This window comes from Deinococcus ficus, assembly GCF_003444775.1.
In the GTDB taxonomy this organism is placed as follows: Bacteria; Deinococcota; Deinococci; order Deinococcales; family Deinococcaceae; genus Deinococcus; species Deinococcus ficus.
Map to the genome: position 1 here is coordinate 1 of NZ_CP021083.1, position 230,686 is coordinate 230,686.

Here is a 230,686-nt window from a genome sequence, read left to right on the forward strand (position 1 = left end):
ATAAAAATATCCAGATTAGGAGAATACCATGTCACACGCGACCTTTGCCCCTACCGCCCAGCCCTACACCACCCAGACCACCGTCGGCCAGCTCGTCGCCGACCGGCCCGACCGCTCCCGGCTGTTCATGAAACTCGGCATCGACTACTGCTGCGGCGGGAAACTCACCCTGCAGGACGCCGCCGAGAAAAAAGGTCTGGACGCCGCCAGCATCCTCGCCACCCTCACCGCCCTGGAAACCCTGGAACCCGCCGGCAGTGCCCCCAACCCCGCGCTGATGAGCCTCACCGCCCTGGCCGACCACATCGTGGGCACCCACCACGCCTACCTGAAAGAAGAACTGCCCCGCCTGGCCTTCCTGACCCGCAAGGTGGCGGCCGTCCACGGCGACGACCACCCCTGGCTGCGCGAGGTGCACGCCGTGTACACCGGCCTGGCCGAGGAACTCAGCAGCCACCTGCAGAAAGAGGAGGTCATCCTGTTCCCCGCCATCCGCAACCTGGAGCAGACCGGGGACTCCGGCGCGCCCTTCGGCGCCGACCTCTCGCACCCGGTGCTGATGATGGAACACGAGCACGCCGAGGCCGGGGAGGCCCTCACCAAACTCCGCGCCCTGACCAGCGACTTCACGCCGCCCGCCAGCGCCTGCAACTCCTTCCGCGCCATGCTCGACGGCCTGGAACAGCTGGAACGCGACACGCACGAGCACATCAGCAAGGAGAACAACATCCTGTTCCCGCGCGCCATGGCGCAGTTCCAGGGCACCCACCATGCCTGAACCCGCCCCAGCCCGGCGCCCCGCCCGGCCCGGCTCGGACCTCGGGGCCACCCTCGGCATCTTCGCCGCGACCTTCCTGCTGTCGCTCGGCGGCGGGTACCTGCTGTTCAACCGGCCCGCAGCGGCCAGCGCCCAGGCGACCGCCGCTCCCGCCCAGACGACTCAGGAAACGCACCCGGACACGGCGCACAACGAGGCCCCTGCAGAGGAGACCGGCACGACCACCACTGCGGCCGCTCCGGCCGCCAGCGCGGAGATCTTCACGAAGCGCGGCTGCGTGGCCTGCCACTCCGTCAGCGCCCTGGACGTCCAGGGCGGCGTGACCGGCCCGGACCTGTCCAGGGCGTACCTGAACGTGGCCGACAAGCACGGCGTGCCCGTCGAGGACTTCCTGAAGAAACCCACGTCCGCCGTGATGTCCAGCGTGCTGGGCGCCAACCCGCTCACCGACGAGGAACGCGCCCAGGTGCTCAGCGCCCTGCAGGCCGCGTCCGGGAAGTAAGGAAGGACCTGAGCCATGAACAAGCTTCTGACTGCTCTTCTCGGCCTGTCCAGCGGCCTGCTGGTCTCCGTGCTGTTCTTCTCCGACGTCGGCCGGCAGAACGCCCGCGCCAGCACGCCGGACGGTGAGCTCGCCAGCGCCGCGCAGAAGGTGTACGTTCCGCACGGCAAGAAAGACGAGTACTACCTGTTCTCCTCCGGCGGTCACTCCGGGCAGCTGTTCGTGTACGGTGTGCCCTCCATGCGGCAGATCCGCATCGTGCCGGTGTTCTCGCAGGACGCCGCCACCGGCTACGGCTTCGACGACGCTTCCAAGAAGATGATGGGCGGGTACACCTGGGGCGACTTCCACCACCCGGCCATCAGTGAAACCGCCGGCGACTACGACGGGCAGTTCCTGTTCGCCAACGACGTCGCCAACAACCGCATCGCCGCCGTGGACCTGTCTCTGTTCCACACCACCGACATCCTGAAGATGCCGAACATGGGCGGCCCGCACGCCGCCGTGTTCGTCACGCCCAACACCGAGTACATCGTGGCCCCCACCCGCTTCGCCCGGCCCCTCGGGGACGAGTACGCGCCGCTGGACAAGTACAAAGAGAAGTACAAGGGCGTCGTCACGATGATTCAGTTCGACCGCGCGAAGAAGAAACTCAACCTCGCGTACCAGATCGTGCTGCCGCCCTGGTCGTACGACCTGTCCGACGCCGGGAAGAAGATGTCCGACGGCTGGGTGGTCATGACCACCTACAACACCGAGTTCGCCACCACCAACCTGGAAATCAACGCCTCCCAGAAAGACCGCGACTACATCGTGATGGTCAACTGGAAGAAACTGGAACAGGAGGTCGCCGCCGGCAAGGCGAACACCGTGAACGGTGTGAAGATGATCGACCCGCGCGACGTAGAGGGCGCCATCTACGCCATCCCGGTCGCCAAGTCCCCGCACGGCGTGGACGTGACCCCCGACGGCACGCGCTTCGTCGCCTCCGGGAAGCTCGCCCCGCTGATGACGGTGTTCTCCTTCCAGAAGGCCTTCGACGCCATCGCGAAGAAGGACTTCGTCGCCAACGAGTTCGGCATTCCCGTCCTGAAATACGAGAGCGTCATGGAACGCGAGGTGGACCCGCCCGGCGCGCTCGGGCCACTGCACACCCAGTTCGACGACCGCGGCAACGCCTTCAACACCATGTTCATCTCCTCCGAGGTCGTGAAGTGGAAACTCGACACCGGCGAGGTGATCGACCGGCAGCCGGTGTTCTACTCGCCCGGGCACGCCACCGCCGCCGAGGGTGACACCGCCGCCCCGGACGGCACGTACCTGATCACCGGGAACAAGATCGCCAAGGACTCCTTCCTGGGCGTGGGCCCGTCCCACCCGGAATCGCTGGACCTGTTCGACATCAGCGGCGACAAGATGCAGCACCTCATGAGCGTGCCGATTCCCCCGGAACCGCACTACTCGCAGATGGTCAAGGCCGACAAGATCAAACCCAAACTGATCTACGACAAGGACGAGACCCGCCCCGACTCCGTGTGGAAAGCCGACGACGCCCGCATCGAACGCAAGGGGAGCGAGGTGCACGTGTACGGCGTGGCCATGCGCTCCAAGTTCATCTTCGACGCCAAGGCCGAACGCAAGGACTCCTTCACCGTCAATCAGGGCGACCGGGTGTTCCTGCACATCACCAACATCGACCTCGACCAGGACATCACGCACGGCCTGGAAGTCATGGACTACAACCTGAACTTCGAAATCCAGCCCGGGCAGACCAGCACCCTGAGCTTCACCGCCGACAAGTCCGGGGTCTTCCCGATCTACTGCACGAACTTCTGCTCCGCGCTGCACCAGGAGATGAGCGGACACCTGCTCGTCCAGCCGAAGTAAGGCCTGGCCCTCAGGGAGCGGCCGGGCCCCTCAGGCCCGCCGGCTCCCTGACCCCTTGAAGAAGGTACGCATGAAACGTGATCTGAACCTCTGGGCCACCCTGAGCCTGCTCACCGCGGCCGCCCTGATGCTCCTGAGCCTGTTCCTGCCGTGGTGGGCGATGAAGTTCTACGCCCCGCAGTACCCCGAGGGCCTGAACATCGTCGTGTACCCCAGCCGGCTCGCCGGGGACATCGAGATCGTGAACGGCCTGAACCACTACATCGGCATGGCCCCCTTCTCCGAGGCGTCCTTCCCGGAGCTGAAGGTGCTGCCGGTGGTCGTGGTGGCCCTGGCCCTGCTGATGGCCGCCGCGGGCGCGCTGCGCCGCCGCGTGCTCGCCTGGACCACCCTGGGCCTGTTCGCCGTGGTCGGTGTGGGAGGCCTGTGGGACATGGCGCGCTGGCTCCGGAAGTTCGGCACGGAACTCGACCCGCAGGCGCCCATCAAACTCGATCCGTTCGTGCCGCCCATCCTCGGGAAGAACACCATCGCCAACTTCACCACCTTCAGTACCTTCCAGGTCGGGGCCCTGGCCCTGCTGCTGGCGGGCGCCCTGCTGGTCCTGGCCCTGACGCTCCGTGACCGCCCCGCCCGGGTGGCCGCCCGGACCGCACCCGCCCCGGAAGTGAGCGCCGCATGATCCGCGCCCTGACCCTCGGCGCGCTCCTGGTCCTGTCCCTGGCCTCCGCGCAGGTCAGCGAACTGCAGCGCCTGGTGGACCGCGCCGCGCCCGGCAGCACCATCCGGCTGGAGCCCCGCGTGTACCCCGGCAACACCGTGATCGGCAAGGCCGTGACGGTCGTCGGGCAGGCAGGCACCGTGCTGCAGGGTGACCACACCTCGAACGTGGTGCGCATCACCGCCCCGGACGTGCGCCTGGAGGGCCTGACCATCCAGGGCAGCGGCCAGAGCCGCAGTTCCTCCGAGGAGCAGGCCGGCGTGCGCGTCATGGCGCCCGGCGCCACCCTGAAAGGCCTCACCCTGCGCGACAACTACCACGGCATTCACCTCAACGGCGAGGCCGGCGGCGCCACCGTCGAGAACTGCACCGTCACCGGCGTGAAGGTCAGCACCCGGGGCGCGCAGGGCAACGGCATCACCATCATCCGCAGCGGGAATCACCGGCTTCTGAACAACACCATCACCGGCACCCGCGACGGCATGTTCTTCGAGTACTCCAGCGGCGACGAGATCCGCGGCAACCGCATCCGCCACACCCGCTACGGCCTGCACTACATGTACTCCAACGACAACGTCTTCACCGGCAACCACTTCTCCGGGAACCTGGGCGGCGCGGCCATCATGCACAGCGAACGCCTGACCCTGGAACGCAACGAGTTCTCGTTCAACCAGGGCACGCGGTCGTTCGGGCTGATCCTGCAGGGCAGCCGCAACATCCACGTGCGGAACAACGCCTTCCACCTCAACCAGCGGGGCCTGTACATCGAGCAGACCGTCGGCAGCCGCATCGAGGGCAACACCTTCTTCCGCAACGGCGTCGGCATCGAACTGTGGAGCAACTCGGCCTCGCAGGTGTTCAAGGAAAACCGCTTCGACCGCAACACCGCCGCCGCGGTCCTCGTGGGCGGCGAGTCGAACAACCAGTGGTACGAGAACGGCGTCGGCAACCACTGGAACGTCCCCGCGCTGGACCTCGACCGCAACGGCGTGGCCGACGCGCCCATGCGCTACCACTCCGCGCTGGGCTGGCTGATCGAGCAGAACGAACTGGCGTACCTGTTCATCTCCAGCCCCGCCCTGGCCCTGTACGAGAAGACCAACCAGCTGTTCTCGCACGACCTCGCGGTGATCGCCGACGAGTACCCCCTGGTGGGCCGCGCGGCCCGCCCGCCCCTGTGGCTGCTTCCCCTCGGCCTGCTGGCCGTGGCCGGCGGCCTGCACGCACGAAGGAAGACCCCCTGATGCCTTACCTCTGGAAGGAAGTCCTGGAGCAGACCCGCGGCAAGGGCCTGTGGCTGGGCTTGCTGCTCGTCGCCCTGACCTCACTGTTCCTGCTGGCCCAGGCCCGCAGCTACCCCGCCGACCTGGGCTTCGAGGCGATGCTGCTCAGCCTGTTCGACATGAACGTGTACCTGCTGCCCCTGCTCGCCATGTTCCTCGCGTCGTTCTCGGTGTACCAGGAAAAGGAACTCAAGACGCTGCTGATGCTCGTCACCAAACGCGAGTCCGGCCTCTCGTTCCTGACCCGCAAGTCCCTGGCATTGCAGACCGTGCTGATCGGCGCGTTCGTGGTCGCGTACCTGCTGCTCGCCTTCCCGATGAAGTTCCTGCTGAACTTCCACGCCGCGAGCTTCGGGGCGTTCCTGCTGGCCCTGCTGATCTTCCTTGCGGTGTTCGTGCAGGTGGGCGTGTTCCTGGGCGTGGCCAGCCGCAACAAGATGCAGCTGATCGGCGCGAACATCCTCACCTGGTTCGGCGTGGTGTTCCTGCTGGACCTCGCGTACCTGTACTTCCTGCCGGCCGTCACCGCCGACAACGCCCGGGCGTTCGCGTGGGCGTACTTCCTGAACCCCATCCACGCCGTGCGGATGATGCTCGAACACCAGCTGGGCCTGTTCTCCCTGACCGGCATGTCCCGCATGATGGAAAAACTGGTGTTCCTCGACCCCCTCGCCTTTGCGCTGATCAACGCGCTGCTGTGGCCGGCCCTGTTCTTCGGCCTGGCCCTCCTGATCCGCAACGCCGGAGCCCACCATGACTGACCTGAGTCTCCCCGCCGGCATGATCGACGTTCGCGGCCTCACCCAGGCGTACGGTGACAAGCGCGTCCTGGACGACGTGAACCTCAGCGTCGCCGAGCATGAGCGCTGCGCGCTGGTGGGCCGCAACGGTGCCGGCAAATCCACCCTGATCCACAGCCTCCTGGGCCTGCTGCCCGTCCGGCAGGGCCGCGTCACCCTGCGCGGCATCCCCGCGCAGCAGCACGCCTGGAAGAAACACGTCGCGTACCTCCCGGAGAAATTCCAGCTGTACCCGAACATGACCGGCACCGAGAACCTGCACTTCTTCAGCCAGGTCACCGGGCACGCCCTGAACGAGGACCGCGCCGACGAGGTCCTGCACGCCGTGCACCTTCAGGACGACCGCGACCGCCTGACCGGCACGTACTCCAAGGGCATGCTGCAGCGCCTGGGCCTGGCCCTGATGCTGTACTACGACACCGAGATCATCGTGCTGGACGAGCCCACCAGCGGCCTGGACCCCATCGGCCGCGAGGAGATCCTCGGGATCATCCGGCGGCTGCGCGGCAAGACGATCCTGATGGCCTCCCACCACTTCGACGAGATCCGGCAGGTGTGCACTCACGTTGCCCTGCTCGAAGGCGGCCGGATCACCAAGTTCACCCTGGCGGACTTCACCGACCACTACTTTAAAGGAGCGGCCCACCTGTGACCCGCCCAGCCCTGATCCCCCTGTGCCTGCTGGCCGCCCTGCTGGCCGGGTGCGGCGCTCCCGCCCGCACCGACGTGACCCTGACCCGGCCGCCCGTCTTCCTGAAAGGCGAGGCGGCGCCCCTGACCCTGCAACTGCATAGTGGCGGTGCCCCAGCCAGCGGGTACGCGGTGACCGCGCAGTTCAGCATGGCCCGCATGGACCACGGCCAGCAGGAGGTCACGCTGAAGGAGGTGGCGCCCGGCACGTACACCGGCGAGGTCGCCCTGCCCATGGGCGGCGAATGGGACGTCACCGTGAACGTCACCCGGGACCGAGACACCCTGGAACAGACCCTTACCCTGCGCGTCAACGACGGAGGCTGAAGGCCATGCCCCGCCCCCTGACTCTGCTGCTCGCGGCCACGCTGCTCACCGCCTGCCAACCGACCCCCGCCACCCCACAGGGGGGCGTGCCGGCCTCCGCCCCCCGGGCAGCGCCCGCTTCGGCGGCCCCGGACCTGATCCGCATCAATGGGCGGGGCTTCACGCAGGCCGACCTCGACTTCGCGGGCCTGATGCTCAAACTGACCGTGCTGGCCCAGGACGCCGACCCGGCCGAGCAGGCCGCTGCCCTGAAACGGCTGGACAACGTGAACATCCGCCTCGATCACGTGATCGAGCGGTACGCCATGAGCCTGCTCGGGCAGGCGAAACACTACGCCGTCAGCGAGGCGCAGCTGAGCGCAGCCCGGCAGGCGTGGCAGGCGAAGATCGATGTCCGACCGGCGATGGGGCAGCTGATTGCCGATTACGGCCCGGACCGCTTCACCGGGCGCCTGCGCGAGTACCTCCGCCAGCAACTCGTCCGTGAACGCATCATCGCCGACCTGCTCGCCACCGAGCGGCGGAAATCCCCGCAGGCCGGCGCGCGGGAACTCGATTACAACGTCGCGAAGGCCTACGACGCGCTGTACCAGGACCACGCCGGCGACCTGGACATCCAGATCAACCTGCGCGGCCTGCCCCCCCGGCCCACGGGCGCCGCCGCGCCCGCCCGCCCCGCCCCCGCCCTGCACGTCCGGGACGGCGCCGGGCTTCCCCTGCCGCGCCCGGCCCCCACGGCCGCGCGGCCCCTGCTGGTGAACTTCTGGGCGACGTGGTGCGCGCCCTGCCGGGAGGAACTGCCCCTGCTACTGCAGGCGAAGGCGTCCGGGCGGTACGACGTGCTCACCGTGAACCTGGACGAGTCCCCGGGGGCGGTGCAGGCCTACCTGGACGGGCAGCAGCTGGGCGGCCTGCCCGTCGCCCACGCGAAGGCCGCCCAGCTGCCCGGCTGGACGATTCCCGGCCTGCCCACCACGTACCTGATCGGGGAGGGCTGGACGCTGCGGGGCCAGAAGTTCGGGCCGCTCACCCGCGCCGACCCCTGGATGCAGGGCCTCTGACCGGGCGACTAAAGCAGAGCACAGGCGCTCCCCTCCGGGCGCCTGTGCCGATGACCTGGCCTTAGTCCTGCGCCGGGCGGGGCACCCAGCCCCAGTCGTGCAGGTACGCCTGGAAGGCGCCGATCAGCTCGGCCGCGTCTGCCTGATCCCCGGCCGGCAGGGCCGCGTGCCACGCCGCGAGGCGCCCGGCGGTCACGTCGGCCAAGGGGAACGGGTCACCCAGGTGTTCGGCCAGGCGGTCCAGCAGGGCCTCGAAGCGGGCTTTGCGCCACGGCGTCTGGCGGGTCACCTCGTTCAGGAAGTCCTCGGCGGCGTGCTCCAGCAGCGCGGTGCGGCCCACGATCCACGGCGCGCGGTACGGATGCAGGGTCATCTCAGGCCCTCCAGCCGGGGAAGCCCTCGATGGCGACCAGGGTGGGCCGGGGAATCTTCGTGCCGGGCGCCGCGGCGAAGGTGCTGGTCAGCTGGTCCAGGCTGGGGCTGTCCTCGCCGGGGTGCTGGATCGCCAGGAACAGCGTCCGGCCGTCCGGGCTGAATACCGGGCCGGTCATCTCGGCCTCCACCGGACCCACCGCGAAGCGGTAGGCCTTGCCGGCGTTGGGCCCTTCGGTGGGGAAGAAGAACATGGCGTTGTTGCCGTGGTACGCCTTGATGGGGTTGGTGCCCAGGTCGGAGTTGTCCGTGACCATCCACAGGTTCCCGTACGCGTCGAACACCAGGTTGTCCGGGCTGGCGAAACCGCTCTGCGGGCCGCCGTAGGCGAACACGCCCCACAGGAATTTCAGGGCGCCCGGGTCGCTGCCGGCTTCGGTCCACTTGATGATCTGCCCGAAGAAGTTGCCGTGCTTGCTGTTGTTCGTCAGCGCGGCGTACACGTCCCCGTTTCGGGGGTGCACCTCGATGTCCTCCGGGCGGTCCACGGGCGTGCCGCCCACGGCCAGCGCGGCGGCGCGGGCGTCGGCGAGCACCTCGGCCTGGCTGGTGAACAGGGGCTTGTCCCCGTTCCTGGCGTCCTGGAGTTTCTTGTTGCGGTCGTAGTCGAGCAGCACCCAGGTGCCGTTGCCGAAGTTCGCGACGTACAGGTCCCCGTCGGCCAGCAGGTCGCGGGCCGCAGCGCGGTTTTTCGGGTCGTACTTGCCGCGGCTGACGAACTTGTAGATGCAGGCGTCCTGCATGTCGTCGCCCATGTACGCCACGACCCGGCCGTCCTTGGCGAGCACCACAGCGGCGTTCTCGTGCCGGAAACGGCCCATTCCGGTGCGTTTCTTCGGAGTCCACGCCGGGTCGAAGGGATCGATCTCCGTCACCCAGCCCTGATGCATGGCCTCGTATCCGCTGCCCTCCCAGGCCTTCTGGTAGCCGTCCACGTTCTCCTCGCAGGTGAGCAGCGTGCCCCACGGCGTTTGCCCGCCGGAGCAGTTCCCGACCGTGCCCTTGACCGTGGTGGCGCCCTTCACCACAGCGCTGCCGCGCACCGGGCCGGTCAGCTCGACGTCCGTGAACGCGTCGATGCGGCGGTTGCGGGGGTCCGGCACGACCTTCCACGTGCCGGCCTCGCGGCGCACGCGGACCACGCTGACGCCCACGTCCTGCATCTCCGCGCGGATCTGCTGCGCGGTGCGCTCCTTGGTGTTGCCGCCCACGAACAGCGGGTTGACGTACTCGTGGTTGATGGTCAGCAGCGCCTCGGTGCTGCTGCGGCCGCCCTCGAGCAGGTCGATGGGGAAGAAGCCCACGAAGTCGTGGTTGAACCCGATGGTGCGGCCGTCGTCCGTGAACTTCTCGCCCCAGGGCGCCAGGACCTGGAAGCGGTACCCGGCCGGCAGGGTGATGGTGTCGGCGGTGGTCGGCTCGATCATCCGGAAGGGCGGGAAGCTGCGCGGCGCCGCGGCCTGCCCCGTAGGGGAGACGGCCCCGCCGTTGTTCGCCTGTGCCTGCGCGTCACTCAGGGTGACGGGAAGCGTCACGGCGGCGGCCGCCACGGCCGCGGAGCCCACGGCGGAACGTCGGGTGAGTTTGGTGTCCAGCAGGCGGTGCCAGAAGCTCGTCTCCACAGGGTGCTGAGTCATGAAGCCCAACCTAAGGAGCGGCTGTCAGGTTTTGTTCAGGCTCTCACATTCCAGCAAGCGCCCACGCCATGCCCCTTCAGGCCCGGGCCTTCTCCGGAACCCCAGGCAATAGCAGCGCGTCCACGCTGGCCGCCGGGCCGGGCCGCGCCAGGTAGAAACCCTGCACCAGGTGCACGCCCAGCGTCTTCATCAGGTCCAGCTGCTCCGGCGTTTCCACGCCCTCGGCGATCACCTCGAAATTCAGCGCGTGAATGAAGGTCGTCAGGGCCTCCGCGACGCGGCGCTCGCGCGGGCTGTCCTGGGCGCCCTGCGTGATGCGCCGGTCCAGTTTGATCACCTGTGCCGGGAAATCCAGCAGGTACAGCAGCGTGCCCTGCCCCATGCCGAAATCGTCCAGGGCCAGGCGCACGCCGACCTCCCGCAGGTGCAGCAGCTGCTCTGTGACCTGCCGCACGTCGATCAGCACGGCCCGCTCGGTGATTTCCAGTTCCAGCTGCTCCCCGCGCAGCCCGTGGCGTTCCAGGGCCGCCTGCACCGCCACGCTGAAGCCCGGGTCGGCCAGCTGCGCCAGGCAGATGTTCACCGCCATGCGCCCCCGCCATCCGCGCGCCTGCCACCGCGCGAGCTGCGTCAGCGCCTGGTCCAGCGCCCACAACCCCACCGGGCCGATCAGCGGCGAGGCCTCCAGCACCGGGATGAAGCGGTCCGGCGGCACGCGGCCCAGCTCCGGGTCGGTCCAGCGCATCAGCGCCTCCACCGCCACCACCCGGTGATCGGTCAGGTCGAACAGCGGCTGGTAGTGCAGGCCCAGGTCCCCGCGGGCCAGGGCGCCCTCCAGGCGGGTCAGGAGCGCCTGGTCCGGGTCCGGTTCGTCCGCCTGGAACAGGCGGTACCCCCGCGCGCTGCTGCGTTTCGCCTGGAACATCGCCAGGTCCGCGCAGCGGCGCAGCTCGCCGGCCTCGCGGGCGTGGTCGGGGTACAGGGACACGCCGATGGACGCCGTGACCCGCACGGCCTGCCCGTCCACGGTCATGGGGGGCCGCAGGGCCTGCAGGAGGTCCTGCGCCACGCGCACCGGGTCCCGGCCGCCCGCGAGGTCCGCCAGGACCATGAACTCGTCGCCGCCCTGGCGGGCGAGCCGGTCCTCGGTGCCCAGCGCCGACTGCAGCCGGGCCGCCACCTGCCGCAGCAGGTCGTCGCCGGCGTGCTGCCCGCAGCGGTCGTTGATCGCCTTGAAACTGTCCAGGTCGATGAACAGCAGCGCGAACCGCCCCTGCCGCAGCGCCGCTTCTCCGATCGCCTGAGTCAGCTGCGCCTCGAACAGCCGCCGGTTGGGCAGGCCCGTCAGCGAGTCGTGGTTCACCTGATGCGACAGCTGCTGGCGGCTGAGCTCCAGTTCCCCCGTGAACGCCTGCAGGGACCGGGTGAGCTGCGCGTTGTCCTGAATGGTCACGGCCTGCCGGGCCACCACCAGCAGGAGAATCAGCACCGCGCCCAGGTGCACGCCGTACGCGCCGAACTCGTGTTCCGCCGAGACCCACAGTTGCAGGATGCCGGCCGCCACGGCCGCCAGGTACGGCAGCGCCGCCGCGAGCCGCGTCGCCCGGGCCGCCAGCCGCTCCTGCAGGCCCCCCGGCCCACGGCGGGTGGGTGCGGCGGGGTCCGGGGCGTGCCCGCTCACCTGGTACTGCCAGGCGCCCAGGGCCAGCAGGCTGTACGCCACGGTGAAGACCAGGTCCACCGGATGGCCCTCGTGGTACGTACCCAGGCTGTTCAGCACCAGGAACCCCAGGTCCGCGCCGATCATGGCGGCCAGCCCCAGCATGAACCACACCAGGTGCCGTTCGGGCCGCCGGCCGTGCAGCACCGCCAGCACCACCAGCGTCAGCAGCACCAGGTCCGCGGCCGGGTACGCCAGGCCGGTCAGCCGCACGAGCAGGGGCCCGCCCGACCCGACGATCTGCGCGACCGCCGCCCACCACAGGTACACGCTCACTGCGCCCACCACGATCAGGGTGTCCAGCCCCAGGCGCCGCAGCCGCCAGGGCCCCAGGCCGTCCAGGGTGGCGCGCGCCAGCGCCCAGCCCAGGAACGGGTACGCGAGCAGGTACGCCACGTCCGCCACCGACGGGAAGGGCGGCAGCGCCGTGAACATCTCCAGGTACGCCCACAGCGTGTCCCCCAGGGCGTGCAGGCCCAGGCCCACAGTCAGGGGCAGCAGCACGTCCCGCAGCGGACGCGCGGCTCGGCGCAGCGCCACGGCCGACAGCGCGAACCCCGCGTAGATGGCGGGCAGGTACAGCACGTTCGAGTACGTGGTGACGTCCTGCGGCCCGCCCCACGGCCAGGCGATCCAGGCGGCGTACAGCAGCGCGCCCAGCGCCATCAGGGTGGCCAGCACCCGGGGCAGCCAGGGGCCGGTCGCGCCAGGTCCAGTTCGGGCCGGGCGCAGCGTGGAGGGGGATTCAGGGCTGATGGTCAAGACGGCTCCCTTGCAAGGCGGCCCTGCCGGCACCGGCAAAGCGCGATTCACGGAGTCTAGTCCCCGCGGCCTCACAGGGGCGTGACACGCCTGCCCCGCCCCCCGCCGTCCTCAGCCCTTAACCGTCGCAGGCGTGCACGGCCTGGTCCCGGCCCGCTTCCTTGGCGGCGTACAGCCGCCGGTCGGCCAGCCGCACGAGGTCCTCCCGGCTGCGCGCCTCGCTCACGGCGGCCACGCCGATGCTGACGGTCATCGGCGGAATGCCCGCGAGCCGGGCCGTGCGGAACCTTTCCAGGATCCGGCCCGCGACCGTCACGCCCGTTTCCAGCCCCTGACCGGGCAGCAGGATCATGAATTCCTCCCCGCCCCAGCGGCCCACCAGGTCCCCGTCCCGCAGGCAGTCCTGCATCAGGCGCGCGGCGGCCTTCAGGGCCCGGTCGCCCACCTGGTGACCGAACCCGTCGTTCACCGCCTTGAAGTGATCCAGGTCGAGCACGAGCAGCACGCCGCGGCGCCCCGGTTCCTGCATCAGCGAGGCGAGCTGCTCGTCCATGAAGCGGCGGCTCAGGGCGCCGGTCAGTTCGTCGTGCCGCACCTGCCGTTCCAGGCGGGCGTTCCACACCCTCGTCTGCTGGATCGGGTGCCCGTGCAGGGCCAGGTACGCGCCCAGCGCCATGATCAGGAGCACCAGCACCAGCAGCGCGACCTCCGTCTCGCCCGACAGGACGTACATCAGGCCGTACAGCCCCATGACCAGGGCGTTCAGCCAGCGGGCCTGGCGGTACGGCACGAACGTGAACGCCGCCAGAGCCATCATCACGACCGTCAGGGTCATCCACTGATCCAGGCCCTGGCGCAGGTGCGCGGCCAGCAGCAGGGCGCGCAGCGTCCACGCCCCGATCAGACCCACGAACATCACCGGCACCCGGGCGCGCAGGGCCGCGTGGTGGTTCGCTCCCCAGATCAGCAGGCTGGCCAGCAGCCCCGCCAGGTTCGCGTGCAGCAGTCCGGTGTCCGGTCCGCGGGCGACTTCCAGCGTGGTGAAGGTGTGAAACGCCACGGAGATGAGGGCCAGCAGGTCCAGGAGGCGGTGGTCGGGCACGGCTCCCGGGGGTGAGGGTCGGTCCTTGGCACCTGAGGTCATGCGAACTCTCATCCTCACGCACCGGCCCCGCTTAACGCTGCGAGCCACATGAGGGGACGCGCAAGGCGGCCAGGGAAGACGGGGTGCCTCCCGCCCCAACAGTCACTCAAGACACCTGTTCCAGGCCCGGCACGGCGCCCCAGCGGTCGCTGCGCAGATGCTCCTCCTCGTGCAGGTAGGCAGCCGCCTCACCGGCAGGCAGGGGGCGGGCCATCAGGTACCCCTGCACACTGTCGCAGGCCATCTCGCTGAGCAGCGCGTGCTGTTCGGGCGTCTCCACCCCCTCGGCCGTCACGCGCATGTTCAGGCTGTGCGCGAGGCTGACCATCGCGTCGATCAGGACCCGCGCGGAGCCGGAGCCCGCCGCCCCCTGGGCGTCCTGCACGAAGGACCGGTCGATCTTCAGGATGTCCACCTGCAGCTGGCGCAACAGACTCAGGCTGCTCTGCCCGGTGCCGAAGTCGTCCAGGGCCACCCGGACGCCCAGCGCCCGCAGCCCGGCGAGCTGCCCGGCGGCGTTCCCGCGGTGCCCCAGGACGGCACTCTCGGTCAGTTCCAACACCAGCTGTCCGGGGGGCAGGCCGGCGTCCTGCAGCGCGTCCTGCACCGTCCCAAGAAATCCGGCGTCCTCGAGTTGCAGGGCGCTGACGTTCACGCTCATGGTCAGGCCGCGGTCGGTGGCCTGCCACTCGCCCGCCTGCCGGCACGCCTCGCGGAGCACCCAGGCGCCCAGCGGCACGATCAGGCCGCTGTCCTCGGCCACGCCGATGAATCTCCCGGGCGGCAGCAGACCCTGCCGGGGGTGACGCCACCGCACCAGGGCCTCGTACCCCACCAGCCGGCGCGTGCGGGCATCGAACTGCGCCTGGTAATGCAGGACGAGCTGGTCCTCCCGGATCGCCGCGCGCAGGTCCTCCTCCATCGCGGCGCGCTCCAGGGTGTCCTGCCCCATGGCGGGCTGGAAGGTGCGCACGCCGTTCTTGCCGCCCTGCTTGGCGCGGTACATGGCGATGTCGGCATGCTTCTGCAAGGTGGTGACGTCCAGCCCGTCGGCCGGGGCGACAGCCACGCCGATTGAGCCGGTGACGTGCAGCGTGTGCCCGCTCACCTGCACGGGGCGCGCCAGGTCCTGCAGCACCTTGTGCGCCACGCGCTCGGCGTCCGCGGGGCTGCGCAGGCCGTGCAGGAGGACCGTGAACTCGTCCCCGCCCATGCGCGCCACCAGGTCCCCGGAGCGCACCACCAGGGTCAGGCGCCGCGCGATCTCCTTGAGCAGCTCGTCGCCGACGTCGTGGCCGAGCGTGTCGTTCACCTGCTTGAAGCGGTCCAGGTCGATGAACAGCATCCCGAACGGCGCCTCGTGCACGTTCTGCAGCGCCCGCTCGGCCGCCGCCTGGAAGTGCGCGCGGTTGGCCAGGCCGGTCAGTGTGTCGTGCGTGGCGCGGTACGCCAGGGTTTCCTGCGCCGCCTGCAACGCCGTGTTCGCCTGGGTCAGTTCCGTGCTGCGGCGCCGCTCCGCCAGGGCCTCCTGCCGCAGGAACTCCATCTGCATCTGCACGCCCAGCACCTGCGCCTTGCGTTCCACCGCCTCGGCCCGCAGCGCCTGATCCAGGTCCTGGCAGACCTGCAGCGCCCGGTACGCCTCGGGCCACTGTTCCCGGGCGGCGTACACTTGGCTGAGGTGGCCGAGCGCGGTGCGGCGCAGCGGGGTGATGTTGTGCTGCTCGGCGTCGTGCAGCGCCAGCTGGAACTGCTCGTGCGCCTCGTCCAGGCGCCCGGTCGCCATCAGCGCCTGCCCGTAGAACACCCGCACGTACACCACGTGCTCCCGGTCGTTGACCTCCAGCGCCAGGGGCAGCAGCGCCTCGGCCTGCCGGACCGCCTCGGTCAGCTGGCCGGTGTCCGTCAGGCAGGGCAGCATCCACACCCGCAGCACCACCTCGTGCTGCCGGAAGCCGAGGGCCTGCACGTCGGGCAGGTGCGCGGTCGCCAGGTCCAGGGCCTCGGCCAGCCGCCCCGTGTGGTAGTACGCCCGCACCGTGTTGATCATGGATGAGGACAGCGCCAGGGGCAGGTCGGCCTTCCGGGCCAGCGCGGTCACTTCCTGGAAGGCCTCCATCGCCACCTGGTAGTCGCCCAGGTCGGCGTGGATCAGGCCCACGTTCCCTAGTGTCCGGGCGCGGCCGGCGTCGTCCCCGTGCGCCTGGGAGATGTTCAGGCTGGTCTGGTAGTGTTCCATGCCGCGGCCGTAATGCCCCAGCGCCACGGCGCACAGCCCCAGGTTGTTCGCGATGCGGGCCGCGATGAGGTCGCCGGGCACCCGGTCGGCGGCGCGCTGCGCCTCGGTGAGCAGCTCCGTGGCCGTCTGAAACTGCGACCGGAAGTAGAAGGTGGCCGCCAGCAGCGTCAGGGCCAGCGCTTCCCGCGCGTCGTCCTTCAGCGCGGCCGCCAGGGCGTGCGCCTGACGCAGCAGCACCTCGGCCTGCGCGGCGTCCGACACCACCATCGGCTCGGCCGCCTGCAGCAGCTCACTCAGGTGCGCGGCGTCCCCCACACCGGCGGGGTGCAACTGGAGGAACGGGGCGGTGGACATGCGCGCAGCGTACCCAGCGGCGTCTTACCGCACTCTTCCCGGGCGCGGGCCGGGAAACGTGAAGACCCCGGCGCGCGCCCGGGGCTCAGGGCAGGGGAGAGGGCCGCGTCATGCGGCTGCGGATGACCTGAAGCATGGCGCCCAGCTGCTCCACCAGGGCCGCCTGGGTCAGGGGTTTGACGAAGTACCCGTCGGCGGCAAGGTCGGCCGCCTGGGCGCGGTCCACCTCGGCGGCCGAGGTGGTGAGGACCAGGATGGGCAGGTGAAGCCACTCCCGGCGGGCCCGCAGGGCATGAATGAGCTCGAAACCGTTGCGGCCGGGCATGTTCAGGTCAGTGATCACGGCGTCCTGCGTCACCTCGCCGCGCTCCAGCGACGCGAGGAACTGGTCGGCGTCCAGGAAATGCTGGCTGCGCACAGGCACCGCAAGGTCCCCCACCGCCTCCTGGATCAAGAAGTGCTCCGCCTCGTTGTCATCCACGAAGGTCAGGGAGAAGCCGGACATCCCCTGACCCTATCCCACCCCGGCCTTGTTGACCTGACCGGTTCCTGAACGCTGCGGGCCCGCGCTGGCCGTTACAGGATTTCCAGCAGCTGATGGTGATCCACGTTCAGGCGCACGGCATCGTCCACGCGGTCGATCAGCGTCAGGGGAATGAAGTGCCGGCGGCCGTCGTCGAGGGGGGCAGTGACGAGGTACTCGCGCTCGGTGAACTCGGCGGTGCCGTGAACGACGTTGTCGGTGCAGATGATCGGTAAGCCGGGGGTGATGTTGTCCATAACGCTCCTTTCAGGCCGGCCCGAGGGGGATTTCCCGAACGAGGAGAAAGCGTGCCGCCCATGCCCGAGGCCCAGGCATGCTAGCCCCGCAGACTGCGCGCCCGGGCGAGAACCGTGCAGACCTCCCCTTAACGGATCACGTCTGGCACGGGCCGCATTCCTCAGGCGGATGGCGACGCGGCCCAGGGAAAGGCGGGGGCTGCTCTGCCCCCGCCACTCAGTCCCATGCTCAGTTCCAGGCGCAGTGCACGTGGTTGCTGTGCCCCTTGGGGTCGTTGTAGGCGTTGAAGGTCTGCCCGGCGTCGGATCCGGCGGCGATGCAGGCATTGCGGGCCGCCGTGTGGGCGCTGTTCGGTGTGGACAGGCTGGTGCCGTTCCAGATGCCGATGTCCAGCGCCAGGCCGGCGTAGTGGTCGGAGTACTGCGAGTGGCTGCCGCCCGCGAACGACGTGATGTAGATGGTGTTCCCGGCGTTCGCCATCTTCAGCAGGCCCTCGAGCATGCTGCGTTTCAGGGTGGTGGTCAGGCCGCAGTTCGGCGCATCCTTGCAGCCGCGCTTGACCGGCACGCCGTTGATGGTGTCCAGGATGTTCTGGCGGGGGCTGCCGCCAGTGGTGCTGCTGCTGGTGCTCAACTGGATGCGGGGGTGGTTCAGGATCTGACTGGCGAGGTCACGGGTGGAGGTGGTGCCGCTGGTGCTGCCAGCGGTGCTGGCCCCGGTCACCAGGCCGTGCCAGGTGTTCAGGCCGACGATGCCGTCCGCGCCCAGGCCGCGGGAGGTCTGGAAGTCCCGCACGGCGGCGTCCGTGGCCGGCCCGAACGCGCCGTCCACCGTGACGCTCGTGTACCCGTAGCCGTTTTTCAGCTGGTCCTGCAGGGCGCGCACGGCGTTGTTGCTGTCGCCCTGCCGCACGGTCTTGATCAGCGCTTCCCAGGTGTTGCCGCCCACGATGCCGTCCACGGTGAGCCCCCGCGCCCCCTGGAAGGCGCGCACAGCGCTGTCGGTGCCGCTGCCGAAGATGCCGTCGATGCTGAGCGTCTGCCCGGCCTCCCGCAGGAGGTACTGGAGGGTGTAGACGTCGCGGCCGGTGTCGCCCTGCCGCAGCGCCTGCCAGCTCAGCACGGAGGCGTAAGCGGGCGCGGCCTGACTGACGAGGGCGATGGTCGTGTTGAGAAGAAGTCCAGTTCGAAATTGCATCTCGCACTCCTTTGGTGACCGGGCTTGGTCACCGGGGTGCCGTGAGTGTGCGGACCCGGCCGCGGCGCGCACAAGCCGGGATTCTCTCAGCCGGTCCTAAGGGGATGGATACGCGGGCCGGGGCAGTCGGTGCAGCAAAGGCCCCCGGGGAGCGTGAAGGCGCAGGAGTTCCGGGCCATGAGGGGGCGTGACACCAACGTAAAGGGCCGGTTCGGCGCGGTGGACGGGGCGCCGCCGGGAACAGTCTGACTAGCCTTCCCGTCAGCAGTGACATTCAGAGTGCTTGACAATTTATAGTGTGCTCTCGTCTCATGCTCGCCGAGCACGAAGAATCACGGAGGTTTCACATGCGCAAATCACTCCTGGCCCTGGCCTGCACCACTGCCCTCTCCCTCGCGTCCGCCCAGTCGGGCACGCTCACCATCGCCACGTCCGCCGACGCCCCCACCCTCGACCCCAACCTGACCTTCAGCGGGTTCGCGTTCGGGATCACCAACCACATCTACGACAGCCTCCTCACCCGCGAGGAAGACGGCAGCATCAAGCCCCGCCTGGCGACCAGCTGGAAGCGCGTCTCGCCCACCACCTGGCGCTTCGAGCTGCGCCGCAACGTCAAATTCCATGACGGCACGCCGTTCAACGCGCAGGCCGTGAAGTACAGCGTGGAACGCCTGATCGACCCGGACAGCAAGGCCGCCGGGGCGTACGTGCTGAGCATGATCAAGAGCATCAAGGTGATCGACAACGACACCATCGAATTCACCACCGCCGACCCGTTCGCGCCGCTGCTCGCGCATCTCACGCACCCGGTCACGGCCATCGTGTCCCCCACCGCCGCCAAGGCCCGCGGCAAGGACTTCGGCCGCAACCCCATCGGCACCGGACCCTTCAAGTTCACCCGCTGGAACGCCGGCAACCAGATCGAACTGGAAGACAACGCGGGCTACTGGGGCGGCAAGGTCAACATCCAGAAACTGGTGTTCCGGATCATCCCGGACGTCAGCACGCAGGTCGTGGAACTCAAGACCGGCCGGGTGGACCTGATCACCACCGTGCCGCCCGAGAACTACAAGGAACTCGACGCCAACCAGAACCTCACGGTGTTCAAGAAGCTCGGCTGGGGCAGCACGTACCTGGGCTTCAACATGCAGAGCGGCATCACGAAAAACCTCAAGGTCCGCCAGGCGATCGCGCAGGCCATCGACCGCGACAGCATCGTGAACGTGCTCCGCCAGGGCCTGGCCGTGAAGGCCACCGCGCCCATCCCGCCCACCGTGTACGGCGCCGCGAAGAACCTGCCCGCCATTCCCTACAACCTGAACAATGCCAAGGCGCTGCTCAAGCAGGCCGGCATCAAGCCCGGCACGAAGATCACCCTGGCCACCTACGAGGGCGCCGAAACCCGCCAGCTGGCCGAGGCGATCCAGTTCTCCCTGCAGCAGCTCGGCCTGAACGCCAGCGTGCAGATCACCGACTACGGCACCTACAACGCCAACATGAAAAAACCCGACCACGCCGAACTGTTCATCAGCGGCTGGGGCACCGTCACGCTGGACGCCGACTACGCGCTGTACGCCCTGCTCAGCAGCAAGGAAATCCCCGCGAACAACTGGTCGTTCTACCGCAACGTCAAGGTGGACAAGCTGCTGCTCGACGCCCGCCGCAGCGCCGACCAGGCCAAGCGACTCGCCCTGTACCAGGACGCCCAGCAGCAGATCCAGAAGGACCTGCCCATGCACACCCTGTACTACGGCCTGACCGCCTACGCCAAGACCAACCGCCTGCAGGGCGAGGACTGGCGCTACTCCTGGATCAACCTGGACCTCAGCAAGGCCAGCTTGAAATGACCGCCCACCCGACGCGCCGGGGACCGGCCGGCGCGCCCTGCCCGGCCCCCGCCGGCCCTGACCCCGTGACCCCATGACCCGTTTCATCACCGGCCGCCTGATCGGCACGCTGCCCGTGCTGTTCGGCGTGACCCTGCTGGTGTTCCTGCTGCTGAAGTTCGTGCCCGGCGACCCGGTCGTCGCGCTGCTCGGCGAGGACGCGCAGGGCCTGAGCGCCGCGCAGCTGGATCAGCTGCGGCAGGCCTACGGCTTCAATGACCCGTGGGCGGTGCAGTACGGCCGTTTCCTGACCGAGTTCGGCAGCGGCCAGCTGCTGTCCCTCAAGACGCAGACCCCGGTCCTGACCGAGATCCTGCACCGCTTCCCGTACACGCTGCTCCTGACCACCGTCGCCCTGACCCTGTCGGTGGTGATCGCCCTGCCGCTGGGCATCGCCGCCGCCCTGCGGCGCGACACCGTGTGGGACCACGTGATCACCACCATCTCCCTGCTGGGCATCTCCATTCCCAGCTTCTGGTTCGCGATCATGGCGATGCTGCTGTTCTCCCTGCAGCTCGGATGGCTGCCGGCGTCCGGGAGCGGCACGCCCGCCCACCTGGTCCTGCCGGCCGCGACCCTGGCGTTCGGGACGCTCGCCATTCAGATCCGCATGATGCGCGCCACCCTGCTCGAAACCCTCCCGCAGGATTACGTGCGCACCGCCCGCGCCAAGGGCCTCGCGCCCCGCGGGGTCCTGCGCCACGCGCTGCGCAACGCCATGATGCCCGTCGTGACGGTCATCGGGCTGGAATTCGGCAGCATGCTCGGCGGGGCCGCCATCACGGAATCGATCTTCGCGTGGCCCGGCCTGGGCCGCCTGACGCTGGACGCCGTGAACTCCCGCGACATTCCCCTCGTGCAGGGCGTCGTGGTGTTCGCCGCCGTGGTGTTCACGCTGGTGAACCTCGCCGTGGACCTGCTGTACGGCTTCCTGAACCCGAAGGTGCAGTATGGCTGAGCCTGCATTGCAGCCTGGCCCCAGCCGCCGGGCGGCTCCGGCCCGGCGGACCTTCTGGACACGGTTCCTCAGCCGCCCCGCGGCCCGCGTGGGCGGCGGGCTGCTGCTGCTGCTGATCCTGGCTGCCCTGCTCGCCCCGGTGATCGCCCCGGACGCGCCGAACGCGCAGAGCTGGACGAACCGCCTGCTGCCCCCCGGTCCGGGCGCATGGTTCGGCACGGACGCCTTCGGGCGCAGCGTGCTGACCCGCATCCTGTATGGCGGTCGGGTGTCCCTGCTGGCCGGGTTCCTGCCCGTGCTGATCGGCGTGTCGTTCGGCGTGACCCTCGGCGTGATCGCCGGGTACGTCGGGCAGCGCACCGACCGGGTCCTGATGCGCCTGATGGACGTGCTGCTGGCCTTCCCGGGCCTGTTGCTGGCCCTGGCGATCATCGGCACGCTCGGGCCCGGCTTCCAGAATGCCGTGATCGCCATCGGCGTGGGCATGGTGCCGGGCTTCGCCCGCCTGGCGCGCGCCGAGGTCCTGAACATCAAGACCGCCGACTTCGTGGAGGCCGCCGGCGCGCTCGGGGCCAGCGCGCCGCGGATCATCTTCCGGCACCTGCTGCCCAGCATGACCTCCCCGCTGGTCGTGCAGGCCACCATCAGCATCGGCAGCGCCATCCTCTCCACCGCCGGGCTCAGTTTCCTGGGGCTGGGCGTGCAGCCGCCCACCAGCGATTGGGGCGAGATGCTCGCCAGCGCCCGCAGTTCCCTGCCGCGCGCATGGTGGCTCGCGGTGTTCCCGGGCCTGATGATCGCCCTGACCGTGCTGAGCTTCAACCTGCTGGGCGACGCTCTGCGTGACGCCCTGGACCCCCGCACCCGCCTGCGCCCCGGCGGGAAAGGACACGCCTGACATGACCCCCACCGAGAAGACCATGACCATCCACCACGCCGGCGCGCAGCGGTACGTGACCCGTAACGCCGGCGGGCAGCAGCTGATCATCGACATGACGCCCGAGCACCCGCTCGGCGTCGGGCCGATGGACGCCGTGTTCGGCGCCCTGGCCGCCTGCACGATGTCCGACATCGTGAACATCCTCGAAAAACGCCGCACGCCCGCCACGCGCTACCGCGTGGAACTCACCGGGAAACGCGACGGGGACGCCTCCCCGCCGCGCTACTACCACTACCTGATGCGGCACTACGTGAGCGGCCCCGGCATCACGCAGCAGGACGTGGAGAAGGCCGCCCACCTCAGCCACGAGAAGTACTGCACGGTGGGCGCCAGTCTGAATGCCGAGGTGGACTTCGAGGTGATCATCGAACCCGAGTGACCCGCCTAGTTTCCGGCCGCCCACGTCCCCAGGTTACGGGGGCGTGGGCGGCCGGCCTTTGACCGGAGGTTACGGCTGAGCCACCCGCTCGTGAATGGCCCGGCCGAGGCGGCCCAGCGCCCACACGGCCACCAGGCCCCACAGGGTGACCAGGGCGCCCATGCTGCTCAGCGCCACCTGGGAGACCCCCTCGTTCACCATGACGATGTCCAGCAGACCGTGGAACACCGCCAGCACCAGCAGGCTGCCGCGGGCCAGGTGCGACAGCCAGGCCATCAGGACCGACCCGGTGAGCAGACTCAGGAACCACCCGCCCAGCAGGGCCGGGCCCATCGCGGCATAGGTGCCGTTGCGGACCAGCAGCGGCAGGTGCCACAGCGCCCACGGGAGGGCCAGCAGCACCGCCGCCCACAGCGGCCCGAAACGGGCTTCCAGGCGCGGCAGGGCAAACCCGCGCCAGCCGACCTCCTCGCCGTACCCGTAGAACACGAGCTCCGCGAGGATCAGGCCGGCCAGCGGCAGCCCCGGGTACTCGGCGACCCGCGTGAGGGCCGGCCAGCCGGGCCAGGCGCCCCCGGCGACCAGGTGGACCGCCAGCCCGGCCGTGAGCAGCGCCAGCGGGCCCCCCACGGCGAAGGCCCAGGGCCGCCAGCCCACTCTCCACAGGGTGAGCTGGGCCCGCAGGTCGCCCCGAGCACTCGGGCCGAGCCGCGCGGCCACCTGGAGGGCCGCCAGGGCGGGCCCCACGCTGCCGAGCAGGTGCAGGGCCGGCGGGGCCGCGCCCATCCATCCGTAGTGCGCGGCGAGCAGGGGAGACCACAGCAGCCAGGACAGGGCGAAGGCCAGCAGGAAAAACGCGGGCAGGGGGCGGGCGCGCATGCTCACTTCCTTTGACCGGGCGGGGCAGCCGAGGGGTGGGGTCGCCCGTTCCCTCCCACGCTACTCCCTCATATGAACTTGGGTGTATATGGAGTCCGGTGGGTAAGGACGGCATACACTGAGGTCCGATGTCCCTCCCGCACGCCATCCTGGGGTTCCTGAACGTCATGCCGATGACCGGGTACGACCTCAAGACCCAGGCCTTCGACCGCAGCGTCGCGCACTTCTGGCCCGCCGTGCAGCCGCAGATCTACCGGGACCTCGCCCGCCTGGAGGCCGCCGGCCACGTCCGCAGCGAGACCGAGGTTCAGCGCGGCAAACCCAACCGCCGCGTGTACCACATCACGCCCGCCGGCCGCACGGAACTGGACCGCTGGCTGCGCACCTCCCCGGCCGTCCCGGGCCACCGCGAGCCCTTCCTGATCCAGCTGTTCTTCGGCGCCGGCCTCGCGAATAGTGAACTCACCGCCCTGCTGCAGGCGCAACGGGCCGGGCATCAGGCGCGGCTGGACGCGCTGCAGGCCGTGACCATCCCCCCGCCCGCCCCGGCCGATGTGCGCCGGCAGACCCTGACCCGCCTGACCCTGGACCTCGGCCTGCACCTGGAACGGGCGTACCTGAACTGGCTGGACGACGCGCTCCGCACGGTCGCCGCGCTGGACCCCGCCCCGGCCCCGGCGCCCATGACGGACACTGACGCATGACGATTCCGGCTGCCGCCCCCGACCTGTTCCGGATCAGCACCTGGAACGTGAACTCCCTGAACGTCCGCCTGCCGCACGTCCTGGACTGGCTGGGCCGGGTGCAGCCCGACGTCCTGGCCCTGCAGGAGACGAAACTGGAAGACCACCGCTTCCCGCACGAGGCGCTGGCCGACCTCGGCTACACCGCCGTGATTTCCGGTCAGAAGGCGTACAACGGCGTGGCCCTGCTCTCCCGCACTCCCCTCACGGACGTGCAGGTGGGCGTGCCCGGGCTGGACGACCCGCAGCGGCGCGTGCTGGCTGCCACCGCCGGGAACGTGCGGGTGGTGTGCCTGTACGTCCCGAACGGCGAGGCGCCCGGCACGCCGAAGTACACTTACAAACTCGAGTGGCTGGCGGCCGTGCGCGAGTGGCTGAGCGGCGAACTGGCCCGGCACCCGCTCCTGAGCGTGGTGGGGGACTTCAACGTGGCCCCCGAGGACCGGGACGTGCACCAGCCCCGGCAGTGGGAGGGCAAGGTGCTCGTCAGCGAACCCGAGCGCGCCGCCTTCCGCGCGCTGCTGGACCTTGGCCTGCACGACGCCTTCCGGCTGCACGACCAGCCCGACCGGACGTACAGCTGGTGGCCGTACGGGCGCATCGGATTTCCCCTCAACCGCGGCCTGCGCATCGACCATGTGCTCGTCAGCGAGTCGCTCGCCCGCGCGGCCCGGGAGTGCTGGATCGACCCGGGCCCGCGGGGCCTGGAGCGGCCGTCGGACCACGCCCCGGTCACCGCCGGCTTCGCGCTGGACCGGGCCTGAGCGGGCCCGGCCGGGCGCAGGGCTGAGCCGCAGCGGGCAGTCAGCCTCCCTGCCCAGCCGGCCTGAAGGTCCTCACGGTGCGGGCGGCTGCGCGACGGGACACAGCGTGATGCCGCAGGCGTACGGCGCCGCGCCGCCCTTGCCGGCATAGCGGTGAAAGACCGCCATCAGCTCGGCCTGCAGGGCCTTGGCGTCCGCGAAATCCAGGCGCAGCGCCGGGTACACGAACGACAGCAGGGCCGGCCCGTCCGGGGTCATGGCCCAGTCCTCGTCGGCCGACACGGCCAGTTTCGAGTGCAGGTGCCCGTCCGCGCCCGGCGCGACCCGCAGGCCCCAGCCGCGGCCCGTGCCCTCCAGCGTGCGCGCCACGTTCCGCTGCACGAACGCGGTGACCTCCCGTTCGGCTTCCGCCAGGTACGCCTCCAGCGTCTCGTAGGGCGTCACCGCGAACGGCACGAAAAACGCCCGGGCCGCCACCTGATACCGCCGGATGGGCCGGCCGGGTCGGGCCAGGGTATCCACGTGCCGCAGCAGGCCGGCCTGCTCCAGGCGCTGCACGCGGTACAGCACCCGGTCCAGGGGCAGATCCAGTCGCGCGGCCGCGTCCGACGCGCTGCAGGGCGCCTGGAAGACCTCCAGCAGGCGGGCGGTGCGGGGGTCCAGCGGGGCCTGCGCGGCCTGGGAGGTGTGCACGTCAAGGGAGGTGAGCACGGGGAGGCTACCGGAGGCGGGGCCTGTCATCTCCGGTAGCCTCCCCGGACACTGAACCCATGACGCTGTTCACCCTCGAAGGGGGCGCCGCCGGGCAGCCCACCGTGCTTTTCCTCCACGGCGCGGCCGTGTCCAGCTGGATGTGGGCCCCCACCCTGGCCGCCCTGCCCGGCCGGCACACCCTGGCGCCCGACCTGCCGGGCCTGGCGCGCAGCGCGCACCTGGGGCCGTTCACCCTGGCCGGCGCGGCCGACGCGCTGGCCGCCTTCATTCAGGCGCGGGCCACCGGCGGGCAGGTGGACGTGGTGGGGCACTCGCTGGGCGGCGCCGTGGCCGCGGAACTGCTCGCCCGGCACCCGCAGCGGGTGCGCCGCGCCGCGCTGCTGGGCGTCACCACCGGGCCGGTCCCCAGGGCCCCCGGCTTCGTGGCGGGCACCTGGGCCGTGTGGCACGCCACCCGCTCCCGCCGCCTGCTGGCCTGGCAGGCCCGGGCGCTGGGGGTGCCGGCCGCCCACCGCGCGCAGTTCGTCGAGGAGAGCCTCGCCCAGACGTGGCCGGCCCTGGCGGCCGTCCTGCGGGAGGCGCTGGCCTTCCGCGCCCCGGCGGCGCTGCCGCCCGTTCCGCTGCTGGCCCTGGTGGGCGCGCGCGAGGGGGCCCTGAACGTCCGGTCCGCGCGTGCGCTGGCCGGCGCGACCCCGGGCGGGCAGGCGTTCGCCGTGCCCGGCAGGGGCCACGCTTGGTTCGCGACGCGCCCCGAACTGCTGCACGCCACCCTGCGGGCCTGGCTGGCCGGGCAGCCCCTTCCTGACGACCTGCGGCCCCTCCCGCCGGCCTTCAGACCAGCGGGGTAAGGGCGGTCAGCGTTTCAGCGGCCGGGTGGCGGCCTGACTCATCTCATTGCGGTCGCTGGGGTACAGCCGGGCGCTTTCCAGGCCGCGGATGCGTTCCTCGGTGATGTTCGTCTCGTTGCGCAGCGTCCAGTCGCGGCCCCGGGCGTCCTTCACCACGATGCCCGGGCCGTCCGGCGCGGCCCGCCAGCGGCCTTTCGTGACCTTGCCGCTCAGGTCCTTCCACTCGTACGTTCCGTCCGCCCGGACGCGCAGGGTGTCACTGGCACTCGCGTACGCGACCTCGTTCCAGGCGGACGTCCCGTCGGACCGGAGGTTCACGGCCATCATCTCGCCGACCTTCCAGTCACCCACGAAGAACTCCGTCCAGTACGGCTGGCGTTCCAGGTGCGCGACCCGGCCCCAGGCGTAGAAGTCGTTCCAGGTGCGCTGCCCGGGGGTGTTCACCACGTACTGCTTCTCGAAGTTGCCGCGCTGGCCCGGCTGCACGCCGACCTCGATGACCTCGACCTTGCGCCAGCCGGTGGGCGTGTACACCTGCACCAGGTCCCCGGCCCGGAAGGTGCCGAACGCCGGCCACACCCGCCGGTTGCCGCTGGCCGCCGGGGGGGCGGCCGTGGCGGCGGGCGCCGGTTTGCTGACGGCCAGGGTGCACCAGCCGAGCAGCGTGGTGCCGTCCACGTCCGCCCAGATGCCGACCAAGCTGCCCTGGGCCTTCTTCGCCTGGAAGGACACATAGTGCCCATCGTCGTCCACGGTCCGCAGGACGGTGAAGATGTACCCCAGGCCGGTCAGACGCTGCCGGAACTGTGCCTCCAGTCCTGCCTGGGAGTTCCAGACGACGTACTCGCTTTTCTGGCACCCGGCGCCCGCGTCGGCCGCGACCTGCCGGAGCGCGGCGGCGAAGTCGGCCAGTTCGGGGGTGCCGGTGACGATCTGGGCGCCGTCCACGAAACTGGCGTTCACCAGGGTGGAGGCCGGTCCGGCCTGAACCGACCCGGTCAGCAGGGCCAGGGCGCACAGGGAGAGGGTGAACGGTCGGGTGAGGGTCATCGGGTCCTCCGGGGGGCAGGGGCGCAGTGACATTAGGGGCGCTATAGCTGCGCAGTTTAGTGTCGGTGCCCCGCGGGTCCGGTAGACCCCCCCCGGCGCATGAGGGTGCCGGAGCGGCGCCTCAGGGGCCGGGCTGCCCGAGGAACTGCCGGACCTCGCCCAGTCCGTCCGTGCGCCGCAGCACCGCGCCGCTGGGCCGGTGGATGAGCGCCGGCACGCTCTGAACGCCGTGCGCCTGCACGAGCTGCGCGAAGGGGTCCGGGGCGCTCTGGCGGTGAATGACCTCGATCCGGTCGGTGAACGCGCCCCGGAGCGGGCCGGCCAGCATCCGCTTGAGCCGCTCGCAGTTCGGGCAGTCGTCCTGGGTGAGCAGCGCGAAGGGACGCTCAGTCATGCGCCGCCCTCCCCGGGCCCGGCACGGCCTGCGGCCAGAGGGCCTCGATGTCACTGTCCTGTAGGGGTTCCACGCTGATCTTGCTGTAACTGCTGCCCTTGGCGCTGAAAAAATCGTGAGTGGTGCCGCCCGTGCGGATGCCGTTGTGCACGACCGGGTGAATCTCCTCGTCCGGGAAGGAGCGCGGCAGGGCGAGGTTGTCGGCCAGCACGTTGAAGTTGTAGCGGATGAACTTGCGCACCTCGCCCGCCAGGCCCACCCGGGCGTACAGCAGGTCCGTGTACGCCAGTTCGTTGGTGTACAGGGTGTGCAGCGTCTGCTCGTACCAGGCGCGGGCGTACGCCTGCTCGGCCGGGTTCAGCGCCTCGTAGCGTTCCTGCGCCAGCAGCGCCACGTACACGCCGTGCAGCGCCTCGTCCAGGATGATCAGGTTGAAGATCTCCCCGGCCGAGACCATCCGGCCCTGCCCGGCCAGGTACAGCGGGTAGAAGAACCCGCTGTAGAACAGCGCCGTTTCCAGCATGCAGGACACCACCATCTTCTTCCACAGGCCCAGCGTGGACACGTCCGGGTCGTGGAACACCGCCTGGATGGTGGCGATCTTGAACTGCAGGTGCGGCTGCGTGCGCACCCACTCGAACACCTCGCGTTCCTCGCTGGCGCTCAGGAAGGTCTTGTTCATCAGGCTGTAGCTGCGCGCGTGGACGTCTTCCATCATGGCCTGGAACTGCAGGGTGGCCTTGCGGATGTGGCCGTCCACCAGGCCGCGCAGGGCCGGCATGCCGACCTCGCCCTGCAGGGTGTCCAGCGCGTTCAGGCCGGCCGAGGCGTGCGTGTACGTCCAGCGTTCGTCGTCGCTCAGGGACTTCCACGTCAGCGCGTCGTTCGATAGCGGAATCTCGTCCGGGAACCACAGTTGCGAGGTGTACTTCTCGTAGAAGGTGGCCGAGAAGTGGTCTTCCGGTTCGGACCAGTTCGTGGCGGAAAAAGGCAGGGGGGACATGTCAGCAGACCTCCGGGAGGGGCGGAAAAGGGCGAGGGGCGGCGTGCGCCGGGGTCACACCACGCAGCTCAGGCAGTCCTGCACGTTCGTTTTCCTCAGGCGCGTGTAGTACAGCGTCTTGATGCCCAGCCGGTACGCGTACAGGTAGTACTGCTGCAGGGTGCGGGTGGTGGCGCTGGCCGGCACGAACAGCGTGCAGGAGATGCCCTGATCCACGTGCCGCTGCGCGGCCGCGACGGTGTCCAGCACGCGGCGCTGGTCCATGTCGTACGCCTCCTCGTAAAACCACTCGGTGTCCTCCGAGAGGTGCGGCATGGGGTACACGGTGCGGGCCTTGTTGCTGGTGCGCGTCTCCACCTTCTCCGTGACCGGCATGATGCTGGCGCTGGCGTGCGACACGTAACTGATGCTGCCGGTCGGCGCGACCGCCATCACGAACGAGTGCGCCAGCCCGTGCGTCTGAATGTCGTGCACCAGCGCCGTCCAGTCCGCGCGGGAGGGCAGGCGGTGTTCCGCGAAGAGAGCAGCGACCTCCGGGAAGCTGGGCGCGAAGTCCCGCTCCAGGTACTGCGCGAAGTGCGCGCCGGACTGGTAGCGGCTGCCCTCGAAGCCCCGGAACACGAACCCGGTGTCCCGCGCGATCTCCATGCTGGCCTTTCGCGCGTGGTAGTGCACGGCCGCGAAGAACACGTCCACGAACTCCAGCGCCTCCGGGCTGCCGTACACCAGCCCCTGGCCGGCCAGGAAGGAATGCAGGCCCATGGCGCCCAGCCCCACCGAGCGCATCTCCTCGTTGGCGCGCCGCACCGCGGGCACCTCCGTGATGCAGGTGGAGCGCGCCACGTTGTCCAGCATCCGCACGGCCGCCGTCACCACCCGGCCGATGTCGCCGCTGTGCATGGTCTGCTCGATCACCAGACTGGCGAGGTTGCACGACACGTCCAGCCCGATCCGGTCGCGGCCTTCCTGCCCGTACGGGTGGAAGTAACTGGGCGTGGTGGGCTGCAGGATCTCTGAGCAGAGGTTGCTCATCTTGATCGTGCCCACGTTCGGGATGGGGTTGGCGCGGTTGGCGTTGCCCTCGAACAGCAGGTAGGGGTACCCGCTCTCGCCCTGCGTCACCGCGATGTCCTCCAGCACCCGCCGGGCCGACACGCGCTTCTTGCGGATGCCCGGGTGGTCGGCCAGCACCTGGTACTCGCGGGTCCAGTCGATGTCCGTGAATTCCCGCCCGGTCACCTGAAACACCGAGTGCGGGTAGAACTGGAAGATGTCCTCCCCGGCGCGGACCTTGTCCATGAAGACGTCGGGAATGGTCGCGCCGACACTCAGGGTCTTCAGGCGGGCGTCCTCGTCTGTGGCGATCTTCTTGGCGTTCAGCAGGTCCGCGAAGTCGGCGTGCATCACGCTCAGGTACACCGCGCCCGCCCCGGGCCGCTGCCCGGCCTGATCGGCGTAGCGCAGCATGTTGTCCAGCATCTTCGCCACGCCCATCACGCCCTTGGTGACGTTCTGAATGCCGCGCAGGCTCTCGCCGCGCGCCCGCAGGTTGCTGACCTCCACCCCGATCCCGCCGCCGCCCTTGCTGAGTTCCGCCACGAACGACAGGGTCTTCGTGATGGAGTCCAGGTTGTCCGTGCAGTCCTGCAGCAGGAAGCAGCTCACCAGCCGCCCCGTGTTCGCCTTCCCGGAGTTCATCAGGGTGGGCGTGGCCGGCGTGAACGTCTGCTGCACCAGGTGATGCACGAGTTCCAGTGCCTCGGCGGCACTCTCGGCGCGGCTCAGGGCCGTGACGCTCAGGCGGTCCTCGTACCGTTCCAGCCAGCGGGCGCGGTCCGGGGTCATGGTGGCGTACTCGCTGTAGAACTTGTACGCGCCCATGAAGGCCTTGAAGCGGAACTTCTGAGCGTACGCCCGCTCGAAGACCGCCTGCACCTCCGCGGGCGTGTACCGCGCAAACACCGCCGGGTCCCACACGCCGTGCTCGGTGAGGTAGCGGATCTTCTCCGGCAGGTCATGGAAGAAGACGGTGTTCGGGTTGACCTTCTCCTGAAAGAAGACCTGCAGCGCGTCGGTGTCGAAGCGGGTGTCCACCACGCTTCCGGCGAGGACTTTGTTGTTCAGTTCGATCCAGGGTTCCATGGGTGCCTCCGGGCAACGGGGAGAGAGGACGACGGGGATGAGGGCGCCTCGATGGGCCGGGCGCGCAGCCACGCCACCACCTGCGCGCGGTCCGCGGCCGTGCCGCCCTTGTTGATGCGGGCCACCACGGGCACGCCGTACTCCGCGGCGATCACGTCGGCCGCCCGGGCGAAGTTCACGCCCCAGTGATACGAGCCGCTGGCCACCACGCCGCGCAGCAGCGGCCCGTGCCGGTCCAGGAACGCGCGGGTGCTGCCGGGCACGTCCCCCGTGCCGAAGGTGTAGGTCAGCAGCAGGAAAGGCCCCTCAGGCGCGTCCAGGCGGGCACTGAGCGGCGCCTTCGCCCCCGCCTCCCCGGCGACCTGCTGCGCGAACCGCCGGACATTCCCGGTCAGGGAGTCGTACACGAGGGCCAGCACGCTCAGCCTTTCAGGGCCGGTTCTGCCGGCCCCCCCTGCAACTCCACCTGGAAGTCCCGCATGTCGGCCGCCAGCACCTGGACCACCTGCCGCACCTCGCCCTCCGTCAGCACGCCCTTGTCGTGCAGCAGGGCCAGCAGCGCCAGCATCATCTCGTTCGCGCCGCGGCCCCGCGCGATTCCGGTCAGCAGCGTGCCCAGCGGCAGGTCCGCCGCCACCGGCCGCTCAGCGGTCATGGCCCGCCCCCAAGGGCCGGCACCGGCACCGGCTGACCGTCGTCACCCAGCGCGACCAGCACGAACGACCCCGCGCAGCCCAGCTGGCGTTTCTCGCTGTACATCTCCTCGACGAACAGGTCCACCTGCACCGTCATGGACGTCCGGCCAGTTTTCACCACCCGGGCCACCAGTTCCACCAGCGTGCCCTGAGGAATGGGCCGGCGGAACTCCATCTCGCTCAGGTGCCGGGTCACCACCTTGCGCCGGCAGTACCGCGTCGCGGCGATAAAGGCGGCGCTGTCCATGTACGACAGGGCGTCCCCGCCGAACAGCGTGCCGTGATGGTTCGTCGCGCCGGGAAACACCACGTGCGTCACGCGGGTCTCCCCGGCGTACGGGCGGGGCGGGTTCAGGCGGTGCGGATCCCCCGGCGGGTAATCCAGGAAATCCAGGACCCCGGCCTCCGGCGCGGGATCAGGAATCGAGCGGTCAGTCATACAGGCACCTCAGGAAACGCGGTCAGGCCTCCAGGGCGCGCAGGCACCCGGGTTCACGGCAGGGCAATAGCAGCAACACCGCCCCGGTCAACGGGCGCGGCGTAAGGGTCGGTCAGTTCCGCATGGCATCCACCTGACGCCCCTGACGCGGGGGCGAAGCACATAAGGGGCGTACTCCGCGAGGCGAGCGTTCGGACTGTGACCGTAGCGCGACTGTGCCGGACTGAACTTGCCATGCAAGCGTGACCGGACTTCCCTCGGTTCCTGCGGAGGCCTTCAACCTGAAAGCGCTGCAAGGCTACCACAGGCGCGCCGGCCCGCCCGGCCCCGCAACCCCCCCCGGCCGCTCAAGACCACTCCCCCCCTGCGCCGCCCGGGCGGGGGTGCCGGCCCCGCCGGCCCGGACGGTATGGTCAGGCCGTGAAACGCGCCCTCCTGAGCCTGTGCGTGCTGCTGTCCGTGGCGGGCGCGCAGCCACTCCGCGACCCGGCCCTGCCCTACGGCTCCTGGGGCGAAGCCGCCCGGGAAACCGAGGCCGCCATCGGCGCCCGCCCCCTCACCCGGCCCCAAGACGGCCAGTACCGGGTGGGCGACGCCGTGATCATCGACGACGGCGGCAAACGCTACCGCGCGCACGTCACCGCCATCGACGGCGGCCGCTACCGCATCCACTACGACGGGTTCGGTCCGGACTGGACGCGGCTCTTCGACGCCGCCGCCCTGCTCGGCTACCAGCCCGGGTACCAGCCGGCCGCCCGCCCGGCCGCCACCCGCGCCTTCCAGGTCGGCGACGAACTGGAGGCGCAGCAGAACGGGCGCTGGTCCCCGGCCCGCATCGTCGCCGTGAAGGGCGGCCAGTACCGCGTGCATTACGACGGCCAGCCCAGTTCCAGGGACGAGTGGGTGCCCGCCGCGCGTCTCCGCTCCCTCCCGGGCGGGCCGGTGCAGACGCCGCGGCTCGCGGCCGGCAAGTACGCCTGCACCACCCAGACCATGAACAGCGGCGGAACCATCGAATTCCAGCCGAAAGGGGCCGTGGTGCTGGCCGCCAACGGCACCTACCAATACCTGGGCTTCAAGACCCCCAGTCCCGGCACCTACCGCGCCGACGCCGCGTCCCGCGCCCTGAGCTTCAGGGGCGGGCACCTCGACGGCGGGGAGGCGACGCCCATCGTGCAGCGGCCCGGCCGCTTCTACCTGACCGCCCCAAGCATCGGCGAACGCTGGACCTGCACCGTCACGAAGTAAGGCGCCTGTCAGACCGGTCACGGCCGGCCCGGGACAGGAGGGCCCACCACTCTGGCGCCTGCTTGATGCGCCCCGGAGCCGCCCCGTACGGCACGCCCGGCCTGACCGGAGCGGCCCTGGGCCTGGAACCGGCCGTCTTCACGCACGCGAACGCGAATTCCGGCGGCGGTTTTGTAAGACGCGGCCCGGTATCGTCCGCCTGTGTCCCCCATCCCTGATCGTCACGTTCTGCCCCGGCCGGAGGGGGCCTCGGAGCATCTCCAGGCGCTGCTGACCAGCGCCGAACCCCTGATGGTCTCGGACGCCGAACGCGCCAGTGAGCTCCTGCACGAGGCGCAGCGTCTCGCCGCTCACCTCGGGGACCTGCGGGGCGTGGCCCGCGCCCTGACCCTGCTGGGCGGCGCGCAGATGGTCCGCTCGCAGTACGCCGAGGCCGCGCAGACCTACGCGCAGGCCCGCCACGCCGCCCGGGACGCCGGCGACGGCGGCAGCGAGGCCCGCGCCGTGAACGGCCTGGGCATGATCGCCCGCGCCATGGGTCGCTACGGCGAGGCGATGGAACACTACCTGGACAGCCTGCGGATCGCGCAGGCGCAGGGCGACGAACTCGGGCAGGCCCGGACGCTGTGCAACGTGGGCGTCGTCCACTCGGAACTCGGGGAGCACGAACTGGGCCTCCAGGCGTTCCAGAAGATGCAGGCCCTCGCCCGGCGCACCGGGCACCTGATCCTGCACTCGACCAGCATGATCAACATCGCGTTCGTGTACCACGAGCTCGGCCGCCACGACGAGGCGCTGGACGTCGCCCGGGTGCACCTGCCGGTCATCCGCGCCCAGGGCCTGCGCCAGCACGAGGTGATCCTGCAGGCCACCGTCATGGGCTGCCTGGTCGCCCAGGGCCACGCCCGGGACGCCGCGCAGCTGGCCGAGGCCACTCTGCCCCTGGCCCGGGAGGTCGGCGACCACGAGCACCTGGCGCACATCCACGTCGCGTACGGGCAGGCGCTGCTGGACCTGGGCGAGTACGGGGCGGCCGCGGAGCAGCTGGAGGCGGCCCTGCAGGGCACCCGCGAGCACGGCCTGCGGGCCCAGGAACGCACCGCCCTGCAGGCCCTGAGCGTCCTGCACGCCCGGCAGCGTCACTGGGAGCAGGCGTACGAGCTGGCCGTGGCCTCTCACACGCTGGACCGCGCCCTGCACGCCCACGACCTGGACCGCCGGACCAAGGTGCTGAGCGCGCAGATGCAGGTGGAGATGCTGCAGCGCGAGGCGGAGGTGGAGCGCCTGCGCAGCGCCGAACTGGCGCAGATGAACCTGGAACTCACCGCCGCGCAGCGGCGCCTGTCCTACCGCGCCACGCACGACGCGCTGACCGGGCTCGCCAACCGCGCGCACTTCCAGGCGGAACTGGAACGGGCGCTGGACACCGCCGCGGTCGAACCCTTCGGCGTGCTGTTCCTGGACCTGGACCGCTTCAAGCACGTGAACGACACCCTGGGCCACGACGTCGGCGACGCGCTGCTGCGCGAGGTGGCACGGCGGCTGCGGCGCGTGGTGCGCCGCGGGGACCTGGTGGCGCGCATGGGCGGGGACGAGTTCACGGTGATTCTCCGGGAGCTGCGCAGCGCGCCCGACGCCGAGCGGATCGCGCGCAAGATCCTCAACCGCCTCGCGCAGACCTTCGAGGTGGGCGGACACACCCTGCACGTCACCGCGTCCATCGGCGTGGCGGTCGCCCCGCAGGACGGGCACGACGTGACCACGCTGCAGAAGCACGCTGACATCGCCATGTACCGCGCCAAGCAGGGCGGCAAGAACGGCGTGCGCACCTTCCAGCCCACCATGGGCAGCGAGACGGCCGAGCGCGTGGACGTGGAACGGGACCTGCGCGAGGCCCTGAGCCGGCAGGAACTCACCCTGCACTACCAGCCCCTGTACGCCGCGCCCGCCGGGACGGTCACGGGTTTCGAGGCGCTGGTCCGCTGGAACCACCCGACCCAGGGCCTGCTGCCGCCCGGGAAGTTCATCGGCGTGGCCGAGGACAGCGGCCTGATCGTGCCGCTGGGCGCCTGGGTGCTCGGCGAGGCGTGCCGGCAGGCCGCGGCGTGGCAGGCGCACGGGCCGGTCAGCATCAGCGTGAATGTCAGCCCCCTGCAGTTCGACCAGCCGGACTTTCTCGGCACGGTGAAAGAGGCGCTGCAGAGCAGCGGTCTGGACCCGCACCAGCTGATTCTGGAACTCACGGAAAGCGTCGTGATCCGCCACCCGGAATCGGCGGTCGCGCAGCTGCAAGAACTGCGGGCGCTGGGCATCCGGATCGCCCTGGACGATTTCGGCACCGGGCAGAGCAGTCTGAGCCTGCTCAGGCGGCTGCCCATCGACATTCTGAAGATCGACCGGTCGTTCGTGCAGGACGACGGGGGCACCCTGGAATCCGCGCAGGTGATGGTGGGCGTGATGGTCACGCTCGCCCACAGCTTCCGCATGGCCGTGGTGGCCGAGGGCGTCGAGACCGAGGGGCAGCTGGCGCTGGTCCGCGCGCTGGGCTGCGACGGCATGCAGGGCTACCTGCTGGCCCGGCCCCTGTCCGCCGAGGCCGCGCGGGCGCTGCTGGTCACCACCCTCCCCATCTCCGCCTGACCCGGCCGCGGCCCAGGTCAGTGCTCCAGGGTGGCGCCGCCGTCCACGGTGAGGTGCTGCATGGTCACGTGCCGCGCCGCGTCCGACAGCAGGCACAGCACGGCGTGCGCGACGTCCCCGGGATCGGCGATCCGGCCCAGCGGAATGCCCGGCCGGTACGCGCCCAGGTCCCCGGCGATCACCTGCGCCTCCGTGCGCCCGCCGGTCCACAGCTGGCGCTGCATGGCGGTGTCCGTGGAGCCGGGCTCAGTGCCGGGTGCCGCTCACCCCCGTCAGCGCGAGGAAGGCCGGGGTACCGCCCACCTTCACGCGCCGGACCACGCCCAGGTCCGCCAGCCGCACCACAAGCACCTCCCCGGTCGAGGGACTCGTCACGTACGCACGGTCCCCACCCACCGCCAGCGCCGGACGCACCGCCGCCTTGTCGGCCGCGTCGAAGGCCGCCACGACCGGCAGGCTGGCCGTCACCCTGGCCGTGCCGGCATCCACGCGGTGCAGCTGCCCATTCGCGGTCAGGACCACCAGCGTCTTCCCGTCGTCACTGAACACGAACTTCAGCGGCGCGGCCGGCAACGGCAGGGCCGTGAGGGTGCGGGCCGCGGCCGTCCACGACACCAGCCCGTTGCCGAAATTCCCGTACACGCGGGCACTGGCGTCGTGCGCGGCGACCGTGCCCACCCGCGTACCCTCGGGCGCGCCCGAGGGCGGCGTCAGCTTCACGCTGCTGAGCGTCTTGCCGGCCACGGTCACGGCCAGCACGCCGTCCTGGCAGCCGAAGTACGCGGTGTTCGCCCGCACCGCCTCCCCGTGCACGCCTGGGCAGCCGGGGAACGACCGGAGCAGCTGGCCCCCACGCACGTCGAAGGCGTCCACTTGGTTCAGGGCCAGCATGCCCACCAGCAGCGTGTCACCCAGCAGCGCAGGCGCGCCGTGGTCCGGCTGCGCGGCCTTCAGTACCGTCATGTCATTGGTGAGGCCGAGCGTGGCCTCCCCGAAGAGGCTGGTCGTGCCGTTCCCGTCGTTGAAGATCACGATGCGGTCCCCGTGCGTGAAGAAGTGCGTGGGTTTCGGTCCGGTGTTCAGCGTGGCGAGCACGTGCGGCGCCCCCAGCACCAGGTCGTCGTGGTCGCCGTGCGAGACGCGGCCCAGGCCGCTGTGCAGCACGGTCACGCGGTGATCGTCGCGGTGCAGGGCGTAGGCGAGCGTGCCGCCCGGCCCGGCGTACAGGCCGCTGAGCTTCCCGGGCGTGCCGAACGCACCCAAAGAATTGCCGGTCTCGGCGTCCAGCACGGTCAGGGTGTGCGTGCGGCCGTCCCCGACCACCAGCCGGGTGACCTGCGTGGCCTCGGCGGCCGACGGCGCGGGTGGGGGAGTCACGGGGGCCTGGGCGAGCGCGGCGACCGGCAGCAGCGCGGCCGTGAGGGCAGTCAGGGTCAGGGTGCGGATAGGAAAACGTACAGGCATCGGAAACCTCGGGTCAGGAAAGAAGTCGGGAAGGGAAGTGCGGCGCGCTCAGCGCAGGGCGCGCAGGAGCGTGTCGCGGTTGAGCCGCATCATCTGCGGGTACGTGGGTGCGGCCGGGCCGCCCTCCGGGTCCAGGGTGTACAGCGGCACGCCGGCCTCCCGGGCGACCGTGCCGGCCGGCCCGGGCGGCAGCTGCGGTTCGGAGAACACCGCCCGCGCGCCCGACGCGCGGATCACCTGCACGGCCCGCACCATGCTCTGCACGCTGGGTTCCACGCCGTGCAGGGGCGCGATGGTCGCGGCGACCTCCAGGCCGTAGGCCCGCGCGAAGTACCCGAAGGCGTTGTGAAAGGTGACCAGTTTCTCCCCGCGCACCGGGGCCAGCGTGCGGCGCAGTTCGCCGTGCAGGGCGTTCAGGGCCTGCGCCTCGCGGCGGGCGTTGCGGGCATACCGGTCGGCGTTCGCGGGGTCCACGGCCGCGAGGTCCGCGCCCATGCGCAGCGCGGCCTGCGCCATCAGGCTGGCGTCCAGCCACCAGTGCGGGTCGGTGGCGGCCCCCACGCGCAGCTTCGCGAAGGTCATGGTCTCGCCGAGTTTCAGCACGCGGGCGCGGCTGCCGCTGGCGCGCACGTACCGGTCCAGCCAGCTGTCCGCACCCAGGCCTGCCATGACGGCCAGGTCCGCCTCGCGCAGGCGGTGGATGTCCCGCACCGTCGGGTCGAAGGTGTGCGGGCTGCTGCCGGCCGGGGCCATGCGCTCCACCTGCACGCCGGGACCGGCCACACGGGTCAGCACGTCGTACAGCGGCTGGAAGGACGCCACCACGGTCAGGGCGCCGGCCGGGCTGCCCAGCCCCAGACCCAGCGCGGCGGCCAGCGCGGCCGCGCGCAGCGCCCTCACCGGCGCACGCCCCGGCCGCCGGCCGGCGCGGCCCGGCGCGGCAGGATCAGAGCCCGGGGGGCGTCCATGGCCTGCGCGAACGCGGCGCGTTCCTCCTGCGCGTCCAGGTCCCGGCCGATCATGACCACCCGGCTGCGGCCGTTTTGCTTTTCTTCGGTGCGGTCCACGGTGATCACGTCCCGCACGGCGTGCAGCAGCAGCCGCGTGCCCTGCCCGGCGAGACTCACGTGCCCCTTGACGCGCAGCACCTGCCCCGGCCGGCCGGCGATCCGGCCGATCAGGTCGTGCCAGCCGCGGGCACTCAGGGGCCGGTCGGCTTCCAGAGTGACGGTCTTCAGGCCCGGGGTGTGGCGCGTCTGCACGGGCGGCGGCGTCCAGTCGGCGTCGAAACCGGCAGTGTCCAGCAGCGCGGGCGCGTCCACGTGGCCGTGTTCGGCGTGCAGCACGCGCGCCAGGGGGTTCAGGGCGCCGACCGTGTCGGCAGCGGCCTCCAGGGCGGCGGGGGGCACCAGGTCGGTCTTGTTCAGCACGACGGTCGTGGCGTACGCGAGTTGCAGGGCCGCTTCGGGGTGATCGGCGAGGGTGCGGGTCAGGAAGCGGGCGTCCGCCACGGCCACCAGGCTGCGCAGCCGGAACACGCCCCGGACCATGGGGTCCAGCAGCGTGTGCAGCACGGGCACCGGGTCGGCCACGCCGCTCAGTTCGATCAGGACGTGGTTGGGTGGGGCGCCGTCCTGGTGGGCGCGGTGGGCGAGGTGCACCAGGGCGCGCAGCAGGTCCTCGCGGCCGGTGCAGCACAGGCAGCCGGCGGTGAGTTCCTGCACGTCGTCGGTGAGGGCCTGGATCAGCTGGCCGTCCACGCCGGCCGTGCCGAACTCGTTCACGATCACGCCCAGCCGCCGGAAGGACGTGCGGATCAGGTGGTTGACCAGGGTGGTCTTGCCCGCGCCGAGGAAGCCGCCGATGACGGTCACGCCGATGCGTTCGGGGAGCGGGCTGGTCATCCGAACTGCGCCGGAGCGGAGGGCTGGGGGACGGGGCCGGGTGGGGTGGGGATCATCATAGATGATAATGATAATTCATTATCAATGATAGGCAAGCCGAGATGTCCGATGGAGGAGAGCTGTCCTCAGCGGGAGTCCCGATCCGCTGCTCAGCGGCCGGTCAGCTCATCCCCCGCCGGTCCGGTCCAGCCGCGCGGTGTGCCGCAGGAAGGCCGGCAGCTGCGCCGCGTACAGCCACCTCCAGAAGCGCTGGGGCGGCAGGCTGCTGCGTTCCTCCAGGTCCACCTGGCCCCGCGGGTGAATCAGCAGCCGCCCGGCCAGGGAGGCGTGCGGCGGCCCGGTGAGCAGCTCCAGCGCCGTGAGGTGCTTGATGTTCTTGGCGCCGTACAGTTGCGGCGCGACCAGCCGCAGCGGTGCGCCGTGCCGCACGCCCAGGGGCTGGCCGTTCAGGGTGTCGGCCAGCAGCACGCCCCCACGCAGCAGTTCCTCCAGCGGCACGCTGACGCGGTAGCCGTCCAGCGCGCGAAACTGCACGTGCGTCACGCCGGGCCGGGCAACGGGGGCCAGCAGCGCCTCCCAGACGTCCCGGAAGGCCCAGCCGGCCCACTGCACGCCGGGCACCGTCCAGGTGGTCACGCAGTGAAAGTCGCGGGTGAGCTCCTGCCGGGGCAGCGCCTGAAGATCCGCGGGCAACACGATCAGAGGAAAGGTGACGTGTCCGTGGACACTCAGGCGCACCGCTTCGGGCGGCTGCGGCACCTGCTGCACGTACTTCGGCAGGCCGTAGCGCGGCATGGGGCCGGGAAGGACACGCTGCCCGGGAGGAAGTGTCATGTTCGTTACCATACCATACGGTATGGTATGCTCCGGCAGTGAGTCGCCGAACGAAACAGGACTGGCTGCGCGGCGGCTTCGAGGTCCTCACGCACCAGGGCAGCGACGCCCTCACCGTCGAGAACCTCGTCACGCACATGCGCGTCACCAAGGGGTCCTTCTACCATCACTTCGGCAGCCTCGCGCAGTTCAGGACCGAACTGATCGCCTTCCTCGAACGCAGCGGCTTCAGCGACGTCATCGACACCATTCCCACCCACCTGCCCGCCGCCCAGCAGCTCGCCCTGATCACCGCCGACCTCAGCCGCCGGGACCCGGTGTACGACAAAGCCGTGCGCCTCTGGGGTGAACGGGACCCCGAAGCGGCCGCCCTGGTCGCCCGGGTGGACGCCGCCCGGCTGACCTACCTCACCGCCCTGTTCACCGACCTGACCGGCCATCCTGACCAGGGCCAGCTGTTCGCGCGCCTGGCCTACGCCTTCTACCTGGGCACCGCCCAGATTCAGCCGCGGATCATGGGCCAGGAGTACTCGGACATGATCGCCCTGCTCACCCGCCTTCTGCCCCAGGAGCGCCCATGACCCACGCCCGCCCGGTCCCCACCCTGCCGCCCGCCCTCACCGACCGGCGGCGCGCGTGACCCTGCCCGCCTCCCTGACCGCGGCCCTGGGCCACGCCGACCACATGGACGCCCTGAGCACCGAAGCGGACCGGCCCCTGCTGCCCTTAATCGAGGAACTGCTGACCTTCCAGCCGCCCTGGCTGACCGCGCTGTACCACCTGCGCCGGGTCCTGCTGGGCCTCGCCGGGCACCGCACCGGCGTGCCTCCGCGCGGCGCCCGCCCGCGCGTCCCCACCCGGCCCGGCGAGCAGGCCGCCTTCTTCACCGTGGAGGACGCCGGGCCCACCCACTGGCTGGCCGGCGCCACCGAAGCCCACCTCACCGCCCGGCTGGCCGTGCTCCAGACCCCCGGCACCGCCCGCCGCTACCGCTACCGGGTGGTCACGGTCGTGCAGTACCACAACCGGCTCGGCCGGGTGTACTTCGCCCTGATCCAGCCCTTTCACGAGCTCGTGGTGCGGGCCATGCTGCGCCGCGCCGCCCGGAACGCCTCATGACCCGCGTCCTCGTCACGGGCGCCGGCGGCCAGCTCGGCCGCGCCCTCCTGCCCCTCCTCACGCCGCACACGGCCGTCACCGCGCTGGGCCGCCGCGCCGGCCCGTCCGGCCCCCACCTGACCTGGACCCCGCACGACCTGCTGCAGGGCCCCCCGGACCTCGCCGGTGTGGACACCGTCATCCACCTCGCCACGAACGCCCTGAAACCCGGGCAGGACGAGCGCATGACCCGCCACGTCATCCAGGCCGCGCAGGCGGCCGGCTCCCGCCACGTGCTGTACATGAGCATCGTGGGACTGGAACGCATGCAGGCTGCGCCGTACTACGCCGAGAAGCTGCGCTGCGAGGCGCTGCTGGAAGGCAGCGGCCTGCCCCTGACCATCCTGCGCGCCACGCAGTTCACGGAGTTTCTGGACGGGCTGCTGGGCATGCTCCGCCTCGGGCCGCTGCAACTTGTGCCGACCGGCGTGACGCTGCAACCCCTGCCCGCCCGGGCCGCCGCCGAGCGGCTCGCCGACCTCGCCCGGCAGGGCCCGCAAGGCCGCGTCCCGGACCTGTGCGGTCCGCAGTCGGTGCGCCTGGACGACGTGGCGCGCGCCCGCGGCGGGCTGACCCTGCCGCTCCCCCTGCCGCTGCCGCTCTTCCGGGCGTGGCAGCACGGGCGGGCCTGCGGGCCGGTCCCCTGACGCCGCGGGGCGCCGTCCCTCAGCGGAGCCTCAGCTGGCCCTCAGCGGGCATTCCCAGAGGGTGCGGATAGTGGTGCGGCTGCCCGGCCCCCGGGCGTTCGACATCAAGCTCCGCACAAGGCTCAGGGGGCAGGTGATCACCTGCCCCCTGCGACAATTTTCAGGAATGACCGCCCAGACCCCTGCCCTCGAACCCAGTGTTTCCCCGTCCGCTGCGCCGGCCGCCTCGGCCACGCACCCGGGCGTCGTGAACACGTTCCGGGGGCTGGCGATCCTGGAGGTCGTCTCCCACCACGGCAGCGGCCTGGCGCTGCGGTACATGCAGCCCGAATGGCCGCTGTACACCATGCTCGCGGTGGTGAACCGCACCCTGCACTTCGCGGTCCCGGCCTTCCTGTTCCTCACGGCGGTGCTCCTCACCCGCAGCCTGCTGCGCGCGCCCGACTTCAAACGGTACCTGTGGCGGCGCCTCACGCGCGGCGCATGGCCGTACCTGCTGTGGAGCACGCTGTTCATGGGCTGGTACGTCCTGCTGGGCCTGCGCCCCCCGGACACCCTCACCGACCCCGACCGCTGGGCGCTGTACCTCACGCAGGGCAAGGCCAGCTACCACCTGTACTTCCTGCTGGTGGCGCTGGAAGCCTACCTGATCCTGCCACTGTTCCTGGGGCTCGCGCGGCTGCGGCCACCGCTGTGGGTGGCGGTCGGCCTGGGGTTCGCCGCGCAGGTCGGCGTTTACTTCCTGAACCGCCACTGGTGGCACCTGGCCTTCCCGGCCAGCCACATTACCTGGTACCTGTTTCCCCTGATCGTCGGCGTGGCCGTCGCCGCGCGGCACGACGAGTTCCCAGACTGGTTCCGCCGCCACCGACTGCTGCTGACCGGCCTGCTGCTGGCCGCCGCGGCCGCGTACGTGCCGCAGGGCGTGGCCTCGCTCTCCGGGCAGCCGGTGGTGCCCATGACATACAGCGTCAGCGCGTGGCTGTTCACCACCTTCAGCGCGGTCATGCTGTACGGCCTGTGCCGCACCTGGGGGGGGCTAACCGGGCGCGTGGGGGCGGTGGTAGCGTGGTTCGGTATGGTCAGCCTGCAAATTTACCTGCTGCACCCGCCGCTGCTGCAACTGGCAGAGCAGTGGTGGCCGCCGCACGGCAGCGGCACGCAGCGCGTCGTCACGGTGACGGCGTTCGGACTCGGCGCCCTGCTGCTCACCGCCCTGACCGGGCACGGCCTGCTCAGACTCCCCGCGCTGTCCCGCGCGCTGTTCGGCAGGTGACGGTGATCCCACCCGCCCGGCCGCTGACCTTCCTCGCCGCTCTCGCCACCACGCTCACCCTGGCCCTGCCGGCCGCCGCGCAGAAACGGCCCGCCGACCCCGTCACCTGGACCACCGTGGGCTCCAGCGCCGCCCCATCACTGCTGGCCGTGCCCGCCCACTGCCAGCAGTTCTCCTGCGCCCTGATCGTCGTGTCCCACCCGCGCGCCCAGACGCCCGAACGCCTGCGGGACAGCCCGGAATTCACGCGCCTGCGCGACACCTTGCTGGCCGGGAACTTCGCCATGCTGCTCAGCAGCGACGGCGGCCCCACCACCTGGGGCAGCCCCCAGGGCCTCAAGCACGCCGGCAAGGCCCACCAGCAGGCCCGGCAGGCGTTCATGTGGAACGGCCGGACCTACGCGCTCGGGATCAGTATGGGCGGCCTGATGGCCCTGCGCAGCACCCTGCCGGGCGGACCGTACGCGGTCAGCGGCGTGGCCCTCATCGACCCCTGGGTGAACCTCGTGGCCGCCTGGCACAGCGCCCCCTCCCGGCAGCAGGAGATCCGTGAGGCGTACGGCCCGGCCGCGGACCTGAAGCTCATCGAGGAGCAGGACCCCCTGCACCTCGCGCTGCAACTCCCACCCCTGCCGCTGGTTCTCACCTCCAGCATGGACGACAAGGTCGTCAGCCCCCTGCAGAACAGTGAATTGCTCGCCGGGCACGGTGACGTGACCTTCAGCCAGCACGTGCGCCTCACCGGCCCGCACCTGGGCGGGAACCGCTTCACGCTGCAGATGGGCGAGACGCTGCGCACGTTCTTTGAGCGTCTGGAGCAGCAGGCCGAGGTGCTCGTCCGCCGACGCTGAAACAGGAAAGCGGCCACCCGGCCGCTCCTTCTCTCAGCGGTGAAGGGTGGCCGGGGAAGGGGTCTGGAGCGGGCCGCCGGACTCGAACCGGCGAGTGGCCTGCGATCAGCCCGCACATGCGTGCTGCCAGGGGGCGCGTGACCTGAAACCTGACGGCCACACCACCGTGGCCGCCCGGTTCAGGTCTCGTCGGTTGCCGGGCTCAGTCGTTCTTGTGGCTCTGGCGTCCGGCTTCGGCATGCTGCTCACTGGAGCCGCCGCGCTGGCCGCCCCCACTGTTGCCCCCGCCGCCACCACCCTGGCCGCCGCTATTTCCGCCGCCACCCTGGCCCCCGCCGCTGTTCCCACCGCCCTGGCCGCCACCACCCTGGTTGCCGCCCTGACCGCCGCCGTTGCCGCCACCGCCGTTCCCGCCGCCGTGGGAGGCCTCGCCCCCCTTGCGGCCGATCTCGGCCATGTGCTCACGGTCCTGGCTGACGGCCTCGCCGCCCTTGCGGCCGGCCTCGCGGGCTTCCTCGGATGTGAACTCGTGGGCGTTGCCGCTCTCGTGCGCGGCGCGTCCACCCTCGCTGGCGATCTCGCGCTGACGCTCGGGATCCATCCCGGCGAACCCGCGTCCGCCGTTTCCGCCACCGCCACCATTGTTGCCACCGTTGCCGTTGTTGCCGCCGCCGTTATTTCCACCGTTGTTGCCAGCCATTTCGTTGCCTCCTTGGGAGCAGTGTCCCGGTGTGAGTACCCGCGGCTTTCACGGGCCACGCCCAATCTCCCCCCTGAGTCCGCCCCGGCGATGACAGGCGGCGTAAGAGGGGCGGGACGCAATCTGCGCTCCCCTCCCGAATTGGGTGAAGTTCTCTTTACGCGCTCTCCGGCCCCTCCGGCCCTCGCCCCTGAACGGCCTCCCCGGTTCAGCTGTCCTGGGTTCAAGCGGCCTCGGCCTCTTCAGGTTCCGCTGGGGGAATTCACATCTGTACGTTGAATCGTCCTAACGCCTTCGCGCTCAACTCTGGCCTGATGGGAACAGAGGGACCGGAGAATCCGTTCATGTTGCTGTTTCCGCCCGACCCGTTCCAAGGCGCTCCCGCCCCGCCCCGTCCCCTGGCCCTGTGGGCCGGGGTGGAACCCACGGTCAGCCGGGTGGGGGACGACCTGATGGACCAGCTCGCCCTGAGCGGGTTCGACACGCGGCTGGAGGACGTGGACCGCCTCGCGTCGCTGGGCGTGCAGGCGGTTCGCTTCCCGCTGCTGTGGGAGCGCACGGCGCCGGACGGCCTGGACCGGGCCGACTGGCGCTGGGCCGACGCCCGGCTCGCCCGCCTGACTGAGCGGGGCGTGGCCCCGATCCTGGGTCTGGTGCATCACGGCAGCGGGCCGGTGCACACCAACCTGCTGGACCCGGGCTTCGAGCAGGGCCTGACCGAGTACGCCCGGGCGGTCGCGCAGCGGTACACGGACGTGACCGCCTTCACGCCCGTGAACGAGCCGCTGACCACCGCCCGGTTTTCCGGCCTGTACGGTCACTGGTACCCGCACGGCCGGGACGAGCAGAGTTTCTGGTTGGCGCTGAAGCACGAGCTGCGCGCCACGGTACTGAGCATGCAGGCGATCCGGGAGGTGACCCCCAACGCGCAGCTCGTGCAGACCGAGGACCTGGGCCGCGTGTTCAGCACGCCGCTGCTGGCCGATCAGGCCGAGTTCGAGAACGAGCGGCGCTGGCTGACCTTCGACCTGCTGCTCGGGCGGGTCACGCCCGACCATCCCATGTGGGGCTACCTGCTGTGGTGCGGCGCGACGCCCGGGGAACTGGAATGGTTCCAGGAGCACCGCTGCCCGCCGGACGTGCTGGGCCTGAACGTGTACGTCACCAGCGAACGCTTCCTGGACGAGCGGGTGGAGCGCTACCCCAACCACGCGCACGGCAGCAACGGGCGCGTCACGTACGCGGACGTGGAGGCGGTGCGGGTGCGCGGCGCGCGCCTGGGCGTGTGCCTGGAACGCCTGCGTGAAGCGCACGCCCGGTACGGCCTGCCGCTCGCGATCACGGAAACACACCTGGACTGCACCCGCGAGGAACAGCTGCGCTGGCTGCTGGACTGCTGGCAGGATGCCCGGCAGGCCCGGGAGGAAGGCGTGGACGTGCGGGCCCTGACCGCCTGGGCGGCCTTCGGCGCGTACGAGTGGAACAGCCTGCTGACCCGCCGGGACGGTTACTACGAGAGCGGCCTGTGGGACGTGCGCGCCCCCGTGCCCCGCCCGACGGCCCTGGTGACCCTGGCGCGGGAACTGGCGGCCGGGCAGGCGCCGTCCCACCCGGTGCTGGCCGGCCCGGGCTGGTGGCGCCGCCCTGGACGGCTGCTGTACCCGCCGGAAGGCGAGGTGACCGGGGAGGACGTGCAGGGTCCGCCCATCCTGATCACCGGCGCGACCGGCACGCTGGGACAGGCCTTCGCGCGGGCCTGCGTGGAGCGGGGCCTGCCGCACGTGCTGTGCTCCCGCGCGCAACTGGACATCGCCGACCCGGCCTCCGTGCGCTCCGCATTGGATCACTGGCGGCCCTGGGCAGTCATCAACGCTGCCGGGTACGTGCGGGTGGACGACGCCGAGGGGGACCCGCGCAACGAACGGGAGAACGCGCACGGGCCGGCCGTCCTGGCCCGCGCCTGCGCCGGGCGGGGCGTCTCGCTGCTGACCTTCTCCAGCGACCTGGTGTTCGACGGCCGCAAGGACGGCCCTTACGTGGAAGGGGACCGGCCGCACCCTCTGAACGCCTATGGCCGCAGCAAATGCCAGGCGGAGGCGGCGGTCCTCGCGTCCCATCCGGGCGCGCTGGTCGTGCGCACCAGCGCCTTCTTCGGACCCTGGGACGAGCACAACTTCGCGCACGTGGTGCGCCGGGAGCTGAGCGCCGGGCGGCGCATGCCGGTCGCCAGTGACCAGACCGTGTCCCCCACCTACGTGCCGCACCTGACCCGCGCCGCGCTGGACCTGCTGATCGACGGCGCGGCGGGCGTGTGGCATCTGGCAAACCGGGGCGCCGTGACCTGGGCCGCATGGGCGCGGCAGGTGGCCGACCTGCTGGACCTGGACGCCGGCCTGCTGGACGCCGTGCCCGCCGCGCGCCTGGGCCAGCGGGCTGCGCGGCCCCGTCAGAGCGTGCTGGACAGTGAACGCGCCTGGCTGATGCCGGACTTCGAGTGCGCCCTGCGGCAGTGGCAGGCCGAGGCCCCGCCCCTTCCCGCCCCGGACCGCTGGGATGGGCAGCGCGAGCGGACCCGGGCCGGTTCCCTCAGGGTGTAAGCCGACGGACCCAGGGTTGGGACGGCTCAGCCCGGGCGCGGCGCCTTGGGCCAGGCGAACCAGAAGGTGGCGCCCTGGTCCACCTTCCCTTCCGCCCAGGCGCGGCCGCCGCAGCGTTCGCACAGCTGCCGCACGACCGCCAGCCCCAGGCCGGTGCCCTCGTACGTTTCCGGGGCGTGCAGGCGGCCGAACAGTTCGAAGATGCGGTCTTTCTGGCGCATGTTGAAGCCCACGCCGTTGTCCTGAAGGCCCACCCAGTACTCCGTGCCGGTCTCCTGCAGCAGGAAGCGCAGTTCGGCGGTGGCGCGTGGCCGGGTGAACTTCAGGGCGTTCGTGACGTATTCGTGCAAGATCAGGCGCAGGACCTGGACGTCCCCCTGCACCGTGGGCAGGGCGGTGGGCGTGACCTGAACGTGGCGGCCGGCGGTCTGCGCCGCCGTGTCGCGCAGCACGTCGCGCAGCACCCGGTTGAGGTCCACGGCGCGCACCCGCGTCCGCATGGCGCGGGCCTGCATGTACCCCTTGACGGCATCCAGGACGGTCTGCGTCTGGTGCAGGGCCGCGCTGGCGTCCCCCAGCATCCCCTGACGCTTGTCAGGGTCGGTCTCGGTGCCGGCCTGCGTCAGCAGGGTCTGGGCGCGGTCCACGGCGCCGCTCAGGATCCGTTCGGAGGTCAGGGTCAGCATCCGGAATTCCTCGCCGAGCTGGCGGTGCCGGGCGGCGAGCTGCTGCAGGTGAAGGTCCTGCTGCTGCGTGGTTTCCAGCAGCACCTGATGCGCGGCTTTGAAGGCGCTGACGTCCGTGACGCTGATCTGGCACAGCGGCTCCCCCTCGCCGTCACGGAGGTGCGGGGCCGCGGTGAGCAGAACGTGCAGGGGCGTACCCTGAGGCGCGGCGAGCTGCACTTCGGCCGTCTGGCGGCCCTGTCCGCCGAAGACCCGGCCCAGCAGGGCCGCCAGCGCCGCCTGGCTGGACGGGGCGACCGACGCGGACAGCGGGCGGCCTTTGAGGACGTGCGCACCTGAGCCCAGCAGGGCCGCGCCGGCCAGGTTGGCCTGCACGATCCGGCCCTGCGGCGTCACGAGAAACGCGGCCTGGGGCGCTTCGAGGAACAGGGCGAGGGTCTGCTCGGCCGAGGCCTGAAGGGCCTGGATGCGGGCTTCGAGCACCGTGATCTGGTCATCGGCCACGGCCGGGGCAGACCCGGAGGGGAGGGCGTCCCGCGTCATGACTGGCCTTCCACAGTGAATAGCTGGTTCGGGGTAAGAGGCTGGGTCTGACGGTGGGCCCGGAGGGTGAGGAGGGGAATGCCGGTGTGCCCGGCCCGGTCGGGGGCCCATGTCAGTCTCTGCATCGTGCGCCTGTTCATGTTCAGTCTCCCGGAACGGGGGGCCGCCCTGTGGCTGCCGGTGCCCTGCTCGTCCTGTTCTGCTTCCGTCTGCTTGGAGCGACCTCTGCACTTTCGTGCGGGAAGCTGTTCGGTTCATGAGGGAGACGTGGCCGGATCTACACCTGAGTGTTTGGTCGTTCTTGATTTTAATGAAGACATCTTCATTTTCTGGGGTTGCCGCCGCTGAGGATGCGTGAGGCAGGCGTCTCAGGCGACGTTGCCCTTATCGGAGCATGCTTATCTATCAGAATGTAGTTGCAATGAAGGATTCTTGTGTCTTCCCTCAGACGGTCACCGGATTTCCCGAATGCGCGGTGCGGTTCCCTCCATCTGCCCGGGAGGGCCCGGCTCCACAGTAGGGGCGTCACCTCACCCTGGCCACGCTCGCCCTGGAGTCCTGCCCCGCCGACCCGCACGGCGATTCCCTCCGGGAGGCCCCATGATGCGCCCGCTGCTGTCCCGAAGACCGCTCTCCCTGAGCGTGCACGCCCACATCGACTTCGTGTCCGTGGTCGTCATGCTGCTCGCACCTCGCCTCCTGCGGTTGCAGCCGGCCAGCGTGGCCGTTTCGGCGGGCCTGGCTGGCGCAGGCCTGCTGATCGGATCGGCCACCGACTACCCCTACCCGGTCCACCGGTCCCGTGACCTGACGCCCGCGCGGCACCGCCAGCTGGAACGCCTGAGTTTTCCCGTGCTGCTGGTCCTGCTGATCGGCACGGGCCGCCTGGCCCGGCGTGCGGACCGCACGTACTTCCTCATGGTGCTGCTCGCGTATGGTCTCACGCACGGCCTCACCGACTGGCCGCATGCCGCTCCAAACCACCACCCGGGGCTGAAGGGAGCCGGTTAGGGCCTGATCACCACGCCTCTCCTGGTCCTCTGACGCCCGGCCGGACGGGCCCCGGCCGCGCAGATGAAGGCGCGTTCACGCGGCTCTCGCAGAGTGATCGCTTTGGCGAAACCCGGCGAGAGCCAAACGGAAAAAACCGGCCCAGCCGGCGCCCTACCTTTCCTCCAGACCACCTCAGGCGTGGTCCAGGAGACCCCACATGACCCAATCCATGCCTTCCCTGGGCGCGCTTTCCAGCGCGCCCGGCACCTCATCTCCTCAGCGGGTGCTGGAAAAACAGATCTACCGCGGCCCCAACATCTAAGGCTATGACCCCATGATCCGCTTCCAGCTCGATCTCGGCGCGCTGGAGGACTACCCCACCAGCCGGCTGCCCGGCTTCACGGACCGCCTGCTGGACCTCCTGCCGTCCCTGCAGGAGCACGGCTGCTGCTACCGCGAGCCCGGCGGATTCGTGCGCCGCCTCCAGGACGGCACGTGGCTGGGCCACGTCACCGAGCACGTCGCGCTGGAACTTCAGAACCTCGCCGGGGGGCGCGTCACGTACGGCAAGACCCGCTCGGTCAAGGGCCGGCCTGGGGTGTACAACGTGCTGTACACCTACCGGGAGGAGCGCCTGGGCCTGATCGCCGGCGTGGTGGCCCTGCGGCTGGTCAACCACCTGCTGCCGCCGGAATTGCAGGGCGTGACCGGGCTGGAGCTTCTGCTGCCCCCAGGCGTGAGCCGCCTTGACCTGGACACTCCTTTCGACTTCCCGGGCGAACTGGAGGAGCTGCGCCGCCTCACGCGCAGTTTCACGCTGGGTCCCACCACCGACTCCATCGTCCGGGAGGCCGAGCGGCGCGGCATTCCGCACCTGCGCCTCGACGACCACAGCCTCGTGCAGCTCGGCTACGGCCGTTACCAGCAGCGCGTCCGCGCGAGCATCACGGGCCGCACGTCGCACATCGCCACCACCACCGCCAGCGACAAGGACCTCACCAAGCAGCTGCTGGACCGCGCCGGGCTGCCCGTGCCGAAGGGCGTGGTGGTGCGCAGCGCCGAGGACGCCGTGGCCGCCGCGCGGCGCCTGCGGGGCCCGGTGGTCACCAAACCCCTGGACGGCAACCACGGCCGGGGCGTCACCCTGAACCTCACCGCCGACGAGGACGTCCGGCGCGGCTTCGAGGAGGCCCGCCGGCACAGCCGCGAGGTGGTCGTCGAGCAGTACTACCCCGGCAACGACCACCGCATCCTGGTGATCGGCGGGGAGGTCGTCGCAGCTGCCGAGCGCGTGCCCGCCCACGTGGTCGGCGACGGCGCGCGCACCGTGACGGAACTTGTCGAGGAGGTCAACCGCGACCCCAGGCGCGGCAACGGGCACGAGAACGTCATGACCCGCATCGTGATCAACGACCACGTGCTCACCTGCCTGGCGCGGGCCGGGCACACGCCGGCCAGCGTGCCCGCCCCGGACGAGGTCGTGTTCCTGTGCGACACCGCCAACCTGTCCACCGGCGGGACCGCCATCGACCGGACGGCCGTGATTCACCCGGACAACGCCACCATCGCCCGCCGCGCCGCTCAGGTGATCGGCCTGGACGTGGCCGGCATCGACCTGATCACGGCGGACATCACCCGCTCCGTGCACGAGACCGGAGGTGGGATCGTGGAGGTGAACGCCGCGCCCGGCTTCCGCATGCACCTGCAGCCCTCCGAGGGCGAACCCCGCAACGTGGCCGGACCCGTGCTGGACATGCTGTTCCCGAAGGACACACCCTGCCGCATGCCGATCATCGCGATCACCGGCACGAACGGCAAGAGCACCACGTCGCGCATGGTCGCGCACATCCTGCGTCACGCGGGGAAACGCGTGGGGCTCACGACGTCCAATGGCGTCTACATCAATGGTGAGCGCATCCTGGACGGCGACACCACCGGCCCGAAGAGCGCCCGCGTGGTGCTCAGCGACCCGACCGTGGAGGTCGCCGTGCTGGAAACCGCCCGCGGCGGCATCCTGCGCGAGGGCCTGGGCTTCGACCGCTGCGACGTGGGCGCGGTGCTGAACATCCAGCCCGACCACCTGGGCCTCAATGGCATCGAGACAGTGGAGGACCTCGCCTGGGTCAAGTCCCTGGTGGTGGAGGTCGTAACGGACAACGGCACCAGCGTCCTGAACGCTGACGATCCCCTCACGCTGCGCATGCGCCGCAAGGCCGGCGGGCAGGTCACGCTGTTCTCCATGCGCGGCGCGTCCGACTGCTCGGCCGACGTGCAGGCCCACATCGACGCCGGCGGCACCGCCGTCGTGCGCGAACCCACCCTGCTGGGCGACGAACTGGTGCTGTACCGCGACCGCCAGCGCCGCGCCATCCTGCGCACCCGCGACATCCCGGCGACCCTGGGAGGGTACGCGCAGGTGAACGTACAGAACGCCCTGGCCGCGGTCGCCATGACGGTCGCGCAGGGCGTGGACCTGCCGGTGATCCGCTCGGCCCTGAGCACCTTCACCACGTCCTTCGAGCAGAGCCCGGGCCGCCTGAACCTGTACGACGGGCATCCCTTCCGGGTGCTGCTGGACTACGCGCACAACCCCTCCGGCATGGAGCACCTGCGCGATCTGTTGCCCCACCTGCGGCCCCCCCGCGGCCGGGTGATCGGGGTGATGGGCGTGGCCGGCGACCGCCGCGACGAGGACATCCGCCGCATGGGCACCCTGGCCGCCGAGGCCTTCGACATCCTGATCGTCCGGGAGGACGAGTACCGCCGCGGCCGTCCCGCGGGCGAGGGCGCGCGTCTGGTGACTCAGGGCGCCCTGGAGGCCGGGCATGACCCCGAACAGATGACCACCATCCTGTCCGAACCCGAGGCCGTGGAGCACGCGCTGCAACTGGCCCGGCCCGGCGACCTGGTGGTGCTGCTCGCCACCGAGGTCGAGCACTCCTGGGCGCAGGTGCGCGACTTCGACAGCTCCGGACTGGCCCCCCTGCCGGACCTCCCCGCCAGCTCCGCCACCGGGGCCGGCGCATGAGCGGCGCGCAGGGAACAGGCCACTGGGCACTGATCGTGCACGGCGGCGCCCACGAAATCCCACCGGAAAAGCAGCAGGCCAGCCGGGACGGGGTGCGCGCCGCCCTGCAGGCCGGCCGTGCGGTGCTGGAAGCCGGCGGCTCGGCCCTGGAGGCTACCGAGGCCGCCATCCGGGTGCTGGAGGCCGATCCGACCTTCAACGCCGGGTACGGCGCCGACCTGAACAGCGACGGCCAGGTGGAACTCGACGCGTCCATGATGGACGGCGTCACGCTGGACGTCGGGGCGGTCACGGCCGTGCGCGGCGTGCGGCACCCGATCAGCGTGGCGCGGGAACTGCTGCGGGAACGGGAGGTGCTGCTCGCCGCCCAGGGCGCCCGCCGCTTCGCGGCGGAACGCGGCGCGGAACTGTGCGCCCCGGACGACCTGATCAGCCCCGAGCAGGCCCAGGCGCGCAACGACACCGTCGGCTGCGTCGCCCTGGACCGCCAGGGGCATCTGGCGGCCGGCGTGTCCACCGGTGGGCTCAGCGGCCAGCGGCCCGGCCGGGTGGGGGACTCCCCGCAGATCGGCTGCGGCTTCTACGCCGACAACCGCGTGGGCGCCGTGGTCCTGAGCGGCGAGGGCGAGAGTCTGGCGCGCATGGTCAGCGCTGCACGCATCCTGACCCGGGTGGACGAATCCGGCCCGGACGCCGCGGTGCGCGAGGTGCTCGAAGCCATGCAGACCCGGGTGGGCGGCGACGGCGGTGGGCTGGTCGCCCTGCCGGATGGTCAGCTCGGGTGGTGGCACAACACCCCGCACATGTCCGTGGCATACCAGCACGCCGGGATGCCCGCCCCGCAGGTGTACCTGAAGAAAGCTGAGGAGGGCGAGCATGTCCAGGCCGAACGCTGAACCTGCCGGCGCCCGGCCGGGCCGGGGCACGCTGATCATCATCGGCGGGCACGAGGCCAAGGAAGGCCGCCGGGAGATCCTGCGCGAGGTCGCGCGGCACGTGCAGGAGAAGAAACTGGTGATCGCCACCGTCGCCTCCCACAAACCCGAGGGGTACTTCGAGGAGTACGAGAAGGCCTTCCACGGCCTGGGCGTGGGCGAACTCGCCGAACTGTACGTCAACGAGCGCCAGGAGGCCCTGCACGACGAGAAACTCCAGGCCCTCACGGACGCCGCGGGCGTGCTGTTCAGCGGCGGGGACCAGGTGCGCATCACCAGCCAGATCGGGGACACGCCGCTGGACGCCCGCGTCCGCGAGATCTACGAGGCGGGCGGCGTGGTGGCCGGCACGTCCGCCGGGGCGTCGGTGATGTGCGAGACCATGCTGGTCGGCGGCGCCAGCCGCTCCTCGTACCGCATCGGGGACCTCCGGATGGCGCCGGGCCTGGGGCTGGTGTGCGGGATCATCATCGACCAGCACTTCGCCGAGCGCGGCCGCATGGGCCGCCTGCTGGGCGCGGTGGCGCAGAACCCCCGCATCCTCGGCATCGGCATCGACGAGGACACCGCCATCGTGATGGAGAACAGCCACTTCCGCGTGATCGGCAGCGGCGCCGTGTACGTCGCCGACGGCTCCGGCATTACCCACTCGAACATCGCCGAGGCCCACACCGACGAGCCGCTGTCCCTCAGCGACGTGAGATTGCACGTGCTGTCCGCCGGGGACGCCTTCGACCTGAAACGCCGCCAGCCGCAGCCGGGCGAGGCGCACCGGGCGCCCACCCGGGAGCGCGGCTGACCATGCCCGCCCCCTCAAGGTCTTCCCAGCCTTCCTTTCATGCGGCCTGCACCGGTCCCGCCGATGCTGAGGCCAGGCGGCGCCCCGTCCCATCACGCCGCTCACCCGAAGGAGGTCCACACGTGAAGCTCCACCTCGGAACGAAACAGGCGGGCCCCGCGGCCTGCACCGAAGGGGTCCGGCCGTGACCGGCGCGGTGCGCCCCGCCTGGCAGCGTCACGCGCAGCCCATCACCGGCGCCAGCAGCGACTACGACGCCCTGCTGGGGGGCATCGGGAACGCCCGGTTCGTGCTGATCGGCGAGGCGTCCCACGGCACGCACGAGTTCTACCGGGAACGCGCCCGCCTCACCCGGCACCTCATCGAGCATCACGGCTTTCAGGCGGTGGCGGTCGAGGCCGACTGGCCGGACGCCTACCGCGTGAACCGCTTCGTGCGCGGCCTGGGCGACGACCAGACCGCGCAGGAGGCCCTGGGGGACTTCCAGCGCTTCCCGAAATGGATGTGGCGCAACGCCGATACCCAGGCCTTCGTGGCGTGGCTGCGGGACCACAACGAGCGCCACCCGCAGGACGGCGCCGGGTTCTACGGCCTGGACCTGTACAGCCTGCACCGCAGCATGAACGCCGTCGTGGACTACCTCGAGGGTGTGGACCCGGACGCCGCCCGCCGCGCCCGCGAACGCTACGCCTGTTTCGAGATGTTCGGCCCGGACCCGCAGCTGTACGGGTACGCCACCGAGCGCGGCGTCACCGAACCCTGCGAGGAGCAGGCCTGGCAGCAGCTGACCGAACTGCAGCGCCGCGAGGCGGAACTCACCCGCGGGGACCTGCTCGCCGGCGACGAGCACTTCCACGCCGAGCAGAACGCCCGGCTGGCCCTGAACGCCGAGACGTACTACCGCTCCATGTTCCGCGGCCGGGACGAGTCCTGGAACCTGCGCGACACGCACATGGCCGACACCCTCGCCGCCCTGGACGAGCACTTGAGCGCACGGGGCGAACCGGCCCGGATCGTGATCTGGGCGCACAACTCCCACCTGGGTGACGCCCGGGCCAGCGCCATGGGCTGGGAGCGGGGCGAACTGAACCTGGGGCAGCTGACCCGGGAACGCTGGCCGGACCAGACCTTCATCATCGGGCAGACCACCGCCGGCGGCACCGTGTTCGCCAGCGACGACTGGGACGCCCCCGGCCGCATCAAGCAGGTCCGGCCGCCCCTGCCGGGTAGCCTGGAAGAGGAGTTGCACGCGGCCGGCCAGGACGCCTTCTGGCTGGACATGCACGACCCCGAGGTGCAGGCCGCGCTGGGGGAAGGGCACCTGCAGCGCTTCATCGGCGTGATCTACCGCCCGGACACGGAACGCTGGAGCCACTACGTGCACACTCGCCCGGCCGCCATGTACGACGCCGTGCTGCACTTCGACATGACCACCGCCCTGAGTCCGCTGGACGCCACGCCCGGCGACGACGGGGGAGAACTCCCGGAAACCTACCCCACCGGCGAGTGACCCCAAAGACCCCTAAAAGGAGACGCGACCATGCCGAAAAACTGGAGTGAAAAAGACGAGCGGCAGTACGAGCACATCAAGCAGAGCGAACTGGAGCGCGGCGAGAGCGAGGAACGCGCCGAGGAGATCGCCGCGCGCACCGTGAACAAGCAGCGCCGCGAGGAAGGCCGCACGGCCGAATCCGCCGACACCACGCACACCGGCTCCACGAAAGACGGCTGACCGCCCCCGGCCGCCCGCCCTCCCGGACCAGGGAGGGCGGGCGGCCCCTGCGGTATGGTCGGCTCACTCCACAAACGCAATCACAGGCACGGAACCACAGGAGGACATCCGATGAAGGAATTCTGGAAGAACAACGCCCTGTCCACGGTGCTGCTGCTGCTGTTCGTCGCGTTCTGGGTGGCGCAGGCGCTCACCGGCTGGGCCGTGCACAACCAGGAGCTTCAGGAATGGGGCCAGCGCACCCTGGGCCTCGGGGCGTACCTGGGCAGCGGGCACTTCTGGTCCTCCACCGCGGAGAACTGGGAGAGCGAATTCCTGCAGATGTCGGTGTACGTGGTGTTCACCGTGTACCTGCGCCAGCGCGGCAGCGCCGAATCCAACCCCTACCCGGACGAGACGACCCAGGCCGAACGCGACCAGGAACGCCGAGACGACAAGGTCAGGGGCCTGTGGAAACGCAACTCCCTGACGTTCACCCTGCTGGCCCTGTTCCTGGTGTCGTTCGGCACGCACCTCCTGGGCTCCTGGCGGGCGACCCGCCTGGAGGAACTCGCCCGCGGGCAGGAGGCCCCCACCCTGGGGCAGTTCCTGGGGGAGGCGGAATTCTGGTTCGAGTCCTTCCAGAACTGGCAGAGTGAGTTCCTGGCGGTGGCGGCCATCGTGGTCCTCACCATCTTCCTGCGTCAGATCGGGTCGTCGCAGTCCAAGGCGGTCACCGCCCCGAACAGCCAGACCGGCGACGCCTGAGTGCCCCGGACCCTCAGCCGCCTGGCCGGAACAGGGCTTCGAGCGCGGTCGTGGCGTCGTCCTGCGGGAAGGTCAGCACGACCTTCCCGCCGCAGCTGCGCGACTCCGCCCAGGCCCACCCGCCGTGCCGGGCCAGGACCCGCCGCACCTGCACCAGCCCCCCGCCCGCCAGCAGCGGCACGCTCTGATCTGTCCGGACCGCCAGGTCGAACAGCGTCGCGGCCTCCTCGCCGCTCAGGCCGGGGCCGTCGTCCTCGACGATCACGCGCACCTCACCGTCCAGCTCGTCGCTGCTGACCATGACGTCCTGCGCTCCGCGGGTGGCGCTGAGCGTGAAGGTCATCAGCACGTCCAGCGCCTGACGCAGCAGCGCCCGGTCCCCCCGCACGATCGGCAGCGGCCCCAGCAGCCAGCGCACGTTCCGGCCGCCCGGATTGTCCTGTCGGGCGTCCCGCAGCTCCTCGAACAGCTCCGCCACCGCCAGGGGCTCCAGCGTCAGGGCATGCTGCTCCAGCCGCGCGAGCTGCCGCAGGTCACGGGCCACGCCGCGCAGGCGCGTCACCTCGTCGCGCAGCTCGGCCGGGTCGTAGGGCGGCAGGCCGTCCAGGCCCGTCGGCTGGCCCGGGTCCAGCACCTGGGCCAGCTGCGCCGCCGGGCGTTCCAGGCTGTGGGCGGTGCGGGTGATGAACGCGCCCAGTTCCGCGTTCAGGTCCGCCAGCCGCTCCCGTTGCCGTTCCAGCTGTTCCACGCCGGCCGCGCGTTCCAGGGCCAGGGTCAGGCCGCGCCCGACCGCGCTGAACAGCGCCCGGTCCCGGTCCGCCCAGGCCTGAGCTTCCCGGCCGCCCATGCCCAGCAGGCCGCGCACCTCGCTGCCCACGATGACCGGCAGGTTCGCGGAGCGGGTGTACCCGCCGGTGTGCGCCACCTGCTGCTGCTCGGCGTTCCAGCCGTCGGTGAACACGGCCTGCCGGCCTCCCAGCACCTGCGCGATGAAGGGCGTGTGCGCGGGCAGGCCGGCGCGCAGCAGGGCCAGCAGGTCCGGCTGCCGCTCCAGGTCCTCACTCCACACGCGCGCCGCCCACGTCCCGCCGGCGGGGCCGTCCGGTTCGTAGTACACGACGGTGCTGCCCGGGTAGCGGGCCAGCAGCACCTCCGCCGCCTGCCGGGCCAGCACGGCCGCGTCCGTCTGCGTGCCCACCGCCTCGGTGAACGCCGTGAAGGCCGCCAGGGCCGCGCGTTCCTCGTCCAGCCGGCGGTTCAGTTCCGCCTGCTCCTGCGAGTGCAGGCGCACCAGCGCCGCCGCCAGCTGCCGGGCGTAACTGCCCAGGAAATCCCGGTACGCGCCGTCCAGCCGCACCTGCTCGTTCAGCCCGACGACCAGCACCCCGGCCGGCCGGTCGCGGTCCACGCCGTCCAGTGGCAGGGCCACGGCCGGGCGGGGCGGCACGCCCATCACCGGCCACGACCGGGGCGGCCAGTCCAGCACCAGCGGCTGCCGGGCGTCCAGCACCGCCTGCAGTTCCCCGGGCACGCCGCCCGCCTCGTGCAGGTACAGCGCCGTGAACGGCGCGTCCGGGCGGGCCGGCGCGGTCTGCACCAGGCGCCTCAGTTCCGCCACGGACTGCACCTGCGCCAGCGTCTCGGCGTGCTCACGCAGGAGATTCAGCCGCCGCGCCCCGAGCACCTGCGGGGTGGTTTCCGTGATGGTGACCAGCACCCCGCCGATCTCGCCGTCCTGCCGGACCGGGCTGTAACACAGCGTGAAGTACGCCTCCTCCGGGAAGCCGTGGCGGGTCAGGGGGTAGAGCTGGTCCTCGAAGTAGAAGGTCTCGCCCTGCCACACCTGCCGGTAGATGGGCTCGTTGATGTGCCATACCTCCGGCCAGCACTCGCGGGTGGGCTGGCCGAGCGCGCCCGGTTCCTTCGGCCCCAGGATCACGCCGTACCCGTCGTTGTAGATCTGCACCAGGTCCGGGCCCCACAGCAGGATCATCGGAAAGGCGCTGGACAGCACCAGATCGACCACGCTGTGCAGCCCGGGCGGCCACGCGCCCTGCGGCCCCAGGGGCGTGCGCGCCCAATCGAAGGCCGGCACGCGGGCCGACATGGGGGGCGCGGGGGCAGGCGGGGTGGTCACGACGGCCCCAGCATAGGCGCTGGGGCCGTTCACGAATGCAGGCAACCTGACCGAACGGTCGGCGGGGCTCACTGCCGCCGGAGCAGCAGCCACAGCGCCAGGACCGCCCCCACTGCCCCCAGCACCCGGGAGCGCATCGGGTCCGGCCGGCCGCGGCGCAGGGCCTCCACCGGCACGGGATGCTGCAGGTAGTAGCCCCGCGGCGGCGTGCCCCGCGTGCCGAACTCCCGGACCAGTTCATCCAGGGCCGGCGCCGCGTGCGGCAGCGGGAGACCGTGCCCGGTCAGCAGCAGGTCCGGGCGCAGGCCCGCGAGCGCCGCGGCCGACCCCTGCGCCGCGGCCCAGTTGGACGTGTAGTACCGGGGCGGGCCGCGCAGTTCCTGCGGCTGCATGGTCACGGCCCGCAGCATGTCCTCCTGCCGGGTGGTGACCACCGCGTCCCCGGCGATCACGGTGCGGTCGGCGTCCCGCCACAGCGACACATGCCCGTTGCTGTGGCCGGGCGTGTGCCGCCAGGTCCAGCCGGCCGCGTGCGGCACCTCGCCCGCGTCCGCGTCGCCGGGCAGGACCGACAGGGACTCCGTGAACCGGAACGGCCCGGGCGACAGCAGCGGCGAGAGCAGGCTCATGCTGCCCCCCACCGTCGGGTCCGGGAAGGGGTACGGCGCCTCCCCGGTCAGGTGCGGCACCTCCAGCGCATGGGCGTACACGCGCACGCCCGGCCAGGCCTCCAGCAGCGCCCGCAGCCCGCCGGTGTGGTCCAGGTGCCCGTGCGTCAGGACGACCGCTTCCGGCGGCCGGCCATACGTGCGCCGGGCGTGGCGCAGGATCACCGCCGCGTCCGGCGGCATGCCGGCGTCCACCAGCACCCAGGGGCCGCCCGGGGCGCCCAGGAAGAACACGTTCACCACCGGCAGGCGCAGCTGCGCCACGTCCGGCCGCACGAACTCCAGCTCACCGATCTTCAGGGCAGGGGAGGGCAGGGTCATCTCAGTCCCCCGCGATGGATAGCGTGCTGGCGTCCGGCATCAGGCACTGGTGGTAACTCGTGGCCGGCTGCCGCGACAGCTGCGCGCCCTGCCCGAGAATGCTGTCACTCAGCGTGCCCGACAGGCCGCTCACGCACGCGCCGGCCTCCAGGATGCTGTGCCGGACGATCGCGCCGATCACCTGCGCGCCCCGGCCCACGCTCACGCCCGGCCCGAGGCGGGCGTCCTCGATCACGGCGTCCGGGCCGATGTACGCCGGACCCACGATCACCGACCGGCACACCCGCGCGCCCGCCTCGATCACCACGTTCCCCTGCACCAGGCTGTGTTCCACCGTGCCGCGCTGCACCGATCCCTGCCGGGCGAGCATCCAGGCGTTCGCCTCCAGCAGGTCGGCGGGCCTTCCGGTGTCCTTCCACCACCCGGGCTGGCGGTACCCGCGGACCACGGCGCCGTCCCGGATCAGCCAGGAGATCGCGTCCGTGAGTTCCAGTTCCCCGCGGGCGCTGACCGGCACCTGCCGCAGCGCCTCGAAGATCCGCGGCGTGAAGCAGTACAGCCCGGCCACGGCCAGGTTCGTCTCCGGCTGCTCGGGTTTCTCCACGATGGACCGCACCCGCCCTGAGGCGCCCTCGCCGTCCAGTTCGGCCACGCCGAAGGCCCGCGGGTCCTCCACCTCAATGAGCGCCAGGGCCGCGTGCGCGCCGCCGTCACGGAACGCCTGCAGCAGACCGGCGGGACTGTGCTCGAACAGGTTGTCGGCCAGCATCACGCACAGGTCGTCGCCGTCAGCCCACTCTTCCGCGCCGGCCACGGCGTGCCCGAGCCCCCCCATGTACGCCTGACGCAGGAACGTCACGTCCGGCCAGTCGGCCAGCGCCGCGCGCAGCGGCGCCTCGGTCGCGTCGGACGTCACGATGGCGATGTCCTCAATGCCCACGCTCCGCAGGTGCTGCAGGGCGTAGGCGATGATGGGCTGCCCGGCCACCGGCAGCACCGGCTTCGGACGGGAGAACGTCAGGGGACGCAGGCGGGAACCGAAACCGGCGGCGGGAATCAGGGCTTTCATGGGTCTCCTTTGCGCGGGGGTCGCGGGGCGGGTCACAGGTACTCGGCCAGTTCGTCGCGGTTGACGGTCAGGTAGACGGCGTCGTCCACCCGGTCCACCAGCTCCAGGGGAATGAAGTGCCGCCGGCCGTCCTCCAGGGGCGTGGTCACGAGGTACTCGTCCTCCACGCCCTCCACCGAGCTGAGGATGAGGTCGTCGGCGCAGATGATGGGCAGTCCGGGCGTGATGTCGTCCATGAAGGGTCCTTTGCAGTGGATGGGCCTGACAGTCTGGCGGGCGTTCTTGCCCGCAGGGCGGCAAGCAGGGAAGGGTGAACAGAATCAGTGTGGGTGCCGGAACCGGGCCCATCGTGAGGCCGGGGTAGGCCGGGCCGCGTGGATTCTGTGTGCTGTTCCCCGAATTGGCTCAGGACGCCTTGAGGCCCCACTCATAAGCGCGGCCCCAGCGGAGCCGTGCCCGGCTCTGCCCGGCACAAGGCCGGACCACGGGCCATGGATGCCATTTACCCCTCCCGGGGGTGGCGCCCGGTTCCTCTCTGCCCAGCGTCCCAACGTGAAGACGTCTTCACGAGATTCAACGGCCAGCCGCCGTTCGGCTCAGCCGGCGCTAAAAATGCCGATGGGCTCGAGATTTTATATTGGGTGGCGACGATGTCCGTCCCCTTCCCCGTGGTCATGACCACCTGACGTGCACGGCCCGGGGGCTGCACCACCAGTTGCAGGTGTCTCGCACTGACCCGTCTCGGGCGGTCCATGCCCGCATTCCCACCAAGGAGTTCACCATGTCCGTTCCACCGACGTCCACCATGACCTCGTACCCGGACGCCCCGGCTCTGCTGGTCCTCTCGCACCTCCGCTGGGATTTCGTGTTCCAGCGCCCGCAGCACCTGATGACCCGCGCCGCGCGTGAACGGCCCGTGTACTACATCGAAGAGCCCCACTTCGGAGACTGGGAGGACCACCTGGACGTGCGCCGCGAGGCGTGCGGCGTGACCGTCTGCGCCCCCCACATTCAGCAGGGACACAGCCCCGCGCAGTCCCAGGCCCGCACCGCGCGGCTCCTGGCGGAGTTCGTGCAGGCGGAGCAGCTCGCCGAGTACGATCTGTGGGTGTACACGCCCATGGAACTTCCGGTCACGGCGGGCCTGCGGCCCCGCGTGACCGTGTACGACTGCATGGATGAACTCGCCAACTTCCGGGGCGCGCCCCCGGAACTGCGCACGCGGGAAGCCCGGCTGTTCCGGCAGGCGGACGTCGTGTTCACCGGCGGGCACCGCCTGTACGAGGCCAAGTGCCGCCAGCACCGCAACGTGCATCCCTTCCCGTCCAGCGTGGACACCGCGCACTTCGCGCAGGCCCGCACCACCCGCCAGGACCCCGAGGATCAGGCTGGCCTGCCCCGCCCGCGCCTGGGCTTCTACGGCGTGATCGACGAACGCTTCGACATCGACCTGATCGGCGAGGTCGCCCGCCGGCAGCCGGACTGGCAGTTCGTGCTGATCGGCCCGGTCGTGAAGATCAACCCGGCCGACCTGCCGCGCGCCGCGAACATCCACTACCTGGGACAGAAGTCGTACGCCGAGCTCCCCCATTACCTGGGCGGCTGGGACGTGGCCCTGCTTCCCTTCGCGCTGAACGAGGCCACCGAGTTCATCAGCCCCACCAAGACCCCGGAGTACCTGGCGGGGGGCGTGCCCGTGGTGTCCACCGGTATCCGCGACGTGATCCGCCCGTACGGCGAACTGGACCTCGTGCGCATCGCCGACGGTGCCGACGCCTTCGAAGCCGCGTGCGCCGCTGCCCTGCGCGAGGCCGGCACGCCCGCCGCGCAGGCCCGGCAGGCCCGCGCTGACGAGCACCTCAGCCAGCTGTCCTGGGACGCCACCTGGCAGGCCATGCAGGCACAGATGAACGCTGCCCGCCCGGTCGTGCTCGCCGAGAGTGCCGATGACTGAGCACCCCGCCGAAGCCCAGGGCTTCGACTACCTGATCGTGGGGGCCGGATTCGCCGGGAGTGTCCTGGCGGAACGGCTCGCCAGCGCCGGCCACCGGGTCCTGATCGTCGAGAAACGCCCGCACATCGGCGGGAACGCCTACGACACGTACGACGACGCCGGCATCCTGATCCACCCGTACGGCCCGCACATCTTCCACACCAACTCAAAGGACGTCTTCGAGTACCTCTCGCAGTTCACCCAGTGGCGCCCCTACCAGCACCGCGTGCTGGCCAGCGTGGACGGCCAGCTGGTGCCCATGCCGATCAACCTGGACACCGTCAACAAGTTGTACGGCCTGAACCTCACGTCCTTCGAACTCGAAGCCTTCTTCGAGTCGGTGGCCGAACCGGTCGAACAGGTCCGCACCAGCGAGGACGTCGTGGTCAGCAAGGTGGGCCGGGACCTGTACAACAAGTTCTTCCGCGGCTACACCCGCAAGCAGTGGGGCCTGGACCCCAGCGAACTGGACGCCAGCGTCACCGCCCGCGTGCCCACCCGCACCAACCGCGACGACCGCTACTTCGCCGACACCTACCAGGCGATGCCGCTGCACGGCTACACCCGGCTGTTCCAGAACATGCTGGCGCACCCGAACATCAAGGTCATGCTGAACACCGACTACCGCGAGATCCGCGCCCTGATTCCGCACCGGCACCTGATCTACACCGGTCCGGTGGACGCCTTCTTCGACTACCGGTACGGGAAGCTGCCCTACCGCAGCCTGGAATTCCAGCATGAAACGCATGACGTGGAGCAGCTGTTCCCAGTCGGGACGGTGAACCACCCGAACGACTACGGCTACACCCGCGTGAGCGAGTTCAAGCACATCACCGGGCAGCAGCACCGCCGCACCAGCGTCGTGTACGAGTACCCGCGCGCCGAGGGCGACCCGTACTACCCGGTGCCCCGACCCGAGAACGCCGAACTGTACAAGAAGTACGAGGCGCTCGCCGACGCCGAACCTGACGTGACCTTCGTGGGCCGGCTCGCCACGTACCGGTACTACAACATGGACCAGGTGGTGGCGCAGGCCCTGACCACCTTCCGGAAGCTGCAGGGCATGTAACCCGACGCAACGGGCCGGGCGAGAAACGGGATCACTCCTGTTTCTCGCCCGCCTTCGTTGTGGCAGGTGAGTTCACGCTGCCTGTTCCGGTCCGCGCCGTTCATGAAGTCCGCTTTACCGGAAGCAGGCGCCACGGTGCAATCCGCCTAAGTCCGTTCCCGCCTCCTAACACCCTTCCCCTGAAAAAACACCGGATGCTGCGCAGAGCGGGTCAGCGCCGCCTGTCCACGCCCATTCACACGGAGGGATCAAGGATGCAAAACCAGACGTTGCAGGACCTGTACATCGACCAGTTGCGTGACCTGTACTCCGCCGAAACCCAGCTCACTGCGGCCCTGCCGGAAATGGCCATGGCCGCCAGCAACCCGCAGCTCAAGCAGGGGTTCGAGATGCACCTGGAGCAGACCCGCGGCCAGCTGGCCCGTCTGGAGAAGATTTTCGAGGTGCTGGGCGAGTCCCCGGCCGGGAAGACCTGCATGGCGATGCAGGGCCTGGTGAAGGAAGGCCGCGAGGCGGCTGGTGAGAACGAACCCGGGCCGGTGCGGGACGCGGCGCTGATCGCCGCGGCGCAGCGGGTCGAGCATTACGAGATCGCCGGGTACGGGACCGTCGTGCGCTTCGCGCAGGTGCTGGGCATGAACGACCACGCCGAGACGCTGCGCGTCACCGAGAACGAGGAGAAGCAGACCGACCAGCAGCTGACCGTGGTGGCCGAGCAGGTCAACCAGGCCGCGCGCGGGTAAGGAGACGAGGCCCATGAAAGTGAAGATGTCCGACCTGATGATCGCCCTGGGGTACGCCAGCATCGCCTACAGCGCCTACCGGTACTTCACGGCCACCGAAGCGGACGCCAAAAGGGACGCGCTGTTCGTGGGCCACTGGGCCCCCACCCTGTTCATCCTGGGGGTGGGCGCAGAGAACCGCGAGTACCGCCACCAGAACACCCTGGCCCTGGACGCCGACGCCTGACCCGTCCTGCACCTCCAACGAAAGACCACCTGCCCGGGTGGTCTTCGTTGTTTTTCTCCGGGCTGGTGTCAGAGGGTGTCGTCCCGCCGGTCTTCCGGCGTGCGGTTCTCCCCCGCGTCCGGGTCCTCGCGCGTTCGGTAGTACCGGCGCAGCCACTGGCTGAGGCCGCTGAGGTCCGGGAACAGCGTACGTTCCGTGATGTTCAGCTGGTCGAGCTTGTCGCGGATCTCCCATTTCAGCGCCGCCGGCACGCGGATGCGCTGCGCGGCGTCCGGATGACCGGTCAGCCAGGCATCCATGTCGGCGCCGGGCGTGGACAGCAGCGAGAACAGCGCCGACTGCTGCACGATCCGCTGGTCCACGGAAGGCGGCTCCAGAAACAGCAGGAAGGGACCACCCGCCTGCTCCTCCAGGTGTTCGAGCCAGCCCATCTGCGCGTCGAAGTCCAGTCGGCCGCCATCCCTGCCCTCCCGCTGGCCCAGCAGACCCAGCATCTCCACCGTGAACACGTCGGCCCCCTCCCCCTGCAGCACCTCGGCGACCGGTGTGGGCAAGGTCGCGTTGGTGGCCGTGACGTTCACGCGCCAGATCAGGCCGTCCTCGCCGTAGCGGGCCTCATCGGCCGTGACGAAGTGCAGGGCGACCAGCGGCGAGTACGTCCAGTCCAGCAGGCGGGTGGGCAGGCCGTGATGCTGCCCGAGGGCCAGCCAGGACCACACCGAGTCCAGCGCCGGCGCGCTTGCCTGAGCGTACTTCCGGAACGCCCGCACGAGGTGCCGCTCGACGTCCCGGGTGTTGCCCGCCACCCGCTGCAACGACGTGCTCAGCGGCGCGGTGCTGCCCTGACCGCGGAACACGAACGGTGACCGGTAGCGGCGCAGCGTGGGATTCCACGATTCGTCCTGCAGCAGCTCCAGCAGTTCCAGGTACGTATGGACGGTGCGCGTCTGTGCCGTGTCCGGACGCGGCATCAGCAAGCCCGCCTTGCTGGATGTTGGGTCAGCCTCTGCTTCAGGGGATGGGGCGTGTCAGGCATGGAAACCGTCCTTGCCGGAGTCTGGCAAGGCGTGGGCGGCCGCTCGTTTGACCTTCCATAAAGTCGCTTCAGCGAAACCGGCGGCTCTGTCCGGTTTTCGTGAAGGGACACTGGGAATGGCGGACCACAGCGGCCAGGCTTTAAAGGTGCTTACAGGTCCAGGCGCAGGCTGATGACAGGTATCGCAGGTTCGGCGCGGCGTTCCTCACCATCGTCGAACTGTACGTGCTGTACTCATGCCGGCTGTATTTCCCGTGGCACTGCGCCAGCCGCGTCGCGGGCATGTTCGCCGGCGTGTACTTCCCCGGCGTGCTCGCGTAACTGATGACGAACGCCGTACTGCCCATTACTGCCGCCGGGGAGTGGCGGCGCCTGTCCGACATGATCGCTGTGGGCGCCTACCTGCTCGGCTTGATTCCCCTGGCCGGCATCGCCCTGATTGACTCGCAGCTGGTCCTCCGCACATCCACAGAGGACGTCCGCCTGAACTCCCATGTGCTGATGTTCGCCGTGCTCCTCGTGGTGGCGCACGTCGCCATGATCCTCAGGATGCTCACGCCCATCATGCGGCACTGACCCGCGCCCCCTTCACGCGAGGCTGTTCCGCACAGCTTTTTTTCACGGCGCCGGGCGGGGGAGGCCCGTATTCTGGAAGCCCGGACCAACTTCGCGTCCGGGCGTCTCTGGTACGCTGTCAGGAGCCGCCGCGCTCCCCATCCTCCCGCCTGACATGACGCGGAATCCCCGTGAAAGGGGGCGTCTGCTGGCCCGCACCGACCCCTTCGCCGCTGCCCGGAAGGACGCCCCTCAAGAGTGAACCCAGCCCAGCCCCCCCGGCGGACGCCGCCCCGGATTCGGCCGCCCGGCCCGGCCGGATGGGCACGCTGCAGAGCCTGCTGCGCGAACTCGGGCAGGCGGGGGCTGGCACGCAGGGCTCCGATCTGGTCGCCGACTGGCTGCTCCGCACCTACGGCCTGGAGGGCGTCACGGCCCTGCACATTCATCAGGGGCAGTTGCAGCCGCTGCCGTACTTTGATCCCCTTCCCGCCAAGGTGACATTCACCCGCGAGGACCTGCGGGTCGTGCGGGCCGGCCAGGTGGACGTCCGGCCAGGCGGCATTCTCGTGGCGCTCAGCGGCCGCTACCGGGCGCGCTACTGCCTTTGGCTGCATCCGGTGCCCGCGCGGTTCACGGCCGCGGACATGGAACTGCTGCAGCTGTTCGCGCATGGCGTCGGCCTGGAAATCGAGTGGCGGATCGTGCAGCAGCACCTGGGACTCCTGCGGCGCCTGCAGCACGATCTGCTCCGCGGCAGCCTGGACCAGGCGTACGACGTGCTGTTGAGGTACGCCGTGGCGATCATTCCCGGCGCGGAGACCGGGTCGATGGCGGTGCGGGACGGCAAGCTCTTTCACGTGGTGGCGTACGGCTCGTACGACGAGCAGGAACTGCGGGACGTCGCGTTCGACGTCGCCGACAACCGCGACGTCTGGTACGGGTTGGGCGAGGCCGCCTGGCTGGCCGGCGTTCCCCGGGTCCGCCGCGGACCGGACCTGATCGCGCGCGGCGGCGGGTTCGTTCGCGGGGGCGAGTACCACACCGAGGCGCTGGCGAGCGTGCAGTCCCTCCAGGCGAACATCGCCGTGCCGATCCTGTACGCCGGGGAGGTCATGGCCTTCCTGAACATCGATTCCCTGACCGACCCGGACGCCTTTGGGGACGACTCGGTGGCGCTGGCAACCTCCTTCGCGGAGCAGACCGCGCTGATCCTGCACGAGTTCCGGCTCCGGCACGACGTGGACGCCGCCGCCCGGACCGACGAACTCACCGCCCTGCCCAACCGGCGGGCGCTGACCCGCGCCCTGCCGGCCATGATCCACCGCGCCCGGGAGGGCGGCGCGCCGCTGTCGGTCATGCTGCTGGACGTGCACAACTTCAAGGCGATCAACGACCTGTACGGGCACGCCACCGGCGACCTGGCCCTGCGGCGCGTCGCGGACGCCCTGCGCGCCTTCCTGCTCCGGCTGCCCGCCGCGGACGCCACCCCGGCGGGCGGTCCGCCCAGCACGGCCTTCCGGGTGCTGTCGCCGCAGCCCTTCGTGCCTGGGGAGCCGGCCGCGTTTCGCAACGGCGGAGACGAGTTCATCGTGACCCTGCCCGGCGCCACACCGGCCGACGCGGCACGGCACGCCGCTGAGCTGCGGGACGTGATGCTGGGCGTGAATGTCGAGGGCCGACCGATCGTGCTGGACATCGGGGTGGCCGCCCTGCAGCCGGACGACGAGACCGGGGACACGCTGTTCAGGACAGCTGACGAGGCCATGTACCGGGACAAGCAGGCGCGGTACATGGCCTCGTCGGGCTCCCCGGGCTGACGTCTCACAGCAGCAGGGTCAGGGCAGTCATGGCGACGTGCGTCAGGGCGTGCGCCACCATGGCGCTTTCCAGGGACCGGCGGGTGAAGAGCAGGCCGTAGACGACGCCACCCACGGCATTGAGCAGCACGGTGCGGGCCACGATGGCGGGCGTGAGCGGCACCAGGGCCGCCACCGCGCCCAGGTGGCCGATCCCGAACAGCACGGCGACCATCACCACGGCCGTCAGGATGACCGCGCGGGTCGGCCGGACGGAGTGCCGCTGAAACACCCGCCAAAACCCCACGGTGAGGACCGAGACGAGCGCCCAGCGCATCTGAAGTTCCTCGCCTATGCCGCCGTACAGCATTCCGCCCATGGTGACGGCCAGCGTGCGCTCCTGCCCGGCCGCCGCGCGGGCCCAGGCGTCGCCCAGCAGCGGGCCGGTCAGGCGGTCCAGCGCGACGATCACCGCGCCGGTCAACAGGCCCGGCAGCAGGGCAGCGCGGGTGTCCGCGCGCAGGGCCGCCCAGTCGCGGTCCACCAGTCGGCTGCGGAATCCGGCGCGCGGCGCGGCCCAGGCGCCCGCGGCCACACTCAGGGCGACCAGCATGGTCAGCTGCGCGGCGGTGACGGCCAGCAGGGTGGCCATCGGCGGGGCGCCCGGCGTCCGTTCGGTGAGCGGGCCGAGCATGGCCGGCAGGGTCGGGAGCAGGCCCAGCACGGCCGCCAGCCCCAGGGGAAGCAGGGTCAGCAGGGCGCGCGGCAGGTGGCGGGAGACAGGGGCGGGCAGTGGAGTCTGGGTCATGACGGAACCTTCAGGCTGGGGAAGGGGCGGGGGACGTTCAGGCGGGGAGGGCCGGCGGGCGCCACATGCGGCGGTCCAGCGGGTACCACATCAGGTGCGTCACGGCGTGACCCAGGACGGCGGCCAGCAGCCCGTACTGCAGGAACAGCCAGCCGTAGAGCAGGGCCAGGGCGGTGTTCAGGACGACCGAGGCGGTGAAGAACGCGGGGGTGGGCCGGCAGCCGGCACTCAGGTACGCCGGCCAGTGCAGGGCCGCGAACAGCAGGCCGGTCAGCAGGTTCGCGGTCCAGAAGGTGGCCGCGCCGGCACCCAGAGGGAAGGTCAGGAGCCACACGGCCAGCGGCAGCAGGCCCCAGCGCATCAGCACCTCCTCGACCACGCCGCCGTACAGCACGCGGGACGCCAGGCCCGCCTCCTGCCGCAGGCCCTCGGAGGCCGCGAGCGTCTGCGGGTCCAGGCGGGGCCGGAACACGCCGTAGTACGCGGCGAGCATGGCGGCGCTGCCGAGCACCGCGGCCGAGAGGGCCGTCAAGGCGCCAGCCGGGGTCTGAAAGGCATCGGTGCTGAGCTGCGCCAGGCCCACCCGGGGCCCGAACGCCGCTCCGAGGGCGGCGGCGCCGGCAGCCAGCAGGGTGGTCTGGGCCATGCTGGCGGCGATCAGCACCCGGCGGGGCGGCAGCGGCCGGGCGGGCGGCGTGGGCTGCTGCCGGGCGCGGCGCAGCACGGTGTCGATGATGGCGGGCGTGGCGATCAGGATGCCGGGCAGGCAGGCGGCAGTCAGGGTGGCGACCGTGGTCCAGTTCATACGTTCTCCGGGTCGGGCAGGGTCAGGGCGACACTCTCGGTGGCGCGGCGGGGGGCCTCAGGGTCCTGCAGGGCGGCGTAGCGGGCGTGAAGGTCCTGCACTTCCTGCCAGAACGCGTCGTACTGCGCGTCGCTCAGGTGCAGGTACGCGCCCGTGCGGCGCTGCTCGCTGGCCCGCTGCATGGGTTCGGGCGGCAGGGCGCTCAGGTCGGCCTGCTCGGTGAACGGCATGGCCGGGTTGACGTTGACGACCATCGCGGTGGCGCGGTAGTGCTTGCCGGTGTCGTCGTGGCGGGTCACCTCGATCAGGCCGGCGGTCTGCAGTTTCTTCAGGTGGTAGTGCAGGGCGCTGGGGCGCAGGCCGAGGTACTGGGCGAGTTGGGTGAGGGTCGCCTCGCGGGTGACGAGCAGCCGCACGGTGAGGAGGCGCACCGGGTCGGCCAGTGCGGCCAGTTCGGCTTTGGTGGTCAGGACATGCTCGGGCTTCATGACTTCTCCTCTTCAACTATCTTGAAACAGTTCAAGTAAATTGAAAATAGGCCAGATGGCTGAGGAACCTGTCTCGCCCATTGCCCTGACGCTCCGGTTGCGGGATGCCTGCCCCGGCCCTCCGGAGCTATCCTGAACGTACCGGCCTCACGGCCGTTCCGGCCCTGCCCCCGCCGCCCCGTGAGGCCCACCGAGGTGAAGGCCCATGCCGCGCCCATAACGAAACCGCCGGAATCCCAGTCCAGTCCGCTCGACCCCCCGGCCACCGCCGGGCCCAGTGAGGTGAGTGACGTGACACCGCGCATCCTGATTCCCACCCAGGACCTCGCCCCGGACGACCCCGCCCTCCGGTGTGCCCGCCTGAACTTCCCCGAGGCGGAAGTGCACCTGCTGCACGTCGTGGACCTGCTGCCCCCGCTGGATCTGCTCGCCGACGTCGGTGACACGGCCCTCACGCAGGCCCGCGACCTCCTGGACGTCCTGGGCCCTGGGGAGGTGGTCGTTGCCGATCAGCCCGCGGGCGTCATCCTCGACCGCGCCCGCAGCGGAGCGTTCGACCTGATCGTGATGGGCACCGAACGCAGGGGCCGGCTGGAACGCTTCTTCCTGGGATCGGTCGCCGAGGCGGTCGTCCGCGAGTCGCCCATCCCGGTGCTGACCGTGCGCGCCCCAGCGGACCGCCTCACCCGGATCCGCCGCGTCACGCTGCTGCACGACTTCTCCCCCTCGGCCGAGCGGGCGCTGGGCACCGTGCGGACCCTCTGGCCCGGCGCGGCCGTGACGCTCCTGCACGCCCTGGACCCCGAAAGCCTGCACACGCCCTTCCCGGTCACCATCCCGGAAGGGGGCAGCGCTGCCGATCAGTTCATTCACCGCAACCAGGCCTGGCGCCAGGGAGCGCAGCGCCAGCTGGACGCGCTGGGCGGCGGGGAGGTCGTGCAGGGCGAACCGGCCGAGCTGGCCCTCGACCGGGCGCGCACCGGCCAGACCGACCTGCTCGCTCTGGGCACCGTCTCCAGAACCGGAGTGGGCCGCCTGCTGTTCGGTTCGGTCGCGCAGCGCGTGGTGCGGGAATCTCCGGTGCCCGTCCTCACCGCCCGCGCCGCCCCGGAACGCCGCTGAGCCCCGCACCTGCCCGCGGCAGGGGAGAGGCCGGACCTCACCAGCCGGTCAGGTCGTTCTTCAGGTCGTCGGCCGCCAGCTGCGCGTACCCGCGCCGGGTGGTGTCCACGCTCTCATGCCCCAGGTGCGCCGCCACCCGACCGAAATCCCGGATCTGCTGAATCAGGCGCGTCCCCGCGTACTTCCGCCCGGCGTGAAAGCCCCGGAACGGCACGCCCGCCGCCCGGAACGCCTTGTCCAGATGGTACCGCGCCGTCTGCTTGCTGCCGTACCGGAACACGTGCGTGCCCGGCGTGGCCCGCCGGCCATCCGAGTGCTCCGGCCCGCCCGGCCCGTACAGCGCGCGGTAGTGCCGGGCCGCGCGGGCCAGACTGGTGCTCATCGCCACGATCCGGCCTTTGCGGCCCTTGCCGCTGCGCACGTGAATGCGCCGCGCCGTCTCGTCCAGGTCCTCCCATTCCAGGCTCAGGGCCTCGCTGATCCGCAACCCCGCGTGCGCCGTGAGGAACAGCAGGAACTTCTCGTGCACGCCCGCTTTCTCCAGCACGTCGTGCAGGTCGTCCTCGGAGTACGGGGGGCGCTTCACGATGCCGGGCGTGCGGTCCTTGGGGACCTTCACGTCCCGGAACGGGTCGGCTTCCGTCGCGCCGGCCCAGCGCAGCGCCCGGTACAGGCACCCGGCCGCCGCGACCTTGAGCTGCACGCCCGCGGGTTTGCGCCCGGCGGCCAGCATGGCGGCCACGTACCCCGGGGCGTCGTGCCGCCCGGGCCGCAGCAGGTTCACGGCCTGCGTGTCGGCGTACTCCAGGAACTGCCGCACGCCCAGTGCGTACGCCTCCACCGTGCGCGGGCTGGTGAGCACGCCACTCTGGCCCTGCTGCGTCAGGTACGCCCGGGTCAGGCTGACCAGCGCGTTTACGTCCTTTTCCCCGGCGGCCTGCACGGCGCGGCGGCGCAGTTCGTCGTCGTGGAGGTTGGTCCACTCCCGCAACTGGGTGAGCGCGTCGGCCTGATAGACGGCGAGGGTCACGCGGGAACTCCGGGGTGGATCTGAACGGTGGAGGCAGGCATGATTGCCATTTATACCCTAAATCCACTTAGGGGAGATGGTGAACTTTGACGAGTCGGAGTGAGCAGCTGACATTCAGGAAACGCCCGCGTCAATTCCTTCACCTGAGAACCCGGGTACTCTACCCCTCAAAACGTTTTGCAGGCCCCTTCCTGGGCCTCCTGTGAGCGCGTTATTTTTCCTGCGTGCAGGACGATGTTTTCTGAAGGGAAACTCAGGACTGCCCCAAGGCTGACCTTAAGAGCCTGTCATGCGCCGGGCCCCACGGCGCGGCAGAGTAAGCACGTCACGCCAGACGCGGGACCAACCTGATTCTCCTTCTCTCCTGAAGCTGACCGCGACCGGGTGAAGAGTTCAAAAGAAGGGCGACGTCCACCTTCCAAAAAACGGACGTGCGAGCGGGCCACAGGCACCACACCGGTTCGAGGCCGGTCCCCCGCACCCACAGGGCGTCCCCAGGACGCCTTTTTTCATGCCGTCCCCCGACCCTCCGGACCGAACGGTGCAAGAAAGCAGCCTCTACAATGGACGGTATGGCCGGCGCCCCCCTTCCCGAGAACGAGGCGGTGCGCCTCCTCGACCTGGCGCGGTACCACATCCTGGACACCCAGGCGGAGGAAGCTTTCGACCGGATCACGCGCCTCGCGGCCCAGGTGCTGCGGGTGCCGGTGGCCGTGCTGAACTTCGTGGACGAGAACCGCCAGTGGGGCAAGGCGATGGTCGGCCTGGAGGATAGCGAGGCGCCCCGCGAGCATTCCTTCTGCGCGTGGACGATCCTGCAGGACGGGCCGTTCGTCGTGCACAACGCCCCCGCGGACCCGCGCTTCCGCGACAACCCGATGGTGACGGGCGCGCCGCACATTCACCTGTACGCCGGGGCGCCCCTGATCACCCCGGCCGGGCAGCGGATCGGGACGCTCTGCGTCACCGACGACCAGCCTCATACCCTGGACGAGCAGGACCTGCAGGCTCTGCAGGACCTCGCGGCGCTCGCCATGACCGAACTCGAACTCCGGGCGCACGTTCACGTGCTCACCGGTCACCTCAGCGGCCGGGAGGCGTACGAGGCGGAACTGCGCCAGACGCTGGAGCACGCCCGCACGCTGGAGGGCGTGCAGGAGCTGGGCGACCTGCCGCTGTTCCCCAGGGAACTCGCGCATCAGACTGCCGCCCTGCTCACCGGCGCCCTGAGTTCCGACTGGGCGGCCCTGCTGGTCCTGCGAGGCGCAGAGGCGCACGGGGAATGGCTGCCCGTGCGCCTGCCTCCGGACCTCGCCGGGCTGGCCGGGCACTTTCAGGCGCTGGGTCAGGCCGTGACGGGTGGCCTGGCGCACCTGACCGCGCCGGCGTACCTGGACCCGTACGCCGCGCATCCCGGCGCGCGGCCGGACGCGACCACGGCGGGCGTGCAGGCGGTCGCCTGGGTGCCGATGGGCGCCTGGGACGGGCAGACCTTCGTGCTGATGACTGCCCGGGTCAGTGCCGAGCGGCGGTCCGGCTGGCGGGCGAGTGACCGCGCCCTGCTGGACGCCGCAGCGCGCAGCGTCCGGGTGGCCGTGCAGCGGCAGACCACCCTGCGGTCATTGGAGCAGGAGGCGCGGCGTGACGCCCTGACCCGGCTGCTCAACCGCCGGGCGTTCGACGAAGACCTGCACGCCCACGCGTCCGGCGGGCCCTTCACCCTGGCCCTGATCGACCTGGACGGCTTCAAGGCCATCAACGACACCGAGGGGCACGGGGCGGGGGACGTGGTGCTGCGGCTGTTCGGCAGCGCCCTCGAGTCGCAACTGGAGAAGGGCCAGGCCGCGTACCGGCTGGGCGGGGACGAGTTCGTGCTGTTGCTGCCCGGGACGTGCAGCGACGACGCCGTGCACGAACTCGTGGACGTGGCCGTGCTCGCCGCCCAGCAGGGCACGGTCGGCCGGATCGGGGCGAGCGTGGGCGTCGCGCGGCAGGCCCCGGGGGAGGACGTGCAGGCCACCCTCGCCCGCGCCGATGCGCGCATGTACGCCGCGAAACGGCAGCGGCAGGCCCGGCGGCGCGAGCGCCTCACCTGACCCCCGGGCTCAGCGGCGCGGACCGGGCACCGGGGCGGGCCACAGGGCGTCGGCGGGTGCCGGGCGCGCGAAGTGGTACCCCTGCCCGAAGCGGCAGCCGACGTCCAGCATGGCCTGCACGTGCCCGGCGGTCTCGATGCCTTCGGCGATCACGTCGAAGCCGAACTGCTCGGCCATGGACATGATGGCCCGCACGATCGGCAGGGTCCGGCCGTCGGCGGCACCCGCCACGAAGGACCGGTCGATCTTCAGGACGTTCAGCGGCAGGTTCGGCAGGTAACTGAGGCTGGAAAAGCCCGTTCCGAAATCGTCCAGGGCGATCGACACGCCCAGATCCCGCAGCGCCTGCATGCGCCGCACAGCGCTGTCCACGTCGCGCATCACGATCCGTTCGGTGAGTTCCAGTTCCAGGCATTGGGGCGGGAAGCGGGTGTCGCGCAGCACCTCCGCGACCATGTCCACGAAGTCCTCCCGGGCGAACTGCAGCGCCGAGACGTTCACGGCGATGCGCGCCAGGCCCGGCGCGCGGCCCAGCAGGTGGAGGCCCTGCCGGCACGCCTCGGCCAGCACCCAGCGGCCGATCGGGATGATCAGGCCGCTGTCCTCCGCCAGGGGAATGAACTCCGCCGGGGAGACCAGGCCGAGTTGCGGGTGCTGCCAGCGGATCAGGGCCTCGGCGCCGACGGGCTGGCCGGTGTCGAGGTTCATCTGCGGCTGGAAGTGCAGCGCGAGCTCGCCGAGTTCCTCGGCGCGGCGCAGGTGCGACAGCAACTCCAGGCGCTGCGTGGCCCGCTGCGGCAGCTCGGACTCGAACAGTTCGGTGCCGGTGCGCAGCGTCTTGGCGCGGTACATGGCGACGTCCGCGTGCCTTTGCAGGGTCTGCGCGTCGCCGTCGCTGCCGGTGGACACGGCGATGCCGATGGACATCATGATGAACACGTCCCGTCCGGCGACCGTGAAGCCCCCACGCAGCGCGTCGCTCATCCCCGCGGCCCGCTCGACCGCCTCGGGCGCGGCGGTGTCCGGCAGGATGGCGACGAACTCGTCCCCGGCGAACCGCGCGAGGGTCTCCCCGGGTTTCAGGCAGGCCCGCAGGCGCCGGGCCACCTCGCCGAGCACGGCGTCGCCGGTGTTGTGCCCGCCGGCGTCGTTGATGGCCTTGAAGTCGTCGATGTCGAGAAACAGCACCGCCACGGGCCGGCCTTCGGGCGCGGCGCGGTCCAGCTCACGCTGAAGCCGGTCATCGAACAGGGCGCGGTTGGGCAGGCCGGTCAGGTCGTCGTGCAGCGCCCGGTGTTCGAGTTCGCGGATCAGCGCGTCGTGTTCGATCACGATGGACGTGAGGTGCTGCGCCTGCTTGAGCAGCTCCCCGGTGGTGTCGCTGATGGGCGCGTCCGCCGGCAGGCACAGCGCCAGCGCCCCCACCAGACGCTGGCTGCGGTCGAACACCGGCAGGGACGCGCACACCGGGAAGGCCTGCATGTCGCCTGCCTGCAGGTACGGACCCCAGTACGGATGCTGCGAGAGGTCCTGGGTGTACTCGGCGCCGGGCACGGCCGGCAGGGCCGCCAGCCGCTCGCGGACGTCCAGGCCGTCGAAGCCGCTCAGGAACGCCTCGGGAATGCGGGGGGCCGCGCCGACCCGGAGGGTGTGACCGTCGAGGAGCAGCACCGCGCAGCGGCCGGCGGGGTGGAGGTGTTCGACCATCTGCGCGATCTCCTGCAGCAGTTCCTGGCGCGGGCGGCCCTGCGTCATCAGGTCGAGCAGCCGGGTGCGGTCGCGTTCGAACTGCTCGGCGGACGCGTCGTGAATGCGGACCAGGAACAGCGGCTCGCTGGCCGGCAGGCGCCCGATGTGCAGTTCCAGCGGCCGGGACCGGGAGTGTTCGGTCCCGCCGTACGGCAGGACCAGACTGTCCTCCTGGCCCTGCAGGACGCGCAGGATCGCGGCGTGGGCGTGCAGACCGCCGTTCGTGCCGGCATACAGGCACAGGGCGAGCAGGTTGCCGCCCGGGCCGGAACTGATGCCGGAGGCCGGGTAGTCGTTCTCCTGGGAGATCCAGGAACCGTTCACGGTGAGGAAGGTGCCCTCGCCGTCCATCAGGGCCGCGGGGAACGGCAGGCCCATCAGGACCGTCGTCATGTGCTCCAGCGTGCTGCGGGACGAGTTCATGCCGCCTGGGGTTCCTCCTGCCACCGCCGGCCGGGCTGGCCGGTCCGGTACAGAGCGAGACGACGAGGGGTGGCGGTGGGGCGCGGATTGCACACGAGGCCCGCACGGTAGTGCCCACCCTATGACACAGTTCTGGCAGAGTGGCCCGGCGTGGGTGTCCATCAGGCCAAGGGGATGATATCGCGGGGGCCGGCGGGGGCGACCGGCCCCGCCGGTTCACGTTCTCTGGAGGCTGCGGCGGGGTCCTGGGCGGCCTTCGGGAACTGCGTTGACACGCCCGCCCCGCACGGTTATGCTATTTACGTAATCAAAGGATTGGTCACAATCTTCCCCACCCTCATCCTGGAGATCCCCATGACGACCCCGCTCTACCGCCACGGCGACGTCCTCCTGCAGGCCACCACCGCCCCCACCACGCCGCTGCACCGCCAGCCCCACACCACCCTCGCCCACGGCGAACTCACCGGACACCAGCACCGCATCGCCGAGGCGAGCGCCGCCGAACTGTTCGCCCCCACGCCCACCGCCCGGCCCGGCGACCCGCAGTTCCTGCACGTCACCGCCCCCCACGCCACCCTGGTCCACGAGGAACACGCTCCCATCCGCCTGCCGGCCGGCTGGTACCGCGTGTGGCAGCAGCGCGAGTACACGCCGGGCAGCGTGCGCGTGGTGCAGGACTGATGTTCCGGGTTCAGAGCGGCCGGCACCTGGTGCGCTCCACGCGCCAGGACGGCCCTCAACCCTCCCCTCAGCGGCCCGCCCGCCCGGAACCGGCTTCCACCGCCGGCGCCCCCGCACCCGCCCTGACCGCCCCCGCGGCCCTCACGCCGGTCAGTCCGCAGGAGGCCCGCGCCCTGCTGCGGCAGGCGTCCCCACCGGCCGCCCTGGCCGTCAGCGGCCCCCTGAACCTCAGCGGCAGCGCCTGGCTGCGCATCCTGCCCGACTGGCTGAGATGCGAGGCGCTGATCGTGGACGACTGCCCGCACCTCACCGCCCTGCCCGCCGACCTGCACGCCGGTCGCGTCTCCGCGCGCCGCTGCCCGGAACTGCGCGAGGTGACCGGCCGGCTCAGCGTCCGCGAGGGCCTGAACCTCAGCGGCAGCGGCGTGCGCACCATTCACGCCGACCTGCACGCCACCCGCCTGACCCTGGCCCGCTGCCGCGACCTGATCAACCTGGCCGGCACGATCAGCGTCTCTCACCTGGACGTGCGCGGTTGCGCCGGCCTGCGGGACCTGCCGCCCAGCCTGCACGTCACGCAGACCCTGGACGTCGCCGACAGCGGCCTGACCGCCCTGCCCCCACACATCCGCGCCGGCCTGCGCTGGAACGACGTGCCGGTCGAGCCCAAGGTGGCCTTCACGCCGGAACTGCTGACCGGGCACGACGTGCTGCGCGTGCGCAACGTGCAGCGCCGCCGCGTGCTGCTCGACCGCATCGGCGTGGAGAAGTTCCTCGCGGACGTCGGCGGCCTGATCCTCGACCGGGACGAGGACGCCGGCGGGCAGCGGCAGCTCGTGCGCGTCCCCTTCGACGACGACGAGGACCTGGTCGCCGTGGTGGTCCGCTGCCCGTCCACCGGCGGCACCTACGCCCTGCGCGTCCCCCCCCACCTGCGCACCTGCCGGGACGCGGTCGCCTGGACCGCGGGCCTCTCCGCCAGCGAGTACCATCCCGTGCAGGAAGCCTGAGCCCCTCATCCTCCCGATTCACTCCAGGAGCGTTCCCATGACCCCCCCCACCCTGACCACCGACGCCCGTTTCACCCAGTCCACCCTGATGGAGCACCTCGCCGGCCCCGCGGACGTGCTGCTGCGCTTCCGGGCGCCCAGCCGGGCCGCGCAGCGCCGCCCCGTGAACCTCTCGCTGGTCATCGACGTGTCCGGCAGCATGGGCGGCGCGCCCCTGCGGCACGCCGTGCACGCCGCCCAGAGCGTCGTGGACGCCCTGGACGAGCACGACTTCCTGAGCGTGGTGCTGTACGACGACAGCGTCCACACCCTGATCCCCCCCGCCCGCGTGACCGACAAGGCTGGCCTGAAAACCCGCCTGAGCGGCATCCGCGCCGGCGGCCTGACGAACCTCTCCGGCGGGTGGCTCAAGGGCATCGAGCACGTCAAGGCCAACGCGTCCGCCGACGTGGTCAGCCGCGTGCTGCTGCTCACGGACGGGCAGGCGAACGTCGGCATCACCGACGAGCGCGTCCTGACGAAGACCGCCGCGCATCAGGCCGAGCAGGGCGTGACCACCACCACCCTGGGCTTCGGCAACGGCTTCAACGAGGACCTCCTGATCGGCATGGCCCGCGCCGCCGGCGGGAACTTCTACTTCATCCAGTCGGTGGACGACGCCGCAGACGTGTTCGGCTTCGAACTGCAGACCCTCAAGGCCGTCGCCGCGCAGAACCTCAGCGTGACCCTGCAGCCCGCCCCGGGCGTGAGCGTCACCGAGGTGCTCGGCCTTCACCGCCCCAACCCGGCCTCCCCCCTGACGCTGGACCTCGGGGACGTGTACGAGGACGAGGACAAACTGCTGGGCCTGAAACTCAGCCTGCCGGACCTGCCGGGAGGCGCCCACCCGCTCCTCACCGTGACGTACGCCGCCAACCTGCTCAGCGACGGAGCGATCACCCAGGACCGCGGGGAACTCGCGGTCACCGCGCCCTTCGGGCCCCTGACCGCGGACGTGCAGACCGACACGGAGGTGACCCTGGACCTCGCCCGGCTGCGCATCGCCCGCGCCAAGGAAGACGCCGTGGCCCTGGCCGACAGCGGCCGGGGCGCCGAGGGTGAGCAGCTGCTGCGCGGCGTGGTCACGGCGCTGCAGCAGGCCGGGCTGCACGAGCACTTCGACATCGCCGAGGAGATCGAGCAGCTTCAGCACTACGCCACCCGCATCGCCAGCGGCGCCTTCGACAACGCCAGCCGCAAGGAACTCGTGGACCAGTCCTTCCAGGGTCTGGCCCGCAGCCGCAGCGACATGAGCGGCCGCGGCGTGACCGTGGACACCGCCGTGCTGAACCTGGGCGTCGTGCAGGACACCGGCAGCGGCGTGGAACTCGAGTGCGTGCGCCAGGGCGGCAAGCTGCGCGTCCGCGCCGTGTCGGACGGCTTCGACCCGGGACGCAACATCCAGTTCCCCCGCGCACTGCGCGCCGACGGCGTGCACTACGTCGTGGACGGGCTGGAAAGCAGCGCGGACGGCAGCTTCTACCGCGTGACCGGCGACATCCGCCGCATCGTCCGCCCCGGCGAGGCCGACCCCCTGCAGAACCTCAGCGTGGGCGGCGGGTACGGCGCGCGCCGCAGCGCCGCCCGGGCCGGCGTGACCAAGGCCGCCAAGACCGTCGCCGACCTGGAAACCACCGATTCCAGCGACGGCGGCATCCTGGTGCAGTGCGTCAAGGAAGGCAGTAAGCTGCGTGCCCGCGTGGTGCAGGACGGTTACGAACCCGACTGGAACATGCGCTTCCCCCGCTCCATCCGCGAGGAGGGCACCCTGTACGTCGTGGACACCGTCGCCACCGCCCCGGACGGCAAGAGCTACATCGCCAGCGGCGAGATCCGCAAGCTGGTGCAGCCCAGCTGAGGGCCACCTGACCTGAATGTGGGACGGGCCAGTTGGCCTGTCCCACACGCTTTGTGCGGGGGCATTTGCCCGCGGCCAGCCCGCCGACCGAACCTGCACGCCCTGTAACCCTTCTTACGTTCTATAACAAGGGTCATGACTCCCACCGATCTCCTGAGCACCCTCCTGACCGAACTCGGCTGGAACCTCGCCGTGTGGCTGCCCACCGTGCTGGCCAGCATCGCCTTCATCCGCCTGATCATGGGCGTGCGGGTGCGCGAAATCATCACGGAAATCGAGGAGCACCAGACCGCCGCCATCGGCGCCGTGTTCTTCTCCGTGTCGCTGGGCTTCAGCCTGCTGCTCAGCCGCACCATCGCCAGCCCCGCCGTCGCCATGGACACCTCCTGGGCGACAGCCTTCACCTGGCTGGCCCTGGCCCTGCTGGTCACGCTGATCCTGTTCTTCATGGGCGTGCTGGTCGTCTTCGGCTCCCTGGCCCGCCGCCGCGGCGAGGGCCTGCTCGCCTACATCCGCCGCGAGATGCGCGAGGAGCACAACCTCGCCCTGTCGTTCATCATGGGCGCCCTGTTCATCGTGCCGGCGGTCGTCACCTACCATGTCACGCTCTGAGCACCGCCCCGCGCGGAACGGCGATCCTGCCGGACCCGTACTGAACAGTATGACGAAGGCCGCCCCCAAGACCTTTCACCTGCCCATGCTGGCGTCCCTGCCGGTGCTGCTCGCGGGCTGCGGCGACTCGGACGACCTGAGCCGCTACAACCGCATGCAGTACGCCAGCTATCAGGAATGCCTGATCGCCAACCAGCAGCTCATCCAGCAGGGCCTGCAGAACCCCTGCACCGAAGAGGACGACGACACCGACCTTTTCAAGAAGAAAAAGAAGTACTACGGGCCGCTGTTCTACGCCGGGTCCGGCAGCACCCGCTACGTCGGCTACTCGGGCCGGTACGGCGGCGTGCTCTCCGACAGCGGCCTGACGTACGACAGCAAGAAGGGGTCGTACGGCAGCTTCAAGGCCCCCGTCAGCCGCGGCGGCCTGACCTCCACCGCCCGCGGCGCGCTCAGCTCGGGCGGCTGAGGGCGTGCAGCGCCTCACCCTGCCGCCCCGCCCGAACTGGGAGGCCCGACTGCAGGAGGTCGGGTTCACCTGGTACGCCCCCACGCCGGAACACCCGGTGCCGTACTGGGGCGAGGACGCCTGCTACGCCCTGAGCGCCGCGCAGGCCGCCCGGCTGCAACGCGACGCCCAGACCCTCACGCACATGGTGCTGGACGCTACCGGGCACGCCATCGAACGCGGCCGCCTCGCGGAACTCGGCATTCCCGCCTTCCTGCACGCCGCCGTACGGGACTCCTGGGACCGCGACGACCCCAGCGTGTACATGCGCCTGGACCTCGCGTACGACGGCGTGAACCCCCCGAAACTGCTGGAGGTGAACGCCCAGACACCCACCAGCCTGATCGAGGCGGCTGTCAGTCAGTGGCAGTGGCTGGAAGACCGCCTCGCCGCCGGGCAGTTCCCGGCCGGCACCACGCAGTGGAACACCATCCACGAGGGCCTGCTCGAACAGTGGCAGCATATCAGGGCCGCGCGGGGCGTGGGGCAGCTGCACTTCAGCGCCGGACGCAACGACGAGGACATCGCCACCGTCACGTACCTGCGCGAACTCGCGCAGCAGGCCGGGGCCAGCACCGACTTCGTGATCGCCGACCAGATCGGCACGTCCGAACAGGAAACGCACCTGCTCGACCACTGGACGCTGACCATCCGGCACCTGATGTGGCTGTGGCCCTTCGAATTCGCCTGGGAATCCCGCGACGCCGCCTACCTCGCCCGCACGCACACCCGCTTCATCGAACCGCTCTGGAAGACCGCGTCCGGCAGCAAGGGCCTGCTCGCCCTGCTGCACGAACTCCACCCCGGCCACGACCTGCTGCTGCCCGCCACGCTGACCCCCGGCGCGCTCGGCGCGGACGTCGTGCGCAAACCCCTGTACTCCCGCGAGGGCCAGAACGTCACGCTGCCCGGCCAGCCCAGCACGCCCGGCGACTACGCCGACCTCGGGGTTGTCGAGCAGGCGTACACGCCGCTGCCCGAATACCCCGCCGGGGACGGCCCGCGCTACCCGGTGCTGGGCGTGTGGGTGGCCGGGGACGAGGTGTGCGGCCTCGGCATCCGCGAGGGCCGCGGCCGGGTCACCGACAACCGCGCCACGTTCGTCCCGCACGTGATCACCGCCGACCCGGGCTGACCCCATGACCACGACCCCCCATGCCAGCTTCATGCACCGCCTGCACGACTTCCTCGACCCGAGCGACGGCGCCGGTCCCGCCGAGCGGTTCTTCAACGCCCTGCTCGTCGCCCTGATCCTGCTCACGGTCGCCATCACCATCCTCAGCACCGTGCCCAGCATCCACGCGCAGTACGGCCCCCTCATCCGGCTGTTCGACCTGTTCTGCTTCGTGATCTTCGGCCTGGAGTACGCCGCCCGGCTGTACGTCACGCCGCTGCGCCCCGGCCTGCCGCGCGGCGGGCGCGGGTACTGGCAGTACGCCACGTCCCCGCTGCCGCTCATCGACCTGCTCGTGCTCATCTCCCTGCTCGTCCCGGGCGCCACTGCCCTGGCCAGCCTGCGCGGCCTGCGCATGCTCAAGCTCCTGTCGCTGCTCAAGCTCGGCCGGTACTCGGACTCCCTGCAACTCATCGGCCGCGTGATCCTGCAACGCGCCGGAGAACTGCTCACCACCGTCCTGATCGTGATCGTCCTGGTGTTCATCGCCGCAAGCGTCCTGTACGAGGTCGAGGCCGGCGCCGGCACGAAAGGCTTCGAGAGCATCCCCCAGGCGCTCTGGTGGGCGGTCGTGACCCTCACCACCACCGGGTACGGCGACGTGTACCCCGCCACGCCCGTCGGGAAGGTCGCCGCCGGGTTCATCATGCTGTTCGGCGTGGGGATGGTCGCCCTCCCCGCCGGCATGATCGCCAGCGGCTTCGCCGAGGAACTCGCCCGCCTGCGCATGGTCGAGCAGACCGCCCAGGAAACCCGCGCCGCCCGCTACTGCCCCCACTGCGGCGAGAAACTCCCCTGAACCGCTGAACACTCACGTGAGCGCATACCGGCCGACCCTGAATGATGGGACACGGCCGGTACGCTTTCGCAGCGCGGCACCGCAGGCGGGCTCCGAAAGAACTACGCGTGCCGGCCTGGGCAGCAGCGGAGCAGGTCCAGCGCGTCGTCAGACCGTCCAGCGGCGCTTGAGCGCTTGAGGGATCACGCCGTTCCGGTGGCCCTGATCATCCCATGTGCCCATCATGGTTAGGCCCGCCGGCTGGCTACACGCCTTGTTTCGCTCTGCTCATGGAGGTGCGGCAGGAGATCAGCTGACGTGGCGCGGGCCAGGGGGCGTGAAGCCCTGAGGCTTGACCCCACGGGCTGGCCCTGCGTTTACTGACCGGTGACCGAGGCCCTGTGCAGGCGCACGTCTCGAAAGGAGTCAGCCATGACCCAACCCCCCGTGAAGCTGCTCGTCGTCTTCTCCTCCACCTACGGCACCAACCTCGGCATGGCCCGCGAGGCCGCCCAGGCCGCCGAAGCCGCCGGTGCCCAGGTCCGCCTGCGCCGCGCTGCCGAAACTGCGCCGCAGAGCGTCGTGGACAGCCAGGAACCCTGGAAGGCGAACCTGCAGGCCATGCAGGACATCCCGGCTGCGACCCCGGACGACATGGAGTGGGCAGACGGCTTCGTCTTCAGCTCGCCCACCCGATTCGGCGGGGCGGCCAGCCAGATGCGCGCCTTCATCGACACCCTCGGGGGGCTGTGGGCCAACGGGAAGCTCGCCGGCAAGACCTTCAGCGCCATGACCAGCGCCCAGAACCCCAACGGCGGCCAGGAAACCACGTTGCAGACCCTGTACGTCACCGCCATGCACTGGGGCGCGGTGCTGGTGCCACCCGGCTACACCCACCAGCACATCTTCGCCAGCGGCGGGAACCCCTACGGTGCCAGCGTGACGGCAAACGGCCAGCCTCTGAGCGACGAGGACCGCCACACCATCCGCCATCAGGTGAACCGGCAGGTCGAACTCACCCGCAAACTCCTGAGCTGAGCGAGAGGCAGAAGTCTGGCGCTCGCTGATCGTTCGCCGATCAGTGCCCTCGGCACCGTTTCTGTCCTTCAACGTGTCAGTTGCCGTGTCCGACGGCCAACGGTGCGGGCAGCAGCGCCTCGGCCTGCGCCGCCGGCAGAGGCCGGCTGAACAGGTACCCCTGACCCAGGTCGCAGTGCAGGGCCCAGAGGGTGTCGCGCTGCCAGGCCTCCTCGACCCCTTCGGCCACCACGCGGACGCCCTGGTCGTGCGCCAGCGTCACGATGGCCCGCACGAAGCCGTCCCCGCCGTCCCCCAGGATGGACACGAACGACCGGTCGATCTTCAGGACGTCCACCGGCAGCTGCCGCAGGTAACTCAGGCTGGAGTACCCGGTGCCGAAGTCGTCCAGCGCGATCCGCACGCCCAGGGCCCGCAGGTCCCGCATCTTCTGCGCGGAGACGGCCGCGTCCTGAATCAGGGTGCTTTCGGTGAGTTCCAGGACCAGCGCCTCCCCGGGAACGCCGTGCCGCTCCAGGGCGGCGGTGACCTGATCCACGAAGGCGCTCAGCCCGAACTGCGACGCCGAGACGTTCACAGACACCGTCAGGTCCGGGTGCTGCCCGCCGCGCCGCCACTCGGCGACCTGCTGCACGGCCCTGGACAGCACCCACGCGCCGAGCTCCGGCATCATGGCGCGCTCCTCGGCGAGCTTCACCACGGTCAGCGGCGGGACCGGCCCGAGGAGCGGGGAGTGCCAGCGAAGCAGCGCCTCGAACCCCACCAGATGGCCCCCCGCCAGGGACACGATGGGCTGGTAGTGCAGGTCGAGCGCGCCGTCCCGCAGCGCCTCGCGCAGGTGCGATTCCAGCTGCACCTGTTCACGCTGCGCGGCATGATCCTGCGCGTCGTAGAAGCGGTAGACGTTCTTGCCGGCGGCCTTGGCGCGGTACATGGCGAGGTCCGCCTGGTGCAGGGCGGTGGCGGCGTCGGCGCTGTCGGCGGGGCACACGGCGATGCCCACGCTGGCCGTCACGTGGAAGGTCGCTCGGCCGAACCGGACGGGCTGCGCGACGGCCGTGAGCAGCCGCTGAGCCACCTGCGTGAGCTGCCGGGTGTCGCGGACGGTCATGGTCAGCACGAACTCGTCCCCGCCGAACCGGGCGACGTCGTCCGAGGCGCGCGTGCTGGCCCGCAGCCGCTCGGCGATGTGCCGCAGCACCTCGTCCCCGGCCGCGTGCCCGTAGGCGTCATTCACGTACTTCATGCGGTCCAGGTCCATGAACATGACGCCCACCAGCAGCCCCTGGCGCTCGGCCGCCCCGATGCGCCGGTCGAGTTCCGCGTGCAGGGAACTGCGGTTGAGCAGGCCCGTCAGGGCGTCATGCCCGGCCTGAAAGGCCAGGGAGCGGGCCAGCCGGCCGTTGTCGAGCACCGCCAGCAGCTGCCGAAGGAACAGCAGCACGAACGCCGCGGTGACGAGCGGTCCGGGCAGCGGGTCGCGGCCCTGGGCGAGCAGGAACACGGCGTACGACAGGGTCAGGGCCATGGTCGGCAGGAGAATGTTCAGCCGGTGCCGGCGCTGCAGCGGCAGGGACCACGCGGTGGGCGCCGTGCCGCCCGGCGCGGCGAGCCGCACGTAGGCGGCCGTGCCGAAGGCCGTGAAGGCCAGCGTCCACAGCAGGTCCAGCGGGGTGCCGAGGTGGTACAGTCCCTGCGCCGCCTGGTGCGCGTACAGGCTGTGCGCGGCGAACAGACCGGCCAGCCCGCCGCCTATGAGCCCGAGTTGCGCGCGGTCCAGGCCGCGCGGCCGCCATACCGCCATGGACAGCACCAGGGCGAGCAGCCCCAGGTCCGAAACGGGATACGCGACAGCGACCGCCAAGGCGAAGGGCGTCGCGGCGTACGCGTCGAGAATGCGCTGCACTGAGAAATGCCAGATCAGGGAGCCGATGGCCGTGATGATGATTGCCACGTCGAGGAGGAAACTCAGGGCCAGCGTCCGTGACGGCGCGGGCTGCCAGACGTGCAGCACGCCCAGCAGGAAGCAGGGGGCCAGCAGCAGGTACCCGACGTCCGCCGCGGAGGGGAAGGTGGACGCTCCGGTCAGGTCCAGCCAGGTGTACAGGCCCTGCCCGGCGGCCCAGAACAGCAGCCCGGCGGTGAAGAAGGCCCAGGCGCGCCGGGCCTGCCCGCTCAGGCGGGTGGAGAGTGTCCAGGCGAGCGCGGCGGCCAGCAGACTGGGCGGAAAGAAGCTGAGGTTGCCCAGCACCGCCTGCCAGGCCCGGGGGGGCGCGCCGGCAAGCACCCAGGTGACGTGCACGGTCAGTGAGACGAGCAGCAGGATGAAGAGCGTGGTGGGGCGTTGGGTGCGGTTCACGGGTTCCTCCACCGGGTGTGGTTGCGGCTCATGATGCGGTGGGTTCCCTCTCCGAAGTCTGACCGTCCGGGTGAGCTGGTTGAATGAGCGTGAACGCATTAGGAATATATCGAAGTGAGGTGGGCCTTCCAGGCTTGTCCACAGCCTCTAAGCTGAGCGTGAGAGCCGCCCTTGACTAGCGCCCGGAGGGCTTTGCAAAAGTCCTGTAGGGCGCAGAATGGAATATATCGAACAAACAGGATGTCGGAGAATCGCCTCCCCTGCTGTCTCTCGTGGTTGAATTTCCCTCCTACGCCGACGTCCTCGGCGGAGCCCCGCACTGGATGCGTGTGTCTTTCCTCATGCTTGTGCCCGTGCTAGGGCATGAAGAAAAAGTCCCGTCGCGCGGAGCAGAACGATGAGATGTGGGAAGGCAGAGGAGCCCAGTCGAGCGGAAGCATTCGCTTGTATATATTCTTACAGTCTACTAGCGGAAAGGGGTTTGCTTGGATCGAAAGCGTTGTTTGGGTGGTGATCTGCCGTATCGGCTCTTGTGAATCAGGCACGCCAATCCAACCTTCAATAAGACGAAATTGATTCGCCGAATTCTGCTATTTACAGAACAATAATTCTCGCCTAGAGTAATGGTGAAAACCGCACACTCCCCGACGAGGTTCCCATGTTCATCGAAACGAAAATCGTAGGCCGCCGCACCCCGTTCGAGCGCCGCCCCATCGACTGCCCACCAGGCCCCCACACCCTCGGGGAGCTCATCGGGCACCTCGTCGCCCACGAGGTCGCCGCCTACCATGAACGCCAGGACAGCCACAGCGCGCTGCGCGTCATGACCGAGCAGCAGCTTCAGGACGGTGCCGCGCAGGGCCGCATCCAGCTCGCCCCCCAGGAAAAAAGCGGCACGGTCACCGTCGAGGACGCCACGCACACCGCGCTGCGCGCCTTCCAGGATGGGCTGTACTACGTCTTCGTGGACGACCAGCAGATCGAGCAGCTCGACCACGTTGTCACGCTGCGCGCCGACAGCACCCTGCTCCTGCTGCGCCTCACGGCCCTGGCGGGCGGCTGAGCATGGACGCCACCGAATACTTCCGGGCGTTCGAGCAGCCCTGGCAGCCTGCCCTCGACGCCCGCCTCGCCGCCACGACCAGCCCCGCCGCCGACTGGGTCCGGGCGCGCCTGACCGAACCGTCCAACTGGCGGGAGCGGCAGGCGCAGGAACAGGCGTTCGCGGCCGCCCTCGCCCAGGCCAGTGACGTGGAACTCAAGGACCTGACCGGGCTGCTGTTCCCGCAGTTCCCGGACCTGGCCGCCCGCGCCTACCGGTCCTACCTGACGCAGCGGCCCTACACCAGCGGGCTGCTGCGCCGCGCGTTCCGGTCCGCCGGGGAGGCCCCAGATACCGCGGCCGCCGCGGGCTGGCTGTGGAATCTGTGGCAGGCACTCCGGGCCTACCCGCAGGACGTCACCTGGGTGGCCGAGTCCGCCGGGCTGCTCTCCCCCTGGGAGAGTCAGGTGACCGGCGCGCTGCTGGCGCAGGCCGTCAGCGACGGGCACACCGGGGTGTTCGAGGTGCTGCGCGACACGGCCGCCACCGTGCACCCGGTCGGCCGGATGGGCCGGCACGTCCCCGCCGCCCTGCTCGGCAGCAGCCGACCGGAGGCCTGGGCGCTGGCGCGGCAGCTGCTGCTCGCCGCGCAGCGGCAGGAGGGCCTGCGGCAGGTGATCATGGAAACGGTGGACGAGGCGCACCCGGACGCCTTCCCGCTGTTCCTGCGCACCGTGCTGGACGAGGACCTGCTGCGCTTCGCCGCGGTGCTCCGCGCGGCCGGCGTGTGGTTCGGGCTGGGGTATGACGTCACCGACACGAAAACCGTCCGCCGGCTGCTGGGCACGGCCCTGGAGTACCTGGACGACCCGGCGCAGGCCCAGGCGGCCGTGGCGGGCGCGCCCGGCGTGCCGGCGTACCTGGCGCTGTTCACGCTGGGCATGACCGACGCCGGGCAGGCCGGCCGTCTGGCCCGGCCGCTGCTGACCGACGCGGACCCGGAGCGCCGTATGGCCGCCGCGCAGTTCCTGAACGCCGCGGGGCTGCTCAAGCGGGAGGACCACGCCACGCTGCTGCGCGACCCGGACCTGCGGCTCGGGGCGCTCAGCGCGCAGCACGCGCCTTCCCCGTACCACGCCCACCACGCGCAGCATGCCAGCGACGCCCTGATGGGCTTCGAGGACCTCGCCGGGTACGCCCGGCGCCTGCCGGAGCAGGCACGGCACGCGCCGCTGCTGTTCCCCTGGCTGGGGCAGGTGCCGGCGCGCGGCAGCGTGACCGACCGCCTGACCGGCCTGCTGGACACGTCGGAGGTCCTGCGGGTCGCGCCGCACGTGAGCGAGATGACCTCCACCGGGAAAAGCACCCTGCTCACGGTCCTGAAACGCGCCCTGAGCACTCCCGAGGTGGACGGAGCGCTGGCCGCCGGCGCACGGGACCTGGTGATCACCCTGCTGCAGGACCGCAGCAGCAGCGTGTCGCAGGAGGCCGTCTCGGTCATCCGGGCCGCGCGGCTGGAGCCCAGCGAGGCCGACACGCAGATCCTGCTGACGCTGCTGCGCCGTAAATCCGCGGACCTGCGGCGCGGCCTGATCCGCCTGCTCGCGCAGGACCCCGACCGGGCGCAGCGCAGTGCCCTGGCGCTGCTCGCCTCCGGCAGCACCGAGCAGCGCCAGGCAGGCCTGAGCCTGCTCGACGCGGTCGGCCTGGCCCCCCCAGCGGACTTCCAGGCGAAGAACGTCACCGAGCAGACCCTGCTGGACAAACTCGTCTCCCCGCAGAGCACGCTGAGTCTGAAGGATGGCCTGGGTCTGTTCGACCCGGCCGACCTCGCACGGCCCGGCCCGCTGACCCGCCGGGACCGCGATTACCCGCGGGACGTGCAGCGCGGCGCGGCGCTGCTGCAGGCCCTGAACGACCTGATCGAGCAGCGCCGCGAGACGCCCCTGACAGCGCACGGGTATGACGGCCCGCAGACCGTGCTGCTGATGAACGTCTCCCCCTACCTGCTGCGGGCCCACGCAGACACGCCGATGCCGCTGGCCGACCTGTGGGACGGCTGGTGGACGGCGAGGCCGGCCGCGCAGGACGGCGACCTCACCCGCCTGCAGTGGGCGCTGCACCACCACGTGAACCGCGCCGACACGACCGACACGGAACTGAATGAGGAACTCGGGGAGCAGCCGGCCCTGGAGGGGCTCCTCAGCGCGGCGGAGGCGGAACTCGCCGCGCCCGCCGACGCGGACGAACCGGCCCGGCTGAGCGAAGCGACGCGGGACGCCCTGCGCGCGCAGCTCACCCGCAGCACCGTGGAGCGCACGCTGGGGCCACGGGTGACCCTCAGTCTGCCGTGGCACGCCCTGCTCGCGCCGGTCGTGGCGTACCTCGCCGCGCGTCACCGCACCGCAGCCGACCGCGCCCTGCAACTGGATGCCTGGGAGACGGCCCTGACCTTCCTGCCGCTGAATGTCCCGATGCTCGTGTCGCAGCGGTACAGCTGGCGGCAGGAGGACCCCCGCGACCTGCTGGACGGCCTGCGCTGCGAGCACTGGTCGGACCTCACTCCGGTGCAGTTCCGTCAGTACTGGAACACGCTGCTGCACGAGAACACGGCCTTCCCGGCCCTGCCGGCCTGGCAGCCGCCCACCGGCGCCCTGCTGCGCGCCGTGCAGGAGGGCCTGGCCGGCCGCGCCGACCTCCTCAACCAGCTGATCGGCCCCCGGCCCGGGGACGCGTACCCCTCGCACGCCTTCCGCGACCTGGAGCAGGCCACCGCCCGCACGCCCGCCGCGGACCGGCCCACCTCCCCGGACTGGGAGGCGGCAGCGCACGCCGTGCGGGACCGGGTGCTGGAGACCGAACTGCAGCGCGGGGACCTGGAAACCCCCGCGACCGCGCCCGCGCTGGCCCTGTCCAGCGTGCACGGCGCGGACGTGGCGCTGCGCCTGCTGGCCGGCCTGGGCCGCAACCCCCTCAAGCGCGGGTACCAGGGCAGCAGCCAGAGCCGGGACGCGACCTTCAGCCACCTGCTGCGCGTCTCCTACCCCGCCCCCACCGACACCGCCGCCAGCGTCGGGGCACTGGCGCGCACGCTCGGGCTCAGCGAGGGGCGGCTGCTGGACCTGGCGGTGTTCGCGCCGCAGTGGGCGAACCTGATCGCCGGCACGCTCGGCTGGAAGGGCCTGACGGACGGCGTGTACTGGCTGCACGCCCACACCAAGGACTCGCACTGGAGCGTGCCGCAGGAAGTCCGGGACGCCTGGGAGGGCGAGATCAGCGGACGCACGCCCCTGAAAGCCGCCGACCTCACCGAGGGGGCCGTGGACGTCGCGTGGTTCCACCGCACGTACCGCGCCCTGGGCCGGGCGCGCTTCCAGACGCTGCTCGAAGCGTCGCGCTATGCGTCGTCCGGCGCGGGACACAAACGCGCCGAACTGTTCGCCGCCGCGATTCTCGGCGAGGTCACGGAGGCCGAACTGCTCGGCCGCATCCGCGAAAAGCGCAACCAGGACGCCGTGCGGTCCCTGGGCCTGCTGCCGCTGGGCCGCGGACGCAAGGCCCAGCAGACCCTGGAAGCCCGTTATCGCGTGCTTGCGCAGTTCCGGCGTGAGGCGCGGCAGTTCGGCGCGCAGCGGCAGGCCAGTGACCGGCTCGCGGCGGACATCGGCATGCAGAACCTCGCCCGCACCGCCGGGTACGCCGACCCGCAGCGCCTGATGTGGGCCATGGAGGCCCGCACCGCGCCGGACTGGCAGGCGGCCGTGACCGTGGACGGCGTGACCGTCCAGGCGCACGTGAACGCCGCGGGCGAGGCGGCCCTGACCGTCACCCGCGGCGAGAAGGCCCTCAAGGCCCTTCCACCCGCCCTGCGCAAGCACCCGGAAGTCACCGCGCTGAGAGAAGCGGTCAAGGAACTGGACGCCACCCGCCGCCGCATGCGCCTCGCGCTGGAAGAAGCCATGGTGCGCGGCGACCTCTTCCAGCCGCAGGAACTCCGGGACCTCTCGCGCCACCCGGTCATCGCGCCCATGCTGCGGGACCTCGTGTGGGTCATGAACGAGCAGCAGCTCGGCTACTGGGAAGAGGATACGCTGCGCACCCTGGACGGCCCGGTGCCCATCACGGACCAGGCGCTGCGCGTCGCCCACCCGCACGACCTGTTCACGGGCGGCCAGTGGCGCGCCCACCAGGCCGACCTGCTGGACCGTCAGGTCACGCAGCCGTTCAAGCAGGTGTTCCGCGAGTACTACCCCATCACGCCCGCCGAGCAGGGCGCCCAGCGCAGCGCGCGTTACGCCGGGCATCACGTGCAGCCCGGCAAGGCCGCCGCCCTGCTCAAGGCCCGCGGCTGGGTCAGCGTGCCCGGCGAAGGCACCCGCAAGACCGATCACCGCGAGGGCATCACCGCCTGGCTGGACGACAGCCTCGGATACGGCACGCCCAACGAGGTCGAGGGCATGCCCCTGCACGCCGCCGGCTTCATCCGCCGGGACGAATGGACGCCCATGCCGCTGGCCGAGGTGCCCCCGAGGCTGTTCAGCGAGACCATGCGGGACCTGGACCTGGTGGTCAGCGTCGCGCACGTGGGCGGCGTGGACCCCGAAGCGTCCCAGAGCACCGTGGAGATGCGCGAGAGCCTTCTGCGGGAGACGCTGCGCCTCCTCAAACTCGGGAACGTGCGCCTGGAGCACCAGCACGCCCTGATCGACGGAGCGTACAGCCGGTACACCGTTCACCTCGGCAGCGGGACCGTGCACCGGCAGCCCGGCGGGTTCCTGTGCATCGTTCCCGTGCACAACGCCCAGCAGGGCCGGGTGTTCCTGCCGTTCGCCGACCCGGACCCCCGCACGGCCGAGGTGGTCAGCAAGGTCCTGCTGCTCGCCGAGGACCGCAAGATCCAGGACCCCACGATTCTCGAACAGCTCCGTTGAAAGGACGGTAAGACAGAGGAACAGGTTTGGCACATGACCACCTGTTCCTCTGTCCTGCGCGCATAACTAGACCGTTTCCAGCGGCTGCCCACCGTGTAGCTCCACCGGGGCTTGTTTGGATATATTCGGAATGTTGGGGAACCCAGCTGCGGCGGACGCAGCCAGGGTCTCCATTTTCAGACCCTTCAGCCTGGGCATCCGGCGGGGCGAAACAGACTCATTCCCCGCCGTTCTCCCCTGCTCTCAGACGAGTTCCATGCCCTCCACCGGGCCGCGCGTCAGGGTTCGGAGCGCGCGGGTGCTGAGCCACACGCTCTTCACCCGGCTGCCCTGACGCACGGTCTTCTTCTGCAGGTTGGCCTTCTGGGTGCGGCGGGTCACGCCGGTGACCTTGCGGCCCACGCCGCCCTCGGCCCGGGCCCGGCCGCGGCGCCGCACGCGCCGCACCACCCGCGTGCCCCGGCCCGTCAGGGCGCACACGCGGCTCACGCCCCCACCCCGGCGGGCTGGCGGGCGCCGTCCAGCAGGGCCTGCAGGGCGACCGGGTCGAGCTGCTGCCCGATAAACACGATCTCCGTGAAGGCCTGCTCCGGGTCGTGCCAGGTGCCGGCCTGTTCCAGCACCAGCTGCCGCCCCGTGTGGTTCCAGAGGGTGGCGAGGCCGTCGCCGAGGTTCACCCAACCCTTGCTGCGGATGACGCTGCGCGGCAGCCCGGCGGTGAGCGCCTCCTGGAAGCGCGCGGCGTCCAGGGGCCGGTCGCTGCGGTAGATGAAGGTACCCAGGCCGAACTCCACGCTCTCGGGAACGTGTTCGCGCTCCAGTTCCTCCTGCCAGGCGTCGAGCTGCATGCTGGCGTCCATGTCGAACAGGCCGACGTCCAGCAGCTGATCGGCGGGCAGCTGGCCCTTTACGGCTTCCAGCACGCGGGCACGCGGGTTGGTGATGCGCAGCAGGTCGCGCAGGCGGGTCAGGTCGGCGGGCTGTGCGAGGTCCGCCTTGTTCAGGACCACGATGTCCGCGAATTCCAGCTGTTCGGCGAGCAGTTCCCCGAAGCCGCGGCCCTGCCCGCCGTCCTCGGGGGCGTCGTCCGGCAGGGTGTCCGGGGAGTTCCACAGGTCGAAGAACTGGGCGCTGTCCACCACGGTGATCATGGCGTCCACGTGCACGCGGCCGATCAGGTTGGGGATGGGCGGCTGGCCGGGTTCAGGATCGAGGTCGAGGTCCTCGGGGGTCAGGCAGAAGCTCTGCGCGATGGGGAGGGGTTCGCCGATGCCGGTGGATTCGATCAGGATGGCGTCCAGTTCCCTGGTTTCGAGCAGGTCGTGCACGGCGTGGAGCAGGTCGCCGCGCAGGGTGCAGCAGATGCAGCCGTTGCTGAGTTCGATGGTGTCCTCGGTGGTGCTGACGACGAGGCCGGCGTCGATGTTCACGGCGCCGAACTCGTTGACGATCACGGCCACGCGTCGGCCGGCTTGCTGGCCGAGCAGGTGGTTGAGGAGGGTGGTTTTGCCGGCGCCGAGGAAGCCGCACAGGACGGTGATGGGAATGGAGGAGTTCGCCTTCATTTGATAATGATAAGGCATTATCAAGAAATGGCAAGGGGAACGGGTAGTCCGACCCTCGCCGCCTACCGGCTGCCCTGCTTGTCGCGGTACATCGCGTCGTCCGCCTCCCGCAGCATCACCTCACCGGTCACGTCCCCGTCCCGCAGGGCCGCCACACCCACGTTCAGCTCGATCGGCTGCCCCGCCACGTCCGTTCCCCGCATCGCCGCGCGCAGCCGCTCGCGCACCACCCGCGCGCCCGCCAGATCCGTCTCCGGCAGCAGCACCGCGAACTCGTCCCCGCCCCAGCGGAACACCTCCAGCGCCCCGCCCTGCCCGGCCGGCGCGTCCCGGCCCGCCGGGCGGAACACCACGTCACTCACCCGCAGCTCGCGCAGCAGCACCTCCCCCACCTGCATCAGCGCCTGATCCCCGACCAGATGCCCGTGGGTGTCGTTCACGGCCTTGAAGGCCCGGATGTCCGCCACCAGCAGCGACAGCGGCAGGGCGTGCCTCCGCGCCCGCGCCAGTTCCCGCGTCAGCGACTCCGTGAACGCCCGGCGGTTCTGCAATCCCGTCAGCACGTCCGTGCGGGCCGCGGCGTGCACCTGGGCCCGCATGCGCGCCTCGTGCAGCAGCAGCGCCGCCTGCCGCGCGAACGACTGCGCCAGGTCGATGGACTCCCGGTCGAACGCCTCGGGATCCGTCATGGAGTCCACGTTCAGGAAGGCGTACACCTCGCCCTGATACAGGATCGGCACCCCGATGTTCGCCTGGATCCCCGCCACGCTGGGCAGCGGCGCGTTGACCCGCTCACCGTGCAGATCGTACCCGGTGCCGTGCGCCGCGAGCAGGCCGCGGGACTGCACGCGGGGCACACCGCGGTGCCACGCCTCCTCCCCCAGCCCGTACCACTGGTCCCGGGTGTGCCCCACCGGGAACGTCACCTCACTCAACTCCGTCTCGTCGAACGTCACGCTCGCCGCGTACCGGAACACGCCCCCCTCCCGGATCAGCAAAGACCCGCACTCCGCCCCCGGAATCGTCGCCAGCGCCCGTTCCAGCAGCGGCTGGTAGGCGTCCTCCAGTTCACCGCCGAGCAGTTCGGCGTGCAGGACCTGCAGGCTGCGGGTGTACCGCACCGCCTGGAGCCGCTCGACTTCCAGCCCCAGCTGATGCCCCAGCTGACGCAGCAACGCCCGGTCGGCGTCCGGCCACGCGCGGTCCGAGGTGCCGGCGTCCAGCCAGAAGGCCGCGCGCGGCCGGTACTTGCCGCCCAGCGGCAGCAGCACGCCGTCCGGCCGGAAACTCACCTCCCCGGCGCGGATCACGGCGACGTCCTCCGGCGTGAAGGCCGGCACGACCGGCTTCCCGGCGTCCCAGTGCGGCACGCGCCGCAGCGCCCCGCCCGCCACGCCCAGACCGGCCAGACCGCGCACCTCGAAGATCCGGCACAGCTCCTCCGCGAACGTGGACAGCGACGGGTTCTCCTCGTCCCGGCGGGCGAACTGCTCGGCCAGGCCGTTCACGCGGGCCTGCCGGTCCAGGGTGACCAGCCGGGCGTGCAGATTGTTCACCAGCTGCAGGAACACCGCCTGGTCAGCGGGCAGTTCGGCCGCCCCAGTCGGCCGCAGGATGGGCCCGCTGCCGTCCGGGGAGAGGGTGAAGGGCAGGGCCGGGTCGTCGGCCAGCATGGCCCGCAACCGGTCACGGAAGGCCCCGAGGGAGACGCATTCGCTCAGGGAGGCACTCAGGTGGAAGAGGGGGGTCATGCGGCACTTCACCTCACAGGAATGGAACGTGGCCCCAGCCTACCGCCCCCGTCTGACAGAGGCCTGAACGCCCCGCTCGAGTGCGCCGGTGAAGCCCCCTGCCAGGTCGCCGCTTCAACCGCCGTGAAGGGAGCGCCGGGCGTCCTCGAGGTGCCGGCGCTCCTGGCGCGCGGCGTCCAGTTCCCCGCGCGCCTCGTGCCACTGCACGAGCTTCTCGCGGCTGTCGAGGTCCAGCGGATCGGCGGTGATCAGCAGCCGCAGCGCGTCGCGCCGGCGCGGGTCGGCGCCCGCCTGCGCCTCGGCGTGCGAGCGCAGCGCGTCATGCAGCACGCGCTCCACCTGCGCGCGTTCCTCCGCGAGCTCGTGCGGCAGTTCCGGCAGCACGAGCAGCGGCGCCGTGAGCGGGTGAAGCAGGCGTTCGAGCCGCGCGCGGTCCTGCCGGCCCAGCGCGTCCCGCAGGTCGGCCAGGTCGCTCTCCACCGGGAACAGCAGCGTCAGCACGCCGCGCTCCGAGCTGATCAGCGGCGTGCCGAACAGCGCCCGCAGGTGGTACAGCGCGGTCTGCAGGCTCGCCAGGGGGTTCTTCGCGTCGGGCCAGAAGCGTTCGGCCAGCGCCTCCCGCGGCTGGGGGCCGCCCGCCAGCGCCAGGGTCAGCAGCAGCGCGGCGCTCTTGCGGGTGGGAAAGTCTGCCAGGCCGTAGGTCCGCCCGGCGTGCTGCACCTGCAGCGGCCCGACCGTCTGCACGCGCAGCGGGAACAGTTCCCGCGTCGGCGCGCCGGGCGTGCCCGCGAGCAGGGCCGTGGCCGCCCGGGCGTGCAGGAGCGTGCGCAGGCCGTGCGCGCGGATCAGCGTGAGCGCCTCCTGCAGGTCCGCCTCGCCGCCGCGCGCGAGCAGGGCCGTGGCGAGTTCCAGCCGGGCCTCCTCCTGCCGGGCCGCCTCAATTACGGCGTCCAGCTCCTGCGCACCCTGCAGGGCCGCTTCCAGGTCGGCGCGCAGGCCCAGCGACCCGGCCTCGGCCAGCGCCCCGGCAGCCTGCTCGACGTTTCCCAGTTCACGGTGCGCGCGGGCCCGCAGCAGCGCCGTCTCAGCCTGCAAGGAGGGGTCCTCGGACCGGGGGCCGCTCAGCAGGTCCAGGGCCCCCTCGGTGCGCCCGGCGTTCAGGGCCAGCAGCGCCCGCAGGCGCCGCACCCAGCCGTCCAGGGCGTCCTGATCCGTCACGGTGCCGAGCAGTGTCTCGGCGGCCGCCTCGTCGCCTAGCATGGCGTGCACCTCCGCCAGGTTCAGGCGGGCCAGGGCCGCCTCCCGCGGCCGGTCGGCGAGCAGCGCGGCCGCCTGCGCGTACGGCCCGGTCGCCTCGCGCAGCAGGCCCCGCCCGAACTGCAGGCCGCCCAGCGCCCCCAGGCTGCGCGCCTCGCGTTCGGCGTCGCCCAGCGCCCGGAACACGGTCGTGGCGCGCCGCAGGCTCTGCTCGGCCTCGGCGTGCCGGCCCGTCTGGATCAGCAGCTGCGCGCGGTTGTGGTGCGCCTCGCCGGCTGTCAGGCTGCTCCCCTGCGTGGCCGATTCGAAATCCGCCAGGGCGCCCGGCGCGTCCCCGCGCATGGCACGCACGACCCCGCGGGCGTTGGCGACCACGCCTCGCAGTGGGTCGCCGGGGGAGGCGTCCAGGCCGGTCAGGGCCGCGTTGTACAGCTCCAGGGCGCCGTCCGGGTCGCGGGCGCTGCGGGCCAGCAGGCCCGCCAGATACTGCGCGGGCGGCGTGGCCCGCAGGGCCGGCGGAACACGTTGCAGGGCGGCGCGCAGCGAGGCCTCGCCCTGCGCCACGCGGGCGGTGCGGGCCAGCAGCCGCAGAGCGTCTTCCCAGGCGCCGGCCTGCTCCAGAGCCTCCAGTGCGGCCGCGTCGTGCCCGGCGAGTTCCAGCGCGTGGGCGGCGGCCTGGGCAGCGGCCCGCTCCGGGAGGGGATTCAGGACCCGGCGGAGCAGCCCGGGCAGCTGCCAGACCGGTTCCGGACCCGGGTGGTCCAGGCCGTCCGGGAGCAACCACCCGCCGTCCAGAAGAGCCTGCACGCTGGCCGGGTCCACGCTCAGCGCCGAAACGACCGAGGGGGTCAGCAGGGGGCTGGCCGCGAGGCGACAGGCAGCGGCTTCCAGCAATTCCGGCGGCCACGCGGGGGCCAGCACGGCGCGCGTGGCCGGGGCGTGCCGCAGGGCGGCCAGGACGGCGTGCGGTTCGGCGGCCGGGTCCGGGGAACTCGCCTGGAGGGCGGCGAGGTCGTCCGGCCAGCCGCCCAGGGCGCGCAGCAGGTCGCTCCGGGTTGCCGGGGGCAGGTGCGGCAGTGCGGCCGCCCAGTCGTCCGGGCTGAAACGCACGTCTGCGGGCGAGAGCACCAGCGCCTCGGCGGCGTGCCCGGCCGGCAGGGCGCGCAGGTCGGTCAGGGTGGCCGGGCACCACAGCCAGCCACGCGCATCCTCCGGAGGCGGGGCTGGGAGGTCCGGCCAGCCGCGCGCCGCGGCCCAGGCCCTCAGGGCGCCGCGGGTCACGCCGGGCAGCACCGGGGCGACCACGCCGCGCTGCTGCACGTTCAGGCGGTCCACCAGCCGGGGCGGAAGGGGGCCCATCCCGGCAGTATAGGCCGGCCAGCGCGGGCCACCCGAACCGGGAGAAGTCCGCCGCCGGCCTTCATGGGGTGTTAGGACTCGGGGCCTCTCCCCTTTTCGGGGGGAGCCGATGGTGTGTTTTTTGAGTTTTTTTTGAGGCCCGGCTGGTTGAATACCTGTACTCACATCACCGCGTCTTCCCGCTTCACCCGACGATCCCGCCGCCCCGCCCGGAGGCGCCTGTTCCCGTATTTCCCACTGTCAGGAGACCCGATGAAACACCTCAGCGCCCTTACCCTCAGCCTCAGTGTCCTGCTCGCGTCCTGCGGCCAGACTGTCCCCCAGGTGCGCGACGCCGGCGCGGCCCTCGGCGCCCAGGGCCGCAAGACGACCCCGACCACCACCGCCCCCAGCGCCTGCCAGGCGCTGTACGCCAGCGGCACCAGCAGCGTGCAGGTGGACGGCAGCCTGCGCTACGGCCAGATCGGCACGCTGATCCTGTCCTTCGCGGACGACGCCAGCAAGGGCCGCGCCGTGGACTGGATGGACAGCAACCTGCCCGTGGACCTCGGCAAGGGCCTGGGGGCGCTGAGCGTGCTGCCCATGGTGGCCGTGACCCTGCCCGTCACGCCTGAACTCGTGCAGAGCCTCCAGGCCAACCTCAGCGGCCTGCAGTCCATCTACCAGGACGCCCCGCTGCGCTTCTCGCTGGCCGAGAGCGTCAAGTACATCGGCGCGGACACCGCCCGCGAGATCTACAGCGTCACCGGCAAGGGCGTCGGGGTGGGCATCATCGACTCCGGCGTGGACGCGCTGCACGCCGACCTCGACCACACCGCCCGGAATGTGAAGGTGGTCGGGCCGGTCACCGACACGCCCGTCGGCGGGTACCTGTACGCCGAACTGCCGGACACCGACACCACCAGCGGGCACGGCACGCACGTCGCCAGCACCATCGGCGGCAGCGGCGAGGCCTCGGCGGGCAGCGCCCGGATGCGGCAGGGCGTGGCGCCCGGCGCGACCCTGGTCGGCGTCGGCACCGGAGAGGGCATCAGCATCCTGTACGCGCTGCAGGGCTTCGACTACCTGATGAAACCCGAGGTGCGCGACGCGTTCAACATCCGCGTGATCAGCAACTCCTGGGGCACCACCGGCGAGTTCGCGCCGTACAACCCCATCAGCCTGGCCGCCAAACGCGCCTACGACGCCGGGATTATCGTGACCTTCGCCGCCGGCAACGAGGGCCCGGACGCGAACACCCTCAACCCGTACTCCGCCAGCCCCTGTGTGATCAGCGTCGCGGCCGGCGACAAGCAGGGCAACCTCGCGGACTTCAGCAGCCGCGGCCGGGCCGGCGACGCGAACGTCCGCCCGGACGTGACCGCCCCCGGCGTGGACATCAGCGCCGCCCGCGCCACCACCGGCGTGGCCGCCACCACCGTGCCCGACACGGACAACCCGCTGTACGCCACCATCAGCGGCACCAGCATGGCCACCCCGCACATCAGCGGCGTCGTCGCGCTGATGCTCGAGGCGAACCCGGCCCTCACGATGGACGGCGTTCTGGACATCTTCAACAAGACCAGCCGCGCCATGTACTACACCACCGCGGCCGGGGCCACCGCGCAGCACGAGCCGTGGGAAGTCGGGGCCGGGTACGTGGACGCCGGCGCGGCCATCCGCGAGGCCGCCAGCCTGAACCGCAACCGCACCACGGTCACCACCACCGCCCTGCCCGGCTGGACGGGCACGGTCGCCCCCAGCGTCTGCGCCCCGCTGGTCAGCTGCGTGACCACCGCGCAGCACACCCATACGCTCAGCGTGCCGGCCGGCAGCAGCGCCCTGCGCGTCGTCACGGACTGGGGCAACCCCGCCTACGACCTGGACCTGGAGGTGTACAACCCGGCCGGGCAGCTCGTCGGGTCCAGCGCCCAGGGCACCAGCCAGAGCGAGGCCGTGACCATTCCCAGCCCGGTCGCCGGGAACTGGAAGGTGGTGCTCAAGGGCTACCTGAACGCCAGCGCCACGTACGCCGGCAGCGCCGAGGTGGACCAGATCGTCACCGTGAAGTAAATCCGCAAATGAAAGGCCGGCCCGGGCGCGTGCGGGCCGGCCTTCTTCCTTACCTCAGATGCCGCTGAGTCGCGCGCCCAGCGGCCGCCCGGCGTGCTTGTCGCGGTACATGTCGGCGTCCGCGGCGTGCAGCAGCGCCTGCCCGGTCAGGTCACCGGCGCCGAGCACGGCCACGCCGATGTTCAGCTCGAGCGGCCGGCCGGCCACGCGGATCTCGCGCATGGCGCGCCGCAGCCGCTCGCGCACCGCCTGCGCGCCGGCCCGGTCGGTGGCCGGGAGCAGAATGGCGAACTCGTCCCCGCCCCAGCGGAACACCTGCGACGCTGTCGGGTCAGCCGCCCCGTCACCCGGGGAAGCGACAGGGCCGGGCCGGAACACCGCGTCCGTGGCGCGCAGGGTGCGGTCCAGCACCGCCCCCACCTGCACGAGGGCGTCGTCGCCGGTGGCGTGCCCGTGGGTGTCGTTCACGGCCTTGAAAGCCCGGATGTCGGCCACCAGCAGCGACAGCGGCAGGGCGTGCCGCCGCGCCCGCGCCAGTTCCCGCGTCAGCGACTCCGTGAACGCCCGGCGATTCTGCAACCCCGTCAGCACGTCCGTGCGGGCGGCCACCTGCACCTGGGCGCGCAGGTGCGCCTCGTGCAGCAGGAGTGCGGCCTGCACGCCGAAGGACCGGGCCAGGTTCACGGAGTCTTCCGCGAAGGCGTCCGGGTCGGTGAGCGAGTCGATGTTCAGGAAGGCGTACACCTCGCCCTGGTACAGGATCGGCACCCCGATGTTCGCCTGGATGCCCGCCACGCTCGGGAGGAGGTCTTCGACCAGCGCGCCGCGGTACTGGTACCCGACGCCCTGCGCGGCCAACCGCCGGCTCGACTGGACGCGGGGCACGCCGCGGTGCCACGCCTCCTCCCCCAGCCCGTACCACTGGTCCCGCGTGTGATCCACCGGAAACGTCACCTCACTCAGTTCGGTCTCGTCGAACGTCACGCTCGCCGCGTACCGGAACACGCCTCCCTCCCGGATCAGCAAAGACCCGCACTCCGCCCCCGGAATCGTCGCCAGCGCCCGTTCCAGCAGCGGCTGGTAGGCCTGTTCGGGTTGCCCGCCCATCAGGTCCCGGTGCAGGGCCTGCAGGGTCTGGAGGTGCCGCAGCGCCTCGCCGCGTTCGTACTCCAGGCCGATCAGGTGCCCGAGCTGCCGCAGCAGGTCACGGTCGCTGCCGGACCAGGCGCGGCCCGGCGCGTCCAGCCAGAAGGCCGCGCGGGCCCGGAAGCGCCCCCCGATGGGCAGCAGGACGCCGCCGGCGCGAACGTCGGGCTCCCCGGCGCGCCCGGCCGCCACGTCGGCCGGGCCGAAGGCGGGGAGGCGCGGCGTGCCCGCATCCCAGGACGGCGCGCGCGTCAGGGCGCCGGACCGCAGGCGCAGGCCGCCCAGGCCGTCCAGCCCGAAAATCCGGCAGCATTCCCGCGAGTACGCGCCCAGGGAGGTGTCCGTCTCGTCCCGGCGGGTGAACTCGCGCGCCAGGCCATACACCTGCGCGTGCCGGTGCAGGTCGGCCAGCGTGCCGGAGAGGTTCGCCACGGTGCGGGCGAAGGCGTAGAAGGCCCCGGCGTCCTCACCATCGGATGCGCCGTGCCAGTGCAGGCCGAGCTCCGCGTCCAGGGTAACCGGCAATTCCGGGTGCGCCGCCAGGGCGCCCTGAAGCGCGGAGTGCAGGGCTTCCGGGGTGCGCCGGTCGCTCACGGCGGCCAGGATGCGCGCCAGCGTGGGGGCGGTCATGGCCGGTCACCGGGGTGCGGAGCGGCGTTCACAGTACCGGCAGGCTACGGGCGCGCGCCTGACGGGGCTGTCACTCCGGCAAGTCTAAGTGCAGGAAATCCTGAATTCTGCGCCGGACGGGCGGGAAGGCAGGGTACAGTGGGCGCACCTTCCGCCCCCCGCCGCCCAGGATCCAGGAGCTCATGACCTCGAAACGACGTTCCCCTGCGGCGCCGGCCGCGACGCCCGAACAGCTGCTCCAGCAGGCGCAGGCGCGCCTGACCGGCGCGCCGGATGCCGCGCTGCTCCTGGCGCGGGACGCGGCCGCCCTGGCCGACGCGGCCGGCGATCTGCACGCCCTGGCGCGCGCGCAGCTCCTGATCGGCCTGGGCCTGCACGCCGAGAGCCAGCTCCCCAAGGCGCAGGCGAGCCTGACGCGCGCCCAGGCGCTCGCCGCTCACCTGGACGACCCGGCGCTGGAGGCCTGGGCGGCCAGCGCGCTGGGCGTGGTGCTGGGCGAGGCCGGGGACGTGACCGGCGCGGCGGAGCGCCTGGAGGCGGCGGGGGCACTGGCGCGCGGCACCGGACAGGCGGACGTGCGCGCGCGCGTGCTGACCGCCCAGGGCCAGTTCCACCTCCTGCTTCAGGAGGCCCCGGCGGCCCTGGCGGCCTTCGACGAGGCGCTGGAGCTGCTGGCGGCCCCGGAAGGGCGGGGCGAGCGGACCGACGACGTCCCGGGGGACCGCCTGAGTGCAGCGCTGCACCGCGCCGGAACGCTGCTGGTCCTGAACCGGCAGGGGGAAGCCCTGCGCGAATTCGTGCGGCTGCTGGAGCAGGCGCGCCGGCTGACGCTGCCGCGGCTGGTGGCGGCCACCCAGGCGGGGCTGGCTCAGCTGCACATGGAACTGGGGCACCTGAACGAGGCCGAGCGGTTCAGTGACGCGGTGCTGCGCGCGGCGAGGCCCCCGCTGGACGCGCGGGTCGGCGCGCTGCTCACCCAGGCGCGCACGCTCTCCGCGAGGGGCATGGCCGACCGGGCCGTGCCGCTGCTGATCAGGGCGCAGACGCAGGCGGCGGAACTGCCCGCGCCGGACCGGGCGGCGGAGGCCCTGGAGGCCTTGAGTGCGGCGTACGAACAGCTGCAGCGGTGGCCGGAGGCGCTGGCGGCCGCGCGGGCCCATCAGGCGGCCGCCGCCGCGGCACAGTCGCGGGTGCTGGAGCAGCGCGCCCAGGTGGAGGTGTGGCGCGCCGGCTGGGAACACGAGGCGCAGCGCACGCAGCTGGAACGGGACCGGCTTGAGGCGCTGGACGCGGCGCAGGCCGAACTCCGGCAGGTGCGTGACCAGCTGGAGTTCGGGCTGACCCACGACCCCCTGACGGGCGTGCTCAACCGCGTGACGCTCGAACTGGAAGTCAACCGGCGGCTGCTCGACGACCCGGCCACGGCCTTCGAGATGCTGATCGTGCGCATCGAGCAGCTGCGCCCGGTCGTGGACGTCCTCGGTCTGGACGTCGGCGACGCGGCGCTGGTGAGCCTGGCGCGCCGGCTGGAGGCGCGCGTGCACGCGGAGGACGCGGATGGTCTGGTGGGCCGCTACGCGGAGCATGACTTCGCGGTGTTCCGCCGGGCGCCGTCCGTTGAGCGGGCCGTGCGGGCCGCAGCGGGCGCGCTGCTGGAGGACCTCGGGCGGCCGGTGCAGGCCGAGGGGCAGGCCCTGAACCTGCGGGCCAGCCTGGGCATCGCGCAGTACCCGCGGCACGGCGTGACCTTCGCGGAACTGGGCCAGCGGGCCGCGCTGGCCCTGCAGGACGCCGGGGAACGCTCCGCGCACCTCGGAGTGTACAGCGCCCGGATGGGCCGCCTGGCCCGCGAGCGGCTCACGATTCACCACTCGCTGCACGAGGCGCTGGACCGCGACGAGCTGCACCTGCATTACCAGCCGATCTTCGAACTGGAGGGCCTGACCCCGGTGGCGGTGGAGGCGCTGGCCCGCTGGACGCACCCGAAACTGGGTGAGGTGAGCCCGGCGCGGTTCGTGCCGGTCGCGGAGGCCAGCGACCTGATCTTCGACCTGGGTGCCTGGGTGATGCGGCGCGTGCACAAGGACCTGAGGCGCTTCCAGGGGGCGGCGCCGGGCCTGCAGGCGTCTGTGAACGTTTCGCCCCGGCAGTTCGGGTTTCAGGGGTACCCGGCGCAGGTGGCGGCGTGGCTGGCCGGCAGCGGCCTGCGGCCGGAGGACGTGATCCTGGAGGTGACCGAGGGCGCCATGGCCGAGGACGTGGCCCTCGAGCGGTACGCGGCGCTGCGGGAGACCGGCGTGCGGCTGGCGATCGACGACGTCGGGCAGGCATACTCCAGCCTCACGCGGCTGTATCAGGTGCAGGCGGACGTGCTGAAACTCGACCAGCGGCTGATCGAGCGGCTGGTGGCCGGCCCGGGGCAGCGGGACTCGCGCCGGCTGGTCGCGGCGCTCATCGAGTTCGGGCTGGGGTCCGGCATGCGGATCGTGGCGGAGGGCGTGGAGTCGGAGGCGCAGCTGGCCGCGCTGCGGGAGATGGGGTGCACGCACGCGCAGGGGTACCTGCTGTCACGGCCGCTGCCGAACGCGTCGGTCACGAAACTCCTCAAGGGCCGCGCTGGGGCCGGCGGGGCCCTTCCCTCGGCCATGAGGCTGTAGCCGCTGCTGACGTGTGGTTTCGCACATGTCACAGTGGTGGTGTAAGACCGGCGTTCCCAGGCGGGCGCCGATCTTCATGTTTCTCCGGGCTGCCGCGATGCAGGGGGCGTGAGAAGGGCGGCGCCTTGTCCTGCACGGCGCCAAGCCCGGCCGGGCTGCTGTCACCAGGGGGCCACCGGGAAGGGGAAGGGCGCCTCCCTTCGCCCTGGCTGTGGCTCCAGAAACCTGGCCAGGGTGCTTTTTCTCCGGCCGGCGCGGCCGTCAGCGAGCCGGCGCCTGGCGGAAAGGGGGTAAGAGCGGTGACAGGCGCGGCTTTCTAGGCTCGGGGCACGATGACGCAGGAGTCCACGCTCAATGACCGCAAGGTGGTGCTCAACGAGCAGCTCTTTGCCCTGGAGGCCCGGATGCTGGAGGATCCGGACGCCACCCGGCCGCAACTCCTGCACCTTCTCGCGCAGGCGCAGGACAGCCGCGACAGCTACGCCGAGGCGTACGCGCTGTGCCTGCTGGGCGGCTGCGCGTTCTTCCAGGGCAACTACCCGGACACGACGCTGTACGCGAAGTTCGCGCTGAACGTCAGTGACCGCCATGAGCACCTGAACCTCAAGGCCCGGGCGCTGAATGCCCTGGGGCTGGCGCTGACCCGCACCGGGCAGTACGACGAGGGCATGCAGTACTTCCTGGACAGCCTGACGCTGGCCGACAGCCTGAACGACGACGCCTCCAAGGCGCGGGCGATCACCAACCTGGCGAGCGCGCACCTGGACCTCGGCGATTACGACCGGGCCATGGAACTCGCCGCGGAGGGCGCCGAGGTGGCCCGCCGGGCCGGCATCATGCCGCCCTGGGCGGTGGCCGAGGGCGTGAGCATCAGCGCGCTGTGGCACGCCGGGCGCCTGGGTGAGGCCCGGGAGCGCATTCCGGCGCTGCTGCGCGTCGCCGGCGAGCACGGCCTGACGCGCGTGCAGTGCGACGGGCTGCTGTACCAGGCGCTGCTGCACGTGCAGGACCTGGAGTACCTCCGGGCCATCGCGGTGGCCGAGGACATGGTGCGGGTGGCCGAGGGCGCGCAGGACGAGGAGACGCTGGGCAGCGCGCTGTGGCTGCTGGGCGACTGCTACCTGACCGTCGGGCGGCACGACGACGCGCTCCGGGCGCTGACGCGCAGCGCCGCGATCAACGAGGTGCGCGGGCACGCGATGACCACCAGCCGCCTCGCGCGGAGTTTCGCCACGCTGTACGAGCAGACCGGGCAGACTGCCCTGGCGCTGAAGGCCCTGAAGGACCACATGCACAGCGAGCACCGGCTGCACGACGGGGCGATGCTGCGCCGCAGCCAGCTGATCGACATGAAGGTCAAGCTGGAACTCGCCCGGCAGCGCGTGACGCTGGGCACCTCGGGCACGGAGGCGAGCGCCGCGCACTCGCTGCAGGAACTCACCTACCGCAGCACGCACGACGCCCTGAGCCACGCCCTGAACCGCTCGGCGTTCTGGCAGCAGGCGGGGCAGGTGCTGGAGAACCTGCCGCTGCGGCAGTCGGCGGGCGTGCTGCTGCTGGACCTGTGCGGCCTGGCGGAGGTGAACGTCACGCACGGGTACGCGGCGGGCGACCTGCTGATCACCGAGACGGTGCGGCGCATCAAGCGCGTGATCGGCCGGGACGACCTGGTGGGCCGGACCGACGGGGACGAGTTCATCGTGCTGTTGCGGGACCTGAGCGGCGCGGAGGAACTCAAGGACGTGGCCGAGGAGCTGCACGCCGTGCTGAGCCGCCCGGTGACCTTCGAGGACTGGAGCCTGGCGCCCCGGGTGTCGATGGGTGCAGGCATCGCGCCGCTGGACGGCCGGGACCTGACGACCATCCACCGCAACGTGGAACTGGCGCTGCAGGAGTGCAAGGCGCGCGGCTCGAACACCCCTTACCTGTACCACCCGACCATGAACATCCGAGAGAAGGCGCGGCGCGCCATCAAGCACGACCTGCCGGGCGCGCTGCGTTCGGGGCAGCTGCACCTGGCGTACCAGGCGCAGTACCGCCTGCCGGGCCGGACGCTGACGGGCTTCGAGGCGCTGCTGCGCTGGACGCATCCCACCGACGGGAAGATCTCCCCGGCAGAGTTCATTCCGCTGGCCGAGGAGAGCGGCATCATCATCGACATCGGCCGCTGGGCGATGCGCCTGGCCTGCCAGCAGGCGAAGACCTGGGCGTTCGACACGCACGGTCTGCGCATGGCCGTGAACGTCTCGCCGCTGCAGTTCATGCAGTCGGATTTCGTGAGCGAGGTGCGGGAGATCCTGGAGGAGACGGGCCTGCCGGGCCGCTGCCTGACCCTGGAACTCACCGAGGGCGTGTTTCACAGCGACGTGACGCGCGCCGTGATGAACATCCGCCGGCTGATGGAGCTGGGCGTGCAGGTCGCCATGGACGATTTCGGCACCGGGTACAGCAGCCTGAGTCTGCTCAAGACGCTGCCCATCGAGCAGCTGAAGATCGACCGGGCGTTCCTGGCCGACCTGACGCGCGAGCACCCGAACTTCGCGGTGTCGCGGCAGTTCATGCAGGTGATGGTGCAGTTCGCGCAGACCCTGGGCCTCACGGTGGTGGCCGAGGGCGTGGAGACGCTGGAGCACCTGGAGATCCTGAACGAGCTCGGGTGCCACGAGGCGCAGGGGTACCTGCTGTCCGAACCGGTCGCGGTGGAGGTCGCCAGCGTGATCCTGTGGGAGGCGCTCACGCCACCCGCGCCGTCGAGGGCCAGCTGAGATGCCGAGCCATGAACGTCTCAGCTGCTCTGAGGCCTGAGCGGTGGGAGGGGAGAAGATGCTGGACGTCCTGAGCCTGCTGCTGCAGAACTTCTCGGTGCTGGTGGCCGTGGCGCTGCTCAGCCTGCGGTTCGTGACCGAGTGGCCCGTGCGGCCACGCCGGCCGCAGGTGATCGCCATGCTGCTGATCTGGTCGGTGCTGCCGGTGCTGCTGTACCACGCCGGGCCGGAACTCAGCCCGGGGTTGAAGTTCGACCTGCGGAACGTGCCGCCCGTGATGGCGACGCTGTGGGGCGGTCCGGTGGCGGGCGTGGTCGTGGGGCTGCCGTTCGTGGCGTACCGGCTGATGAACGCCACGGCCGGGTCGCTGCCCGGCATCATGTCGCTCAGTCTGGTCATCCTGTCCGCGACGCTGCTGCGGCGCCGGGTGGGCATCGCCCATCAGCCGGGGCCGCTGACCGCGCGGCAGATGCTGTGGATCACCCTGATCCTGATGCCGAACGGCCTGCCGGTGCTGCTGCTCCCGGACGGCGGAGCCGTTTTGCAGCAGATCTACCTGCCGCTGCTCGCGCTGAACGTCGCGGCGGTGTACGTGGTGGGCGCCATCGTGAACGAGAGACTGCGGGCGGTCGCGGCGCTGAACCACGCCGAGCACGCCCTGCGCGAGGACGCCCTGACCCTCACCGGCAGCCGCCGCCGCTTCGACCGGGACCTGGCCGACCTCAGCCCGTACGACGTCGTGATGATGCTGGACATCGACCACTTCAAGGAAGTGAACGACGCGCACGGGCACGTGGCGGGCGACCGGGTGCTGTCAGAGGTCGCCGAGGTGATCCGGCAGACGCTGCGCAGCACCGACACCGCCTACCGCTACGGCGGGGAGGAGTTCGCGCTGATCCTGCGCGGCGCGGCCCCGGGCACCGAGGTGATGGTCGCCGAGCGGCTGCGGCAGGTGGTCGGGTCGCGGCCCATCGCCGCGATCGGCGGCCGGTGCGTGACGGTGTCCATCGGGGTGGCGCGGGTGGGCACGCTGGGCCCGGCCCGGGCGCTGCTGGCCGCCGACGACCACCTGTACCGGGCCAAGCGGGACGGGCGCAACGCCGTGCGGATTCACGAGCTCACGCCAGCCGGCGCGGCCCTGCAACTGAACTGACGGCCTGGCCCTGCGTCTTCACGGCGCGTTGAGCGGGAACTCAGCGGACCGCCGGGTTCGCTGAAGGCGCGTTGGGGCAGATCGGACGGGCGCCGCAGAGCACGCTGACAGACTGCGGGCATGGAGGCTTCCCATGTCTGATCACCGCCCGAACGCCGAGCCGGAAACCGCCCCGACCGAGCAGATGCCCCAGCAGGTGCCGGCCGAGACCCAGCCGGACCAGCCCGGCATCGAGGAGGCCATGAGCCTCGCGCCCGTGGTGATCCGCGACGATTACCGCGGCAGCGGCAAACTCGAGGGTCGGGTGGCGGTCGTCACCGGGGGCGACAGCGGCATCGGCCGCGCCGTGGCCGTGCACTTTGCCCGCGAGGGGGCCGACGTCGCCATCCTGTACCTGAACGAGGAGACCGACGCGCAGGACACCCTGAAGATGGTGGAAGCCGAGGGCCGCCGCGGGGTGCTGATCGCCGGGGACATCGGCGACCCGGCCTTCTGCCAGCAGGCCGTGAAGCAGACCGTCGAGGCGTTCGGCCGGCTGGACGTGCTGGTGAACAACGCCGCCGAGCAGCACCCGCAGGAGAAGCTCACCGACATCACGCCGGAGCAGCTCGAGCGGACCTTCCGCACGAACATCTTCGGGATGTTCTACCTGACGCAGGCCGCCATGCCGCACCTGAAGAAGGGAGCGAGCATCATCAACACGACCAGCATCACCGCGTACAAGGGCAGCCCGCAGCTGCTGGACTACAGCAGCACCAAGGGCGCGATCGTGTCGTTCACGCGCAGCCTCAGCCAGAACCTCGCCGAGCAGGGCATCCGCGTGAACGCCGTGGCGCCCGGGCCGATCTGGACACCGCTGATTCCCGCCACCTTCGACGCGAAGCGCGTGGGGGAGCACGGGCAGAACGCCCCGCTGGGCCGCCCGGGGCAGCCGGCCGAGGTGGCGCCCAGCTTCGTGTTCCTGGCGTCGGACGACAGCAGTTACATCAGCGGGCAGGTGCTGCACCCGAACGGCGGCGACGTGGTGAACGGCTGAGGCGGGCCGCTCCCCGCTTCAGGACGCGGATCGTCAATCAGTCCTGGCGCCCCTGGAGGGCGGCCAGGACTTCTTCGTCGGTCGTCTGCGGGAACGCGCGGTAGTATTGACCCACCGCGCGGAAGCCGGGAGGGGTGTGCAGGCAGATGACCTCGTCGGCGAGAGGTTGCAGGGCCTCGCCGGTGTCCGGGGGAGCGACGGGCACGGCGACGGCCACCCGCGCCGCTCCCAGTGCCCGGACGGCCCTGAGGGCCGCGTGCATGGTGGCGCCGGTCGCGAGGCCGTCGTCCACGAGCAGCGCGGTGCGCCCTGTCAGGATGAGCGGCGGGCGGCCGGCGCGGTACCGCGCCTCACGCCGCGCGAGTTCCCGCAGTTCGTGGCGGCGAACGTCCTCGACCGCCCCGGGCGGGAGAGGCAGGCGGGCCAGCAGGTCGCGGTTCAGCCATTCCACGCCGCCGGTCGCGACGGCGCCCATGGCGACCTCCGGCTGGAAGGGCAGGCCGAGTTTGCGCACCATGAACACGTCCAGCGGCGCCGCGAGGGCGCGGGCGACCTCGGCGGCCACCGGGACGCCGCCGCGCGGCAGGCCCAGCACGACGGCGTCCGGCCAGGGGTGCAGGCGGCGGAGGTGGTCGCCGAGCTGCCGGCCGGCGTCGTGCCGATCCCGGAAGGGCAGCCGCGTGGTGGAGTCAGGGGGTGAGTCGCTTTCCATAGGAGATCGCAGGCTCATGGTGGGGGGGAGGGGCGTGCGTGGTGGGGCGGATTGGATGAATGGGCGTTGGGCTTGTGGCCGGTTCGCGATTCTGTCCGTTCGTGGGGGACGCCTTCATCTGGCCTTTGCTTTAGGAACGATTCTCAATAGGATCGGGGGGCCTTCGCGGCGCGCGGCCCCGCCTCCATCCCGGCCGCCGGTCCGCCGGGCAGGAGCCCCCATGCCTGAACACGAACCCCCCACCGCCCCCGGCGTTCCCCACCACGACCCCATGGCCGGCAACGACGGCCCCACCATCCACAGCGAGAACGCTGGCGCCGACAACGGCAGCGCGCCGCTCGCCGGGCGCGCCGGCACCTGCCCGGTCATGCACGGCGCGAACACCGCCCAGGAAGCGACCGCCACCGACTGGTGGCCGAAGGCCCTGAACCTCGACATCCTCAGCCAGCACGACCGCAAGACCGACCCCATGGACCCGGACTTCGACTACGCCGAGGCGTTCCTCAGCCTGGACCTGAACGAGGTGAAACAGGACCTGCGGGCCCTGATGACCGAAAGTCAGGCGTGGTGGCCGGCCGACTGGGGACATTACGGCGGCCTGATGATCCGCATGGCCTGGCACGCCGCCGGCACGTACCGCACCGCTGACGGTCGTGGCGGCGCCAACACCGGCAACCAGCGTTTCGCGCCGCTGAACAGCTGGCCCGACAACGCCAACCTCGACAAGGCCCGGCGCCTGCTGTGGCCGGTGAAACGCAAGTACGGCAACCGGCTGTCCTGGGCGGACCTGATGATCCTGGCCGGGAACGTCGCGTACGAGTCCATGGGCCTGAAGACCTTCGGGTTCGCGGGCGGGCGCGCCGACATCTGGCACCCGGAAAAAGACATCTACTGGGGCGCGGAACGCGAGTGGCTGGCCAGCACCGCGCACCGCTACGAGCAGGACAGCGACCGGCAGTCCCTGGAGCACCCGCTCGCGGCGGTGCAGATGGGTCTGATCTACGTGAACCCCGAGGGCGTGGACGGCAAACCCGACCCGCTGCGGACGGCGCAGGACGTCCGGGAGACCTTCGCGCGCATGGCGATGAACGACGAGGAAACCGTCGCCCTGATCGCCGGCGGGCACACCGTCGGCAAGGCCCACGGCAACGGGGACGCCAGCGTGCTGGACGCCGAGCCTGAGGCGGCTGACCTGACCGCGCAGGGCTTCGGCTGGCTCAACCCGCAGGGCCAGGGGCACGGCCGGGACACCGTGACCAGCGGCCTGGAAGGCGCCTGGACCACCCATCCGACCGCCTGGGACGACGGGTTCTTCCGGCTGCTGTTCGGGTACGAGTGGGAACTGCGAAAGAGCCCGGCCGGGGCGTGGCAGTGGGAACCGGTGAACATCCGCGAGGAGGACCGCCCGGTGGACGCGCATGACCCCAGCGTGCGGCGCAACCCGATCATGACCGACGCGGACATGGCCCTGAAGGTCGACCCCGTCTACCGGGAGATCGCCGAGCGGTTCCACCGTGACCCGGCGGCCTTCGACGAGGCGTTCGCCCGCGCGTGGTTCAAGCTCACGCACCGCGACCTGGGCCCCAAAAGCCGCTACCTGGGCGCGGAGGTCCCGGCCGAGGACCTGATCTGGCAGGACCCGGTGCCCACCGGGAGGGCTACGCTGACGGACGCCGAGATCGCCGATCTCAAGGCCCTGCTGCTGGGCCTGGGCCTGCCGCGCCACGAACTGATCGCCACCGCCTGGGACAGCGCCCGCACCTACCGGACCTCCGACCACCGCGGCGGCGCGAACGGCGCGCGCATCCGCCTCGCGCCGCAGAAGGACTGGGAGGGCAACGAACCCGAGCGTCTGGAGCGGGTGCTGCGCACCCTGGAGAGCCTGCAGTCCCGCCTGCCGAAGCCAGTCAGCCTCGCGGACCTGATCGTGCTGGCCGGCACGGCCGCCGTGGAGGCCGCCGCCCGGGACGCCGGCGTGCCGGTCACCGTTCCGTTCGCGCCGGGCCGGGGCGACGCGACGCCGGAGTGGACGGACGCCGAGTCCTTCGCGCCGCTCGAGCCGGTGCACGACGCGTTCCGCAACTGGCTGAAAAAGGACTACGTGGTCTCGCCGGAAGAACTGATGCTCGACCGCGCGCAGCTGATGGGCCTGACCGCCCCGGAAATGACGGTGCTGCTGGGGGGCATGCGGGTTCTGGGCGCCAACCACGGCGGCACCCGCCACGGCGTGTTCACCGACCGCGAAGGCGTGCTCAGCACTGACTTCTTCGTGCACCTGACCGACATGAACAACGTCTGGGAACCGGCCGGCCCGAACCTGTACCGGCTGCGCGACCGCCGCACCGGGGTCGTGAAGTGGACCGCCACCCGGGTGGACCTGGTCTTCGGGTCGAACTCGGTGCTGCGTTCGTATGCCGAGGTGTACGCCCAGGACGACAGCCGGGAGAAGTTTGTGCGTGACTTCGTGAAGGCCTGGGTGAAGGTGATGAACGCGGACCGCTTTGACCTGCGCCGCCCGCGTCCGGAGGTTCACGCTTCAGCGGATGCGGCCCTCGTCTGAACGTGAGTGCAAAGTGAGGATTCGACCCAGCTCTGGCGGTCGACTTCATGAAGGTCCATGAGGAGAGAAAGGTGAATTCCTTCCTGGCGCGGCATCAGGCAGTCCTGTCACCATGAGCTCACGGAACGCATGGGGCGTTCTCTAGAGGAGATCTTCATGAACAAGAATCGCTTTGCTGCCGTCCTCTCCGTCATGTTGCTCAGCCTGAGTCTCCCCGCCGCCGCCCAGACCCAGGACCCCATCGACGTGCTCTCCACCGCGCGCGCTGCGGGCGTGCAACCGATCGATGTGATGAGAGACCCCATCGACGTCCTGCGCGACCCGATTGACGTCTTGCGTGACCCGATTGACGTGCTGTCCGTCCAGCCCTGATCGGCCCAGCGTCCGCTGAAACGGCCCGCCCACCATCCTGGTGAGGCGGGCCACCTCGTTTCGCCGGCACCACAGCGCGCACAAAGACCCCGGCGCCCCTTAAGATTCAGCAGACGGGTCAAGCCGCCGCCGTCCCCATTCCTGTCGTTCCCCTGCAACGCGTGAAGGAGAAGCATGCCCGAACCCGGTCCACGCACGGCGTCCCCGGCCGAGGCCGCGCTGCGCGGGCTGCTGTTCGTTCTGGCCTTCATCGCGCTGCAGCGGTTCTCCCTGCAGTTCGGCGGGGCGGGCCGCGTGTCGCTGTGGTACCTGCCGGCCGGGCTGATCCTGGCCTTCCTGGCCCGCTTCGGGCCGGGCAACGCCCCCTGGGTGTTCGCCGCCACCGCGCTGGCCGGCGCCCTGCAGTCTCCCCTGCCGGTCAACCATGCCGCGGCGGCGGTGGGCACGCTCGCGTACACGCTCGGCGCGGTGGTGCTGCGCCGCGCCCCGGGGTGGTTCACCGGGATTCCCCGAGTCCGCGACGGGGTGACCCTGACGCTGGCCGCCCTCCTGGCCTCGGGCCTGGCGGCGTACGCGACCATGTTGTACCTGCACGCCACCGGCACCGCCCCCGGAGCGCAGTGGCTGGTGGTCGCCCTGCACTGGTGGGTAGGCGACCTGGTCGGGATTCTCACGCTCACCCCGTCACTGCTGCTCAGCCGTCACTGGTTCGCCCGGCTTCCCGGGGAGGCGGCCGGGCGGGGCGCCCGGGGGCGGCTGGAGCGGGCGAAGGTGCTGGCCGTGCCGTTGACGGCGGCGCTGGTGTTCGTGGTGGCGCTGCCGCTGGGCCTGCACGTGGAGTTCCTGTGTTTCCTGCCGCTGCTGTGGGTGGCGATGCGCGACGGCCTGGTGGCCGCGGTGCGCGGCACCTTCCTGATGAACGTCTCCGTGGCGCTGCTGACCTGGCAGTCGCCGCTGGGCACGAACGACCTGCTGGAAATTCAGCTGCTGATCGCCACGCTGTCGGCCACCGCCATCCTGCTCGGGGCGGGGGTCACCGAGCGCCAGAAGGACCGGGATCGGCTGGCCGAGCTGGCCCTCACCGACGCGCTGACCGGCCTGCCCAACCGGCACGGCTTCCTGCAGGACGTGCAGGGGCGCCTCGCCGGGCCACCCGCCCGGAGCGGAACCGGCGGGCTGACCCTGGCTGCCCTGGACATCAGCCGCCTGAAATGGATCAACGACGCGTTCGGGCAGGCGACCGGCGACCAGTACCTTCAGGCGTTCGGGCAGCGCCTCACCCGGCTACCGTCTGGCTGGAGCGTGGCGCGTCTGGGCGGTGGGACCTTCGCGCTGGCCGCCGACGCGGGCCGGGCCGATCCGGCCGTGCTGCACGACGCGCTGAACGCTCCCGTGCAGCTTGATGGGCGGGAACTGACCGTCGCTTACCGGCTGGGCTCCGTCAGCGCCGAGGGGGGCGTAAGTGCGAGCCGCCTGCTGCTGCGCGCCGAGGAGGCGCTGGATGAGGCCCGGCGCAGCGGCCGGGACGTGATCGTGGCGCGCGGTCCGCACCGCGGCGCGTACGCGGCGCTGGAGTACGAGCAGGACCTGCGCCGCGCCCTGGAGTCCGGCCAGGAACTGCACCTGCACTACCAGCCGCAGACGGACCTGGCGAGCGGGGAGGTGGTGGCCTTCGAGGCGCTGATCCGCTGGCAGCACCCGGTGCGTGGCCTGCTCTCGCCAGCGGAATTCCTGCCGGTGGCGGAACGCACCGGGCTGATCGTGCCCATTGGGGCGTGGGTGCTGGAGGAGGCCTGCCGGCAGCGGCAGGCGTGGGCGGCGGCGTTCGGCCGGCCGGACCTGCGCATGGCCGTGAACATCTCCCCCAGCCACCTGCACACCGGGACGCTCCTCCCGGACGTCACCCGCGCCCTGGAGGCGTGCGGGATGCCCGGCGACTGCCTGGAACTGGAGCTCACCGAGGGCACGCTGCTGCTCGACCCGGAGCGCGCCGCGCGGGTGCTGAGCGAGGTGCAGGCGCGGGGGGTGCGCGTGGCGCTGGACGATTTCGGCACGGGGTACTCCAGCATCCGGCACCTCAAGGACTTCCGGGTGTCCACCCTGAAGATCGACCGGGCCTTCATCCGGCACCTCGTCACCGACGAGGGCGACCGCCGCATCGTGACCGGACTGGTCGTGCTCGGGCACCTGCTGGGCATGACGGTGCTGGCCGAGGGCGCCGAGGACCTGGCGACGGTGCATCTGCTGCGCGGCCTGGGCTGCGACGGCGTGCAGGGCTACGCGCTGGGCCGCCCGCGGCCCGCCGCCGAGGCCGGAAAGGCCCTTGGCAACGCGCCGCTGGTTCCCTCCCCTCCCCCCCGGCCGGCGGGGGGCCCCTGATGGGGGCGTGGACGGCCCGGTAAGAACCGCGTGAATGCCCGCCCCGTATCCTGCCGGGGATGCACACGCCCCCCTGCCGGTGGCTGGTCTGCCCGGACCTGCCGCCCTCCCCTGTTCTCCAGGCCCGGCATGACCCGGCGTGACCTGCCGGCCCCCGCCGGGCCGGCCGCGCCGGCGCCGGGCCAGGGGAACACGCCCACGGCCCGGTCGCTGGCCGCGCGGAACGCGGCGTACGAGGCCATGGACCTCGGGGACTTCCCCCGGGCCATGACCCACGCCGTCAGCGCCCTGGACCTCGCGCGGGGCACCGGGGACGCCCCGCTGCAGGCCAAGGCCCACGTGACCATCGCCCTGGTCCTGGCGGGCGTGCACGACGACGAGGGCGCGCAGGAGCACCTGGATCAGGCGATCGCGCTGGCGACGCAGGCCGGGGACGCGCGGGGCGTGGCGCTCGCCACGGTCAACGCGGCGCACATCGACCTGGAGCGGGGCCGCTACCGCGAGGCGGCCGAACTCCTGCACGGCCTGCTGAATACCCCGTCTGCGGCCGGGCTGGGTATCGACGACCCGGTGGCCGGCACGGAACTGCGGCAGGTCTTCCACATGAATTACGTCAAGGCGGCGTCCACGGCCCTGAGGGGCGGCGGGGGCTCACACGCCGACGCGCCCCTGCGGCGCGCGCTGGAAGTTTCGGCCGCCCACCTGACCGCGCTGCACGCGGGTGAGCTTCCGCTGGCCAGCCCGCGGCACCTGCCGGACGTGCTGGACGCCCTGACCGGGTACGCGGCGTTCCGAGGCGACTGGGCGCGAGTGCGGGCGCTGGCCGACGAGCGCATCGAGGTCGCGCTGCACACCGGCACGGAGCACGCCATCGGCCGGGCCTTCATGGACCGCGCCGCCCTGGCCGCAAGGCAAGAGGCGTGGACGGCCGCCATCGACGACGCCGTGCGCGCCGCGCGGCACTTCGAGGCAGCCGGGCAGAAGCTGGACGTGTTGAACGCCCGGCAGCTCGTCGCGGACAGTCTCGCGAAGCAGAGCCGCTTCCAGGAGGCGTTCAGTGTGCAGCGCGAGATCACCGAGCGTTCCGCGGACCTGCACCGGGCGTACGCGCGGCAGGGCGCGCAGCTGCGCCTGATCGAGCAGCAGGCTCAGGCGGCCGAGCTGCGGGCAGAGGCGTTCGCGGAGGCCGCGCTGCGCGACCCGCTGACCGGCATCCCGAACCGGATCGCGGCGCTGCGGTTCCTGGAGGCGCTGCACGCCAGCGGCCGGGGCGGCGTGGTCGCGATGTTCGACGTGGACCACTTCAAACGGGTGAACGACACGTACGGTCACGCGGCCGGGGACGAGGTCCTGCAGCGCGCCGCGGCGACCGTGCAGGAGGCGGTGCGCGGCTCCGATCACTTCGCGCGGATGGGCGGGGAGGAGTTCCTGCTGGCCTTCCCGGAACTGAGCGCCGCGCAGGCCCGGCAGGTATGCGAGCGCATCCAGTGGGACCTGGGCGCGCTGAGCTGGCCGGAGATCGCGCCGGACCTGCAGCTCACCATCAGCGTGGGACTGGCCGACCTGGGCGCCGAGACCGACCCGCGCCTGACGCTGCGCCGCGCCGACGCGGCCCTGTACGACGCCAAACGCAGCGGCCGCAACCGGATCGTGCTGGCCTCCGGCTGACCCCCGGGCGCGCCTGTATGAAGCGTGGAAGAGCGCCCGGCCCATACTGCCCGGGTGGCCCCCCAATTCATGAAGAGCCGGCGGGGCCGCGCCGGTCAGGCACCCGTTTCCCTTCCCGCGTTTCCTCCTGCGCCCCGCGCATGGCCCTGGTGACCTGAGGCTTCCCCTGTGTTCACGTCCCTGCTGCTGAACTTCTGCCTGCTCATCACCAGCACCTTCGCGATCAGCCTGACGTACCGGGCCGGCGAGGCCCGCCAGCGGGCGGTCATGATGGTGGTCCGGCTCGCGCTGACCGCAGGCGCCACGCTGCTGCTGGCGATGGCAAGCGCGGAGGTGCCGGGCGGGCTGCGCATCGACCTGCGGTACGTGCCGGTGGTGATGGTGGTGCTGCGCTACGGGCCCCTGTGGGGCGCGCTGGTCGCCGCGCCCATGCTGCTGTGGCGCCTGGTGTTCGACACGGACAGCGGCGTGGACGGCGTGGTGTGGCTGCACTTCGCGAGCGTCCTGGCCCTGAGCACCCTGGTGCGCCCGGCCGCCCGGCCGCTGCTGCAGGGCCTGCAACCGCGGCTGCTGTGGCTGACGCCCGTCCCGTTCCTGGGGGTGGGCGTGGGCGTGCTGCTCGTGCCGGAAAGCCGGGAGCTGTTCTGGGTGTCGTACCCGGTGCGGCTGCTGCTGGGCGCCCTGGGCTTGATCTCGGCCGTGTCTATCCTGCAGTCCCGGCTGCAGCTGCTGCGGCTTACGCAGGTCCTGGCCGACCAGGCGAACACGGACGCCCTGACCAGCCTGCCCAACCGCCGGGCGTTCGACCGGGACCTGGGCGCCCTGCGCTGCGGCGAGCATCTCGCGCTGCTGGACCTGGACCACTTCAAGGCCGTGAACGACCGGTACGGGCACGACGGCGGCGACCGCGCCCTCGCGCAGGTCGCCGGGCTGCTGCGCTCGTTCGCGCCGGGCCGCGTGCGCGCCTACCGGGTGGGCGGCGAGGAGTTCGCGGCGCTGATCGGCGGGATGGACAGCGTTCAGGCGGCCGGGGTGGTGGAGCGCCTGCGCTCGGCCCTCCCCGGCCAGCAGGGCGGGTGGCTGGCCGAGCGCGGGGAACGCATGACCGTCTCCATCGGCCTGGCGACAAGGCAGGCCGACGAGGACGGCGCGGCCCTGTTCCGGCGGGCGGACGAGGCACTGTACCTCGCGAAGATGAACGGCCGGGACCGTGTGGTCGTGTGGGCGCCGGGACAGGGCGCGCCGGAGGGGGCGCTCCCGTCACCCGGCGCCGCGCCCCCCACGGAGACGCTCCAGCCGCGGCACTCGGCGTGGCGGGCGCTGCGCACCACCGTGACCCTGCTCGCGCAGCGCCGCGTGCTGCGCGACGAGGACTGGGCGGAGATGCTGCGCCTGGCGGTCGAGGCGGTGGACGGCGCGTGCTGCGGCACGCTGGACGTCCGCCTGCGCGGCGACCGGTTCCGGTTGGTGGCAGAAGTCGGGTACGCGCCGGACCTGGTGGGCCTGCCGCTCACGGAGGCCTCCCAGCAGCGCTGGTACGGCCGGCCGCTGGACGAGTGGCGGGCCGGCACGCCACGCCTGGTGGAGGGAGAGGCGCTGGACGCGGCCTACGCGACGTCGGACGCTCACCTCGACTCCCCGGAGGTCCGCCAGCTGAACCTCAGCGGCCGGCGCCGGGAGGTCACCGGGAACCTGTGCCTGCCGGTGGTGCTGGGCGGCGAAGTGGTCGCGCACCTGAACCTGGACCGGCTGCAGGGCGCGCCTCCCTTCGGGCCGGAGAGCGTGGAGGTCGCGCAGCTGTTCGCGCAGCAGATCGCCGCGCTGCTGCACCTGCAGGGCCGCTGGGACGAACTGGAGCACCTCGTGTCGCTGCACGAGCGGGTCAGCGTGGTCTCCCCGCAGGAACTCGCGCCGGAACTCACGGCCGCGGCCGCCGAGCTGCTGCGGGCGCAGTGGGCGGTGCTGCTGCGCTACGACGCCGCGCAGGACGCGCTGGTGTCCGACGGGCGGGGCGTGCACGAGCCCGCCCTCGGGCCGGTGCGCCTGCCGCGCGGCGTGGGGCTGGCGTGGGCGGCGCTGCAGGCAGGGGAAGTGATCCGCCTCACCGACCTGAGCGCCGAGCCGAGGCTGTACTTCCGCGAGCAGCTGCGGGCCGGGGCGATGATGGTCGTGCCGCTGCGGGCCGCCGGCGGGGAGCCGCTGGGCGCCCTGATCCTGACCCGGCAGGCCGAGCGGGCCTTCTCGGAGGCGGACGCCCACCTGGCCCTGCTGCTGGGCAGTCTCGCGGCGCGGCTGCTGGAACGCGACCATCACCTCGTCGGCCTGCAGGCGACGCTGGACGCCGCGCTGGAAACGCTGGGCGTGGCGGTGGAACTCCGGGACTTCGAGACGCAGGACCACACGCGCCGGGTCACGGCGCTGGCCGTGACCTTCGCCGCGGCGCTGGGGCTGCCGCCCGAAGCGGTGCGGGGCCTGCGGCAGGGCGCGGCGCTGCACGACATCGGCAAACTGGCCGTGCCGGACGCGGTGCTGCTCAAGCCGGGCGCGCTTGACTCCGCGGAGCGGGCCCTGATCGAGACGCACGCCGAGCGCGGCGCGGCCCTGTCCGCGCGGATTCCGTTCCTGCACCCGGACGCCCGGGGCGTGATCCGCTCACACCACGAGCGCTGGGACGGCGGCGGGTACCCGGACCGCCTGAGCGGCGAGCGCATTCCCCTGGCGGCGCGGCTGTTCGCGCTGTGCGACGTGTACGACGCGCTGGTCAGCGACCGGCCTTACCGCGCGGCCCTCAGTCCGGAGGAAGCCCTGCAGATCCTCGCCCGGGGCCGCGGGACGCAGTTCGACCCGGAGCTCACCGACCGCTTCCTCGCCCTGCACGCCCGGGGGGCCTTTGCGCACGTGGCGCCGGAGCGCGTGAACGAGGACCGCCCCACGCCGGCCTGAAGCGCCGGCTGGAGGTCAGGCCAGGGCCGCCAGGGCGGCCGTCAGGACCTGCACCTGGCCGGCGGGCAGCCGGCCGACGAGGTCCTCGCTGATCTGGGCGGCCGAGGGTCGCGCGTCCGCGAGGCGTTCCCGGCCGGCGTCCGTCAGCACGACGTAGCTCACCCGGGCGTCGCGCGGGTCAGGCAGGCGGTCCACCAGGCGGGTCTTCTCCAGAGGAAGGAGCAGCCGGGTGACGGCGGAGGCGGTCAGGCCGAGGTGCGCGGCGAGGTCGCCGCGGCGGAGTTTACCCTGCGGCGCCTGGTCGGTGACGTGCAGGATCGTGAAGTCGTTGAGGCTCAGGCCGTGCAGGGCACTCAGGCGGTGGTCAATCTGGCGGATCACCACGGCCGTCGTGCGGTTCAGGTTCAGGCACAGGGCCAGGGCGCCTCCCGACTCAGGCATGGGCGGCTCCGTGCGCCTCGGCGCGTTCCGCCGGGCTGGGCGGCTCGTACTGCGTTTCCATGAAGTCGAACAGGGCGGGGGGCACGACGAGGGAGAAGGTCTCGCCGCGGTCCTCGTTGCGGCGCAGCACGCGGGCGCGGCGTTCGCCCACGGGCGCGTCCACGAAGTGGAAGGTGGGGTGGGCGCCGCAGGCCTCGGCGCGCTGCCGGGCGGCGCGGCGGTCCTCGGCGCGCATGAAGCCCAGGTCCAGGATGACGGGCGTGCCCTGCTGAAGAAGGTCCCGGGTGAGGGACCAGATCTGTTCGTGGCAGCGGCCGACGCGCTGGAGCACCCAGGCGAGGTCCGGAGTTTCAGGAAGGTCGGGGCCGTACAGGGTGACCATCCACTCGTCGATGGAGAAGCGGACGCCGCCGGTGCGGGCGGCGAGCGCGCGGGCGTGGGTGGTTTTTCCGGCGCCCTGGGGGCCGTAGATGAGGTGGACGGAACAGGATGTGGACATTGGGCCTCCTTCGGCTCTTTCAGAATTACTTGAAATATAGTTGATTATTCAATTACTTGTCAACCATCTTACCCGGAGAGAGGACGGGACGCCAGAAGGCGTTATCCCGCCGACAACCAGAGGGGTTCAGTCTCTAGACGCCCCCTTTGCGATACCGGCCTATTATACCCAATAGGGGTATGCCACCTACCCGCTACTCAAAACTCGTCCCGACAGACACTCGAGCAGTACGAGGTTGTCGGGCATCGCGGAATTCACCTACCCAGACGATGATGTGGGCGAGTTCCGCGGAACGCCACACCAATCAATACCGGGATGAACGGAGTTCGTTTGACAATATACCCCCCGGGGGTTTAATCTCAGGATCGAAACGACGACCACGCCTTCCCCAGGAGGAACCATGTTCTTCGAACGCTTCTACGACACCGACCTCGCCCAGGCGTCCTACATGATCGGCTGCCAGAAGACCGGCGAATGCCTCGTCATCGACCCCACCCGCCACCTCCAGCCCTACCTCGACCGCGCCGCCAAAGAAAACCTCCGCATCACCCACGTCACCGAAACCCACATCCACGCCGACTTCCTCAGCGGCAGCCGCGAACTCGCCGCCCAGACCGGCGCGACCCTCTACCTCAGTGACGAGGGGAACGCCGACTGGAAGTACGGGTTCGACGCCACCAAACTCCACCACGGCGACACCGTCAAGGTCGGGAACGTCCAGGTCGAGGTGCGCCATACCCCCGGTCACACGCCGGAGAGCATTTCCTTCCTGGTCACGGATACCGCCCGGGGTGACACGCCCAGCCTGTACTTCACTGGTGACTTCGTGTTCGTCGGCGACATCGGCCGCCCCGACCTGCTCGATGAGGCCGCCGGCGGTGTGGACACCCGCTTTGACGGCGCGCGGCAGATGTTCGCCAGCCTGCGCGACCAGTTCCTGACCGTGCCGGACCACGTGCAGGTCTGGCCGGGGCACGGGTCCGGGAGTGCGTGCGGCAAGGCCCTGGGCGCCGTGCCCAGCACCACCGTCGGTTACGAACGCGCCCTGGCCTGGTGGTCGAAGTACGTGCAGAGCGGTGACGAGCACGGGTTCACGAACGAACTGCTCAGCGGCCAGCCCGACGCGCCCCTGTACTACGGCCGCATGAAACAGCAGAACAAGGCCGGCCCAGCGCTGCTCGGCGACGTCCCGGCCCTCCAGGCGTACAGCACGGCCGAAGTGCAGCGGAAGATCAAAGGCGGCGCGATGCTGATCGACACCCGCAAGAAGGAACTTCACCAGGCGGCGGCGCCTGTCGGCAGCGTGAACATCCCCGCGGGGAACACCTTCGAGACGTGGAGCGGCTGGCTGCTGCGCCCCGAGGACGCCGAATACATCCTGCTCACAGACAGCGCCGAACAGGCCGAGACCCTGCGTCGCCGGCTGTGGATGGTGGGCCTGGACCGCGTGACCGGCTTCATCACCAGCGCCGAGGGTCTCCCGAGCGTGCCCGCACGGCCGTTCCCGGCTTCGGAGCTGCCCCAGCACGAAGGCGCCCTGATCCTGGACGTGCGGAACAAGACCGAGCACGCCGAAGGGGCGATTCCCGGTGCCGTGCAGCTTCACGCGGGGCGCCTGCCGTGGAGGCTGGACGACCTGCCCCGGGACCGGGAGATCGTCGTGCACTGCCAGGGCGGGGCCCGGAGTGCGGCCGCGGCCAGCTTCCTGCGCACCAAAGGCTTCCACGTCACGGAGCTCGCCGGCGGCTACGAAGCCTGGGCGAAGGCCCAGAGCGGCATTCTCACCACCTGATTGACCTTTCGCCCGGGGGCGCGCGCCGGTGCCCCCGTCCTCCACCCTGAGGTGTCCTCATGTTCAAGTTTCTGAAAAGCCTGCTCGGCCGTGGTCCGGCCGTCACGAACGTCACGCCCCTTGACGCGGAGGCGCTCGTGAGGCAGGGCGCCATGCTGCTGGACGTCCGCAGCGCCGCAGAGCGTCAGGCGACGAAAATCCGCGGGAGCACCCACGTGCCCCTGAACGACCTGGGGAACCAGGCGGGCACCCTGCCGCGCGACCGGGTCATCGTCTGCCAGTGCGCGAGTGGCCGCCGCAGTGCCCTCGCCGCGAAACACCTCGCGGCCGCTGGTTTCGACGTCCGCAACCTGCAAGGCGGCATTCAGGCCTGGCAGGCGGCCGGTCTGCCCACCCAGTAACCCACCCAAAGGAAGGAAACAATATGAGCTACCAGGACATCTACACCGCTGAACTTGCCGAAACACTCCGGGGCGGCGCCACCCTCTACGACGTGCGCGAACCTGAAGAGTACGCGCAGGGCCACATCCCCGGCGCCGTGAACCTGCCCCTCTCCGAACTCCAGGGCCGTGAAGACGAGATCCGGACCCCGGCCGTCATCGTGTGCCTGAGTGGCGGACGAAGCGCGAGTGCCGCCGGGTACCTCACCGACCAGGGCAAGGCGGATATCATGAACCTTGTCGGAGGGACCCTGGGCTGGATCCGAGAAGGCCGCGACGTCGAGACCGGACCGGGCGCATGATCCTCGCGTGGATCGGCGCGGCCCTGATCGGGCTGAGCCTGGGCCTGCTGGGGTCCGGCGGCAGCATCCTGACGGTGCCGGTGCTGGTCTACCTGGTGGGTGAGCCGGACAAGCTCGCCATCGCCGAGAGTCTCGCCATCGTGGGCGGCATCAGCCTCTTCGGCGCCGTGCCCTATGCGCTGAAGAAACAGATCGACTGGCGCAGTGTGGTCATCTTCGGGATTCCCGGGGTGCTCGGCACGTACCTGGGGGCGGCCCTGAGCCAGTACGTGGCCGGTGTGGTGCAGCTGCTGCTGTTCGCGGTGGTGATGCTGCTCGCTGCGTTCATGATGTTCCGCCCGGCCAGGGTGAAGCCCGATGATCAGGGCCACGCTCACCGTTCCCCCCTGAAGATCGGCCTGGAGGGCCTCACGGTGGGCGTCCTGACCGGCCTGGTGGGCGTGGGTGGCGGGTTCCTGATCATTCCGGCGCTGGTCATCCTGGGCGGCCTGCCCATGAGCCTCGCGGTGGGCACCAGCCTGCTGATCATCGCCGCGAAGAGCTTCTCCGGGTTTTATAAGTACCTGCACCTGATGAGCGAGCAGGGCCTCACGATCAACTGGACCCTGATCCTGCTGTTCACCGCCATCGGCATCGCCGGGAGTGTCCTCGGGTCGAAACTCAACAGCCGCGTGTCCAACGAGGGGCTGCGCAAAGGCTTCGCGGTGTTCCTGGTTGCCATGGGCGTGTACGTGCTCGGCACGAACGTCCCCAGGGTCCTGGTCCCCACGGCCGCCGTGCAGGCCGCCCACTGAGCCGGGGCGCTCAGGGCACCGGCCGCCAGCAGGCGCGCATGTCCCGCACGTCCCGGTCGAACAGGCCGGGGCCCCGGCCGGAGAACAGCTGCTCCCAGTCGGCGGGCTCCAGGCCCTTGCGCAGGCGCGTGGCGTAGGCCTGAACGAGTGCCTGCCGGTAATGCCCGGGGTCGTAGTCCCGGCCGGTGGGCTCGGTCAGGACCGTCAGTCCCTGCCCCTCACGCACATACAGCTGCGCGCGGTCCCCGGTGCGGAAGTCCAGGCCGGCCTGCCAGGCGGCTTCCAGGGCGGCTTCCTTGCGGGTCTGCCGCTGCTCGGCGTACGCGGCGCGGGTCTTGCCGAGGCGGACGCGGGTGGCGACGTCGGCGTTCGTGAACTGCCGGGCGGACAGGGCGGCGCAGGTGTCCTCGAAGGCGGCCTGCACGCCGGGAACGTCATCCCGCAACAGGGCCTTGAGGGCGCGGTCCAGGAAGGCGGCGCCGTAGCCCTCGGCGCGCACGGACGTGAAGGCCGCGCCGCACAGGTCGAGGGGGCCGTCATAGCGCAGCAGGGCGTAGTTCTTGATCTCGTGGCTGAGCATCGCCTCGGCCCGGCCGTCGAAATCCAGGGTGAGGCCCTCCGGCAGCGTGGCCGAGACGGCCTCCACCAGGGCGCGTTCGGCGGCCTCGGTTGTGGCCTCGCCGGTGCTGAAGTACACGCCGTCGGTGTCGGCCTCGATCAGCTGCACACCTCGGGCCTGCAGTTCGGCCGTGACCTGCCGCAGAATCGCGCGGCCGCGGGCGGTGACGTCGTCGGCCGCCTCGCGGTCCCCGAGCCGGGCCAGGCGGCCGGCGCCGAGGTAGCCGTACGCGGCGTTCACGACGAGTTTCATGGCTTCCTGCATGGCGTGGTGCTCCTGCCGCAGCGGGCCGGGCAGGGCGGCGTCGCGGGCGAGGCGCTTGTGATCCAGGCGCTGCGCGGTCAGGCCGCTGACCAGGGCGTGGAAGGCGCCCAGACGGTCCTGGCGGGGGCCGATGCCGCCGGCGCGGATGATGCTGGGGTACATGCTGGCCACGTCGGCCTTCACCACGTGCCGCAGCACGCCCTCGGCGTGCAGTTGCACCAGCCCGCCGCGGTGCGGGGCTTCCGAGCTGCGGTCCGGCGCGGGGAAGGGCTGCGCAGCCTCGTGGTACGCGCGGATCAGCATGGGTTCCAGCACGCCTTTGGCCGGCCCGGCGCGGGGCAGGCGGTGGTACGGGCGGGGCGTGAGGCGGGCCAGGGCGAAACTGGGGGCCAGCACGATACGGGCCAGGGCGTCCACTTCCTGCACGTCCTGCCGGGCGTAGCGGCGCACGGCGGAGGGGTCGGTGGCGTACGTGGCGGCGATCTCGGCGCCTTCGAGGTACACGCGGCCTTCGGGGGCGATGCCGTAGTGCTGCGCGGCGGCTTTCAGGCCGCTGGACGGGAGGTTGCGGCGGCGCACGGCGTCCAGGGTGTCCAGGATTTCCCGGCCGGGGCAGCACCACAGCGGGGTGCGGGTGCCGTCGTCCACTGTCCAGGGCAGGCCGTCGCCGGCGCGGCCCAGGCGCAGCGGCACGCCGTGCACCTGGGCGCGGGCGCGGAGGAACGGCAGGTCGAAGCCGTGAATGAAGTGGTTTTCCAGGATGTCCGGGTCACGCTCGGCGATCAGCGTGAGCAGGGCAGCGATCATCTCCGCCTCCTGCGCGGGCCGGCGCGCTTCCAGGACGGTGTCCAGGCCGCGGTTGTCGCGCACGGCGATCAGGAAGATGCGGCCTTCCTGCGGGTCCAGGGCGGTGGTTTCCAGGTCGAACTGCAACCGGACCGGGTCGTCGAAGGTCAGGCCGGTGTGGTACGTCTGGCGGGTGGCGATCAGGTACTGCTCGGCGTACCCGAGGCGGATGTACCCGCTGAGGTCGCCCACGCCCCGCGTGCCGGGGGGGGCGCCGCGCAGCAGTTCGGTTTCCAGCTGCCGGGGGGTGGGGCCGCTGAGGAGGTAGCGGTAGGCGCGTTCGGGAACCCCGCCGTCCGGGGCGAGGTCGTGGGCGTGGTAGGCGTCGTCCGGGCCGGCGGGCTCGGGGCTGACGCGCAGGCGCGCGCCGAGGTGCGCGAGGTCGCGGAGGTGCCGGGCGTAGATCCAGCCGCGCTGCCGGGTGTGCTCGGCCTGGGCCGGGCCGCCGGCGCCGGGGGGGCGGTGCCAGACGCTGACGCGGCCGTCCGGGGTGGCGTGGACGGACACGATGCCGGGCGGAGGGGGTGGGGTCGGGGTCACGGTGTGGGGCCTGGACCGTAATTGTACCATCAATTACGATGGGGGCGGAGCGGCAGGCGCGGCCTGCCCCGCGTTCCCCGCCCTGGAGGCAGCATGAGCGAGACCCCGCACCCCGACATCCCGCCCGCCGCCCCACACGCCGCCGACCGCCACGACGTGCTGCGGGTGCTCGGCGCCCGCGTGAACAACCTCCGCAACGTGAACGTGGACCTGCCCAAGCGGCGCCTCACGGTGTTCACGGGCGTGTCCGGGTCCGGCAAGAGCTCGCTGGTGTTCGGCACCATCGCCGCCGAGTCGCAGCGGCTGATCAACGAGACGTACAGCGCCTTCGTGCAGGGGTTCATGCCCAGCCTCGCCCGGCCGGACGTGGACGTGCTCGACGGCCTGACCACCGCGATCATCGTGGACCAGGAACGCATGGGCGCCAACCCGCGCTCCACGGTCGGCACCGCCACCGACGCCAACGCGCTGCTGCGCATCCTGTTCAGCCGGCTGGGCGTGCCGCACATCGGGCCGCCGAACGCCTTTTCCTTCAACGTGCCCTCGGTGTCGGGGGCCGGGTCGGTCACGGTGGAGCGCGGGGAGGGCAGGGCGCAGGCGAAGCAGGTCACGTACACCCGCCTGGGCGGCATGTGCCCCCGCTGCGAGGGCCTGGGGAGCGTCACGGCCTTCGACCTGGGCGCCCTGTACGACGAGTCGAAGTCCCTGAGTGGCGGGGCGCTGAGCGTGCCGGGGTACAGCATGGACGGCTGGTACGGCCGCATCTTCCGCGGCAGCGGCTTTTTTGACCCAGACAAGCCGCTGCGGGACTACACCGAGCAGGAACGCCACGACCTGCTGTACCGAGAACCCACGAAGATCAAGGTGGACGGCATCAACGTGACCTACGAGGGCCTGATCCCGAAGCTGCAAAAAAGCATGCTCGCCAAGGACGTGGAGGCCATGCAGCCGCACGTGCGGGCCTTCGTGGAGCGCGCCGTGACCTTCACCACCTGCCCGGACTGCGAGGGCACCCGCCTGACCCCCGAGGCGCGCAGTTCGAGGATCGGTGGGGTGAGCATCGCCGACGCCTGCCGCATGGAGATCACCGACCTGGCCGGGTGGGTGGGCACCCTGGATGAGCCGGGCGTGGCGCCGCTGCTGGCGAACCTGCGGCGCACCCTGGACTCCTTCGTGGAGATCGGGCTGGGCTACCTGAGCCTGGAGCGGCCCACCGGGACGCTGTCGGGCGGGGAGTCGCAGCGCACGAAGATGATCCGGCACCTGGGGTCGGCGCTGACGGACGTCACCTACGTGTTCGACGAGCCGTCCATCGGCCTGCACCCGCACGACATCGGGCAGATGAACGGGCTGCTGCGCCGGCTGCGCGACAAGGGCAACACGGTACTGGTCGTGGAGCACAAACCGGAGATGATCGCCATTGCCGACCACGTGGTGGACCTGGGACCGCGCGCGGGCAGCGAGGGCGGGGAGATCGTGTACCAGGGCAGCCTGGAGGGCCTGCGGGCGAGCGGCACCCTGACCGGCCGGCACCTGGACGACCGCGCGTCGCTCAAGCCGCGCGTGCGGGCGGCGAGGGGTGCGCTGGAGGTGCGCGGCGCGCGCACGAACAACCTGAAGAACGTGGACGTGGACATCCCGCTGGGCGTGCTGGTGGTGGTGACGGGCGTGGCCGGGTCCGGGAAGAGTTCCCTGATCCACGGGTCGGTGTCCGGCCGGGACGGCGTGGTCACCATCGACCAGGGGGCGCTGCGCGGGTCGCGGCGCAGCAACCCGGCGACCACGACGGGGCTGCTCGACCATGTCCGCAAGGCCTTCGCGAAGGCGAACGGCGTGAAACCGGCGCTGTTCAGCGCGAACTCGGAAGGGGCGTGCCCCACCTGCAACGGGGCGGGCGTGGTGGTCACCGACCTGGGCATGCTGGCGGGCGTGAGCGCGCCGTGCGAGGACTGTGACGGCAAGGGCTTCCAGCCGGAGGTGCTGGCGTACCGGCTGGGCGGGCGGGACATCAGCGAGGTGATGGGGATGAGCGTGGCGCAGGCGCGCGAGTTCTTCGCTGGCGGGGAGGCGCGCACGCCGGCGGCCGTGACGATCCTGGGCCGGCTGATGGACGTGGGGCTGGGGTACCTGCGGCTGGGGCAGCCGCTGACCACGCTGTCCGGCGGGGAGCGGCAGCGGCTGAAACTGGCCGCGCACCTGGGGGAGAAGGGCGGCATCTACGTGCTGGACGAGCCGACCACCGGGCTGCACCTGGCGGACGTGGGGCAGCTGCTGGGGCTGCTGGACCTGCTGGTGGACGCCGGGAAGTCCGTGATCGTGATCGAGCACCATCAGGCGGTGATGGCGCACGCGGACTGGATCATCGACCTCGGGCCGGGGGCCGGGCGGGGCGGGGGGCAGGTGGTGTTCCAGGGGCCGCCGGCGGATCTGGTGCGCACGCGGGCGACGCTGACCGGGGAGCATCTGGCGGCGTACGTGGGAGGCTGAGGCCGGGAGAGGCGGGGAAAACGTCCTGGCGCGGGTGGGCACCCGACCCCTATAAAGTGGATATGAAGATCCAGAATGTCCGGCCGCCCTTCCCCGCCGCGGCGCCCCGCGACTACCACGAAAACCCCTTCATCGTGATCTGGGAACTTACCCGCGCCTGCGAACTCAAGTGCCTGCACTGCCGCGCCGAGGCCCAGCACTGGCGCCACCCACAGGAACTCTCCACCCAGGAGGGCTTCGGCCTGATCGACCAGATCCACGCCATGCAGAACCCGCTGCTGGTCTTCACCGGCGGCGATCCCCTGATGCGCCCGGACGTCTTCGAGCTCGCCCGCTACGCCGTGGGCAAGGGCGTGCGGGTCTCCATGACGCCCAGCGCCACGCCGAACGTCACGCGGAAAGCCATGCGCGAGGCGCGGGACGCCGGGCTCTCCCGCTGGGCCTTCAGTCTGGACGGCCCCACCGCCGAGATCCACGACCACTTCCGCGGCGTGAGCGGGTCCTTCGACCTGACCATGAACGCCATCTCGTACCTGAACGACCTGGGCATGCCCCTGCAGATCAACACGGTCGTCTCCCGCTACAACCAGCACGCCCTGGAGGAGATGGCCGCGCTGGTCGAGCGGCTCGGGTGCGTGCTGTGGAGCGTGTTCTTCCTGGTGCCCACCGGACGCGGCAAGGCCGGGGACATGATCTCCGCGCACGAGCACGAGCGGGTGCTGCGGTGGCTGGCCCGCCTGAGCCGCCGCGTACCGTACGACATCAAGACCACCGAGGCCCAGCACTACCGCCGGGTGGTGCTGCAGGAAAAATGGCGTGAGGACAGCACCAAGGGCCTGGTGGACTACGCCGACGCGCTGGTCAAGGGCGACACCAGCGCCTTCGACGGCCTGGGCCGCGCGCCCAAAGGCGTGAACGACGGCAACGGCTTCGTGTTCGTGTCCCACACCGGCGAGGTCTACCCCAGCGGCCTGCTGCCGGTGTCCGGCGGGAACGTCCGGCAGACGCCGCTGGCCGACATCTACCGCCACTCCCCGCTGTTCCGGTCCCTGCGTGACCCGGACCACTTCAAGGGCAAGTGCGGCGTGTGCGAGTTCCGGCACCTGTGCGGCGGCAGCCGCTCCCGGGCGTACGCCTGCACCGGCGACTACCTGGAAAGCGAGCCGTACTGCGCGTACGTCCCGCCAGCCTGGCGGGAGGCTCAGGCCAGCGTGAGCGGCAGCGTGGCGTAACCCCCGCCGGGCGCCTGCTCCCGCGTGGCCGGGGCGGCCAGGGAAAGCGTGCGGGTGGCGTGCAGGAGTTCCTGCGTGAACACCCGCAGTTCCAGCGTGGACAGCGCCCGGCCGGGGCAGGCGTGCGGGCCGGCGCCGTACACCACGTTCGCTGCGGCGTGCGCGTGCGGATCGAACGCGTCCGGGTCGGGGAAGACACGGGGGTCGCGGTTCGCGGCCGTCCAGTTCACGTGCACAACCGTCCCGGCCGGGACCGGCACGCCGCCCAGGGCCGTGTCCACCGTGGCGCGGCGGCGGTTGGCGACGAAGGGGTCGTCCAGGCGCAGCAGCTCGTCCAGGATGGCGTCGAGTTCGGCGTCGGGCACGCCCTGCCTCACGCGGTCCTGGACCTCCGGTCGGGTCGCCAGGCCGTGCAGGACCACGCCCACACACAGCGCCAGGGAGCCCAGGTCCCCGGCGGTCCAGTTGCGCAGGATGGACACGAGTTCCTCGTCGGTCAGGGGCCGGCCGAGGCCGGGATCCGCCATCAGGCGGGAGGTGACGTCCGCGCCGGGCTGGGCGCGGCGGGGGGCGAGTTCCGCGCGGATGATCGCGTCGAAGGCCTCGGCCACGCGGGCGGTCCAGGCGTGGTCGCCGGAGCGGGAGGCGCGGCGGTTCTCGTCAATCCAGGCGAGCAGCTCCTCCTCCCGGCCGGGCTGCCAGCCCAGCCAGCGCAGCTGCACCCGCACGGCGTAGCGGGCGCCGAGGTCGCTGACGGCCTCCACCGTGGCGGGCCGGGGCAGGGCGGCGAGCAGCTCACGCATCACGGCGCGGGCGACGGTCTCGATCTCCCGCAGGGCGGCGGGGGCATTCAGGTAGGGGTCGGTCAGGGCGCGCAGGGTGGCGTGCTCGGCGCCATCCAGGCCGTTGGGAAGCTGCAGGTGGCGGGACACGGCGCTGGAGTACAGCTCCGGCCGGGTGACGACCTCCAGGACCTCCGGGTGGCCGTAGGCGGTGACGTGCCCGGCGTGGGTGTGCACGGGGCAGCGGGTGCGGCGCGCGTCGTAGTCCTGGCGGGGGTCGGCGGTGGGGTCGGCGCTCATGGGGGGATGGTACGCCCGGCCGGCCGGGACGGACGCCCGTCTAGATCGCGTCACTCCGGGCGTTTCAATTGTTTATAAAAAAGGTCAATTATCCGAGGTGCCGCATGCCCCCCACGCCCGACCCGACCCCCGCCGCCCTGCCCCCGACCCTGCCGGCCCCCGCGCCGGGCCGCACCCTGCTCGTCCTCGGCCACGGCTCGCACCTGAACGCCGACTCGGCCCGCGCCGTGCACGCCCACGCCCGCACCCTCCAGGGCGCCGGCTTCGACGAGGTACTCACCGGGTTCTGGAAGGAGGAACCCTCCCTGCGGCAGGTGCTGCGCACCGCCCGCTACCGCGAGGTCACGGTGCTGCCCGCCTTCATCAGCGAGGGCTACTTCACCGAGGAGGTGATCCCGCGCGAACTGGGCCTGAGCCACCAGGGCCGCGTGCCGGACGGCGGCGTGACCGAGACCGTCGCCGGCCGCACCGTGCACTACCTCCGGCCGTACGGCATTCACGCGGCCATGACGGGCGTGCTGCTGGACCGCGCCCGCGAAGTCTGCCCCACCTGGACGCCGGAGCGCACCGCGCTGGTGGTCCTGGGTCACGGCACCCGCCGCAACCCCCGCAGCAAGGAGGCGATCGAGGCCGCCGCCCGGCGCGCCGGGGCGACCGGCCTGTTCGCCCACGCGGCCGCGCTGTACCTGGACGAGCCCCCCCACGCCACCGACTGGCGCGAGCACACGGGCGGGCTGGACGTCATCATGGTGCCCTTCTTCGCCTCCGAGGGCTGGCACACGCTGGACACCATGCCCGCCGAACTGGGCCTGCCGGGCCCGGTGTCGCACCTGGACGGCCGCGTGGTGTCCTACGCCCGGCCGGTGGGCACGCACCCGGCCGTGGGAAGCGTGCTGACCCGGCTGGTGCAGGAGGCCCCCGCCCGGCCTGCCCCGGTGGACGCCGACCACGCCGCCGCCTGGGCGGCCCTGACCACCGCCGCGGAGGGCGGCCTGGACGTCGGTGAGCTGCGCGTGACGCCGCAGCCGGACGGGGCCTTTGCGCTGCATCACGCCGCCGACGCCGGGGAGTCCGGCCTCACCCGGGTGCCGCTGGACGACCTGGCCGCCTGGACCGGACGGGACAATCAGGGCGAGCACCGGCCGATCCGCACCCGGCGCGGCCTGCCGCGCGGCTGGCTGGCCCGCGTGCCCCGCGAACATCTGCGCGCCGCCCTGCACGCCGTGTACCCCGCCGTGACCGAGGAGGCACACGCCTGGGACGCCGGGGAGCTGCCCGTCACGCCCTGGGCGGAGACCGCCGCGCGGCAGAGCGGCCGCTACCGCCCGGTGCGCCGCGCCACGCCCGAAACCGTGCAGGCCGCGCGGGAGCGCCTCTGTGCCGGGTGCCTGCGCACGCCCCTGTGGGCCGGCGAGCCGCTGGCCGCCACCTTCCTGTCGGGCGGGACGGGCCTGCCCTGCGCGGAAGCCTGCACGCTCCTCGTGTCCGACGTCGCTCACCTGCTGGAGGCCCCCCACCCATGACCCCTGCCCTGCCCCCCGTTCCCTTCGTGTCCCTGATCGGCGCCGGTCCCGGCGACCCGGGCCTGCTCACGCTGCGCGCCGCCGAGCGGCTGAGAGAGGCAGACGTCGTGCTGTTCGACGCCCTGGCCAACCCGGACCTGCTGGCGCTGTGCCCGCAGGCCGAGCGGCTGGACGTCGGCAAACGCGGCTTCCTGCCGTCCATGGGGCAGGAGGACATCAACGCCCTGCTGGTCTCCCGCGCGCTGGACCGCGGCGGGCAGCGGGTGGTCCGCCTGAAAGGCGGCGATCCCTTCGTGTTCGGCCGCGGCGGCGAGGAGGCCCTGGCCTGCGCGGCGGCGGGCGTGCCGTGCGAGGTGGTGCCGGGCATCAGCAGCGCCGTGGCGGCCGCGGCGTACGCCGGGATTCCGGTCACGCACCGGGGCGTGGCGCGGTCCTTCGCGGTCCTGACCGGCACGGACCGGCAGGGGCCGGCGGCGTACGCCGCGCTGGGCGGCGCGGACACCCTGGTGTTCCTGATGGCCGTCAAGCACCTGGAGCAGATCGCCGCGGACCTGATCGCCTCCGGGCGAGACGCGGCGACGCCGGCCGCGACGATCCAGTGGGCGAGCACGCCCGAGCAGCGGGTGGTGAGCGGCACCCTGGCCGATATCGCCGGGAAGGTGCGCGCGGCGGGGCTGGGTGCGCCGGCGGTGACGGTGGTGGGCGAGGTGGTCCGGCTGCGCGAACAGCTGGACTGGTTCCTGCCGGAGGCCCTGGGCGGGGGAGGTGCCCTGCCTGCCCGCAGCGCGGGGCCGCTGTCGGGCGTGCAGGTGGCGGTGACGCGCACGCGAGCCGGCACGGACAGCGCCCTGGCGGGGCTGCTGTCGGCTCAGGGCGCGCAGGTGAGCGAGATTCCGCTGGTGCGCTTCACGCCCACGGGGGACCGCCGCGCCCTGGTGGGTGCGCTGACCGGGTTCACCGGGTGGGTGCTGCTGAGCAGTGAGCAGGCCGCGAACGCGCTGATGGACGCGCTGCTGGCCGAGGGCCGGGACGCGCGGGTGCTGTCGGGCGCGCGGATCGCGGCGGCCGGGGCGGGGACCGCGCGGGCGCTGGCGGCGCGGGGGCTGCGGGCGGACTTTGTGCCCTCGCCGTCCGGGACCGGGCCGCTGGGTGCGGGGTTGCCGGCGCAGCCGGGCGAGCTGGCGCTGCACGTGGGCTCACAGGAGCCGGATGCGGAGTTGGAAGCCGCCCTCGCCGCGCGCGGGATCGGGTATCACGCCCTGGAGGCGTTCCGGGTGGAGCCGGCGGAGCTGAGCGCCGGGCAGCGGGCGCAGCTGGAGGCGGCGCAGGTGGTGACGCTGGCCTCCAGCGCCGGGGCGCGGAGTCTGGCGCAGGTGGCCGGCACGGGCTTCACGGCGGCGGTGATCGGGCCGCAGACGGAGCGAGCGGCGCGCGCGGCGGGCTTCACGCGGCTCTTTACGGCGCACGAGGCGACGCTGGAGGGCCTGACGGACGCGGTGCGTCGGGCGTGGCGGCAGGGCGCCTGAGGGGAGATGCCGAGACAACCCACAATTATTGAGTTGTTTTATCCACCATAGAAGATTACCTTTTCAGTCAACAAACGCCGCCACGGGCCCCCGCCCCCTCTCCCCTTCCCGGAGTACCCATGTCTGACATCGAGGCCCTGAAAAAAGAGCTCCCGCCCTTCGAGATCTTCGACCTGATCCCCCAGTACGCACAAAGCGGCGTCATCGACCCCGAGAAGATCGACCTGCTCAAGTGGGCCGGCGTGTACCCCCAGCGCCCCCAGGAAGACGGCTACCTGATGATGCGCGTCAAGGTCCCCACCGCCGAACTGCACGCGGACGCCCTGCGCGTCGTGGCCGGCATTGCCGAGGACTTCGGGCGCGGCCTGCTGGACGTCACCGACCGCCAGGCCTTCCAGTTCCACTGGCTGCGCATCGGCGACATCCCCGAGATCCTGGACCGGCTGGACACCGTCGGCCTGCACACCCGCGGCGCCTGCGGCGACACCGTGCGCGCCGTGATCGCCTCCCCGCTCGCCGGTCTCGACGCCCGCGAGGTGATCGACGTGCGCCCCATCGCCCGCGCCATGGAAGGCACCCTGAGCGGTAACCGCGACTTCGAGGACCTGCCCCGCAAGTTCAAGATCAGCCTCACCGGCACGCCCGAACTCGAGGGCATTCACCTCATCAACGACATCGGCTTCCTCGCGCACCGCGTCGGGAACGAGGTGGGCTTCGACGTGTGGGTGGGCGGCGGCCTGGGCGCCGTCGCGCACCTCGCCCGGCGCCTGGGCGTGTTCATCGCCCCGGACGAGGTCGTGGAGGTCGGGCGCGCCATCACCGCCGCGTACCGTGACCACGGCTACCGCGTGAACCGCAAGAAAAGCCGCCTGAAGTACCTGATCAAGGACCTCGGCCCGGACGCGTTCCGCGCCCTCGTGGAAACGCAGTACCTGGGCCGGCCCCTGCGGGACGGGCCGCCCGCCCCGGTCGCGCGGTTCGGCGGCAGCGACGTGCTGGGCGTCAACCCGCAGAAAGACGGCCTGAACTACGTGGTCCTGACCACCACGGTGGGCCGCATCGACCCGGAGAAGGCCCGGCGGCTGGCCGACCTCGCCGAGCGCTACGGGCAGGGCGTGGTCCGCACCACCGCCTTCCAGAACATGATGATCCCCCACGTGAAGTCGGAGGACGTGGACGCCCTGGTGGCCGAGTTGCAGGCCCTGGACCTCGCGCCGAAGGCCACGTTGCGCGGCACCACCATCGCCTGCACCGGCACGCAGTTCTGCCGCCTCGCCCAGACCGAGACCAAAGCCCGGGTGGCGGGCATGATCGACACGCTCGAACCCCTGCACACCGACCTGGACGTGCCGTTCGTGATCAACCTGACCGGGTGCAGCAACGCCTGCACGCGCTACCAGGTGGCCGACCTGGGCTTCATGGGCGCGCTCAGAGGTGAGGAGGAGGTGTACAACGTGCACCTGGCGGGCAGCATCGGGCAGGCGCAGCGCACCGGCACGAAACTGAAGGGCATCGTGCCCGCCGAGCGCCTCACCGAGTACACCGACCGGGTCCTGACGGATTTCAAGGCGAACAAGGCCGCCGGGGAAAGCTTCGTGGAGTACGCCGACCGCCTGGGCCACGAGCACTTCACGCCCGACGCGGTGCTGGGCGCCCGGCCGGACCGCACTGAAGCGGAACTGGTGACCGCATGAGCGCCGTGCTGACGGAACCGGCGCGGGCGGCGGGCCGGGTGGTGTGGTTCACCGGCCTGTCCGGCGCCGGCAAGAGCACCCTGGCGTCCGCGCTGCACGCCGAACTGCTCGCGCGCGGCGCGGCGGTGGAACTGCTGGACGGCGACGCCGTGCGCGAGAACCTCAGCAAGGGCCTGGGCTTCAGCCGCGAGGACCGCGACACGAACGTCCGCCGGATCGCCTTCGTGGCGGGCCTGCTGGCCCGGCACGGGGTGACCGTGCTGGTCAGCGCGATCTCGCCGTACGCCGACACCCGCCGGGCCGTGCTGCGGGACCTGCCGGGCGCCCTGGAGGTGTTCGTGGACGCCCCGCTGGACGTGGTGGCCGGCCGGGACGTGAAGGGCCTGTACGCCCGCGCGCTGGCCGGCGAGATCCCGCACTTCACCGGCGTGAGCGACCCGTACGAGGCGCCCGGGCAGCCCGGCCTGCACCTGCGCACCGACCGGATCAGCGTACAGGAAGGCGTGCGGCAGCTGCTGACCGCCCTGGGAGAAGGGTGAGCGCCGCGGCCGTCCCCGCGTTCACGCCGGAGACGGACCCCCTGGACGTGATCCGCTGGGCCGTGGCCGAGTTCCCGGGCCTGCGGATGCCCAGCGCCTTCAACCTGAACGGCGTGATCCTGCTGGACCTGGCCGTCCGCGCCGGGTACCGGGGCAAGGTGGTGTTCGTGGACACCGGCTTCCACTTCCCGGAAACGCTCGCCACCCGGGACCGCCTCGCGGCGCGCTACCCGGAACTGAGCTTCGTGACCGTGAACGCCGGCGCGCACCCGGACGACGGCCTGACCGCCCCGGACCTGTACGCCGCCGACCCGGACGCCTGCTGCGCCGCCCGCAAGGTGCAGCCCCTCCAGGCCTACCTGAAGGCGCACAACCCGCCCGCGCTGCTGAACGCCCGCAGCCGCGACCAGGCCAGCACCCGCGCGGACATTCCCTTCGTGGAGCCCGGCGCGCGCGTGAAGGTCAACCCCCTGGCGCACTGGACCCGCGAGCGGCTCGAAGCGTACGCCCGGGAGCACGACCTGCCGGTGAGTCCCCTGTACTTCAGCGGGTTCCTGTCGGTCGGCTGCTGGCCCTGCACCCGCGCGGTGCGGCCCGGCGAGGACGCCCGCGCGGGCCGCTGGGCGGGGCGCGGCAAGACCGAGTGCGGCCTGTGGGCCGGCGAGGCGCGGCTGTGAGGGGCCGGCGATGTCCGGCGCGCCCCTGACACCACCTGCCTATCCGCCGTTCTCACACCACCTGACCGGGGTACCCACATGCCGACCATGACCGACTTCAACCCTTCCGTTTCCGTCCTGCCCGCCCCGCTGGGCGGCACCCTGGTCCGCCGCGTGTGGCAGCCGGGCCGCGACTTCGACCCGGCCGAACTGCTTGATCGGCCCACCCTGGCGCTGTCCGAGCGGGCCCTGGCCGACCTGGAGATGCTCGCCACCGGTGCGTACTCGCCGCTGGCCGGCTTCGTCGGCGAGGCCGATTACCTGAGCATCATCGAGCGGCTGCGCCTCGCGGACGGCACGCCGTGGAGCCTGCCCATCACGCTGCCGGTGAGCGCGGAGGACGCCGCGCGCCTCTCCGGGCGGGTGGTGCTCACCCACGCCGGGTTGCCGGTGGGCACGCTGGACGTCACCGAGCGCTACCCCGCCCGCAAGGCCCTGGAGGCCCGGGAGGTGTACCGCACCGAGGACGCCGCCCACCCGGGCGTGGCCGCCCTGTACGCGCAGGGGGACGTGAACCTGGCAGGCCCGGTAACGCTGTTCGAGGTGCCGCGCGGCGCCTTCCCGGCGCAGCACCGCACGCCCGCCGAGGTGCGTGAGGTGATCGAGGCCCGCGGGTGGCGCAGCACCGTGGCCTTCCAGACGCGCAACCCGATTCACCGGGCGCACGAGTACCTGCACAAGGTCGCGCTGGAACTCGTGGACGGCCTGCTGCTGCACCCGCTGGTCGGGCAGACCAAAGGCGACGACGTGCCCGCCGACGTGCGCATGGAAGCGTACGAGACGCTGCTCGGGCACTACTACCCGGCCGAGCGCACGCTGCTGAGCGTGTACCCGGCCGCCATGCGCTACGCCGGTCCACGCGAGGCGATCGTGCACGCCCTTTCCCGCCGGAACTACGGCGCCACGCACTTCATCGTGGGCCGCGACCACGCCGGGGTGGGCAGCTACTACGGCACGTACGACGCGCAGGAGATCTTCAGCGCGTTCACGGCGGAGGAACTCGGCATCCGCATCCTGAAGTTCGAGCACACCTTCTACTGCCGCTCCTGCCACCAGATGGTCAGCCCGCGCACCTGCCCCCACGACAGCGGCCATCACCTCGTGCTGAGCGGCACGCGCGTGCGGGAGAAACTGCGCGCCGGGGAGGCCCTGCCGCCCGAGTTCACGCGTCCGCAGGTGGCTGAGGTGCTCCGCCGCGGATACCAGGGCGCCTGAACAGGGGATCAGCCGCGCGCCCCGCCTGGACGCGGGAGCTGCGCGGCTAACCCTCGAGACCTGGCTTACTTCCTGACGAAGACGGCGGTGGTCAGGGCGGGCACGCTGAGCTGCGTGCCTTTCACCGCGGCCTGCCGGACCACGGGGTCGCTGCTGCCGGCCAGGACGGGGTGCAGGCTCAGGCCGCTGAAGCCCGCGTCGGCCAGGGTGTAGGGTTTCGTGCCCCCATTGAAGACGACGACCACGTTGCGGTAGGGGTTGCCGGCGTTCACTGCGCCGGTCAGGCGCATGACGATCACGCCCGGCGTCTGCTGGGGGCCGGTGTTCAGGAAGCTCAGGGCCTGCTGCACCTGCTGGGCGCTGTCCAGGCGGAAGAGGGTGGTGCTGTAGCGGATCTTCAGGAACTCACGGTAGTGGTCGTGGGCGCGCAGGATGTCGGTCTTGCCGACCTTCAGCGCGGCGTTGCTGAGCAGGGGGCGGTAGGTGGTCCAGTTGGCCTCGTTCTTCTCGGCGGGCGGCAGGCCCTTGCCGAAGCCGTTGCCCGCGTACGTGAAGTCCAGGGTGTTGAACCAGTCGCCGCTGTTGTACGAGTCGCCGTCGAAGGACTTGCTGCGCAGGATGTCGTCCCCGGCGTAGCTGAAGGGCAGGCCCTGCCCCAGCAGGACGTAGGCGTGCGCGAGGTTCTGGTAGCGCACGCGGGTAGCGCTGCTGACGCTGCCCGGCGTCTTGAGCAGCACGGCGTCCCAGAGGGTCTGGTTGTCGTGCGCGCTGGCGTAGTTGATGGTCTCGCGCGGGCTGGCGGCGTACCCGGCAGGGGCGTCGCCGTACTTGATCTGCGCGCCGGTCACGGTCTGCCCCTGGGCGTTCACCAGGCGGTAGTCGCGCAGGTTCCCGGTCAGGCCGATGCGGACGAGGTCCGCGAGCTGTGCCCATTTCGCGGCACTGTCGTTGCCGGGCTGGCCGTTGGGGCTGGTGGCGAGGCCGGTCGCCACGCCCTGTTCCGTCAGGCCGCCGAAGGGGTTCCCGCCGCGCAGGGCGTCGCGGATACGGTCGTTGAAGGTGCCGATGCCCTGGCCGTAGAGGTTCACCTGCGTGGCGTTCAGGCCGCGGGCCCCGCCCTGCACCTCCCCGAAGTCCCAGCCTTCGCCGTACAGGTAGATCAGCCGGCCGTCCACGCCGTCCTTCGCGGGGGTCAGGGCGTCCAGGGCTTTGCGGGCAGCCTGCATGTCGGCGACCATGTGGTGCCCCATCAGGTCGAAGCGGAAGCCGTCCACCTTGTACTGCCGGGCCATCAGGACCAGGGTGTCCACCATCAGCCGGCGCATCATGGTGTGCTCGGTGGCGGTGTTTGAGCAGCAGGTGCTGTTCTCCACGGCGCCCTGCGCGTTCAGGCGGTGGTAGTACCCGGGGACGATGCGGTCCAGCACGCTGCGCTCGTTCTGCCCGCTGGCGTTCGTGTGGTTGAACACCACGTCCTGCACGACGCGCAGTCCGGCTCCGTTCAGGGCCATCACCATCTGGCGGTACTCCTTCGTGCGGGCACCCGGGTCCACGGCGTAACTGCCTTCCGGGACCATGAAGTGGTACGGGTCGTAGCCCCAGTTGTAGGCGTCGGCGTCCTTCACGGCCGTCACGGCCTTCTGCTGCTCGTCACTGTTCGGTGCGAAGCGCGTGAGGTCGCCGGGGGTCTTCCACTGCCCCTTATCCTCATTGATGGTGGCGATGTCGAAGGTGGGCAGCAGGTGCACAGCCTTCAGACCGGCGGTCGCCAGGGACCTGAGGTGCTTCATGCCGGCGCTGCCGGCCTGCGTGAACGCCAGGTATGTGCCGCGCTGCGCGGCCGGCACGGTCGCGTCGGCGGCGCTGAAGTCCCTCAGGTGCAGCTCGTAGAAGCTCAGGTCACTGGCGCTGCGCAAGGCGGGTTTTTTCAGGGCGTCCCACCCGGCGGGCTTCTGCGAGGCGTCATTGAGGTCCATAAATACGCTGCGGTCGCTGCCGCGCGTGAGCGCCACCGAGTAGGGGTCGGTCACGAGGTTCGTCTCGACCTTCCCGGTGCCCGGGGCGTACACGGTCACCTCGAAGCGGTACGTGCGGCCCTTCCAGGCGTTCTGGCCTGTGACGGTCCAGACGCCTTTCGCGTCGCGGGTCATCGGCAGCGTGGTCTCCCCCGCCCCGGTCGCGTTCCCCAGGCGCAGCTTCACGCTCTGCGCGGTGGGCGCCCAGACGCGCACGGTGGGCGCGTTGCCCTGCCAGGTCACGCCCAGGGGGCCGTCGTAGGCGTACAGGTCGTCCAGCGCCAGCGCGGTCTGCACGCCGGTGGCGTCCAGCACGGTGCCGTCCGGGAGCACACTACTCACCGCGAGCTGCCCACGCAGGGCGTCCGGCAGGGCGGCGCGGTCCTCGGCGCGCACGCGCAGCAGGGCGTAGTTCGCCAGGTAGGGGACCTTCGCCTTCAGGGCGGCGCTCAGGCCGCCGTCCACGGGTTCCAGCGTCAGGGTCGTCCCGCCGGTGACGCCCTCGGCGCCGAGCTTCAGTCCGGCCGCCGGGTCGGCGTGCAGGGTCAGGAACGCGCCGGGCTTCACGAGGTCAGGTTTCACGGCAATCAGGTCACGGGACAGCATCACGGCCTGCTGTTTCGTGAGGTCCCCGACCTGCCGGGTGGTGGTGTCGGGGCGGGTGGTGTTCACGGCGTCCTTGCCGCTCACGATCCAGGCCTGGTTGCCCATCTCGCGCGTGAGGGTCTGGTCGGGGCCCGGGTCCTTCTCGTCGCCCTTGTGGATGAGGAAGCCCAGTTTCTTCCAGTCGGTTTTCATGGGGACGAGCCAGTACGCCCAGCCGCTCTCCACGCCGGTCTGCGGCAGGGGTTTCGTCCATTCCACGGTGGCGGTCGTGTCCTCCCAGGCGTGCAGGCCCCAGCCGGCGTAGTTGCCGTCCGGGCGGTAGTAGTTGATGCGCGCCATACCCTCTGGAACCGGCGTGCTGACGGGCGCCAGGGCGGCGGTCACGGGTTGGGTGGCGTCCGTGTCGAAGGGTCCGGTCTTCGCGTACGCGACGAGGGCCGACCCGGATTTCAGGAACAGTTCGCGGCCCTTGCCGAGGTTGAACCACAGGTCCGGGCCGGGGTCCTTGTCGTCGCCCTTGTGAACGATGAACGCGAGTTTCTGCGCGCCCTGCTTCACGGGCACGTTGAAGTACACGCCGAAGTCGTCCTTCCCGGCCTGCGCGAGCGGTTTGCTCCATTCCACGGTCGCGGTGGTGTCCTCCCAGACGTGCAGGCCCCAGCCGGCGTAGTTGCCGTCCGGGCGCTGGTAATGGACGCGCACGGTGCCGGCCGGCAGGGTCGCCTGCGCCGCGGCAGACGTGACGAGGGCCAGGGTCAGCAGGGAAAGCAGATTTCGCATGGTGTGAGGAGTGTAGGCCGGGTGAACCGGAACGTGGAAGTGCTTCCAGTTCAGGGGTCTGACCCGAACCGCAGAGTTTCTCATGAAGGGCAGGCGCGTGTGAAATGGGCGAGTCAGTGATCCCCCGCACACCCGGAGATTTTGGGCGGGCCATACAGGCGGATTTCTTCTTCAGAACAGGGTTTTTCGTCATTTCCGACAGGTGGGGTGTAAGACTTTTGTCGGATGAGTTCTCTATGGTCATCTCATGAACACAGTGGATCGGGTCGGCTGCCCGCCGGACCCGGACCTGCGCCGTTGCCCGCCCCCGCCCCTGCACCGAGGTACCCCATGGCCAAGATCCTGATCGTTGACGACTCCCCCGCCGACCTGCGCTTCCTGGAAGACGCCATCCGCCAGACCGGGCACTCCGTGGTCAGCGTCTCGAACGCCCTGGATGTGGAAAGCGCCGTCGAGCGCGACCAGCCCGACCTGGCCCTGCTGGACATCGTGATGCCCGAACGCAACGGCTACGAGACGCTGCGCGCCCTCAAGAAACTCCCGGCCGCCAGCGCCCTGAAGGTCGTGTTCGTGTCCAGCAAGGGCAGCGACACCGACGTGAAATGGGGCCTGCGGCAGGGCGCCGTGGACTACCTGATCAAGCCCTATACCCCGGATCAGGTCGCCACCCTGCTCACCCGGCACCTGTAAGGCCCGCCATGGCCGAAACGCTGATGCTCCTGCGCGCCTGCCACCGCGTTCTCGCCGTGCCGTCCGGCGCGCTGCGGCGCGTGGTGCCCGCCGAGCGCCTCGCCCCCATGCCCGGCACGGCCGGCGCCCTGCTCGGCCTGATGCCCGCCTCGGGGCGGGCCGTGCCGGTCGTGGACCTCAGCCGCCTCACGGGCCTGCCCGAGGCGCCCGCCACGCTCGCCGTGATCTGCCAGGTCGGCCCGGAAACGCTGGCGCTGCCTGTGCAGGAGGTGCTGGGCTTCGTTCAGGAGGACGGCGCCGCCAGCGCCGAGCTGCTCGGCCCGGAAACGCTGCTGGGCGGCTACACCGGCGGCGGGCAGAAAGGCCAGCGCCTGAACCTGGGCGCCCTGCACGACCGGCTCGCCGCGCACCTCAGTCCGGTCTGATTCTCGCCTCCCGCTCCCGGCCTCCCCGGAATCCAGCTTTCAGGAGATCCCATGCTGCCAAGTTCCCCCACCCAAGTCGACCCGGCCCCGGCGCGGCGCAAGGTCCGCTCCGCGCGTCCTGCGCGGGGTGAACGGCCCGCGCCGGCCCCGGATTCCGCCGGGCGGCGCCTGCCGCGCTGGATGGACCGGCTCAGCGTCGCCCAGAAGCTGGGCCTCGCGGGCGTGCTGTTCGCCCTGCCGACCCTGCTGATCGTGCGTGAAAGCGCCCTGAACCAGAACGCCCTGGTGCGCCCGGTGACGCGCTCGCTGCAGATCATGCCGGTGGTACGCGCCACCAGCGACATGCAGGAGAAGCTGGACACCTTCACCATGCAGGCCACCCGGCACGCCCGCGGGGAAGTCCCGGCCGAGGCGGTCAAGCGGGCGCAGCAGGCGGTGGACGCCAGCCTCAAGGCCCTGACCGACGAGCTGAACTCCAGGGCGCAGCCCAACCTGCTGGCCGACACGAACGAGATGCGGCAGGCGATCCTGACCGAGGCGCCGCTGGACGAGTTGCAGAACGTGTGGACGTACTACCGCGACTCGGCGCTGGAGATGAACCCGTCGGCGATCGCCAGCGCGTACTTCGACGCGGCCGCGCCGCTCAAGACGCTGGTCGGGCAGGCCGAGCGGGTCAGCAGCCTCTCGGTGGGCGGCGGGCAGAACAGCCTGTACTACATGAAAGAAAGCAGCCTGGGCAGCGGCCTGACCGAGCTGCGGTACGCCGTGGTGCGCGCCGACGCACTGGCCAGCAGCGCGTACGGCAAGACGCCCGAGGCGCTCGCGGACCGCGAGGCGCTCGCTCAGCTGATTCCGCTCGCGCAGGTGCTGCTCGACAGCACGAAACGGAACCTCGAGCAGGCGGTCCTGACCGGGCAGAGCATCCCGCAGGAACTCAGCGCGAACGCAGCCGCCCTGGACGACAAACTCCAGAGCCTGCAGATCGAGTGGCGCGCCGCCACGCAGGGCGTGCAGCCCACCGGCCTGGGCACGTTGACCGCCGACGCCGTGCGCACCACCGGCGCGCTCACCCGCGACGGCCTGGACGCCCTGGAGAAGGAAGCGGCGCTGTTCCAGAACCAGCAGCTGACCCGCGGCGCCACCGGTCTGGCCGTGGTGGTCGTGCTGGGGGGCCTGGCGGCCGTGCTGCTCGCCGGGCTGCTGCGCTACATCGTGCAGCAGATCCAGCAGCTCACCCGCGGCGCGCGCCGCCTGACCGAAGGGGACTTCGGCGTGCAGATTCCCGTGACCAGCCGCGACGAGCTGGGCCTGCTGGGCTCGGCCTTCAACGACGCCGCCGCGCAGCTGAGGCGCAACGCCGAACGCGTGGAGTACGAGCGAGTGGAAGCGCAGGAACTGCAGAACAACATCGCCGAGTACCTCGACGTGACCATGGACATCGCCGACGGTGACCTCACCAAGCGCGGCAAGGTCACCGAGGACGTGCTGGGCAACGTGGTGGACTCCATCAACGTGATGGTGGACGAGCTCTCCGACCTGCTGCGCAACGTGCAGGACGCCTCGCAGTCCGTGACGGGCGGGTCGCGCGCCATGCTGCTGTCCACCGCCCAGATCGAGCAGGGCACCCTGACCACCGCCGAGCAGGCCGCCCGCGTGTCCCGGCAGGCGCAGGACGTGAACGCCCGCATTCAGAGCATGGCGCAGACCGCGCAGGAAAGCGCGGCCATGGCCCGCCAGACGCTGCTCGCCTCGCAGCAGGGCCAGCAGGCCGTGACCGGCACGCTGGAGGGCATGGACCAGATCCGCGGCTCCTCGCAGAGCGTGACCGAAGCCATTCAGGCGCTGTCGGAGCGCTCCGGGCAGATTCAGGAGATCGTGGATTCCATCAGTCACATCGCCAGCCAGACGAACCTGCTTTCCCTGCACGCCAGCATCGAGGCGGCCGGCGCCGGGGAGGCCGGCAGCCGCTTCGCGGTGGTGGCCGAGGAAGTGCGCGCCCTGGCCGACGAGTCGAGCGCGGCCGCCGGGCGCATTCAGGACCTGATCGCCGGCGTGCAGCGCGAGATCGCCGCGGCGTCCGCCACCATGGCCACCGGCGCACAGACCGTGGAACGCGGGTACGAGGTCGCCCGGCAGGCCGGGGAGCAGCTGCGCCAGATCGGGCAGCTCTCCGCGCAGTCCGCGCAGCTCGCCGAGGCGATCTCCCAGGCCGCCGCGCAGCAGGCCCAGCAGATGCAGCAGATGGGACACGGCGTCACGCAGATCGCCGAGATCGCCACCGACTCCCAGGCGTCCGTGGCCGAAGGCCGCAGCGCCGCCGAGCAGCTTCAGGCGCTGGCGCAGCAGCTCGCCGCGCAGCTCGGGCGCTTCAAACTGCCCGCCTGAGCCCCCCGCCCCACGCCCCACCTGACCCGATCCGCGCCTGCACAGGAGCCCTGAGATGACCGTAACCAACCCCGAGTTTTCACCCGCCGTCGCCCCGGCCCGTCCCGCCGCCCGCCCGGACCGCGTGGGCCTGTTCGCCCGCCTGCCGGTCAGCCGCAAGCTGCTGCTCGCCAGTCTGGGCCTGGGCGTGCCGTACCTGGCCGCCATGGGCGGGCTGATGTACATCACGAATGTGAACCTGCAGGCCAACCGGGTGCAGCGCACCGGGCAGGCCATGCTGGTGCCCGCCTCGCCGCTGCTGCAGAACGTGCAGTTGCTGCGCCTGTCGGCCACGAACGTGCTGTCCGGCAAGGCCGAGTTCCGTGAGCCGAACATCCAGCAGCGTCAGGTGGTGGACGCCCGCCTGGCTGAGATCGCCGCGGTCGCGCAGACGCACGGGTACGCGACGATCACCGCCCAGGTCACGCGCCTGCAGCAGGGCCTGGACGCCCTGGACGCGGACGTGGACGCCGGCGGCGTGACCCCGCAGCAGATTCAGACGAAGTACACGGCACTGCTGCGCGAGCAGGTGATTCCGCTGTTCCAGACGATCTCCGACGAGACGAAGCTGGCGCTGCAGAACCCGGCGAGCGTGCAGGCGGCCGCGGCCGCGCAGGTGGCGAACCTGGCTGCCCTGACCGTGCCGGCGAACATGCCGGCGGCCGGCGCGATCGCGTCCGGGAGCATTCAGGTGATCACCCGCGCCGGCGGGCCCGGCAAGCCCCTGTCCGAGGCGCTGCAGTTCGAGGCCCGCACGAACTACACCACCGCCAACCAGGCCATGCTGAGCGTCCTGAACGGCCTGAAGGGCACGTACAAGAAGTTCCCGGAACTGGAAGGCACCCTGAAGCCCGCCGCGGACCGCCTGGAAGCGGTGGCCGTGCCGCTGTTCAACTCGGTGGAGTCGGGCCTGGTGAACTCGAAGACGGTGCGGGTGACCCCGGCGCAGATCAACGAGGCCATTCCCAACTACGCCGCCGCACTCTTCGCCAGCCTGGACGCCTCGATCAACGCGCTGGGCAGCGTGCTGGTGACGCAGGAGCGTGCCAGCCGCACGCAGCTGATGGCGGCCGTGATCGTGCCGCTGCTGACGCTGCTGGCCGTGGCGCTGCTGTTCCGGGCGGTGGCAGGCTCCATCCTGGTGCCGCTGCGCCGCCTGACCGGCGCGGCCCGGCAGCTGGAGCAGGGCGAGGTGGGCGCGCAGGTGCCCGTGACCTCCACCGACGAGCTGGGACAGCTGGCCGTGGCCTTCAACAGCGCGTCCGCGCAGCTGAAACTCAACGCCGACCGCGCCGAGCAGGAGCGCGTGGAAGCGCAGCGCCTGCAGAGCAACATCGGGGAGTTCCTGGACGTGACCATGGACATCGCCGACGGTGACCTCACCAAGCGCGGCAAGGTCACCGAGGACGTGCTGGGGAACGTGGTGGACTCCATCAACCTGATGACCGACGAGCTGGCCAGCGTGCTGCGGCGCGTGCAGGACACCGCCGCGTCCGTGACCGGCGGCTCGCGCGCCATGCTGGGCACCACGCAGGTCATCGAGGAAGGCGCGCAGCTCACTGTGGCCGAGACGCAGCGCGTGGCCGAGCAGGTCGCGCAGATCACCGAGTCCATCCGCGTGATGGCCGTGAACGCCCAGCGCAGCGCCGAGACGGCCCGCCAGGCGCTCAGCGCCTCGCAGCAGGGCCAGGAGGCCGTGACCGGCACGCTGGAAGGCATGCAGAACATCCGCCGTGAGGTGCAGGGCGTCGCCAAGCGCATCAAGAACCTCGGGGACCGCTCGCTGGAAATTCAGGAGATCGTGGACACCATCTCCCAGATCGCCCGGCAGACGAACCTGCTGGCGCTGAACGCCAGCATCGAGGCGGCCGGCGCCGGGGAGGCCGGCGGCCGCTTCAGCATCGTCGCGGACGAAGTGCGCAAGCTGGCCGACACGTCCTCGCAGGCCACGGGCCGCATCGCGGGCCTGATCAAGAACGTCCAGGCCGAGATTCAGGACGTGATCGCCAGCGTGGAGGACGGCACCCGCGAGGTGGAGCAGGGCTACCGGGTCGCCGGGACCGCCGGGGAGCGCCTGCGCGAGATCGGGACGCTCACGCAGACGTCCGCGCAGCTGGCCGAAACGATCGCCAGCAGCAGCCAGGCGCAGGTGAGCGGCATCGAGCAGGTCGGCGGGGCCGTGCAGCAGATCGCGCAGATCGCCGAAGGGTCGGCCGAGCAGGTCACGCAGGGCCGCGAGACCGCCACGCAGCTGCAGAGCCTGGCGCAGCAGCTCGACGGCAGCCTCGCGCGCTTCCGCCTGCCGTCCTGAACCGGGGAGGATTACGAGCCATGGCACACCCAGAACTGCTTCAGAGTTTCCTGCAGGAGGCCGAGGAGGTCATGCTGCAGCTGGAGAGCGGCGTCCAGGCCCTGTGCGCGGACGGGCGCACCGGCACCGAGCCGGCCACCGCGCCCGCCCTGGGCGGCATGGCCCAGGTGAGCCTGCTGGCGCACCGCATGCGCGGCAGCGCCGGCCTGTACGGCTTCCAGCAGCTGTCCACCCTGGCGGGCCTGCTCGAGCGCCTCCTGGACGCCCGCCCGGAGCTGCGCGGCGAGCACGCCGGGGCGTACCTGGCGCTGCTGGAGGAGATCAGCGGCGCGCTGCGCGGCGGCCTGCGGACCCTGCAGGCGGGCGGCACCGACCGCGACCTGGGCCTGACCTTCGCGCGTTCGGCCGCGCCGGCCCGGCTGCAGGCACTGGTCACGGCCGTGCCGGACGCCTTCCGGATGCGGGCCGCGCTGCACCGCGCCCCCGACCCCGAGGACGCGGCCGAACCCGGCGCGGAGGGTCTGGAGGCGCGGCTGCGGGCCTTCGTGACGCAGAACGAGGAGGTCTGGGAGTACTTCGCGCCGGAAGTGCACGAGCACGTCGCGGCGCTGCGCCACGAACTCGACCACCCGGACGCCGCCGACGCGAACGTCATGTTCCGATCGGCGCACACCATCAAGGGCAGTTCCTACATGGTGGGCCTCACCGAAGTCGGCGATTTCGCGCACGGCCTGGAGGACCTGCTGGGCGCGGTGCGCAGTGACACCGTCGCCCTGAACGCGCCGGCGCTCTCCGCGCTGGCCGGCGCGGTGGACCTGCTCGACGACATGATGCTCGTCGCGGGCGGCGGGCACGTCCTGCAGGACGGCGCGGTGACGCTCCAGGGCCGCCTGGAGAGCCTGAGCGCCCAGCTGCAGCGCCTCGCGGCCGGGGAGGCGCCGGCCCCCGCGGCGGTCCCCACGGCCGCCCCGCAGGCCCGGGCGGCGGCGAACGCGACCATCCGCGTGCCGGCCCAGCGCCTGGAAGGGCTGATGGACCAGCTCGGCGAGGTCGTCGGCAGCCGCGCGCGCCTGAGCGCCCTGCTGGCCCGCCTGGACGAGATGCAGGGCCTGATGCAGGACAGCCAGGCGAGATTCCAGCGGACCGTGCGGGACTTCGAGGAACGTTACCTGAACCCGGACATGGTCCGCACGCTCGACGCCGGGCGCGGCGCGGCCACGCCGGACGGCGCGGGCCAGGGCCTGACGGCCGCCTTCGCGGACCTGGAATTCGACACGTACGACGACCTGAACATCCTCTCGCGCAGCATCACCGAGCTCAGCGTGGACTTCGGTGAGGTCCGCAAGCGCCTGACCGACACCGTGAGCGGCCTGCAGGAGGAGAACGAGGCGCTCGGCAAGCTGATCCGGCAGCTGCGCACCGACCTGAACGCCACCAGCCGCGTGCCGTTCTCGCAGGCCACCGCCCGCCTGCGCCGCTGGGCGCGGGAGCAGCCGCACCTCACCCTGGCCGTGGAGGGCGACGACGTGCTGGTGGAAAGCGGCATCCTGCAGCGCCTCACCGAGCCGATGCTGCACCTGCTGACCAACGCCGCGCACCACGGCCTGCGCCGCGCCGCCGAGGACCCGCAGGGCCGCGTGGCGCAGGGCAAACCGGCCACCGGGCAGGTGTTCATCCGCGCCTCGGAAAGTGCGAACTTCCTGGAAGTCACGGTCGCCGACGACGGGGACGGCCTGGACCTGGACCGCATCCGCGAGCGGGCCCTGGGCGCCGGGGTGGGCTCCGCGCAGGAACTCGCCGCCATGGGCGACGCCGAGGCTGCCCGCCTGATCCTGCTGCCGGGCCTGAGCACCGCCGAGACGGTCGGTCAGACGGCCGGGCGCGGGGTGGGCATGGACGTCGTGGCGAACAGCGTGCGCGCGCTGGGCGGGGAACTGCTGATCCAGTCGGAGCCGGGTGTGGGCACCGCGTTCGTGCTGCGCCTGCCGACCACGCAGCGCATCATGGACGTGCTGGACGTGCAGCTCGGCGCGCAGGACGCCGGGGCGTTCGCGGTGAACACCGTGCAGGCGCTGCGTGACGTGCCCGAAGCGGACATCACCCTGATCGAGGGCGCCCCCCACGTGCGCTTCGAGGGCCAGCTCGTGCCCGTGGTGGACGCGCGGCCCTTCTGGGGTCCGGTCGCGGGCGACGAAGTGGGCGCCGCGGCGCACCTGGTGTTCGCGTCCTCGATTTCCGGGACAATCGCGGTGCGCGTGCGGGCGTTCGGGCGCATCGAGGAAGTCAGCGTGACGCCGCCCAGCCCGCTGCTTGGCCGCCTGGAGTACCTCGCGGGCCTCACGGTCGGCGCGACCGGCGCGGTGTTGCCGCTGCTGGACCCGGCCGGGCTGCTGCGCCTCGCCCGGCGCCCGGACGCCTGGCTGAGCGGCGCGGCCGCACAGGCCGGCGGGACGGGCCGGACCCTGCTGCTCGTGGACGATTCGGTCAGCGTGCGCCGCCTGGTGAGCCGGATGCTGGAACGCGCGGGCTTCACGGTCCTGACCGCCAACGACGGCCAGGAAGGCCTGGACCTCATTCACAGCGGCGAGCATCTGGACGCCGTGATCACCGATCTGGAAATGCCCCGCATGAACGGCTACGAGCTGCTCGGCGCGGTGCGCGCCCGACCGGACAGCGCCGAGCTGCCGGTGCTGGTGATGACCACCCGCGCCGGGGAGAAACACCAGCAGCTGGCCTTCAGTCTGGGCGCCACGGACTACTTCACGAAACCCGTGAACGAGACGCTGTTGCTGCGCCGCCTGCAGGCCCTGCTGGGCCAGGCCGGGGTGGACGCCGCGCCCGGGCCCGGGGCCGTGCCGGCGTGACCGGCACGGCTCCGGCTGGCCGGGAAGGGAGGGACGCCACGTGAAATGCCTGCTGATCATCATCAGTGACCCGGCCCGCGCCGGCCTGTACGGGGCGCTCGCCCTGCAGGCCGGGGTGCGGGTCATCCAGGCGGAGGGAGCGCTGCACGCCCTGACCTTCCTGGAACGCGAGCAGGTGGACGCCATCATCTGCGAGGCCGACATGGAGGACATGGACGGCGACGAGTTCCGCACCGTGGTGCACGAGGAGGTCCGCACCGCGGGCGTCCCGGTGTTCGTGCTGCCCGACGGCCGGGAAATGGTCAAGCACCGGCACCTGGAACTCCCGGCCCTGACCGGCCCGGAGATCCTGGCGGAGGTCCTGGATGAACTCGGTGTGGACCGCGCGGCCTTCCCGGTGCCGGTGATCCGGCAGCCGGTCACGCACCTGGCCGGGCGGCTGGGCGTGTTCGGGCTGGCGGAGTTTCTCAGCTGGGTGCACGAGATGGAGTACAGCGGGCACTGGCTGGTCACGGTGGAGGACGAGGGCGGCAACAGCCGCTGCGCGCACCTGCTGATGACGGCCGGGGACCTGACGTACGCGGAGTTTGCCGGCATGACCGGCAAGGCGGCCCTGTTCTCGGTGATGCGCGACGTGACGCTGCACCCGCGGGCGTCGTTCGAGTTCGTGCGGATCGACACGCCGCTGCCGGTGCGCAGCGCCACGCTGATGAAGAACACGCCCCGCACCCTGATGGAGGTCGCGGTGGACCTCGACCACCTGGACGCGCACATTCAGGGGCTGGCGGTGTCCTGAAGCGCGGTTCAGTCAGGGTTCTGTCGGACTTCGCGCCGTAGCGTGGGCGCACATCCCGCCCCTGCGGCCCCCCTTTCACCTTTCACGCGGACAGAAGCGTCCGCGGCCCTCACCCTGGAGAGTTCATGCCCGAAATCCTGATTGTCGACGACAGCATCAGCGTGCGCCGCGCGCTGGAGATCACCCTGCGCAACAACGCCATGCAGAGCCGCAGCACCGTGAGCGGCGAGGAGGCCATGGAGCTGCTGCACTCCGGCGCGTATCAGTGCGACGCGATGCTGGTGGACGTGATCATGCCCGGCATGAGCGGCATCGACGTGTGCCGCGCCGTGAAGGCCGATGGACGTTACGGGGGCCTGCCGGTCATCCTGATGAGCGGCAACGTGGACGACGAGATCCGCAGCCAGGCCAGGGAGGTCGGTGCGGACGGCGTGCTGCGCAAGCCCTTCCGGTCCGAGGAACTGATGCCGATGGTCGAGGGCATCCTGGCCCGCAGCGGGGAGACCGCGGGGGCCGAGGCGGGCGCGCCGCTGGAGGAGCCGGCCGGTGAGGCGGACGTGGCGGCCGAGCCTGCCACGTCCGGGGAGCGCATCCAGAACGCTCACCTTGACGCCCTGAACGAGGTGCTGCAGCGCTACGAGGACCACCCGCGCATGCTGGACGCCGTGATCCTGGACCGCGAGGGCCGGCCCATCCGGCAGACCGGCACGCGCCTGCCGGAGAACATCACGACCTTCGCGCGTTTCTTCACGAACACCGCCGGGGTGCTCGGGCAGCAGATGCTCGGGGAAGCGATTCAGGACGTGACGATCCGGTACGGCGCGCACGAGATGGTCATTCACAGCCTGCCCGGTCACTTCGTGATCGTGCTCCTCGGCGAAGGCGCCCACGCCCTGCAGGCCTGAACGCCCACGCAGCGCGGCCCGGCCCCATCAGTGGCCGGGCCGCGCTGTTGTGTGGGCGTTCAGGTCACGGCGGGCAGGCCAGGCCGGGCGCGGTGCAGGAAGCGCCAGGTGAGCAGCGCCGAGGACGTGAGCAGCCCGGCGGTCAGGCCGAACCACAGGCCCTGCCCGCCCAGGCCCAGCGGGAAGGCCAGCAGGGCGCCCAGGCCCAGGCCGACCAGCCAGTAGGAGGCCAGGGAAATCAGCATGGGCACGCGGGTGTCCTGCAGGCCGCGCAGGGCGGCGTTGGCGGTGACCTGCAGGCCGTCGAAGGCCTGGAACAGCGCAGCGATCAGCAGGTACCCGGTGGCGGTGGCGACCAGCGCGGCGTTGGCAGGCGCGTGGGCGTCCACGAACAGGCCGATCACGGCGCGGGGGGCGAGCAGGTACAGCAGGCTCACGGTGAGCATGAACCCCACGGCGAGCTGCATGCCGATCAGCCCGGCGCGGCGGGCCTGGGCGGGCTGCTTGCGGCCGCTGAGGTGCGCCACGCGGATGCCGACGGCGGTGGACAGGCCCAGCGGGACCATGAAGGCGGCGGTGATGATCTGCAGGGCGACGTTGTGCGCGGCGAGGGTTTCGGTGCCGAACTGCGCCATCAGCAGGGACGTCACGCCGAACAGGCCCACCTCGGCGCCCAGGGTCAGGCCGATGGGCACGCCGACGTGCAGCAGCTGGCGGTACTCGCGTCGCACCGCGCCGGCCGGCAGGGCCGCACCAGGGCGCAGGGCCGGCCAGGCGAAGCGCAGCAGGGTCAGGAACACCAGCCACAGGGTGAGCACGGTGCTCAGGACCGGGCCGCGGAAGCCCAGGGGGGGCAGCGGGCCCCAGCCGAAGGCCAGGGCGGGCGCCAGGCCGGCGGACGCGGCGACGCCGAGCAGCAGCGCGGCCGTGACGGTGCGGGGCTGCCCGGTCGCCTCGAGGATGCCGCGGCAGGTCATGAAGCCCATCGAGGCGGGCAGCACCAGCGCAAGCGTGCGCAGGGTCTCCTGAATCAACCCGGCGTCGAGGCCGGCGGGGCTGCGCTGCGCGACCAGGGGCGCGCCCAGCCACAGCAGCGTCCCGAAGCCCAGGGCGAGGCTGGCGCCGAGCAGCGCGCCGGCCCGGGCGGTGACGCGCACGGCCTGGGGGTCCTGGGCGCCGTGCGCGGCGGCGACGCGCGCGGGAACGCTCAGCATGACGCCGACCAGGACCATCAGGCCCAGGTTGAACAGGGCGTTGACGTACGCGATGGTGGCGAGTTCGGTGGTGCCCAGGCGGCCCATCACGGCCGTGCCGATCAGGGTCATGCCGTTGGAGGCGAACTGGGAGACCACGACCGGCACGGCGAGGGTCATGAGGTTGCGCCACTCCGGCCGGGGCGGGGCGGGGGGGGTGGGGGCGGGCCGGGTCACCGGGGCAGTGTAGGCAGGCGGGCGCCGCCCCGCTGAGGAAAATGTCGGGTTTCAGCGGGGGGCGCGCTCACCGGGCGCTGCGCAGGTCGGTGACGCGGCGCAGTTTTCCGCCCTCGCTGCGGGGCAGGCTGCCGGGCACGCACAGTTCGCATTTCACGCTCACGCCGACCTGCACCTTGATCTGGCGGGTGATCTCGTCGCGCAGCGCGGCGGATTCCGTGTCGGTTTCCACCTGCAGGGTCAGGTCGTCCATCAGGCCGGTGCGGGTGAGGATCACGTGGTAGTGCGGGCTGGCCTGGCCCATACCGACCAGCACGGCTTCAAGCTGCGTCGGGTAGACGTTCACGCCGCGCAGGATGATCAGGTCGTCGCTGCGGCCGCGGATGCCGTCCATGCGGCGCATGGTGCGCCCGGTGGCGTTGTCGCCGGGGATCAGGCGGGTGATGTCGCCGGTCCAGTAACGCAGGATGGGCATGGCGGTGCGGGTCATGCTGCTCAGGACCAGCACGCCCCACTCACCGTCGGGGAGGACGGCACCCGTGTCGGGGTCCACGATCTCGGGGTAGAAGTGGTCCTCCCAGAGGTAGCTGCCCTGCTGCTCGGCAGCGTCCTCGTTGCTGACGCCGGGGCCGATCACCTCGGACAGGCCGTAGATGTTGGTGGCCTTGACGCCGAGGCCAGCCTCGACCTCGCGACGGGTCTTGTCGGTCCAGGGTTCGGCGCCCAGCACGGCGTAGCGGAGGCTGATGTCGTCCGGGGTCATGCCGCGCGCCCGCAGGGCCTCGGCGAGCACCAGGGCGTAGCTGGGCGTGCAGGCGATGATCTCGGGGCTGAGGTCCTCGATGAGCTGCACCTGCCGCTCGGTCCCGCCGCCGGAGACGGGGACGGTGCACAGCCCGAGGCGGCGGCCGCCGCCGTCAGTGCCGAGGCCGCCGGTGAACAGGCCGTAGCCGTAGGCGTTGTGGAAGACCATGCCGGGGCGGCCGCCGGCGGCGTAGAGGCTGCGGGCGACGACCTCGGCGAAGACGTTCATGTCGTTGTCGTCGTAGGCGACGACGGTGGGTTTGCCGCTGGTGCCGCTGCTGGCGTGGATGCGGCGCAGCGCTCCGGCCGGCACGCTGGTGAGGCCCAGGGGGTAGTTGTCACGCAGGTCGGTCTTGCGGGTGAAGGGGAAGCGGCTCAGGTCGCCCAGGGAGCGCAGGTCGTCCGGAGTGACGCCGGCGTCCTGGAATTTGCGGCGGTAGGGGGCGGCGTGCTCGTACTGGCGGTGCACCATGGCCTGCAGCTGCCGGAGTTGCAGGGCGCGCAGTTCGGGAATGGGCATGGCCTCGCGGTCGGGTTGAAACATGCTGGGGCTCCTGGGGAGGGGGGCCGGGAACCGCGGTGGCACAGGGCAGCGTCACGGCGGCCGGCGGGTGAATTGTCGTTGAGCTGATGCTAATGCAGGGAGCCCTGGCTTGGAGCGCGTGGTGCAGATGTTCCAGGAAGGCCGGACGATTAAACTTGACTAAGTCACTCGGTTTACTCAAGATGAGCAGCATGACGTTCCGCTCTGCCCTGCTGCCCCTCACCCTGCTGCTCGCGGCCTCCGCCCAGGCCGTCACGATCAAGCACGACGAGGGCACCGCCACCCTCGGCAGCGTGCCCAAGCGCATCGTCGCGATGGACGAGGAGGCCCTGGGCTGGCTGGCCGCGCTGGGCGTCAGCGACCGCGTGGTCGGCCTGGGCAGCACCTACTTCACGCCCGCCGACCTCAGCGGCGGGAAGCTGAAACCCGACGTGCTCAAACGCGGGTTCTACGGCCGCGTGAAACTGAACAGCCCCGCCTATATCGGCGACTGGACCGCCCCGAACCTCGAGACCATCACCGCCCTGAAACCCGACCTGATCGTGCGCCTCACCTGGGACGGCAACCAGAATTACGACAAGCTCAGCAAGGTGGCCCCCACCGTGGGCTTCAAGGAAGGCGGCCCGGGCTTCTGGCAGGCCGGCCTGCGCGCCCTGGCCAAGGTCTTCGGGAAGCAGGCGGAGGCCGAGCGCGTCATCAAGCAGGTGAACGACACCAACCGCGCCAACGCCGCGAAGCTCCGGCAGGCCGGCGTGTTCACGAAGTACGACAAGGTCGTGGTGGTCGCGCCTTTCGCCGGAGGCAGCACCTGGGTGTACAGCACCGTGCGCCTGATCCCCGACCTGCGGGCCCTGGGCTTCAAGGACGGCCTGAACCTCGGCAAGTCCACCCTGGGCGTCGGGGCGCAGATCAGTGACGAGGCCCTGCTCGGGCTGGACAGGAAGACCCTGGTGGTGCTGTTCCCCCCCGGTGGCAAGTACAACGGCGCCGACGCCTTCCTGAAGACGCCCGCCGGGCAGAAACTCCGGGGCCAGAGCGTGCTGTACGTCCCGGAGGACTTCAGCCCGTACAGCGGCCCGCTGATCAGCCTGCGCAACAGCACCGAGCTCACCCGCCTGATTCTGGAGAAGGTGAAGTGAGGCGCGCCGCCCTGCTGACCGCCGCCCTGTGGGGCGCGGGCGCCTCGGCGCAGAGCGTCACGGTGCCCCACCTGATGGGCCAGACGACCCTGGCCCACGTCCCGAAGCGGATCGTGGTGCTGGAGTTCAGCTTCATGGACGCCCTGGCGAAACTGGGCGTCCGGCCCGTCGGGATCGCCGCCGACGGCGACAAGGCCGACGTGGTCCTGCCGCACCTGAAGAAGTACTACCCGGCTGGGAGCGTCACCCTGGTCGGCAACCGGCACGCGCCCAGCCTGGAGAAGATCCTGGCGCTGAAACCCGACCTGATCATCGCCGACGAGAACGACCACAAGACGCTGTACCCGCAACTGCAGAAGATCGCCCCCACCTTGCTGTTCCGCTCGTACCGCGGCAGCTACCAGGACCAGATCGAGCAGTTCAGCCTGATCAGCCGCCTGGTGCGCAAGGAGGCCCTGGGCCGGACCTTCCTGGCCCGCCACACGGCGCTGCTCAGCCGGGCGCGCGCCACCAGCAGGCCCGCCGCGGGGCGGGTGGTGGTGGGCGTGCTGGCCCCCACCGGGTTCTTCGTGCACAGCGACCAGAGTTACGTGGGCAGCCTGCTGGAGGTGCTGGGCCGCACCAATCCCAGCCTGAACCGCGACGGGCAGACCCAGTACGCCGTGAGCATGGAAGGCCTGCTCGCCCTGAACCCGGACACCCTGATCGTGCTGTACAACCCCGAGGACGAGGCCGTGTACCGCAAGTTCGCCGCCGACCCGGTCGTGAAGCGCCTCCCGGCCGCCCGCGCCAACCGCATCCACACCTTCAACCGGGACGACTGGGCGAAAGGCCGCGGGATCATCGGGCTGGAAGGCATCCTGAACGACATGGTCGCCAGCCGCGTGCTGAGCGGTGAACCCAGCCGGGTACCATGGACCCGATGAGCGCCGCCCCCTCCGCCCCAAGGCAGCCCCGCCGATGACCGCCGCGGCTGCCGGGTCCGCCCGGCTGCCGCTGTGCGCGGACCTGTCCCGCGCGGCGGGCGAGGACCCCATCGGCACCGCGCCGCACTGGCAGGAGGTCACGGTCCTGGAACTCGACGTGCCGATATGGGCGCGGGTGCGGGACGTGGCCGGCTGGACGGCGGAACAGGCGGGCGTCTTCGAGCGCCTGCGCGGCAAGGTGGAGGCCTCCGGCGCGGGCTTCGGCCTGCTGATGAGCGCGCCGGAAACGCCGGGCGCGCCGCTGCGGGTGAGGTATTACGCGCTGGGCGCGGGCGGGTACGCGCGGCGGGACTTCACGTCGGACCGGCCGCAGGACGACTGGGCGCGCGGCCTGACCGACACGCTGCTGGAGCCCGCGAACCTCGATGGCTGGGCGGAGGTCACGCCGCCGGCCGGGCCGGACTGGCACGTGTGCACGCACGGCACGGTGGACGCCGCCTGCGGGAAATACGGCGTGCCGGTGTACCAGGGCCTGCGCGCGGGGAACGTGCGGGCCTGGCGGACTGGGCATTTCGGCGGGCACCGCTTCGCGGCGACGGCGGTGGACCTGCCGGCCGGGCTGCTGTGGGCGCACCTGACCCCGGACCTCGCCCGGCGGGTGGCGCGGCGCGCCGTGGCCCCCGCCGAGGTGCGCGGGCACCTGCGGGGCTACGCGGGCCTGCCGCCGGTGGCGCAGGTCGTGGACCGCGAACTCCTCGTGCGGCGCGGCTGGGCGTGGCTGGACGCGCCGCGCCGCGCGGACGTGCAGGCAGACGACGAGGGCTGGACGGTGGCGCTGCATCACGGGGTCGGCGAGGTGGCCGGGTCGGTTACTGCGCGGGTGACGCCGGCGCCGGGGCTGAAGGTGCCCGGATCGAGCCACAAAACCGAGTGGATGGACGTCAAGCAGTATCACGTGGAATGGTCGTGAACGCGGACGCCCCCCGGCAGCCCCCGGCGCGAAACTTGACTGTCTTGCTCGGTTTATTCAGGATAAGGGGTCGCGTGGCTCCGCCTCGCCCTCACCGCCCATGACCAGCGCCCCCCTCCCCCTGACCCGACCCCGCAGCACGCGGCCCCTGTGGCTCTTCGCGGGGGTCGTCGCCGTCTTCGGGGCGCTGCTCGGCTCCCTCGCCCTGGGCGCCACCGACCTGCCCCTGGACCGCACCCTGGCCGTGCTGCTCCACCCGGACGACACCAACGAGAGCCTGATCGTGCACACCCTGCGCCTCCCCCGCACTCTGGTCGCCCTGCTCGCCGGTGCGGCCCTGGGCGTCTCGGGCCTGATGCTGCAGGGCGTCACCCGCAATCCCCTCGCCGACCCCGGCATCCTGGGCGTCGAGGCGGGCGGGGCGCTCGGCATCCTGCTGATGGTGGTGTTCTTCCCCGCCGCGCCCGGCTGGGCCTTCGTGCCCGCCGCGTTCGCCGGCGGGACCCTGGCCGCCCTGGTGGCGTACTCCGTGGCGCGCAGCGTGGGCATCACGCCCCTGCGCCTGGCGCTCGCCGGCGTGGCCGTCGCCAGCCTGGTCGGCGCGGCCACCCGCTCCGTGCAGATCCTCTTCGAGGACCGTGCCCAGGGCGCCCTGTTCGCGCTGTCCGGCAGCGTCGCCGGGCGCGGCTGGGAACAGGTGGCCCAGCTCGGCCCCTGGCTGACGGCCGGGCTGCTCGCCGCGCTGCTCCTCACGCCCAAACTCAACATCCTCTCCCTCGGCGAGGACGTCGCCCGCAGCCTCGGCAGCCGCACCGAACAGGACTCGGCGGTGATCACCGGGCTGGGCGTGCTGCTGGCCGCCGCGTCCGTGAGCGTGGTCGGCCCGATCGGCTTCGTGGGCCTGGTCGTGCCGCACGCCGCCCGCGCCCTGGTCGGCCCGGACCACCGTTACGCCCTGCCGCTCGCCGCGCTGCTGGGCGCCTCGTTCCTGACCGCAGCCGACATCGTCGCCCGCCTGATCGCCCGCCCCGCCGAGACGCCCGTCGGCATTCTCGTCGCCGCCGCCGGCGCACCGTTCTTCGTGCTGCTGGCCCGCCGGATCGGCCGCTGAGGCCCAAGAGAGGTTCCCCCATGAAGACAACCGCCCTGACCCTGAGCGCCCTGACCCTGCTGACCGCCGCGGCCGCCGTGACCGTCAAGCACGAGCGCGGCACCCTGGACCTCAAGACCCCCGCCAAGCGCGTCGTGGCGCTGGAGTACTCCTTCCTGGACACCCTGCTCGCCCTGGGCGTCAAACCCGTCGGGGCCACCCTGGGCACCCAGGGCGGCGACCGGGGCGCGCCCCCCTACCTGGCCGGGCGCGTGGCCGGCATCACCTCCACCGGCAGCCGCGCGCAGCCCAGCTTCGAGCTGATGGCCGCCAGCAAACCCGACCTGATCCTCGCGGACGCCTTCGTGCACACCGACATCTACCCGCAGCTCTCCCGCGTGGCGCCCACCGCCGCCTTCCAGAGCCGGCGCGGCAGCCTGGACGACCTGAACGCCCAGACGCTCGCCATCGGGCAGCTCGTCGGCCGCGAAGCCGCCGCCCGGCGCCTGCTCGCCGACCAGAAGAGCCTGATTAGCAAGGCCCGGGCCTTCGCCAACCCCAAGGCGCCGGCCTTCGTGGCGGGCGTCGTCACGCCCAAGTCCTTCACCGTGCACACCAACGAGAGCTTCGTCGGCAGTTTCCTGGAGGACCTCGGGCGGAAGAACGCCGTGAAGGTCCGCGGCACCGAAACGCAGTACGAGCTGTCCCTGGAAGGCCTGGTGGCGCTGCAGCCGCAGACGCTGATCCTGTTCACCGCGCCCGACGAGACGCCCATCACCGAAAGCTGGAAGAAAAACCCCCTGTGGCAGAAGCTGCCGGCCGTCGCCCGCGGCCGCGTGTACGAGTTCAACCGCGACAACTGGACCCGCGGCCGCGGTCCGCTCGCGCTGAAACTGATGGTGGCCGAGACGATCAAGAGCCGCCTGCTGCAAGACGCCGCCCCCACCGCCGACTTCAGGTACTGATGCCCCGGCGCCCCGCCCCGCAGGACCCGGCATGACCGGCGCCCCCGCTCCCGGGTTCGCGGCCCGCTACACCACGCCCCGGGCAGTGACCGTGGCGTTGCTGCTCACGGCGCTGACCCTGCTGCTGGGCGTGCTGGCCCTGGGCCTCGGGGCGGTCCGCACGCCCGCCCCGGACGTGCTGCGCGTCCTCACCGGCGGCGGGGACGACCTGACCCGGCAGCTCGTGCTCGAACTCCGCGCGCCGCGCATCCTCACGGCGGTCCTGACCGGGGCCATGTTCGCGGCGTCCGGCGCGATGCTGCAGGGCGTGATCCGCAACCCCCTGGCCTCCCCCGACATCATCGGCGTGGGCGCCGGCGCAGGACTGGCGGCCACCGCGTTCCTGCTCGCCTGGCCGGACGCCCCGCCCGGCGGGCTGCCCTGGGCGGCGCTGGCCGGCGCGTGGGGCGGGTTCGGGCTGGTGCTGCTGCTTTCCCACGAATGGCAGGGCCGGCGCCGCGGCGCGCTGCATCCCGTCCGCCTGGCCCTCGTGGGCGTCGCCGTGGCCGCGGCCCTGGGCGCCGCGCAGCAGCTGATCCTGGTGCGCGCCCCGGACGGCCTGGGCTCCGCCCTGAGCTTCCTGACCGGCAGCGTGTACGGCGCCGACGCCGCCCGCGTCACCCGCGTGCTGCCCTGGGCGCTGATCCTGCTGCCGGCCGGCCTGCTGCTCTCCCGCACCCTGGACGTCCTGAACCTCGGTGAGGACCTCGCCACCAGCCTCGGCACCCGCGTCGGCGCGGCGCGGCTGCTGGCCCTCAGTGTCGCCGTGGCGCTGGCCGGCGCGGCCGTGACCGGCGCCGGCATCCTGGGCTTCGTGGGCCTGCTTGCCCCGCACCTCGCGCGGCTCCTCGTGGGCGGCAAGCACGGCCGGCTGCTGCCGGTCGCCATGCTCCTCGGCGCCCTGCTCGTCCTGGCCGCCGACACCCTCGGTCGCGCCCTGCTGCCCCCGCTGGAAGTCCCCGCCGGGATCTTCACCACCCTGGTCGGCGCGCCCTACTTCCTGTACCTCCTCCGGAACACCCGGTGACCCCGCAAGAAGGCCCCCCATGACCCAACCCCCCTCCCCCCTGTCCACGGAGAACCTGCGCCTCGGGTACGGCCAGCAGGTCATCATTCCCGAACTGAACCTGCGCGTCGCCGGCGGGAAGGTCACCAGCATCATCGGCCCGAACGGCTGCGGCAAAAGCACCCTGCTGCGCGCCCTGGCCCGGCTGCTGCCCCTTCAGGGCGGCGGCATCCAGCTGTACGGGCAGGCGCTGCACGCCCTGCCAGGCCGCGAGGTCGCCCGCCGCCTCGCCATCCTCCCGCAGGGCCCCACCGCGCCCGAAGGCCTCAGCGTGGAGGAGCTCGTGTGGTTCGGCCGGCACCCGCACCAGGGCCGCTTCCCGGTCCGCCGCGAGGAGGACCGCACGGCCGTGCAGTGGGCGCTCGACCAGACCGGCATGCGCATCTTCGCCGGCCGGCCCCTGGACGCCCTCAGCGGCGGGCAGCGGCAGCGCGCCTGGATCGCCATGAGCCTCGCGCAGCAGACCGACATCCTGCTGCTTGACGAACCCACCACCTACCTCGACCTCTCGCACCAGCTCGAAGTGCTGCACCTCGCGCAGCGCCTGAACCGCGAACAGGGCAAGACGGTCGTGATGGTCCTCCACGACCTGAACCAGGCCGTGCGCTACAGCGACGAGATCATCGCCATGAAAGGCGGCGAGGTGTACGCGCAGGGCCCCGCCGGGGACGTCCTCACCCACGACCTGCTCGCCGACGTCTTCGGCCTCAAGGCCCATCTGCTGCCCGACCCGGACACCGGCAAACCCCACGTGATCCCCTACGCCCTGACGCGCTGAGCCTGCCCGTCTCATTGGGTACGTTATGGATGGGCTGCCCAGCGCTCAGCCCGCCTTGCCCACACTCCGGAGCAGTGGCTTAGAGCAGAACAGGAGTAGTGGAGCGCATGTTGGGTATGACCCCTCCCCAGGACGGCATGGGGGTGCCCATACAGCGATACGCTTGCTCCTCTACGGCATCTGGAAAGGTGGAAGCGGCATTGCCGTTGGGCAACACCACCTCGTCGGTTCGCCCGCAATGCGAACCGACGAGGTGGCAGCTTCATGGCCACGCCGCCCAGCGGTAAGGCCAGCATGGCGTTAATCCAACGCACCTGAACTTCTGATGAAACTCAGGGCTGCTTCAGAAAGAGGCGCAGGTGCACGTCCTGACCACGTGCCGAGCAGTCACCTTCATAGCGGCTGTTCGCCAAGAATTGTCCAGCGCAGTTGACGATCGTTGTGCCGTCGGAAGCAATCAGGGTGCCGTCCTTGACGTTCCCAGTGATCTTGCCCTGCAGGCCGATGCCGGCCGCTGACACCGTGCCCTTGAAATCACCAACTCGGGGCGTGTCCACCTGACTCAGCGTCGCCGTCACTTCGTACGAGCCCAGGGCCCAGTGGCTAACGTCGCCGCTCCACTGGCCCGTCACCGACGCGGCGGGCACCATGCTGTCCATCGTCGGCGTGCACGCGGTAAGGGCGAAGAGCGAGAGGAGCGGAAGGCTCAGAAGCCTCCAGCAGCGATTCGGGGTAGTCATGCCGTATCAGTATAAGCGCCCGGGGCTGGCTTCGCTGAAGGGTCTTGCGCACCCTCGCCGTCGCGACGGGCTTGGTCGGAAGTGCGTGCGTTCCCATCTTGCGACACCGCAGCCATCATCCGCCGAGGTAGCTGGCAGTCAATTCGTCATTCCGGGCAAGGTCCTGGGCGGGTCCGCTCATCTTCACGGCGCCGGTTTCGAGGACGTACGCCTCGTCGCTGATCGCGAGGCTGGCCCGCGCGTTCTGCTCGACGAGCAGGACGGTCACGCCGTCACTCCTGAGCTGACGGACGATGTTGAGGATGTCGCGGACGATCAGGGGCGCGAGCCCCAGGCTGGGTTCGTCGAGCAGCAGCAGGGTGGGCCGGGCCATCAGGGCCCGGCCGATGGCGAGCATCTGCTGCTCCCCGCCGGAGAGCGTCCCGGCGAGCTGCGTGCGGCGTTCCAGCAGGCGCGGGAAGCGGCGGTACACGTCGTCCAGGTCCGCCTTCCAGTTGCTGCGGCGGCGGCTGTACGCGCCGAGGGTGAGGTTGTCGGCGACGGTCATGCTGGCGAACAGGTCCCGGCGTTCCGGAACGAGGCAGATGCCGCGGGCCACACGCCCTTCCAGGGAGACGTTCTGGAGGTTCTCGCCGCGGTAGGTCAGGCCGCCCTGGCTGGGCAGCAGGCCCATGATGGAATTCATCAGGGTGGTCTTGCCGGCGCCGTTCGCGCCGATCACGGAGACGATGTGTCCGTCGGGCACGTGCAGGCTCACGCCGGACAGCGCCTCGACGCGGCCGTAGCGGGTGTGCAGGTCGGTGACTTCAAGCAGGGTGGGGGCGGTCATGCGCTGGCCTCCTCGGTCATGTCCACGCCCAGGTACGCCTCGCGGACATCCTGGTTGCCGCGGATCTCGGCGGGGCTCCCCTCGGCGAGTTTCTGCCCGTAGTTCATGACGACCAGGCGGTCGACGAGGTTCATGACAAGGTCCATGTCGTGCTCCACGATCAGGATGGTGACGCCCTCGTCCCGCAGGCGTTTGAGCAGTGCGCTGAGTTCCTGCTTCTCGCCGTAGCGCAGCCCGGCGGCCGGTTCGTCGAGCAGCAGCAGGGTGGGGTCGGCGACCAGGGCGCGGGCGACTTCCAGGATGCGCTGCTGGCCCAGGGCGAGGTTCCCGGCGAGGTCGAAGGCCTGCTCGCCGAGCCCGACGCGCTGCAGCTGCGCCAGGGCCTCGTGCTGCAGGGCGGCCTCCTCCGCGCGCTCGAGGTGCAGCATGCTCTGCAGCATGCCGGCCTTGGCGCGGGCGTACCCGCCCATCATGGTGTTCTCCAGCAGGGTCAGGTCGGGCAGCAGGTGCACGTGCTGGAAGGTGCGCGCCAAGCCCAGGCGGTGAATGCTGCCGGCGTCGGCGCGGCCGATCTCGCGGTCCATGAACTGGATCTGGCCGCTGGTGGCGGGGTTCACGCCGGTGATCAGGTTGAACATGGTGCTTTTCCCGGCGCCGTTCGGGCCGATCAGGCCCAGGATCTCCCCGGCGTGCAGGTCGAAGGACACGTCGTTCACGGCCTTCAGGCCGCCGAACTGCTTCACGGCGTTGCGGACACTCAGGAGCGGCGTGCCGGCCGCCGGCTTGGGCCGCTCGGGCAGGCGCGTGTCCTGCGGGAGGATACGGATGCGGTCCTGGGGGAGCAGACGCTCGATCAGCGGCCACAGGCCCCGGCGCGCGAACTGCAGCGTCAAGATCACGAGGATGCCGAAAACGATCACCTCGAAGTTCCCCTGCGCGTTCAGCAATTTCGGCAGCAGCGTCTGAAGCTGCTCGCGCAGCTGCGTGATCAGGGCCGCGCCGAACAGGCCGCCCAGCACGTAATTGATGCCGCCGACCACGGCCATGAACAGGTAGTTGATGCCCTCGGACACACTGAAGGGAGTGGGGTTCACGAAGCGCTGGGCGTGCGCGTACAGCCAGCCGGCCAGGGACGCGAACAGCGCGGAGATCACGAACACCTCGACCTTCATGCGGAAGTTGTTCACGCCGAACGCCTCGGCCACAACCGGTCCGCCGCGCAGGGCGCGCATGGCGCGGCCCACCCGGCTCTGCAGCAGGAACGCCGTGAGGGTCATCACGACCCCCAGGGCCAGCAAGGTGAGGTACGCGTACTGCCGCGGGGAAGTGAGCGGCGTGCCGAAGAGCGTGATGGGGGGAATGTCGGTGATGCCGGTGAAGCCGCCCAACGCCGGCGTGTTCCCGAAGATGTAGAAGAGGCTCATGCCCCAGGCAATGGTCGCGAGCGGCAGGTAGTGCCCGGACATGCGTAGGGTCACCAGGCCCAGCGTCCAGGCCACGAGGGCCGTGGTAAGCAGCCCGGCCGGCAGGCCCAGCCACGGGCTCAGGCCGTACTTCGTGGTAAGCACCGCCGTGGCGTACGCGCCGACCCCCATGAACGCGGCGTGCCCGAAAGACGTCAGGCCGATCACGCCGGTGAGCAGCACCAGCCCGATCGCGACGATGGCGAAGATCATGATGTTCGTCATGATCGTCACCTGGAACAGCGGCAGGAAGGCCGGCAGCACCAGGGCCAGCAGCAGCAGCGCGCCGCCCAGCAGCACGCGGGGCGTCACCCGCGGCGGGTTGGTGGAGATGGCCTGCTCGGTCACCGGAATCATTCCTCGTCCTCCGGGATGTGCCGGGTGGTCAGGCTGCGCCACAGCAGCACCGGCAGGATCAGCGTGAACACGATCACTTCCTTCCACGCGGACAGGCTGAACGACGCGAAACTCTCGATCAGGCCGACCAGCACCGCGCCCGCCGCCGCCAGGGGGAAGCTCACCAGCCCACCGATGATCGCGCCGATGAAACCCTTCAGGCCAATCAGGAAGCCGCTGTCGTAGGTCATGGCGACCGTCGGCCCGATCAGCATGCCGCTCAGCGCCCCGATCACCGCCGCCAGCAGGAAGGTCAGGGTGCCGGCGGACGTCGGGCTGATGCCCACCAGGCGCGCCCCCACCCGGTTCACGGCTGTGGCGCGCAGGGCCTTGCCGGCCATGGTGCGCTCGAAGAACAGGAACAGCCCCAGCATCAGCAGGCCCGAGGCGAGCATCACCAGCACGTTCTGCCAATTGATGGTCAGGGCCCCGCTGCCCAGCTGCCCCTCCAGGAAGGGCGGCGTACGCGAACCTTCCGGGCCGAAGAACACCAGCGCCAGGCCGGTCATCACCATGTGCAGGGCGACCGACGCGATCAGGAGGACCAGCACCGAGGCGTTCTGCAGCGGCTGGTACACCACGCGGTAGAGCAGCGGCCCCATCGGCACGATGATCAGGAGCGTCAGCAGCGACTGCACCCACAGGGGCAGCTTCATCGGCGCGAGCGCCCCGGCCAGGAACCACACGACCACACCGGCAATGGCGGCGCCGCCCAGAGTGATCAGGGCGTTTCGTCCGCGACCCGCGCGAAGCAGGCTGACCGCCTCCAGCACCGCCGCCAGGGCCAGCAGGGCCAGCAGCAGCCCCACCGTGCCCGGCACCTTCCCGAGCTGAAGGGCGGCGAGGGTCAGGGTGCCGTACACCACGAACTCCCCGATCGGAATGAAGATCACTCGGGTCACCGCGAACACCAGCACGATGGACAGCGCCAGCAGGGCGTAGATCGCGCCGTTGGTCAGGCCGTCGGCGGCAAGGATGGGAAAAATGGCCGGATCAAAGATCTGCACGCGGCCTCCAGAAAAGCGTCGTCATGGGTAACCCCTTGTCACTGAGTTGATTCCTGCGTTGTAGACGACACCCTTTATAGCGCGTTGAGCCCACGCTCACGACTTCCGCGGTGCAGACGGGTGCGCTGGCGGTGGGGGCCCCCCGTTACCAGAAAGCCGCCGCCTTACAAGGAGAGGAACTCCTCCCGGAGCAGGTCCCGTCAAACGCTGCCCCTGACGCATTTGGTGAGCATCAGACGCGGTCCGCTTCCCGGAGATTTGCACCTTATATATAGGGGGTCTCCCGCACAGGCCCTGAATCCCTCGACGGCCACCAGCGGCGCATCAACCCAACACACGTGAACACCGACCAGCGCTGCGCGCAGGTCGGCGTGGAAAGACATGGAACACACACACATCTAAACCTCGAACCCTCCATCCACTTCCCTCACACCCTCAACACCGCAGGTGCCGGCACGCACCAGGGCCCACCATGAACGACCCCCCACCCAACGAAGTTCACGTCATCCACAGCCTCACCGGCTGGCTCACCTGCCTGCACGCCTGCCTGACCGGCGCGCCCCCGCCAGCACAGATCATCCTCAGCCGCGCGGCCATCTCGCTTCTCCGGGAGGACACCGGCGCGCTGCTCCACGACCTCGCCGCGCAGGGCACACCGGTCACCGTCATCGCCGCGGACCTCCCCGGGATGAACGTGCAGGTGCACGACCTGCCTGTCCACGTTCACCTCGCCGCCGACCTTTCCTGCGCTCTGGCCAGTGCCCGCGGGCGCCGCCTCACGCCCCGCCACTGGCTGTAAGCCGAAGCGGGCCCGTCCTCCAATCTCCGCCTCTCCCGGGCAGCCACGCGGCTGCCCGCTTCGCACCTCCCAGGAGTCCCATGACCCACACCGCCCCCCAGAGCCGCCGCAACGAACCCGACCACTACGACGTGCCCGCACACCACGGCAGCTACCCCACCTTCGCGCTGCTCATCGAGCAGGGTGTCGTCGTGCCCCTCCCCCGGCCCGAGGACGAGCGCGCCGACCCCCTCAAGGGCGTCCGCTCCGCCCAGACCTACCGCCTCGCCCCCGGCGTCCTGCCGGTCGTGACCGGGGACCGCCACCTCACCCTGGCCGGGCAGTCCATCCAGGCCGACCTCTACCGTCTGCCCGCCCACGCCTACGCCGCCCTGGTCGAGGCCAGCCCGGACCACCGCGCTCCCCTGTGCCTGGACGTCGCGTTCACCCTCGCCCGCGAGCCCGACGTGAATGTCTGCGACGTCCGCCTCGTCCTCGAGCAAAGCGCCGCGCACGCCCCACGGCACCTTGACGCTCCCCACCTCGTCCCGTCCACCCTGCCGCTCAAGTCCTCCTGGCTGCCGGAAGACACGCTCCTCCACATGACGCCCGGCGGGCACTGGTTCGTCACCCTGACGTTCCGGACGACCTGGCTCACCCGGCCGCTCCCCACGGAACGTGGACGGGTCGCCCTAGACCTCGGCCTCTTCCCGCTGACCACCGCCGTGCACGAGGACGGACGGGTGCAGGTGTTCCACTCCACGCCCCTGACCCTGCCCGACCGCGCTGGCCTTTCCCGCGCCGCCCAGCTCCTGCACGACCAGATCGTGTACGCCAACGGACGCCAGGACGCCGAGCAGGTCACCGGCTACCTGTTCATGCACGCGTCCACCGTGATCGCCGAACAGCTGCGGATCCCGAACATGGATCGCGGGTACGTTCACCGCTCCCGCGACCACGCCCTCCTCGACCACCACCACGCCGCGCTGCCCCAGGCCCTCAACGCCGCGCGCATTCCCCTGTACCGCCTCCCGGCCGGGTACACCAGCACCGAGTGCCCCCACGACACCTGCCGGCACGTCAGCCCGGCCAACCGCCACGGGTCCCGGTTCATCTGCGTGCGCTGCGGCTTCACGACGGACGCGCACGTCGTGGCCGGGATGAACCTGCTGCGCCGCCACGAGCGCACTGCCCGGCGGCACGTCCGCCGCTGACAAGACGCCACCCTCCTCTCTTCTCACCCTCGAGCGGCGGGTTCGATCCCAAGACCCGCCCGCATCCCAACTTCCTGGAGCCACATGACCCAATCACACCGCGTCCTCTTCGGGGCCTTGCCCCTCCCCTCAGAGCTCACCACCCAGCCCATCACGGAGCTTCACATCCCGCGCTCGACCACCGACCTGTTCGCCGGTGAACCCAAGGTTTGGGGGCCCGCCCGGTCCGGGCAGTTCATTGGCCAGCCCCTCCAACAGTGCCTGTCCATCATCCAGATCACCAAGGGCGGCCTCCCGGTCTGGTACCCGCGGCCATTGGTTCGTCCACCAGCGACGAGAGGGAAGCACCCGCAACCAGACTGGGCCGGGCACTGGATCCTGGATGCCCGTGGCCTCGGAGAGCCGACGGCTGCCCTGCTCACGTGGGCCCGAAGGGGGCGACCCGGCAGGCCGGAACAGACCCACCTCATCCTCCTCCACGCGGAGCACACAGAGGCAGGTGCTCACGTTGAGGCCCTCCGCCTGTTCAAAGGACGCCTCGAGCCGCTCACGGTGGTGAGGACCTGACCCGCTGCGAGTGAACGATGGACGCCTGCCCGGGTGTTCGGACGTTGCTGCCTCGGTTGAGTAGCCAGCTCTGGGAAGTCAGCCGGTTCGACACTCAGGACCTGCCGAATCACTTGACCCTCCAGGTCGTTCGTCGGTCCAGCATAAGGAGGGCGAGGGCAGAATCATGATGTCCCGACCGCTGCGGGCGACCGGGGACCCTCAGGTTAAATCAATCGAAGAGTAGGGCCGAGCATGGGGCCCTACGGAAGTGACAGGCCCGGCGGAAGGCTGAACAGCCTCATCTGTTGCTGCACCTGCATCACCCTTCGAGCTTCATGTGCTCCGTCACGCGGTCGCTCCGATACCTCCGAATGGACACACGAACAGACAATTCGACTTGGCCTCGCGAGCCTCAGGCAGTCGCGTGAGCCGGACCGTCCCTGCTCCGCGCCCCCCCTCCTCTCGCAGAAGGCCGCTGGGCTCTCCCCCCGACCCGGCCCTTTCGGACCTCACTGTCCATCCTGCTAAGCCACTGACCTGCCTCACCGGGGACCACGTGACCATCACCCGTCGGGCCGCAAGGGCAGGCCGCGACAGTCTGCGCATCCTCACTCATGAGAGCCAAGGCCATCCTCGTTGTCCCGATCAACCTGAGCGCGCTGCGTCCAACCGGTGACGTACTTCCTCACCCGAGCCTCCCTCACCACAGGATTCACCGCGGAGTTGGTCACCGTGGCGACGACCTTACCCGGAATCCACCCGGTCACCCAAGAGGGTCAACAGGCTTCACTGCTGGTCGATCGGCTTCTCCTCTCGCGAGCTTGAGTACTTTTCTCCTTCAGCCTGGACTGTCGCCAGCCACCTGGTCTCCCCCGGCCCTGGCCTCATTCGTCACGGCTTGCGGGAGGCACGCGGCGCCGACCCAAGGTCACTCACTCGATCCGACCTCGCTCCGAACCTCACGGCCGTAACACGGGCCGCGTAAGCCGACCTGCCATCCCATTGAACGGGCCGGCACTGAAGGGTGTACAGGCGAACACACCAACCGCGCCTCTCCCATTCGGCTCTCAGTCGTCCCGCCAGTACCATCTGACCTTCCGTCCATTTGTCTCCGATGCTGCCTGGTCATGGCACCGGGCTGACGTCTGCATGCCTCGCCACCTGACCGTAGGTCGCCAAAGGGGCACCGCTCCGCCTTTCGAGACCTTTTCCACCAGTCACTCCGCTGCGCCGCAACACCAGGTCGAGTGTGGGCATCTCCAACTCCCACAATGGTGGTCAGGCGTCCGTCGAACGGCTAATGCGGACCCAGGTCAGAGGTCAGGCTTCCAGGTTCGCCGAGAGGGCAATGACGGTTAAAGGCCACGCCGTATCTGGTATTCCCCTCCGGCCGAAGTCGGCAAACTGTTCACCTCCCCACGGCCCGATCTGCACCCATCAGCAACTCAGGAGCTGCACCCTCGCCACTCTGCCGCGATCCCCCCAACCCTTCAATCACGGAAGGACTGGGCCGTGATCGGCGTCGTCGCCCGGTCTCCGCTTACTTTCAAAAGGCAGCCGGCGGCACGCTGGTGCCGGAGTGATCCCCCGGATGACGATCACGGAAATCGACTCGAAGGCGAGGTGCATCGACGGCACAGGGACCATGACGGAGTGGCGCCTCGGCGCTCCGGGCTCTGGTCGCGACCGTCGCCGTCCGGGGATACACATCCCCACACGGGCCCGCTGAACTTGATCGCCTTCCTTCTGGCTGCCCGGACACGCCGACGATCCGAGGGGTGAGCCTGCGGGCGACTGGTCTCCGCTCTCTAAGTTCGTCGCCGGACGGAGGCCAGTTGAGCGGCCGGCACTCTCCTCTTGGCGGCATCACCAGGCTGCCCGGTCGAGGTGTGGCGTGGGATGCTAGACGGACGCTGACCGACGGCTTCCCGGTTGGTTGAGAGGGCAGTCATGATCAAAGGCAGCGGGAAGTCTGGGATCCTCGCCCGGCCTTCGCCATCGCCCTGATCACCTCACCACAGCCCGACCTTCACCCGCCGGCGACCGTGAACTTGCCCCCCTCGCCACCTCGGCGTGGGCTCCCCGACCCTTCAATTGTGGAGGGACCGGCAAGCGATTCGGGGCATCACTTATTCCCGGCCTGGGTCGCGACCAGCCTTCGAACCTTGGTCGGCGGCACTCCGGCGAAGGAGCAATTCACAGAATGACGACCACTGAAGTGAAGCTAAAGGCGAGGTGCGCCGACGAGTCAAGGAGGAACAGTGGTGTGGCTTCGGGGACGACCGGCTTCGGCTGAACTCCTCCAAGTCCGGGGATGCGCGTGACCACACTGGCCCGTTGAATCTGTTTGTCTCTCACCCTGACCGCACGGTCACATAGTCGAATTTGAGGGGCGAGGCGCTGCGCCGATTTCCCCGACCGGCCGTCTCGTGGTTGAGAATTTTGCATCGGCACTTACCCCTCTTCCAGGATTTCCGTTTGTCGATCCGGCGCAAAGGCGCAGAGTCGCGCTAGTCATTTCCAGAAAACGGCACGTGCGCCGGTGCCTGAAAAATGCCCTGTCTCATGCTTTTGGAAAGCACCGCGTTCTGGGAGGCCAGAACAAGGCCAGAGAAATGAGGATTTTACATAAGTCCTACAGTCCTAGCCTGACAGCTCGCCCCCCTGGACGCGTGTTTTTTTTCGTGGTGGTGGTGGGCGCTGGTTTTTTTTGATCTTGGGTTCAGGGTTTTTGCGTGGGTTTTTGTCGGCCTTGTGGGTTTGGGTGTGGTGGGGGCGTGTTGCGGTTTTTGGGGTTGGGATTCGTGGGTGGGCGCGCGGGTGTTTTGGGGTGGCGGGGGCGTTGGCGTTGGTGGGGTTCCGGCGTCCGGCCTGGCGGCACGGTCGCCGCCGGGGCAGGGTGGGTACGGCGTTTGGGGTGGGTGGCGGCCCGGCGTTCCGGGTGGTGTGAGCCTCTGCGTTCCGGGCCTCGGGGCTCTGGCACCTGCTTGCGCGGTGGGGTGGCTGGCATCCCGGGTGGGGGGTGTGCCCTGGTGCTCCTGGCTTCCCGCTCCCGGCCTGGCGGCACAGTCGCGGCCGGGGCAGGTGGGGTGTGCCGTGCCGGGGTTGCCTCCTCCCAGATGTCGACTGGCGAGCCTGGTCGGGGGTGAGGCGGGGTTGCGAGCTTGGCGTTCGCAGGGTGAGTCGGTGGTCCGGCGTCCGGCCTGGCGGCGCGGTCGCCGCCGACACATGGAGGGTGTTGCGTGCTTCTCCCCCGCGAGGTGTTTGGCCTGCACGTGATTCCCAGTCACATCAACCTCTCGCTCGCCGAGGCGCAGATCAGCGGGCAGATCGGGGCCGTGATGGCCCTGCGCGGCGCCCTGCAGGCGGCCCGGGACCGGTACGACGTGGTGCTGATCGACAGCCCGCCCAGCCTGGGGCAGCTGGCGGCGCTGGGCGCCCTCGCGTCGGACCTGATCGTGGTGCCGGTCCTGACGTCACAGAAGGGCGTGGACGCCCTGCCGGGCCTGGAGCGGGCGCTGGGGATGTACCGCAAGCTCCGCCCGGAGCTGCGGGTGGGCCTGTACGTCCCGACCATGTACGACGGCCGCCGCCTGCATGACCGGGAGGTCCTCACGGCCCTGCAGGGCACCCTGCCGGCCCTGACGGAACCGGTGCCGCTGCGGGGCGCGGTGTGGCTGGACAGCACGGCGGCCGGGCAGCCGGTCGGGGTATACGCGCCGGGCTCCCCTCAGCACCAGGACGTGCAGGCCTTGACGCGGTCCGTGGCGGCCCTGATCGGGAGCGGCGCGTGACCCGGCGCCAGAAACGCCCGGAGCGGGACCTCACGCAGCTCCTGGGTCGCTCCGCGGAGCTCGTGAAGGACGCCCCAGCGGGTGTGCAGACGCTGCCGGTCGGGAGCCTGCGGCCGTGGGCGCAGCAGCCGCGGCGGGCGTTCGCGCAGCAGGGCCTCGACGACCTGGCCGCCAGCCTCCGGGCGCAGGGCGTGCTGCAGCCGCTGCTGGTCCGCCCGGTGGACGGCGGGCACGAGATCGTCGCTGGCGAGCGCCGCTGGCGGGCCGCGCAGCTGGCCGGGCTGACCGACGTGCCCGTGCACGTGCGCGAACTGACCGACGAGCAGGCGATGATCGCCGCCCTGACGGAGAACCTGCAGCGCGAGGACCTGAACCTGTACGAGGAGGTCTCCGGCACCGTGCACCTGCTGGCGCTGGCCCTGGGCGCGGACTTCGACGCCACCCGGCAGCGCCTGTACGCCGCGGCGCGCGAGGGCGGGGCGGACGTCGAGGTGATCGAGACCGTGTTCGCCCGGGCCGGCCTGGGCAACTGGCGGAGCTTCACCAGCAACAAGCTCCGGATCCTGAACTGGCCGGCGGTGGTCCTGCAGGCCATGCAGGAGGACGCCCTGCCGTACACCCTGGCCGGGGTGGTCGCCGGCGCGCGCCCCGAGCACCAGGCGGAGCTGCTGACCCTGGCCAGGGAGGGGGCAAGCATCCGGGACCTCAAGGCCCGCCTCGCGGCGCTGGAAGACAAGCCGAGCCGCCTGCTGGTGGATGAGGCGCGCGCGGCCCGGATCGGCCGGAAGGTGGGGAGCGTGAAGTGGCTGCGCACCCTGAACGACCAGGAGCAGCGGGAACTGAACAAGTGGCTCGCGCGCATGCCCGACGCGGTGAAAAAGGCCCTCGGGGAGAGTTGAGAGGCATCCGGTGGCCCGTTCCTGGTGGGGGCTCTCAACTTCACCCTGGGTAGGGCAGCGTGGCTTCGTCCGTGCCGGCAGGCCAGGAGCAAACGAGTGGATGAGGTTGGCGCTGACGGCCCCCCGGAAGCCCTGGAAGGGGCCGTCCGTCACGCGAAAGGAGTTGGATGGTGTGGCCGCAACAGCGCGCTGAAGCGCGGTTGCCGGAGCTTGATCCGCCGGGTGGCTTGGGTGCAGAGCAGGGCCGTGGGGAAAGTCGTGCGTGCCGGTAGGGGTGTTAGAGGGTGACCACATTCCCGCTGGCGCGCAGCACACCGCGAGTGTCCAGAATGAGAGGGATGTGGCGCTGGACGCTCTCCCAGTCGAAGGCGGCATGGGGAGTTAGGATAATGGCGACGTCAGCCCAGGCGTAGCTTTCGGCGCTGAGTTCGGTGCGTGTGGCGTGGAGGTCATGTCCGTGCGCTTGGGGCAGTTGGGGCACGTAGGGATCAGCGTACTGGACCTGGGCGCCGAAGCGCTCGAGTTCCGCGATGACGTCCAGGGCCGGGCTTTCGCGGGCGTCATCCACGTCGGGCTTGTATGCCACGCCGAGGGCGAGGACGCGGGTGCCGCGAATGGATTTGTGCCGGTCGTTCAGCAGTTGCATGAGGCGACCCACGACGTACCGGGGCATTTGACTGTTGACCTGGTCGGCCAGCTCAATGAACCGTGTGGAGAAGCCTTGTTTCCGGGCGCGCCATGCGAGGTAATGCGGGTCGAGGGGGATGCAGTGCCCGCCGATGCCGGGGCCGGGGTAAAACGGCATGAAGCCGAAGGGCTTCGTGGAGGCGGCATCGATGACTTCCCAGACGTTGATGCCCAGGGATGTGCAGATCATGGCGAGTTCGTTGACGTAGCCGATGTTCACGGCGCGGAAGGTGTTCTCGTGGAGCTTGGCCATCTCGGCGACGCGGGCGCTGCTGACGGGGAAGACGCGTTCCAGGAACGTTTCGTACAGTTGCTGGGCGAGCGCGGTGCCGTGCGGGCCGGTGCCGCCGACGATTTTGGGGATGTTGCCGGTGTTGAAGGTGCGGTTGCCGGGATCGACGCGTTCGGGGCTGAAGGCGACGTAGAGGTCATGTTCGCCTTTGAGGCCGCTCTTTTCGAGGAGGGGCAGGAGGAATTCGTCGGTCGTGCCGGGGTAGGTGGTGCTTTCTAGGATGACGAGGGTGCCGGGGCGCAGGTGGTCCGCGACGTGCAGGGCGGCGGTGTGGATGTATCCCATCTCTGGTTGTTTGCTGGCGTCCAGGGGTGTAGGAACGCAGATGATGAACACGTCGTGGCCTTGGAGTGCGGCAGGTGAGGCGGTGGCCCTGAGCTTTTCGCCCAGCACCAGCGCGTTCACCTGGTCGTCTGGGACGTCCTGGACGGGGCTGCGTCCGCTGTTGATGAGGGAAACTTTCTGTTCCTGAGGGTCGAACCCGGTCACGCTGAAGCCGGCGCGGGCGAGGTGGACGGCCAGGGGCAGGCCGACGTAGCCCAGGCCGAGCACTGCGATCCGGGCGCTCCGGTCCTGCAGTTTCTGGGCCAGGTGCGGGGCGTGGGGGCTGGGGGGATGGGCCGGGTGGCCCCCGGTGGGGATCTGTGCAGACATGGTTCTCCTTCAAGGTGATGGGGTGGGTCGCGGCGCGTTCGGTGCTCGGCTGGCGACGCGTTCGGGTGGTAAGGGTGCCCGTTGAGTCGGGACCTACCGAGGCGGCACTTCAGCAGATCAGGGCGGATTAAGTGCGTCCACTATATGAGCAATCGATTTTTCAAGTGGGCAAAATCGCACGAACTGACCTTCCAATCCGTCAGGTGCGGCAGGTGCGTCCCGAGTCAGGCGTCTCGTCATTTGTGCGTCGCAAGCCCCTGAACTTCACTTAGGATGAGTGCCTAATGCTTTTCAGCTTGTCATTTCCCTTAGGCTCCGATGGCTAGAACTATCACCACATCCCCTGCAGAACGGCCCAGGGTTCTGGTTCTGACGGGGTCGTACCTTCCAGGCGTCCGCGCGGGCGGTCCTGTGCGGAGCATGCAGAACCTTTTGACTCAACTCGGGCATGAGGTTCAATTCGATCTCGTGACCCTCGACCGGGACCTGGGAGATGCGACGCCTTACCCGAACATCGAGCACCGGGCCTGGAATCAGGTGGGTGGTCAGCGCGTCCGGTACGTTCCTCCGGGTCTGCGTGGGCTGCTTGAACGCTGGCGGATTCTGCGGGAAACGCCGTATGACCTGTTGTACCTGCATTCCTTTTTCCATGTGAGCAACACGACTTGGTCGCTCGCGCTGCGCGCCGCGGGGCTGATTGCCCGTCGTCCTGTCCTTCTCGCGCCCCGCGGTGAATTCTCCCCGGGTGCCCTGGGCCTCAACGCTGGGAAAAAACGCCTGTTCCTTCAGCTCATTCAGGCCACCGGGCTGATGAAGGATGTGACGTTCCAGGCCACGAGTGCCACGGAGCAAGACGACATCCGGCGCATGTTTCCACGGGCGGCCGTCGTGTACGCCCCGAACCTCATCGCCCCGCCGGAGGATCTCTTTCGCCCGCCGCGCGCGCCTGGGCCGCTCAGGATCGCGTTCGTGGGCCGCGTCAACCGCATGAAGAACCTGGACTACGCCCTGCGGGTGCTTCAGGGGGTTCAGACTCCGGTGCACCTGAAACTGGTGGGTTCGCGGGAGGACGAGGCGTACTGGGCGGAGTGTGAGGCGCTCCTCGCCACCCTGCCGGACACAGTTCAGGTGGAAGTAGTCGGTCATGTTCCGCCAGAAGACGTGCGAGACATCTTCCTGTGGAGTGATGTGCTGCTGCTGCCCACGCTCGGGGAGAACTTCGGGCACGTGATCGCCGAGGCGCTGCTGGCCGGGAGCATTCCCGTGATCAGTGACCGCACGCCCTGGCAGGACCTGGAGGCGCGTGGATCGGGCTTCACGATTCCACTGGACCAGCCGGAGCGCTTCACGGCGGTGCTCGGCGACCTGGGGACTTCACCGGCCCTGCTGGAGCGCACGGCGCTGGGCGCCGCCGCTTACGGGCGGGAACTGGCGGTGGACCGGCAGGGCCTGGAGCAGAACCGGGCGTTGTTCAAGGTGTCGTAGGCGCGGCCGGGGTCCGGCGGACCGTCCAGGCGGTGGACGCCGCGACGCCGAGGCGCGCCCCACTGTTGGGGAAGATCAGCAGTTCCAGCCGCTGTTGATCGACGGGCAGCAGGCGCAGCTTCCTCGCATCGATGGTGATGGGTTCCCCCGCCGAGGTGACCGGGCGCGTCTGGACGGCGCGGCAACTGACCGTGCAGGTGTTCAGCGTAACCAGGTACGGCCCGGGGGGCAGGGTGAGACTGGCGAAGATCGTGTAATCCTCTGTCTGCGCGGTTGTTCCGGGGGCGTACAGGACATTGAGTGCTGGTGGAGCGCTCAGGTGGGGTGGCCGCAGGGCCAGCAGGGGCGGGGCGCTCAGCGCGGCGAGCAGGAATGCACCCGTCAGGCCCACGTGCAGTCCAGCGGACCGGAGGCGGAGGCTCGGGAGTTGCGTTCCGGCCAGCACCCAGAAGAGTTCGCCCGTAAACACCCCCGGCACGAGCAGGGTGTTGTCGTTGAGGTTCGTGACCAGCAGACCCCCGAGGGTGGCAAGCGCGAACGGCTGCCTTCCCCGCCACGCGGCGACGGTAACGGCGCCCAGCAGGAGGAACAGGCCAGCCGTGCCGACCGGGCCGCTTTCACTCCACTGCTGCAGGGCGGCGTTGTGCGCGATCAGCCAGGGTTGGCCGAGGTCGTCGAACCACGCGGGGCAGCCCAGTTCCTCCCTGGCGTCCGCGAACGTCTGGCACGACTGGGGGGAAGCGAGGCGGGTGCCGAGCCGGTACGGGCCCACCCCGCTGAACGGTTCGCTGGCGATGACGGTGCGGACGTTGTGCCAGATGACCTGCCGTCCCGCGAGGCTCAGGTCGGCCAGGCGACTGACGGCCGCGAAGTCGCTCCGGGCACCGTACCAGGCGAGGCCGGCGAAGGCGAGCAGCGTGAGCACCAGGGCCGGTGTGGGCACGCGCCACCGTCCGCGGGCCAGGGCACCGACCGTCAGGCCTACCAGGGCCGCGAGCAGGGCCCCGCGACTTCCGCTGAGCAGCAGCGTTCCCCCCGCCAGGAAGGCCGTCAGGAGCCGCGCCGGCCACCTCACTTCGTGGAACGCGCTCCACCAGAGGCCCACCGCCCCCAGAACGCCGAGGGTCGTCGTTGTCATGTACGGGTGGTGAAGGCGCGCCGTGAGGAAATCCCGGCCCTCGAGCAGACTGAGGATCAGGGCGCTCAGGTACACGGCGTTCAGCCCCAGCGCCAGAAGCGGGAAGGGGACGCTGCCGGGCCGGTCGGCGAGGAGCGCGCCGACGCAGATCAGTCCGGCCGTGAGTGCCGTGCGCAGCGTGGCAAGGCCCACCGCCAGCAGGGGTTCAGGCGCGAGGAGGGCCGGCAGGAGTTGCGTCATGGCGTACAGGCCCAGCAGCGCGCGAACCGGGCGTGGCAAAGACGTGAACGACCGCAGCGCCATCAGGCTCAGGGGCGACAGAACGTACAGGGGGGGCAGCCACGCGAGCCACAGGGACCAGAGCCGCTCTTGCCGTTCCACCGCTTCACTGTGGCATGAAGTGAGGTCCAGGCGCAGCGAAAGCGTGACATCACACGCCATTAAGACAAGGTGACCGTACTGGGTTGCTTAGAGTCTGAGGGCAACACCACAGGCCGCCTCAAAGTTGCCCCGCCGAGACGAGAACCTCGAAATCCGTTTCCGGTTTCGTTCCCAAGCTCTTATCATTAACCTCAACCCATGCGAACAGCCGACGACACCCTGCCCCGGACAGCGCCGGTCAACCCGAACGACGTTGACCTGAGCAAAGTCCTCAGTGTTCTCAAGCGGCACTGGCTGCCCCTCCTCCTGATTCCTAGCCTGACCGCCGGGGGAACCTACGCCCTGCTCAACCGCGTGCCCCCGACGTACCAGGCGGGCACCAGCATCATGTCCGGCGGAACTTCGAACGGGAACCTCGCCCTGAACGGGGCCATCGTTTCAGCCACGCAACTGCCGGAAGGCGCGGTGGACTCGGTCATTCACAGTCGCGCCCTGGTCGAGCAGGTGATCGGTGCCGTGCAAAGCTCGTCCCTGCCTCCGCAATTGAAAAGCGAGATCGCCAGCGATCTTCGTGCGGAACTGTCCAGCGGGCAGTACCGCCGACTGCAAGTCCGCACGAAAATCGACAATCAGCAGCGGGGCGTGTACACCCTGACGTCCACCGCCGAATCACCGGCCGCCGCGCGCGTCCTCGCGAACGCGGCCACGCAGAGCCTCCTCCAGTGGGACGTCGACCGCGTCCGGATCGGCGTCACCCAGGCCCGCCGGAACCTTCAGGACCAGCTCGACAACCTCACCGCACGCCTGGCCACCCTCCCCCCGAACAGTGTGGAACGCGACAGTCTCGTCGCGGCTCGCGGGCAACTTCTGCTGAGCCTCTCGCAGGCCACCGTTCTGGAGCAGGGGGCCATCGGGAGTCTCGTGCGCCTGGCCGAAGCGAACGATCCCAGCCGGCCCATCGCTCCGAAACCCCTCCGGAACGCTGTCCTCGCGTTCCTGCTGGCGCTGTTCGCCACGGCGGGCAGCGTCCTCCTGCGGGACTCGCTGCGCCGCAAGATCAACGCTCCGGCGGATCTGCCCCCCGGCCTGCCCATCCTGGGAAGCGTACCCCGCCTGAAAAGCCGCAAACGCAGTGCGGTGCTGCAAAACGACCATAGCGGCGCTTACGAGGCGGGCGGGTTCATTCGCGTGAACGTCCTCGCGAAACTCGAGGGCCACAGTCACCCGGTCATCGTGGTCACCAGCCCGGGCCCGTTCAACGGGAAGAGCACCGTCACGGCCATGATGGCCAAAGCCCTCGCCGAAGGTGGACGGCGCGTCCTCCTGATCGACCTTGATCTCCACCGGCCCACGCAGCACGAGTTCTGGCCGGTCGCCGGGCTGGAATGGCGGCCCCTGCCGGAGGCCGTCACGACACCGAACGCGCAGCGCAGCATCCTGGATGCCGCCGCGCACCCCGATCAGGCGAGCGTCCTGGCGGTCGCGGAGAACATCGATCTCCTCCCCGCGCAGGCCGTCAGCCGTCAGGTGGTCACGGCCCTGAATAACCTGAATCTCATGCAGCAGATCCGCACCTGGGCGCAGCAGTACGACGCCGTGCTGCTCGACACGCCGCCCGTCCTGGCGCTCTCCGACGCCCTCCTGTTGGGGCAGGCCAGCGACGGCGTCGTGATGGTCGCCAGCTCAGGCGAGACGTCCACGCAGGAACTCGAGCGGGCAGTGGACGCCTTCACGGCCACGCAGGGCAGGCTGCTGGGCGTCATCCTGAACAAGGTGCCCAGGTCCAGCGAAGGGTACGCCTACTACAGTTACCGCCGCTGAGCCCTGCGGCGCAGCCCAAAACCAGAAAAGAGAAAAAACCCCCGCCCCAGCCGAGTGCTGGAGGCGGGGGCCTCTCATTGCCGCAAGTCGTCCGTGCCTGAAAAAGCTCCCTCCGCGGTGGCCACTGCGAGGGGCTCAGGTGTGAGGTGAGAACCACAGCAGAGGGCCTGCCTGGGCGGCACGCGAGCGGATCAGCCTGCCGGGAACAGGCGGCGGAAGGCCATTTCCACAAGCTGCTCTGCGAACGGCGTCTCCAGCAGCATGGACAGCCATCCGGCACTCGGGGGCGCGTACTCCCGCACGAGCGTCTGCACGATGGCCAGCACGATCCGAGCGCGGGGTTTACCGCCCAGAAGGGGCTTGAGTTCCTGCGCGGCCCGGACGGCGGCGTCAATGAGGCCGATGACCTCACCCCACGTCGCCCCGTCGCGGAGGCGCTGCGCGAACGCGGTCAGCGTCGGAACGTGCGCTTTCAGCCAGGGCGTGAGGTCATCGGGCGTCAGGGTCGCGGCGGTGCGGGTGGGGGCACTGAGGGCCAGCAGGGCGGTCAAAAGCTGGTTTTGCATGGTGGGCTCCTGAATGGGCGCGGCCCCACCGTGACGGGGGGCCGGGAGAGGAGGCGGGTTTACTGAGGCCGGGCCGGAATCGTTGCGGGCGTCACGGGCTGGCGTTCCACCACCAGGTCGCCGTCGGATTGGTGGTAGACGAACAGGCGCTCATAGGCGGCTCGGGCGCTGCCGGGCGGGTACACGGTGCGGAGCTGCTCGACCAGGGCGGCACTGAGGTCGGTGCCGCCGTAGCGGGTCGGCTGGCCGTTCCACACCACCGGCTGCCCGCCGCCCACCGGCACGAGCAGCACGCGGGGCGGCTGGGCCTGGACAGGCGCGCCCGGCACCAGCGGCAGCGCCTTCGCGTAGGCGGCCAGCATCTCGGCGGCGTGCAGCATGGCCGGGCCGTTCACCGCGCGGCGCGTGCCCCGGATGTCCCCGGCGCGGGCGAGCGCATCGGCCTGACTCATGCGGGTCCAGTACGCCGCCGCCGCGAGGGCCGCCGGGCCGATCTGCTCGAGCAGCTCCGGGCGGGCCACCAGGTCCAGGCCGATCAGGTCGCCGGTGCGCTTAAAGTTGGCCTTCCCGGTCGTCTGGATCATCCCCGCGCCCCGGTAGCGCCAGCCGTCGCCGCTCCGGACGTTGCCGTTCCCCAGGCGGTTCGCGTAGACGATGTTCGCCATGCCCTCGGGGTTGCGCACGAAGGCGCTGTCCGGGTAGGCCCGCAGGGCACTGAAGATGCGCCGGGCGCGGGCCGCGTCGGTGTAGTAGAGGTTCTCGCGGCAGGGCGTGAGGTTCGATTCGATGGCGAGGTTGGCGAGCCACGCGGCCACGCTCTCGGGGTCGGTGATGCCAAAGCGAACCGCCGCCTTGCTCAGGGCATCGGCGGCGGCTTGCGGGTTCGGGTGGCGGGGACTCAGCTTGCGGATCAGGTCCGGGGTGATCATGGTCTCTCCTTGAGGTTGATGTCCGCCGCGACGGCGACGCTGAACAGCGGGTGATGCCGGACCTTCGCGTCCAGTTCATCCCCGGGTTGCAGGACCGTCCAGAAGCGCGTGGGCGTCACCTTGCGCCCCGCGATCTTGTACGTGGTGCTGAACACGCCCACCACCGGCCGGGACTGCCCGGCGGCGCGGAACTCCCGTTCCACCCGGTCGACGCTCGTCACCCGGTAGTGCAGGCCCGTGACGGGCGGCGCGGCACTCAGCAGAACCAACGCCAGGAGCAGCAGGGCCCTCACTTGATTTCCTTGCCGGTCACGGCACGTTTGAGGATGTAGTGCATGCGCCAGGCGGCCATGTCCAGCAACGTGACGGCCGCCAGGAATCCGAACACGCCGTTCCCGACAAGCAGGCGGTGCGGACTGCTGGTGCGTTCCACCTCGAAGAACGCGGCTGCCATGAAGTACAGGGCCACGCCGAGCAGCGCGGCCGCCCGGAGCCACGCCAGCACCTGGAATCGGCGGCACGTCGCCCGGTCCCAGGTGCCTTCCAGTTCGTTGCCGTGCACGGCGTTTCACAAGGCGATGAGGAACGCCACGCCGTTCAGGCCGCCGGAGAAGATCCGCACGGTGAACAGCAGGTCCGGCCCGGCGGCAGCGTCCAGCCACCAGGCTTTCGCGGTGAGCAGCAACTCAGGCATGGGGGTCCTCCTGGGCTGGGGTCGGCGCGCCAGGCAGGTCAGGGGTGGAATCCGGGGTGACGGGCACCGGCATTTCCGGCGCGGGACTGGCGGGCGCGGGCGTGCCCCCCTGCCCCTGAATGGCGTCCCGCATCTGGGGGAGCATGGTGCCGAAGTCGTCGCTGTCCACGCCGAGCTTCTTCGCGGCCCACCGGACGAACAGCAGCGGCACGATCACGGCGGGCGCGACGCCGCTCATCGCGCCGAGTGCCCCGGCGGCCGTGGGCGAGAGGTGCGCGACCTCGCTGAGAAAGAGGCTCACGCCGCCGCCCGTGATGCCGCTGACGACCATGGCCCCGACGAGTTGCCGGGTGGGGAGTTTCAGGCCCATCGCGTAGATCAGCGCGGCCTGCATGACGAACGCGAGGCCGCCCGGAACGACGGCCTCCACGACACTGGGGGGTAATTTATCCACTGAGCCTCCCGGGTCCCGCCATGAATGGGTGCGGCCAGCCTGGGCGGGGTGCAGGCTGGCCGGGGAATGAGAAACCTTCGCGCATGTCGGGGGCTGGAGGTGGAGCCCGTGGGTGACCGTTCAAAGTGACCTCCAGGAATTGAAAAGCCCCCAGCGTCTGCCGGGGGCTTCGTGCTCTGTGCAAGCGCCAAACTTTACTCTTCCAACGCCCGCACCAGCCGGGCCGGTACACCCGCCACTAAAGAGTTCGGTGGGACATCCTTCGTGACGACACTGCCTGCGGCAACAATGGAACCAGGCCCCAGAGTCACACCTGGCATCACTAACGAACCGGCGCCCAGCCAACTCCCTCTCCCGATCGTCACGCCCTTAGAAAATCCTGGACCAGCTCGCCGGGTCGCGCCTCCCACCTCATGACTGCCTGTGATGATCATCACGCGCGGCGCGATGTCGACATTGTCCTCAATGACCACGGGCGCTCCTGGATTCCCGCCGATGAACACACCGCCACCAATCCAAATATCTTCGCCCAGCACAACATGGGCCGTATCGAAATGAGCACCGCTATGAATCCTGGTGCCGCCACCAACTTGCACTCCTGCCCACCGGAGCAACTGACGCTTCTGCTCGAACATCCTGGTTGCAGGTAACTGCGCGATCAAGCGTTGCGCGGCCAGGAACTTTACGCGAGACATAGGCCGATCATACTCGTCTCAGTTCTGCCTGCCGGACGCGCAGGTGCCGGAGCGTCAGCCAGGCCATAGGCAGTAACGCCAACGTCACGTAAACGATACTCGCCACGGGGAAGTAACCCGACAACCCCAGGTACTTCAGCGCCATGTACTTCGCGATGAGTCCAGCGGTCGAAGCGATGATCTGCACCCACATCTGGGATCGCAGCAGGTCCATTGCGCTCATGTAATTGTTAAAGACCAGGATGACGGTCGAAGCGAGCGTTTGCACAGCGATCCATACCAGATCCACTTGATTGACGATCAGCTTTCCCTGTCCCAAGTAACCGTAGATCGGCCCTGCCAGCACAACAATCAAAGTGCTGAGGAGCAGCAGGATGCCGACGCTACCAAACGTGATTCTGCCCAGCAGGCGTTTCAACTGCCCAATTTCGTTCGCGATATTCAACCGGTAAAAGACAGGCCAAAGCGCCGTGGAGAACAAAGTGACCGCTAAGGGAAGTGCCTCGAAGGGTCGCCGAGCAACGGTCAGGTATGTCACGTCCTGTGCGCCCAAGAGGCCGTTCACGATGAATGGATCGACCGCAGTTCCTATCAGGAATGTTAATTGGAAAGCCACGTAGTACTTGCCTGCGCTGAACACGCGCCTGTTGTCCTGAAGGATGCGCCGCAGAGGCCATGAAGGCTCGGTCTGTGGACCCAAATCATTTCGTATGTACCGCCGAGCATTCACCATCGCCATGACTACGTTTGGCAGCAGGGCGGCCACGATCAACGTAAACAGGTTGGGAACGAGCCACAGGACGATAAGGGAGGACACAAAACTAATGACCTTTCCGGCCCCTTCCCACTGAACGTATTCGTGCCCACGCTCCTGTGCCAGTTGCACCCGCCCCCACAGGGACGGAGAGATGCCCATCACGAAAATGCCCAGGGCCAGCATCAAGGCGGCGTACATCCGCTCAGGTTCAACCCCTGGAGTCGTACCCGGTCCGAAAGCGTACCAGCCTATTCCTAGCGCGCCGAGGCACAGCCACACCAGAGCAATCAGTCTGAGCACTCTGGCCAGGCCAAGCAGTCGCTCACGCTCCGACATGAGATTGCCCTTCTCATGCTGTACACGGCCCATCTCGTTCACGACTCCATAGGTGATCCCGAAGTCTGGGGAGGACACCAGGTTGGGAATGAGGGTCGCCAATGCCCATAATCCGTACTCCAGCACGCCCAGCTTCTGAATGGCGAGAGGAGTGATCACCAACGTGCTCAGGATGGCAACGGACCTGGGCAGAAGGTTGGTCAGGCCGTACTTCACGACACTGCTGCCCCGCAGGACCTGAAGTTTTGCTGGAAGGATCGGCATAAGTCCTATCGCAGCCTCAAGTACACATGTCGACGAGAGCCGATAGAGACCTCATGGCTATTTACTTTGGGAAACAAATTCTCTCTCGAAAGCCATAACTAGTCGCCTGAGCGCCTCGACATGATCCTCGTCGGAAATGTGGTTGGGGGGACCGTTAGGGGTAGGCGAAACGTCGATCAAGTAGATCTTCCCCTCGTCGTAATCACGAAGAACGTCCAACTCGCCGAAATCCAGACCATGCGCTTGGCAGAAGTCCACAATCATAGTGAGTTCTTCTTCGGTAAAGACCGACAAAGGCTCGAGTAGCTCGGTGCTGCTGTTCACGGCGCTGAAGCGCATGTGCATGGGCCGCAATTTCCGATAGACGAAGGGAATGGTATTCCCCACCACGGGAACGCGCAAATCCTCCGCCATTCCAGGCAGAGGCTCATTCTTCACGACCCGTTGATACACATATGCCGGATCCATGTCGGCAAGGGGACCCTGAAGAACGACGCCATCATGGGCGGCATTCCCATTGGACTTGCGCACCATCTTCCCCGTATAGGTCGTCGGATCAACTTCAAGAGAGTACCCAAACAGTTCCTGGTGAACCCGTCCAGTATGCGTCTTTGTGATGTTCGTGCAGTTGATGTTCAGGACGCGTCCACGCTCAGCCATGTTCCTAAGACTCTCGTCAATTTGGACATCAGAGCCGTAATTCCAGTGGATCATGAGATCTGCCGTCTGCTTGGGATTCCGCAGCACCTTATACCCCAGCAAATGCCGGACTTTAAACATGGCATTCCCATGGTTGGGGGCCTGCGGGTAGAACAAGATGCTGCGGCGACTTCCACCGTTGCGCAGGAAGTTTCTGTAAAAGATTTTCTTGTACCTCGGTGCCGTCTTCAGGTAGAGCATAAAGAGGTAGGCGGGCAGGAGTACCCGCTTGATAGGTTTAGGAATCATCATTCACCAAGTGTAATCGGCCAGACCAACAACCGCTGAACGAAACTTGTGGTACAAGGCGTTCATGCGGCGAATCGTTCTCTGGCAACCCGTTCACAGCCCACATCAGTTCGCGCTGATCAACGCACTATCTCGGCATGAGGGGCAGTATGACGTCGTTCTGGTGGTCAGTCGAGAAGTGGGCGAGATGCGTGCCGGTTTGAACTGGGGCACAGAGAAATATGAGCACGTCCAGGTGCATCAAGCGCCCAGCCCTGCCGAGATTGATCTTCTGGTCAAGCATCACCCCACCGAAAGCGTTCATATTTTCTCTGGCCTGGAAGCAGATGCCATTGGGAAGGCGGCTTTGAACGCCTGCATCCGCCACGGCGCAAAAGTGGCCATCATGGCGGAATCCCCCACGCATCAGGGACCCACTCTGAAGGGGCTGGCCACGCGCGTAAAGTACGCACGCTTGGCTGTGCGGTACAGGCGCTTCATCTCTCATTTGTTCACCATTGGCGCAGCAACGCCACGCTTCTACGAATCGGTCGGATTCAAGGGAGTACGGATGGTGCCTTTCGGTTATTACATAGATCACCCCAGGCGCACCCCAGCCCCACGCGAGGGCAACACCGTCCGGCTGTTGTTCGTGGGCAGGGCCTCACCAGCGAAGGGCGGAGAACTTCTCCTGAACGCACTGGCGCAGGTGAGCGGTGACTGGCACTTGACTCTCGTGACCCAAGGCCCAGAGCGGCCCACCTGGGAGACGCAGGTGAGCCGCCTCGGGTTGAGTGACAGGGTTCAATTCACCGACTTCGAGGCTAACGAACAGGTGCAGCAACGTATGGCAAACAGCGACCTCCTCATCCTCCCGAATACGGGCAAGGAAGGTTGGGGCGCAGTGGTCAACGAGGCGCTGCTTCAGGGCACGCCGGTCCTCTGCACTACGTGGACTGGCGCGCAGGATTTGGTGCGTGCAGCACCCGGAGGCGGCAAGGTGGTCAAACCGCAGCTCGAAGACTTGAAGCTCGGGCTTCAGGCCTTTGTGGATCAAGGCCCTAGAACTTCCGAGATGCGAGCAACGACTTCAAGTTGGGCCCAGGAGACTATCTCTGGGGCCGCTGCCGCAGACCTTATGGTGAAGTCGCTCCTCACGTGATGGAAAGGCGTGATGACAGGAAGAAAGTAGCCAGCATAGCCCGTGGATGGGGGAACTGGATGGCGGGCGTTGGGCTTCTGTCCCTGGTGGGCGGAGGTATCGCGCAGATGTTCGTGCCTCCCACCATCTCTCCTCTTGCGCTTATGGCCTCGTCATGTACGGACACTCCTCACTGGAAGCCAGTTTGGTCAAGTGGTGAAGGTGCGCTGCGCCCCGTAGGAACCGGTTGGTTCATGGCCGGGAGATCCGTCCTTGAAGCGACTGTGTGCAGTGCTGGCACACTGACGCTCACAGTCGACCAGGAAGGCTTAGGAGCACCCAATGTGAGCGTCATGTTGGATGGGACGCTTCTCGCTGACCTGCCTGTAACGCGCCCCGACACATTCAAAGTGAACGTGCCCCATGCTGGACACCTCCAGGTGGGGTACTTCAACGACTACTACGAGTCGGAGGCGCGGCTCATCGAATTCCGCAATATGCGGTTGAATCGCCGCGAATGTCAGTTCATTACGGATGTCACCATCCCCAGCGAGAAAGGTGGTGGGTGGGCCCCTGCACCGCGCATCGGGACACTTTTCAGTGATCTCCCCGGCACCGTCCGGCCCTGCGGCCCTGGCCGACTGACATTCACTGTGCGCGGCCAGATCGCGCAAGGTAAGAAGCCGATCCTAAGGGTCACCCAGAAAGGTGCCGTGCTGCTTAACCAGCAGATTGCTGCCGCACCCTCCACCATAGAACTTGAAGTTTCTGGCGAACCGCTCCAGATGCAGCTTCTCAACCCATACGCGCGGGAGATCGCAGACCGTAACCTTCACCTCCGCAATCTTTCGTGGGTATCTGCCCGGTAAAGCTCTTACAATTTTCAAATGACTGTTGCTGCGCCTCTGCCTTTGCCCAGTGTGCGGGTATCGTTCGTTGGGCTGTGTGCACCTCTGGCCTTCGTTGCAGCACTCGTTCCAGGCGGGATCTTCATTTCCGTCCTCCTCCTGCTGTACCTGGCTTTCCACGGCCGCGCCTTGGACGCCCTGGCCACGCTTGTCTTGCTGACGCTGTCCAATCCCATCATGTTCACCATGACCGGTCTTGACCTGCTCCGGTACGTTGTGCTGCTGACCAGTCTCGGTCTGCTGTGGCCCGGCTGGAAAATCACTGACCTCAATGTCGCGTGGAGTATATCGCTTCTGGCGGCTCTGATCGTTTTTAACAGCCTGGTCGTTTCTCCAATCCCCAGCATTTCGCTCTTTAAGGGCGGCCTTCTCATCTTCACCCTCTGGACGCTTTTCAATACCCGCAAAGGCGACTGGGATGGTTTCGCCCTCCGTATCGACCGGGCCATTCCCTGGTATCTCCTCCTGTCGCTGCCCACCCTGTTCATTCCCTCCATCGGCTTTGCACGCAATGGCACCGGCTTTCAGGGGCTGACCAATCAACCGCAAGCGTTCGGGGTAATTTCCGCCCTTCTGGCTTCCTGGCTGATCTATCGTCTCTGGAATGTCAAGGCAGGCCTGCCTCTTCCCATCGGCCTGATATGCGCTGGCGTGCTGCTGACAAGCATCATTCTGTCCGAGGCGCGCACAGCCCTTCTCGGCCTTACAGCCGCCTTTCTTTTCACCTGGCTGATTCAGATGCTTCGCAGTGCCAGGCATCTGGGCCTCAAAATCCTGTCCTCCTTCCTCCTAATCGGCGCAGGAGTTGCTGCCACTCAAACTGCCACCTTTGCCTACTTTTTATCCAAAGGAACGGATGCTTCAGCACCCCTTGAAGCAGCCAGCGATTCGAGAGGCTTCCTGGTCGAGAGGAGCCTGAGCAACTTCCAGCGTGAACCTCTCCTCGGCATTGGTTTCGGCATTCCTTCAGATGTTGAAACAGCCCAGGTAACTTATGCGCCAGTCGTTGACATCCCCATCAGCGTCGCTCTGGAGAAAGGCGTGTGGGTCAGTGCCACGCTAGAGGAACAGGGAGTCATAGGCATGGGGGCCATCATCATCCTGTGCCTCACGCTGGTGGTGTATGCCATCAAGACTGGTCGCTATATGGGTATTCCCCTGCTTGCCTTCCTGCTCGCCAGCAACCTGGGAGAAATGACCATGTACAGCATGGGCGGCCTGGGCCTGCTTCTGTGGCTTGCCGTGTTCGCGGCGTTCAGGATCGAAGACCAAAGCCTGCCACGCAGTCAGTAATTCCGCCCGGCTTTCTGCTGGGCGGTGGATTGAAACGGTACATGGAGTCTCCCGAAGGCTGGTTGCGGGCAGACGTGGCAGATGCGCGGAATGACGAGCCCCCGCACGGGGCGGGGGCGGAATGGGGGGCCGATACTGTGTGGCGTCAGGCTTCCCGCGTCAGGTCCTCAACTCCGACCTCTACGACCTCCAGGAAACTCACCTCAATCGTGGCTGGCGCGGTGATGCACTCCAGGAAAACGAACGGGCGCAGCCAGCCCGCCCCGGCAGGGATCGTGAAATCCCACTCCAGCAGGCCATTCTCGAACGCCGCCGCTCCGGTCAACGTCCGGGTGCCGTAGGTCGTGACGACCGGCGTGTTCTGGTCGGGTCCGTAGGTGTACGCGCCCAGTTTCAGCCCGCCCCCTGCCCAGGTCGTCGCAATCGCCGCGCCGCCCGCCGTGCGGTAGCGCACGCCCAGGCGGTAGGTGCGCCCCGGCTCCACCGCGATCAGCCGTCCGTTGACCGGGCGGAGCGTGCCCATCATCCCGTGCGTGACATTGGCAATCGTGATTTTCGCGTGGCTGATGCCGCCGTAACTGGTGTTGTCGTCCACGATGCTCAGGGCGTAGTTGCTGGCCGTCGCGCCGCCGCTGTAGGCCATCTCCCAGCCCGTCTCGAAATTATGCTCCAGCACGCCATACGCGAGGTTGTAGCTCCGCACCACGCTCGCCAGGGACCGCACGGGCAACCCGATCAGCCGCGCGAATTGCAGCGTGCGGAGCAGTCCGGGGCGTTTATCAATGCCGTCGGCAACGTCCGTCCGGGCGTGCCAGTACGCGCTGATCCCGTACCCGCCGCGCACGGCGTCCAGCATCTGCGCCTCCCGGAGTCGGGTCAGCGGCCCGCCCGCCGCGCCTTCCTTGAACAGGGTGTCCAGCGGAATGCCGGGCGGCTCGAACTTCCGGCGGTTGCCCTCGTGCAGGATGTTGGCTTTCGAGATGCTGAAACTGTTGATGCTGGTGCGCCCGTACTGGAAAAACCGACGGGTGGCGCGGGTGACTGCCGCGTCACGCTCACCGAACGGGTAGGCGTGACCGAACGGATACCGCACTCCGGCAGCACGCATGGCGCGGTAATTGTCGCGGGCATCCTGAACATGCTGGGCGTAGGTGTACCCGCCCGTCACGCGGTACAGGTGGTCCACGGTGTGACCGCCGATCTCCACGCCGAGTTTTTCCAACTCCGGCCATTTCGTGGCGGGCATGTAACTGGGGTTGGGGTTGGTGGGGTGGTCGGCCCTGCGCCCACTGCTGACGTAGATGGTGCAGGTGCCGCCGTACTCGGCGACCAGGGCCGCGTCCTCCTCCTGGCTCAGGTACCCGTCGTCCATTTGCAGGCTCAGCACCGGGCCGCTGTCCAGGCGCATACCACGCGGCAGTTGCCACCAGCCCGTGTCCAGGGTGCCGACGCCCTTGCTGGGTTTATTTAGCCCCATCAGTACACCCCCAGGGCGCGAATACTCGCGCTCCCTGATGTTCCGGTCCAGACGTGGAGCGATTTCACCCGCAGCGGGATGTCGCTGATGCTCTCACCGGGGAGCAGTTTCAGGAATCTGCCCGCGCCACTGTCTGCGGCGTTGAAACTCAGGGAGACGGTTTCGGTGGCGCTGTCGTTGGTGATGTAGGCGATATAGCTCACATCGAATGGCACGGCGGTAGCTGCCTGCACAGCGGTAACGTTGGCGGTCAGGTATTTGGTGTAGGTGCGGAGCGGTAGGCTCATGCCAGTTCCCCCTCAATGTTGACCGTAATGCTGCCCGCTGTCGGCGCGGCGGCCGCCAGCGCCTCAATTCGCAACTGATTCCCACTCTGCCCACTGAGCAGGTTATTCAGCCACGGGAAACTGAGCCGCTCCCAGAAATTGGTCCAGGTCAGGTTGGAGGCTCCGACGGGCGGTGGGTCGGTGCATTCAACGCTGCGAACGCTCCAGGAGCGAGATTTCCCAGCGCGGAATGCGGCCTGAGGACATTATAGTCGGCCCTCCAATCTTCGATCTTCTCCGCGGCATCCTCCATCGACAGGAACCAATGGGCATTCAGGCACTCATCCCGGAAACTCCCATTGAACGATTCGATGTGGGCATTGTCCTGAGGGCGCCCAGGACGGGAGAAATCCAGTGTCACCCGCTGCTCGTAGGCCCACAAATCCAGGGCCTTACTGACGAACTCACTGCCATTGTCCACCTGGATGCGCTCGGGGGCCCCCCGAGCGCTCGTGACTGAACGCATGATCTCCACCACCCGCTCGGCACGGATGCTGACGTCCACATGAATGGCCAGACATTCTCGGGAATACACGTCCAGCAGCGTCAATGCTCTGAACCGCCGGCCGTTGAATAACGCGTCTGAAACGAAATCCATCGACCACACCTGGTTCACCTTCACTGGATCTGTTCGCGCGGCACGGTGTGCCGCGCTCACCCGCCGACGGGGACGCTTCATCCGGAGGTTCAGCCCCGCCTGTCGGTAGAGCCGGTAGAGGCGCTTGTGATTGATCTGCCAGCCTTCCCGCTGCATCAGGATGTGAATCCGCCGGTACCCGTATCGGACGCGGGTCTGGGCGATCTCGGTCATGCGCTGGACGATCACCGGCTCGTTCGGTGGACGTCGTGGCAGGTACCTCAAGGTGCTTCGCGAGGCGCGAAGCACCCGGCAGGCCCGCCGCTCGCTGACCCGATACCCATCCTGAAGGTGGGTGACCAGGCCGTGACGCTGGGCGGGCTTCAGAGCTTTGATTTGATGACGTCCTGCAGCATGACTTTGTCCAGGCTCAGGTCTGCGACCAGCTGTTTGAGCTTGCGGTTTTCCTCCTCAAGCTGCCTTAGGCGCCGCAGTTCACTGACTCCCAGGCCACTGAATTTCTTCTTCCAGTGGTAAAAGGTCGATTCGGCGATGCCCATCTTCCGGCAGATTTCCCCGATAGAGACGCCAGTTTCAGCCTGTTTGAGCGCGAACGCGATCTGCTCTTCGGTGTGCTTCTTTCCCTTCATGCTGACCTCCGGGGATGGACCCCGTCATGATGTCAGACCCTCCATTCTCATCTGGACTCGTTTTCAGGGAGCAGGTCAAGAACCAAACTACGTCTGAAAGCCGTGCTGGTGCATATCTTTCCTGCGTGAACGAGAGCACACGCTGAGGCGGAGGTGGTGCGCCTATGACCCGGTTCGCGTATCCGAACGAGTTCACGGATGCCGAATAGGACGTGATTCGACAGCTGCTCCCTACTGCGGCTCCGGTCGCCCGCCTTTGGAAGTGGTGGCCGGGGCAGATCCTGGATGGCATTTTATATAATCCTGCGCGGGGGTATCGCCTGGCGGGTGATGCCCCATGACTTTACGCCCAAGCAGACGATCTATCACCTCCACCGCGCCTGGCGAGTTCAGGGCGTCTGGGAGACCGTGCATACGACGCTGCAGGAATCGCTTCGATTCCGGGACAGAAGGGAGGGGACGCCCAGCGCCGCAATCATCGACAGCCATTCTGTGAAAACGACTGAGACTGTTGGACCCCGCAGGTACGACGGCGGCAAAAGGTCAGTGGTCGCAAGCGTCACCGGCCCATCGACCCCCTGGTGATGGCGCTCAAGCTGAACGAAGCGGACACTACAATCGTACTGGCGAGATCATGATGCTGCGCGATCTGCAGAGCGTGTTTCCACGCATGCTCCACCAATGGGCGGATTGGAGGACTGGACTACGCCGGAAAGCTCGTGGAAGACATCAAGGTGCCACAGGAGGCACCTCCAGGCGTGGTTGAGGTGCCCAAAGGGTTTGTGGTGCTGATGCGTCTCTGGGTTGTGGAGCGGACCTTCACATGACGTGGGAAATCGCGGAGAATGGCCAGAGCTGACTCCTCATTAAAACGGGTAACAGTCAGCAGAAAGTCGATCCCCTTACGGTGTTTCTGCGATGAAAACACCGGTACAGACAAACTTATCCATGACCTGAGCGGCGAGACAGAACGTGCCCAATCTCGGGATTTCACCGGTGACGGCCAAGGGCATATGATGGCCAGGTGGGGCCCCTTAGTCGAATGGCTTGAAACGCATCATGGCTTGTATGTCCTCTCGACGCCCGTGATCTTCAAGTAAATCAGAGTGGCTTCCTCAAAAGGGCACGAGACCCGGAAAGAGCCTGGTGGCATGGGCGCCGCCGAACACATCCCGGTACGCGATGGCCTGCTCATCCAATAAACCGTGGCCAAAATCGGACTAGGGCATGGAGGTGACCACTGTGGACGGCGTCAAACTGAGCTTCCCTGGCGGATTCGCGATGGTCCGTCCTTCCGGCACCGAGCCGGTCGTGCGCCTGTACGTGGAAGCGTCCACGGAACAGGACGTTCGCGGTCTGTTGGACACGCTGCGTGCGCTTACTCTCCGGCACGCGGCGGGTCCGCGATCGGCCCACCAGGGCTGACCTGCAGGCGGGCGGTCAGGGCCGCCCCGGGATCAGATTCCGTACCGTCTTCCCCTTCTCCGGGTCCGGGTCGTGGGGCCCGCACAGCGAGCAGCAGCAGGGCCAGCCCGGTTACCAGTACGGCCAGGCCACTGGCTGCCCGTGAGTTGGCGTACAGGGCGGCGTCCAGTACCGCGGCCTTCCCACCGGCCACGGCGCCGATCCCCACGCCCATGTCCCAGAGTGGGCGGGCACCGCCGCGCCCGACGCCGCCCCAACGCCACGCGCCGAGGGCGACGAGCACGCCGGTGGCCAGGGCTCCGAGGCTGCCCAGGGTCGCGAGCGGCCCGTCCAACTGGCGCGAGAGAGCAGAGGGCAGCCAGACCCACAGGGTCAGCGAAGCGAGGGCCAGTCCGGTGGCGATCAATGGTGCCCGGAGAATCCGGGCGGGCATCGGAGGCAGGGTGGCCCGCGCGAAAGTCCGGGTCCAGCGCACCCACAGGGAACGGCCCGTGGGAGTGTGCAGGAGGGCCCAGATGCCCAGACCACTCCACGCGGCGAGCGGGAGCCAGCGGAGTAAGACGGTATCCGCTCGCACCTGTTGACCTTCATGGGTGGGCCACAGGTGATTCAACACGAGGTCGACAGTCTCGGCGGTAACCAGCAGGGCGGCCGTCACGAGGGCGAGACCGGACAGCAGGGGGCCGCGGCGCAGCCCGACCAGGTGGCTGACCGCCGCCATTCCGGCCAGGGCAAGGGCGGCAGCGGACCCGGCACTGGCTCCGGCCAGGAAGCTGGCCGCCGCCAGCAGGGCCGTGGTCGCGCCCCAGGCGGCGTGCTGCGAGGTGGGGGCCAGAAGAGGCAGGGGGGACGCCGTGGTGCCCGCCGGGTCTGTCACCGTGACCGGGGCGGGGGATGGATCGGCGCGGGAGGCGAGCAGGGCCAGGACGCTGCCGACCAAAGCAGCCCAGAGCAGGGCCCAACTGGTGAAGTCGCCCGGCCACGCGCCCGTCGCGCTGGGGATGGCGGTAGAGAGGGCCCCAACCGTTGCCGTGACCTGAAGGCCGGCACGCAGGGGCACGAAAGGACTGCCGGGGTTGACTCCACCTTTGCTCGCGCGTGACGTGATCCACAGCAGCGCACCAGGAATCAGGGCCGCCGCCGCGGCTTCCAGGGGCCCGGAGAGGCTCATCAGCGCCGCAGCAACCCCAGTCACGACGGACAGCACACCCGCTTCGGAACGCCATCCGGCGAGGCTGATCCGCAGGGCCAGCAACCAGCTGCCGGCGAGCGCCGCAGCCGTCAGCCACGCCAGGGTACGGGTCGGCGCCCCATCCTCCGCCGCGGCCACTGCGGCGAGCAGGCTCAGGCCGGTCAGGCCCACGCCGAGCCGGACCCAGGTGCGGCTGCGGGCGGCCAGGCCCACCCCGGCGAGGGCGGCGCCGAGCCCGGCGAAGGCAAGCGGACGGGTCCGGGCACCGAGCAACCCGGTGAGGGCCGCGCCGACCAGGGAGGTCGTCCCGGCGGTCGCGGCACCCGCCAGGGTGCCGGTCAGGGCGGCACTCGCGGGGCGGCCGGCGGTGGCCTCCCGTCGCTGGGCCCGCCAGGCCAGGGCGGCGAGCAGGGCCGTGACCGCGGCGAGGGTCAGCGTGGCGGCCAGCGACTGGGGGAGCCCTTCGTAGACGCCGGCGCCGAGTGCAGCGGTGGCGCTGACCGCGGGCGCAGCGGCGCACAGAGCGGCGGCGGTGCCGAGTTCCCGATACGCGGGGCGCTCACCGGCCTCCTCCCGGCCGGGGAGGCGTGGGGCACTGCGCAGCAGGAACGCGGCGGTGCCGAGGGCCAGGACGCTGCCGGCCGCCCAGGTCCAGGGCCCCCAACCGCCGAGGTGCAGGTCGCGGATGAGCGTCCCCGGGCCTTCGGCGTGGCTGAGCGCAGCGAGCACGTGCCCGGCGGGGAGAGCGGAGGCGGCCAGGACGGTCAGGACCAGACTCGCCTCCCTCGCCAGGCCGGCCGATTCGCCATCGCCTTGCGCACGCTCAGCCGGCAGCAGGGCGATGAGGGGCGGTACCGCCAGGGCAGGGATGAGTCCGGCCAGACCCATCGCCAGCGGTGACCAGGGGCCCAGGTCGTCGGTGAGCATCCAGGTGGACACGGCCGCCCCGGCGGTGGCCATCGCCGCGAGCAGAGGTTCGCCCGCCTGCACGCTGCGCCACGCCATCACCGCGGACAACGCTAGGAGGCCCGCCATCACGACGGCCGGGCCGGCGTCCCCGAGTGGCCCGGCGAGCCCGCCCAGGCCCAGGGCGGCCGCGGCGTACGCGAGGCCCCGCAGCGCACCGGCCACCGGTTGAGGGACGCTGCGTGCAGTCAGCCACAGCAGCGCGGCGAAGCCGTACACGGCCGCCAGGGTCGTCCAGCCCGGCAGGCCCAGGGCGCGCAGCGTCCAGGCCAGGCCGGCGATCACGAGACCGCCGCCGATGACGCTCATGCGCGCGCGGCTGTACTCCGGCGCGCCGAGGTCGATGTCCGGCAACCAGGAGCGTGAGCGGACCGGCCGGGGCTCCGCGTCTGAAGTCTCCGGGGCGGCCAGCGGGCCTGTCACCTCGACGACGGACTGAGGCGGCGTCACGCGTGCCGACGGGGTCGTCGCTGGCAGATCCTCCGGCCAGACAGGCCGGGGACGTTCGGCCACGGGGGGAAGGTGAGGGTCCTGAGGTGGGTCCGTGGGTCCAGTCGGCAGCGTGTCCACAACCGCGTCGGGTGGCGTCACGGAACTGGGCGGTGCCGGCTGGAGGGCCGACAGGTGCCGCAGGGCCTCGTCGAGTTTGCGCTCCAGACGGGCCGAGCGCTGCAGCACGATCACCAGCAGGACGCCCAGCAGCAGATCGAACAGCAGCGGCATGCCGGCAGGATAGTGGAGCCGCGTCCCCCGCGCCGGCCCACCTGACCACCACGCCTCAGGTCGGTCACAGTCCCTGCAGCTTCCCCGGGCTGGGGTAGCATCCGGGGCAATGCCGAACCCGCGCAGTCAGGAAGCCCCGGAAGGGAGCCCGCCGGTCATTCACACGGCCCGCCTCGAGCTCCTTCCGGCGACACCCGAGCTCCTGGAGGCCCTGCTGGCCCGTGACCTGGCACGCGCGGAGGCGCTCTCGGGGGCGCTCATTCCGCCCGCGTGGGTGGAGCAAGCCGCCGGCTACCTGCACCTACGGCTGGGGGAGCTGCAGGCCGACCCGGCCCGGCAACGCTGGCTGGACCGCCTGATCGTCCTGCGGGATGAGGGGCGTCCGCTGGTGGGGCACGTGGGGTTTCACGGTCCGCCGGACGACCGGGGTGTGCTGGAGGTCGGGTACCGCGTGCTGGAAGCCCACCGGGGCCAGGGCGTCGCAAGTGAGGCGGTGAAGGGCCTGCTCGACTGGGCGTTCCGGGAGGCCGGGGTGACCACCTTCCGCGCATCGATCGCGCCAGGGAACGGCCCGTCACGGCGTCTGGCGGCCCGGCTCGGGTTCCGGCAGGTGGGCCGCCAGGTGGACGAGGAGGACGGCGAGGAACTGGTGTTCGAGGTGCACTGGCCCCTGGAGGCCACCGAGAAGAGATGAATGGGCGAGGCGCGCAGGACTGATCAGTCCTGCGCGCCTTACCTTGTGCCGAACGCTACTTTCGTCTGCCCCAGTGCTGAATGGTGCCGACGACGCCGCGGCGGAAGAACAGGACGACGAGGACGAACACGAGGCCGGTGACGATGCCGACCGGGAGGTTGGCAGTGGTGAGGATGTCGCGCAGAAGCAGGACCAGGCCGGCGCCGACCACCGGACCGAACAGGGTGGTGGTGCCGCCGAGGAGGGTCATCATGACGACCTCGCCGCTCGTCTTCCAGTTGACGACTTCCAGGCTGACGACGCCGTGCCCGAAGGTGTAGAGCGCCCCGGCGAGCCCGGCGAGGCCGGCGCTGATCAGGAAGGCGGTGAACTTGAAGCGGGCGGGGTCGTAGCCGACGCTCTGGGCGCGCTGTTCGTTGTCGCGCACGGCCTGCAGGGCCTGCCCGAAGGGGCTGCGCACCGCGCGGTACGCGATGAGGAACCCGGCGGTGAAGATCGCGAGGGTGAAGTAGTAGCGGGTGGTGCTGTCACTGAAGTCCAGGCCGAGGAAGCTGGGCCGGGCGAAGCCCTGGAGGCCGTTCTCGCCGCCGGTGATGGCGGTCCACTGCAGGGCGAGGAAGGACAGCATCTGCGCGAAGGCGAGGGTGATCATGGAGAAGTAGATGCCGACGCTGCGCACGCTGAGGTACGCGATGGGCACGGCCAGGACGAGCGCGGTGAGGGTGCCGCCGAGGAGGGCGACGGGCACGCTCTGGCCGTGGGAGAGGAGGTAGGCGGTGGCGTAGGCGCTGCTGCCCCAGAAGGCGGCGTGCCCGAAGGACAGCAGGCCGCTGAAGCCGAACAGCAGGTCGAACGCGACGGCGAACAGGCCCCAGGCGAGGATGTCGAGCGCGAGAACCGGGTAGATCAGCTTCGGGAGGATGAGCAGCAGCAGGGCCAGGCCGATCAGCCACGCGGCGCGGGCGCGGCGGCCGGGATCGGCGACGCGCGTGGCGGGGGGGGCGGGCGTCACGGCGCTCACCGGGCCCCCTCGGGCAGGCCGAACAGGCCGCTGGGCCGCACGAGCAGGACGAGCGCCATCAGGATGAACACCAGGGTGTTCGCGATGGGCGGGTAGAAGGCCGAGCCGATGGCGGCGAGCACGCCGACCGCGAAGCCGGTGACGACGCTGCCGAGGATGCTGCCCATGCCGCCGATGACGACCACGGCGAAGGTGGTGATGATCAGTTCGGCGCCCATGTAGGGTTCGACCGAGTAGATCGGGGCGGCGAGCACACCAGCCAGTCCGGCGAGGCCCACGCCGACGCCGAAGACGCCGGTGACCCATTTGCTGACGTCGATCCCGAAGGCGCGGGTGACGCCGGGGTTCTCGGTGCTGGCGCGGATGATGGCGCCCACGCGGGTCTTCTCGATCACGAACCAGGTGACCAGGCAGATCACCAGGGCCAGCGCGATCACGAACAGGCGGTACTTGGGGAACACCACGAAGCCGAGGTTCACGACGCCGCTGAGCATCTCGGGCGGGGTGTAGGGGGCGCTGGAGACCGCGAAGCGGCTGAGCATGACCTGTTTGACGAGGTCCTGGGTGAGCAGCGTCAGGCCGAAGGTGAGCAGCAGGTTGTAGCTGGGTTCCAGGCCGTACAGCCGGGAGAGCAGGCCCCGTTCGAGGAGCATGCCGAGCAGGGCGACGATCAGGGGCGCGAGGATCAGCGAGGGCCAGAAGCCCAGGCCGAAGACCTGGCCGAGGGCGAAGGCGGTGAAGGCGCCGAGCATGTACAGCGCGCCGTGCGCGAAGTTCACGATGCGCAGCATCCCGAAGATCACGGCGAGCCCCAGGGACAGCAGGGCGTAGAAGGCGCCGTTCACGAGGCCGTTGAACACCTGGATGAGCAGGAATTGCGCGTTCATGGCGTGCCGCTCACCTCACGGCCAGGGTTCGAAGGGAGGGGGCTTACATCTTGCACTTGTTCTCGCTCAGGGGCATGAAGGCGCGGGCGGCGGGAATGGTGCTGACGCGGGTGAAGTAGTCGCCGTTCACCTTGGCCTGGGCTTTGGGTTTGACCTGCACGGTGTACACGTCGAGGATCACGCGGTGGTCCTGGGGGCGGATGGTGGCGTTGCGGGCGAAGAAGTCGCTGAACTTGTGGCCTTCGAGCGCCTTGACGACGGCGTCCCCGTCGTCACTCTTGGCGCGGGCGACGGCCTGCAGGTAGGTCATGGTGGCGCTGTACACGCCGGCCTGCGCCCAGGTGGGTTTCTTGCCGAAGGCCTTCTCGAACTGCTGCGCCCAGGCCTGGCTGCGCGCGTCGAGGTTCCAGAACCACGGGAGGGTGGCGAGCGCGCCGGCGAAGGCGTCCTGGCCGAGGGCGGCGACGTCCGTTTCGAACAGCAGGCCGATGCCGAGGCCGATGCCCTGCTTGCGCAGGCCGAACTCGTTGTACTGCTTGACGACGTTCACGAGGTCGTTGCCGGCCTGCATGGTGCCGAAGACCTTGGGTTTGATGCCCTGGGCCTTGAGCAGGTAGGTGGAAAAGTCGGTGTTCGGGAACGGCGTGGCGTCACTGGGAGCGGCGAGCTTCCCGCCGTTCTCCTTGATGGCGGCGACCATCTGGTTGTTCAGGTCCTGCCCGAACGCGTAGTTGGGGTAGATCACGTACCAGCTGCTGCCGCCTTTTTTCGTCACGGCGGTGCCGGTGCCGTTGGCGAGCATGTAGTTGTCGTACGCGTAGTGGAAGGTGTACTTGTTGCACTTCTCGTTGGTCAGGGCGGTGGTGCCGCCGGTGACGACCATCACGGGGATCTTCTTGGTCTTGGCGACCTCGCTGGCGGCCAGGGCGGCGCTGCTGGTGGGGAGGTCCATCAGGACGTCCACGTTCTGCCGGTCGATCATCTCGGCGGCCTTGTTGCTGGCGACGTCGGCCTTGTTCTGGTGGTCCACGCCGATGACCTGCACCTTGCCGGCGTACGCCTTGTTGGCGCGCATGAAGTCGTCGGCGGCCATCTGGGCGGCTTTCACGCTGCCCTGCCCGGCGAGTTCGGAGTACACGCCGGACAGGTCGGTGAGGACGCCGACCTTGATGACGTTGTCGGTGAGTTTGGCGCTCTGCGCGAGGGCGCCGGTGAGGGTGGCGAGGGCGGCGGTGGCGAGCAGAGTGGTGATCGTGGTTTTGCGCATGGGGGTTCCTCCTGGAACGTGGGGAGCGGGGGGCCGGGGAGACGGAGTTACACGCTGAGGTAGCGGAGCAGGTCGGCGTCACGGGCGTCGACGTCCTCACGGCGGACCTCGTCGACGATCTCGCCGTCCACGAAGACGTAGTGCCGGTCGGCGAGGCGGGTGGCGAACTTCAGGTTCTGTTCCACGAGCAGCACCGCGAGGCCCTCGCGGCGCAGGTCTTCGATGATCCGGCCGATGTGCTGCACGATCACCGGCGCGAGGCCCTCGCTGGGTTCGTCCAGCAGCAGGAGTTTCGGGGCGCTGCGCAGCACGCGCACGATGGCGAGCATCTGCTGCTCCCCGCCGGAGAGCTTGCTGCCGGGGTGATGACCGCGTTCCCGCAGAACCGGGAAGGCTTCGTAGGCGCGTTCACTGGTCCAGCCGCCGGGCCGGGTGGGGGGCAGTTCGAGGTTCTCGCGGACGGTGAGGCTGCTCAGGATCGCGCGTTCCTCCGGCACCCAGGCCAGGCCGCGCGCGGCGACGCGGTTGCTGGGCAGCCGGGTGACGTCCTGCCCGGCGAAGGTGACCGTGCCGGTCCGCTGGCGGTGCACGCCCATGATGGATTTGAGGGTGGTGGTCTTCCCGGCGCCGTTGCGGCCGATCAGGCTGACCACCTCGCCGGGGTTCACGTGCAGGTTGATGCCGTGCAGCACGTGGCTCTGGCCGTAGTAGGCATTCAGGTCCCGCACGGAAAGCAGCGGCGTCTGCGCCGGGATGACGGCCGGAGCGGGGGCGACGTGAGGAACGGTCATCCGTGGGCCTCCTCGCCGAGGTACGCCTCGATCACGCGGGGGTCCTGACGCACGTCGTCGTACCGGCCGCTGGCGATCACGGAGCCGTACTGCAGCACGCTGATCCGGTCGGCGAGTTCCGAGACGACGCTCATGTTGTGTTCGACCAGCACGACCGTGCGGCCCCGCGCGACCTGACGGACCAGGGCGATCACCCGGGCGATCCCCTCGGACCCCATGCCGGACGTCGGTTCGTCGAGCAGCAGCACCCGGGGGTCCTGAGTCAGGGAGATGCCGATCTCCAGCTGGCGTTTCTCGCCGTGCGAGAGGTCGGCCGCGAGCCGGCCGGGCGCGGCGCCCAGGCCCACGTCCGCGAGGATCTCGTCGGCCCGCGCGCCCAGCGTCTCCAGGCGCGAGAGCGGCGTCCAGAACTGCCCGGGCAGCGCCGTGGGGCTTTGCAGCGCCACGAGAACGTTCTCGCGCACGGTCAGGGTGGGGAACACGCTGCTGATCTGAAAGGACCGCGACAGGCCGCGGCGCACGATGCGGTGCGGGGGCAGCGTGTCGATGCGCTCCCCGAACAGCCGGACTTCCCCGCTGGTGGGTTTCAGGAAGCCGGAGAGCAGGTTGAAGAGCGTGGTCTTCCCCGCCCCGTTCGGGCCGATGATGGCGTGAATCTCACCTTCATAGATGGGCAGGGTGACGTCGTTGGTGGCGCGGAAGCCTCGGAAGTCCTTGACGAGGTTGCGGGCTTCCAGCGCGACGGGCGCCGTCACGGGCGGCGGGGCGGGCGTGCCGCTGGCGTCCGGGGTGCCCCAGAAGGTCACAGGGGAACCCCGGCAGGGTCGGGTGGGCTGGGCTGCGGTGAGCGGCGGGCGGGCATGTCTCCTCCGGTGGGTGAGGGGCGGGCGTGGGTTGTGGGGTGAGCGGCAGTATGCGCGAAAAGCCGGGGCGCTGACCAGCCCCCGAACGGCCTCACGGCAGGGAGTCCAGGAAGGTGGCGAGCGCCGCGCGGAACACGTCCGGCTGCTCCTGCGGAAAGCCGTGCCCCACGCCGGGATGCACGGTGGCCGGCACGCCCAACGCCTGCGCCTGCGCGCGGACCATGTCCGGGGTGATCAGGGCGTCGAGCTCCCCGCCCATCACGAGCACCGGCAGCCCCGAGAGGCGGGCCGGGTCCACGCTCCAGGTGCTCAGCGCGCGGGCGTTCCCGGAGTAGTGCGCGGCGGCCATGCGCCCGCCGTCCTCGACGTAGGTCCCGAAGTCCTCCGGGCGCCCCGACGGGAACAGCGCGCCCAGGCTCATCTCCAGCAGGGCCGGGGTGCCGCGCAGCATTTCCAGGACCGGGTAGTTCTCCTCCGGGGTGACCAGCCCGGTCAGGGGCGCGCTCGCCGCGAGCACCAGCGCCCGGTACCGGCCCGGGTCGCGGGCGGCGAGGTCCAGGACCACCGCGCCGCCCAGCGAGTGCCCCAGGAGGACCGGCCGGTCCAGGTTCCGCTCTGCAATCCACGCCCCGAGCCAGTCGGCGTACGCGGAAATGCTGACGTCCCCGTCATGGGGCGTGCCGGCGAAGCCCGGCAGGTCCGGGGCGAGCACCTGCCAGCCGGCGGGCGGGCGGGCCACGAGGTCCCGCCACCACGCGGCGGACGCGAAGTTGCCGTGCACGGCGACGAGGGTGCGGGTCGAAATGGCGTCAGGCATGCGGGGACACTCCTCGGAGATCGGTCTGGGTGGGCAGCTGGAGGGACTGGTCATGCAGCAGGGCCTGCAGGTGCGGGGCGAACAGGCGGGTGTCGAGCAGACAGCCCATGTGCCCGTGCACCGAGTCGAGTTCCACGTGGGTGTGGTGCACGCCCGCCTGCGCGGTGGCACGCGCGAAGGTGCGCATCTCCGCGGCGGGGAAGAACTGGTCCCCGCGGAAGTTCACGGTCAGCAGGCGCGTGCCGACCTCCACCCAGCGCCGGAACAGCTCGGCCGGCGGCGCGACCAGGTCCAGGTCGTGGCCCTGCACCATGCGCCCGAGGTCGAGGACGTGCTCCAGGCTGGACTGCCCCAGGCGCGTGCGCAGGTAGGTACTGAAGTTCGCGTCGGTGAACAGCGCCTGAATGCCGTCCGCGCCGAACCCGAAGTACGAGATCAACCGCAGCGCGCCCTCCAGGCCGCCGGCCGGGGCGATGTCCCGCAGCATCGGCCCGAACAGGTCCTTCAGGACCGGGCCGGCCCGGGGACTGACCGCCACGGCCGCCACGCGCGGCGCGAGTTCCGGCGTGCGGGCCGCCCAGTGCAGGGCCTGCATGCCGCCCATGCTGGGGCCGATCACGGCGTGCCAGCGCTCCACGCCGAGGTCCTGCATCAGGTCCAGCTGCAGGGCGTGCAGGTCCCCGAGGTCCCAGGCGGGAAAGCGCGCGCCCCACGGCTGCCCGTCCGGGTGCAGGCTGGCGGGGCCGGTGGTCACCACGCCCGGGTCACGGGCCTGCACGTTCGCGAGCGAGTTCAGACACACCACGAAGAACTTCTCCGTGTCCACCGCCCGGCCCGGCCCGATCAACGGGGCCCACCACGCGGGCGTGCCGTCGGGGTTGCGGCCGGCGGCGCGCATGGTGCCGGTGTAGTAGTGGCAAACGAGCACGGCGTTGTCCCGCGCGGCGTTCAGCTCTCCCCAGGTCAGGCCGCCCAGCCGGACGGGCACGCGCACGCCCTGCAGGGTCACCTCGCGTTCCAGGGTGATGGCCCGCCCCACGCCGTCCGGCCGCTCCGGCGGGCGCGTGCCGGCGCTCAAGTCCTCTTGTCGCATTGCCGCCCAGCGTAGGCGGCGGGTGTTACGCCCCGGTCACACCCGCGCCTGCTCGTGGGCGCAGCGTCAGGGTCACGGCGAGCGCCACGGTCACCAGGCCGAGCGCCAGGAAGTACGCTCGGCGCAGGCCCTCGGCGAGCTCCGTGCCGCCGGCGTGAATGGCCGCCGCGCCGATCAGCAGGGCCATCACGGCCACGCCCAGCGCCCCGCCCATCTGGCGGGCGAACATCACACCGCTGGTGACGGCGCCCAGTTCGCCCGGCCGGGCGGCCTGCTGCGCGGAGAGCAGCAGGCTCAGCATGGAAAAGCCCATGCCCATACCCACCACGAAGCCGAGCACGCTGGTGATCCACAGCGGGGCGTGCACGGTGAAGGTCAGCAGCAGGAACACGGCCACCAGCACCGCGAAGCCCATCTGCGCGAGCCGGGAGAGCGGCACGCGTTTCATCAGCCGGGCCGACAGGATGCTGGTCAGGGTCCAGCCGACCAGCATGGGCGTCAGGATCGCGCCGGCTGAGGTGGCCCCGCCGCCGGAGATGCCCTGCGCGTACAGCGGCAGGTAAGCGATCACGCCGAAGTACGCCGCGCCGCCCAGGAAATTCCCGGCGAACGCCACGGCCGGCACCCGCTCGCGCAGGGCCTGCATGGGCAGCAGCGGACTGGGGTGCCGGGCCTCCAGGAAGACGGCCGCGGCCAGGACCGCCAGGCCCAGGGCGACCAGCGGCCAGATCTTCAGTTCCAGGCCCCAGATGGTCAAACCGCTGCCCACCGTGAACAGCGCCGCCCCCAGCCAGTCGAGCTGCGCGGGGCGCCGCTCGCCGGTCTCCCGCAGGTAACGCAGCACCATCACGAACGCCGCCACGCCGAACGGCAGGGACACGTAGAAGGTCCAGCGCCAGGACAGCGTGTCGGTCAGGAAGCCGCCCAGCAGCGGCCCGGCCAGGCCCGAGATGCCCCACACGCCGCTGATGAAGGCCTGCACCTTCGCCCGCTCCTGCAGTTCGTACAGTTCGCCCACGATGGTCAGGCTGATGGTGAGGAGCGCCCCGGCGCCCAGGCCCTGCAGGGCGCGCGCGCCGATCAGGCCGCCCATGCTCTGCGCCGCGCCGCACAGCGCCGACCCGATCAGGAACAGGGCCATGCCAGTCAGGTAGAGCTTCTTGCGGCCCGCGATGTCCGAGCCCCTCCCCCATAGCGGGCTGGTGACGGTCGCGCTGAGCATGTACACCGCGAACGGCAGGGCGTACAGATCCGAGCCGCGCAGGTCGGCGATCACGCTGGGCATGGCAGTGGACACCACGCTGGACTCCAGGGCGTTCAGGAACACGCCCAGGATCAGGCCCACCGTGGCGAGCTGGCGCAGGCGGGCATGTTCAGGACTCAGGGCGGCGGGGGCAGTGGTCATCAGGCAGGACTCCAGGGGCGTGCAGGAAGCGGGGCAGGGGGCAAACCCGCGCATCATCCCAGACCCGCGCGCGCAGAACGTGACCCCGGACAGACCGGAGCGCAAGCCCTAAGGGCCGATGAAGCCCTGCGCCAGGATCAGCCTGCTAGACGGGGTGCGCTGCCCTACGCCCCGCGCGGGCGGCTGAGGGTCTCCAGGTCGCCGAGCAGGGCGGCCGCGGCCTTCTCCCCGCTTTCCAGTGCGCCCTGAATGCCGCTCAGGGAGGTCGCCTCGGAGGCGAGCACCACGCCCGGCAACGCCGTGGCGTGCCCGGGCAGGGTGTCGCGGTACCCGGGCGGCTGCGGGTACTGGGTGTGCGGGATGCGTTCGATGTGCAGGGGCCGCAGGGCGCTTGCCTCGGCGCCCCACCAGGCCGTGAGCTCCCGCCGCACCTCGCTGATCAGGCCCTCGTCTGGCAGGTCCGGCACGCCCCACACCGACACGATCAGCAGCGCCTGCCCCTCGGGCACGCGGTTCGGGAAGACGGCACTCGTCCACAGCACTTGGTTGATCAGCCCGTCTGTCCGGGCGTTCAGCTGCAACCGGGGCTGGCGGTCCGCGCCGCCCGGCCCGGCCGAGGCCGGCACCGTGAAATGCAGGTACGTGCTGCCCAGACTGCCGCGCCGCACCGGGCGCCGCTCCCCGGCCGGTTCGCCCAGCAGCTCCGCGGCCGTGTTCGGGTCGGTCGCCAGGACCACTTGGTCAGCCTGGATGTCCCCGGCGGTGGTGCGCAGGCGGACGCCGCTCCCGCCTGTGTCCAGGCCCAGGACGCGCGTGCCGGTCCGGACCGTCAGGTCCCGGGCGAGCTGTTCGGGAATGCGGCCCATGCCCGCGCGGGGAATTGCCACCTGGCCGGTCAGGAGCATCCGGAAGTAGTACCGGAACAGCGCCGAGCAGGTGTGCAGTGCCCGGTCCAGAACCAGCCCCCCGAAAAACGGCGTGAAGAAGTGCAGGATGGCGCGCTCGCTGAAGCCCAGGTCGGTGAGATAAGCGCGGGTGGCGACGGACGGCCCGTTCAGCAGTGTCTCCGGGCGGTGCGCGAGCAGTTCGGCCGCCAGTCGGGCGGCCAGCACCCGGTCCCCGACGCTGAGGATGTCGGCACTCAGGTCATCCCACCATGCCCCCGGGTCACGGCGCGGGTCACCCAGGGTAGGCGCCTGCCCTGGCCCGAGGTGCAGCACGGCGGACGGCAGCAGCGGCACGAGGTCCAGCGCGCCGTAATCGAGTTGCCGGCGTGCGGCGGGGTAGTCGGTGAACATGCCGATGAACCCGGCGTCCATCGTGAAGCCCTGCACCTCGCGGGTCCAGACCCGCCCGCCCAGGTGCGTGCCCGCTTCCAGCACCTCGACCTGCTGCCCGGCGCGCTGCAGGGTGCGCGCGGCGCACAGGCCGGCTAGACCGGCCCCGACGGCGACTGTTCGGCTCATGCCCCACCCTAGCAGCGGGGCAAGCGGCTGAACTTCAGCGGTCGTTGGCCAACAGCTCTCCCCGCAGGGTCACCGCGGCCAGGACCAGGAGCAGAAGGACAGGCACCGCGACCGCCCGGACGGACCAGTGAAGGACCGTCAGGCCACCCAGCGCGGCGCCGAGGAAGAAGCTGAGCCACAGGCCGCCGTAGAGCCGCAGTTTCCTGCGGTCACCAGGACCCCCCTGCCCGGCCAGGAACCCTGCGAGGGTCTCCGCGAAGGACGACAGGGACCCCGTGATGTAGGTGAGACCCACAGACGTGCGGCCCACGCTGCGGAGCATGGCGTTCATCACGCCCATCGGGAAGACGAGGAGCGAGGTGGCCACCGGCCCCTGTTTCCACTCGGTCTCCGGTGAGGCGTGCGCGAGCAGGCCGAACAGGCTGAGAAACACGGCCGTCAACAGAAAGGCCAGCGGCCTCGCCCGGCGCCCTGCCTGACCCAGCAGCAGGGTGCCGCACACCGCGCCCAGCACGTACAGCGGCACCGGCAGGCCGGCGTGCAGGGCCCTGGTCCACCCGCCCTGCCCGAGGGACAACCCGGCGGTCGTGGTGTTCCCGCTCATGAACGAGACGAACAGGCCACCCAGCAGCGTGGCGCCCACCGCGTCCACGAACCCGGCCACACCTGCCAGCGTCATCGCCAGGGAAGCGGGGCCTGCCGCGCTTCCCTTGGCCCCCGGGGTCACTTCCCGGGTCGCTGCTCCGGTGACGCGGCGCTCTGTTCACCCGCGGCCTCCGGCCCGCTGAAGGGCGTGGCGGCGGCGAGCTGTTCGGTCGTCAGGGAGAATCCCCAGCAGTTGCGGGCGTTGAACACCACCGCCTGCTGGCAGTAGTCCGGGCTGGAGGTCGCGCAGGCGTCCTCGATCAGGACCGTGTTGTAATCCCGGAAGTACGCCTCCTCCATGGTGGAGGTGACGCACTGGTCGATGTTCACGCCGGCGAACAGCAGCGTCTCGATGCCCTGCGTGCGCAGCACCTGCTCCAGGTGCGTGCCGACAAAGCCGTTCATGCGCACCTTCTCCACGCAGACGTCCTCCGGGCGCATCAGGGGCAGCAGTTCGTCCGCCATGCGCGCGCCCCAGGACCCTTCGGTCAGCACCGGGCCGCGCTCGAGCATCTCCCCGATGCCTTTCTGGCTGGGTTTGTGCTTGAAGGAGTACAGGGTGGGCGCGCCGAGGTTGCGCAGGTCCGGGCGGTTGTGCCAGTACACCCAGATCACCCACATCTGCCGCTGCCGCGCGACTTCCAGCGCGCGGATCACGCCCGGCAGGGCCGCGCGGCACTTGCGGTAGTCCAGGCCCGAAGCGTCCGTCCAGCCGCCCGGGGACAAAAAATCGTTCTGCATATCGACGATCACCAACGCCTGCTGCGCCGGGTGGTCCACGAACGGCATCAGCTGCGCGTCGAAGCGCAGCAGCCCGCCGGTGGTGTCCTGCGGCGCGAGGTGGACGTAATCGTCGTACAGGTGCCAGCGGTCCACGCCGGCCGCCAGCTGGACGGCGCCGTTTTCGGTGCGGCTGTAGATCTCACGGTGCTTGTTCATGGGGTCTCCTGGAAAGGCGGGATCGGGGTTCAATCTGTTGTATCCCACCCCCCGGCCGGGCCCGCGCCGCGTTCAGGCTCACTCAAGGGTTCTTGAGAATCGCCTGCATTCCCCGTTGCAGCCGAGTCCGCTCCCGGTCAGGAGCCGGCGAGCCCGGCCAGCCAGCCCTTCACCACGTACACCAGGCCCAGCCCCAGCAGGGCGGTCAGGGCGGCGAGGCTCACGCGGCGATCGCGGCGCCAGTTGCGGACGATCACCACCAGCGCGGCCAGCGCCGGGAGCAGCATCATGAACCACAGGCCCAGGCCCGCCCAGGCGGGCACCAGCAGGCTCAGTGCCAGGACGGGCAGCGCGACCCAGAACGCCCCGGGGTAGAGTCCATCCGGCAGGACGTGCGCCTGGGACTGCGCCCGCTCATCCGGGCCGGTCACGCGGTCCCCCAGTACTTCCACAGCAGCTGCCCGGCGGTGAACACCAGCAGCAGCGAGAAGAAGAACTTGAGTTCCCGGTCCGGGATGCGTTTCTGCAGTCCCGCGCCCAGGCGCGCGCCGACGAGCACGCCCAGGGCGATGGCGCAGGCCAGCTGCGGGTCGAGCATCCCGGCGGCCTGCTGGATCAGGGCGTTCGCCACGGCGGTCAGGCCCATGATGAAGGTGCTCGTGGCGATCGCCTGGCGGATGGGCACGCCGCCCAGCAGGTTCATGACCGGCACCTGCACCGTCCCGCCGCCGATGCCGAGCAGGCCGCTCATGACGCCGGCGAAGGTCATGCCGGGCCGCAGCCACGCGCTTTCGGGCCGCTGGGTTTCCGCGCGCTTCATGGCGCGCAGCAGGTTGAAGGCCGAGTACAGCAGCAGCGCCGCGAACACCGTGGCGACCGTCCGGGCCGGCAGGATCAGCACCAGCACGCTGCCGACCGTGCCTCCCAGGATGGTGTAGGGACTGAGCAGGTACCCGGTGCGGGCCTGCACGAGGCCCTGTTTCAGGTACGCGGCCGCGCCGGACAGGCCGACCGCCAGTACGCTGAACTGGCTGACCGCGATGGCCTGCTGCAGCGTGATCGGGTGCCCCAGGCGCGGCAGCGCGAACTCCAGCGTGGGCACCACGACCACGCCCCCGCCCAGGCCCAGAATGGCGCCGAGAATGCCGGCGAGCACGCCGATCAGGAGGGTGGCGGCCACGACCATCAGTACGCCGCCACGAGGCCGTCGGCGCGGGTTTCGGTGCCGCCGGCCAGCACGCCCGTCTCGGGGTCCCGCCAGATGATCTGCCCGCGGCCGAACGCGCCGGGGTTGAGTTCCACGTGCAGGTCGTGCCCACGGGCCTGCAGGGCGCGGGCCACGCCGGCACCCAGGGCGTGCTCGACCTCCACGCGCTTCCCGCCGGTCCACTGCCAGCGGGGCGTGTCCAGCGCCTGCTGCGGGTTCAGGCCGTAGCGCAGGGTGTTCAGGATGACCTGCAGGTGCCCCTGCGGCTGCATGAAGCCGCCCATCACACCGAACGGGCCGACCGGCACGCCGTCCGCGCGGGTCAGGAAGCCGGGGATGATGGTGTGGTAGGGCCGCTTGCCGGGCGCCAGGACGTTGGGGTGCGCGGGGTCCAGGCTGAAGTTGTGCCCGCGGTTGTGCAGGCCGATGCCGGTGCCGGGCACGACCACGCCGCTGCCGAAACCCATGTAGTTACTCTGGATCAGGCTGACCATCACGCCGTCCCCGTCCGCCGCGGCGAGGTACACGGTGCCGTGCCCGTTCGGATCGCCGGCCTCCGGGGTCAGGGCCTCCGGGCCGATCAATGCGCGCCGGGCCGCCAGGTACGGCTCGCTGAGCAGGGCCTCGACCGGCACGTGCACGTGCCGCGGGTCGGCCACGTAGCGGTGCGCGTCGATGAACGCCAGCTTCATCGCCTCGATCTGCAGGTGCAGCCCGGCGGGGTCCTCGCGCCAGTCCGGGAGGTCCATGCCCTCCAGGAGGCCCAGGGCGATCAGCGCGGCGATGCCCTGTCCGTTCGGCGGGATCTCCCACACGTCGTGGTCGCGGTAGCGCACGCGGATGGGCGTCACCCAGTCGCTCTGGTGCGCGCCCAGGTCCGAGGCGCGCAGCAGGCCGCCGGTCGCCTGGGCATGCGCGTCGATGGCGCGGGCGAGGTCCCCGTCGTAGAAGGCCTCGGCGTTCGTCGCGGCGATGCGTTCCAGGGTGCGGGCGTGCGCCTCGGACCGCCACAGTTCACCGGACTGCGCCGTGAAGCCCTGGGGCGCGAAAGTGCGGGTCCACTCGTCGAACACCGCGTCCGTCCGGGCCCGGTGCGCGCGGATGCCGCGCTGCCAGTTCTCCGCCAGCACCGGGGAGAGCGGGTACCCGTGCCGGGCGTAGTGAATGGCGGGCGCGAGCACCTCCGTGAACGGCAAGCGCCCGAAGCGGCCGTGCAGGTCCGCCCAGCCGCGCGGCGCGCCGGGCACCGTCACCGGCAGCCAGCCGTGGGACGGCATCACGCCGCCCTCCAGGGCGTCCGGGCCCAGCAGCGCGGGCGCGCAGCCCGAGGCGTTCAGGGCGTGCAGGGCGCCGTCCGCCCACACGAGCGCGAACAGGTCCCCGCCGATGCCGTTGCTGGTGGGCTCCAGCACGGTCAGCGCGGCGGCGGTCGCCACGGCGGCGTCCACGGCGTTCCCGCCGGACCGCAGGACGTGCAGCCCCACCTGCGCCGCGAGTGGCTGGCTGGTCGCCACCATGCCCTGCCGGGCATACACGGGCAGCCGCACGGACGGCGACGGGGAAACAGGAGTCAGGCCCGCCGGCGGCGCCGCGAGCCAGGGAAACTGGGGAGTCACCCGCCCATCATGGCACCCGCCCGCCTGGGCAACCTCCTGCCGCGGGCACCGGATTGGGGGGGGTTACAGCGCGGCCGCGATGGCCCGGCCCGCCACTCGCCCGCTGAACAGGCAGCCGCCCAGGAATGTACCTTCCAGCGCGCGGTAGCCGTGGTAGCCGCCACCGCCGAAACCGGCAACCTCCCCGGCGGCGTACAGGCCGGAGAACACTTCTCCTCCAGGGCGCAGCACGCGGCCCTGCAGGTCCGTTTCCAGGCCGCCCAGGGATTTGCGGGTCAGCACGGTCAGCCGCACGGCGATCAGTGGCCCGCCGGCCGGGTCGAGGAGCGGCGCAGGTTTGGCCACTCGGATCAGTTTCTCGCTGAGGATCGCGCGGGCGCCGCGGACCACCGCCAGCTGCGGGTCCTTGCCGGCGGCGTTGCGAACCTGCAGGTCGCGGTCCCGGACCTCGCCCGCCACGACGTCGTAGTCCACCAGGGGTTCGCCGGTCAAGTCGTTCATGCCCTGCACCAGGTCGCGCAGGGTGCCCCGCACCACGAAGTCCTCCCCTCGGTCCATGAAGGCCTGCACGGGCGCGGTGGGGTTCTTGCCCACGCGTTTCAGGGTGAGGGCCAGGTCCCGGCCGGTCAGGTCCGGGTTCTGCTCCGACCCGCTCAGGGCGAATTCCTTCTTGATGATCGCGCGGTTGAGCAGGAACCAGGTGTGCGGGTAGCCGTGCGTGGTGACGTGCCGCAGCGTGTCGTACGTGCTCGCGCCGGGAATGTGCGGGAACGGCAGGCGCCGCCCGGTGGGGTCCAGCCACAGGCTGCTCGGCCCGGGCAGGACGCGGATGGCGTGCCGGGGCCAGACGGGATCCCAGTTGCGCAGGCCCTCGGTGTAGTGCCACATGCGGTCCGGGTTGATCAGGTGAGCGCCCTGCGCGGCCGCCTGCTGCTGCATCAGGCCGTCCACATGCTGAGGCACGCCGGACAGCAGCGTGGCCGGCACCGGCCCGAGCCGGTCGGCGGGCCAGTACTGCCGCACGAGGTCGTGGTTGCCGCCGATTCCGCCGGAGGTCAGCAGGACCGCCCCGGCGCCGTACTCGAAGTCGCCCTGCACGACCCGGGAACTCGGTGCGCCGCGCGCCGCGCCGCTGGGCTCCAGCACCTCGCCGTGCACGCCCTGGACCATGCCGCCTGTGACCACTAGGCCCCGCACCCGGTGCCGGAAGCGGAAGGTGATCCGCCCCGCCTGCGCGTGCGCGCGCACCCGGCGTTCGAAGGGTTCGAGCACGCCCGGCCCGGTGCCCCAGGTCACGTGAAAGCGCGGCACGCTGTTCCCCGGCGCGCCCGCACCCGCCCCGCCGCGCTCCGCCCAGCCCACCGCCGGGAACCAGCGCATGCCCTGGGCGTGCAGCCACGCGCGTTTTTCACCGGCAGCGAACTCCAGGTACGCCTGCGCCCACTGCCGCGGCCAGTGGTCTTCGGGGCGGTCGAACGCGGCGCTGACCTCCCAGTCGCGCTGCGCGAGGTCCAGCGAATCCCGGATGCCCAGACGGCGCTGCTCGGGGCTATCCACGAAGAACAGGCCCCCAAAGGACCAGTGCGCCTGCCCGCCCAGGTTCTGCTCCCCTTCCTGATCGAGCAACATGACCTGCTTCCCGGCGTCCGCCAGTTCTGCCGCCGCGACCAGCCCGGCCAGACCGGCGCCCACGACGATCACATCCGCATTCCGTTCGACCCTCTGCATGCGCGTTCCTCCAATTGGTGTGCCGCACAGGATACGGGGCCGGGCGGGTCAGTCCTCGTCGCCTTCGGTGGCTGGGTCGCGGCGCAGCAGTTCCGGCGGAACGATCGTCAGGTCGCACAGCTCCAGGAAGCCCACGTCGCTGGGGAACGTGCCCACGCCGAGCGTCAGGTCCGGCTGCTCGTCGAGCCTGGAGAGGACGAAGTTCACGGCGCTGTCCGGCGTGAGTTCCTTGGGCAACAGGGTCAGGGTCTCCCCGGTGCGCAGGACGCGCAGGTCCGTCTGGAAGGGCCCGCCGTCCAGCCATTCGCGCCAGCCGCGCTCGGCCTCGTCCAGGGCCAGTGGCAGGCCGTGGGGGTGCGTCACCCGGACGAGGAGGGGCAGGCCGTTGCGACGCACGACTTCCACGTCGACGCCCAGCTGTCCAAGTTGCGTCAGGTGCGTGGCGGCCTGCGCGGCCAGGGTCATCGCCTGCTCCTGTGCCGCCTGCGTTTCGAGGGTCAGGCGCCGCCACGCGGGGTCCTCCAGGCCGTCCGGGGTGAGCACCACGGCGCCGTGGAGCAGCACCTGCCAGGACGTGAACACGGCCGGCACGGCCAGGAGGCCCTCCTCGTCCAGGCCGGTCACGGGAATCAGCTCGGCCTCCCGGAGGAGCGCGGAGAGGCCGGAGGCGACCCGCGCGAACTCGTCCGGGGCGTCCGGGTGAAGCAGGGTGTGCTCGGGGTTCACGAAGGCGAGGATCATGCCGGCATGGTACCGGGCAGGGCGCTCGGCGTCCGTGGCGCAGGCGCTGTCGGGGCGCGCCGCGTGGCACAATCCCGGCGTGCCCCACAACCTCGTGTTCCCTGCCCTGCGCCGCCCTGCCGGGAGGCGCGCTTGACCGCCCACCGCCTGCCCGCGTCCGATCTGCACACCGTGTGGGACGCCACCCTGCCTCCGGCCCTGCGGGTGGGGAGCGGGGACGTCGTGGAGTTCGTCACCGTGGACGCCTCGGGCGGCGGGGTGGCCCGGCAGGTCGCGGCGGGCACGCTGGCCTGCCCGGAGGCGCTGCGAGCTGAGGTGCTCGCCTCCGCCTGCCCGGCCATGACACCCACCGGCGGCGTGGCCGGGCACCCGCTCACCGGGCCGGTGTTCATCGAGGACGCCCGGCCCGGCGACACGCTGGAAGTCGAACTGCTGGACGTCCGCACCGCCGCCTGGGGCTGGAACGCCTGCCGGCCCGGCGGGATCGGCCTGCTGGACGACCGGGTGCCCGGGCAGTACACGCACTTCTGGGACCTGCGGGACGGCGCCTTCACGGACTTCCTGGATGTGGCCCGGGTGCCGCTCGCGCCGTTCCCGGGCGTGATCGGGGTGGCGCCGGGCGCGCCGGGCCCGCACCGGACCGCGCCGCCCCGGCAGGTGGGCGGGAACCTGGACGTGCGGCAGCTGACCGCCGGGGCCCGGCTGTTCTTGCCGGTGGAGGTGCCGGGCGCCCTGCTCAGCGTGGGGGACGTGCACGCCGCGCAGGGCGATGGTGAGGTGTGCAGTACCGGCATCGAGACGGACGGCGTGGTCACCGCGCGGGTCCACCTGCACCGGGCCGGCACGGGGCGCCGCCTTCGCACGCCGGAACTGCAGGCCACGCCGGAACCCACCGGGCTGTGGAGAAAGGGAGCGTACGTGACGACCGGAAACGAGCCCACCCTGCTGGACGCGGCGCGCACCGCGCTGGGCGCCCTGCTGGAGCACCTGGAGCACGAGTACGGCCTGTCCTTCGTCCAGGCGTACGTGCTCGCGAGCGCCTGCGTGGACCTGCGCATCAGTCAGCTGGTGGACGCGCCGCACTTCACGGTGAGCGCACACCTGCCGCTGAGCATCTTCAACCGATGAGCTCCCAGGAGATTCCCATGACACAGTCCAGCCGTGAACCCCTCTCCCTGATTCTCGAGCACCTGCGGGCCCTGGTGGCCGCCACCGGCCCCAGCGGCAGCGAGGAGGACGTGGTACGCCGGATCGTGCAGGCCGCCCGGCCGCACGCCGACAGCGTGCGGGTGGACGCCCTGGGGAACGTCATTGCTGTGCGCCGCGCCGCCGTGGAGGGCGCCCGCACCTGCCTGATCAGCGCGCACATGGACGAGGTCGGGTTCCGCGTGCTGAAGATCGAGCCGGGCGGGTTCCTGCGCCTGGAGAAGGTCGGTGGGCTGGACGACCGCATCCTGCCCGCGCAGCGCCTGTGGGTCCGCACTGCCGCAGGTCGCCTGGGCGGCGTGATCGGCACGAAAAGCGCGCACCTGCTGACCGACGCGGACCGCGTGGGCTTCCCTGCCGCGCGGGACGTGTACGTGGACATTGGCGCGCGGGACGCCGCGCAGGCCCGGGCCATGGGCGTGGAGGTCGGCGACCCCGCCGGGTTCGTGGGCGAACTCACGGAACTGGGGCAGGGCAGCGGGCGGTTCACGGCGCATGCCGTGGACGACCGGGCTGGCTGCGCGGTCCTGCTCGCGCTGCTGGAGGCCGGGCTGCCCGACGTGAATCTGGTGGCGGTGTTCTCGGTGCAGGAGGAGATCGGCCTGCGCGGCGCGACCGCCGTGGCCCGCGCCACGCACGCCGACCTGGGCCCGGTGGACGTGGTGCTGGCGCTGGACATGACGGCCGCCGACGACACGCCGGACACCGGCAGCGGACACCTGCGCCTGGGCGCGGGCCCGGCGGTGAAGGTCATGGACGCCTCCACGGTCACGCACCCGGCGGTGCGGCGCGGGCTGCTCGCCGCCGCCGGCCGACGCGGCCTTCCGGTGCAGCACGAGCTGCTGCGCGGCATCGGCACGGACGCCGGCGCGCTGCAGTACCTGGGCGGCGGCGTGCCCACCGGGGCGGTGTCGGTCGCCAACCGCTACACGCACAGCGCCGTGGAGGTCGTGGACGCCGCGGACCTCCAGGGTGCCTATGCCCTGCTGCGCGGCTTCCTGGAGGACCTGCCCGGTCTGGACCTGCGCTTTGTGGCCGTGGACGACTGAAGAGAACTCAGTGAAGCGGCGGGCCGGGATTCCCCGTGCCCGCCGCTCCTTGTGATAGGTCAGTACCCGCCGGTTTTCGGGTCATTGGGCGCGCTCTCCCCTGCCCCGAATCGGGCGGCGAGGTTCCCCGTCGCGTTCATGAGCAGGCCCACGTCCGTCCCGACGGCCACGAAGGTGTACCCGCCGTCCAGGAACTGCCGGGCGTGCGCCTCGTTGGTGGTGAGGATCCCGGCGGCCTTGCCGTGCGCGCGGATGCGCCGCGCGGCGTCCAGGCAGGCGGCGAGCACGTCCGGATGGGCGGCCTGCCCGAGCAGGCCCATGCTGGCCGCCAGGTCGGACGGGCCGATGAACACGCCGTCCACGCCGTCCACCGCGGCGATCTCGTCGAGTTGGGCCAGGGCGCTCACGGACTCCACCTGCACCAGCAGTGACACGCTGTCGTTCGCGTGCGTCAGGTAGTCGGCGGTGCGGCCGTAGCGGCTGACGCGGGCCAGTCCGGCGCCCACGCCGCGCACGCCGTGAGGCGGGTAACGGGTCGCGGCGACCAGGTCGCGGGCCTGCGCGGCGGTTTCCACCATGGGAATCAGCAGGCTCTGCGCGCCGATGTCCAGCAGCTGCTTGATGATCACCGGGTCGCCCACCGGGGGCCGGATCACGGCGTGCGGGGGGTACGGCGCGACCGCCTGCAGCTGCGCGTACAGGCTGCGCACGTCGTTCGGGGCGTGCTCGCCGTCCAGGAGCAGCCAGTCGAAGCCGGCGCCGGCGCACACCTCGGCGCTGACGGGGTTGGCGAGCGCCACCCACAGGCCGATTTGCGGCTGGCCCTGGGCGAGCGCGGCCTTGAAGGCGTTCGGGCTGCCGGGTTCAGGCACCGCGGGCCTCCCCGGTGAAGCGGCAGGAGAAGGTGCCCAGCGGGCCGTAGTCGAAGGTAAACACGTCGCCGGAAGAGATGTCCACCGGTCGGGTGAAGGACCCGGCCAGGACCAGTTCCCCGGCGCGGAGGTGCTCGCCGTGCGGGGCAAGGCGGTTGGCGAGCCAGGCGATGCCGGTGGCGGGGTGGCCGAGCACGCCGGCGGCCACGCCAGTCTCCTCGATCACGCCGTTGCGGATGCACAGCGCGGCCGCCCAGCGCAGGTCGAGGTCGTCGGGTTTCACGGCGCGCCCGCCGACGATCACGCCGGCGTTCGCGGCGTTGTCGCTGATGGTGTCGAACACCCGGCGGGGTTTGCCGGTCACGCTGCTGACCCGCTGGATGCGCGCGTCGATGATCTCGGCCGCCGGGGTGACGTACTCGGTGGCGCGCAGCACGTCGAACAGCGTGACGTGCGGGCCGCGCAGGTCGGCCCTCAGCAGGAACGCGAGTTCCACCTCGACCTTCGGTGCCACGAACCGGGAGAGGTCGATGTCGCCGTTCGGTTCGAAGAACATGTCGTCGAGCAGCGCGCCGTAGTCGGGTTCGGTGATCTGCGAGGCCATCTGCATGGCGCGGCTGGTCAGGCCGATCTTGTGGCCCAGCACGCGCCGGCCGGAGCGGACCTTGAGGTCCACCCAGGCGCGCTGCGCGGCGTACGCGTCCGCGAAGGTCATGCCGGGGAAACGTTCGGAGAAGGGAAGGATGGGCCGCCCGGTGCGTTCGGCCTCCTCGAGTTCGGCGGCCAGGGCGGCGAGCTGTTCGTCGGGAATGACGCGCGTGGTCATGAAGCTCCTTCTTGGACGTGAACGGGCACGGGCAGCACGTGATGCACGACGTACGTGCCGTTCCTGGGGTCGTGCGCGGCGGGCTGGGTGTGCCCGGCGCTGTCGGTGGCGCGGCTCAGCAGGGTAACCGGCCCGGGCTGGCGGGGCGTCCAGCTCAGCGTCCAGCGGCGCCACACGCCGGGCTCGGCCGGGTCGAGGAACGCCGCGGCCTGCCAGGACTGCCCGCCGTCGGTGCTGACGTCCACCTGGGTGACGGTGCCCTCCCCGGTCCAGGCGGCGCCCGTGATCTCGCAGGGCTGCCCGGCCGGCACCTGGGCGTGCGGGGCGGGGTGGGCGATCTGCGACTTGACCTGCATGGCCGAGAGCGGCACCCGTTCGGGCGGCAGGTCCGCGCGGGTCTCCCAGCGGGCGTAGTCCACGGTCTGGAAGTACCCCTGGTACGGGGTAGAGGTGACGTGCAGGCCGGTCAGCCACTTCACGGCCGCCATGCCGTACCAGCCGGGCACCACCGCCCGCAGCGGGGCGCCGTGCGCGGGCGTGAGGGGCCGGCCGTTCATGGCGTAGGCGAGCAGCACGTCGCCCAGCGCCTTGTCCAGCGGGAGGCTGCGCGCGTAGGGCGCCTCGCCGGGCGAGCGGACAGGTTCGGTCATCACGCCGCGGTCCGCGCCGGTCAGGACGACCTCCAGCGCGCCCAGGCGGACCCCGGCCAGCTCCAGCACGGCGCGCAGGGGCACGCCCGTCCAGTCGGCCGTGCCGACCGCGCCGAGGGCCCACTGCACGCCGCTCACCTTCGGGGACAGGTACACCCGGCCGTTCCCGGCGCACTCCATGGTCACGGTGCGCGTCTCGGCGCCCAGCGCCTGCACCTCCGCCAGGCCCAGCGTCAGGGGGCGCTCCACCTCGCCGGTCACGCGCAGGGTGAAGTCCGCGTCCAGGGCCGGCACCGGGAAGTGGCTGCGCACGTAATGCCCGCCGGGCGGGGAGCGCCGCTCCGTGAGCGGGCCGAACGGCGCTTCCAGGTTGTCCGGGTCGCTCTGACGGGTGATCAGCATGGGGGGCAGCATAGGGCGCCCGGCCTCAGATCACGTGAACGGGAATGCCTTCCAGCCTGCCTTTCACGGCCGGCTGCACCCCGCCGGCGAAGGCCTCCATGGGGCTGGCCTCCTCGAACCAGCTGCGCGGCGTCTTGGCGCCCCACAGCGTCTGGCGGCGGGGGTCGTCGCGCAGCCAGCGGATCGGCTCGAAGTCCGGGTCCACGGTGATGTAGTCACTGGTGTACAGCTCGATGCGGTGCCCGTCCGGGTCGCGGACGTACAGGAAAAAGGCGTTGCTGACGCCGTGCCGGCCCGGGCCGCGCTCGATCCGTTCCGGCTGGCGGGCGCCGGCGAGGATGTCGCAGGTGCGGATGATGCTGCCAATGTCCGGCATCCAGTACGCCCAGTGGTGCAGGCACGGGCCCGGGCCGTTCGTGAGCGCGAAGTCGTGCACGCCGCCGCGGCGCTGAATCCACGCCGCCCACCACTGGTCCTGTTCGTCCACGGTGTACTCGCTGAGGCGGAAGCCCAGGTGCTCGGCGTACCAGTCCATGGTGGCCTTCACGTCCGGCACGCGCACGTTGCAGTGGTCCACGCGCTGCAGGCCGCCGCCGCGGTGCAGGTGGTAGTCCTGCAGCAGCCAGGGGTGCGTCTTGACCTGGTGGTAGAACGCCACCGGAATCCCGAAGGGGTCCTGCAGGCGCAGCATGCGGGGCCGATCGAGTTCCTCCTCCCAGCGGTACGGGAGCTGCTGTTCTTCGGCGAGCTGCACCAGGGCGTCCAGGGACTGCTCGTCACGGACGCGGTACCCGAGGTGCCGCACGCGGGGTTCCTCGCCGGAACTGGCCTGCTCGAGTTTCAGGGTCCACTCGCGGTCCTCGACGCCGCGCAGGTACAGCGCGCCGGCGTCCTCGTGCAGGACGTTCATGCCGAGCAGGTTCACATAGAAGTCGCGGCTGGCCTGCAGGTCACTGACCGTGAAGACCGCCTGCGCGATGCGGATGACGTCGGCGGCGCTCACTGCGCCCCGTCCTTGCGGTTCAGGAACGCCTTGATGCGGCCCACGTACTCGCTGCTGTCGTACACCTCGTACAGCGCGCTGTGCATGCGGACCGGGTCGCCGAAGAAGAATTTCTCGTACAGCGACTGCCGGCCGCCGAAGGCACTCATGCTCATGTCCCAGGCGAGACGGAAGAGCTTGAGGCGCTCCTCGGCGGTGGCGTTGCCGGCCTGCAGGAACTTGTCGATCTGCGGCCCGAGCGGGCCCTCGCGGTCGGCCTTGCTGGGCATCATGATGATGCCTGAGGCGCCCAGGTACTGCAGCAGTTCCGGCAACCGGGCGTACACGCCGGGGTAGTAGTTGCGCGCGGCGTCCAGCGGCCCGCGGGCCGGGGTCATCACGCCGTACCGGTTCAGGGTGGCGCCGTCCACGGCCGCGACCTCCAGGGCCTTCATGATCTCCAGCATGATGATGATCTCGGCGATCTTGCTCTGCACGTGCTGGAACCCGCCGGACCCGATGGCGTTCACGATGCTCTGCGCGGTGCCCAGGAACGCCTCGGTCTTGGCGATCTTCAGGTTCACGACCTGGTACGCCATGTGCAGCACGGCGTCCGTGCCGGCGTAGGCCTTGTTCGCGAGGTTCACGTCGTACAGCAGGAACACGCGCTCCCATGGGATCAGCACGTCGTCGAAGATCACGAAGGCGTCCTGCTCGTCGAAGCGGCTGGCGAGCGGGTGGTCCTCGGTGGGGCGGCCCACGTCGATGGGTTCGCGGCACTGGAAGCTCAGGCCCGGGGCGTTACACGGCACCGCGAAGCCCATCGCGTAACGGCTCTTGTCGGCGTTCTCCTTGAGGACGGTACTGGGGAACACCAGCAGTTCATCCGCGATGGGCAGGGTGGCCATCATGCGCGCGCCGCGCAGGACCACGCCTTGGTCGTTCTCCTCCACGATGCCCAGGGCGATGTACGGGTCGGGCATCTCGGACGCCATCTTCGCGCGGTTCACCTGGGGGTTGGTCAGGGCGTGCGTGAGGCACAGGTCGTTGTCGCGCACGAACTCGTAGTACCGGCGCATGTTCCCGGCGAAGTCCACCTTGTGGTCGCCCTCAGGCTGGCACTGCGCGAAGTACTCCGCGCCCATCCCGGCGGCCATCAGGTTGGTGTTCATGTAGTCGGGCGCGCGGCCCAGGAAGCCCAGGCCGTAGTTCGCGCGGACGCGGTGCGACTCGCCGATGCGGCGCAGGTCCTCTTTCGTGCGCGGCACCATGAAGGCCATCCCGTAACGGTGCCCGCCTTCCTCGTACGTGACCTGGTCCCGGGTGGCCGGGTCGAACTGCATGTCGTACAGGCCGGCCAGGCTGGCAGCCATGTTTTTCGTGGCGGGGTGCGTGGTGGGGTCCTGGACCTGCTGCCCGTCGATGAACAGGTTCGGGGGACTCTTGCGCAGGCGGTCCAGGAACTGCTGCCCGGTGATCACGCCCTTGCCTTCACTGTGCATGGGGGAGATGGCGCTGCCTTGGGTGACGTGGGTGGTCATGGGGCCTCCTTGGGGTAGAGCGGGGGGTGGGGGTCAGGGGGTGGGGTCGGCGGCCAGGCCGGTGTAGGCGGGGTCCACGAACACGCCGCCCTGCCGCTGCTCGCTGAGGTCGGCGGGGTCGCCGTGAATGGACTCCAGTTCGGCCGCGTACGTTTCGGCGTCGTCCTGCGGGTCGTACCCGAGCACGTCCCAGCCGTCAGGGCTCATCCAGCGTCGGGCGTTGCCGCTGATGCCGGCCACGATCAGGTACCCGGCGTCCGAGGCGGTGACGGCCTTCCCGAACAGCTGCGCGGCGTCGCGCGGGGAGAGCCAGGTGGACAGGTGCCGGCGGTCTTTCGGGCGATCCTGGAAGGAGCAGATGCGCACGCCCACGAACTCCAGGCCGTGCCGCTCCCAGTACAGGCGGCCCAGCGCTTCGCCGAACACCTTGCTCACGCCGTAGAAGGTGTCCGGGCGGACCGGCACGGCCGGGGAGATCGTCTCGGTGCGGGCGTAGTGGCCGACGGTGTGGATGCTGGACGCGAACGCGACCCGCTTCACGCCAGCGCGCCGGGCCGCTTCGAGGACGTGGTAGGTGCCGTCCATGTTCACGGTCCGGATCTGCTCGTAGGTGTGCTCGTTGGCGATGCCGCCCAGGTGGATCACGGCGTCGACGTCCTGCATCACGGCCTGCACGCTGGCGAGGTCGGTCAGGTCGGCCGGCATGACCTCCTCACCGGGACGCGCCTCCGGCATGTCGCGCACGTCCGTGAGGCACAGCACCGGAAAGCGGCCGCGCAGCTGCTCGCGCAGCGCCGTGCCGATCTCGCCGGCCGCGCCGGTGATCAGCACGCGGTGGGGCTTCACCCCTCCACTTCCTTCGGGGTGACGGCGGGGGGCGCGCCCGCACCGAGTCTGGCGGTCTTGTGCGTGCCGAGCGAGATGGCGATGTTCTTCGTTTCCATGTAGAACTCGAAGCTGTAATCCCCGCCGTCCCGGCCGATGCCGCTGTTCTTCACGCCGCCGAAGGGGGTGGGGAGGTGGCGGACGTTCTCGCTGTTCACCCAGATCATCCCGGCTTCCAGGCCGTGCGCGAAGCGGTGCGCGCGCGTCAGGTCGTTCGTCCAGAGGTACCCGGCGAGGCCGTAGGCGACGTCGTTGGCCAGGCGCAGGGCCTCGGCTTCGTCCTGGAAGGGAATGGCGGTCAGGACCGGGCCGAAGATCTCTTCCTGTGCGATGGCCATGTCGTTGCGGGCGCCCGTGAACAGCGTGGGGCGCACGAAGTTGCCGGTGTCGCCCACGCGCACTCCGCCCTCGGCGATGGTGGCGCCTTCTTCCCTGGCCTTGTCGAAGTACGACATGACCTTCTGGAAGTGCCGGGGGTGGACGAGCGGCCCGACTTCCGTGTCGGGGTCGAGGGGGTCGCCGACGCGGATGTTCGCGGCGCGCGCGGCGATGCGCTTCGTGAACTCGTCGTAGATGCCCTGCTGGATCAGCACGCGGCTGGAACTGGTGCAGCGTTCGCCGTTCAGGCTGTAGATCATGAACACCACGGCGTCCAGGGCCTTGTCGAGGTCGGCGTCGTCGAACACCACGACCGGGTTCTTGCCGCCCAGTTCGAAGTGCACGCGTTTCAGGGTGTCGGCGCCCTGGCGCATGATGTGGCTGCCGGTGGTCGTCTCGCCCACGAACGCCACCGCCTTGATCAGTGGGTGCTCGGTGAGGCTCCTGCCGGCCGTCTCCCCGAAGCCGTGCACGAGGTTGTGCACGCCCTTCGGTAGTCCGGCCTCGTCCATGATCTCGGCGAGCAGGGTGGCGCTCACCGGGCTCCACTCGGCGGGTTTGTGCACCACCGTGCAGCCGGCCGCCAGCGCCGGGGCGATCTTCCAGGTGCTGAGCATGAACGGCGTGTTCCACGGCGTGATCACGCCCACCGGCCCGATCGGCTGGCGGAGGCTGTAGTTCAGAAACCCGGTGGTGGGCAGGCTCTGGCCGTCACCGGCGGCGGGGGCGCGGTCGGCGTAGAAGCGGAAGTTCTCCGCGCCACGCGCCGCGGCGGACTTCATGAAGCGGATCGCCTGCCCGGTGTCCAGGCTTTCGAGCACCGCGATCTCCTGACTGCGTTTCTCGATCAGGTCGGCGATGCGGTGCAGGATCTTGCGGCGTTCGGCGCCGCCCACCTCCCGCCAGGTCTGGAAGGCGTCGTGCGCGGCCTGCGCGGCGCGGTCGATGTCGCCGGCGTCCCCTTCGGCCACCTGCACCAGCAGGCTGTTGTCCACGGGCGAGTGCGCGTCGAAGGTGCGGCCGGCCTGGCCGGCCACCCACTGCCCGCCGATGAAGTGCTTCAGGCCCGGGGCCAGGCGGCTTTCGCGCAGTTGCGCGGCCAGGTCGTGGTTCTGCTGGGTGGCCGTGGATTGGGTCGGGTGGGTCATGGGACTCCTTGTGGTGTGGGGTCAGTCTGTGGCGGGCCGGCTGACGGTGTAGGCCACGAATGGCTCGTACAGGGCGGCCTTCCTGCCTTTGAACACGTCGAGGCGCATGTGGGGGTTGGGCACGAAGTCACCCTGCGCGACCGTATACCTGTAGCCGTCCGTGGTCGTGAATTCGTAGCCCCAGCCGGTTTCCGTGCCGAAATCGATTCGTTGTCCGCCGGTGACGTACACGCCGGGCGTGCCGTCGAAGTTGCGGGTGGCGTACGTGGCCGTCCGGCCGTTGTCCCAGACGATCACGGTGCGTTTTGCAGTCACGCCCAGGAACGCGGCCTGCGGCACGTACCGGCAGCGGTACACGTCCCCGCCGAGCTTGATCTCGTTGACGTGCGTCATGCGGTAGGCGGGGTCCTGCACGTTCTCGACGTTGCTGGTGTGCAGGAACCCTGCCTGGCCCTTGCGGGCGCCGTCCAGCACGGTCAGCGGCCAGTACACGTTTCCGGCACCGGCGTCCGAGGGGCCCCAGCGAACCTGCGCGGCCTGCGGGCTTCCCAGGCCGCGGCGGGTCTTGGGCCACACGGTCAGGCTGGTCACGCCGGACGCCGCACCGGTGCCCGGGATGACGAACGCCCCAAGGGCGACCACGCCCTGCGGCGCGTCGCACCAGGCCTTCAGCGGGGTGGTCGTCGTGCCCACGCGCATGCTGGACTGTTCGACGAATCCCGCGGAGGCGGAGAGGGCGGCGCCCAGGGCGGTCAGGACAAGCATGCCGGTCAGTTGTGTCCTCATGCGCCCAGCCTGCGCGGCCCGCATGAGGGTCTGGCCCCGGTTCCCTGACGGCCTGTGGGGGGTCACCGTCCGTCCCACTCTCCTTCCTTGCTTTCCTTCCCGGTGATGGGTTCGGCGCCCTCGTCTTCCTCGACGATGTCGTTCACGAGTTCCCCGAGGCCCTCGACCTGCAGGCGCATCACGTCGCCGGGGTGCACGTGGCTGATGCCCTTGGGCGTGCCGGTCAGGATCACGTCGTCTTTCTGGAGGGTCATGAAGCGCGAGATGTGCTCGATCAGTTCAGGAATCCCGAAGATCATGTCGCGGGTGCTGCCTTCCTGGCGCAGTTCGCCGTTCACGTACGCGGTGAGCTTCAGGTCGTGGGGGTCCTTGATCTCGTCGGCGGTGACGTAGTACGGCCCGAGCGGCCCGAAGGTGTCCCAGCCCTTGCCGCGCATGGGGGGACGGAAGGTGTTCGTGACGTAGTCGCGGACCACCAGGTCGTTGCCGATGGTGTACCCGCCGACGTAGTCCATGGCGTCTTTGGCCTTCACGCGCCGGGCGTCCCGGCCGATGATCACGCCGAGTTCCACCTCGTAGTGCATGAATTCCGCGCCGCGGGGGTAGATGACGCTGCCCCGGTGCGGGAGCAGGGTGGTGTTCGGTTTCCAGAACAGCGCGGGCTCCTTGGGCTGCGTGAGGCCCAGTTCGCCGGCGTGGTCGTTGAAGTTCAGGGCCAGGGCGATGACCTTGGGCGGGTCCACCGGCAGGCGGAACTGCACGGCTTCGGGATCGTGGGCGACGCCGGCCGCGTCGATGAGCCGGCCGCCTTCGAGGTGGCCCTGCAGGTTGCGGCCCCCGGCAGTGAATCGGGCGTACTTCATGCGGTCTCCTTCGGCTGCGCGGACCTGAAGCCAGGCAGCGGTTGTGGGTTGTGCCCATCCTAGACGGCCCTCGTCTCAGACTTTTGTCGGAATGAACAGGTGAGGCTGCCGATTTTGTAGCATTGCACCATGCCCCGCCTGAATGACGTGCGCCGCGCCCTGAGCCTGGACCCGCAGGAGCCTGACCTCCCGCTGCGGTCCATGAACGAGGCCCTGGCCCGCTGCCCGGAACCGGCTGCGCGGGACGTGGTGCGCGTCGCCGGCGGGCAGGCGGCGCGCGAGGCCCTGGACTGGCCGGGCCTGCCGCTGCTGCTCGAAGCCCTGCGGGACGCCGTGATGAGCGCCCAGCCGGAACAGGCCCTGGTGACGCTCATTCACGCCTGGACGGGAGGCTTCGCGGAGCTGCGGGCCAGCTGGGGGGACCACGTCGCCTCGGCCGGCACGTACTCCCGGCAGGCGGTCACGCACCGACTCGCGCACCGCGAGCGTCAGGTGGGCGCACTCGTGCTGGCCCTGCCGGACCCCTGGGACGCGCTGACGCCGGTGTTCACCGAGTACGCCCTGCTGTCGCGGCTGCAGGCCGCCGCGGCCGGCGCGGCCCGGCGGCGCGTGAAGGAACGGGTGCTCGAATCCCTGCTGTCCGGCCTGGATGACCACGCCGACCTGGGCGGGGAGCCGTTCGCGGTGGCGGTCGCCTCCCTGCCCGAGCGCGTGAGTGCCGGCCCGGCCTCCCTGACGGCGCGTGAGGATGCCCTGGACGTGCTCGCCGCCGTCGGCGAGGGGTACCTCACCGAGCGGCGCCTCAGCGGGTACTCCACCGTGCGGGGCGGCCAGGCGGTGTGGCTGTGGTCCACCCTGAGTCTCAGCGCCGAAGGCCGCGAGTTGCACGAGGCCCTGACCTCCTCCACCGCGCAGGACGTCCGCCTGGGGGTCAGCAGCCGGCACGAGGTGGGCGTGCGCGGCGTGGTGCACGAGGTCCGCTCCGCGTACGCTCAGGCGCGTCAGGCGCTGGCCGCCACCCGGGCCGCGCGCGGGTATACGCCCTTCCACGGCATGGACCCGCTGTTCGCCCTGCTGTCCGAAGGCCGCCTGGAGGTCCTGGCCCGGCAGGTACAGGGACAGCTCGCCGCCCTGGACGACGGCGGCCGCGCCGAGGGCACGCTGCGCGCCTACCTCGCGCACCGGGGCCCGCTCGCCGACCTCGCCGCGCAGCAGGGCATTCACCTGAACACCCTGCGCTACCGGCTGCGCCGCGCCGAGGACACCCTGGGCGGCCGCCTGAGCGACCCTGAACTCCTCGCGCGGCTGTACCTGGCGTTCGAGGCCGCCCCACCGCCCCGGGACTGACGGGCCCCCGGAATGAACAGGGACCCGGCCAGTCATCACCGCATTGCCATGAGGGGCCCGTAGCCTCCCGGGTATGCGTTCCGCTTTCCTGCTGGCCTTCCTGCTGGCGTCCACCGCTCCGGCGCAGACGCTGATCCCGCTGGATTCCCGCCCGGCGAACCGCGTCCTGCCGGCCCTCATCGCCGGCCTACCGGGCGGGCAGCCTCGCGTGCCGGACGCCGACCTGCTAGGCAACGCCACGCAGGGCGCCGACCCGGCCCGGCTGGGCGCCTGGTGGCAGGCCCAGCCGCAGCAGGGGCCCCTGATCGTGGCCCTGGACGCCCTGGCGTACGGGGGCCTCGTGCAGTCGCGCACCAGTCCCCTGAGTGCCGCCGAGGCGCTGGCCCGCCTGGAACCGCTCCGGGACTGGACGGCGCGCACCGGGCAGCCGGTGTACGCCTTCATCGTGCTGCCCCGCCACCCGGACGCCACGAACCGCGAGCGGAACCTCACGGTGGTCCGGGAGATGCTCCGCTGGGCAGCCGAGGGCCGCTTCCGGGAGCTGCACGTCACCTGGGACGACGCCCTGCCCGGCAGCCCCGCGCCCGGCGAGGGGCAGACCCTGGCCGTGGACGCCCCGGCGAACGTGCGGTTCTATCCCGGCGCGGACGAGGTGACCGCCATGCTCGTCGCCCGGGCGCTGGCGCCTGAACCGCGCACGGTCCGTTTCGAGTACAGCGATCCCACCCGGGCGCAGGACGTCATCCGCTACGACGGCGTGCCCCTGACCCGCAGCGCCGCGAACCACGCCGAGGCGAGCGGCTTCACGGTCACGGACGGCCCGGCCGACCTCACCCTGTTTGTGTACAACGGAGGCGACCCACGCCGCGCGGCGCTGCGCGTCAGCGCGCTGGTCCGGCAGGGCCCGGTGGCCGTCGCGGACGTGAACGCCGTGAACCTCGGCAACCTGCGGCTGTGGCGGGACCTGTCCACCCTGCGCCAGGCTGCGAACCTGCGGGCCCTGGCGGCCTGGGGCACGCCCGGCAACAACCTCGGCACCGCGCTCGCGCACGCGAAACTCACCTTCGCCGGCGCCGACCCGATCCGCCAGGACGCCCTGCTCGCCCGCGAATACGCCAACGACGTGATCTACAGCGCCTCCCTGCGCGCCGAGCTGCGCCGGCGCATCCCCGAGAACCGCATGAACACGCCGGAAGCGCAGCAGGCCCTGCTCACCCTCGTGCAGAACGCCTTCCCGCTGCACATGGGCAACTCGTATGTGGTGGAGGACCCCAGGCTGCCCTGGGGCCGGTCCTTCGAATGGGATTTCGACCTGCAACCGCGCTGAATGAAGCCCTCCGGCGTGGGCCGTCGACGGGTGACCCGCCCCGCGGCGCTACTTGGTGCCGGTGCCCTTGAAGATCGAGCCCACCGTCAGCAGGACGATGTTCAGGTCCATCGCCAGGCTGATCCGCCGGAGGTACGCAGTGTCGCGCTCCACCTTCTCCGCGTCGCTGAGGTCGTCCCGCCCGGTCACCTGCGCGTACCCGGTGATGCCGGGGGCCAGCACGTCAGCGCCTGAGGCCTGACGCAGGGTCAGGACCGGGTGCTGCGTCATCAGCGCAGGCCGCGGGCCGACGAAGCTCATCTCACCGCGAATGACGTTGAGCAGCTGCGGGAGTTCGTCCAGGCTGGTCCGTCGCAGGAACCCGCCCGCCCGCGTCACCGTGCTCAGCCCCGACCTGAGCATGTCCTCGGTGGACAGGTGCGGGGTTCCGGCGCGCATGGTGCGGAACTTGTAGATGATGAACGGCTCGTGCCGCCGCCCCGCACGCTCCTGCCGGAACAGCACAGGCCCGGGCGAGTCCAGGCGGATCACGGCCGCGATCAGCAGCAGCAGCGGGCTGAGCAGCACCAGCATCCCAGCTGCCAGAACACGCTCGACGGGTGAGCGGACCAGGAGGTACGCCCGCTGACCAGCCGACAGCCGGACCCGGCCCGCCGCGCCGGGCGCGTGCGCGCCGGTCACGCTGGCCCCGGTGCGAGCCACTGCCTGCCACACCGGGTAGGGCGGCGTCCAGGCTAGGTCACGCCGGGCTTTGTCACTGCTGACCTGCAGCGAGCCCAGCAGGCGGTCGATGACGGCTGTCCGCCCGGTCAGCCTGCCTGCCAGGCGCAGCCAGCCCACCGGAACGGCCGGCAGGTTCGGCGTGCGGCCCTGCGCTTCCGCGAGTCGGCGCGTGAGGTCGGCGGTGGACAGGTCCTCACCGTCTGAGGCCAGGAACACCTGCCCGGCGGCGGCCGGATGCTCGAGGGTGAGCGCGATCAGGTCGGCGAGGTTCTCGACGTAGATCAGGCTGCGCCGGTTGTCGACCGCGCCGAGCGGCAGGGGCCAGCCTTTCCCGGCGGCCCGGGCCAGGGACATGAAATTGGCTTTCACGCCCGGCCCGTACACCAGGGGCGGACGGATGACCACCACGGCCAGCCCGGTCTCCCGGCCGACCTCCAGCAGGGCCTGCTCCGCTTCCCACTTGCTGACGCCGTACGGGTCGGTCGGCTGTGGCCGGTCCTCTTCCGTGAACGGGCGGCGGCTTCCCTCTCCGTTGACCTTGATGGAACTGAGGTAAACCAGCCGCCGGACCCCCGCCTGAGCGGCCGCGCGGGCCAGGGCGACCGGCGCGTCGCGGTTGATCGCGCGGTAGGCGGCCAGCGGATCGGGATGGGTGTCGTTCATCACGTGGACCCTGGCCGCGAGGTACACGACGTGATCGGCCCCGTCCAGCAGCGCCGTCCAGTCCGCACCGGGCTGCGCGAGATCCGGGAGGGTGACGGCCTCGACGCCCGGCGGCAGGTCGGCCGCGCTGCGGGCCGCAGCCCGCACGCGGTACCCGCGCCGGAGCAGATCCCGGCAGACCACCTGGCCGACGAAGCCGCTGGCCCCCAC

At 70.5% G+C, this 230,686-nt stretch carries 192 protein-coding genes and 2 pseudogenes (1 of these 194 cut by a window edge); 101 read left to right on the forward strand and 93 right to left on the reverse strand.

Annotated features, from left to right (window positions below; genetic code table 11):
• Positions 1–28 precede the first annotated feature (28 nt).
• The 9 genes from ric to DFI_RS16560 all read left to right on the forward strand — a co-directional run bounded on the left by ric (position 29) and on the right by DFI_RS16560 (position 8,049).
• Positions 29–778, forward strand: coding sequence for an iron-sulfur cluster repair di-iron protein (ric, locus tag DFI_RS16520; protein ID WP_051307537.1), 750 nt, complete (start codon positions 29–31; stop codon positions 776–778).
• Positions 771–1,280, forward strand: coding sequence for a cytochrome c family protein (locus DFI_RS16525; RefSeq protein ID WP_118376010.1), 510 nt, complete (start codon positions 771–773; stop codon positions 1,278–1,280). The genes ric and DFI_RS16525 overlap by 8 nt, the downstream gene beginning before the upstream one ends.
• Before the next feature lie 15 nt (positions 1,281–1,295).
• Positions 1,296–3,167 carry a Sec-dependent nitrous-oxide reductase gene (nosZ, locus tag DFI_RS16530; protein ID WP_027462304.1) on the forward strand — a complete coding sequence of 624 codons (1,872 nt, stop codon included), beginning with the start codon at positions 1,296–1,298 and terminating at the stop codon, positions 3,165–3,167.
• A 70-nt stretch (positions 3,168–3,237) separates the two neighbouring features.
• Entirely contained in the window at positions 3,238–3,849 is a 612-nt protein-coding gene (locus DFI_RS16535) for a hypothetical protein (RefSeq protein WP_051307538.1), read from the forward strand.
• Positions 3,846–5,132 (forward strand): nitrous oxide reductase family maturation protein NosD, encoded by a 1,287-nt coding sequence (nosD, locus tag DFI_RS16540; protein ID WP_043777268.1) that lies wholly within the window; start codon positions 3,846–3,848, stop codon positions 5,130–5,132. The genes DFI_RS16535 and nosD overlap by 4 nt, the downstream gene beginning before the upstream one ends.
• Entirely contained in the window at positions 5,132–5,932 is an 801-nt protein-coding gene (locus DFI_RS16545; protein ID WP_027462305.1) for a copper ABC transporter permease, read from the forward strand. Before nosD ends, DFI_RS16545 begins: the two co-directional genes overlap by 1 nt.
• Positions 5,925–6,623 carry an ABC transporter ATP-binding protein gene (locus DFI_RS16550; protein WP_211235343.1) on the forward strand — a complete coding sequence of 233 codons (699 nt, stop codon included), beginning with the start codon at positions 5,925–5,927 and terminating at the stop codon, positions 6,621–6,623. Before DFI_RS16545 ends, DFI_RS16550 begins: the two co-directional genes overlap by 8 nt.
• Positions 6,620–6,988: a FixH family protein gene (locus DFI_RS16555; protein WP_027462306.1), complete on the forward strand. Its 369-nt coding sequence runs from the start codon at positions 6,620–6,622 to the stop codon at positions 6,986–6,988. Before DFI_RS16550 ends, DFI_RS16555 begins: the two co-directional genes overlap by 4 nt.
• A 5-nt stretch (positions 6,989–6,993) precedes the next feature.
• Positions 6,994–8,049, forward strand: coding sequence for a TlpA family protein disulfide reductase (locus DFI_RS16560; protein WP_051307540.1), 1,056 nt, complete (start codon positions 6,994–6,996; stop codon positions 8,047–8,049).
• A 61-nt stretch (positions 8,050–8,110) separates the two neighbouring features.
• Here the strand turns inward: DFI_RS16560 and DFI_RS16565 are convergent, their stop codons facing one another.
• From DFI_RS16565 to DFI_RS16600, 8 genes are all read right to left on the reverse strand, one after another.
• On the reverse strand, positions 8,111–8,422 hold the full coding sequence (locus tag DFI_RS16565; protein WP_043777270.1) for a hypothetical protein: 312 nt from the start codon (positions 8,420–8,422) through the stop codon (positions 8,111–8,113).
• Between the two features lies 1 nt (position 8,423).
• On the reverse strand, positions 8,424–10,118 hold the full coding sequence (locus DFI_RS16570; RefSeq protein WP_027462308.1) for a PhoX family protein: 1,695 nt from the start codon (positions 10,116–10,118) through the stop codon (positions 8,424–8,426).
• Between the two features lie 76 nt (positions 10,119–10,194).
• Positions 10,195–12,600, reverse strand: coding sequence for a putative bifunctional diguanylate cyclase/phosphodiesterase (locus DFI_RS16575; RefSeq protein WP_155864507.1), 2,406 nt, complete (start codon positions 12,598–12,600; stop codon positions 10,195–10,197).
• A gap of 118 nt (positions 12,601–12,718) precedes the next feature.
• Positions 12,719–13,702: a GGDEF domain-containing protein gene (locus DFI_RS16580; protein WP_051307542.1), complete on the reverse strand. Its 984-nt coding sequence runs from the start codon at positions 13,700–13,702 to the stop codon at positions 12,719–12,721.
• Between the two features lie 148 nt (positions 13,703–13,850).
• Positions 13,851–16,337, reverse strand: coding sequence for an EAL domain-containing protein (locus DFI_RS16585; RefSeq protein ID WP_244940409.1), 2,487 nt, complete (start codon positions 16,335–16,337; stop codon positions 13,851–13,853).
• An 85-nt stretch (positions 16,338–16,422) separates the two neighbouring features.
• Positions 16,423–16,842, reverse strand: coding sequence for a response regulator (locus tag DFI_RS16590; protein WP_051307543.1), 420 nt, complete (start codon positions 16,840–16,842; stop codon positions 16,423–16,425).
• 71 nt (positions 16,843–16,913) lie between these two features.
• Entirely contained in the window at positions 16,914–17,117 is a 204-nt protein-coding gene (locus tag DFI_RS20335; RefSeq protein ID WP_022802865.1) for a DUF2171 domain-containing protein, read from the reverse strand.
• A 229-nt stretch (positions 17,118–17,346) separates the two neighbouring features.
• Positions 17,347–18,315: a peptidoglycan-binding domain-containing protein gene (locus DFI_RS16600; protein WP_081425750.1), complete on the reverse strand. Its 969-nt coding sequence runs from the start codon at positions 18,313–18,315 to the stop codon at positions 17,347–17,349.
• Positions 18,316–18,662: 347 nt separating this feature from the next.
• On the opposite strand from DFI_RS16600, the gene DFI_RS16605 reads away from it, so the two are divergent.
• The 4 genes from DFI_RS16605 to DFI_RS16620 all read left to right on the forward strand — a co-directional run bounded on the left by DFI_RS16605 (position 18,663) and on the right by DFI_RS16620 (position 22,478).
• Positions 18,663–20,162: a glutathione ABC transporter substrate-binding protein gene (locus DFI_RS16605; protein WP_027462309.1), complete on the forward strand. Its 1,500-nt coding sequence runs from the start codon at positions 18,663–18,665 to the stop codon at positions 20,160–20,162.
• 73 nt (positions 20,163–20,235) lie between these two features.
• A complete protein-coding gene (locus tag DFI_RS16610) occupies positions 20,236–21,159 on the forward strand; it encodes an ABC transporter permease (protein WP_022802868.1) in 924 nt (307 codons plus the stop codon).
• Positions 21,152–22,057 carry an ABC transporter permease gene (locus DFI_RS16615; RefSeq protein WP_027462310.1) on the forward strand — a complete coding sequence of 302 codons (906 nt, stop codon included), beginning with the start codon at positions 21,152–21,154 and terminating at the stop codon, positions 22,055–22,057. Before DFI_RS16610 ends, DFI_RS16615 begins: the two co-directional genes overlap by 8 nt.
• A gap of 1 nt (position 22,058) precedes the next feature.
• On the forward strand, positions 22,059–22,478 hold the full coding sequence (locus DFI_RS16620) for an OsmC family protein (protein ID WP_027462311.1): 420 nt from the start codon (positions 22,059–22,061) through the stop codon (positions 22,476–22,478).
• Positions 22,479–22,547: 69 nt separating this feature from the next.
• On the opposite strand, the gene DFI_RS16625 is transcribed toward DFI_RS16620, so the two are convergent.
• Positions 22,548–23,357, reverse strand: a complete 810-nt coding sequence (locus DFI_RS16625) for a CPBP family intramembrane glutamic endopeptidase (protein WP_027462312.1) — start codon at positions 23,355–23,357, stop codon at positions 22,548–22,550.
• A 128-nt stretch (positions 23,358–23,485) separates the two neighbouring features.
• On the opposite strand from DFI_RS16625, the gene DFI_RS16630 reads away from it, so the two are divergent.
• The gene (locus tag DFI_RS16630) at positions 23,486–24,061 is read left to right on the forward strand and encodes a PadR family transcriptional regulator (protein ID WP_027462313.1); all 576 of its coding nucleotides are present in this window, start codon (positions 23,486–23,488) and stop codon (positions 24,059–24,061) included.
• The gene (xth, locus tag DFI_RS16635) at positions 24,058–24,864 is read left to right on the forward strand and encodes an exodeoxyribonuclease III (RefSeq protein ID WP_027462314.1); all 807 of its coding nucleotides are present in this window, start codon (positions 24,058–24,060) and stop codon (positions 24,862–24,864) included. The genes DFI_RS16630 and xth overlap by 4 nt, the downstream gene beginning before the upstream one ends.
• 72 nt (positions 24,865–24,936) lie before the next feature.
• Here the strand turns inward: xth and DFI_RS16640 are convergent, their stop codons facing one another.
• A complete protein-coding gene (locus DFI_RS16640) occupies positions 24,937–25,575 on the reverse strand; it encodes an ArsR/SmtB family transcription factor (protein WP_162145403.1) in 639 nt (212 codons plus the stop codon).
• Positions 25,576–25,634: 59 nt separating this feature from the next.
• Here DFI_RS16640 and DFI_RS16645 point away from each other — a divergent pair, with 59 nt between their 5' ends.
• Entirely contained in the window at positions 25,635–26,426 is a 792-nt protein-coding gene (locus DFI_RS16645; protein WP_051307544.1) for an alpha/beta fold hydrolase, read from the forward strand.
• 6 nt (positions 26,427–26,432) lie between these two features.
• Here the strand turns inward: DFI_RS16645 and DFI_RS20600 are convergent, their stop codons facing one another.
• The 7 genes from DFI_RS20600 to DFI_RS16680 all read right to left on the reverse strand — a co-directional run bounded on the left by DFI_RS20600 (position 26,433) and on the right by DFI_RS16680 (position 32,149).
• The gene (locus DFI_RS20600) at positions 26,433–27,476 is read right to left on the reverse strand and encodes a hypothetical protein (RefSeq protein ID WP_081425776.1); all 1,044 of its coding nucleotides are present in this window, start codon (positions 27,474–27,476) and stop codon (positions 26,433–26,435) included.
• Positions 27,477–27,597: 121 nt separating this feature from the next.
• The gene (locus DFI_RS16655) at positions 27,598–27,870 is read right to left on the reverse strand and encodes a thioredoxin domain-containing protein (protein WP_022802877.1); all 273 of its coding nucleotides are present in this window, start codon (positions 27,868–27,870) and stop codon (positions 27,598–27,600) included.
• Entirely contained in the window at positions 27,863–28,873 is a 1,011-nt protein-coding gene (locus DFI_RS16660) for a ribonucleotide-diphosphate reductase subunit beta (RefSeq protein WP_027462317.1), read from the reverse strand. The genes DFI_RS16655 and DFI_RS16660 overlap by 8 nt, the downstream gene beginning before the upstream one ends.
• Positions 28,874–28,927: 54 nt before the next feature.
• The gene (gene nrdE, locus DFI_RS16665) at positions 28,928–31,015 is read right to left on the reverse strand and encodes a class 1b ribonucleoside-diphosphate reductase subunit alpha (protein ID WP_027462318.1); all 2,088 of its coding nucleotides are present in this window, start codon (positions 31,013–31,015) and stop codon (positions 28,928–28,930) included.
• Complete coding sequence (gene nrdI, locus DFI_RS16670; RefSeq protein WP_081425751.1) at positions 30,994–31,434, reverse strand: class Ib ribonucleoside-diphosphate reductase assembly flavoprotein NrdI; 441 nt, start codon at positions 31,432–31,434, stop codon at positions 30,994–30,996. Before nrdI ends, nrdE begins: the two co-directional genes overlap by 22 nt.
• A gap of 2 nt (positions 31,435–31,436) precedes the next feature.
• Positions 31,437–31,670 (reverse strand): hypothetical protein, encoded by a 234-nt coding sequence (locus DFI_RS16675; protein ID WP_027462319.1) that lies wholly within the window; start codon positions 31,668–31,670, stop codon positions 31,437–31,439.
• The gene (locus tag DFI_RS16680) at positions 31,667–32,149 is read right to left on the reverse strand and encodes an acyl-CoA thioesterase (protein ID WP_081425752.1); all 483 of its coding nucleotides are present in this window, start codon (positions 32,147–32,149) and stop codon (positions 31,667–31,669) included. The genes DFI_RS16675 and DFI_RS16680 overlap by 4 nt, the downstream gene beginning before the upstream one ends.
• A 420-nt stretch (positions 32,150–32,569) precedes the next feature.
• Between DFI_RS16680 and DFI_RS16690 the strand changes: the two genes are divergently transcribed.
• Complete coding sequence (locus DFI_RS16690; RefSeq protein ID WP_027462321.1) at positions 32,570–33,397, forward strand: agenet domain-containing protein; 828 nt, start codon at positions 32,570–32,572, stop codon at positions 33,395–33,397.
• A 201-nt stretch (positions 33,398–33,598) separates the two neighbouring features.
• Positions 33,599–36,037 carry an EAL domain-containing protein gene (locus DFI_RS16695; protein WP_051307545.1) on the forward strand — a complete coding sequence of 813 codons (2,439 nt, stop codon included), beginning with the start codon at positions 33,599–33,601 and terminating at the stop codon, positions 36,035–36,037.
• A gap of 17 nt (positions 36,038–36,054) precedes the next feature.
• Here the strand turns inward: DFI_RS16695 and DFI_RS16700 are convergent.
• From DFI_RS16700 to DFI_RS16720, 5 genes and pseudogenes are all read right to left on the reverse strand, one after another.
• Positions 36,055–36,282, reverse strand: a pseudogene (locus DFI_RS16700) (SDR family oxidoreductase); the annotation flags it as partial.
• 1 nt (position 36,283) lies between these two features.
• Positions 36,284–37,501 (reverse strand): hypothetical protein, encoded by a 1,218-nt coding sequence (locus DFI_RS21090; protein ID WP_051307546.1) that lies wholly within the window; start codon positions 37,499–37,501, stop codon positions 36,284–36,286.
• A 48-nt stretch (positions 37,502–37,549) separates the two neighbouring features.
• Positions 37,550–38,401, reverse strand: a complete 852-nt coding sequence (locus DFI_RS16710; protein WP_027462324.1) for a metal ABC transporter substrate-binding protein — start codon at positions 38,399–38,401, stop codon at positions 37,550–37,552.
• Complete coding sequence (locus DFI_RS16715) at positions 38,398–39,405, reverse strand: CobW family GTP-binding protein (protein WP_027462325.1); 1,008 nt, start codon at positions 39,403–39,405, stop codon at positions 38,398–38,400. Before DFI_RS16715 ends, DFI_RS16710 begins: the two co-directional genes overlap by 4 nt.
• Positions 39,406–39,570: 165 nt before the next feature.
• A complete protein-coding gene (locus DFI_RS16720; RefSeq protein ID WP_162145404.1) occupies positions 39,571–40,239 on the reverse strand; it encodes a molybdopterin-dependent oxidoreductase in 669 nt (222 codons plus the stop codon).
• Between the two features lie 38 nt (positions 40,240–40,277).
• On the opposite strand from DFI_RS16720, the gene DFI_RS16725 reads away from it, so the two are divergent.
• From DFI_RS16725 to DFI_RS16745, 5 genes are all read left to right on the forward strand, one after another.
• Entirely contained in the window at positions 40,278–40,820 is a 543-nt protein-coding gene (locus DFI_RS16725; protein ID WP_051307548.1) for a TetR/AcrR family transcriptional regulator, read from the forward strand.
• A gap of 55 nt (positions 40,821–40,875) precedes the next feature.
• The gene (locus DFI_RS16730) at positions 40,876–41,358 is read left to right on the forward strand and encodes a DUF2867 domain-containing protein (protein WP_051307549.1); all 483 of its coding nucleotides are present in this window, start codon (positions 40,876–40,878) and stop codon (positions 41,356–41,358) included.
• Positions 41,355–42,044: an SDR family oxidoreductase gene (locus tag DFI_RS16735; protein ID WP_051307550.1), complete on the forward strand. Its 690-nt coding sequence runs from the start codon at positions 41,355–41,357 to the stop codon at positions 42,042–42,044. Before DFI_RS16730 ends, DFI_RS16735 begins: the two co-directional genes overlap by 4 nt.
• 166 nt (positions 42,045–42,210) lie before the next feature.
• Positions 42,211–43,320 (forward strand): acyltransferase, encoded by a 1,110-nt coding sequence (locus tag DFI_RS16740; RefSeq protein WP_027462327.1) that lies wholly within the window; start codon positions 42,211–42,213, stop codon positions 43,318–43,320.
• A gap of 2 nt (positions 43,321–43,322) precedes the next feature.
• Positions 43,323–44,171: an alpha/beta hydrolase family protein gene (locus tag DFI_RS16745; RefSeq protein ID WP_118376013.1), complete on the forward strand. Its 849-nt coding sequence runs from the start codon at positions 43,323–43,325 to the stop codon at positions 44,169–44,171.
• 202 nt (positions 44,172–44,373) lie between these two features.
• Here the strand turns inward: DFI_RS16745 and DFI_RS16750 are convergent, their stop codons facing one another.
• On the reverse strand, positions 44,374–44,772 hold the full coding sequence (locus tag DFI_RS16750; RefSeq protein ID WP_027462328.1) for a KGG domain-containing protein: 399 nt from the start codon (positions 44,770–44,772) through the stop codon (positions 44,374–44,376).
• 443 nt (positions 44,773–45,215) lie between these two features.
• Here DFI_RS16750 and DFI_RS16755 point away from each other — a divergent pair, with 443 nt between their 5' ends.
• Positions 45,216–47,468, forward strand: a complete 2,253-nt coding sequence (locus DFI_RS16755) for a family 1 glycosylhydrolase (RefSeq protein ID WP_051307551.1) — start codon at positions 45,216–45,218, stop codon at positions 47,466–47,468.
• A 26-nt stretch (positions 47,469–47,494) separates the two neighbouring features.
• On the opposite strand, the gene DFI_RS16760 is transcribed toward DFI_RS16755, so the two are convergent.
• Positions 47,495–48,697 (reverse strand): PAS domain-containing sensor histidine kinase, encoded by a 1,203-nt coding sequence (locus DFI_RS16760; RefSeq protein WP_051307552.1) that lies wholly within the window; start codon positions 48,695–48,697, stop codon positions 47,495–47,497.
• A gap of 600 nt (positions 48,698–49,297) precedes the next feature.
• Here DFI_RS16760 and DFI_RS16765 point away from each other — a divergent pair.
• The 7 genes and pseudogenes from DFI_RS16765 to DFI_RS16795 all read left to right on the forward strand — a co-directional run bounded on the left by DFI_RS16765 (position 49,298) and on the right by DFI_RS16795 (position 56,931).
• On the forward strand, positions 49,298–49,708 hold the full coding sequence (locus DFI_RS16765; RefSeq protein ID WP_027462330.1) for a hypothetical protein: 411 nt from the start codon (positions 49,298–49,300) through the stop codon (positions 49,706–49,708).
• A 316-nt stretch (positions 49,709–50,024) separates the two neighbouring features.
• Positions 50,025–52,718: a cyanophycin synthetase gene (gene cphA, locus DFI_RS16770; protein WP_118376014.1), complete on the forward strand. Its 2,694-nt coding sequence runs from the start codon at positions 50,025–50,027 to the stop codon at positions 52,716–52,718.
• Entirely contained in the window at positions 52,715–53,614 is a 900-nt protein-coding gene (locus DFI_RS16775) for an isoaspartyl peptidase/L-asparaginase family protein (protein WP_027462331.1), read from the forward strand. The genes cphA and DFI_RS16775 overlap by 4 nt, the downstream gene beginning before the upstream one ends.
• Positions 53,595–54,452 carry a cyanophycinase gene (locus DFI_RS16780; RefSeq protein WP_043777277.1) on the forward strand — a complete coding sequence of 286 codons (858 nt, stop codon included), beginning with the start codon at positions 53,595–53,597 and terminating at the stop codon, positions 54,450–54,452. Before DFI_RS16775 ends, DFI_RS16780 begins: the two co-directional genes overlap by 20 nt.
• A gap of 184 nt (positions 54,453–54,636) precedes the next feature.
• Positions 54,637–55,962, forward strand: coding sequence for an erythromycin esterase family protein (locus tag DFI_RS16785; RefSeq protein ID WP_027462332.1), 1,326 nt, complete (start codon positions 54,637–54,639; stop codon positions 55,960–55,962).
• A gap of 30 nt (positions 55,963–55,992) precedes the next feature.
• Positions 55,993–56,136 (forward strand): annotated as a pseudogene (locus DFI_RS16790) (addiction module toxin RelE); the annotation flags it as partial.
• Between the two features lie 159 nt (positions 56,137–56,295).
• Positions 56,296–56,931: a DUF6766 family protein gene (locus tag DFI_RS16795; RefSeq protein ID WP_027462333.1), complete on the forward strand. Its 636-nt coding sequence runs from the start codon at positions 56,296–56,298 to the stop codon at positions 56,929–56,931.
• A 13-nt stretch (positions 56,932–56,944) separates the two neighbouring features.
• Here DFI_RS16795 and DFI_RS21060 read toward each other — a convergent pair whose 3' ends face one another.
• From DFI_RS21060 to DFI_RS16815, 4 genes are all read right to left on the reverse strand, one after another.
• A complete protein-coding gene (locus DFI_RS21060; protein WP_118376015.1) occupies positions 56,945–59,038 on the reverse strand; it encodes a sensor histidine kinase in 2,094 nt (697 codons plus the stop codon).
• A gap of 98 nt (positions 59,039–59,136) precedes the next feature.
• On the reverse strand, positions 59,137–60,057 hold the full coding sequence (locus tag DFI_RS16805; protein WP_043777279.1) for an MBL fold metallo-hydrolase: 921 nt from the start codon (positions 60,055–60,057) through the stop codon (positions 59,137–59,139).
• A gap of 1 nt (position 60,058) precedes the next feature.
• Entirely contained in the window at positions 60,059–61,126 is a 1,068-nt protein-coding gene (locus DFI_RS16810; RefSeq protein WP_022802914.1) for a glucose-1-phosphate thymidylyltransferase, read from the reverse strand.
• Between the two features lie 32 nt (positions 61,127–61,158).
• Positions 61,159–61,362, reverse strand: coding sequence for a DUF2171 domain-containing protein (locus DFI_RS16815; protein ID WP_027462336.1), 204 nt, complete (start codon positions 61,360–61,362; stop codon positions 61,159–61,161).
• A 545-nt stretch (positions 61,363–61,907) separates the two neighbouring features.
• Between DFI_RS16815 and DFI_RS16820 the strand changes: the two genes are divergently transcribed.
• The 4 genes from DFI_RS16820 to DFI_RS16835 all read left to right on the forward strand — a co-directional run bounded on the left by DFI_RS16820 (position 61,908) and on the right by DFI_RS16835 (position 65,157).
• Positions 61,908–63,080, forward strand: a complete 1,173-nt coding sequence (locus DFI_RS16820; RefSeq protein ID WP_118376016.1) for a glycosyltransferase family 1 protein — start codon at positions 61,908–61,910, stop codon at positions 63,078–63,080.
• A complete protein-coding gene (glf, locus tag DFI_RS16825) occupies positions 63,073–64,188 on the forward strand; it encodes a UDP-galactopyranose mutase (RefSeq protein ID WP_027462337.1) in 1,116 nt (371 codons plus the stop codon). The genes DFI_RS16820 and glf overlap by 8 nt, the downstream gene beginning before the upstream one ends.
• 254 nt (positions 64,189–64,442) lie before the next feature.
• Positions 64,443–64,931 carry a ferritin-like domain-containing protein gene (locus DFI_RS16830; protein WP_027462338.1) on the forward strand — a complete coding sequence of 163 codons (489 nt, stop codon included), beginning with the start codon at positions 64,443–64,445 and terminating at the stop codon, positions 64,929–64,931.
• A 13-nt stretch (positions 64,932–64,944) separates the two neighbouring features.
• Complete coding sequence (locus DFI_RS16835; RefSeq protein WP_022802919.1) at positions 64,945–65,157, forward strand: hypothetical protein; 213 nt, start codon at positions 64,945–64,947, stop codon at positions 65,155–65,157.
• A 68-nt stretch (positions 65,158–65,225) separates the two neighbouring features.
• On the opposite strand, the gene DFI_RS16840 is transcribed toward DFI_RS16835, so the two are convergent.
• Positions 65,226–66,128 carry an FRG domain-containing protein gene (locus DFI_RS16840; RefSeq protein ID WP_043777281.1) on the reverse strand — a complete coding sequence of 301 codons (903 nt, stop codon included), beginning with the start codon at positions 66,126–66,128 and terminating at the stop codon, positions 65,226–65,228.
• Between the two features lie 389 nt (positions 66,129–66,517).
• Between DFI_RS16840 and DFI_RS16845 the strand changes: the two genes are divergently transcribed.
• Entirely contained in the window at positions 66,518–66,769 is a 252-nt protein-coding gene (locus DFI_RS16845) for a DUF6803 family protein (RefSeq protein WP_051307553.1), read from the forward strand.
• A gap of 299 nt (positions 66,770–67,068) precedes the next feature.
• Complete coding sequence (locus DFI_RS16850) at positions 67,069–68,568, forward strand: GGDEF domain-containing protein (RefSeq protein WP_027462340.1); 1,500 nt, start codon at positions 67,069–67,071, stop codon at positions 68,566–68,568.
• A 4-nt stretch (positions 68,569–68,572) separates the two neighbouring features.
• Here the strand turns inward: DFI_RS16850 and DFI_RS16855 are convergent, their stop codons facing one another.
• From DFI_RS16855 to DFI_RS16865, 3 genes are read right to left on the reverse strand one after another with little or no spacing between them, the layout of a single operon-like run.
• A complete protein-coding gene (locus DFI_RS16855; RefSeq protein WP_051307554.1) occupies positions 68,573–69,355 on the reverse strand; it encodes a CPBP family intramembrane glutamic endopeptidase in 783 nt (260 codons plus the stop codon).
• 37 nt (positions 69,356–69,392) lie between these two features.
• Positions 69,393–70,160: a CPBP family intramembrane glutamic endopeptidase gene (locus DFI_RS16860; RefSeq protein ID WP_043777282.1), complete on the reverse strand. Its 768-nt coding sequence runs from the start codon at positions 70,158–70,160 to the stop codon at positions 69,393–69,395.
• Positions 70,157–70,648 carry an ArsR/SmtB family transcription factor gene (locus tag DFI_RS16865; RefSeq protein ID WP_022802925.1) on the reverse strand — a complete coding sequence of 164 codons (492 nt, stop codon included), beginning with the start codon at positions 70,646–70,648 and terminating at the stop codon, positions 70,157–70,159. Before DFI_RS16865 ends, DFI_RS16860 begins: the two co-directional genes overlap by 4 nt.
• A 291-nt stretch (positions 70,649–70,939) precedes the next feature.
• Between DFI_RS16865 and DFI_RS16870 the strand changes: the two genes are divergently transcribed.
• Positions 70,940–71,770 (forward strand): universal stress protein, encoded by an 831-nt coding sequence (locus DFI_RS16870; protein WP_155864508.1) that lies wholly within the window; start codon positions 70,940–70,942, stop codon positions 71,768–71,770.
• A 37-nt stretch (positions 71,771–71,807) separates the two neighbouring features.
• Here DFI_RS16870 and DFI_RS16875 read toward each other — a convergent pair whose 3' ends face one another.
• Positions 71,808–72,800 carry a tyrosine-type recombinase/integrase gene (locus DFI_RS16875; RefSeq protein ID WP_027462343.1) on the reverse strand — a complete coding sequence of 331 codons (993 nt, stop codon included), beginning with the start codon at positions 72,798–72,800 and terminating at the stop codon, positions 71,808–71,810.
• A gap of 572 nt (positions 72,801–73,372) precedes the next feature.
• Between DFI_RS16875 and DFI_RS16880 the strand changes: the two genes are divergently transcribed.
• A complete protein-coding gene (locus DFI_RS16880; protein ID WP_027462344.1) occupies positions 73,373–74,896 on the forward strand; it encodes a sensor domain-containing diguanylate cyclase in 1,524 nt (507 codons plus the stop codon).
• A gap of 9 nt (positions 74,897–74,905) precedes the next feature.
• Here the strand turns inward: DFI_RS16880 and DFI_RS16885 are convergent, their stop codons facing one another.
• Positions 74,906–77,068, reverse strand: a complete 2,163-nt coding sequence (locus DFI_RS16885; protein ID WP_051307555.1) for a putative bifunctional diguanylate cyclase/phosphodiesterase — start codon at positions 77,066–77,068, stop codon at positions 74,906–74,908.
• A gap of 354 nt (positions 77,069–77,422) precedes the next feature.
• Between DFI_RS16885 and DFI_RS16890 the strand changes: the two genes are divergently transcribed.
• From DFI_RS16890 to wrbA, 8 genes are all read left to right on the forward strand, one after another.
• Positions 77,423–77,749, forward strand: coding sequence for a hypothetical protein (locus tag DFI_RS16890; RefSeq protein ID WP_043777476.1), 327 nt, complete (start codon positions 77,423–77,425; stop codon positions 77,747–77,749).
• On the forward strand, positions 77,749–78,759 hold the full coding sequence (locus tag DFI_RS16895) for a DUF6745 domain-containing protein (RefSeq protein ID WP_051307556.1): 1,011 nt from the start codon (positions 77,749–77,751) through the stop codon (positions 78,757–78,759). Before DFI_RS16890 ends, DFI_RS16895 begins: the two co-directional genes overlap by 1 nt.
• Positions 78,760–78,796: 37 nt before the next feature.
• Positions 78,797–80,656: a vWA domain-containing protein gene (locus tag DFI_RS16900; RefSeq protein ID WP_027462347.1), complete on the forward strand. Its 1,860-nt coding sequence runs from the start codon at positions 78,797–78,799 to the stop codon at positions 80,654–80,656.
• Positions 80,657–80,791: 135 nt separating this feature from the next.
• A complete protein-coding gene (locus tag DFI_RS16905; RefSeq protein WP_027462348.1) occupies positions 80,792–81,268 on the forward strand; it encodes a DUF350 domain-containing protein in 477 nt (158 codons plus the stop codon).
• A 49-nt stretch (positions 81,269–81,317) separates the two neighbouring features.
• Positions 81,318–81,737 carry a hypothetical protein gene (locus tag DFI_RS16910; RefSeq protein WP_022802934.1) on the forward strand — a complete coding sequence of 140 codons (420 nt, stop codon included), beginning with the start codon at positions 81,318–81,320 and terminating at the stop codon, positions 81,735–81,737.
• Between the two features lie 4 nt (positions 81,738–81,741).
• A complete protein-coding gene (locus tag DFI_RS16915; RefSeq protein WP_027462349.1) occupies positions 81,742–82,911 on the forward strand; it encodes a glutathionylspermidine synthase family protein in 1,170 nt (389 codons plus the stop codon).
• A gap of 4 nt (positions 82,912–82,915) precedes the next feature.
• Positions 82,916–83,749 (forward strand): ion transporter, encoded by an 834-nt coding sequence (locus tag DFI_RS16920; RefSeq protein ID WP_027462350.1) that lies wholly within the window; start codon positions 82,916–82,918, stop codon positions 83,747–83,749.
• Positions 83,750–84,160: 411 nt separating this feature from the next.
• Positions 84,161–84,766: an NAD(P)H:quinone oxidoreductase gene (wrbA, locus tag DFI_RS16925; RefSeq protein WP_027462351.1), complete on the forward strand. Its 606-nt coding sequence runs from the start codon at positions 84,161–84,163 to the stop codon at positions 84,764–84,766.
• 76 nt (positions 84,767–84,842) lie between these two features.
• On the opposite strand, the gene DFI_RS16930 is transcribed toward wrbA, so the two are convergent.
• Positions 84,843–87,125 (reverse strand): putative bifunctional diguanylate cyclase/phosphodiesterase, encoded by a 2,283-nt coding sequence (locus DFI_RS16930; protein WP_162145405.1) that lies wholly within the window; start codon positions 87,123–87,125, stop codon positions 84,843–84,845.
• Positions 87,126–87,783: 658 nt separating this feature from the next.
• Between DFI_RS16930 and DFI_RS20870 the strand changes: the two genes are divergently transcribed.
• Together DFI_RS20870 and DFI_RS16940 are read left to right on the forward strand one after the other, a co-directional pair.
• On the forward strand, positions 87,784–88,188 hold the full coding sequence (locus DFI_RS20870; protein ID WP_244940410.1) for a hypothetical protein: 405 nt from the start codon (positions 87,784–87,786) through the stop codon (positions 88,186–88,188).
• A gap of 2 nt (positions 88,189–88,190) precedes the next feature.
• A complete protein-coding gene (locus DFI_RS16940) occupies positions 88,191–93,098 on the forward strand; it encodes a DUF4132 domain-containing protein (RefSeq protein WP_027462353.1) in 4,908 nt (1,635 codons plus the stop codon).
• Between the two features lie 243 nt (positions 93,099–93,341).
• Here the strand turns inward: DFI_RS16940 and rpmB are convergent, their stop codons facing one another.
• From rpmB to DFI_RS16960, 4 genes are all read right to left on the reverse strand, one after another.
• Positions 93,342–93,587 carry a 50S ribosomal protein L28 gene (gene rpmB, locus DFI_RS16945; protein ID WP_027462354.1) on the reverse strand — a complete coding sequence of 82 codons (246 nt, stop codon included), beginning with the start codon at positions 93,585–93,587 and terminating at the stop codon, positions 93,342–93,344.
• Positions 93,584–94,663, reverse strand: coding sequence for a CobW family GTP-binding protein (locus DFI_RS16950; RefSeq protein ID WP_027462355.1), 1,080 nt, complete (start codon positions 94,661–94,663; stop codon positions 93,584–93,586). Before DFI_RS16950 ends, rpmB begins: the two co-directional genes overlap by 4 nt.
• A gap of 62 nt (positions 94,664–94,725) precedes the next feature.
• Positions 94,726–96,414: a GGDEF domain-containing protein gene (locus tag DFI_RS16955; protein WP_051307558.1), complete on the reverse strand. Its 1,689-nt coding sequence runs from the start codon at positions 96,412–96,414 to the stop codon at positions 94,726–94,728.
• 114 nt (positions 96,415–96,528) lie between these two features.
• Entirely contained in the window at positions 96,529–99,030 is a 2,502-nt protein-coding gene (locus DFI_RS16960) for a hypothetical protein (protein WP_027462356.1), read from the reverse strand.
• Between the two features lie 252 nt (positions 99,031–99,282).
• Between DFI_RS16960 and DFI_RS16965 the strand changes: the two genes are divergently transcribed.
• Positions 99,283–101,082: a S8 family serine peptidase gene (locus DFI_RS16965; protein ID WP_027462357.1), complete on the forward strand. Its 1,800-nt coding sequence runs from the start codon at positions 99,283–99,285 to the stop codon at positions 101,080–101,082.
• A 54-nt stretch (positions 101,083–101,136) separates the two neighbouring features.
• Here the strand turns inward: DFI_RS16965 and DFI_RS16970 are convergent, their stop codons facing one another.
• Positions 101,137–102,858, reverse strand: a complete 1,722-nt coding sequence (locus DFI_RS16970) for a GGDEF domain-containing protein (RefSeq protein WP_051307559.1) — start codon at positions 102,856–102,858, stop codon at positions 101,137–101,139.
• 182 nt (positions 102,859–103,040) lie between these two features.
• Between DFI_RS16970 and DFI_RS16975 the strand changes: the two genes are divergently transcribed.
• The 4 genes from DFI_RS16975 (at position 103,041) to DFI_RS16990 (ending at position 110,469) form a co-directional block, all read left to right on the forward strand.
• The gene (locus DFI_RS16975; protein ID WP_027462358.1) at positions 103,041–105,515 is read left to right on the forward strand and encodes a bifunctional diguanylate cyclase/phosphodiesterase; all 2,475 of its coding nucleotides are present in this window, start codon (positions 103,041–103,043) and stop codon (positions 105,513–105,515) included.
• Between the two features lie 332 nt (positions 105,516–105,847).
• Complete coding sequence (locus tag DFI_RS16980) at positions 105,848–108,280, forward strand: EAL domain-containing protein (protein WP_051307560.1); 2,433 nt, start codon at positions 105,848–105,850, stop codon at positions 108,278–108,280.
• A 58-nt stretch (positions 108,281–108,338) separates the two neighbouring features.
• The gene (locus DFI_RS16985; protein ID WP_155864509.1) at positions 108,339–109,433 is read left to right on the forward strand and encodes a GGDEF domain-containing protein; all 1,095 of its coding nucleotides are present in this window, start codon (positions 108,339–108,341) and stop codon (positions 109,431–109,433) included.
• Between the two features lie 133 nt (positions 109,434–109,566).
• Positions 109,567–110,469, forward strand: coding sequence for an SDR family oxidoreductase (locus tag DFI_RS16990; RefSeq protein WP_027462360.1), 903 nt, complete (start codon positions 109,567–109,569; stop codon positions 110,467–110,469).
• Between the two features lie 37 nt (positions 110,470–110,506).
• On the opposite strand, the gene DFI_RS16995 is transcribed toward DFI_RS16990, so the two are convergent.
• Positions 110,507–111,181 (reverse strand): phosphoribosyltransferase, encoded by a 675-nt coding sequence (locus tag DFI_RS16995; RefSeq protein WP_051307561.1) that lies wholly within the window; start codon positions 111,179–111,181, stop codon positions 110,507–110,509.
• Between the two features lie 220 nt (positions 111,182–111,401).
• Here DFI_RS16995 and katG point away from each other — a divergent pair, with 220 nt between their 5' ends.
• From katG to DFI_RS17020, 5 genes are all read left to right on the forward strand, one after another.
• Positions 111,402–113,741, forward strand: coding sequence for a catalase/peroxidase HPI (gene katG, locus DFI_RS17000; protein ID WP_211235344.1), 2,340 nt, complete (start codon positions 111,402–111,404; stop codon positions 113,739–113,741).
• A 156-nt stretch (positions 113,742–113,897) separates the two neighbouring features.
• Positions 113,898–114,113, forward strand: a complete 216-nt coding sequence (locus DFI_RS17005) for a hypothetical protein (protein ID WP_155864510.1) — start codon at positions 113,898–113,900, stop codon at positions 114,111–114,113.
• A gap of 174 nt (positions 114,114–114,287) precedes the next feature.
• Complete coding sequence (locus tag DFI_RS17010) at positions 114,288–116,492, forward strand: putative bifunctional diguanylate cyclase/phosphodiesterase (RefSeq protein WP_051307562.1); 2,205 nt, start codon at positions 114,288–114,290, stop codon at positions 116,490–116,492.
• Positions 116,493–116,621: 129 nt separating this feature from the next.
• Positions 116,622–118,160 (forward strand): GGDEF domain-containing protein, encoded by a 1,539-nt coding sequence (locus DFI_RS21000; RefSeq protein ID WP_051307563.1) that lies wholly within the window; start codon positions 116,622–116,624, stop codon positions 118,158–118,160.
• 168 nt (positions 118,161–118,328) lie between these two features.
• Complete coding sequence (locus DFI_RS17020; RefSeq protein ID WP_051307564.1) at positions 118,329–121,103, forward strand: HD domain-containing phosphohydrolase; 2,775 nt, start codon at positions 118,329–118,331, stop codon at positions 121,101–121,103.
• 15 nt (positions 121,104–121,118) lie between these two features.
• Here the strand turns inward: DFI_RS17020 and DFI_RS17025 are convergent, their stop codons facing one another.
• On the reverse strand, positions 121,119–121,544 hold the full coding sequence (locus DFI_RS17025) for a MarR family winged helix-turn-helix transcriptional regulator (RefSeq protein WP_027462363.1): 426 nt from the start codon (positions 121,542–121,544) through the stop codon (positions 121,119–121,121).
• Complete coding sequence (locus DFI_RS17030) at positions 121,537–122,043, reverse strand: P-loop nucleotide/nucleoside kinase family protein (RefSeq protein WP_043777284.1); 507 nt, start codon at positions 122,041–122,043, stop codon at positions 121,537–121,539. The genes DFI_RS17025 and DFI_RS17030 overlap by 8 nt, the downstream gene beginning before the upstream one ends.
• A 400-nt stretch (positions 122,044–122,443) precedes the next feature.
• On the opposite strand from DFI_RS17030, the gene DFI_RS17035 reads away from it, so the two are divergent.
• Genes DFI_RS17035 through DFI_RS17050 form a run of 4 tightly spaced genes read left to right on the forward strand, consistent with a single transcriptional unit; the run spans position 122,444 to position 125,371 of the window.
• Complete coding sequence (locus tag DFI_RS17035) at positions 122,444–123,835, forward strand: MBL fold metallo-hydrolase (protein WP_027462364.1); 1,392 nt, start codon at positions 122,444–122,446, stop codon at positions 123,833–123,835.
• Positions 123,836–123,894: 59 nt separating this feature from the next.
• Positions 123,895–124,236 carry a rhodanese-like domain-containing protein gene (locus DFI_RS17040; RefSeq protein ID WP_027462365.1) on the forward strand — a complete coding sequence of 114 codons (342 nt, stop codon included), beginning with the start codon at positions 123,895–123,897 and terminating at the stop codon, positions 124,234–124,236.
• 23 nt (positions 124,237–124,259) lie between these two features.
• Positions 124,260–124,577 (forward strand): rhodanese-like domain-containing protein, encoded by a 318-nt coding sequence (locus DFI_RS17045; protein WP_027462366.1) that lies wholly within the window; start codon positions 124,260–124,262, stop codon positions 124,575–124,577.
• A complete protein-coding gene (locus DFI_RS17050) occupies positions 124,574–125,371 on the forward strand; it encodes a sulfite exporter TauE/SafE family protein (protein WP_027462367.1) in 798 nt (265 codons plus the stop codon). Before DFI_RS17045 ends, DFI_RS17050 begins: the two co-directional genes overlap by 4 nt.
• A gap of 10 nt (positions 125,372–125,381) precedes the next feature.
• On the opposite strand, the gene DFI_RS17055 is transcribed toward DFI_RS17050, so the two are convergent.
• On the reverse strand, positions 125,382–127,640 hold the full coding sequence (locus DFI_RS17055) for a DNA polymerase domain-containing protein (RefSeq protein WP_027462368.1): 2,259 nt from the start codon (positions 127,638–127,640) through the stop codon (positions 125,382–125,384).
• Positions 127,641–127,733: 93 nt separating this feature from the next.
• Here DFI_RS17055 and DFI_RS17060 point away from each other — a divergent pair, with 93 nt between their 5' ends.
• On the forward strand, positions 127,734–130,127 hold the full coding sequence (locus DFI_RS17060; protein ID WP_043777286.1) for an ATP-binding cassette domain-containing protein: 2,394 nt from the start codon (positions 127,734–127,736) through the stop codon (positions 130,125–130,127).
• Between the two features lie 62 nt (positions 130,128–130,189).
• Positions 130,190–131,359, forward strand: coding sequence for a TIGR04053 family radical SAM/SPASM domain-containing protein (locus tag DFI_RS17065; protein WP_051307566.1), 1,170 nt, complete (start codon positions 130,190–130,192; stop codon positions 131,357–131,359).
• On the opposite strand, the gene DFI_RS17070 is transcribed toward DFI_RS17065, so the two are convergent.
• The gene (locus tag DFI_RS17070; RefSeq protein ID WP_043777288.1) at positions 131,329–132,441 is read right to left on the reverse strand and encodes a cytochrome P450; all 1,113 of its coding nucleotides are present in this window, start codon (positions 132,439–132,441) and stop codon (positions 131,329–131,331) included. The two genes, DFI_RS17065 and DFI_RS17070, sit on opposite strands and share 31 nt — an antisense overlap.
• Before the next feature lie 104 nt (positions 132,442–132,545).
• On the opposite strand from DFI_RS17070, the gene DFI_RS17075 reads away from it, so the two are divergent.
• From DFI_RS17075 to sat, 6 genes are all read left to right on the forward strand, one after another.
• Positions 132,546–133,964: a CbiX/SirB N-terminal domain-containing protein gene (locus tag DFI_RS17075; RefSeq protein WP_081425758.1), complete on the forward strand. Its 1,419-nt coding sequence runs from the start codon at positions 132,546–132,548 to the stop codon at positions 133,962–133,964.
• Positions 133,961–135,490, forward strand: coding sequence for a uroporphyrinogen-III C-methyltransferase (gene cobA, locus DFI_RS17080; protein WP_027462372.1), 1,530 nt, complete (start codon positions 133,961–133,963; stop codon positions 135,488–135,490). The genes DFI_RS17075 and cobA overlap by 4 nt, the downstream gene beginning before the upstream one ends.
• 119 nt (positions 135,491–135,609) lie before the next feature.
• Positions 135,610–137,184: a nitrite/sulfite reductase gene (locus DFI_RS17085; RefSeq protein WP_043777292.1), complete on the forward strand. Its 1,575-nt coding sequence runs from the start codon at positions 135,610–135,612 to the stop codon at positions 137,182–137,184.
• Positions 137,181–137,723, forward strand: coding sequence for an adenylyl-sulfate kinase (cysC, locus tag DFI_RS17090; protein WP_027462373.1), 543 nt, complete (start codon positions 137,181–137,183; stop codon positions 137,721–137,723). The genes DFI_RS17085 and cysC overlap by 4 nt, the downstream gene beginning before the upstream one ends.
• Positions 137,720–138,400 carry a phosphoadenylyl-sulfate reductase gene (locus DFI_RS17095; protein ID WP_027462374.1) on the forward strand — a complete coding sequence of 227 codons (681 nt, stop codon included), beginning with the start codon at positions 137,720–137,722 and terminating at the stop codon, positions 138,398–138,400. The genes cysC and DFI_RS17095 overlap by 4 nt, the downstream gene beginning before the upstream one ends.
• A 78-nt stretch (positions 138,401–138,478) precedes the next feature.
• Complete coding sequence (gene sat, locus DFI_RS17100) at positions 138,479–139,654, forward strand: sulfate adenylyltransferase (RefSeq protein ID WP_420810886.1); 1,176 nt, start codon at positions 138,479–138,481, stop codon at positions 139,652–139,654.
• 65 nt (positions 139,655–139,719) lie between these two features.
• On the opposite strand, the gene pulA is transcribed toward sat, so the two are convergent.
• A complete protein-coding gene (gene pulA / locus DFI_RS17105) occupies positions 139,720–143,055 on the reverse strand; it encodes a pullulanase-type alpha-1,6-glucosidase (protein ID WP_027462376.1) in 3,336 nt (1,111 codons plus the stop codon).
• Positions 143,056–143,385: 330 nt separating this feature from the next.
• On the opposite strand from pulA, the gene DFI_RS17110 reads away from it, so the two are divergent.
• The 7 genes from DFI_RS17110 to DFI_RS17140 all read left to right on the forward strand — a co-directional run bounded on the left by DFI_RS17110 (position 143,386) and on the right by DFI_RS17140 (position 153,470).
• Complete coding sequence (locus DFI_RS17110; RefSeq protein WP_022802973.1) at positions 143,386–143,745, forward strand: response regulator; 360 nt, start codon at positions 143,386–143,388, stop codon at positions 143,743–143,745.
• A gap of 8 nt (positions 143,746–143,753) precedes the next feature.
• Positions 143,754–144,170, forward strand: coding sequence for a chemotaxis protein CheW (locus tag DFI_RS17115; RefSeq protein WP_051307567.1), 417 nt, complete (start codon positions 143,754–143,756; stop codon positions 144,168–144,170).
• Between the two features lie 51 nt (positions 144,171–144,221).
• A complete protein-coding gene (locus DFI_RS17120) occupies positions 144,222–146,555 on the forward strand; it encodes a methyl-accepting chemotaxis protein (RefSeq protein WP_081425760.1) in 2,334 nt (777 codons plus the stop codon).
• Between the two features lie 55 nt (positions 146,556–146,610).
• A complete protein-coding gene (locus tag DFI_RS17125) occupies positions 146,611–148,905 on the forward strand; it encodes a methyl-accepting chemotaxis protein (RefSeq protein ID WP_051307569.1) in 2,295 nt (764 codons plus the stop codon).
• Between the two features lie 20 nt (positions 148,906–148,925).
• Entirely contained in the window at positions 148,926–151,769 is a 2,844-nt protein-coding gene (locus tag DFI_RS17130) for a hybrid sensor histidine kinase/response regulator (protein ID WP_027462377.1), read from the forward strand.
• A gap of 40 nt (positions 151,770–151,809) precedes the next feature.
• Entirely contained in the window at positions 151,810–152,565 is a 756-nt protein-coding gene (locus tag DFI_RS17135; protein WP_051307570.1) for a response regulator, read from the forward strand.
• 125 nt (positions 152,566–152,690) lie between these two features.
• The gene (locus DFI_RS17140) at positions 152,691–153,470 is read left to right on the forward strand and encodes a response regulator (protein WP_027462378.1); all 780 of its coding nucleotides are present in this window, start codon (positions 152,691–152,693) and stop codon (positions 153,468–153,470) included.
• Between the two features lie 59 nt (positions 153,471–153,529).
• On the opposite strand, the gene DFI_RS17145 is transcribed toward DFI_RS17140, so the two are convergent.
• Both DFI_RS17145 and paaK read right to left on the reverse strand, forming a co-directional pair.
• On the reverse strand, positions 153,530–154,900 hold the full coding sequence (locus DFI_RS17145) for an MATE family efflux transporter (RefSeq protein WP_229829617.1): 1,371 nt from the start codon (positions 154,898–154,900) through the stop codon (positions 153,530–153,532).
• 67 nt (positions 154,901–154,967) lie between these two features.
• Positions 154,968–156,248, reverse strand: a complete 1,281-nt coding sequence (paaK, locus tag DFI_RS17150) for a phenylacetate--CoA ligase PaaK (RefSeq protein ID WP_027462379.1) — start codon at positions 156,246–156,248, stop codon at positions 154,968–154,970.
• Positions 156,249–156,439: 191 nt separating this feature from the next.
• Between paaK and DFI_RS17155 the strand changes: the two genes are divergently transcribed.
• From DFI_RS17155 to DFI_RS17185, 7 genes are all read left to right on the forward strand, one after another.
• Positions 156,440–157,387: an iron-siderophore ABC transporter substrate-binding protein gene (locus tag DFI_RS17155; RefSeq protein ID WP_027462380.1), complete on the forward strand. Its 948-nt coding sequence runs from the start codon at positions 156,440–156,442 to the stop codon at positions 157,385–157,387.
• Complete coding sequence (locus DFI_RS17160) at positions 157,384–158,313, forward strand: ABC transporter substrate-binding protein (protein WP_027462381.1); 930 nt, start codon at positions 157,384–157,386, stop codon at positions 158,311–158,313. Before DFI_RS17155 ends, DFI_RS17160 begins: the two co-directional genes overlap by 4 nt.
• A 34-nt stretch (positions 158,314–158,347) precedes the next feature.
• Positions 158,348–159,283 carry a sucrase ferredoxin gene (locus DFI_RS17165; protein WP_027462382.1) on the forward strand — a complete coding sequence of 312 codons (936 nt, stop codon included), beginning with the start codon at positions 158,348–158,350 and terminating at the stop codon, positions 159,281–159,283.
• A gap of 100 nt (positions 159,284–159,383) precedes the next feature.
• On the forward strand, positions 159,384–160,394 hold the full coding sequence (locus tag DFI_RS17170; RefSeq protein ID WP_051307571.1) for a FecCD family ABC transporter permease: 1,011 nt from the start codon (positions 159,384–159,386) through the stop codon (positions 160,392–160,394).
• Between the two features lie 20 nt (positions 160,395–160,414).
• Positions 160,415–161,338, forward strand: coding sequence for an ABC transporter substrate-binding protein (locus tag DFI_RS17175; RefSeq protein ID WP_027462384.1), 924 nt, complete (start codon positions 160,415–160,417; stop codon positions 161,336–161,338).
• Positions 161,339–161,369: 31 nt separating this feature from the next.
• Positions 161,370–162,404: a FecCD family ABC transporter permease gene (locus tag DFI_RS17180; protein WP_027462385.1), complete on the forward strand. Its 1,035-nt coding sequence runs from the start codon at positions 161,370–161,372 to the stop codon at positions 162,402–162,404.
• A gap of 19 nt (positions 162,405–162,423) precedes the next feature.
• Entirely contained in the window at positions 162,424–163,221 is a 798-nt protein-coding gene (locus DFI_RS17185; RefSeq protein WP_022802988.1) for an ABC transporter ATP-binding protein, read from the forward strand.
• Positions 163,222–163,553: 332 nt separating this feature from the next.
• Here the strand turns inward: DFI_RS17185 and DFI_RS17190 are convergent, their stop codons facing one another.
• The 4 genes from DFI_RS17190 to DFI_RS17205 form a co-directional block, all read right to left on the reverse strand.
• Positions 163,554–163,961, reverse strand: a complete 408-nt coding sequence (locus tag DFI_RS17190; RefSeq protein WP_027462386.1) for a hypothetical protein — start codon at positions 163,959–163,961, stop codon at positions 163,554–163,556.
• Between the two features lie 115 nt (positions 163,962–164,076).
• A complete protein-coding gene (locus tag DFI_RS17195; protein WP_027462387.1) occupies positions 164,077–164,790 on the reverse strand; it encodes an ABC transporter ATP-binding protein in 714 nt (237 codons plus the stop codon).
• Positions 164,787–166,610 carry a branched-chain amino acid ABC transporter ATP-binding protein/permease gene (locus DFI_RS17200; RefSeq protein ID WP_051307572.1) on the reverse strand — a complete coding sequence of 608 codons (1,824 nt, stop codon included), beginning with the start codon at positions 166,608–166,610 and terminating at the stop codon, positions 164,787–164,789. Before DFI_RS17200 ends, DFI_RS17195 begins: the two co-directional genes overlap by 4 nt.
• Positions 166,607–167,656, reverse strand: coding sequence for a branched-chain amino acid ABC transporter permease (locus DFI_RS17205; protein ID WP_027462389.1), 1,050 nt, complete (start codon positions 167,654–167,656; stop codon positions 166,607–166,609). The genes DFI_RS17200 and DFI_RS17205 overlap by 4 nt, the downstream gene beginning before the upstream one ends.
• Positions 167,657–168,128: 472 nt before the next feature.
• Here DFI_RS17205 and DFI_RS17210 point away from each other — a divergent pair, with 472 nt between their 5' ends.
• The 4 genes from DFI_RS17210 (at position 168,129) to DFI_RS17230 (ending at position 174,890) form a co-directional block, all read left to right on the forward strand.
• Positions 168,129–168,455, forward strand: coding sequence for a hypothetical protein (locus DFI_RS17210; RefSeq protein ID WP_027462390.1), 327 nt, complete (start codon positions 168,129–168,131; stop codon positions 168,453–168,455).
• Between the two features lie 80 nt (positions 168,456–168,535).
• Positions 168,536–169,648, forward strand: a complete 1,113-nt coding sequence (locus DFI_RS17215; RefSeq protein WP_027462391.1) for a zinc ribbon domain-containing protein — start codon at positions 168,536–168,538, stop codon at positions 169,646–169,648.
• A gap of 3,791 nt (positions 169,649–173,439) precedes the next feature.
• Entirely contained in the window at positions 173,440–173,991 is a 552-nt protein-coding gene (locus DFI_RS17225; protein WP_338030656.1) for a ParA family protein, read from the forward strand.
• Positions 173,988–174,890, forward strand: coding sequence for a ParB/RepB/Spo0J family partition protein (locus tag DFI_RS17230; RefSeq protein WP_027462393.1), 903 nt, complete (start codon positions 173,988–173,990; stop codon positions 174,888–174,890). Before DFI_RS17225 ends, DFI_RS17230 begins: the two co-directional genes overlap by 4 nt.
• Before the next feature lie 277 nt (positions 174,891–175,167).
• On the opposite strand, the gene DFI_RS17235 is transcribed toward DFI_RS17230, so the two are convergent.
• Positions 175,168–176,523, reverse strand: a complete 1,356-nt coding sequence (locus tag DFI_RS17235) for a nucleotide sugar dehydrogenase (RefSeq protein ID WP_081425762.1) — start codon at positions 176,521–176,523, stop codon at positions 175,168–175,170.
• 420 nt (positions 176,524–176,943) lie between these two features.
• Between DFI_RS17235 and DFI_RS17240 the strand changes: the two genes are divergently transcribed.
• Entirely contained in the window at positions 176,944–178,008 is a 1,065-nt protein-coding gene (locus tag DFI_RS17240; protein ID WP_162145406.1) for a glycosyltransferase family 4 protein, read from the forward strand.
• On the opposite strand, the gene DFI_RS17245 is transcribed toward DFI_RS17240, so the two are convergent.
• Positions 177,995–179,527: an O-antigen ligase family protein gene (locus tag DFI_RS17245; protein WP_027462394.1), complete on the reverse strand. Its 1,533-nt coding sequence runs from the start codon at positions 179,525–179,527 to the stop codon at positions 177,995–177,997. The two genes, DFI_RS17240 and DFI_RS17245, sit on opposite strands and share 14 nt — an antisense overlap.
• A gap of 198 nt (positions 179,528–179,725) precedes the next feature.
• Here DFI_RS17245 and DFI_RS17250 point away from each other — a divergent pair, with 198 nt between their 5' ends.
• Positions 179,726–181,348 carry an AAA family ATPase gene (locus DFI_RS17250; RefSeq protein ID WP_051307575.1) on the forward strand — a complete coding sequence of 541 codons (1,623 nt, stop codon included), beginning with the start codon at positions 179,726–179,728 and terminating at the stop codon, positions 181,346–181,348.
• A gap of 191 nt (positions 181,349–181,539) precedes the next feature.
• Here DFI_RS17250 and DFI_RS17255 read toward each other — a convergent pair whose 3' ends face one another.
• The 9 genes from DFI_RS17255 to DFI_RS20340 form a co-directional block, all read right to left on the reverse strand.
• Positions 181,540–181,914: a hypothetical protein gene (locus tag DFI_RS17255; RefSeq protein WP_027462395.1), complete on the reverse strand. Its 375-nt coding sequence runs from the start codon at positions 181,912–181,914 to the stop codon at positions 181,540–181,542.
• A 59-nt stretch (positions 181,915–181,973) separates the two neighbouring features.
• Complete coding sequence (locus tag DFI_RS17260) at positions 181,974–182,843, reverse strand: glycoside hydrolase family 19 protein (protein WP_051307576.1); 870 nt, start codon at positions 182,841–182,843, stop codon at positions 181,974–181,976.
• Complete coding sequence (locus tag DFI_RS17265; RefSeq protein WP_027462396.1) at positions 182,840–183,136, reverse strand: hypothetical protein; 297 nt, start codon at positions 183,134–183,136, stop codon at positions 182,840–182,842. The genes DFI_RS17260 and DFI_RS17265 overlap by 4 nt, the downstream gene beginning before the upstream one ends.
• Entirely contained in the window at positions 183,133–183,405 is a 273-nt protein-coding gene (locus DFI_RS17270; protein WP_027462397.1) for a hypothetical protein, read from the reverse strand. The genes DFI_RS17265 and DFI_RS17270 overlap by 4 nt, the downstream gene beginning before the upstream one ends.
• A gap of 6 nt (positions 183,406–183,411) precedes the next feature.
• Positions 183,412–183,537, reverse strand: a complete 126-nt coding sequence (locus tag DFI_RS21005) for a hypothetical protein (RefSeq protein WP_276345322.1) — start codon at positions 183,535–183,537, stop codon at positions 183,412–183,414.
• Positions 183,530–183,991, reverse strand: coding sequence for a hypothetical protein (locus tag DFI_RS17275; protein ID WP_155864511.1), 462 nt, complete (start codon positions 183,989–183,991; stop codon positions 183,530–183,532). Before DFI_RS17275 ends, DFI_RS21005 begins: the two co-directional genes overlap by 8 nt.
• 194 nt (positions 183,992–184,185) lie before the next feature.
• Positions 184,186–184,686 (reverse strand): acyltransferase, encoded by a 501-nt coding sequence (locus tag DFI_RS17280; protein ID WP_081425765.1) that lies wholly within the window; start codon positions 184,684–184,686, stop codon positions 184,186–184,188.
• Positions 184,687–184,693: 7 nt separating this feature from the next.
• Positions 184,694–186,043 carry a lipopolysaccharide biosynthesis protein gene (locus tag DFI_RS17285; protein ID WP_027462399.1) on the reverse strand — a complete coding sequence of 450 codons (1,350 nt, stop codon included), beginning with the start codon at positions 186,041–186,043 and terminating at the stop codon, positions 184,694–184,696.
• A gap of 57 nt (positions 186,044–186,100) precedes the next feature.
• Positions 186,101–186,994 carry an ATP-grasp domain-containing protein gene (locus tag DFI_RS20340; RefSeq protein ID WP_051307577.1) on the reverse strand — a complete coding sequence of 298 codons (894 nt, stop codon included), beginning with the start codon at positions 186,992–186,994 and terminating at the stop codon, positions 186,101–186,103.
• A 61-nt stretch (positions 186,995–187,055) separates the two neighbouring features.
• On the opposite strand from DFI_RS20340, the gene DFI_RS17295 reads away from it, so the two are divergent.
• The 3 genes from DFI_RS17295 (at position 187,056) to DFI_RS17300 (ending at position 190,312) form a co-directional block, all read left to right on the forward strand.
• Positions 187,056–188,132 carry a glycosyltransferase family 4 protein gene (locus tag DFI_RS17295; RefSeq protein ID WP_155864512.1) on the forward strand — a complete coding sequence of 359 codons (1,077 nt, stop codon included), beginning with the start codon at positions 187,056–187,058 and terminating at the stop codon, positions 188,130–188,132.
• Positions 188,133–188,455: 323 nt separating this feature from the next.
• Positions 188,456–188,980, forward strand: coding sequence for a hypothetical protein (locus tag DFI_RS20345; protein WP_155864513.1), 525 nt, complete (start codon positions 188,456–188,458; stop codon positions 188,978–188,980).
• 18 nt (positions 188,981–188,998) lie between these two features.
• Positions 188,999–190,312, forward strand: a complete 1,314-nt coding sequence (locus DFI_RS17300) for an O-antigen ligase family protein (protein ID WP_027462401.1) — start codon at positions 188,999–189,001, stop codon at positions 190,310–190,312.
• 145 nt (positions 190,313–190,457) lie between these two features.
• Here DFI_RS17300 and DFI_RS17305 read toward each other — a convergent pair whose 3' ends face one another.
• From DFI_RS17305 to DFI_RS17315, 3 genes are all read right to left on the reverse strand, one after another.
• Positions 190,458–191,789 (reverse strand): polysaccharide deacetylase family protein, encoded by a 1,332-nt coding sequence (locus DFI_RS17305; RefSeq protein ID WP_081425767.1) that lies wholly within the window; start codon positions 191,787–191,789, stop codon positions 190,458–190,460.
• Positions 191,789–192,076, reverse strand: coding sequence for a hypothetical protein (locus DFI_RS17310; RefSeq protein WP_027462403.1), 288 nt, complete (start codon positions 192,074–192,076; stop codon positions 191,789–191,791). Before DFI_RS17310 ends, DFI_RS17305 begins: the two co-directional genes overlap by 1 nt.
• 148 nt (positions 192,077–192,224) lie before the next feature.
• Positions 192,225–193,342, reverse strand: a protein-coding gene (locus DFI_RS17315; RefSeq protein WP_118376019.1) for an IS3 family transposase whose coding sequence is annotated in 2 segments (ribosomal slippage) — positions 192,225–193,087 and positions 193,087–193,342 — 1,119 coding nt in all. Because the reading frame shifts where the segments join, the coding sequence is not laid out codon by codon here.
• Positions 193,343–193,672: 330 nt separating this feature from the next.
• Here DFI_RS17315 and DFI_RS17320 point away from each other — a divergent pair.
• Both DFI_RS17320 and DFI_RS17325 read left to right on the forward strand, forming a co-directional pair.
• A complete protein-coding gene (locus DFI_RS17320; protein ID WP_244940411.1) occupies positions 193,673–193,927 on the forward strand; it encodes a hypothetical protein in 255 nt (84 codons plus the stop codon).
• 642 nt (positions 193,928–194,569) lie between these two features.
• Positions 194,570–194,767 carry a hypothetical protein gene (locus tag DFI_RS17325; RefSeq protein WP_081425731.1) on the forward strand — a complete coding sequence of 66 codons (198 nt, stop codon included), beginning with the start codon at positions 194,570–194,572 and terminating at the stop codon, positions 194,765–194,767.
• On the opposite strand, the gene DFI_RS20350 is transcribed toward DFI_RS17325, so the two are convergent.
• The gene (locus DFI_RS20350) at positions 194,721–197,648 is read right to left on the reverse strand and encodes a hypothetical protein (protein WP_027462173.1); all 2,928 of its coding nucleotides are present in this window, start codon (positions 197,646–197,648) and stop codon (positions 194,721–194,723) included. The two genes, DFI_RS17325 and DFI_RS20350, sit on opposite strands and share 47 nt — an antisense overlap.
• A gap of 109 nt (positions 197,649–197,757) precedes the next feature.
• Between DFI_RS20350 and DFI_RS17335 the strand changes: the two genes are divergently transcribed.
• A complete protein-coding gene (locus DFI_RS17335; protein WP_051307501.1) occupies positions 197,758–198,342 on the forward strand; it encodes a GNAT family N-acetyltransferase in 585 nt (194 codons plus the stop codon).
• A gap of 55 nt (positions 198,343–198,397) precedes the next feature.
• Here DFI_RS17335 and DFI_RS17340 read toward each other — a convergent pair whose 3' ends face one another.
• The 16 genes from DFI_RS17340 to DFI_RS17415 all read right to left on the reverse strand — a co-directional run bounded on the left by DFI_RS17340 (position 198,398) and on the right by DFI_RS17415 (position 214,828).
• Positions 198,398–199,363: a branched-chain amino acid ABC transporter permease gene (locus DFI_RS17340; RefSeq protein WP_027462175.1), complete on the reverse strand. Its 966-nt coding sequence runs from the start codon at positions 199,361–199,363 to the stop codon at positions 198,398–198,400.
• Positions 199,360–200,250, reverse strand: a complete 891-nt coding sequence (locus tag DFI_RS17345) for a branched-chain amino acid ABC transporter permease (RefSeq protein WP_022802997.1) — start codon at positions 200,248–200,250, stop codon at positions 199,360–199,362. Before DFI_RS17345 ends, DFI_RS17340 begins: the two co-directional genes overlap by 4 nt.
• A gap of 43 nt (positions 200,251–200,293) precedes the next feature.
• Positions 200,294–201,517 (reverse strand): ABC transporter substrate-binding protein, encoded by a 1,224-nt coding sequence (locus DFI_RS17350; RefSeq protein WP_027462176.1) that lies wholly within the window; start codon positions 201,515–201,517, stop codon positions 200,294–200,296.
• A gap of 47 nt (positions 201,518–201,564) precedes the next feature.
• Positions 201,565–202,308 (reverse strand): ABC transporter ATP-binding protein, encoded by a 744-nt coding sequence (locus DFI_RS17355; RefSeq protein ID WP_043777221.1) that lies wholly within the window; start codon positions 202,306–202,308, stop codon positions 201,565–201,567.
• Positions 202,305–203,063 (reverse strand): ABC transporter ATP-binding protein, encoded by a 759-nt coding sequence (locus DFI_RS17360; protein WP_027462177.1) that lies wholly within the window; start codon positions 203,061–203,063, stop codon positions 202,305–202,307. The genes DFI_RS17355 and DFI_RS17360 overlap by 4 nt, the downstream gene beginning before the upstream one ends.
• A gap of 199 nt (positions 203,064–203,262) precedes the next feature.
• Positions 203,263–203,988 (reverse strand): alpha/beta fold hydrolase, encoded by a 726-nt coding sequence (locus tag DFI_RS17365; protein ID WP_027462178.1) that lies wholly within the window; start codon positions 203,986–203,988, stop codon positions 203,263–203,265.
• Entirely contained in the window at positions 203,981–205,081 is a 1,101-nt protein-coding gene (locus DFI_RS17370) for an alpha/beta fold hydrolase (RefSeq protein ID WP_051307502.1), read from the reverse strand. Before DFI_RS17370 ends, DFI_RS17365 begins: the two co-directional genes overlap by 8 nt.
• A 25-nt stretch (positions 205,082–205,106) precedes the next feature.
• Positions 205,107–206,486, reverse strand: coding sequence for an MDR family MFS transporter (locus DFI_RS17375; RefSeq protein WP_027462179.1), 1,380 nt, complete (start codon positions 206,484–206,486; stop codon positions 205,107–205,109).
• 164 nt (positions 206,487–206,650) lie between these two features.
• Positions 206,651–207,952 carry an NAD(P)/FAD-dependent oxidoreductase gene (locus tag DFI_RS17380; RefSeq protein ID WP_027462180.1) on the reverse strand — a complete coding sequence of 434 codons (1,302 nt, stop codon included), beginning with the start codon at positions 207,950–207,952 and terminating at the stop codon, positions 206,651–206,653.
• A 34-nt stretch (positions 207,953–207,986) separates the two neighbouring features.
• On the reverse strand, positions 207,987–208,631 hold the full coding sequence (locus DFI_RS17385) for a YoaK family protein (RefSeq protein WP_051307503.1): 645 nt from the start codon (positions 208,629–208,631) through the stop codon (positions 207,987–207,989).
• Between the two features lie 44 nt (positions 208,632–208,675).
• Complete coding sequence (locus DFI_RS17390) at positions 208,676–209,536, reverse strand: cysteine hydrolase family protein (RefSeq protein ID WP_027462181.1); 861 nt, start codon at positions 209,534–209,536, stop codon at positions 208,676–208,678.
• Positions 209,537–209,673: 137 nt separating this feature from the next.
• The gene (locus DFI_RS17395; RefSeq protein ID WP_043777310.1) at positions 209,674–209,967 is read right to left on the reverse strand and encodes a hypothetical protein; all 294 of its coding nucleotides are present in this window, start codon (positions 209,965–209,967) and stop codon (positions 209,674–209,676) included.
• The gene (locus DFI_RS17400; protein ID WP_027462183.1) at positions 209,964–210,722 is read right to left on the reverse strand and encodes a sulfite exporter TauE/SafE family protein; all 759 of its coding nucleotides are present in this window, start codon (positions 210,720–210,722) and stop codon (positions 209,964–209,966) included. The genes DFI_RS17395 and DFI_RS17400 overlap by 4 nt, the downstream gene beginning before the upstream one ends.
• Positions 210,722–212,260, reverse strand: a complete 1,539-nt coding sequence (locus DFI_RS17405) for a gamma-glutamyltransferase family protein (protein ID WP_051307579.1) — start codon at positions 212,258–212,260, stop codon at positions 210,722–210,724. The genes DFI_RS17400 and DFI_RS17405 overlap by 1 nt, the downstream gene beginning before the upstream one ends.
• A 162-nt stretch (positions 212,261–212,422) precedes the next feature.
• Positions 212,423–214,087, reverse strand: a complete 1,665-nt coding sequence (locus DFI_RS17410) for an FAD-binding dehydrogenase (protein ID WP_027462185.1) — start codon at positions 214,085–214,087, stop codon at positions 212,423–212,425.
• 48 nt (positions 214,088–214,135) lie between these two features.
• Positions 214,136–214,828: an HAD family hydrolase gene (locus DFI_RS17415; protein WP_027462186.1), complete on the reverse strand. Its 693-nt coding sequence runs from the start codon at positions 214,826–214,828 to the stop codon at positions 214,136–214,138.
• Positions 214,829–214,960: 132 nt separating this feature from the next.
• On the opposite strand from DFI_RS17415, the gene DFI_RS17420 reads away from it, so the two are divergent.
• Positions 214,961–215,956, forward strand: a complete 996-nt coding sequence (locus DFI_RS17420; RefSeq protein WP_027462187.1) for an acetamidase/formamidase family protein — start codon at positions 214,961–214,963, stop codon at positions 215,954–215,956.
• A 17-nt stretch (positions 215,957–215,973) separates the two neighbouring features.
• Positions 215,974–217,083, forward strand: coding sequence for a M42 family metallopeptidase (locus DFI_RS17425; protein ID WP_027462188.1), 1,110 nt, complete (start codon positions 215,974–215,976; stop codon positions 217,081–217,083).
• A 59-nt stretch (positions 217,084–217,142) separates the two neighbouring features.
• On the opposite strand, the gene hpaI is transcribed toward DFI_RS17425, so the two are convergent.
• The 9 genes from hpaI to DFI_RS17470 all read right to left on the reverse strand — a co-directional run bounded on the left by hpaI (position 217,143) and on the right by DFI_RS17470 (position 226,416).
• Positions 217,143–217,955, reverse strand: coding sequence for a 4-hydroxy-2-oxoheptanedioate aldolase (hpaI, locus tag DFI_RS17430; RefSeq protein WP_027462189.1), 813 nt, complete (start codon positions 217,953–217,955; stop codon positions 217,143–217,145).
• Positions 217,948–218,781, reverse strand: coding sequence for a 2-oxo-hept-4-ene-1,7-dioate hydratase (gene hpaH, locus DFI_RS17435; RefSeq protein ID WP_027462190.1), 834 nt, complete (start codon positions 218,779–218,781; stop codon positions 217,948–217,950). Before hpaH ends, hpaI begins: the two co-directional genes overlap by 8 nt.
• Positions 218,778–219,833 carry a sulfite oxidase gene (locus DFI_RS17440; RefSeq protein WP_051307505.1) on the reverse strand — a complete coding sequence of 352 codons (1,056 nt, stop codon included), beginning with the start codon at positions 219,831–219,833 and terminating at the stop codon, positions 218,778–218,780. The genes hpaH and DFI_RS17440 overlap by 4 nt, the downstream gene beginning before the upstream one ends.
• A gap of 25 nt (positions 219,834–219,858) precedes the next feature.
• Complete coding sequence (hpaD, locus tag DFI_RS17445; protein ID WP_027462192.1) at positions 219,859–220,836, reverse strand: 3,4-dihydroxyphenylacetate 2,3-dioxygenase; 978 nt, start codon at positions 220,834–220,836, stop codon at positions 219,859–219,861.
• Positions 220,833–222,356 (reverse strand): 4-hydroxyphenylacetate 3-monooxygenase, oxygenase component, encoded by a 1,524-nt coding sequence (gene hpaB / locus DFI_RS17450; protein WP_027462193.1) that lies wholly within the window; start codon positions 222,354–222,356, stop codon positions 220,833–220,835. Before hpaB ends, hpaD begins: the two co-directional genes overlap by 4 nt.
• Before the next feature lie 33 nt (positions 222,357–222,389).
• Positions 222,390–223,202, reverse strand: coding sequence for an NAD-dependent epimerase/dehydratase family protein (locus DFI_RS17455; protein WP_027462194.1), 813 nt, complete (start codon positions 223,200–223,202; stop codon positions 222,390–222,392).
• On the reverse strand, positions 223,199–224,767 hold the full coding sequence (gene hpaE / locus DFI_RS17460) for a 5-carboxymethyl-2-hydroxymuconate semialdehyde dehydrogenase (protein ID WP_027462195.1): 1,569 nt from the start codon (positions 224,765–224,767) through the stop codon (positions 223,199–223,201). Before hpaE ends, DFI_RS17455 begins: the two co-directional genes overlap by 4 nt.
• A gap of 21 nt (positions 224,768–224,788) precedes the next feature.
• Complete coding sequence (locus DFI_RS17465) at positions 224,789–225,553, reverse strand: hypothetical protein (RefSeq protein ID WP_244940406.1); 765 nt, start codon at positions 225,551–225,553, stop codon at positions 224,789–224,791.
• A gap of 62 nt (positions 225,554–225,615) precedes the next feature.
• A complete protein-coding gene (locus DFI_RS17470; protein ID WP_027462197.1) occupies positions 225,616–226,416 on the reverse strand; it encodes a fumarylacetoacetate hydrolase family protein in 801 nt (266 codons plus the stop codon).
• 129 nt (positions 226,417–226,545) lie between these two features.
• Here DFI_RS17470 and DFI_RS17475 point away from each other — a divergent pair, with 129 nt between their 5' ends.
• Entirely contained in the window at positions 226,546–227,763 is a 1,218-nt protein-coding gene (locus DFI_RS17475) for a PucR family transcriptional regulator (protein ID WP_027462198.1), read from the forward strand.
• 73 nt (positions 227,764–227,836) lie between these two features.
• The gene (locus tag DFI_RS17480) at positions 227,837–229,090 is read left to right on the forward strand and encodes a DUF4127 family protein (protein ID WP_027462199.1); all 1,254 of its coding nucleotides are present in this window, start codon (positions 227,837–227,839) and stop codon (positions 229,088–229,090) included.
• A 48-nt stretch (positions 229,091–229,138) separates the two neighbouring features.
• On the opposite strand, the gene DFI_RS17485 is transcribed toward DFI_RS17480, so the two are convergent.
• Positions 229,139–230,686, reverse strand: the 3' portion of a protein-coding gene (locus tag DFI_RS17485) for a hybrid nucleoside-diphosphate sugar epimerase/sugar transferase (protein ID WP_027462200.1). 21 nt of this gene lie beyond the right edge of the window; the window shows 1,548 of its 1,569 coding nt (coding positions 22–1,569); the start codon falls outside the window, past its right edge; its stop codon occupies positions 229,139–229,141.

Bases quoted from the DNA above. Each gene is read 5' to 3' on its own strand.
- nosD (WP_043777268.1), top strand. From the start codon at position 3,846: ATGATCCGCGCCCTGACCCTCGGCGCGCTCCTGGTCCTGTCCCTGGCC.
- ric (WP_051307537.1), top strand. From the start codon at position 29: ATGTCACACGCGACCTTTGCCCCTACCGCCCAGCCCTACACCACCCAG.
- katG (WP_211235344.1), top strand. From the start codon at position 111,402: ATGCCTGAACACGAACCCCCCACCGCCCCCGGCGTTCCCCACCACGAC.
- DFI_RS16780 (WP_043777277.1), top strand. From the start codon at position 53,595: ATGTCCAGGCCGAACGCTGAACCTGCCGGCGCCCGGCCGGGCCGGGGC.
- DFI_RS17470 (WP_027462197.1), bottom strand. From the start codon at position 226,416: ATGAAGTACGCCCGATTCACTGCCGGGGGCCGCAACCTGCAGGGCCAC.
- hpaB (WP_027462193.1), bottom strand. From the start codon at position 222,356: ATGACCACCCACGTCACCCAAGGCAGCGCCATCTCCCCCATGCACAGT.
- hpaH (WP_027462190.1), bottom strand. From the start codon at position 218,781: ATGACCACGCGCGTCATTCCCGACGAACAGCTCGCCGCCCTGGCCGCC.
- DFI_RS16990 (WP_027462360.1), top strand. From the start codon at position 109,567: ATGTCTGATCACCGCCCGAACGCCGAGCCGGAAACCGCCCCGACCGAG.
- DFI_RS21090 (WP_051307546.1), bottom strand. From the start codon at position 37,501: ATGCCTGTACGTTTTCCTATCCGCACCCTGACCCTGACTGCCCTCACG.
- DFI_RS16620 (WP_027462311.1), top strand. From the start codon at position 22,059: ATGACCCCCACCGAGAAGACCATGACCATCCACCACGCCGGCGCGCAG.
- DFI_RS17475 (WP_027462198.1), top strand. From the start codon at position 226,546: ATGCCCCGCCTGAATGACGTGCGCCGCGCCCTGAGCCTGGACCCGCAG.
- DFI_RS20340 (WP_051307577.1), bottom strand. From the start codon at position 186,994: ATGATGATTCCTAAACCTATCAAGCGGGTACTCCTGCCCGCCTACCTC.
- DFI_RS16900 (WP_027462347.1), top strand. From the start codon at position 78,797: ATGACCCCCCCCACCCTGACCACCGACGCCCGTTTCACCCAGTCCACC.
- DFI_RS17465 (WP_244940406.1), bottom strand. From the start codon at position 225,553: ATGAGGACACAACTGACCGGCATGCTTGTCCTGACCGCCCTGGGCGCC.
- DFI_RS16775 (WP_027462331.1), top strand. From the start codon at position 52,715: ATGAGCGGCGCGCAGGGAACAGGCCACTGGGCACTGATCGTGCACGGC.
- DFI_RS16960 (WP_027462356.1), bottom strand. From the start codon at position 99,030: ATGGGCCCCCTTCCGCCCCGGCTGGTGGACCGCCTGAACGTGCAGCAG.
- DFI_RS17195 (WP_027462387.1), bottom strand. From the start codon at position 164,790: ATGACCGCCCCCACCCTGCTTGAAGTCACCGACCTGCACACCCGCTAC.
- DFI_RS16545 (WP_027462305.1), top strand. From the start codon at position 5,132: ATGCCTTACCTCTGGAAGGAAGTCCTGGAGCAGACCCGCGGCAAGGGC.
- cysC (WP_027462373.1), top strand. From the start codon at position 137,181: ATGAGCGCCGTGCTGACGGAACCGGCGCGGGCGGCGGGCCGGGTGGTG.
- DFI_RS16835 (WP_022802919.1), top strand. From the start codon at position 64,945: ATGAAAGTGAAGATGTCCGACCTGATGATCGCCCTGGGGTACGCCAGC.
- DFI_RS17125 (WP_051307569.1), top strand. From the start codon at position 146,611: ATGACCGTAACCAACCCCGAGTTTTCACCCGCCGTCGCCCCGGCCCGT.
- DFI_RS16750 (WP_027462328.1), bottom strand. From the start codon at position 44,772: ATGGATCCCGAGCGTCAGCGCGAGATCGCCAGCGAGGGTGGACGCGCC.
- DFI_RS20600 (WP_081425776.1), bottom strand. From the start codon at position 27,476: ATGACCCTCACCCGACCGTTCACCCTCTCCCTGTGCGCCCTGGCCCTG.
- DFI_RS17045 (WP_027462366.1), top strand. From the start codon at position 124,260: ATGAGCTACCAGGACATCTACACCGCTGAACTTGCCGAAACACTCCGG.
- glf (WP_027462337.1), top strand. From the start codon at position 63,073: ATGACTGAGCACCCCGCCGAAGCCCAGGGCTTCGACTACCTGATCGTG.
- DFI_RS17250 (WP_051307575.1), top strand. From the start codon at position 179,726: ATGCGAACAGCCGACGACACCCTGCCCCGGACAGCGCCGGTCAACCCG.
- DFI_RS17155 (WP_027462380.1), top strand. From the start codon at position 156,440: ATGACGTTCCGCTCTGCCCTGCTGCCCCTCACCCTGCTGCTCGCGGCC.
- DFI_RS17070 (WP_043777288.1), bottom strand. From the start codon at position 132,441: ATGAGCGCCGACCCCACCGCCGACCCCCGCCAGGACTACGACGCGCGC.
- DFI_RS16975 (WP_027462358.1), top strand. From the start codon at position 103,041: ATGACCTCGAAACGACGTTCCCCTGCGGCGCCGGCCGCGACGCCCGAA.
- DFI_RS16755 (WP_051307551.1), top strand. From the start codon at position 45,216: ATGTTGCTGTTTCCGCCCGACCCGTTCCAAGGCGCTCCCGCCCCGCCC.
- DFI_RS17255 (WP_027462395.1), bottom strand. From the start codon at position 181,914: ATGCAAAACCAGCTTTTGACCGCCCTGCTGGCCCTCAGTGCCCCCACC.
- DFI_RS16910 (WP_022802934.1), top strand. From the start codon at position 81,318: ATGACGAAGGCCGCCCCCAAGACCTTTCACCTGCCCATGCTGGCGTCC.
- DFI_RS16920 (WP_027462350.1), top strand. From the start codon at position 82,916: ATGACCACGACCCCCCATGCCAGCTTCATGCACCGCCTGCACGACTTC.
- sat (WP_420810886.1), top strand. From the start codon at position 138,479: ATGCCGACCATGACCGACTTCAACCCTTCCGTTTCCGTCCTGCCCGCC.
- DFI_RS16880 (WP_027462344.1), top strand. From the start codon at position 73,373: ATGGCCGGCGCCCCCCTTCCCGAGAACGAGGCGGTGCGCCTCCTCGAC.
- DFI_RS20350 (WP_027462173.1), bottom strand. From the start codon at position 197,648: ATGCCGCTGCTGTTCGATCTGCTGCTGGGCGTCCTGCTGGTGATCGTG.
- DFI_RS16605 (WP_027462309.1), top strand. From the start codon at position 18,663: ATGCGCAAATCACTCCTGGCCCTGGCCTGCACCACTGCCCTCTCCCTC.
- DFI_RS17030 (WP_043777284.1), bottom strand. From the start codon at position 122,043: ATGTCCACATCCTGTTCCGTCCACCTCATCTACGGCCCCCAGGGCGCC.
- DFI_RS17040 (WP_027462365.1), top strand. From the start codon at position 123,895: ATGTTCAAGTTTCTGAAAAGCCTGCTCGGCCGTGGTCCGGCCGTCACG.
- DFI_RS17440 (WP_051307505.1), bottom strand. From the start codon at position 219,833: ATGCTGATCACCCGTCAGAGCGACCCGGACAACCTGGAAGCGCCGTTC.
- DFI_RS17180 (WP_027462385.1), top strand. From the start codon at position 161,370: ATGACCGGCGCCCCCGCTCCCGGGTTCGCGGCCCGCTACACCACGCCC.
- DFI_RS16905 (WP_027462348.1), top strand. From the start codon at position 80,792: ATGACTCCCACCGATCTCCTGAGCACCCTCCTGACCGAACTCGGCTGG.
- cobA (WP_027462372.1), top strand. From the start codon at position 133,961: ATGACCCCTGCCCTGCCCCCCGTTCCCTTCGTGTCCCTGATCGGCGCC.
- DFI_RS17405 (WP_051307579.1), bottom strand. From the start codon at position 212,260: ATGGTGGCGACCAGCCAGCCACTCGCGGCGCAGGTGGGGCTGCACGTC.
- DFI_RS17300 (WP_027462401.1), top strand. From the start codon at position 188,999: ATGACTGTTGCTGCGCCTCTGCCTTTGCCCAGTGTGCGGGTATCGTTC.
- DFI_RS16585 (WP_244940409.1), bottom strand. From the start codon at position 16,337: ATGTCCACCGCCCCGTTCCTCCAGTTGCACCCCGCCGGTGTGGGGGAC.
- hpaE (WP_027462195.1), bottom strand. From the start codon at position 224,767: ATGACCCACCCGACCCAATCCACGGCCACCCAGCAGAACCACGACCTG.
- DFI_RS16965 (WP_027462357.1), top strand. From the start codon at position 99,283: ATGAAACACCTCAGCGCCCTTACCCTCAGCCTCAGTGTCCTGCTCGCG.
- DFI_RS16535 (WP_051307538.1), top strand. From the start codon at position 3,238: ATGAAACGTGATCTGAACCTCTGGGCCACCCTGAGCCTGCTCACCGCG.
- DFI_RS17310 (WP_027462403.1), bottom strand. From the start codon at position 192,076: ATGAGCCTACCGCTCCGCACCTACACCAAATACCTGACCGCCAACGTT.
- DFI_RS16830 (WP_027462338.1), top strand. From the start codon at position 64,443: ATGCAAAACCAGACGTTGCAGGACCTGTACATCGACCAGTTGCGTGAC.
- DFI_RS17425 (WP_027462188.1), top strand. From the start codon at position 215,974: ATGACACAGTCCAGCCGTGAACCCCTCTCCCTGATTCTCGAGCACCTG.
- DFI_RS17380 (WP_027462180.1), bottom strand. From the start codon at position 207,952: ATGAGCCGAACAGTCGCCGTCGGGGCCGGTCTAGCCGGCCTGTGCGCC.
- DFI_RS16625 (WP_027462312.1), bottom strand. From the start codon at position 23,357: ATGCGCGCCCGCCCCCTGCCCGCGTTTTTCCTGCTGGCCTTCGCCCTG.
- DFI_RS17335 (WP_051307501.1), top strand. From the start codon at position 197,758: ATGCCGAACCCGCGCAGTCAGGAAGCCCCGGAAGGGAGCCCGCCGGTC.
- DFI_RS21000 (WP_051307563.1), top strand. From the start codon at position 116,622: ATGACCCGGCGTGACCTGCCGGCCCCCGCCGGGCCGGCCGCGCCGGCG.
- DFI_RS16715 (WP_027462325.1), bottom strand. From the start codon at position 39,405: ATGACCAGCCCGCTCCCCGAACGCATCGGCGTGACCGTCATCGGCGGC.
- DFI_RS17240 (WP_162145406.1), top strand. From the start codon at position 176,944: ATGCAGAACCTTTTGACTCAACTCGGGCATGAGGTTCAATTCGATCTC.
- DFI_RS16980 (WP_051307560.1), top strand. From the start codon at position 105,848: ATGACGCAGGAGTCCACGCTCAATGACCGCAAGGTGGTGCTCAACGAG.
- DFI_RS17050 (WP_027462367.1), top strand. From the start codon at position 124,574: ATGATCCTCGCGTGGATCGGCGCGGCCCTGATCGGGCTGAGCCTGGGC.
- pulA (WP_027462376.1), bottom strand. From the start codon at position 143,055: ATGCGAAATCTGCTTTCCCTGCTGACCCTGGCCCTCGTCACGTCTGCC.
- DFI_RS17005 (WP_155864510.1), top strand. From the start codon at position 113,898: ATGAACAAGAATCGCTTTGCTGCCGTCCTCTCCGTCATGTTGCTCAGC.
- DFI_RS17325 (WP_081425731.1), top strand. From the start codon at position 194,570: ATGGAGGTGACCACTGTGGACGGCGTCAAACTGAGCTTCCCTGGCGGA.
- DFI_RS16955 (WP_051307558.1), bottom strand. From the start codon at position 96,414: ATGACCCCCCTCTTCCACCTGAGTGCCTCCCTGAGCGAATGCGTCTCC.
- DFI_RS16890 (WP_043777476.1), top strand. From the start codon at position 77,423: ATGACGACCCCGCTCTACCGCCACGGCGACGTCCTCCTGCAGGCCACC.
- DFI_RS17175 (WP_027462384.1), top strand. From the start codon at position 160,415: ATGAAGACAACCGCCCTGACCCTGAGCGCCCTGACCCTGCTGACCGCC.
- wrbA (WP_027462351.1), top strand. From the start codon at position 84,161: ATGACCCAACCCCCCGTGAAGCTGCTCGTCGTCTTCTCCTCCACCTAC.
- DFI_RS17110 (WP_022802973.1), top strand. From the start codon at position 143,386: ATGGCCAAGATCCTGATCGTTGACGACTCCCCCGCCGACCTGCGCTTC.
- DFI_RS17010 (WP_051307562.1), top strand. From the start codon at position 114,288: ATGCCCGAACCCGGTCCACGCACGGCGTCCCCGGCCGAGGCCGCGCTG.
- DFI_RS16735 (WP_051307550.1), top strand. From the start codon at position 41,355: ATGACCCGCGTCCTCGTCACGGGCGCCGGCGGCCAGCTCGGCCGCGCC.
- DFI_RS17365 (WP_027462178.1), bottom strand. From the start codon at position 203,988: ATGCCTGACGCCATTTCGACCCGCACCCTCGTCGCCGTGCACGGCAAC.
- DFI_RS16760 (WP_051307552.1), bottom strand. From the start codon at position 48,697: ATGACGCGGGACGCCCTCCCCTCCGGGTCTGCCCCGGCCGTGGCCGAT.
- DFI_RS17185 (WP_022802988.1), top strand. From the start codon at position 162,424: ATGACCCAACCCCCCTCCCCCCTGTCCACGGAGAACCTGCGCCTCGGG.
- DFI_RS17410 (WP_027462185.1), bottom strand. From the start codon at position 214,087: ATGCAGAGGGTCGAACGGAATGCGGATGTGATCGTCGTGGGCGCCGGT.
- DFI_RS17025 (WP_027462363.1), bottom strand. From the start codon at position 121,544: ATGCCTGAGTCGGGAGGCGCCCTGGCCCTGTGCCTGAACCTGAACCGC.
- DFI_RS17375 (WP_027462179.1), bottom strand. From the start codon at position 206,486: ATGACCACTGCCCCCGCCGCCCTGAGTCCTGAACATGCCCGCCTGCGC.
- DFI_RS17320 (WP_244940411.1), top strand. From the start codon at position 193,673: ATGCCCCATGACTTTACGCCCAAGCAGACGATCTATCACCTCCACCGC.
- DFI_RS16765 (WP_027462330.1), top strand. From the start codon at position 49,298: ATGATGCGCCCGCTGCTGTCCCGAAGACCGCTCTCCCTGAGCGTGCAC.
- DFI_RS17355 (WP_043777221.1), bottom strand. From the start codon at position 202,308: ATGACCGTTCCTCACGTCGCCCCCGCTCCGGCCGTCATCCCGGCGCAG.
- DFI_RS16845 (WP_051307553.1), top strand. From the start codon at position 66,518: ATGACGAACGCCGTACTGCCCATTACTGCCGCCGGGGAGTGGCGGCGC.
- DFI_RS17210 (WP_027462390.1), top strand. From the start codon at position 168,129: ATGAACGACCCCCCACCCAACGAAGTTCACGTCATCCACAGCCTCACC.
- DFI_RS17305 (WP_081425767.1), bottom strand. From the start codon at position 191,789: ATGGGGCTAAATAAACCCAGCAAGGGCGTCGGCACCCTGGACACGGGC.
- DFI_RS16570 (WP_027462308.1), bottom strand. From the start codon at position 10,118: ATGACTCAGCACCCTGTGGAGACGAGCTTCTGGCACCGCCTGCTGGAC.
- DFI_RS16630 (WP_027462313.1), top strand. From the start codon at position 23,486: ATGTCCCTCCCGCACGCCATCCTGGGGTTCCTGAACGTCATGCCGATG.
- DFI_RS16740 (WP_027462327.1), top strand. From the start codon at position 42,211: ATGACCGCCCAGACCCCTGCCCTCGAACCCAGTGTTTCCCCGTCCGCT.
- DFI_RS16820 (WP_118376016.1), top strand. From the start codon at position 61,908: ATGTCCGTTCCACCGACGTCCACCATGACCTCGTACCCGGACGCCCCG.
- DFI_RS16600 (WP_081425750.1), bottom strand. From the start codon at position 18,315: ATGCAATTTCGAACTGGACTTCTTCTCAACACGACCATCGCCCTCGTC.
- DFI_RS17130 (WP_027462377.1), top strand. From the start codon at position 148,926: ATGGCACACCCAGAACTGCTTCAGAGTTTCCTGCAGGAGGCCGAGGAG.
- DFI_RS17190 (WP_027462386.1), bottom strand. From the start codon at position 163,961: ATGACTACCCCGAATCGCTGCTGGAGGCTTCTGAGCCTTCCGCTCCTC.
- DFI_RS20335 (WP_022802865.1), bottom strand. From the start codon at position 17,117: ATGGACAACATCACCCCCGGCTTACCGATCATCTGCACCGACAACGTC.
- DFI_RS16525 (WP_118376010.1), top strand. From the start codon at position 771: ATGCCTGAACCCGCCCCAGCCCGGCGCCCCGCCCGGCCCGGCTCGGAC.
- DFI_RS17120 (WP_081425760.1), top strand. From the start codon at position 144,222: ATGCTGCCAAGTTCCCCCACCCAAGTCGACCCGGCCCCGGCGCGGCGC.
- DFI_RS16590 (WP_051307543.1), bottom strand. From the start codon at position 16,842: ATGTCCGGCTTCTCCCTGACCTTCGTGGATGACAACGAGGCGGAGCAC.
- nrdE (WP_027462318.1), bottom strand. From the start codon at position 31,015: ATGGAACCCTGGATCGAACTGAACAACAAAGTCCTCGCCGGAAGCGTG.
- DFI_RS17280 (WP_081425765.1), bottom strand. From the start codon at position 184,686: ATGTCTCGCGTAAAGTTCCTGGCCGCGCAACGCTTGATCGCGCAGTTA.
- DFI_RS16850 (WP_027462340.1), top strand. From the start codon at position 67,069: ATGGGCACGCTGCAGAGCCTGCTGCGCGAACTCGGGCAGGCGGGGGCT.
- DFI_RS16895 (WP_051307556.1), top strand. From the start codon at position 77,749: ATGTTCCGGGTTCAGAGCGGCCGGCACCTGGTGCGCTCCACGCGCCAG.
- DFI_RS21005 (WP_276345322.1), bottom strand. From the start codon at position 183,537: ATGCCTGAGTTGCTGCTCACCGCGAAAGCCTGGTGGCTGGACGCTGCC.
- DFI_RS16805 (WP_043777279.1), bottom strand. From the start codon at position 60,057: ATGACCCTGCCCTCCCCTGCCCTGAAGATCGGTGAGCTGGAGTTCGTG.
- DFI_RS16795 (WP_027462333.1), top strand. From the start codon at position 56,296: ATGAAGGAATTCTGGAAGAACAACGCCCTGTCCACGGTGCTGCTGCTG.
- DFI_RS17165 (WP_027462382.1), top strand. From the start codon at position 158,348: ATGACCGCCGCGGCTGCCGGGTCCGCCCGGCTGCCGCTGTGCGCGGAC.
- DFI_RS17400 (WP_027462183.1), bottom strand. From the start codon at position 210,722: ATGGTCGTGGCCGCCACCCTCCTGATCGGCGTGCTCGCCGGCATTCTC.
- DFI_RS16610 (WP_022802868.1), top strand. From the start codon at position 20,236: ATGACCCGTTTCATCACCGGCCGCCTGATCGGCACGCTGCCCGTGCTG.
- DFI_RS16840 (WP_043777281.1), bottom strand. From the start codon at position 66,128: ATGCCGCGTCCGGACACGGCACAGACGCGCACCGTCCATACGTACCTG.
- DFI_RS16860 (WP_043777282.1), bottom strand. From the start codon at position 70,160: ATGAACTGGACCACGGTCGCCACCCTGACTGCCGCCTGCCTGCCCGGC.
- DFI_RS17260 (WP_051307576.1), bottom strand. From the start codon at position 182,843: ATGATCACCCCGGACCTGATCCGCAAGCTGAGTCCCCGCCACCCGAAC.
- DFI_RS17370 (WP_051307502.1), bottom strand. From the start codon at position 205,081: ATGCGACAAGAGGACTTGAGCGCCGGCACGCGCCCGCCGGAGCGGCCG.
- DFI_RS16995 (WP_051307561.1), bottom strand. From the start codon at position 111,181: ATGGAAAGCGACTCACCCCCTGACTCCACCACGCGGCTGCCCTTCCGG.
- DFI_RS16550 (WP_211235343.1), top strand. From the start codon at position 5,925: ATGACTGACCTGAGTCTCCCCGCCGGCATGATCGACGTTCGCGGCCTC.
- DFI_RS16985 (WP_155864509.1), top strand. From the start codon at position 108,339: ATGCTGGACGTCCTGAGCCTGCTGCTGCAGAACTTCTCGGTGCTGGTG.
- DFI_RS16560 (WP_051307540.1), top strand. From the start codon at position 6,994: ATGCCCCGCCCCCTGACTCTGCTGCTCGCGGCCACGCTGCTCACCGCC.
- DFI_RS16655 (WP_022802877.1), bottom strand. From the start codon at position 27,870: ATGACTGAGCGTCCCTTCGCGCTGCTCACCCAGGACGACTGCCCGAAC.
- DFI_RS16970 (WP_051307559.1), bottom strand. From the start codon at position 102,858: ATGACCGCCCCCACGCTGGCGCGCATCCTGGCCGCCGTGAGCGACCGG.
- DFI_RS17385 (WP_051307503.1), bottom strand. From the start codon at position 208,631: ATGACGCTGGCAGGTGTGGCCGGGTTCGTGGACGCGGTGGGCGCCACG.
- DFI_RS17170 (WP_051307571.1), top strand. From the start codon at position 159,384: ATGACCAGCGCCCCCCTCCCCCTGACCCGACCCCGCAGCACGCGGCCC.
- DFI_RS16615 (WP_027462310.1), top strand. From the start codon at position 21,152: ATGGCTGAGCCTGCATTGCAGCCTGGCCCCAGCCGCCGGGCGGCTCCG.
- DFI_RS17345 (WP_022802997.1), bottom strand. From the start codon at position 200,250: ATGAACGCGCAATTCCTGCTCATCCAGGTGTTCAACGGCCTCGTGAAC.
- DFI_RS21060 (WP_118376015.1), bottom strand. From the start codon at position 59,038: ATGTCGGCCCGCGTGCCGGCCTTCGATTGGGCGCGCACGCCCCTGGGG.
- cphA (WP_118376014.1), top strand. From the start codon at position 50,025: ATGATCCGCTTCCAGCTCGATCTCGGCGCGCTGGAGGACTACCCCACC.
- DFI_RS17035 (WP_027462364.1), top strand. From the start codon at position 122,444: ATGTTCTTCGAACGCTTCTACGACACCGACCTCGCCCAGGCGTCCTAC.
- DFI_RS17200 (WP_051307572.1), bottom strand. From the start codon at position 166,610: ATGATTCCGGTGACCGAGCAGGCCATCTCCACCAACCCGCCGCGGGTG.
- DFI_RS17065 (WP_051307566.1), top strand. From the start codon at position 130,190: ATGAAGATCCAGAATGTCCGGCCGCCCTTCCCCGCCGCGGCGCCCCGC.
- paaK (WP_027462379.1), bottom strand. From the start codon at position 156,248: ATGTTTCAACCCGACCGCGAGGCCATGCCCATTCCCGAACTGCGCGCC.
- nosZ (WP_027462304.1), top strand. From the start codon at position 1,296: ATGAACAAGCTTCTGACTGCTCTTCTCGGCCTGTCCAGCGGCCTGCTG.
- DFI_RS17060 (WP_043777286.1), top strand. From the start codon at position 127,734: ATGAGCGAGACCCCGCACCCCGACATCCCGCCCGCCGCCCCACACGCC.
- DFI_RS16565 (WP_043777270.1), bottom strand. From the start codon at position 8,422: ATGACCCTGCATCCGTACCGCGCGCCGTGGATCGTGGGCCGCACCGCG.
- DFI_RS16645 (WP_051307544.1), top strand. From the start codon at position 25,635: ATGACGCTGTTCACCCTCGAAGGGGGCGCCGCCGGGCAGCCCACCGTG.
- DFI_RS16885 (WP_051307555.1), bottom strand. From the start codon at position 77,068: ATGAACTCGTCCCGCAGCACGCTGGAGCACATGACGACGGTCCTGATG.
- DFI_RS17085 (WP_043777292.1), top strand. From the start codon at position 135,610: ATGTCTGACATCGAGGCCCTGAAAAAAGAGCTCCCGCCCTTCGAGATC.
- DFI_RS20870 (WP_244940410.1), top strand. From the start codon at position 87,784: ATGTTCATCGAAACGAAAATCGTAGGCCGCCGCACCCCGTTCGAGCGC.
- DFI_RS16815 (WP_027462336.1), bottom strand. From the start codon at position 61,362: ATGGACGACATCACGCCCGGACTGCCCATCATCTGCGCCGACGACCTC.
- DFI_RS17295 (WP_155864512.1), top strand. From the start codon at position 187,056: ATGCGGCGAATCGTTCTCTGGCAACCCGTTCACAGCCCACATCAGTTC.
- DFI_RS16940 (WP_027462353.1), top strand. From the start codon at position 88,191: ATGGACGCCACCGAATACTTCCGGGCGTTCGAGCAGCCCTGGCAGCCT.
- DFI_RS17140 (WP_027462378.1), top strand. From the start codon at position 152,691: ATGCCCGAAATCCTGATTGTCGACGACAGCATCAGCGTGCGCCGCGCG.
- DFI_RS17480 (WP_027462199.1), top strand. From the start codon at position 227,837: ATGCGTTCCGCTTTCCTGCTGGCCTTCCTGCTGGCGTCCACCGCTCCG.
- DFI_RS16720 (WP_162145404.1), bottom strand. From the start codon at position 40,239: ATGACACTTCCTCCCGGGCAGCGTGTCCTTCCCGGCCCCATGCCGCGC.
- DFI_RS17285 (WP_027462399.1), bottom strand. From the start codon at position 186,043: ATGCCGATCCTTCCAGCAAAACTTCAGGTCCTGCGGGGCAGCAGTGTC.
- DFI_RS16810 (WP_022802914.1), bottom strand. From the start codon at position 61,126: ATGAAAGCCCTGATTCCCGCCGCCGGTTTCGGTTCCCGCCTGCGTCCC.
- DFI_RS17235 (WP_081425762.1), bottom strand. From the start codon at position 176,523: ATGTCTGCACAGATCCCCACCGGGGGCCACCCGGCCCATCCCCCCAGC.
- DFI_RS17075 (WP_081425758.1), top strand. From the start codon at position 132,546: ATGCCCCCCACGCCCGACCCGACCCCCGCCGCCCTGCCCCCGACCCTG.
- DFI_RS16855 (WP_051307554.1), bottom strand. From the start codon at position 69,355: ATGACCCAGACTCCACTGCCCGCCCCTGTCTCCCGCCACCTGCCGCGC.
- DFI_RS17215 (WP_027462391.1), top strand. From the start codon at position 168,536: ATGACCCACACCGCCCCCCAGAGCCGCCGCAACGAACCCGACCACTAC.
- xth (WP_027462314.1), top strand. From the start codon at position 24,058: ATGACGATTCCGGCTGCCGCCCCCGACCTGTTCCGGATCAGCACCTGG.
- DFI_RS17350 (WP_027462176.1), bottom strand. From the start codon at position 201,517: ATGCGCAAAACCACGATCACCACTCTGCTCGCCACCGCCGCCCTCGCC.
- DFI_RS17390 (WP_027462181.1), bottom strand. From the start codon at position 209,536: ATGAACAAGCACCGTGAGATCTACAGCCGCACCGAAAACGGCGCCGTC.
- DFI_RS17415 (WP_027462186.1), bottom strand. From the start codon at position 214,828: ATGATCCTCGCCTTCGTGAACCCCGAGCACACCCTGCTTCACCCGGAC.
- DFI_RS16660 (WP_027462317.1), bottom strand. From the start codon at position 28,873: ATGTCCCCCCTGCCTTTTTCCGCCACGAACTGGTCCGAACCGGAAGAC.
- DFI_RS16950 (WP_027462355.1), bottom strand. From the start codon at position 94,663: ATGAAGGCGAACTCCTCCATTCCCATCACCGTCCTGTGCGGCTTCCTC.
- DFI_RS17115 (WP_051307567.1), top strand. From the start codon at position 143,754: ATGGCCGAAACGCTGATGCTCCTGCGCGCCTGCCACCGCGTTCTCGCC.
- DFI_RS16865 (WP_022802925.1), bottom strand. From the start codon at position 70,648: ATGAAGCCCGAGCATGTCCTGACCACCAAAGCCGAACTGGCCGCACTG.
- DFI_RS16680 (WP_081425752.1), bottom strand. From the start codon at position 32,149: ATGACTGACCGCTCGATTCCTGATCCCGCGCCGGAGGCCGGGGTCCTG.
- DFI_RS16675 (WP_027462319.1), bottom strand. From the start codon at position 31,670: ATGACCGCTGAGCGGCCGGTGGCGGCGGACCTGCCGCTGGGCACGCTG.